Raw genomic sequence first — 230,686 nt, 5'->3', positions numbered from 1 at the left:
GTTTTGGTCATAGGAGCAGGTGGTTTGGGTGTTCCTGTTCTTACCTACCTTAATGCGATGGGTGTTGGCACGTTAGGAATAGTTGATTCAGATTCCGTTTCTTTAAGCAATCTTCATAGGCAGGTATTATTCGATGAAAGTGATGTAAATAGGCTTAAAGTAATTGTAGCTGCCCAAAAGTTACGTAAACAGAATTCCGATACGAATATTATCGAGCATCTTTCTTTTATCAATCGTGATAATGCTTTAGAGCTTATTTCGGCATATGATTTAATCATAGATGCCAGTGATAATTTTCCAACTAGATATTTGGTTAACGATGCCTGTGTTATACTTGATAAACCATTTATATATGGGGCTCTTCACGGTTTCGAGGGGCAAGTAAGCGTTTTTAACTATTTAAACGGACCCACCTATCGATGCCTTTACCCCAAAATGCCAAAGGCCGATGAGGTGCCTGATTGTAATGAGCACGGAGTACTAGGCATATTGCCTGGTATTATAGGCAGTTTTCAGGCACTTGAGGCTGTAAAAGTGCTTACAGGTATAGGGGAAGTATTGTCCGGTAAATTACTGCTTTTCGATGCGCTTTCCCAAAACACCCAGAAAATTAAATTTAAGTTGAGGGCAGAAAATAAATTGATTTCAGAATTAAAGGGAAGTTATGACTTTGATTGTGAAATCGGTTTACGGGAAATTTCTGGAGAAGATTTTATTATTAAAACCCTTGATAATGATTTACAATTGATTGATGTTAGAACTAAAAAGGAATTTGAGCGTAACCATCTTCAAATGGCCAAAAACGTACCTCTTGGTGAAATTGAAGGCCGCATAAATAAGATTGATTCGAACCGCCCCGTTTATGTTATCTGTCAATCCGGCATACGGAGCAAAAAGGCGATTTCGAAACTTAGCGGAATTCTGCCCAATACAGAATTTATAAACGTTGATGGAGGTATGAATCAAATTCCGCAGCATGCTTCTTAGTACAGAAGAGTTAATACTTATATGTTTAGGTTTTTTTGTGGTGGCCACCCTTTATTCTTCGGTAGGTTTTGGTGGAGGTTCTAGCTATTTGGCCTTATTGACTCTTTTTTTATCCGGCTTTTTTGCCATTCGCTCTATAGCATTGGTCTGTAATTTGGTGGTGGTTTCAGGCAGCACTTATCTTTATTTCAAGAATGGTCATGCTCGGTTGAAAGATTTTCTGCCTTTTATCATAACCAGCGTACCCATGGCCTTTATCGGCGCCTCTTTTAGATTGCAAGAGCATTTGTTTTTTATTCTTTTGGGTAGTTCTTTGGTCGTTTCTGCAGTTTTTCTTGCCGGACAGACATTTAAACAGCTTGGAAAAGATGAGCGTTTGCAAACATATCCTAGTTACATGAGTTATTTGTTAGGAGGGGCGATAGGCCTTCTTTCAGGGCTTGTCGGTATTGGTGGCGGAATCTTTTTAGCTCCTATACTGAATCATTTACGTTGGGATAAATCCATAAAAATAGCCGCTCTAGCAAGCTTTTTTATTCTGGTAAACTCAATATCGGGTCTGGCAGGGCTTGTTCAGGGAGAAATGCTAAATTTGCCGTGGAAGGAAACAATAGCTTTAGTAGTGGCCGTTCTCATTGGAGGTCAATTGGGTATTAGAATCAGTCTTAAACGATTGACCCCAAATGGAATTAAAAGGGTAACGGCATTGCTTGTTTTTGTGGTGGGTATTCGAATATTGATAAAATATCTTCCTCAGTTATTCTGAAAGCATTTTTGAATAGTTGGCACTTCTACTTAAAAGATTGATTTGAGTAATTTTTTGGTATTGAAAACATTATTGCACCCGTCTTATTTTCCTAATATCGCTACTTTTTCGATGATTGTTTCGAGCGAAATTTGTTGGGAAGCAGAAGATAACTATCAAAAGCAAACCTATAGAAATAGAAGCTATATATGTACGGATCAAGGCAAGCATCTGCTTAGCATACCCATTCAGCATGTTGGCGGCAATCAAGGAAGGCAGAAATACAAATTGGTTATTCTAGATGATTCGGAGCAGTGGCAAAGGCAGCATTGGCGAACCTTGCAAACAGCCTACAGAACTTCTCCGTTTTTTGAATTCTACGAAGATGAAATAGCTCCGCTTTTTGAAAAAAGCTATAAATATCTGTACGACTTTAATTTGGAAACTATCCATACCGTATGCGACTGTTTACAAGTTGATTTTCCAGTTGATAAAACGGAATCTTTTATGTTGGAACCCTTAGGCATGGATGATAAGAGGGTTATGGTAAGTGCAAAGAGAAAGGTATCTTATAAAAATGATGAGTATCATCAGGTGTTCGGTGACAGGCATAATTTTATTGAAAATTTAAGTGTGCTGGATTTACTTTTCAATGAAGGAACCAATGCCCTTACTTACCTAAGGCAATTCTATAACCTGAATTTTAATGATTAGGTTTTTGGTTCATTACGGCATTCATTTCTTGGTGCCAATTATCATAGCCATTAGCTTCTTTAGAAGTAATCGACTCAAGGTGGCATTGATACTTTTAGGTGGAATTCTGATTGATATAGATCATTTATTGGCCACTCCCGTGTTTGATGCCAACAGGTGTAGTATCGGCTTTCACCCCCTGCATAGTTATTGGGCTATTGCACTTTACTTGGGTTTGTTGTTTTTTAAGAAAACTAGAATTGTCGGTTTGGCACTTTTAATTCATATCGTCGCCGACATGGCAGATTGTTTGCTAATGTTTCAAACGAAATGAAGCCATAACGGGGAAGTGATCTGAAAACTTATCGTCGTAGTTTTTATGCGATAATATCTCAAAGTGGTCATCTGCAAAAATGAAATCAATTCTTAAAGGGAGGCCCATAAGATTATATGTTCTACCTAACCCTGCACCTTCTTCCAAAAAAGTATCTAACGATTTGCCCTTGAGAACTTGGTACACATTTGAGAATTGAGTGTTGTTCATATCAGTACAAATTATTGTAGGGAAATCGGTTGTGGCTCTATGGCTTTCTATCATCTTGGCTTGGCTAAGTTGCCTATGAAATCGAGTACTCAATTTATCATACAACTGTTCTGGAGTTTTAGATCTTACATTTCCTGTTCCTGGTGTAATACCTAGAGATTGAATGTGAATATTGTAAATTCGAATCGTATCTTTTTTGAAAAGAATGTCCGCATAGGAACCGTTATTAATACTATTTGGGAAATGTATAATTTCAGCCTTTAATATTGGATATTTTGAAAATATTCCTAAGTGAACTTTGTCTCCTGTTGGTATTCTTTTCAAGAAGCTATAGGGGTAATTCATAAAATTTCCATTCATTCTATAGCTAACCTCCTGAAAACTTATTACGTCAGGATTTTCTGCAGCAATAAAATCCTTTAATTTATTATAAATAGTTAACCGGTCCATGTTTTCAAAAGCTTTAAAACCATGGATGTTGTAACTCATAACTTTTAAGTCCGAAATTGTAGAAACTTTGTTGCTTAAATTAATTTTCACAAAAGTTCCTAGTGAGAAGAAACCAATCAATAAAACAAAAAGTGAAATTAAAATTTGCCTTTTTTTCTGTAATAGCCAGTATGACAAAAAAAGAAAATTGATAATGACTAAAAGTGGTACCGTCAAACTTAAAAATGATAGGAATGAGAAGTACTGATCGGTTAAATAAGGTACGGCACAGGCAATAAGAAGCAGGGCGGCAACTATAAGATTTAAAAAATACACCGATTTATTGAACCAAGAAAGCTTCTTCATTATCAACTAATCATCCTTACCGGCCTTGAACAAAAAATCTTTTTCTGCCTTTGATAAACTTTCGTAGCCTGATTGGCTGATTTTATCAAGTATGGCGTCTATTTTCTTTTGCTGGCTTTGCTTGTCATTATTGGCTTTTTGGTTGGTATTGCTAGCTCTGCGATTTTTGTAAACGGTTTTTAGGGGAGATTTTTTCTCTCTTTTCTTGAATAGATTTGCCAGGCCATCCATAAGTTTGGAAAAACCTTCGCCAATGTCCGTTCCCTTATAAAGCTGCCTGGCATACATATAACCTAAAAAGGCACCCCCTGAATGGGCTATTCTTCCACCCACATTACCCCCAAGCGGTATTTGAACTAAGTCCATCAGTACCACGAACAGGCCAACCTGCCATAGTTTTACGTTGAAAAAAATCAATCGTACTTCTTGATTGGGAATATAGGTGCAGACAAATATCAGAACGGCCATAACACCAGCCGAGGCGCCGATAAGAGAGGTGTTGATACCTACCAGTGCGGGAAAGATGTTATAGCTCAAGAGAAATAACAGTCCGCCTAAAATGACTCCTAAAAAGTAAACGTTCAAAAATCTTTTTCCGTCGAAGAGGTTCAATAATATTCTACCGGCCACATACAGAATGTACATATTCCAAAGAATATGAAAAATACCACCATGTAAAAAGGAATAGGTAATAATCGACCAAGGTTGCTTTAAGAAACCAAAGAAATCTTTTGGCAGGGCAAACCAATTTTCGAAAATAGGGCTTACCAACGCAGTAATGAGTCCCATGACGATAAATACCACCACGTTAATGGCGATAAGCTTTTCAGAGACGCTTAACCTTGCATATTGATATCGTAATCCTCCGTTCGTCATATCTTAATTCCAACGATTGTCGTTAAATTGGTTTTTCTTCCAGTACCACATCATTAAAAACCCAAACAGGGCACCACCTATATGAGCAAAATGGGCGATGCCCGTCGCGGTGCCGGTAAAACCAAAAAACAGGTCACCAAGTATGAGAAGAGGAACAAAATATTTTGCCTTGATAGGTATGGGTAAAAATATCAACATCAGTTCTGCCTCACTGAACGTAAAGGCAAAAGCAACTAAAATACCATATATGGCACCTGATGCCCCAACTGCCGGAGTTGTAAATGCACTAATGAAACTATCAACGGTATCGGCTCCGACCACATTCTCCCAAGCCGGGCTATACTTTCCATCCGAGATAATCTCTAGCACTTGGTTTTTGTCAATTCCTGCATCAACCAAAGCTTGAAGTCCGTCATGGAATAGAAAGTAGTTGACACCTGTGTGCAACAAAGCAGCACCTAAACCGGCTGAAAAATAGAAAAACAGAAACTTGTTGCGCCCCCACATTTTTTCCAAGGGCGTTCCAAAAGCCCATAAGGCATACATATTAAAAAGTATGTGCATGAAATTACCATGCATGAACATATGTGTAAAAACCTGCCACCATTTGAAATTAGGGTTCTCAGGATACCACAATGAGAACCATGCGTATAGTTGATCTCCATAAAGCTGGGTAGCTATGAAGAAGAGTACATTTATAATCAGCAGATGTTTTACAGCTTCTGTAAGTCTTCCCATCTAAATAAATTTTTTATCAATGTCATTCTCCGTTATCGTAATGTAAACGGGTTTGTTAAAAGGGCTAACGGTTGCATCGGTACAAGCGAACAAATCGTTCACCAGGGCAATTTGCGATTGGTCATCAAGTACTTCACCGGTCTTTACCGCCAAAGTTTTGGCCAAGGTTTTCGAAAGAATATCACTCTGTGAAAAACTCTCACCATTTACTTCTTGTTGATAATCAGAAATTAGTTGGTCGAGTATCATACCGACCTCACTTTCCGCAACAAGCAAAGGTACCCCTGTTACCGTAATCGATTCGTCTTTTATCTCTTCAAAAATGAAGCCGATAGATAGCAACACATCTTGAATTTCTCTCAACGTGTTGATTTCTGATCTCGAAAATGTTACCGTAAACGGAAAAAGCAGTTGCTGGCTAACGGCTTCTTTTACCGTGCTGTTCTTTAAAAACTTTTCATAGAGTACACGCTGGTGGGCCCTACTTTGGTCAATGACCACCATTCCCGATTTGATACTCGTCACAATATATTTTCTTCTAATTTGAAAAGTAGTGGCAACCGATTCGTTGACCTCTTTTTCCCCTTCAAAAATAGAACCGGTTATGGTATCGGACTCAAAACTTATGCTATTACCAACATCGATGCTTCCCATCTTCGATTCCAGACCGACATAAAGACTTTCCCAACCTTTTGAATTTTGTTTTTGATAGGTGGGTTTGAAAGAGGTTTTCACCGTCTCCTGAAAAGGATTAAAATCAGCATCTACCGTAACATGGGGCTGTATTGCAGATTTATTCTTGAATTCATAAGGGGTCTCTAAATTTTGGTCATGCTCGAAATCAAGAGCGGGTGCCACGTTAAATTGACCAAGGCTATGCTTGATAGTCGACCTTAGAATCGCATACAGGGTATGCTCATCGTCAAATTTAACCTCTGTTTTGGTAGGGTGTATATTAATATCTATTGAACCAGGGTCGACTTCGAGGTATAAAAAATACCCTGGAAAAGTGTCGGCTTTAATGAGACCTTCAAAAGCCGCGACTACGGCATGGTGTAAATAGGGGCTTTTAATAAATCTATTGTTCACAAAAAAGAACTGCTCGCCACGACTTTTTTTTGCGTACTCCGGTTTGGTGATAAACCCACTGATTTTTACTATCGGAGTTTCCTCTTCAACAGGAACCAATTTTTCATTGGTACGGGAGCCGAAAATGTGAACAATTCTCTTTCGATAATTGTCGTCCGGAAGATTAAAAAGCTCGCTGCCATTGCTATAAAAATGAAATGAAACGGACGGGTGTGCCAAAGCGACCCTATGAAATTCATCTGTTATATGGCGTAATTCTACCTGATTCGATTTTAAAAAGTTGCGCCGGGCGGGAATATTAAAAAATAAGTTTTTAACGGCCATTGACGTACCTTTAGGGGTGACCGCCACTTCTTGAAAAACAACCTTACTTCCTTCGATTTTAATATGGGTACCGACCTCGTCTACCTCCGGTTTGGTCTGCATTTCAACATGGGCAATAGCCGCAATAGATGCCAAGGCCTCACCACGAAAGCCTTTGGTATTCAGATTGAAAAGGTCTTCAGCTTTTTGAATTTTTGACGTAGCGTGCCTTTCAAAACTGAGCCTCGCGTCGGTCGCACTCATACCTACCCCGTCATCAACTACTTGAATCAGGGCTTTTCCACCATCCTTAACGATTAATTTAATAATCGTAGCCCCGGCATCTAACGCATTCTCCAGTAGTTCTTTAACAACGGATGCAGGACGCTGTACCACTTCACCCGCAGCTATTTGATTAGCAACATGGTCCGGTAAGAGTTTTATGATATCCGCCATTATTTCGGAAAGAATATAGAAAGGTCAAAATCTAGAATAAACAACACTATGAGAACTAAGATGGCTATGATGATTACCATACGAATCTTAAGGTCTCTGTCTCCCTCGCGGCGCATATCGTCCAATGCGCTTCCGAATTTGCCTTTGAGGCCTCTCGGCGGGTTCAGGGTAGTACGAAATTTATCGAATTTCGGCTCCATTTTAAAAGGATTTCCCTTGCCCTTGTCATCATAATAGCGAGGGGAGTACTCGAACTTCTTGTTTCGCTTTAGTTTCGTGAATTTACTTAGCATTCCCATGTGCTTCAAAGGTACTTAAAATCAAAAAATACGCCCCATTGGCCGCGCCAAAATTTGTTAAAACGAATTTTGAAAAGAAGGTATTGTTCGAATTGAAAAGTTCAAATCAAACTTTCAATCCGAATATTACAAAATCACAGAATAAGAAAAGACTATTTCTTAAGCCCCCAAAGTAGCCATTTTGATTGCGGCAATGGCAGCTTCGGTACCCTTGTTACCATGCTTGCCGCCACTTCTTTCTCGGGCTTGTTGCATGTTGTTATCTGTAAGTACACAGAAAATCACGGGAATATCTAACTGCACGTTCAAATCTTTAATGCCCTGTGCGGTAGCGCTGCAAACAAAATCGAAGTGTTTTGTTTCACCTTGAATAACGCTACCAATTGCAATGATAGCATCTACATTATGGGTGGTTGCCAATTTTTTGCTGCCAAATGTAAGTTCGAAACTACCGGGAACATTCCATCTAGTAATATTCTCTTCCAGGGCGCCACAATCGATTAAAGCCTCCTTTGCACCATCAAAAAGACCTTCGGTAATCTCGGCATTCCATTCAGATACAACTATGCCAAAGCGAAGAGCTTTGGCATTGGGTATGGTGTTCTTATTGTAAACAGAAAGATTTTTATTTTCTGTAGCCATTATTTAGTGCTTTTGGCCATTCCGATGAAGGCGTCTATTGAGCGAGCTTCGTCCGAAGATGCGAACTCTTCTTTTATACGCTCAAAATAGGTCAACGCTTTATCTTTTTGTCCTAAATCTAGTGCAGTGACACCTGCCTTGTATAAAAATTTAGGTGCGGTGAAGCTGTTATTGCTGTGGTTTAATGCTTTCTCGTAGTATTCAAGGGCTTCTCCGGGCTGGCCCAATTGCATGAATGCATCACCAAGACCTCCTTTGGCCAAGGCACCAAGTATATCGTCTTCTCCATTGAACTTTTCTAGATGGGTAATCGCTTCTTGATATTTTTGCATGTTCAAATAAGCCATTCCCGCAGAGTAATTGGCCAAATTGGCCGCCTTCGTTCCGCTATACTCGTCGATAATATCTAAAAAACCATACTTACCTTCGGCACCGTTAAGAGCTAAATTGTACAAAGAATCTTTAGCCGTGGTGCTATTGATAGCTTGGTCAAAATATTGCTGGGGGTAGTACATTTCATTGGTGGCGCTTGCCTCCTTTGGTTTGGATACAAATTGAATGTAGGCCAAATAACCCAATACGCCTACTGCAATAACGCCGATAACGCCCAAGATGTAGTTCTGGTTGCCAGCTACCCACTCTTCAGTTTTTGAAGCACTTTCATCCAAAGTGCTAAACACCTCTGCAGTTGCGCTTTCTTGCTCTTCAACTACTTGTTCCTCAACTTTGTTCTTTGGTTTAAAACCGCGCTTTTTATATGTGGCCATCTTGTTTTTTTATAGGTCGCGCAAAAATAAAGTTTTTATCGAAAAACTAAAGGGTATTTATTCGTTATTTTTGGAGTTTTCAGTATAGAAAGCAGTAAATACGGCAGAAGCTCACATGTTTTTAAAAAAATTATCCCTTATAAATTACAAGAATTTTAGCTCTGCAAATTTTGGGTTCGATGAGAAAATCAATTGTATTGTAGGACCGAACGGAATAGGCAAGACCAATGTATTGGATGCTATTTACCATCTCTCTTTTGGTAAAAGTTATTTTAATCCCGTTTCTACCCAAAACATTCGACATGGCGAAGAATTCTTTGTTATCGATGGCGAATTTGAAAAAAAAGAAAGGGATGAAAAAGTAGTCTGCAGCCTAAAAAAGGGAGTCAAAAAAATAATCAAGCGAAATGGCAAGGCCTATGACCGTTTGGCCGATCATATCGGGCTCTTACCATTGGTGATTATATCTCCAGCCGACCGAGACCTGATTATTGAAGGTAGTGATACCCGAAGAAAGTTTATTGACGGTGTAATATCGCAATCCGATAAAGGTTACCTTCAAAACCTCTTAAAGTATAATAAGGTACTGGCCCAGCGTAATTCCCTTTTAAAATACTTTGCGGCTAATAGAACTTTTGATTCAACGACCCTTTCGGTCTATAATGAACAATTGCATGATTACGGTACTAAGATCCATCTAACAAGAGTTCATTTTCTAGAGTCTTTTATACCTATTTTTCAAGAGCAACACCAGGTCATCACCGGGGGTAATGAAGAAGTGTCGTTGGTCTATGAAAGTAAGTTGTTGAAAAAGGGCCTAATTGACCTTTTAGAACGAAATATAGAAAAGGATAGGGCCCTACAGTATACTTCTGTGGGCATTCATAAAGACGACCTCAGTTTTGAGATTCATCAGCATCCTATCAAAAAATTTGGAAGTCAGGGCCAGCAGAAATCTTACTTAATAGCATTAAAGTTTGCCCAATTTCAATTTATTAAAACCCAGTCTAACACAACTCCCATTTTGTTGTTGGATGATATATTTGATAAATTGGATGAGCATCGGGTTGCCCATATAGTCAATTTGGTGAACGATGAGAATTTCGGGCAAATCTTTATTAGCGATACACATGCCGATAGAACGGAAGAAATTGTAAAGCGTATTCATCAATCTTATAAGATTATTAAAATCGATTCCAATCAAAATTCCACTTACGAAAATGAAGAATTGTAAAGGTTTATGGGCCGTTGTATTCGTTTTGTGTCTATCGGCCTGCTCCAATTCGATTAGCGAAGATGATTTAGAGAAACTGAACGGATATTGGGAGATTAGGGAGGTTCAAACACCAGATGGCACTGTAAAACAATACAATGTAAATACCACTGTCGATTATTTTGAGATAAAAGAATTAGAGGGATTTAGAAAAAAGATGCAACCTAAATTCGATGGTACCTACGAAACGTCCGATGATGCCGAAAAGTTTCTGATAGTTGAGGAAGATGGAATGTTTTGGTTACATTATAAGTCAGGACTCAGCGAATGGAAAGAAAAAATTATAGAACTTAAAAAAGCTACTTTTTCGGTGGAAAATGAAGAGGGCATTCAATATGAATATAGTAGATTTGAACCTATTTCAATTATTGAATAATGGCTAAAAGAAAGAATGATAACTTGAGTATGGGCGAGGCTCTTGGCGAATTTATTCGTGAGAATCGGCTACAAGGGGGAATGGATAAAGTAGAGGTAAGAGATGCCTGGAAAAATTTAATGGGAAATGGCGTTAACAACTATACTACGGCTATAGAGTTGAGGGGCGACACGCTATATGTAGCCTTGTCTTCTTCGGTTTTAAGGGAAGAATTAAGCTTGGGCAAATCAAAAATTATAACCATGCTCAATGAAGAATTGGGCCGGGCGTTGGTGAAGAAATTGATATTAAGATAAAAGGCCCTTATTCAATATAGAACAAAGGCCTTTTTAAAATTATTCTGGATTTTCTTAATAAATCTCCCGACCTGAAAAGTGAAAAGCACCTTCAATAGCGGCATTTTCATCACTGTCTGAACCGTGAACCGCATTTTCTGCGATGTCGGTAGCGAACATTTTTCTAATGGTACCTTCGGCAGCATCAGCTGGGTTGGTTGCACCTATTAAGGCCCTAAAATCTTCTACCGCATTGTCTTTTTCCAAAATGGCAGAAACAATAGGTCCGCGGGTCATAAAGGTTACCAACTCACCAAAAAACGGACGCTCTTTGTGAATCGCATAGAATTCCTCGGCATCCCTTTTGCTTAACTGGGTATATTTCATTGCGACAATCTTGAAGCCCGCTGAAGTGATTTTTTCTAAAATAGCTCCGATATGCCCTTTCTCAACGGCATCTGGCTTAATCATCGTAAATGTTCTGTTTGTTGTCATTTCAAAAATTTTGTGCAAAAATAAGCTTTATTGGGCAATAGGCAATATTAAATGAACGCTACGTCTAATGACTTAAACTGATAGTTTTAAGAATGTTGGTTCATCTAGTCCTTATTCAATCAGGTATAATTATTTACAGTATTGCTTGGTTCAACTATCCATCAACCCTTAGTAGTTTATAGGTATCACCTAGATGATGTTTACCGTAATGGTATTATATTGTATCTTTGCGCGCATGAATTCAGAGACCATCAACGCGGTAAAAGAACTACTCTCCCGACCGCAGAAAATTGTTATCGTACCACACAAGAATCCTGATGGCGATGCCATAGGTTCTGCGTTGGCACTTTGGCATTACCTGACAGGAATAGGTCAAGAGACTTCCGTTATCGTACCCAATGATTATCCTAAATTCTTAAAATGGATGCCCGGATGCGGCTCTATCATCAACTTTGAAAGGGAAAATACCCAGGCAAAAGAAAAAATTGACGGTTCGACCCTCATTTTTACTTTAGACTTTAATCACTTAGGAAGAATTGGCCAGATGGAAAAACCATTGCAGGAAAAAGTAGGTCAAATTCCCTTTGTGATGATTGATCATCATCAAGCTCCTTCAGATTACGCTGAGGTCATGTATTCAGATGTGAATATGAGCTCTACTTGTCAGATGGTTTATAATTTTATTGAAAGCATTGATACCGTAGATAAAGTCACTCCCGAAATTGCCAATTGCCTGTATACTGGTATAATGACAGATACCGGATCATTTAAATTCCGTTCCACAAACGGAAGAACACACCGCATTGTGGCCGACTTGATCGATAGAGGTGCAGAAAATACTGAAATACATCATCGGGTATTTGACACCAACACCCCCGAAAGACTACGTTTATTGGGTTGCGCCCTAAATAATTTGGTCATTCTGAAGGAATACCGAACCGCATACATTACACTAAGTCAGCAAGAATTAGATGCCCACAATTTTCAAAAGGGTGATACTGAGGGCTTCGTAAACTATGGTTTGACGCTTGAAGACGTTATTTTCGCTGTTATTTTTATAGAAAACAAAGAAGAAGGTATCATCAAGATTTCGCTGCGATCAATCGGTGATTTTTCGGTCAATGAATTCGCCCGAAACCATTTTGATGGTGGCGGGCATAACAATGCGGCCGGAGGTAGAAGCGAGTTATCACTTGAAGATACCGCAACCCATTTTGAATCGTTGTTGAAGAATTATCAAGCTCAACTCAGACCATGAAAAACTGTATTTTACTTCTCATAACAGCTATTTTTTTTGTCAATTGTGGAGGTCCTGAACCTAGAAGACCAGTGAAGGTTACTTCGGGAAGCTTTTTCAAAGAGTCGGTAGAGCGAAATAAAGTACTCTTGGCGCAAGAAGAAAAAGCCATGCAAAAATTGATAGAAAGAGATAGCGCCAATGAATATGTTCATAGTTCTACAGGTTCATGGTATTACTACGAAACCAGAAATGAACAGTACGAATATACACCCCAACCTGATGATTTGGTTTCCTTGACCTATGCTTTAATGACTTTTGAAGGAGATACCATCTATTCGCAAGATGAAATAGGTGTATTTCAATATAAGGTAGATAAACAAGAATTGTTTCCCGGTCTTCGCAATAGCGTTAAACTATTAAAAGAAGGTGAGACCGCCGTATTTCTTTTTCCTTCTTCCTTAGGTTTTGGTTATCATGGAGATAATAATAAAATAGGGGTCAACGTTCCCCTAAAGGCAAGAGTAACTTTGCTGAAAATTGAAGAACAACATGAAAATGTTGATGAAATAGAATCAGAATAGAAAACCCAAATTATTTAATAATGAAAAGAGCTTATTTATTTCTTTTGATGCTAGGTGTACTACTGGCCGGTTGTAAAAGTCAGTATGCCGAATTGGGCGATGGACTTTTCGCCGATATTCAAACAACGAAAGGTGATATAATCGTTAAGTTAGAATATGAAAAGACACCGGTGACGGTAGCTAATTTTGTTTCATTGGCAGAGGGTAAAAATCCTTTTGTCGCCGATAGCTTAAAGGATAAAAAATACTACGATGGGGTTATTTTTCATAGGGTCATTAAAGATTTTATGATCCAGGGTGGAGACCCTACAGCCTCCGGTAGAGGTAACCCAGGCTACAAGTTTAAAGATGAATTTAACGATAGTTTGGTTCATGATAGAAAAGGAATTCTTTCGATGGCCAACTCGGGGCCAAAAACCAATGGCAGCCAGTTTTTCATCACCCATAAACCGACACCATTTTTGAACGGTAAGCACACCGTTTTTGGCGAAGTAGTGGAGGGTATGGATGTAGTTGATTCTATTGCAAACGTAAAGACCTCTCAAAACCCTGCAACCAAAGATCGCCCAGAGATTGATGTGGTCATGAACAAGGTTGAAATAGTTCGAAACGGAAAAGAAGCCAAAAAGTTCGATGCCGTTCAGGTAATGAATGATTATTTCGCCGAAGAGGAAGCCCGAATTGCCGCCTTTGAAAAGATGAAAAGCGATTTTACTGCTTCTTTGCCAACTAAAAAACAAGAGGCCGAAGAATTGCCATCAGGCCTTAAGTTGAAGAGGTTAAAAGAGGGTGAGGGTCCTAAACCAAAAACCGGTGACCAAGTATTGGTTTATTATGCAGGCTATTTAGAAGACGGTACATTGTTCGATAGCAATTATGAAGATGTAGCGGTCAAATACAATAAATTTGACGAGCGTAGGAAGATGGGTGGCGGTTATGAGCCTCTACCAATGGATTATAGTCCGGATGCTCGTTTAATTGCTGGCTTTAAAGAAGGTTTATTGAATATGAAGGTAGGAGATAAGGTAAGAATTTATATACCCTCGCATTTAGGTTACGGGCCTCAAGGTACGGGACCTATTCCGCCGAATGCCGATTTGGTTTTTGATTTGGAAATCGCAGGGATAGCAGAGTAATTCTAGGATAATCAAGAAAAGAAAAACCTTGCAAAAGCGAGGTTTTTCTTTTTTATAAGCAGCGTAAATTAATCAATTGTGCAGTTCATCTAATTTTAATAATAGATAGGTAATACGGCTCGTTGTATAAGCAAACAGTATAACCTAAATCTTTATTTTATGAATTGGTACTTAAAAGTATTGCAGAACTACGCTAATTTTGAAGGAAGGGCTCGACGAAAGGAGTATTGGATGTTCTTTTTGTTCAATACCATTATCTCCTACGGCTTACAGATTATTGCCATTGCAATGGACACTCCTGTTCTCTTCTTTGCTTCTATGCTTTATTCACTTGGAGTAATCATACCGGCCATAGCCGTTGGTGTTCGCAGAATGCATGATGTTGGTAAGAGCGGTTGGTATATTCTGGTTCCGTTTTACAATTTATATTTGGCCTGTTCCGATAGTGAACCCGGTGACAATAAGTGGGGTTCTAACCCAAAGGCAGAAGAAAACCCTTCTTTACAAAAGGTTTGAAAAATAAAGTATCATCAAAAAGGGCCGATTGAAAATCGGCCCTTTTTATTATTTTTTAGGAGTATCCTTCAAAATTTCCAATAGAAATTTCCAAAATTTCTGAACGGAAGAAATACTGACCCTCTCATCCGGGGAGTGGGCGCCCATGATAGTCGGGCCAAAGCTTATCATATCCATTTCAGGATAATTTTTTCCAAGAATTCCACATTCCAAACCTGCATGACAGGCTACTACCTTCGGTTCTTCGTTGAACATCTTTTCATATTTCTCTTTTGCGACCTTTAAAATGGCCGAATCGGGGTTCGGTGACCATCCTGGATAACTACCACTAAATTGAACATCACATCGGGCCAATTCAAAAGCGCTTTTTAAGGCGTGGGCCAAATCCATTTTTGCAGAATCAACAGATGAACGGGTTAGGCATCCTATTTTTATGTTACCATTTTTGACTTCTACCCGGGCCACGTTGTTGGAAGTCTCTACCAAATCAGGAATCGCTACACTCATTGCATACACTCCGTTGTGTGCCGTATAAATAGCTTTTAGAAGTCTTTCTTGAGCCCCAACGCCCATTACATTCTTGGGTAGTTTAATCTCTGAAACAGCGATATTAAGGTTAGGTTCTTGAACTACCAATTCTTTCTTGATGATCTCCGACCATTGTTCAAAGGCAGATTTGAACTCATCTGTTTGAGATTTAAGAACCACAACCTTTGCTATACTTTCCCTAGGTATGGCATTACGCAAGCTACCTCCTTCTATTTCCGAAATACGCATCATGAATTGAGTAGACCCGTAGTAGAGAATTCTGTTCATGATTTTATTGGCATTTCCCAAACCTCTATGAATATCGATACCGCTATGACCGCCTTGAAGTCCGTTAACGGTTATCTCATAACCTACGGTCGCCCTTGGTACTGGTTTATGATTGTATTTTCGGGTAGCGGTTACATCGATGCCCCCGGCGCACCCAATATCTAGTTCGTCATCTTCTTCAGTATCTAGGTTCAGTAGCATATCACCCTTCAACATATTGGGCTGAAGCCCCATAGCACCGGTCATACCGGTTTCTTCATCAATGGTAAAAAGGGCTTCTAATGGGGGGTGTTGAATGTCTTTGCTTTCTAAAAGTGCCATGATGGCTGCCACTCCCATTCCATTATCGGCACCTAGTGTGGTACCCTTGGCTTTTACCCAATCATTCTCTATAAACATTTCTATGCCTTGGGTGTCAAAATCAAAATCTGTGTTATTGTTCTTTTGGTGAACCATATCAAGATGCGACTGCAGGGTAACCATTTTTCGGTTTTCCATTCCTGAGGTAGCCGGTTTTCTTATGATAACATTGCCGACAAGGTCTTTTTCGGTCTCTAAATTCAGGGAAGCACCGAAATCCATCATAAATTGAATGACTCTCTCTTCTTTTTTCGATGGCCTCGGCACTGCATTTAGGTCAGCAAATTTATTCCAAACGGCTATGGGCTCTAATTCTCTTATTTCTTTGTTCATAATCAATATTTGTGCAGCAAAAATAAATACTCTAAAATTGGTTTGGCAGTTATTTGGTTAATTTTGAATTTTATGCGACCGTTCAGCGGATAGTTGGCCCATTGCGGAAGGTTTTAATCACTTTTGTCCCAAATTCAATCAATAGTATACCATTGAACCACAAATTTAAAAATGCCGTAGCTCTTAGTTTAGTACCGCAAATTTTTATGGTGGCATGGTTGGGCAGTAACCCAGATGTGGTCGAGAACTATTATAGCCAAGGTTTCTACCCCTTGATAAGTAAGTTTTTTAGATTTCTTTTCGGATGGATTCCCTTTTCCTTTGGCGATATCATTTATACGCTACTACTTGCAATAGCAATAGCATACCTCTTCAAGAATTGGAAGACAATTAGTGGTAAACCTTTATGGTTTCTAAGGGATGTTGTGATGGTTCTTTCGGTATTCTATTTTACCTTTAATATGGTATGGGGTCTTAATTATTATAGGCAGCCGATTTCTGAAAAATTCGGAATTAGAGATTCTGTTCAAACCCACGAAGTAATAGAGCTTACCGCAAAATTAATACAGAAGGTCAACCGGCTACAGACAGAAATAACCGGAGATTCGGTTCAGATGGTTCAAGTGCCCTATTCCAGAAACGAAATATTCGATAAGACCATTGATGAATATGACAAGACCCAGAGTCAACTTCCATTTCTCACCTATGAAAGGCCGAGCTTAAAAAAATCGGTTTATAGTACACTCTCGTGTTATTTAGGTATTGGAGGCTATTTGAACCCTTTTACGAACGAAGCACAAGTCAATGGCCTCACCCCAGTTTTTAGGTTTCCAGTGGTGAGTGCCCATGAGGTGGGGCATCAGGTGGGCTACTCCAAAGAAAATGAGACCAATTTTATAGGTTATTTGATGACGTCAAAGAACAATGATATCTATTTTCAATACTCGGCAGCCGCTTATGCCCTCAGTCATTGTCTCAGTGCGGTAAGAAGATATGATGAAGACCTATTTCAAGAGATGTATTCAGATATAAATTTTGGGGTACAAGAGAATTATAGAGAGCTGTATGAATTCAATCAGAAGTATATTAATCCTTTTGAGCCTATCTTCAAATCGATATTTAATACGTTTCTAAAAGCCAATCAACAAAAAGACGGTATCGAAAGTTATAGTAAGATAGTAGAGTTGATGGTCGGCTACCATGAAATAAACCCGTTATAATCGATTAATTTAGATAGATATCTTTCATTTCACTAAGTCTATAAAATCTAAGAGCTGTTGTTCATTTTATAATAAAAATTAGCTTCACGTAGCCTTAATATTTCTTTTAACCGAGGGCTTTGGTTACTTTTAGGCTTTTCAGAAAATCATACAGTATATGTTGAAGTTTAGGGCGACCCTTTTGACATTATTCAGTTGCACAATTTTGGCTGCACAAGAATATTTTCCAGCGAATGGCGAGGTAAAAACGAAGAACAATAATTATATGGCATTGACCAATGCCAAGATCTTTGTCTCTCCTTCACAAGTTCTTGAAAAGGGTACCTTGCTGATTCGAAACGGTAAAGTGGTCAAGGTAGGGAAGTCAGTGGACCTGCCCGAGAATACGGTGGTAGTTGAGGCTGCAGGTAGGTGGATATACCCTTCTTTTATAGATATTTTTTCAGATTTTGGAATTTCAAAACCGGAAAAGGCAGAAGCAGAAGGAAGGTCAGCCGAATACGAGCCTTCGAGAGATGGTTATTATTGGAATGATCATATAATGCCCGAAAATGATGCAATCGATAAATTTACCTACGATCAAAAGGAAGCCGAAAAACTACTAAAGAACGGTTTTGGGGTCGTCAACTCACATATTCAAGATGGTATAGCCCGCGGTACCGGGGTACTGATTGCATTGAACGATAGGGAGAATGATGCCGTGAGAATTTTGAATGACCGCTCGGCTCAGTACTTCTCTTTTACCAAGAGTATTGCGCAACGACAATCGTACCCCACCTCTTTAATGGGGGCAATGGCGCTTTTGCGGCAAATGTATGCTGATGCCGATTGGTACGAAAAAGGCAATGTTGATACTAAAGACCGTTCCCTTGAGGCTCTTATGGCAAACAAGGGTCTGGTTCAGATTTTTTCTGCGGAAGATAAAGGCAATGTGTTGAGAGCCGATGGTATCGGAGATCAGTTCGGAATTCAGTACGCCATTTTAGCGGGAGGCGATGAGTACGAAAGGGTTTCTGAAATTAAGGCGACCAACGCTTCACTAATTCTACCCTTAAACTTTCCGGATGCATATGATGTCGAAGACCCCTATGCCGTTCATCATTTATCGTTGAAATCGATGCGCCATTGGAACCAAGCTCCGGCAAATCCTAAAATATTAGCGGAAAACGAGGTGCCTTTTGCTTTTACCCTTCACGGTTTGAAAACCTCCGATGATTTTATGACCCGATTACAAAAAGCAATTGCTTACGGGTTACCGAAAACCAAGGCCCTTCATGCATTAACGACCGAACCGGCCCGAATTCTTCAAAAAAGCAACGATTTAGGAACCTTACAAGAAGGTAGAATAGCTAACTTTTTGATTTCATCGGGAGATATTTTTGACAAAGAGACTGTTCTTTATGAGAATTGGGTGCAGGGAAAAAAGTATGTGGTTAACGATATAGATAAGAAGGATATTAGGGGAGAGTACGATGTAACTATTGACAATCAAAAATTTTCACTTTCCATCAAAGGAAAATCTGTAGAACCGAAAATAGAAGTCAAGAAAGATACTTTAAAGCTAAAGGCACAACTGAAATACAACGAGGGTTGGCTGACCATTGCAATTATCGATAAGAACAACAAAACATATCGATTATCAACTTCGAACGAAGGCATTACCGATAACCAAATTAAGGGTAAGGTTTTATTAGGTGATGGTAGAGAATCAACCTTTTCAGCTGTTGAGACAGCTCCCTTTTCTCAAAAGGATAAAAAAGAGAATTATATGCCCCCTTTGACGGAAGTTACCTATCCGAACATTGGTTATGGCTATGAAAAGATTCCCCAAGCCCAAAATATGCTTTTCAAGAATGCCACGGTATGGACGAGTGAAGAGCAGGGAATCTTAAAAAATACCGATGTACTGGTAAAAAACGGAAAAATTCAGAAAGTAGGCGCTGATTTAAATGCAGGAGGCGCAACGGTCATTGATGCGACCGGAAAGCACCTAACGGCTGGCATTATCGACGAACATAGCCATATTGCCGCACTTGCCATTAATGAAGCCGGTCAAAATTCTTCCGCAGAAGTTCAGATGCAAGATGTGGTCGACAATGAAGATAAAGGTATTTATCATGCTTTGGCTGGTGGGGTAACGACCCTACAATTACTTCATGGTTCAGCAAACCCAATAGGGGGTCAATCGGCTATAATGAAACTGAAGTGGGGCATGCTGCCCAACGAAATGGTCTATGAGAATTCTCCGAAGTTCATCAAGTTCGCCTTAGGGGAGAATGTTAAGCAGAGCAATTGGGGTAGTTATACCCGATTTCCTCAAACCAGAATGGGGGTAGAACAGGTTTTTATGAACTATTTTCAAAGAGCTAAAGAATATTTGGCGAAAAAAGAGAGCGGTGAACCCTACCGTTACGATGAAGAAATGGAAACCTTAGGCGAAATTCTTCGTGGCGAACGATTTATTACCTGTCACAGTTATGTTCAAAGTGAGATAAACATGATGATGAAAGTGGCCGAGAAGTTCGATTTTAAGGTCAATACCTTTACCCATATTTTAGAGGGATACAAGGTAGCCGATAAGATGAAAGAACACGGGGTAGGGGGCGGCACCTTCAGCGATTGGTGGGCCTATAAATTCGAAGTAAATGACGCTATACCGTACAATGCCGCTATCATGCATAATCAAGGTGTTACGGTTGCCATCAATAGCGATGATGCCGAAATGATAAGAAGGCTTAATCAAGAGGCGGCCAAAACAATGAAATATGGTGCCTTATCTGAAGAGGAAGCTTGGAAAATGGTCACTATTAATCCTGCTAAATTATTGCATTTAGACCAGCGAACGGGAAGTATCAAAGAAGGTAAAGATGCAGATTTGGTACTTTGGAGCCATCACCCATTATCAATTTATGCAAAAGCTGAAAAGACTATTATTGATGGTGCTATATTCTTTGATATTGAAAAAGATGCAATGCTTAGAAAATCGGTAAAAGAAGAACGAAACAAACTGATCAATCAAATGCTTATTGTCAAGCAGGGAGGTGCAAAAACACAAAAACCTGAGGAAGACAAAAAAGAACTGATGCATTGCGATACAGGGGCCTAATTAAAATAGTTACTGAAGAATGAAGAAGACAAAAATATATATCATAACCGCTCTATTGGTTCTAATCAATGGTTTTTGGGCGACTGCACAACAGACCCCGGCAAGTGAACAAAAAGAGCCTGTTTATATTGAAGGTGCTACAGCCCATTTGGGTAATGGTGAAGTAATAGAGAATTCATTGGTCATGTTCGAAAATGGCAAGCTGACCTTTGTCGGTAGTGCTATGACAAAAATTGCTAGGAGAGGGAAAAAAATCAAGGGTGAGGGCAAACATATCTACCCAGGTTTTATCGCACCGATCACATCACTGGGGTTGGTAGAAATTGATGCTGTGAGGGCCAGTAAGGATCAAAATGAAATAGGGGAAATGATTCCGCATGTAAGAAGTTTGATAGCCTACAATACCGAATCAAAGGTTGTTGAAAGTATGAGGCCCAACGGGGTATTATTGGGTCAAATCACTCCAGTTGGCGGGCGCATATCAGGTACTTCTTCTGTCGTGCAGTTCGATGCTTGGAACTGGGAAGATGCAGCTGTCAAAGTTGACGATGGCGTACACCTGCACTGGCCATCTTCGTATAATGGTGCCAAACCAAATGAAAAGTATGTCGAGCAGAAAAGTGGGGTAGAAGAATTTTTAAAGAACTCGGTGGCTTATGGTAAAACGGGTACAGAACAGCTGAATCAGGTCTTCGCTGCCATGCAGGGTCTTTTTGATGGTTCTCAGAAATTATATCTGTATGCGAATAGTGAGAAAGATATTTTAGAGGGTGTCACAACTGTCAAAGAACTAGGGGTGCAAGAGGTTGTATTGGTCGGAGGTTATGAGGCGAATAAGGTGACTGAGTTTCTGAAGGAGAATAAAATCGCCGTATTGGTTAGGCACACCCATATGTTGCCACACACTGATGATGAAGATTATGATTTGCCTTATAAGTTACCAGGACTTCTGCTAAAAGCTGGGCTTCTGGTCGGATTGCAAAATTCTGAAGCCTCTAATTTTCAGACCAGGAACTTGCCATTTTTTGCAGGACAGACCGTGGCTCATGGTTTGGATAAGGAGCAAGCTTTACAACTTATAACAGGTAATACAGCCAAAATTCTAGGCATAAGCGAATCTTACGGTACGTTGGAAGATGGTAAGAGTGCCACTCTTTTCATTTCAGAGGGCGATGCACTTGATATGTCGGGAAATCAGTTGATTTCCGCTTTTATAGATGGAAGGGAAATTTCATTGGAGACCCATCAAACGGAATTATGGAAACGTTATTCTGAAAAGTATAAAAGCAAATAGCTCTTATTTTGCTGGGATGTATTCGAATTGACTTCCCGGTTCAAATGTAGTGGTTCCTTTAGGCACTTTAATAAAACCGTCGGCAAGGGCGAGACTTACCAAGTCACCTGAACCATTACCTTTTACAAGGGTTGCCTGCAATTGGTTTTCGTTCCAAGAAATCTTTACCTGTAAAAATAAGGTCAAAAATTCATGCGGAACTACTTCTTCTGTAACCACCACTTTTTCAGATGGCAACGGAATGCCTAGCGAGCGATTCAACCAAGGAAGGAAATAGACATGGTAGTTTGCGTAGGTTGACACCGGATTGCCAGGAAAAGAAAAAACAACTTTTGTCTTTTCACTATTTCTCCCAAACAAAAAGGGCTTTCCTGGTCGTTGACTGACCTTATGAAAAACCTTTTCAATGCCCAATTCTTCAAAAACTTCCGGCAAATAGTCAAATTTGCCTTTCGATACGCCCCCACTGAGCATCAATACATCAAATTCGGCTAAAATCTGTTTTATTTCTTTTGTGATTGCAAGCTTGTCATCGGGCAGGTGTAGAAGTTGATGCTCTATATCTTTTGACTTTAGTGCTGCAGATAAAGAGATTACATTTGATTTTCTAATCTGATGTGCTAAAGGTGTTTCCGAGATTTCTACTAATTCATTTCCCGTGGAGATAACAGCAATTTTGGGTAGTCTTTTAACTAATACGTACGATTTTCCGACCGAGGCCATGACTCCTATGGCCGAAGTCGAGATAGTTTTTCCCTTTTTTAATAATATTTCCCCAGCTTGAATATCGGCCGCCTTTTGATGAATATTTTGACCCTTTTTAGGCTGAGATAATATTTTGGCAATACCATTTTCAATCTCCGTCTCTTCGTACATGACGATGGTATCGGCTTTGGCAGGTAAGACGGCCCCCGTCATAATTTCGAGACACTCCTCTTTGTCATTCAATGTTTGTTGGGGCATACCGGCAGCCAAAACTCCGGTAATCTTGAAATCCCGTCGACCTTGCTCATAAGAGCTGAAATCAAGCGCAATACCATCTTTGGTAGAACGGTTAAAGGGCGGAAAATCTCTATCGGCAAGAATATCTTCTGCCAAAACACGTCCGTGACTTTCTAAAAGGGAAACTTTTTCAACACCTAGTTCTAAAGGGTTGTCAAGTACTTCACCCAAAGCTTCCTCATAAGAAATCATGGTTTTTACTTTATAGGGGAAACGATATTAACTATTTGCCTTTTTTCTTTTCCATAACCAACTTCCTACAAAGTAGGCTACAAGGGCAATCAAGAAATATTTGAAGTATGAAACCGGTTCGCCTTCGCCATTTACAGTAGTAAAAATACGGTCCCAGCGAGGTTTCCAATTTAATATTCCCTCATTGAAATTATCAACGCTCAACCAGATAAAAATGGGCGTACCCACGATATGGTTTTCAGGCACATAGCCCCAAGCCCTACTATCTTCAGAATGGTCGCGGTTGTCACCCATCATCCAATAATAATCTTGCTTAAAGGTATAGCTGTCCGAAACTTCACCATTGATCAAAACTTGGTTGCCGTTGACGCTTAAAGTGTTACCCTCGTACTCAGTGATTATTTTTTTATAAAGAGGTAAAGACTTTAAGTTTAAAGGAACCGTTGCTCCCTTTTCAGGGATGTAGATTGGGCCCATTTGGTCATAATTCCATGGGTACATGGGGTTTTGCGGAAAGTTATTATATCCCGCCACTCCCTTTTTGTCCAATTCTATGACCACAGAATCAATCGCATCGTTCTTTCTTAGTTGAGCCACCATTTCATCGGTTAAAGCGGCAATTCTTTGTCTTGGTGTTTCTTCGGTAAGTGCAAGCCCTTGATTGCGTATTACATTGATAGGAATACCCTTTGCTTTGGTATAGAGTGCAATTTTACCATCTGAAGTACGATCTGAGCCTAACAGGTATTTTCTAATGGCTTCATACTGCGTTTGATTAATGGCTCCTGTGATATATTTACGTTGAAAATCACCGACACCCAACTCTTGCAAGATTTTTGAGGATACCCCTTTGTTGGCATACACCGTATAATCGTACTGAGGTTTCGCACGGTCTGACAAAACCAGTTGTTTACCATCGATATAGACGTGGCCATCGATTATTTGAAGAGAGTCACCCGGAATACCGACGCAGCGCTTCACATAATTCGATTTTTTGTCAATCGGTTTTTGTACTCCAGCTTCTTTTTTGAAAAATTGGCGAACGGTATCTGCCGGCCAGCTGAATACCACAATATCGTTGCGGTCTACCTTGGTGAAACCAGGTAGCCTAAAATAAGGTAATTGTGGTTTCTTTAAGTATGATTTAGTACGTACAATCGGCAGCGTATCATGCACCATAGGCGCTGCAATGGTCGTCATTGGGGTTCGTGCCCCATAATGAAATTTACTTACGAATAACAGGTCCCCCACACGCAAGGTTCGCTCTAATGATGGGGTAGGGATTACATAAGGTTGAATAAAATAGGTATGAACCAACGTGGCTGCTATGACGGCAAAAGCAATGGAACTCACCCATTCACCTGTAGCCGTGCGAGGATGCAAGCTTCTATTCTCGATGTACTTAACATCTAACGCATAATTGACGTAGAATATGTAAAAACCCAATGTAAATACTACCAACCAAGTCTCACCCAGACTGTGTCGGCCAAAACTACGAATGGTCTCAATCCAAATAATGGGAAACATCAATAAGTTGATAATGGGTATGAAAAGGAGTATGGTCCACCATGTAGGGCGATTGATGATTTTCATCAAAATGATGGCGTTGTAAACGGGTACCGCAGCTTCCCAAGCCTTTCTACCAGCCTTTACGTACAGTTTCCAAGTACCTAAGAAATGAATGATCTGAATGATCAGAATAAAAAGTAACCACTGTGTAGCGTTCATTATAATTGCTTTGTTATGTTGGGTTTAACGCAAATAAGTTTATTCTAATTAAAAAAAGTTACTGGTTAACCTAGGTTTAACACATCTTTCATCGTGAAAATTCCCTCTTTACCAATGATCCATTCGGCAGCAATTACAGCTCCTAAGGCGAAACCTTCACGGTTGTGGGCAGTATGTTTTATTTCTATGGAATCTACTGAACTCGTATAATCTACGGTGTGCGTACCTGGGGTATTGCCTATTCTTTTTGCCTTGATAGCGATTTCAGATTCATCACTTTCATCCAGTTTCCAGCCTTTGTAATTGCTGTTCTTAATAACTCCTTCGGCCAAGGTTATTGCTGTGCCACTGGGGGCATCTAGCTTTTGCGTGTGGTGAATTTCCTCCATCGATACTTGATATTGTTCAAGAGTACTCATCATTTTTGCGAGGTACTCATTAAGTTCGAAGAAAATGTTCACCCCAAGGCTAAAATTGGAAGCATAAATAAAAGCACTTTGCTTTTCTGTGCAAATGGCCTTCGCTTCTTCAAATTTGTCTAACCAGCCTGTAGTACCCGATATTACTGGTACGCCATTTTCAAAACACTTGGTGATATTTTCAAAAGCAGCGTTCGGCATACTGAAGTCGATAGCGACATCCATTTTTGAATAGTCAATATCTTGGGTATCAACATCGATTTTGGCAACAATCTTATGGTTTCTATCTAGGGCAATTTGCTCAATCATTTTACCCATTTTTCCATATCCGAAGAGCGCTATATTCACTTTGTAATTTTTAAATTTTATTAGTCAGTAGGCGCAAAAATAAGATTTGAAGCCGATTAAATAGTGTATAATCCTGATTTTATAGCGCAAACCCTTGTTATTGGGCAAACATTAAAATTTTATAGTCATGGCCATGCCGTAGTGCGGAGAGTTGGTGACCGGATCTACATTGATGTAGGGTTCCATATCAAAACTAAGGTCATCGTCAACATTGAACTGTTTTAGATGGGCATCAACGTTAGCATCTACTATATTTAGGGCATATAGGGCTACTGATACCAACAACAATAAATCTCGATCTCTTTGAAATCTTTCCTGTTCATTTTGAAGGTCTTCCAAATCAATCAATGGCCCATTACCGGTATTGTTAGGGTCGTAAAATTCATCATCGGTAAAACCGGCTTGCCTACGTTTAAAGGCTGTTCGAACCCGGTCATATCGGCTGTCGTTCCAAGTATAGCCGTAAACGGCAGCTCCGATAGCACCAAAAACAATGGGCACTTTCCAATATCTTTTATTATAAGCTTGGCCCAACCCCGGAAAAACAGCGGAATAAAAAGCAGCTTTACTTGGTGCCAGGGGATTGATAGCCTTTCTTTTTGATTTTACCGAATCGACCAAGACAATGCCTTCTTCCTCTAAAGTAGTTTCCAATGAGTCGACCTCAGTTGTAGTAGTAGGGTCTTCTTGGGCCTGTGTAGCAAAGATGAAAAAACCTAAAAAGAAAAATGTAAAAAGCGATTTACTCACCAAGGATCAATTTTTTGATTCTTTTAAATTCTTCTTTGGAATGAAATGGTATGGTTATTTTTCCTTTGCCCTTATCGGAAGCCGATATGGCTACCTTCACGGAAAGATGGTCTGTGAACTGGTCTATGTTCTGCTTGGCAAATTCTGGCACGGAATTTTTAGCCTTTTTGTCCTTTATAGTCTCTGGCCCTGCATGGTAAGCCTTTACTTCTCGTTCGGTATCTCGAACAGAAAGATTTTCGCCAATGATACGCTCGTACAAGGCAATTTGATCTGACTTTTTTTCAATATTGACCAATGCACGACCGTGGCCCATACTTAAAAAACCATCACGCATACCGGTTTGAATGATTGGGTCTAACCTTAAAAGTCGAAGGTAATTAGTAATGGTAGATCTTTTTTTACCTACTCGCTCGCTTAACTTTTCTTGGGTGAGTTCAATTTCATCCATCAAACGCTGATAAGAAAGGGCAATTTCAATAGGGTCTAAATCTTGGCGTTGAATGTTTTCGACCAAGGCCATTTCCAATGACTCTTGATCATTGGCAATACGTATGTAAGCAGGTATCGTCTCAAGACCGATTAGCTTAGACGCCCGATACCTTCGCTCACCAGAAACCAACTGATACTTGTTGAATTCGAGTTTTCGTACCGTTATGGGTTGAATAACGCCTAGCTCCCTTATAGAAGTAGCCAGTTCTTGAAGAGCTTCATCGTTAAAGTTCGAGCGTGGCTGAAAAGGGTTGACTTCGATGGCATCAATATCCAATTCAACAATATTGCCGACCACCTTATCGGCATTTTTGTCTGTTGCTGTTTGAATATCGTTGTCTGGATCTTTCAATAAAGCCGAAAGTCCGCGTCCTAAAGCCTGTTTTTTTGTTGCTCTCGCCATTAAGCTATTTCTTTATTTTTCTTCACGACCTCGTTGGCCAGATTCAGATAATTCGTAGCGCCTTTACTGCTGGCATCGTATTTTATAATGCTCTCGCCATAACTTGGTGCCTCGCTCAACCTTACATTTCTCTGAATAATGGTATCGAACACCATATCGGCAAAATGTTTGCGAACCTCTTCTACAACTTGATTTGATAGTCGTAAACGTTGGTCGTACATAGTGAGCAGCATGCCTTCGATGTCAAGGTTCGGATTGTGCACTTTTTGCACACTTTTAATAGTGTTTAAAAGTTTACCGAGCCCCTCTAAGGCAAAGTATTCGCACTGAATAGGTATGATAACGGAGTCAGCGGCGGTCAATGCGTTCAAAGTCAGTAGACCTAGCGATGGTGCACAATCGATTAAAATGTAATCGTACGAGTCACGCAGGTCTGAAATCGCTTTGCGCATCATGTATTCTCTATCGTCTTTATCGACAAGCTCGATTTCTATGGCCACTAAGTCTATATGAGCAGGAATAAGATCTAAATTCGGAGAATCTGTCTTAATGATGGTATCCTTCGCGTCGGTGGTGAGTTCCAACAATTGGTAAGTGCCCAATTCAACATCTTCAACTTCAATTCCCAACCCAGAGGTTGCGTTTGCCTGAGGGTCGGCATCTATCAATAACACCTTTTTTTCAAGTACCCCAAGAGAGGCTGCCAAGTTAACGGTAGTGGTAGTTTTACCTACTCCTCCCTTTTGGTTTGCAATAGCAATTATCTTGCCCATTATCCGTCGTTGTTAGAGGGTAAAAATACGATTAATTACGATGCGAGTAAAACCAATTTGTTAACACAAGGTGAATAACTGGGCTATTTTGCGTTAAAGTTGGTTAACCTGCTGAATTCTTCGATGAGGTACGGTATGATTCTAGAAAGTGTTGTTATTTTTCCTCTTTAAGCTTGAGGCTATCTTCGTATTCAATAAGATAGATTTCTTCGTCTTTTTTCTTTAGAAAGTATTTTTCCCTAGCAAATTTCTCCAATTCTTCAGGGTTTGATAGCTTTTCTAGAATTTGTTTGTCTTTCGCTATTTCCTGTTTTAAAAATTCTTGCTGTTTTTCAAGTTTGTTGATTTCTTTTTTGAGTTCAAGATGGATCAACAGCGAATTGGTATCGAAAAAGAGCATCCATATAACAAAAACGGTCAGTACCAATATGTAAATATTGGTAAGCAGACCGAACCATTTCTTTTGCCTAATTTCTTTGAGCCCCATTTTGCCTAGGTCAATTTATCATTGATAATCGTTCTTACAATATCAACTGCGACCGTGTTGTATTTATTGTTGGGTATGATAATATCGGCGTACTCTTTACTGGGTTCGATAAACTGAAGGTGCATCGGTTTGATGTTCGTTTGGTACTTTTCAAGGGTCTCATCAAGATTCCAGCCCCGTTCGTTCACATCGCGTTTAAGCCTTCTTATCAAACGTTCGTCAGAATCGGCATGAACGAAAATTTTAATATCCATCATTTTTCGCAACCTAGGGTTGGTCAAGATCAAAATACCTTCTACTATTAACACCTTGGTAGGGTGAACGGGAACCGTTTTATCGGTTCTATTGCATTCTAGAAAAGAGTATACGGGCTGTTTGATGGAATGACCCTCTTTAAGGGTAATTAAATGCTCTTCAAGTAATTCAAAATCAATGGACTGTGGATGGTCGAAATTCGTTTTTCTACGTTCTTCCAAAGGAAGATGCGAAAGGTCGTTGTAATACGAATCTTGTGAAATGACACCTACCTCACCCTCAGGAAGTTCATCAATGATCTGATTGACCACCGTGGTCTTTCCACACCCTGTTCCTCCAGCAATTCCAATAATCAACATTCCTTTTAAATTTTTGTCAAAAATACATATTTGAGATGCAAAACGACACATATCGGTAAAATGAAGTTTTGATAACAGGCGTTAGACGCCTTATCACTAATTTTGTCGAATGCAAAATGAAAACGTAAAGCCTAATTTTGAGTTCATTGCCTTAATGGCTTCACTGATGTCTATAGTAGCGCTGGCCTTAGATGCCCTTCTGCCGGCACTTTCCATTATAGGAGAATCTATTGATAGTTTAGATCCGACCGAGAATCAGATGCTCATAACCATGATTTTTCTCGGGCTTGGGGTAGGGCAGCTTTTCTTTGGACCCCTATCCGATAGCTATGGTCGTAAACCAATGGTTTACGCAGGTTTCATCACATTTGCGGTGGGCAGTGCGGTGTGTCTTTTGGCGCCTTCCTTAGGTATAATGGTCTTTGGTAGAGTGTTGCAGGGTATCGGTCTTTCAGCACCGCGAAGTATTGCTATTTCTATTATTAGGGATACATATAAAGGCGATTACATGGCTAAAATCATGTCGTTCGTAACAGCCTTTTTTATTTTGATACCCGTTATAGCACCTGCAACGGGCAAATGGATAATGGATGCTTTCGGGTGGGAAGGTATTTTTTACGTTCAATTGATTTTTGCGGTAATCATCAGTATTTGGTTTTGGAAACGTCAACCTGAAACCTTAAAACCACAATATAAAGTTTCCTTCTCTCCGCGTGTTTTTCTTACGGGGTCCATCGAATTTATCAAACATCGAGAAACGGTCGCTTTTACGTTTACATCAGGGTTTATTACCGGGGCATTTTTAGTCTACCTAAGTGCTTCGCAGCACGTTTTTGAAGATCAGTATGGCATGGTAGAATCGTTTCCGTACATATTTGCCGGTCTTGCCGTCTCCATAGGTCTTTCTACCTTTTTGAACGGTACCCTCGTGATGAAATTTGGTATGAGAAAGCTGGCTTTAATGGCCCTTTCAGCTTTTTGTGGTATCGCCTTATTATACGTGCTTCTTTTTTGGAATCAGCCCAACCCAAGTGTTGCAGTACTCGTGGCCTTCTTATCGGTACAGTTTTTCTGCCTTGGCTTCCTTTGGGGAAATTTTAGGTCTATTGCCATGGAGCCTATCGGACATATTGCCGGTATCGGTGCCGCTATCAATGGGTTTGTGTCTACAGTTATAGCAGTGCCTATTGCCAGTTATATCGGGCAGTTTGTGACGGACACAGTTTGGCCAATGTTTGTTGGTTTAGCCGTTTGCGGGTTGATTTCTTTGGGAATCATGCTTTTGGTGAGAAAACCTAGACCAATCGCTTCATTGTCAAAAGGATAAAAAAAAGGGCTTTTCTTTTGGAAAGCCCTTTTTTAACTAGTTCGATATTATCTTCTATAAAGCCCCGTCCATGATATCTTTGACCACTTCCGGATTGAGAAGGGTGGAGGTATCGCCTAAATTAGCAGTGTCTTTAGAAGCTATTTTTCTCAAAATACGTCTCATTATTTTACCACTACGTGTTTTGGGAAGACCGGGTACAAATTGAATTTTATCCAGCTTGGCGATAGGTCCGATGTGCTCGGTAATCTGCTGATTGATTTCTTTTACTAAATTTTCGCGGTTACGACTTTCACCTACTTCTTTTAAGATAACAAAACCGTAAAGGGCATTTCCTTTTATATCGTGAGGAAAACCAACAATGGCACTTTCGGCAACCGCTGGGTGTTCGTTGATAGAATCTTCAATGGGAGCCGTACCCAAATTGTGTCCTGAGACGATGACCACATCGTCTACACGACCCGTAATTCTATAATAGCCTACCGCATCGCGCAGGGCACCATCACCTGTAAAGTACATGTCTTTATAAGCCGAGAAATAGGTGTCGCGGTATCTTTCGTGATTGCCCCAAATAGTTCTTGCTATCGATGGCCAAGGAAATTTAATGCAGAGTCTTCCCGAAACTTGCTTTCCCTTGATTTCTTTACCTTCTTCATCCATAAGTGCAGGTTGTATGCCAATGAATGGGAGCGTTGCATATGTGGGAGTAGTTGGCGTAACATACGGTATCGGCGAAATCATAATACCTCCGGTCTCGGTTTGCCACCAAGTATCTACTATAGGGCTTTGCTTTTTGCCGACATTGGTATTGTACCAGTGCCATGCCTCTTCGTTGATGGGTTCGCCTACCGAACCTAATACTTTTAGAGAAGATAGGTCGTGGCTATCAATAAAATCGAGATTTTCTTTGGCTAGGGCTCGAATAGCTGTTGGCGCGGTGTAGAATTGGTTGACCTTGTGCTTTTCAACTACCTCCCAAAAACGCCCAAAATCAGGGTACGAAGGAACGCCTTCGAACATTACCGTTGTAGCACCATTTGCCAATGGTCCATAGACAATATAAGAGTGACCAGTAATCCAGCCGATATCGGCGGTACACCAATAAATATCTTCCTCTCTGTACTGAAATACGTTTTTGAAGGTATATGCGGTGTAAACCATGTAACCTCCGGTTGTATGAACCATTCCCTTAGGTTTTCCTGTCGAGCCGGATGTATATAAAATGAAAAGCGGATCTTCGGCATCCATTATTTCGGCCACGCAATCGGCATAAGCCTCATCAAGTAAAGGCTGTAACCACTCATCCCTTCCGTCTATCATAGGGATGTCGGTATTGATTCTTTTGGCGACGAGAACAGTCTTTACTACTGGGCAGTTGTCAAGTGCTTTATCTACAATTCCCTTTAGGTCAATGGTCTTACTGCCTCGATAAGAACCATCTGACGTAATTAAAAGCTTGCATTCACAATCATTGATTCGTGCTGCCAAAGCGCTAGATGAAAAGCCTGCAAAAACTACCGAATGTATGGCCCCGATTCGTGCGCATGCCAAAGCCGCCACAGCAAGTTCAGGAATCATAGGCAAGTATATACATACCCTATCTCCCTTTTTTATTCCTTTATCAAGAAGAACATTGGCCATTCGGCAAACCCTTTCATGTAATTCCCTATAACTGATATGAAGGGCTTCTTCATTGGGGTCGTTCGGTTCAAATAAGATAGCCGTTTTGTCCCCTCTGGTAGGTAAATGCCTGTCAATGCAGTTTTCGGTAATATTTAATTTGGCACCTTCAAACCATTTTATTTCAGGTTTCGAGAAATCCCAACTTAAAACATTGTTCCATTTTTTTCGCCAAACGAAGTGCTCTTCGGCAATCTCTTCCCAAAAGGCTTCGGGGTTTCTTACCGATTTGCGATAGACTTGAAAGTATTCTTCTAAATGTTTAATGTGGTAATTGCTCATTAGTGTACTCTATTTCTTTAAAATTAAATAATTTATTAATGTGAAACGGCCTCGCCGGCTCCACTTGGTATTCTTATATCTTCAACAATTTCTTGAACTTCTTCCGGTGGGGCAGGGGTGAATTTCATGATGACAATCGATACGATAAAATTCACTATCATGGCCACACTGCCAAAGCCTTCAGGTGAAATACCGAACCACCAGTCTTTTTCCAGTGCTGCAACGGCTTCCTTTCCACCATCGAAAATACCGAACTTAAATTTCAACATATAGAAGAGCATCAACGAGATGCCGATGACCATACCTGCGATGGCACCCTCTTTGTTCATTTTTTTGTAAAATATGCCTAAAACAATCGCGGGAAAAAACGAAGCAGCAGCCAAACCAAATGCCAAGGCTACGACCGCTGCCACGAAACCTGGCGGGTTGATGCCGAAATAGCCTGCAATTACTACAGCTACCGTCGCAGCGCCCCTAGCGGCCCAAAGCTCTCCCTTTTCCGAAATCGTAGGTACAAATACTTTCTTGATTAAATCGTGGGATACCGAAGCCGAAATTACCAAGAGCAACCCGGCAGCGGTTGATAGTGCGGCTGCTAACCCCCCGGCAGCTACCAAAGCAATGACCCATGCCGGGAGATTCGCTATTTCTGGATTTGCCAAAACCATGATATCTCTATCAACGGTAAGTTCGTTTTTTGATGCATCGGCTACATATTGAATTTTGCCATCCCCGTTTTTATCGTCAAAAGCCAATAAACCCGTTGTTTCCCAGTTTTTGAACCATTGGGGCATGCTTGCATACTCTTGGTTACTTACGGTATTAATCATGTTGGTTCGCGCAAAAACGGATACTGCCGGTGCGGTGGTATAGAGAATTGCGATTAAAAGGAGCGCCAGCCCTGCGGATTTTCTTGCATCCTTGACCCTTTTAACGGTAAAAAAGCGAACGATTACATGAGGTAAGCCAGCGGTACCTACCATCAAGGCCAACGTAATCATAAAAACGTCGATGGTAGATTTTTTTCCATCGGTGTATTCGGCAAATCCGAGCTCGGTAGAAAGGCCGTTTAGTTTGTCTAATAGATAGATTCCTGAGCCATCATTTAATTTAGATCCCATACCCAATTGCGGAATTGGGTTTCCGGTCATTTGGATGGAAATAAAAATAGCGGGTACCATAAAGGCGAAAATCAGCACACAGTACTGCGCCACCTGGGTATAGGTGATGCCTTTCATTCCGCCTAAAACGGCATAAAATAGAACGATTACCATACCAATGATTACCCCGGTATTGATATCCACTTCTAAAAATCGTGAAAAAACGACGCCTACGCCCCGCATTTGACCGGCAACATAGGTAAAGGAAACGATTAGGGCACAAATGACGGCAACAATTCTAGCTGTTTTAGAATAGTATCGGTCGCCTATGAAATCGGGCACAGTAAATTTCCCGAACTTTCTTAAATAAGGGGCCAATAATAAGGCTAAGAGAACATAACCGCCAGTCCATCCCATTAAATAAACCGACCCATCGTATCCCGCGAAGGAGATAATACCTGCCATGGATATAAAAGAGGCGGCCGACATCCAATCGGCGGCGGTTGCCATTCCATTGGCCAATGGGGAGACGCCCCCGCCTGCCACATAAAAATCATTGGTAGAGCCGGCCCTAGACCATATGGCAATTCCTATATAAAGCGAAAATGTTATTCCTACTAAGAGGTACGTCCAGGTTTGAACATCCATTGGTATAAATTTTTGGTTTTTTCCTTCTCAGGAAATAATTTGGTTTGGAGGTGGTTATTCGTCGTATCCGTACTTTTTGTCCAAGGTATTCATCAATCGGACGTATACGAAAATAAGGATTACGAAGACGTAAATAGAGCCCTGTTGGGCGAACCAAAAGCCAAGTTCAAAACCGCCCACTTTTATTTCATTCAAGGTATCTTTGAACAGAATGCCCGCCCCATACGAAACAGCGAACCAAATGGCCAATAGAATAAAGAGATATCTGACGTTTTCTTTCCAGTAGGCACTGGCTTTTTTCTGTTTTTCAGACATGCTAAAGGTAAGTTTAAGTTGTTGAGCTCACTAAGATAGCGAATTACAACCTCTTTAGCAGGGTAAAAAAACCACACCACTCGAAGAATTTCTTTTGGCGCCGGTAACCGATTTTAAAACATTGGTTTTTTGTTCAATTCTAAGCACCCCCATCAAGGCAAAAACTAATGCTTCTTTAAACTCTATCAGCTTTTTCTCTGGTACGATTACTTTAGCCGTATTCAATAACTTCGACTGAAGGGTTTCAATAAGAAATTCATTCAATGCTCCGCCCCCCGTTACAAAAAGTTTGTGGTCGATACCAGAGGTGTTTTCTTCAATTTGTAATGCCACTTGATCACAAATATGGTGTACGCTGGTACATAGAAGATTGCTCATGTCATCTTTTGTGCGGTCGACTATGGGTACTACTTTCTCAACAAACCACTCGTACCCTATTGATTTTGGGTGAGGTAGTTGATAGAACTCCAATGAATTTAGGCTTTTGAGCATTTGAGTATTGATGTTTCCTGACCGGGCCATTTCTCCTCCTTTATCAAAAGCGATACCTTCCTTTCTAGTTATATAGTTTAAAATCATATTGGCCAATCCGATATCGTAAGCCAACCTTTCCCCATCCTTTTCAAACGACACATTGCTTATGCCTCCCAGATTAAGGCAAAAATCATAATTTCCAAAAAAAAGTCGGTCGCCAATAGGTACCAAAGGGGCGCCTTGGCCGTCTAAAGCAACATCATTGGTTCTAAAATCACACACCACCTTTATGCCGGAAGCGTTGGCCAAGTGCTGCCCTGAACCTATTTGATAGGTTAGGCCATTTTCAGGCTGATGATGGGTAGTATGGCCGTGACTTGCGATATATTCAACCTCCAGTTTTTTTTCATCAATGAATATTTTGCTTTGATTACCCAACCACGTGCCGTAGCTATTGTGAAATTTAAGAAGCTCATCAGCCGGAAGAAAGATGGAATCCTTCAGTTTTTCTTGCATCGAAGCTTCGTAGGTCACGCTCTTGGTTTCAACTATGTCAAAACGGTATGCGTCATTATCTGACCAAATATGACAGTATGCTAGATCGAGGCCATCTAAAGAAGTGCCCGACATGAGACCTAAAATTTTATGTTTTTTCATATGAGGTTCGATTTGACAGATAATTTACCTGAAGACTCAACCCTACCCAAGAAATGATTGCTAGCAGTTTCTTGAAATACTTCAAAATTCTGATAGGCCAATACAACCGTTTCTGCTTGGCTATATTCTATGTGATTCAGCATATATGGGTTGCCGAAAAGGTAAAGGGTCACCTTATTAACAGCTAGTAATCGGTTCAAAATTTTTAAATCCTCAGGATTGAAACCGAACAAATTGTTCGGTTTAACTTGAGGTGGGAAAAGCGCCACCAATAGATTTTTATTCCTGAATGCATCGGCATTTGGTAAGGTTTCAACATCAAATTCCAGATGGTCTCTTAGATGATTGAAAAAGGTTGTTTTTGACGGTTCAATATTGGTAATGGCAATGAATTTTGTTTTAGCGAACTCAGCCAGGTTAGAAGATGTGCCTTTGTGAAGAGTTATACATTTTTCAGAAATTCTGCGATTTAATGAGTCAGTTTGGGTAAGAGTTGTCACTTCTTTATCTCCTGCAAATGCCTTTTCCTTTAGCCTCCAAACGCGTTCGAAGCTCTCTTCAATTTGATTAGGTAAGGCGTTTTCGAGAATTTTTGAAATGCCTTCTTTCGTATGTTCTGCAAAACATAAAATGTCGTTACCGGCATCAAAAGCTAACCACTCCAGTTCACCCTTTTCAGGATAATTTTTTGCAACGGCGTGCATATTCAGCGCATCTGAAATGACGACACCCTCAAAACCAAGCTCTGAACGTAGCACTCCTTTGATGATTTCTTTGGAAATGCTAGAGGGGGCTTCTTTTCCATCGGACAAAGCAGGAACTGAAAGATGCCCGACCATTACAGAGTCTATACCTTGGTCGATAATCTCCTTAAACGGAAAAAGCTCATTTTTATCAAGTTCCTTTCTAGACTTGTTGATTAACGGCAAACCCAAGTGGGAGTCAGTGGCAGTATCGCCATGCCCAGGAAAATGTTTAATACTGGTCAAAACACCTTCGCTTTGCGTTCCCTTTATAAATTGAAGGGCCTTTTCCGTTACAAGATTTCTATCTTCCCCGAAGGAACGGTAACCAATGACGGGGTTATTAGGATTATTGTTTACATCTACGACCGGAGAAAGATTCCAATGAATTCCTGCCGATTTACAATCATTGGCAATGTTTTTTCCGACCTCAAAAATGAGATGACCCTCATTTTCTGGCAGGGCGCCTAGCGTAATAGCGTAAGGATATTGAGGGGTGTTCTCTATTCTCATGGCAAGGCCCCATTCGGCATCAATGGCAATCAATAGTGGGTATTTGGCTGCTTTTTGATAACGTTTAATGAGAAGTTTTAGAGTATCGTAACTATTCTCATTTTTAATGACCTTTTTCTTTCCTTCAAAATTGGTGGCTGCGCTGGCTCGACTATGAAAAAAACAGATTCCGCCGATATAGTGGGTTGCAATGAGTTTTTCAAGAGCCACAATTTCTTCTTCAGAATCATTGATAAATGCGGCAGGCATAAAAAGTTGACCTATTTTCTCCTTAGCAGTAAGGTCGGTTGATGCCTGTTCATATTTTATTAGATCATACCTCATTGGTAGCTGATTTTTTGCCAAAATCCGGTGGATATTTTAAATATTTCAATAAGAAAAATGCGGGGAAGGCCGATAATACCACCCAGATAAAGAAGCCATCGTATCCAAGCCATTTTTGTACGGCCCCACTAATCATACCCGGAAGCATGGCCCCTAAAGCCATAAAACCTGTAGCTATGGCATAGTGCGAAGTTTTTGAAGCTCCTTCGGCAATATAAATGAGATACATTAGAAAAGCAGCGAACCCGAAGCCATATCCGAACTGTTCAAAAGCTACCGTTCCCACAACGAATGCCAAACTTTTGGTTTGCGTCATCGCCATAATGGCGTAAAGTACATTGGGAACATTTAAAGAGAGCATCATTGGAAGCATCCATTTTTTAAGTCCATCCCTTGAAATGAGAATTCCCCCTAAAATACCGCCTGCCGAAAGGGTTATCAATCCGACTACCCCGTAAATAATACCTACGTTTTCGGTAGAAATCGCGAGTCCGCCAACCGAACGCTCATCTAACATGAACAGCTGGGCCACTTTTGCCAATTGTGATTCTCCCAAGCGATAGGTTAGAATGAAGGCCAAGGCAACCGCAATGTTCGGTTTCTTAAAGAAGGTAGTAAAGACTTCTAAAAAAGCCTTGGGTTTTTCGGCCTCAAAAGTCGAAGATTTCTCAAATTTTGGGGTCACGAAAAAGTTGATGGCGGTAAGTATTAGCATTAAGCACCCTGTTGCTACCATGGTCAGGCTCCAGGCTTTGGTATTATCGCCATACAATTCTTCTAAATACCCGGCAAAAACCACGATCAAACCACTACCAGTTACCATGGCAAGGCGGTAAAAAGTACTTCGTATGCCTACAAAGAACGATTGCTTTTTTTGTGACAGGCCTATCATGTAATATCCATCAGAAGCGATATCATTAGTGGCTGAAGCGAAAGCGGCTACCCAAAAGCAGGCCAGCGTGGTAACGAAAAACAGCTGTGTCGGAAGGGTTAGCCCAACAGCTACAAACATTAATGAAATGACAAGTTGCATGACTAGAAACCAGTTGCGTTTGGTACTTTTTAAATCTACCACTGGGCTCCATATAGGTTTTAGGACCCACGGCAAATAAAGTAGACCGGTATATAATGTGATATCGGTATTATTAATGCCAAGTTTCTTGTACATAATTACCGATACAGATGCGATGATTACATTAGGTAAACCTTCGGCGAAATATAACGGAGGTACCCAACCCCAGGCCCATTTATCTTTTTGAATCATTGAACGCGCTTTGGTTTAAAAGTAGGGCTTTAGGTTCACTTTCCGAACCATATCGGTCGATTAAAGTATATACCCGGTTTTTGCTTCCTTTTAAATCTTTTAAAGGAATTCTGATGTTAGTCAATCCGTTTATAAAGATGGTCTTTATTAGATTTTTGCTCGATAAGGCATGGGTCGACTCTTTTCCTGCCTTATAAAAGGCCACTTGCTGAAAATGTTGAGGTTCTGATGCGGTCATTTCTATGAAGGCCCCTTTTAAAGTAAATGTCGGTTCTACGAACTGAATCGAGTCTTTGTAATCATGGGTTGCTGCCGGAGGAAGGGCCGGTTTTTGATAGAATTTTCTTTTCAACAATCTTACAACGTTACGGTTTTTAGCCATGAGGCTTTTAGCACTAAAAAATACGTTGCCTCTCACATTCAATTCTTCTCTTGCATACTGAAGTTGGTGAGGCAGTTCTCTCTTCTTGTTCCAAGCTTTATCACTATTGTTCTTGATTTTGTAAGGGCCATTTCCTATATATAGATTGGTGTTCTTACTATTATTCGACCACCAATCAATCAATTTTTTATGTGAGGCCACAGAAAGGTGCATACTCCAATAAAGTTGAGGCACTATATAATCAAGCCACCCTTTATCCATCCAAAGTAAAGGGTCGGCATAGAGATTTTCATAAGTAGTTTGCCCAGCTTGCGTATCGGAGCCCCTAGGGTCTGTAGCTTGGTTTTTCCAAACTCCGAATGGACTAACTCCAAACTGAACCCATGGTTTTCTTTTTTTGATGACTTGAAAACTTTTACTGATAAGAGAATCCATATTGCTTCTTCGCCAATCTTCGAGGGTTTGATCGACAAGTGCGTGCTTCCGGTATGATAGGGAGTCGTTGAACTCTTCACCTTGAATTGTATACGGATAAAAATAGTCATCATAGTGAATGGCATCAACCTGGTAACGATTAACTATTTCATCGACAATAGAAACCATATGTTGTTGAACTTCAGGAAGACCAGGATTGTAGTAGTATTTTTTGCCATACTTGATCATCCAATCATTGTTTCTATAATAATCATGACTAGGGTCTAAGCCCAGAGTATCTAAATCAAAGGTGGCTCGATAGGGGTTGAGCCAGGCATGAAACTCCATATTTCTTTTATGGGTCTCGTCAATCATCCACTCCAAAATATCAACATGCTTTAAAGTGTCGTTAGATGAAGTAGGAGGAGAGCCTTCTTTACCGGTAAGATATCTTGACCATGGCGCATATTCAGAAGAATAAAAGGCATCACCCGCTGTACGAATTTGAACTATGGCCGCATTAAAATTGAGTTCTTGGTAAAAATCGAGTATTTCAAGATAATCGCTTTTTTGCTTTAAAACGGAATCATGACCGCTCTTGGGCCAGTCTATGTTAACAACAGTTGCCACCCAAAACCCTCGAAACTCCCTTTTCGGTTGTGGAATATCGCTCAAGGTAGAGCAGGAGCATAGTATGACTCCTAAAGCAAATATGTAGAAGTAGATACGTAGCATAGAAAAAGGCCTATTTACAATAAAAATAGGCCTTTATGTTTCAAGTTAATTTAGTTTCATTAGTTTACTTCATATCTAACGAAGGCTTCGATAGCAGCATAGTCTGAAAGACCTAGGTTGCGGTATTTTTGCGCCGTATCTCTGTTGCGCTCTTCCGCCCTCATCCAGAATTCCCTAGCATCATCGCCTTGGAACATTACACCATCTTTTTGAGATTGGTGACAGAAAATGGCGTAGCGTTTTTTCAAGACCTGATCAGGACTCATAGGAACCGCCATTTCAATTTCGTGAATGTCCCATTCGTGCCAAGCACCTCTGTAAAGCCATAGCCAACAATCGTTCATGAAAGGTTCTGATTTTAGTCTTCTCATTGATTCGAAAACCGCATCAAGACATACTTTATGGGTGCCATGCGGATCGGCCAAATCGCCTGCGGCATATATTTGATGTGGCTGTATTTCTTTGATGAAATTCATCATGATTTCGATATCGGCATCTGATAGGTTATTCTTTTTAATGGTTCCTGTTTCATAGAAAGGAAGGTCTAAAAAATGAACGTTTTCATCAGGAAGCCCCAAATATCGGGTAGCGGCATACGATTCGCCTCTTCTGATATTGCCTTTTAATTTTCTTACTTCAAGAGTATCAAAGCTACTTTCTTTCTTGGCCTTGATATCGTCAATGAGCTTCTGGGCCTCGTCGGAATAGCTAATGCGTTTAGAGATGCCTGCGTAGCGAAGGGCATCGGCATCTGAAACGGCAATATTACCCGAGGTCTGGTAAGCGACATGAACTTCATGCCCTTGCTCGATCAATCTGTCAAAAGTACCGCCCATAGAGATTACATCGTCATCAGGGTGTGGACTAAAGAGAATGACTCTCTTCTTGGCAGGTTCGGCTCTTTCTGGGCGATTGGTATCGTCTGCATTCGGCTTTCCACCTGGCCAGCCTGTAATGGTGTGCTGTAATCTGTTGAACATCTTAATATTGAGGTCGTAAGAGTTCTCGGTTGCCAAAAGGCCGGACATACCATTATCGTTATAGTCTTTATCGGTAAGGCTAAGAATTGACTTTTCGGTCTTCCCGCAAAGCCATACAATTGCCTTAAAGGTTAGGTTTTCCGTCCAATCTAAAGATTCGTCGACCAACCAAGGGGTTTTGTTTCTGGTTAGTTCACTACCTGCTCCTGTATCTAAAACGAACGTACAGTTTTTATGTTCTTGCAGGTATGTGGCAGGAACCTGTGCTGAAATTTCTCCTTCTATCGTTTTTTTGATGATATCTGCCTTATTCTGTCCCCATCCTAAGAGAACAATTCTTTTGGCACTTCGAACCGTGGCAATACCCATTGTGATAGCCTTTCGGGGTACATTGTCAATTCCTAAAAAAGCGGGGGCCGCGTCTACACGGGTAATGTGATCAAGAGTAATAACACGCGTGCCAGAGTTGTAGTGTGAACCAGGTTCATTAAAACCAACGTGCCCGGTTCTACCAATACCTAGTAATTGAAAATCGAGTCCACCGGCCTTTTTAATCGCTTTTTCGTAAGCTAGGCAATAATCGATGACATCGCCCCCTAAAATAGTACCGTCAGGTATGTGTATATTTTCTGCAGGAATATCTATATGATTAAACAGGTGTTCATGCATGAAGTACCAGTAACTTTGACGGTTATCTTTTTCCATAGGAAGGTATTCGTCAAGATTGAAGGTAATAACGTTGGAAAAACTTAGCCCATCTTCTTTGTGCATTCTCACTAACTCTTCGTAAACTCTTATCGGAGATGAGCCGGTAGCCAGACCTAACACACAATTTTTATTCTCTTTTTGTTTTTTCTTGATAAGTGTGGCAATTTCTTCTGCTACTTGTATAGAAGCTCTATTAGAATCTGAGAAAATTACGTTGTGAATCTTTTCAAATCGTGTTTCTTCAAATTGACCTACAGGGCGGTATTCAATAGAAGAGCCATTTTTTTCCAGAATTGTTTTCATTTTTATTGTTCTTAAGGTAGAGGTTTATTTAGCTGCAAATATAAGCAACGACGCCTAATAGTTGCTGTTTTTTGCTTTTTAAATTGCTGTTTTTTGCATTTTTAATGATTTATTAACTTTAAACCAGAAAAAAACGGCATTCGATAATATTGCATATATTTGTGCGGCTAAAATTTAGAATTCATTGACGCTATGTTAAAGGAAGAGCGACAACAAACCATCTTAAACGAGGTTGAACTGCACAACCGAATCTTATTGACCGATATTGCCGAAACATTGGATGTTTCTATAGATACGGTGCGTCGTGATGTAAAAGAGCTAGACGCTGAAAATAAATTACGTAAAGTACACGGAGGTGCCGTATCGCTGGGTTTTACTAATAGCAGTACACGAAATCAAAATGTATATAAATTAGAGCAGAAGACTAAAATAGCCCAGAAAGCACTTTCGTTACTTAAACCGGGTGCCGTTATCTTTATAGATGGAGGTACAACTTGCTCGGAATTGGCCAGATTGATACCTCCGAATTTAGAAATAACATGCTTTACACATAGTCTTCCGGTAGCCTCAGAACTGCTTAACAAATCAAATGTGAATGTAATTATAGTCGGAGGACAAGTTTCTAGTGAATCTCAAACCACGATAGGGGCCAACGCCATTCATAATCTTTCTGAAATCAGGGTTGATTTTAGTTTTATCGGTACAGGGTATGTTGACTCTTTTTACGGTCTTACCGAATTTGATTGGGACATTGTTCAAGTGAAGAAAGCGGTGATAAAGAGCTCAAAAAAAACGGTACTTTTATCCATATCAGAAAAACTGAATTCACAACATCGTTACAAAACTTGCGATATTAATGCCATCAATACGATGATAACCGAGCTAGAGCCGGAAGATTCGCTATTGAATTCTTTTAAAAACCACGATATACATATTTTATAAATACCATGGACTATACCAAGATTACCGAAACCCCATCGAACCATGACGATTTAGAGTTGTTAGAAACCAACTCTATTTTAAAGAAAATGAACGAGGAAGACCAAAAAGTGGCCGTTGCCGTTTCAGAGGCTATTCCTCAAATCACGAAATTGGTCGATGCGCTGGCCGAACGATTTGAAAAAGGAGGGCGTCTTTTTTATATAGGGGCGGGTACAAGCGGCCGTTTAGGTGTACTCGATGCTTCTGAAATACCACCTACGTACGGTATGCCACATACAAGGGTAATCGGTCTTATAGCTGGAGGCGATATTGCCATTAGAAAATCGGTCGAACACGCAGAGGATGACACTGAACAGGCGTGGAAAGATATGATGGCGTATGAGATGACCGAACTTGATACGGTAGTCGGTATTGCCGCTTCCGGTACAACGCCCTATGTGTTAGGAGGCATTGAACAGGCTAAAAAGAACGGACTTTTAACCGCAGGAATAACCAACAACCCAGGTTCGCCGTTGGCGAAAAATTCCGATATACCTATCGAGATGAACGTTGGACCTGAATTTGTTACGGGCAGCACGCGTATGAAGAGCGGAACATCTCAAAAACTAGCCCTAAATATGATTTCTACTGCCCTGATGATTAAGATTGGAAGGGTAAAAGGGAACAAGATGGTCAACATGCAACTAAGTAATAACAAACTTGTTGATCGTGGCGCACGCTATGTCGCAGAAGGGTTGGGAATACCTTATGAGAAAGCTGAATCTCTTTTAAAGAAGCATGGCTCGGTCAAAGCAGCTATAGAAGCGGGTTCTTAATCTATTTTGAAATGGCCTCTACCTCGTCTGTAGTGACCAATTTGCTCGACCAATTGCCCCACGAGTTCATAATGTAGTTCATTACATCGGCAATCTCACTATCATCCAATCCCATGGGTGCCATTACGCTGTTATAGGTAACGCCGTTGACGGTCAATTCGCCTTGCTGGCCGTACTTAACCCCGCGGATGCTGGCTTCACGGTTTTTCTTTAAATAATCTGACATGGCAAGGGGTGGGAAAGTATTTGCTACTCCCTCGCCATTTTCTAAGTGGCACGTCACACAGAAATCCATATAAACAGCTTCGCCACGTGCCATACTTTCTTCTAAATCTGCCTCTTGCGCCTGAACTGTCGGTACAGCACAAAAGATTAGAAACAACAGAATGTTTAAAAATTTCATAATGATACTTATGGTAGTAATGGAACCTTTAGAAAAGAACTTTACTAGCTTTTTGGTACTAGTTTATAAACACCTTTTCCTTCTACTGCTACATAAATTAGTCCGTCAGGCCCTTCTTTAACGTCTCTTACTCGACCTATTTCGGCCATTAATTTTTCTCTGTCGGTAACTTTTTCTCCTTCAACTACTAATCGTTCCAAATATTGAAATTTTAGTGACCCAACAAGAATGCTTCCTTTCCAGTCTCCATATTTATCGGATGTAACAAATGCCATGCCACTCGGGGCGATACTTGGTACCCAATAGTGAAAAGGTTGTTCCATTCCGTCCATTTCGGTTTTATCGGTTATAGGTGTACCACTATAATTGATACCATAAGTTATGACCGGCCAACCATAGTTGGCACCTGGTTTTATAATGTTGATTTCATCACCACCTCTCGGACCGTGTTCATTATCCCATATTTTTCCGGTTTCCGGATGTTTAGCTAGGCCTTGTGGGTTACGGTGCCCATAGCTATAAATTGCTGTTTTGGCACCATCTTTACTAACAAAAGGATTGTCTTGGGGTATTTTGCCATCATCATGAAAACGATAAATTTTGCCGCCATCCCTAGTTATATCTTGTGGGTTTTCATCTCTGGCCCCGCGCTCACCAATTGAAAGAAAAAGATAGCCTTCATTATCGAAAACGATTCTAGAACCGAAATGCTGACCTTTGGTTGTGTTGGGGGTCGCTTTGTAGAGTAATTGCTTTTCGACCAATGCATTATCCTTTAGCTTAGCTCTCATAAGAGCGGTGTTTCCACCTTTTTCATCTCCTTCCTCGGAAGAATATGAAATATAGATCCAACCATTATTGGCATAGTCAGGATGTGCCTCAATATCCAAAAGTCCGCCTTGCCCTCTAGTATAAACTTGTGGTACTTCTTTAACCTTGGTTTTGGCACCGTTTTTAAAATGAACGATTTCGCCTGATTTCTCGGTCACCAGCATACTGCCATCCGGTAAAAAGGTCATTCCCCACGGAATTTGCATTTCATCGATCAGTAATTCAGCCTCAAAAGGAGTGGAAGAAGGGTCACTAACTTGGTTTTCAGGGTCTTGAGCACAAGATGTGTAAAAGAAAACTAGAGTTGAACAAAGTAGAAATACACTATTTTTCATGGATGTACGTTAAAAATAATATTAATGTATGCTTAGCGGATAAATATAAAGAGAATTTATAAGTATAAATAATTACATCTTAAGAATAAATGCTCCCCAAACGCAGCTATTCTTAATACCTAAGACTTAACCTATGTTCCCAAAGAAAATGCGGCATGTTCTTCTTGCCCTACTGTTAATATCATTTTCAGTAGTCGGTACTACGGCCATCGCCAATCCTAAAGTGTATACCTTGATCTCCGAGGTTGCCGAAAAGGTCAAGGATGCTGTTTCTCTAGAGAAGACCTCACAGCGAGAAACCGAGTCTAAATTTCTCGTCAATACCCAAAAGAACAAGAAATCAGGTAAGGCTGTCAGCGCTCCCATGTTCACGACCATAATTCAAGGAGCCGATGAAACGGTAAGCTGTACCAACGATGGGGCCACCGTTGCAAGGTTTATTCTATGCGGTGACTCTGATGATAGAAACATTACACTCTCCGGAGGGCCTTACGGAAGTGTTTCATGGCAACAGTTGACCGGGGCCACCCCGAATACGAATGTAGAGTGCCCTGATTATACATCGGCCTACACAGAGGTGCATAACGGTTCATCTTTCAACCTAGACGCCAGTACTATCTCAGCAGCGAACGGAGCCGAATTTAGGGTTCAGGTCAATGGGGGGCAATACTATTATTTTGAAGTGGTAAAAAGTACCATTACCCAAACCTATACTAAAAAAGATTTTGTTTGTAATAACCCGGGTCGTATCGAGATTACCGGTCTTCCCAATAGTTATCAATTTAGAATTCGCGAAGGTGCGAATCCGTTCGGGCCCTACCAATCATCTTCTATATTTGATAACCTAAACCCTGGATTATACCAAGTACAGGCTAGGTTGAATATCTCTGGCCAAGTATGTGAATATTTGTATGAGGTCATTGAAATAGAAGAAGTTGAAATCGAAATCGATGTAACCTTTACCAATCCGGTATGTAGTGGGGAAACAGGAAGTATCGACGTAACCGTTAATCCGGAGGTACCTGGGCCTTATGTATATACCTTATTAGATGAGAACGGTGCCGAAATTGAGTTTACTTCTACAATTTCAAGTAACACCTATACATTTGGGGCAGTAAGCGAAGGTACTTATGCGGTAAAAGTTGAAACTAATGACTGTCATGAGGATATTCCTAATGGCATTCCGGCTCCGATACAATATACAGACGTAAATGGTAATCCTATTACCGTTGGTGTAGGATTGAGTCCAATCGAGGTGATTACCGATACCAACGGAATGAGTTTCGGATGTTCGACCATTACCAGTGTAGATATCGACGTAACGCCTTCTGGTGGTTCCGGAAACTATAGCTATACTGTTAGCGATGGTGGAAATTCTGGAGGATTTTTCACAGGTACTAATTCTTATACGGTAACTAGCCCTGGTACATACACCTTTTATATAACGGATGACCAAGGTTGTACAGCCGAAAAATCTGAATACGTGGCCGAACTTGATCCGCCCGATGTAACTGCTGGCCCTATTACCGGTACCTGTACCAATGGGGGAGGAAAAGTAGATTTCGCCATTAACGACCCACGAGGTTTCAACTTAGAATTCAGGGCGACCAATAATGCTGGTGATCCCTTTACCACATCGTCGACCATACCAGTGGCCGATGGCACCTATAATATTGTAGAGGTAAGGTATTCTCAAGGTGCATTTTCGTGCGTTCTGGCACTTCCATCGGTAACAGTAACTTCCGAAGGAGGCTTGAACGGTTCGGCCAGCTTAACACAAGATTATACTTGTAACAATGGTGGGGCAATCATTGATTTTGCCCCCGCTAGTGGAGGTTCTGGTTCTGGTTATGAGTATAGTATTGATAACACCAACTTTCAATCTGGCACAAGTTTTACAGGACTGGCATCAGGCACCTACATACCTTATATAAGAGACGATTCAGGATGCTATCAGGCTCTGTCACCTATTACGGTTTCTGAACCGGTTCCACCAACTGCTATTAACTTTGTTCAAGACAATTTAGATTGCGCCACAGGAACCAGTAGGGTAACTATTGATGTGCAACCTGCAGGTTTTCCAGTTGCGCAATATGAAATCATCTCCTCTAATCCCGCAACGGCATTGCCTCCTGCTCAGGCAAGTAATGTGTTTAACGGACTTAACTTAGATACTTCGTATCAATTTGAAATTACCGATACCGATGGGTGTACTTACACAGCCAGTTTTACCACGGGAGGTATCAGTACTATACGAGCTAGAGTTAAATCTGGAGGGGATCGAAGAGTTTGTCCCGCTGCCACTGATGGCGATGGAGCATTCTTGGTCGATGGGTTTGCCACCGATTATGATTATGTGGTGAACAGAACTGCACCGACTGCTGCCATAATAACAAGTGGAACGAATAGTTCGGCGTTTGAGATACCAATTTCCGGTTTAGGAGCTGGTACTTACGAAATTACGGTAACCGACAACGATACCAACTGTACATCGACAGCATCTTTTGATGTGGAAGAAGCTGCTACTCCTTTGAGTATTACCGCTGATGTGACTGATATGAGTTGTCAAAACAATAATATTGGTAGGGTTCGAGCCAATGCTGCCGGAGGATTCGGTAGTTATAGGTATGAACTTCAGTGGCCATCACCTCCAGGAACCCTACAGGGCCCAAAAACTGGGCGTACTTTTGGTAGTTTAACCGCCGAGGGCACCTATACATTAACAGTTATAGACTCCGAGGGTTGTACTGCCTCAACCACTTTTACCTTAACAAGTGTAACAGCGCCATCCATATCATTTGATAGTGCCGACTATTGTTATTCGGCTACTAACGATGCCGAAATTACGGTTTCTTCAACTGCAGGCTCTGCACCATTGACCAGCCATAGATATCGAATTAATGGTGGACCCCTGCAGACGCCAGGTACACCGGGTACTTACACCTTTACCAACCTTGTTCCGGGTAATTACATAATTCAAGTAGTCGACGGAAATGATTGTATTGCCCAAACGACGTCTGTAAGAATACCTCCTCAAATTCAAGTAAACTTAGATTTGGTTACTGAAATTCCTTGTGGAGGAGACGGTGAAATGGAAGTGACTGTTTCCGGAGGAGATATCTCAACCCTAAGTTCCACTTCATACACCATCTACAAAGACGGAATTGCTGTACCAGGGCAGACAGGAATTAATATTCCATCAAATCCATTTAACTATACTGTACCCTACGGTGAGCACGGTGTTTATACCGTTGAAGTAACCGATAATAATTCATGTACCAATACGTCAGAAGGGTTGACCTTTGCTGAACCTACAAATATTGCCGCTACAGAGCGAATAGTGGGCCCAAGTTGTGGTGATCCTAATAGCGGTTTTGTAGAAATTATTCCAACTGTATCTTCTGGTGTTCCTCCTTTTGAGGTGGTTTTCGCTCCTGCGGGTACATTGGTTCCGGATCCTAATAATCCTGACCCTACAAATACTTATAACTTTTCTTCACAAACTGTTTATTCAGGTCTTGCAGCGGGTAACTATGAGTATCTAGTAAAAGATTCAAGAGATTGTATTACTGCGGTAACACCCGTGACGGTGACTACCGACCCCAACCCAACACCCGATGCTACGGTAGCGCCTATTGATGCTACGTGTACTTCTGGTGATCTTTCCGGTGGGGTGACTGTTAGTTTACCAACCCCTGGTGTTCAGAATTATACAGTTATTATTGAGGATAACTTTGGAAACCCTTATGTGACTCAAAATAATGTAACGGACGCGGACTTTCCTTTGTCGGTAACTGATCCAAGTCTGATTCCAGGTGATTATCAGGTGATTATCATTGATTCTCGAGGATGTAATGATATTGAACCCGTGACCATCGGAACAACCAATCTTGATATAATTCCTACCTATCCAACACCCCCTGCCTTCTGTACTCCTGGTGGAAGTACAGTATGTGTTGAAATAGTGAATGGAACAGGTCCATATGAAATACGATTGGCCGATCCCGACCCTCTAGTAGGCTGGGTCTCACCTAATACTACAGCTACTAACCATTGCTTTAGCAATTTGCTATGGGGTGCTTCTTATACAGTAGAAGTAAGGGATACATCTACAGGTTGTACATATCAAGAAGTGATCACTTTACCCAACGGACCTGGTTCTGCTGTAGATTTGACGGTCGACGGTGCCACATGTAGAAATGGCGATGTAGGTATCAACTATAATATTACGTCAGGTACAGCACCTTACGATGTTATTATTACCAATTTAGAAACAGGAGAAGAGGTTTACAATGTAACCAACTCCTCTTTAACAGCTCTAGCAAGTGATTTGACAGTGCCTCAAGGCAGGTATGGAATCTCGGTAGAAGATGCTAACGGTTGTTCTAGCGGAGACGAAGACGAAGCGGTTATCAACATGCCACGGGTAGATATTATTGATAACCAAAATGCCAACTGTAATGCTCTCGGTCAATTGACTGTTAGGGGAAGCGGCGGAACACCTTTTGCTACTGGTAGCCCATACTTGTATGCTTATGTTCCCGCTGGTACTCCTGTTGATACTGACGGTACCCTAACACCTGCAGACCCATCTGATGATTTCAGTGATGCCTCTACAGTTTCCTTGCCGGGATCACTGGCACCTGGTACAGATTATGATATCTGGGTTATCGATGCGAACAACTGTTCTTATCGTGTATCTGCAGCGGTGATTCAGCTGAATCCTGATTTACCGGCACCGACTATCAGCGTAGACAATCAATGTGATGTAACTACACCATCAGGTGGTTTCCAAATTACATTAGAAATGCCAGGTCATATAGAGACACCGACATTTACTTTGAATGGGGTTAGTCAAACACCTGCTTATACTCCAGGTACACCTACACAAGCAATATTTTTTGTTAACAATATTGGTTCATATCCGGTACATGTTATTGATGCCAATGGGTGTGATGTAGATGATGTTGCCGAAGTGTTCCAAGTTCTTTCAGCATCTGGAGGCTTTAGTACCGAACCAAGTTGTGAAGAAAGTGATGGAGTTGTTACAATTACGGCCAATGGAGGTAGTGGTGATTTCACTTATGTTCTCACAGGAACCGATATGTTTGGTTCTCCTGTAAGTATTACCGACCCTGATAATGATGGTATTTTTCCGAATATCCCTCCGGGAGATTATCAAGTGGAAGTAACCGATAATCAAGTCGATGATGGTGTCAACAATTGTACCTTTTTGGTCGATGACATTCTTAGAACAGCCCCAACTTCGCCAATTATTGACGATACGGGTGCAAGTGATGTTAGTTGTAATGGGGTTGGAGACGGAAGTATTTCGGCTTCTTTGCAAGCAGGAACCGATATTGATGGAATTAGAGAATTCAATTTATATACGACCACTTTGGCTTCAATGCCATCAGGTCTTGACACCTCTGGAAGAACCGGTACAAATGCTTCAGGTACTTTCTTGAACTTAACTCCGGGCACTTACGTAATTGAAGTTGTTACCGACCGCAGCTGTTTTGATAGAGAAGAAGTGGTTATCAACGAACCACCACCATTTGAAATCGATGTAACGGCAGGTACACTTGTCTGTAATCCGGCGGCAAATCAGTTTAGTACAACGAATGTAACAGCATCCATCGTGGGTGGTAATGTTGGCAATGGTGGCCCTTACGGCTATAAACTAGACCTTGCCGATAGCTACCAGTCGAGTCCGACATTCGAGATAGTTGATACGGGTTCTGATCAAGTCATTACTATTTATGCCATAGATTCAAATGGTTGTGAATTCAGTGATTCGGTGACGGTTTTGGCTCCAAATACGGTAACCGCAACTATTACACAGATTTCTCCTATGGATTGTGAAAATCCTGAAAGGATTAGAATTGACGTAACAGGCAGTACCAATTTTATAATTGAAGACCAAGGTTTCTCGGTAACGCCGGTTTCAAGTGTTTCTCAACCAAGTGGTTCTTTTGTTGAATTCGATTTGCCAATGGTTGCCGGTGAGTACAATTTACAGGTAAATGATGTGGGAGGCTGTACTTATCCGATAACCGCCTATGTCGTTGCAGAACCTATTCTACCTACGGTTTCCATTTCACAAAATGACCCAGTTGGTTGTTTTGGCGCTACTGATGGTGAATTGACCATTGATGTAAGCGGATATACGGGAGTTTATGAATACTTCGTATACGCTGCCAATGATCCAGGGTTCAGTGGCGGTTCCTTCGGTACGCCGGTCGCAGGTAATTCAACCGGAACAATCGACACTGCTGTAGATGGTAACCCGGCTGTTATAACCGGTCTGGAAGGTGGTAATCTTCGTGTAGTAATCCGCGAAATGGGCATGACAGCTTCAGCTTGTAATGTATTCAGTAATATGACTACCGTTCAAATGCCTAACGAGCAACTTCTCATAACGACTATGGACGAGGTCGGAAGAGTGGGGTGTAATGATGATTTAGGTGAAATTATCGTTAGTACTCAAGGAGGATGGGATAATGCCCCTTATGAATACCGATTAGAGTACGAAAATCCAGTAGGTAGCGGCTTTGCACCGCATTCTAATGCGGCCTACGCAACATTTGCTGCCAATGGAAGTAATGATAGGTTTACGGGGCTTTCGAGTGGCAATTATCGTGTAATAGTAAGAGATACAGAAGGATGTGAACACTCTGAAGAACTAGAGCTTTTACCGGTTGCACAAATCGATGCAGAGGCCATTATAACAAGAGAGTTGGAGTGTCCTCAAGGTAACGACGCCGTGATTGTGGCCGTTGAGCCAGGAACAACGAACCCTGGTGCTATTGGAGGTGTGCCAGGCGCCGGATATCAGTATCGCTTGTTGCATTTGGGCAGTTCTGATAATACCGATGTGGTATCTTCAACAGGGTATCAAAGTGACCCAGAGTTTGTGGGTACGGCCGGAACGGGAGTTATTCCTGGTGGATGGTATGCCGTAGAAGTGGTTTCAACTATGAACTGTAGCTTCGTAACTCCTCCGGTTCAGGTCATTCCGCCGCCGCCAATCAACCCGGTATTGATTCAAACTTCGGTACCAGCATGTGGTAACATCGCAACAATGATGATTCGTGTGAACAATCCGCAGGGTGGCACTTATGAATATAGCGTAAATAATTCTGGAGGACCATGGTTGCCAATCGATGAGACCGATGTCAACGGATTGCCGGTTAAGACCAATATACCGGGAACCATTGGTAACTCATATCGTTTCGAAGTTCGAAAGGTGGGTGGCTTGAGCTCATGTTTGGCCCGAAAAACCAATGGTATTACTATTACAGATGCAGAGCCTTTAAGTCTTGATCCAACATCGCCCACTTTTGATGTTTCGTGTGCGTACGAGGTAGACGGTAGAATTGAGGCAGTTGCTAATGGAGGTACGGGTATTTATGAATTTAGAATTTATAATTCAGACCCTGGTTCTGATGCTTTCGTGGCTGAATCGTTGCCAACCTACAATAACTTGCCGATGCAAGACTTTGGTACCTTTGAGAACCTTGATGCGGGTGATTACTGGATTTCCGTGATTAGCCGTGCAAACTGTGGTGTTGTGCAAGGACCATTTACTATTGCTCCGGCGGAACCTGTGACTATTGATTATAGTAGTACTCCAACATCTTGTTTTGGTGAATCTGACGGTACGATTACTATGGAGGTTACCAGTGCGACCCCAGGGCTCGTGAAGTTTGCTATCGAACCGAACTTGAGTGAGTTTTTCTCAGATCCTGATAATCCGTTAACATATACCTTTACCGATTTGGCAGCTAATACCCCGAGTAATCCGTCTTATACGGTTTTGGCCCAAGATGCAGAAGGTTGTCCACAGACATTTGAAATCGTGGTGACCGAACCCGATGAACTGGAGGTTACCGACGTAGTTACCTCACCGGAAACCTGTATAGGGTTTGCCGATGGTACGGCTCAGATAACAATTGCTGGAGGCACACCGTTCGTTGATCCTGTGACCTTTGAAACGTATTATGAAACAAGGGTTATCGGTCCAAATTCAGATGGTACCGAAGTGTTCGAGCGTAACGATAATCTTTTCTTTGATAACTTAATAGGTGGTGAAACCTACATAGTTTTCATACAAGACGCCAACCTCTGTGATACAGACGTGTTGATACCTATTGAAATTGGTGTTGATTTAACAGCTGAACCTATTGTTCAATATGGCTGTGAAGGTATCTTCCCTAATAGTACGGCCAGAGTTGAAATGCAAGATTCAAGTGTTCTTCCTGATCTGTTGTTCGCTTTGAATCCTGTTGATCCGACCGATGCCATTACTTCTTTAGCGACCACAGATCGTGAATGGGGAGATTTACCAGCGGGTGACTATACTGTTTACATCTATCACGAAAATGGTTGTACTAACTTTGTGGAGTTCAGTATCGAAGGGTATGACCCTTTGACCTTGACTGCCGAGAAAACTGGTCCGAATGAAATCACGGCTATGGCCGAGGGTGGCTTCGGAGGCTATGAGTTCTTCTTTAACGGACAATCGTATGGCGATGTTGGTATCTACACCACAACCGATAGCGGAACAGTTGAAATTCGAGTAGTGGATGATAATGGTTGTGAAGCGGTAGCGGCAATACCATTTGAGTTTACTGGAATGCTTGAAATACCAAATTTCTTCTCTCCGAACGGTGATAATGAGAACGATTTTTGGGCGCCGGGTAATCGAGATTTCTTCCCGAATATTGAGGTTATTATCTATGATCGTTACGGTCGTGTGGTTGCCGAGCTAGATCAGGTAAGTAAATGGGATGGAACTTATGAAGGTAAAGAGCTTCCGACGGGTGATTACTGGTACGTCGTTAACCAAAATGATGATCGTGATATAAGATATGTCGGTCACTTTACGCTCTACAGATAAATTTTAAAAACTAAATCTTGAACGGATGCCAAAGGGCATCCGTTTCTTTTTTGTACCTATTTTTATTTCTTTGTACTTTAACGTGGTTGCGGTTTTTCCCCAAATCATCATCTATGTTGAAAACAAGAATTCTAGTATTGCTCCTGATTTTAGTATTGTTTGCCCAAGGTTGCGCTTCGCAATCGTCTTCACGTCTCATTGATGCAAGACAAGAAACGGTTACTAAAGAAAATTTTGACTATTATCTTTATTACCCAGAAGAATATGAAGATGAGCCGGATAAAAAGTTTCCGTTATTACTGTTTTTGCACGGGGGAGGAGAATCTGGTGATAGCTTGGTAACCGTAAAGCGAAACGGACCACCAAAATTGATTGCCAGGGGCAAAAAGTTTCCATTTTTGATACTGGCACCTCAAAATCCACACCGAAAGAAATGGTGGAATACCAGGGCTTTGGCCCAACTTCTTGACACTATTGTTGAGAATAATAGGATAGATAAAAACAGGTTACTGCTTACAGGCCTTAGTAGGGGTGGAGGAGCGGCATGGGAGATGGCCGTTCAATATCCTGAAAAATTCGCTGCATTAGCTATCGTTTGCGGTATGGCCCCGGCGCCCTATGCCGCATGGATTGACAAGAAAACTTCCATTTGGGTTTTTCATGGCACAGAAGATGAATCGATACCCATCAGTGAGTCGGAAGAGATGGTCGGTAAGCTGAAATCGATGGGCTATGATGTTCGATTCACCAAATACCCTGGAGTTGGCCACGATTCTTGGGTGCAGGCATACAATACCGAAGAACTTTACGAATGGTTGATGCAACAATCACGAGAGAATTTAAACTAAAACGATTTAATCCAACTCAATTAACTTATGAACTTCATCAAACTTTGGCTTGTTTTTATGGTATTTGCACCAATGCAGCTCCAAGCAAAAACTGACCCCATGCTTAAGACTAAAAAGAAACGTCGAAATGTCATCTTTATTTTAACCGATGATCATAGGTATGACTACATGGGGTTCACTGGTAAGGTTCCGTGGTTGGAAACCCCAAATATGGATAAGCTTGCCTCTGAAGGCGCTTACTTTTCCAATGCCTTTGTTACTACTTCTTTATGCTCCCCCAGTAGAGCATCAATTTTAACAGGTCAATTTTCACATAACCACACCATCGTCGATAATCAGGCGCCAGATCCCGGTAATCTCACCTATTTTCCCCAGTATCTCCAAAAAGCAGGGTATCAGACGGGTTTTTTTGGAAAATGGCATATGGGCGACCATGGTGATGAACCCCAACCAGGTTTCAGTCATTGGGAAAGTTTTCCTGGCCAAGGCGTATATTACAACCCCACCCTAAATATTAACGGCGAAAGAGTTGCTTATAAAGATTCTACCTATATTACCGATTTACTTACCGATCACGCTTTGGAGTGGCTTGACAATCGGGATAAAAAGAAGCCTTTCTTTCTCTACCTTTCACATAAGGCGGTACATGCCGCATTTAAACCTGCGCGCCGGCATAAAGGCAGGTATAAGGGCAAACAAATTGCCTTGCCATCAACTTATGACCAAACCAAAACAGGAAAGTATAGAGATTTGAAATGGCCCCAATGGGTCGCTGATCAACGGGTCAGTTGGCATGGGGTTGATTATATGTACCATGAGAATCGTGATATTCACGAAATGGTGGTCGATTATTGTGAGACTCTTCTGGGGGTGGACGAAAGTATAGGTAGCGTAATGGAGTGGTTAAAACAAGAAGGCCTAGACGAATCTACGTTAGTAATATATATGGGTGATAACGGCTTTAGTTGGGGCGAACATGGCCTTATCGACAAGAGGCATTTTTATGAGGAATCGGTAAAAGTACCGCTATTGGTTAGATGTCCTGATATTTTTGAGGGAGGAGTGAAGCCTAAAGCTATGGTACAGAATATTGATATTGGCCCAACCGTTTTAGCCGAAGCCGGTGTTCAAAAACCTGAGCATATGCCGGGGGTTTCATTTATTCCAATCCTTTCAGGGGAAAAGGAGTCATCAAGAAAAGAAGTATTCTATGAATATTTTTGGGAATACGATTTTCCAATGACACCAACAGTTTTTGGTATGCGAACCGACAAATACAAATACATGAAATTTCAGGGTATCTGGGACCGAAACGAACTATACGATTTGGAAAATGACCCTGATGAAATGTACAACCTGATTGCCGATCCCGACAAACAGGAAATCGTTAAAGAAATGTCTACAGCTATTTACGATTGGTTAGAAGCTACTGACGGCATGCAGATACCATTAAAAAGAACCATTAAATATCGTTACGGCGATTATAAACACCCTAATGAGTATTGAAAAAGCCCCAATTTGGGGCTTTTCTTCTTCTTCTTTGGAGGATATCTTTTTAATCTTCCAATGTTCTGGTCAATTCGCCATTATTATTGAATAATTCAACTTTTCGAATCGATTCGGAAGGCTCAATATAACGACTGGATTGCGACTGAAAAGTAGAGCCCCAATAGAATTCGCGAATTTGTGTCTTTCCGCTAGAAAGGTGAAGTATTGCTTTCACTTCGTTGTTCTCTAGGCGAATAAGTTGTTTTTGAAGTTTAATGTTCGGCTCAAAAGTTCTTAGGGAGTCATTGTTTTGTGAAGCAATAATTAGATTACTAGAATTGGCAATATTTAGAGATGCAATACTCTTTCCATCACGCGGTACAAAAAAATGACTTTTCTCTAATGGTAGGGTGCTGAATTTGCCTTTCCCATTATTTTTTAATGACACGCCGACAAGGGCATCTGCGGGACCTTGTTGCACCTCCATGCCAAAGTCATTTCCAATGAGGAATAAATCGATGTTTCCGTCAGATTCGAAATCGTAGGGCAGAATGCCATAAACTGGAGCAAGTTGTGTTTCGACAGGTAAAGCATGCATTTTGAATTGACCATCGCCTAGATTCTCAATCCATGAGGTTTTCATATAATTCATAGATAGAACGGTAGCATCATCCAAAAGGCCATCAGAAAACATTTCAGGCAAGGTCGATTCTCCAAAATCTCCAAACGAATTGAACTTTTTTCGAATGCCTACGTATTGCTTGGTTACATCTTGCCACGGGTGGTACAAATACTCTTTTTTCACACCGACGCTATCCCGTAAGAAATAAGAAATTAACGGGTCTACTGTTCCGTTGTTATCCAGATCCTTTGCATATACCCTGACCGGCTCATCTTTGGTCGCTTTAAAATTGATGTTTTCACCCACATTGCCCGCGATATAATCTATATCTCCATCATTATCTATATCGGCTGAGGCCAAACTATTCCACCAACCAAGATAGTTGGCCAAGCCTGTAGATTCAGTAATCTCTCTTAGTTTCCCTCTGTCATTTTTAAAGAATCTCAAAGGCATCCATTCACCGGCCAAAATTAAATCAGGCCAAGAATCACCATTGAAATCCGTCCACAAGGCATCACTGATCAGCCCAGGATATGATAATTCGGTTGCTATTTCTTGAGTGACATCTGTAAATTTAATTTCATCGCTAGAACTATCGTTACGCAGTATGTACGAACGGTCAGCTTTTGGGTAGGTAAATGGTAATACCCTGCTTCCTACAAAGAGATCAAGATCGCCGTCTCTATCAAAATCTGCGGCTTTTACCGCTGAAGCGTTCGCCTTCATATGGGGTAAAGCATTATCCAACTGTTCAAAGTTGCCTTTGCCATCATTGATCATGAGCAAGTCTTGATAATAATCATGACCCTCAGGGTACTGGGCACAACCTCTGGCAATGTACAAATCTAAATCACCGTCATTATCTGCATCAAAGAGCAAGGTACCTGCATCTTCCTCCTCCAATTTTTCAGATTTTTTGTAGGCGACACCTTCTTGTTTGAAAGTGCCATCTTTTTGTTGAATAAACCATTTTTGTTCAAAGTTTCGGCTGGCTGCCACGAACATGTCATCAAGGAAATCACCGTTTATATCACCAATCGCTATGGATGGTCCGTATTGTGAAAACTTATGGGGTATGGTTCTTTGAAAGTTGAAATCGATAAAGTCATGATCTCTGCTTAAATGTTCTAAATTATACTTCTTTCCAACATTTTTTAATATCGCCTGATTGTTTTGAGTAATAGAAGACTTGGAAATGGTTTTGCTTTCGTCATAAGAAATAGTAAGCAATGTATCCATACCGAAATTGGTAACAATCTGTTTTAACCCATTTGGCCATGTTATCTGCAAACTGTCTATTTGGTCTTTCGTTCCTAGGCCAAAGTGAAGTATATTTTCTGGTTGCGATAAATACCCCCGCCCAGATAAGAGCATTTTTTTCTGTCTTATACTATCGGAAAAAATTTCTACAAATGTTCCAATAGCAGCAGGATTCTTATTTGATCCCTTTAAAAACACTCTTAAGAAGTGGTTGGCACCATCTAATTCTTGTGTATGGTTTTCTAGTAGAAGGGCATTATCATTAATATTATTGACTACTAGGTCTAGGTCACCATCATTATCTAAATCTCCATAGGCTGCTCCGCTCGAATAAGTCGGGAAGTTAAGCCCCCATGAAGCGGTAACATCATCAAACTGCAAGTGACCAGAATTTCTAAACATGAAATTTGGAATTTTTATTTCAGGAATAGCGTCAATAAGTTTTTGTTTACTTACTAATCTGCTGGCGGCGGCCTTGAAATCGCCAAAATCTCTGTCCGTTACGTCTTTGGGGAATCCGTTTGTGATAAAAAGATCTTGCAATCCATCATTGTCGTAATCGGCAAAAAGTGGTGTCCAACTCCAATCAGTTTCTTTTACATTGGAGTGCATTGCTATCTCTCCGTAAATGGGGAGACCGGTATCGGGGTTGACCCCTTGGCTGGTCTGTAAGGTGTTGCGGGTATATTGTTTTTCGTAATCGTACTTTTTTGTAAAAATCTCTTTTTGGTAGCTACTAGGCCCTTGAAAAAGTTTCTTTCTCTTGTTATAGTAAGGCTGCATTTCTGTAGTATAGAGCTCTAAAGTGCCATTATTATCTATATCGGCTATATCGCTACCCATTGATGATAGACTGAAATGTTTGAACATCTCTCTTGCTCTATTGGTAAATGTGCCATCATGGTTATTGATGTAGACCAAATCGTTACTTAAGAAATCATTCGCTACATAAATATCTAACCAGCCGTCTTGATTGAAATCATTAATGATGGTGCTGTGACTGTAGCCATGGTATTTAATTCCGGCCTTATCTGAGACATCAATAAAGACCTGTTTTTGAAGGCTGTCATTATAGGTGTTTTCATAGAGTTTGTCCTTGCTTAGTGATGTACCGTCATCATCAAGTGGTCTAAACTGGGTAGGATCAATACCTTCAATTCGATTAACCCCGATAAAAAGGTCTAGATCGCCATCTTGGTCAAAGTCAAAAAATTGTGCGTGTGAGGAGTAAGTATCATCTGCTATTCCATAAGTTTCCGCCTCCTCCTTGAAATACGGAACACCTTCTTGGTTGTTACCTTGGTTGATATAGAGCAAATTTTTTCGTAAGTGTTCTTCTTTCCTAAAAGTATTACATACGTAGATATCAAGTTTGCCATCAGTATTGATGTCAATAAGTGAAACACCTGAAGACCATTCAAGCGTATCTCGCTTCTCTATTTTTGATTCAAGGGAAACATCTTTGAATTTAAGATTGCCCTTATTTAAAAATAACTTATTTGAAACTTGGTTTCCTGCAAAAAAGATGTCATCTAAGCCATCACCGTTCAGGTCTCCTAGAGCGACTCCGGCACCGTTGTAAACGAATTCGTTATCGATGATGTTTATAGAGTCGTTCTCAGTAAGTTGATTGTTGAAAATAATACCTGAATCTTTTGAATCGACCAAACTGAACCTAGAAGTAGGCTTTTTTTCTTTACAGTGGATGAACGCGAGGCATGCGAAAATGTAAAAACCTAGCCTTACTTTATTCGTGAATTGCTTCATCTAGTAATATTATCGAAATTAAATTGAAAGTTTAAGCAAATATGGCAAAGCCTCTGCAAGAAACAAAAAAAGCCACCCCAAAAGGGGCAGCTTTTTATAAAAATTGGATTTGATTAATAACCAGGGTTCTGAGTTAGTACTCCAGGTTGTAAATCTAGTTGAGTTTGTGGAATAGCTCTATACTCATCTTTGCCAGGTGTAAATTGAGCACCGGAATAAGCACTTTGTAAATATTGTACTTCGTAATCAAGATATTCATTGATTTCTTCGTCAGCAATACCCCAACGAACTAAATCAAAAAATCTGTGTCCTTCGCCTGAAAGCTCAAGTTTTCTTTCGAAATATACTGCCTCTCTTGCAGATTCAGGAGTTGCAAATTGCGATTCGGGATATTCGGCAATAACATAGTTGGCGGCATCACTACCATCATCGTTCTTGATCCAAAATTCTGAGTTTGCAGCCCTTGCCCGAACTAAATTTACATAAGTTCTTGCTTGTTCTAAGGTTCCAGCTTCTATTTCTGCTTCCGCAGCCATTAAAAGTACATCGGCATAACGAATGATAGGATAATTCATAGTAGCGTAACCCCTTGTCCATGAGCTGGTATCAGTAAATGATCCATCTTGACCGGCATAGTAAACAAATTTCTTAGGAGAATAAGGGCCGCCATAGCTCTGAACACGAATCCAAGCTTGACCAGGGTGAGGTTTCCAACCTAAATAGGGGATATCTCTTCTACCTATAGAAAAGTCAATTCTTGGGTCTAAAGGACCACTGTCGGGCGTAAAATCAGCAGTGGAAGCAACACCCATATCCGTAACAAGTTCATTTTCGGAATCTCTATAAGATTTATCAAGAAGTGGTAAACCTTCTGGAGTAGTTCTGAAAGAGTTGGCCAATTCAAAGCTAGGTTGAAAGAAACCACAGCAATCACCTGGCCCTTCAACACCTGTTAGATATGGATAGTTCAAGTCATCAAACCAGTTTGAGTTATTTACACTTCCTGTGGCATTAGAAGATTCGACATCCATAACTGTTTCATTATGATTGTCATTTTCTGCATTAAAAATCTGTGGATAGCTAGGTTCTAAAGCGAATTTTTCACCATTATAGTTAACGCCGTTAGCTATAAAATCGTCGAACCAATCTTTTGCTTCGTCAAATTTGCCCTGATATAGCTTTGCTTTACCCATATAGGCGGCAGCGGCCCATTTGTTTACCCTTCCTGCATCGGTTTGTTCGGGCAAATTATCATAGGCAAATTGAAAATCTGCCTCAATTTGGGCCCAAGCGTCTCCATTATTCGGAATGTTCGGAATTTCTTCTGTTGGCACATTTTCATCAAAAACAACTATATTATTAAATTGCTTCTTCAAATCAAAATAAAAGTGACCTCGCAACATTCTTGCTTGTGCTTGAACACTGGTACTTTTCTCCGCAGTCAGAACATCTATGTTTTCCGCGACTGTTCTCAAAACTACGTTACAGCGATTTACTCCTTCATACCGAGCTTTCCATAACTCATTAACTTCAGCAAAAGTGGCATCAGCTTGAAACCTTTGAAAAGTAGCTAAATTAGCCCCATCACCAGGATCAGTACCTTTATTGGCATCACCTCCTAGTATAGATCCAGTTAACCAATTATTCGGGGTAGAACCTCTATTTCCTGTAAGATACCCATTCAACATTGAGTATGCACCAATCAATAGTCCGTCAATTCCATCGGCAGTGCTTACTTGGGCGTCCGCTAGTACACCAGTAGGAGGGACCTCCAAAAACTCATCGCTGCAAGACGAACCAAAACCAAGCATGGTCACCAATACAATTATCAATCTGTTAGTATTTCTATTTGTTTTCATAACTATTTTCTAAATATATCGTTTTTATATATGATATTATCATGATTATTTCTTATCGATTAGAGATTATATACCAATTTCAAAGTTAATCAGATATTGTGGGGATACTGGATAATTCCCAATGTCAATACCGAAATTGGTATCAACACCACCGCCCACACCGGGATCGATACCGCCATAGTTAGTTATCGTCCAGATATTATTGGCCGCTAAACCTATTCTTAGTTTTGTAAGGCCTAGCCTTTCGGTTAAATCTCTGAAGTCATAAGAAAGAGCCAAACGTTGTAAGCGCACGTAGGTGCCATCTTCAACATACCAAGAATTGCCAACGGTATTGGTACTAAAATTAGAAGCGCTTTCCCACCGAGGGGCTACGGCATTATTACCAAGTTCAGGTGTCCACGACTTGAATGCAGCTGTACCTTTCGCAGCTCCTTCGAATGTTCCATAGAAATCGGTATACCATTTGGTTTGGTTCCATATTTCGTTACCGATAGAAGTGTACCAATAAGTCTCGAATTCTAATTGCTTGTACTTAAGGTTAAGGGTTAGACCTCCAGTGAAGTCAGGAACAGGGCTTCCTAAAAATTTCCTATCGTCCGGAGTAATTCTTCCATCTCCATTTACATCTTCATACTTAAATCGCCCTAGACCCTGTCCATCTTGAGCGGGCACAGTCTGGCCTTCTTCGTTGGTATATACATTGGCATCTACTTCGGCCTGAGAATTAAAATAACCAATCACATTATAGCCATAAAAGGCAGAAAGCGATTGCCCGACCGCATTTCTTGTAGCAACGATATCTCTAACTGCTGGTCCGTCAAAAAATTCGAGTCCAGGAGCCAAAGAGACAATTTCATTTTTTAAGAAAGCCGCTGTTACACTTGCTTCAAAAGTAAAATCTTCAGTTAGATTGCCCCTGCCAATGATTTCAAAATCAACACCTTTGTTGGACATTTTGGCAATATTTACTGAGGGCGCTGCTGCAAAGTTACCAGTTACTCCAGGTAAAGGCAATTGATAAAGTAGGTCTTCAGTATCTTTTTTCCACCAATCGAAGATAAATTCAAGTCTATTGTTAAACAAACTTAAATCAAAACCTATGTTTGTAGATGTACTCGTTTCCCATTTGGCATTTGGATTACCAATTCGGCTAGCTGCAAAACCTTCATCAGCGCCTGAGGCCTGACCTGTTGTTTGATAAAAGGTTCCAGCCCTATTAGAGGCATACAAAGAATATTGATTGTTAGGGTTTACATTGTTGGAATTTCCCATTTGGCCCCAACCACCACGTACTTTTAAATCTGAAACAAAATCTTGGTTTTGCATAAATGGTTCAGCGATTACCCTCCAAGCACCGGATACGGCAGGAAACACCCCGTATCTGTTGTTACCCCCAAAACGGGAGGCACCATCTCGACGAAGTACGCCTGTCAGATAATACTTTTCATCAAAATTATAATCAAGTTTACCAAAAATGGAATAGAAGTTAACACCTTTAAATTGGCTACTGTTGACCACAGGGTTTTGTACAACGCTCAGACTTTGAAAATCAACATCAGTTGAAAAAGGGTTGGTGCCTGATCCGTTAATATTTCTACCTTTACCGGTATTTAAGGCTTCAACGCCTACCAAAGCTTTAATTCTGTGTTTGCCGAACAATTTGTCATAACTAGCTGTATTAGTGAAAGTCCAGCTAAAAAAGTAGCTACTTCCTTCACTATAGCCATTGTTTGCTTGAGGCTCTGCATCTCCAAGATATCTATAGCTATAACCCACAAAATGAGAATTATTATAGCTTCCTCCTAGGCTCGAGCGCAACGTTAACCCATCGATAGGTTTTAAAAGCACATAAACATTTCCGGTTCCACCGATTCCGTAAGCTTGATCATTTCCATCATCATTTTTTAGAACCCTCACAGGGTTTCTAGGGTTACCGAAACCTGCCGCTTTCGTACTGGCAAAACTTCCGAATTCATCATAAACGGGTATTATTTGAGACATACGAATAGCATCTGTAATACGGGATTCGTCATCTGCGCCACCGATACCGCCTTCACCACCAAAGCCGCCAGTTACAGACCTATAGGTTGCCTGAAAATTCTCACCGATGCTTAACCAAGGAGCAATATCCCATTCAGAATTAAATCTGGCCGTATACCTTTCAAAATCATTGTTTAATAATATACCAGCTTGAGTCTGACCTGATATACCAGTGTAAAAGCGACCGTTGTCAGTACCGCCATTAAAACCTACAGAAAATCGGCTTATGGGGGCAATTCGGGTAATCTCTTTATACCAATTGGTTCCAGCTAAGTTCGACTTAATCAAGAAAGTGTTCTCTGGGTCATTTTCGTAATTTTGAGCTATCTGGGCAAAATTGATTTCACTGGCGGACACGCCGTTCAGACCATCTGCATACAAATACTCAGGTAATACCGGTGTTGGATTGGATCCGTACTGAGGGTGATTGTATTCTACTGGATCACCACTTACTGCAGCATTGTTTTCGTAGGCAATATGAGTATACCTCGCTTGGTCATAAGGGCTTAGGGTTTTTATTGCACCATTAGAATTAGGGTCGCTTACACCACTAGAAATGTTAATTGTCATTTCAGTTTTGCGTTTACCTCTTGAACCAGATTTAGTCGTATAGACAACAACCCCGTTCGCGGCTCTAGCACCATAAATAGAAGCTGCCGCCGCATCTTTTAGAACTGTTGTAGTCTCGATGTCATCAGGGTTTAAGAATTCAGTGTTTCCTACCGGTAGACCATCAACTACATATAATGGTTCATTACCACCGAAAGCACCAAACCCTCGAATTCTAATTTGGCTAGTTGTACCTGGTTGTCCGTTTGTTAAGACAGTTACACCTGCAACTCTACCTTGTAACTGCTGTTCGACGTTACCCGATGGTATGGCGGCTAATTTTTCAGCTTGAACAACGGAAACCGCAGCTGTGGTCTCACGTTTTGTTTCGGTTTGATAACCCGTAACAACCACCTCGTCTAATTGAGCTGAGTCTTCCGCCAACGTAATATTAATACTTGTTTGACCATTGACGGCTACCTCTTGTGATTTGAAGCCTAAATAACTAATGACAAGCGTAGCTTGCGAATCGACTTCTAAACTAAATTTACCATCAAAGTCGGTTTGGGTCCCGTTTGTGGTGCCTTTTTCAAAAACATTGGCTCCGGGCAGGGGAACACCTTCACTATCTACAACAGTTCCTGATACGGTTGATTGAAAAATACTTACCGAAACACTAACTGTTGGTTCAGGATTCGCTAAAGTCACTTGTGACCCCAGCATAAAAATCGAAAAAAGTCCTAATCCTGCTAGGGAAAATCTCCCCTTGGACTTTAACGAATTGTAATCGCATTTTTGATTCATAATACGTGTTGTTTGTTAGTTTTAATTGAGTCTAGTTTATAAGCCAATCGCTAAAATTACTTTTGGTAAAAGTTAACAAAAGCCTAAAACTTGAGTAATAATAACAAAATTTTATGAATCATAAAGATGATAATTGTGATATTTTGATTTTTGGAAAGTTTAAATTTTCTCTATTAATTTATTGAATTCTTTCAATACGCTGATAATACTGGTTTTGTACTATTTTAAGGGATATATTTTTGAGGATATCACTATTGATAAGAAAATTCTTCATCGAGGTAATTAAGGTATATTTTCCTACAAATTTAAGTTAATGAAATTTCGAGAATCAATTTGAATTATAAAATTGAAAATTGTCATTCTTTAATGTCTAGATTGTTACGAACACTCTCGATATTGCGAAAGAGAAGATTAAGGAAATTACTCTTTCAGACAGAAAATAATGACCAAATCGCCATTGGAAAGAGTGGTGAAAAAAAGGTAATCTATTCCGCCATCTTTTATTTTGAATCTATGTCTGATTTTCGCCACAGATTCTGGAAAGTTACGGGTAGTTACATTTGCCTTTTTTATTCCTTCTTTTATAATGGCTTTTTTCTGAAACGGAATCACTTTTTGAATCCTAAAAATCCGCCCGGGAAAATCCATCTTGTATTTTGAAGTATACAAATGAGTATTCGTGGCCAGTTTCTTTAAGTTGTACACTGGAGCAATGCTTTTAAAGGCACCTGATTTCAGAATGGCTGCATTAGGTTCGTAAAGGTAGGTGAGTGGTTCTGACGTTTCAGTTGATATTTGCCTTTCGGTATCTAACTGAAAAGAAAATTTTTGAATTTCGGTCTTGACAAAATTGACCGTATGTACAGCAACTTCGGTTTCTTCGCCTTTATCTATCAGCCAAAGTATTTCTTTTACATCATTATCAACGGCTACAATGTGTATCTGCTTTACTGAATTCAATTCTCTCATACCTGAAGATACATCAATCAAGGGTGAAGTTTTGATCAGTAGCTTTCGACATTTTGATAAGAGCAGGGGTAGATTTTCTACAATGTTAGGTGAACAATCAGAAAAAAGAAAAACCCGGTTGAGTGATTCATCGCGCCTTGACGGATCTAAATAAATGCAATCAAACTTTTCAGTGCTTTTTTGAAGGTGCTCGATGCCGTCTGCATTAATAGTCTCTACATTCTTTTTTTGGAGTTTTAAATAATTATGGGCTACAATTTTTGATAACTCTTGGTCAATCTCGCAGTGAATAATTTTATCAAATGAATTACTGAAATAAAACGAGTCGACACCGAAACCGCCCGTAAGATCAATGAGCGATTTTCCGCTGACCAAATCAGACTTGTATTCGGCCGTTGTTTCAGAAGATGTCTGTTCAATATTTAGTTTATTGGGGTAATAAATTTCTTTACTGTTGAACCAAGTAGGAAGTTTTTTCTGGCACTTTTCTCTAGCCACAATCTGCTCGGCCAGCTCTTTGTTGTCTATTCCATCAAAATATTGTTTTTTAAGCAGTACTGACATGATGTCAGTAGACTTTTTTTTACTTATAAATTCTTGAACACCAGATTTTAGTATGTTCTTATTCAAAATATGACTATAAGGTTTTGGTGAGGGATTTAACAAGCTTGTTCTCTGCTAAAAACTCCTTTAAAATCACCTTTATTGCCGTATATCCAGGTACTGCAACTATCATTCCGACGACTCCAAAAAGTAATCCGGCAATGATAATGATCAAGAATATTTCTAAGGGATGCGATTTAACGCTGTTTGAAAAAATAAACGGCTGGGAGAAGAAATTATCGACCAATTGACCTACCACCAGACCTATTAAAACGTAACCTGTTTTAGGTAAGATTACCGTGCTGAAATCCATTCCTAAATTGCTGGTCATGGTTAGTACTATCATAATCGCTCCGCCAATAAGAGGGCCTACATAGGGTATGATGTTGAAAAGAGCGCATAGAAAGGCGATTACGATAGCATTTTCAATTCCAATAATCAAAAGCGTAATGGTGTAAATGACAAAAAGAATAAAAATTTGCAGCAAAAGCCCCACGAAATAGCGCGATAGAAGATTGTTGATCTTTTCCATGGAGTTGACGGTTCCTGCTTCCCGATTTTGAGGAACAAAGGCTAAAATGCCTCTTTGGAACAACTTGCTATCCTTTAAAAAGAAAAAAGTAATGAACAGTACCGAGAACAGCCCGATGCTGGCAGAGCTTAAAACATTTAAAAAGGAGTTTAAGAAATTGGGTATGAACCCAATATCCAATCGGTCGATGATTGTTTTTTCCAGTTCACTTTCCTGTATTATTTCGCCCACTACTTCTGGAGTAGCCCCAAAATAATCCATAATCTCGAGGTAAAGTGTTCTGACGTTGGTTTGTAATTTATTGATATCCAGTAGCGACAAATTCTTTCCTTGCTCGGAAATCAAGGGAACGAAAAGAGATATGATTCCCGCTAAAATGGCTACCATAAACAACATGGTGAGAATGACCGCCAGTGTATTGGGCAATCTCAATTTTCGGCGCAAGAAAAGTACAATTGGCCTTCCGATTAAAGCGATAACTGCGGCAAAAGCCAAGTAGGCTATTACCGATTGAATCTTCCATAAAAAATATAGCAATAGCGCTATGCCCAAAATAATGCCAACGGCTCGTAATATACCTTGGGAGATAATCTTAGAGCTAATTTTTTTATTTACTTCCGCCATGGCATTTGATTAATTAATATTGCTCAATTCCTGAAAACATATGAAATAATATTCGCCCCCATTTGCAGTGCCTTCGTTCTAACTTCTTTCGGATCATTGTGCACAGTGGGGTCTTCCCATCCGTCACCTAAATCACTTTCCGTGGTAAATAACAAAACTAGCCGGTTCTCGTGAAAAATGCCCATTGCCTGGGGTCGCTTTCCATCGTGTTCATGAATTTTGGGCAACCCGTCGGGAAATGGGTAGGCGCTGTTGAAAATAGCATGTTCTCGGTCGAGTTCTGCAAGCTCTTTTTCGGGAAAAATGGTTTGTAGTGCTTTTTTAAGGTAAGGGGCCATACCGTAGTTGTCATCTATGTGCAAAAAACCGCCTGAATAAAGATATGTTCTTATATTCTCCGCTTCCTCTTCCGAAAAAACAACGTTTCCATGTCCGGTCATATGAAGAAACGGGAATTGAAAAATAGAGCTGCTGCCAGCTTCTACGGTTTCCGGTTTCTCGTCTATCGTAGTTTTTAAATTGGTATTGCAAAAGCGAATTAGATTCGGTAGTGCAGTTGGGTTGGCGTACCAATCGCCCCCACCATTATATTTTAATACGGCAATTTCTTGAGCGGCACTATAGTTTAAAGTCAGGGTTGCAATAAAAACCCATAATAAATAGTATTTCATTTGCTTAAAGTCTGAGCCTTGGCCTGATAATCAAATGTATGAATAATGCACCGGTTTAGATTGATAATTTTGAAGCAGCATTCCTTTCAATTCAATTAATAGTTCACCTTTCTTATTTTAATTATTTGTAAGCTAATTCGTTACAATCTCTTTTAGAAAGTTGTTTATCCATTATTGATAAGGTTAACGGTTGTGCAGGCTACCAAGGCAGCGGTCTCTGTTCTTAGACGATAATGACCGAGGGAGACGGGAAGGAAGCCTTTGTCGTAAGCAGTCTTAATCTCATGGTGTGAAAAATCACCCTCAGGACCGATCATTATGGTAATATCTTGGTCAGGGGCAACACGTCTTTTGAGGTCTACTTTTTCCTCATCCTCACAATGAGCAATAAATAGAAGTCCGCCTTTGTCACTCTCCATAAATTCAGAGAAAGTAATAGCATCGTTCAATTTGGGTAAATAAGTTCTTAAACTTTGCTTCATTGCCGAGAGAACGACTTTTTCAAGACGTTCTTTTTTAACGCTCTTTCTTTCTGAATGCTCGCAAAATATAGGTGTGATTTCATTGACCCCGATTTCGGTAGCTTTTTCTAGAAACCATTCAAATCTGTCGTTGGTCTTGGTCGGCGCAACCACCATATGAAACCAATGCATTTTTTGATGTTGTTTTTCAGAGGATGTGACTTCGGCAACACACTTCTTTGGCTCAGCCGACACAATAGTCGATTCAAATAGAAAGCCCTTGCCATTGGTAACTTTAAGGGTGTCACCTGCTTTTTTTCTTAAAACTCTTACAATGTGTTTGCTTTCCTCTTCCGGAAAGGTGAATTGCGATACGCTTTGGTCGAGATGAGGGTGGTAAAAAAGCTGCATGATTTAATTTTGGGTTATCTTGTATCGTGCCTTTGCGCTAACTGATTGGTTGGTAAAATCCATCTCGTTGAATTTTAGGTAACCAACAATACCAATCATGGCGGCATTGTCGGTGCAGTATTCGAATTTTGGAATGTAAGTTTTCCATCCTCGATTTTTTTCGGCCGTTCGAAGGGCATTGCGAATGCCCGAATTGGCAGAAACGCCACCTCCGATGGCAATATTTTTAATTCCGGTCTGCTTGACTGCTTTTTTCAATTTGTCCATTAAAATACCAATGATTGTTTTCTGTATGGAGGCGCAGATATCAACTAAGTTTTCTTCAATGAAATTCGGGTTTTTAGCGGTCTCTTTTTGAATGAAATAAAGAATACTTGTTTTTAATCCGCTAAAGCTGAAATTGAGTCCTTCGACCTTTGGTTTTGGAAATTGAAATGCATCGGCATTTCCCTCTTTGGCATATTTGTCAACTAGCGGCCCGCCAGGGTAAGGTAAGCCTAAAATTTTGGCGCTTTTGTCAAAAGCTTCACCCACGGCATCATCCAAAGTTTCGCCAAGTATTTCCATGTCAAAATAATCCTTTACAAGAACGATTTGGGTGTGGCCACCACTAATGGTCATCGCAAGAAAAGGAAACTCTGGTATGCCGTCTTCTTGACCTTCAATAAAATGGGCCAAAATATGTGCTTGCATATGGTTTACCTCAATGAGCGGCACGTCGAGTCCAAGGGCAAGAGATTTTGCAAATGAAGTGCCTACTAAAAGAGATCCCATTAAGCCCGGCCCCCTCGTAAAAGCTATGGCCGATATAAGTTTTTTGTCGATATTTGCCTTGTTCAAAGCTTGATGCACTACGGGTACAATATTTTGCTGATGTGCCCGTGAAGCGAGTTCAGGTACGACACCCCCATATTCCTCATGAATTTTTTGTGATGCGGTTATGTTGCTGAGCACATTTTTATGGTTCAGTATTGCGGCCGATGTATCATCACATGATGATTCAATGGCAAGGATGTAAATTGGTTCTTTTTCCACCGAGTTTGGAATAAAAGTTGGATGAGCAAAGGTAAAACATATTGATCCTATCAAAAAACTAAGAAAAATACTGGTTAGAACTGTTCTGGTGATCATTTTGATCTGTGTTCTAGGTACACTGGTGCTTTCTTTGCCTTTCGTTCAAACAAGCTTTGCTAAATATGCTACAAATACCATCAATAAAGACTTTGGGGTCAATATCAATATCGATAAGCTAAGAGTCTCCTTGATTTCTTGGGACACTAATTTGGAAGGTGTTTTTATCGAGGATTATAAAAAAGACACTCTTTTTTACATCGATAGGCTTACCACCTCGGTTTTGAGCATTAGAAATTTGGTCAACGGTCAATTAGAATTTGGTGATATTGATATTGAGAAGCTCGATTTTAAACTGAAAACTTATCGAGATGATAAGAATACCAATCTAGAGGTCTTTATCGATAAGCTTGATGATGGGCAGCCGAGAAAACCGGGCACACAACCATTTTTCTTTTCTTCTTCTCGCGTTAATATCGCCAACAGTACTTTTCGCCTGTTGGATGAAAATAGGGAGACTGAAGAAATGCTCAATTTTGCCGAGTTGAATATCGGTGCAAATGATTTTCAGATTTTGGGACCAGAAGTTAGTGTCTCTATTGAAGAAATGGCGTTTTTAAGCCAAAGGGGAATCAATGTTGAGCACATGACCACTGATTTCAAGTATACGAAACAGCAAATGAGCTTTGACTCCCTGTCCATAAGAACTCATAGCTCGCACTTGAAAGGAAATTTGATTTTTGAATATGAGCGAAAAGACTTTGCCGATTTCCTGAACAAGGTTAAGTTGACGGCCGATTTTGAAGATTCGGCAGTGGCCTTCGATGAAATCAATTTGTTGTATGATCAGTTCGGGAGGGGTAAAGAAGTTAATTTTTCTACCAAGGTAAGCGGTGTATTAAACGACCTGAACACCGAAGAACTGTTTCTTCAGTCGGATAATACGGGCATCAGAGGTGATTTCAATTTTAAAAATCTTTTTAGTCGTGCTGACCCTTTTATCATGAAGGCCGACATGAGAAATGTTACCTCGAGTTATTACGAACTTAGGTCATTAATGCCCAATATTTTGGGTAAATCTTTACCATCTTCCTTTCAAAAACTAGGTCAGTTCACTATTAGGGGTGATGCTCTTATTACAGAATCATCTATCGATGCCAAAGTTAACCTAAACACTGCCATTGGTAGCAGTTATGCTGATTTAGAGCTAGCCAATGTGAATAATATCGATAATGCCACCTATGAAGGTTTTGTTTCTTTGATTGACTTTGATTTAGGTGATTTTGTAGAAAATAAGCGTTTAGGCAAGGCCACCCTTGATTTTAATGTTGAGGGTAAGGGTTTTGTGCAAGAAACCTTGAATACCGAGGTAATTGGCGAGGTTTACTCGGTATCTTTTAATAATTATGAGTACACCGATATTAAGGTGAGTGGTATTCTAAAAGAGCAACTGTTCGATGGTACGCTGATCAGTAATGACGAAAATTTAAAATTCAGTTTTAAAGGGCTGGCAGACTTTGGGGAAAATAGAAATGACTTTAATTTCATTGCTTCTGTTGATTATGCCGACCTTAAAAAACTGAACTTCATCAACGATAGTATTTCCATCTTCAAGGGTAATGTCAACATGAACATTACCGGTAATACTTTAGATAATTTGATGGGTGACATCAATTTTACCAAAACGGTTTTTCAAAATAAAAATGACACCTACTATTTCGAAGACTTTAAAGTTTCTTCCAAATTTGAAAACGATTCTACCCGCATTATAGACATCAATTCCCCTGATATCATTACCGGGTATATGAAAGGTAGCTTCAAGGTTCGTGAACTCGGTAAGCTGGTGCAAAACTCATTGGGTAGTATTTACACCAATTATCGACCGTTTACCATTTCTAAAGGGCAATCGTTGGCCTTTAACTTTAAAATCTATAATAAGATTGTTGATGTTTTCTTTCCTGAAGTGAAATTTGACCCCAATACTTTCATTAGGGGTAACATCGTGGCCGATGATGGTGATTTTAAACTGAATTTTAAATCACCAAGTATCGTCGCCTATGGTAACGAGGCCGATAGTATTGATGTTAGAATTGATAACAAAAATCCGCTTTTCAACACGTTTGTTTCGGTTGGTGATTTGAAAACAAATTACTACGATGTTAAAGATTTTAGGCTGATAAATACCACTTTGAAAGACACTTTGTTCTTTAGAACCGAATTCAAAGGGGGTAGCAACCTAAACGATAGTTATAATCTTAATTTCTATCACACTTTTAACAAAGAGAATAAATCGGTTATCGGTCTGAAAACTTCTGATGTTAGTTTTAAGGGGAATACTTGGGTGCTGAACAAAGAGGGCAATGATAAGAACAAAGTCGTTCTCAATAGAACCTTAGATAGTATTAGTATTGAAGAAATTGTTATGAACAATAGTGAAGAGGAGCAAATTAGGCTCAGGGGAGAGTTGGCTGACTCGACTTACAAAGATCTTCAGTTACAGTTCAAGATTGTATCCTTGAATAAGATTACACCGGCCATTGATAGCTTAAAGTTACAAGGGGAGGTCAATGGTACTTTGAATATTCTACAAAAAGACAATGTTTACTTGCCTTCCTCAAATTTAGGAGTAGAAGATTTTTCGATAAACGATATCCGTTTGGGTGATTTGTCGTTGGGTATTGTGGGTAATAAAGATTTGACCGATTTCGTGGTCAACTCCCAAATAACCGATAAGGGCCGTGAAAAGCTGGGTATTGTCGGTAATATTCTAAATCAGGGTGATATGCCCGAGGCTAAATTATTAGTGAATTTCGACGGTTTTGATTTAGAACCCTTTGCTCCTTTAGGTGAGGATATACTAAGTAATATTCGCGGAGATGTCAGCGGTAACGCTCGTATTGATGGGCCAGTTAACAATCCGGATTTTAGTGGAATACTTACTTTAGATAATGCAGGCTTAGGAATACCGTATTTAAACGTTGATTATGACTTTGCGCAGAATTCAAGGGTGAACTTGACGAAGCAGACCTTTGATTTTGATCAGATCAGGGTCACAGACGTTGATAAAAAAACGAAGGCAACCCTAGACGGTACGATCAGCCATTCTTTTTTTGATAACTGGTTGCTTGATTTGAATGTTGATACCAATGACAATCCTTTATTAATACTTAATACGGAATATGAGGAAGAGGTTCTGTATTATGGTACGGGCTATCTAAACGGCAAAGGTAGAATATTCGGCCCGACCAATGCCCTTAATATAAATGTCGAAGGTAGTACCGCAGCAGGAACTTCGTTAAAAATACCTCTAAGTGATGTCGCTTCGATAGGCGATTATTCGTTTATAAATTTTGTTGGTAAAAATGGACACAATACTATAGAGGAAACAAGGGTAATAGACGAGTTTCAGGGCCTCGAGCTGACATTTGATTTAGACGTAACACCAGATGCTGAGGTTGAAATAGTAACCGACACCAAAACGGGCAGTTCATTAAAGGGTAGTGGGGTCGGAATTTTGTTGATAAGGATCAATACTAGGGGGGCGTTCGAGATGTATGGAGATTTCGTTGTAGTGAACGGTCAATATAATTACAAATTTGGTGGTGTAATCAATAAGACCTTTCAGGTGAAACCTGGGGGTACCATTGTATGGGATCGAGAGCCTTTAAAAGCAACGTTAGATTTGGAAGCCGTTTACTCTTTGAACGCCAACCCGGCACCACTATTGGACAATCCCGGTTATACCCGACGAATACCTACTGAGGTGGTCATCAAATTGACCGATGACCTGGAGAGCCCTGATATAGAGTTTAACATCGATTTTCCCGGTACCAACTCTATTATTCAGTCTGAATTACAATATCGATTACAAGATCCTACTGTTGAAGAGCAGAACGCCCTTTTCTTGCTGGCACAAGGCTCTTTTGTCAATGACCAGACAGGTATTAATCAACAAGCCGTGACTGGTAATTTATTACAAAGTGCCTCAGGACTATTGAACCAAGTATTGGGGGAAAATGATAAGTTCAACTTGGGTTTATCGTATGAACAGGGCATATTGGATCGAAACGCCGATTTTCAAACTGAAAACAGAATCGGTTTTACCGTAAGCACACAAATTAGCGATCGGCTACTTTTTAATGGAAAAGTAGGTGTACCGGTCGGCGGAACAACGGAAACCGTGGTTGCCGGAAATTTTGAAATTCAGCTCTTGTTAAACGAAGAGGGTACGTTAAGTGCCAAGTTTTTCAATCGTGAGAATGAGATTCAAGAATATCTGGCAGATCGGTTTGGTTATACGCAAGGCGTAGGTCTTCAATATGAGGTCGATTTTAATAGCTTTAGAGAGCTCTTTCGTTCGTTGTTAAGAAAAGAACCCAAAGAAGAGCCCAAGAAAAATCTGCCATCTACCAGCGCAACCCCGACAGCCGTTATGGGTAGGGATAGTCTTTTGCGATTCTATCCTAAAGGCAAAAACTTAAAGTAAACTTTAGACTTCTTTTGCGACTAAGTAATTGTGAAATAGAAGGCAAGAATCAGGTTGCAGATAACTGCCGAAAAATGCAAAATACTAGTAATAAGTTGTTTTAGTGATATTTGCTGGTAACATATTCTAAAATTCCTACGGAAACCTCAATTTTTAAAACGTTTTCGTAACAATCTTTGATGTAAATTTGATATTCATCTGGCTCCAAATTTCAAATAAGTTTGTTATTATTGCAACTTAGTTTTTTTTAATGGTTTCAGAGATAAAAAAGATAGGTGTACTAACGTCTGGAGGTGATTCTCCGGGCATGAACGCAGCCATCCGGTCAGTCGTTCGCACCTGTGCCTATATGAAGGTAGATTGCGTGGGCATCTACAGAGGGTATCAGGGTATGATTGAGGGTGACTTTAAACCAATGGATGCGCGTAGTGTAAACAATATTATAAATAAGGGAGGAACGATTTTAAAATCGGCCCGTTGTGATGACTTTAGAACCCCGGAAGGCCGTAAAAAGGCATATGACCAATTAATAGCAGAAGGTATAGATGCTTTCGTAGTTATTGGTGGAGATGGAAGTTTTACGGGTGCCATGATTTTTGGCCAAGAATACCACTTTCCCATAATAGGTATCCCCGGTACGATAGACAACGATATATTCGGTACCTCCAATACGGTAGGGTATGATACCGCAATGAATACCGTTGTTGAGGCAATTGACAAGATTCGAGATACGGCAAGTTCGCACAACAGATTGTTCTTTGTAGAGGTGATGGGCCGAGATGTAGGCCATATTGCGTTAAATACAGGTGTCGGTGCGGGTGCCGAAGAGATTTTGATACCAGAGCAAAACCGAGGTCTGGAGCGTTTATTGGAATCTTTGAAGAGAAGTAAGAAGTCCGGTAAATCATCAAGTATCGTAGTGGTTGCCGAAGGTGATAAAACGGGAAAAAGCGTCTTCGAATTAAAAGAATACGTTGAAGAGCATTTACCAATATACGATGTAAGGGTTTCCGTTTTGGGCCACATGCAAAGAGGTGGGGCACCTTCGTGTTACGATAGGGTACTTGCCAGTAGAATGGGAGTAAAGGCTGTTGAAAGCCTATTGGAGGGCCAGACCAATTTTATGGTGGGCGTTCAGAACAATAAGATTATTTTGACCCCGATCAGCAAGGCAATCAAGGGGCATACCAAAATTGATAAGGAGCTCATTAGGGTATCCGAAATAATGACAACATAATTAATCCTAAAAACAAGAACACATGTCAAATTTAAAAATAGGAATTAACGGATTCGGACGAATTGGAAGATTGGTCTTTAGGGAAACCGTTAGAAGAGAAGGGGTTGAGGTAGTAGCTATTAATGATCTTTTAGATGTTGAGCACTTGGCCTATCTTTTAAAGTACGATTCTGTACACGGAAAATTCGAAGGTAGCGTAGAGGTAAAAGATGGTAATTTGGTGGTGAACGGAACCACAGTGCGAATTACCGCTGAGCGCGACCCTAAAAATATTAAGTGGGATGCTGTTGGCGTAGAAATAGTTGCTGAATGTACTGGTATATTCACAACTCTTGAGACTGCTCAGTACCACATTGATGGTGGCGCGAAGAAAGTCGTGATCTCAGCGCCTTCTAAAGATGCGCCAATGTTCGTAATGGGCGTAAACCATAAAGAAGTAAAGTCTTCTGATACCATCGTTTCAAATGCATCTTGTACAACTAACTGTTTGGCACCATTGGCCAAAGTGTTGAACGATAACTTCGGTATCGAAGAAGGTTTAATGACGACCGTACACGCTACTACAGCTACGCAAATGACCGTAGACGGACCTTCTAAAAAAGATTGGAGAGGTGGCAGAAGCGCCATGTTGAACATTATTCCAGCTGCTACCGGTGCTGCAAAGGCGGTTACTAAAGTAATACCAGCCTTGGAAGGTAAATTGACAGGTATGGCATTTAGGGTTCCTACGGCAGACGTTTCTGTTGTTGACTTGACCGTAAAACTTGAAAAAGAGACTTCTTACGACGAAATCAAAAAAGCATTCAAAGAAGCCTCTGAGGGTGAATTGGAAGGAATTTTGGGCTACACTGAGGAAGCAGTGGTTTCTCAAGATTTCGTTAGCGATAAAAGAACTAGCATCTTCGACGCTGGTGCAGGTATAGAGTTGAACTCAAGATTCTACAAATTGGTTAGCTGGTACGATAATGAGGCCGGTTTCTCCAACAAAATGGTAGATATGGTGCAACACGTTGCTAGCGTTTAATTTTAAAGAGTTGTATATGGAAATCCTGAAAGTGAGCGATTTTTGCTTATTTTCAGGATTCTTTTTTAAACTGATTTTATGATTTTAATTGTAGATAGCGGCGCGACGAAATCAGATTGGATCGCTCTTGACGAAAAGGGCGACCAGCTATTTTTGACACAGACATTGGGCCTGAGCCCAGAAGTGTTGACCCGCGAAGTGATTGAAGATCGCTTAGCCAATAATTTTGAACTTTCTAGAAATAGGAAGGAAGTAACGCGCTTGCATTTTTATGGTGCCGGATGCGGAACCGATAGAATGAAGAAATTTTTAAAGAACATCTTTAAAGATTTCTTTCCGAATGCCATTGCCGATGTGAAAGAAGATACCTATGCGGCTATTTTTTCAACCACTAAAATTGGTCACCAAGGTATCGTCTGTATTTTGGGTACAGGTTCCAACTGTAGCTATTACGATGGGCATCAACTTATTCAAAAGGTGACTTCTCTTGGGTACATTCCGATGGATGATGGTAGTGGTAACTTCTTTGGGCGTAAGCTGATAAGAGATTACTACTTTCACAAAATCCCTCAAGACTTGGCCCTTAAATTTGCCAAGGAGTATGATCTTGATCCAGATGTCATCAAAGAGAATCTTTACAAACAGCCAAACCCCAATACTTATTTGGCCACCTTTGCGAGATTTCTGATTGAAAACAAAAACCACCCTTATTCCAAAGGAGTGATAGACAAAGGTTTTCAGCAGTTTGTCAATAATTACATCATGCAATTTGAATTGGCCACAAAAGTGCCAATTAACTTTGTTGGTAGTATAGCTCATTATTTAAAGGATGAGTTGACTACCGTGCTAGAAAGAAATGATTTAATCGTCGGTGTTATAAGACAGAGACCGATAGAGGGCTTGATGGAGTTTCACAGGGAAACCCTTTAAGTCTTTATTTCCGATACAGTAAGTAAAAGGCCCAAATGAAGGGCCTTTTTTATTTTATGGCAATCATCGAAATTTCTACGTTGACGAACTTGGGCAGATTTGCTACTTCTACGGTTTCTCTTGCCGGGGCGGTAGCTTCATCGAAGTAGGAACCGTATACTTCATTAACAGAACTAAACTTGTTCATGTCGGCAAGAAATATGCTACTTTTCACAACATTATCAAAACCCATATCAGCAGCATTCAAAATCGCTTTCAGGTTTTCCATGCATTGTTTTGCCTCTAGCTTTATATCTCCTTCTACTAAATTTCCAGAAACCGGATCAATAGGAATTTGACCTGAAATATATAGGGTATTTCCACTTAGAACAGCTTGGTTGTATGGGCCTATGGGGGCGGGTGCATTCTCGGTATTGATAATTGTTTTCATTCGAGCGTAATTTTATATTAAACCTCTATCGCTGGCTTCTATTTTCCCATTTAAGATCGCTAAGTATAGAACTTTTGATTCCAATGAAGAAGTACCAACGGGTGTATGTTCCGAAAGGTGTCCAGTTAAAATTCATTCTAAAACTCTTAAGGTCCCTTTCAAAACGTAGCTGTGTTAGGGTGAATCCTTTGTTTTTAAAATCGTATCCAGAAGAACCACCAACTTTCCAGCGGGGAGATAGTTCAATATCTCCGGAAAACATGAGTGAGTGGCTGCTAAACTCGTTCTGTCGCGCGGAATTTAAGTAGCTTGCGGAATAAGCCAGCCTAAAATTCCATGGTATTTTTGTGGCATAAGGTGGGTTTTCAATATCCTCATCTTCATCACGGTCATTATACTGGTCTTCAATGAGCTGATTATTGTAATTATCGGACCGGCCAAAGAGATCATCATCTCGACCCCCACTTTGCGCAACATAATCGTAGGCACCGGTTTCCTCTTCGTCCTCCTCATCATCTTCTTTGCGTCTTCCGAATGTTTCGCTATCGATGGAATAGCCCACATTTATATTTGCTTGTGTTAGCCTGAAAAGACTACCACCATTATCGACATTAAATACGTCTATTCTTCTACCGTTGTTGTCAATGGCGTAAGGGTCTAAGCCTGCCGAAAAGTTAATTGACATTTTGTTGTTCAAAATGTTCGTACCCCCGTTGACTCGCAAAGGGCTCAATTTCAATGAATCTGATTCGAAATTATAACCGGTAGAAATATTAAAGTTGTTCAGTATTGAAATCTTTTTGGGTTCGGTAGCCGTCGAATCTTTATCGGTCACCTTGGCCTCAAGGGTGTTGGCCAAAGAAAAGCTTAAACTATTCGATTTTCCTAAACTTGGGGCGCCGTTCAATGTTCCTTCAAACCGGCTGTATTGAACGACCTCTCCGGTATCGTTGTTCAGGTATTCATCATAAAACTGGTCAAAAGAGGGGGCATAACCGTAGCTTAAAGAGGGACGCATAACGTGGCGAATAGCTTGAATTTTCTTTTCTTCCCCAAAATTGAAAGTTCCATAAAGGGTTGTACCTACACTGGCACTCAGATTGTATCTGTTGTAACGGTCAAAACCAGGGATGGTATCTCTTACGACCGAGCCTAGTTCATCTCCCTCTCCCAGTTCATATCGTTGACGATAGGTTTCCAGCGTCCATACATCTTCATAGCTACCACCCATACTCACACTAAAAAACTTGGCCACCTTGAAGTTGGTACTGATGGGCAATCGATGTCTGGCCCCAACCTTGGCATCGTCGAACATGGCGGCTTTTAAAAAGTCTTCGTCATTGGTCGTTAGCTGGTTTCTGGCATTAACATCGTACTGAAAGTTGATATTTTGTAAAGCTCCCTTTTTGATCCCATCCCTTTTGGCAAAGGGGAATATACGTTCAACACTGGCCTGAAAGGTCGGAAGCGTCATTTGTATGTTTTTTTCGTCAGGATTGGCCCTCGCCGAGGCACTCGTGTTTTGAGAGTGAGAGGCCGTTAAGCTCATATTCACCGAAGGATAGTTCGGAAATGTCTTTGAATAGGATATCGACGATGATAAGGTGTTGTTCTGAGTAAGAGGCAAGTTGACTTGGTTCAAAGAATTTTGATAGTACGAGCTACTTCCTAAGTTGACGTTGGCGGAAAACCTTGAGTTGGGACTTGCCTTGGTATCTTGTGAGTGAGACATCTGGAAATTCCATATTTTTTGATTTCCATAGTCATCAAAACCTCTTTGGCTGGTAACCAAGTTTTCGTACCTAAAGTTGATGTTACCTCGATACTTATACCTTTTCGTATAAATGGTTGCCGTTCTAAAGCCATAACTACCATTTGTATAAAAGTCACCTGTGACGGTCAAATCTGCATATTCACTAAATGGCAAGTAGTAACCACCATTTTGTAAAAAATACCCTCTATTGGGATCGTTGCCAAAGGTGGGCATCATTAACCCCGCAGTTCGCCCGACCGTTAATGGAAAATAGGCAAAAGGCAGTGCAACAGGGGTGGGTACGTCGGCGATATAAAGGTTGCTGAAACCTGCGATAACCTTCTTTTTAGGAACGAATTTCGCTTTTCTGACTCGAATGTAATAATCAGGGTTAACGGTATCTTTTGAGGTGGTTATCTTCGCTTCGCTCATGAAATAGACCGAGTCGTTCTCTTTTTTGGTGGTTTCGGCATAAACCTTCATTGCGTCGCTGCCCAACTGCCCCAAACCGGCCTGTTGCTCGGTTCGAGAATTAAAAATAAGGGCCTTTTCAGTATCGAAGTTAAAGCGAATACTGTCTGGCCGCACCTCATTGTCGCCTTGTTTGAAAAAAGGAAGCTGTGTGTAATTGCCCAACGAATCTCTTATTCTTCCCGCATAAACCTCGTTTTTTACGTAATCCATCACAATAATGCCGGCTTTTAGTTCGGTATCTTGGTAGTAGATTTCGGCCTCATTGTACAAATAGATTTTCTGGTCGCTTTGACTAAGTTTTACATAGTCTTTGGCCTTGTATTTTATTTTATCCAAAAGCATCGACTGCGTTGTTTTGACCGTATCTTGAGCTGTACTATCTTTTTGACTAGCAGTTTGTTGTATAGGGCCAGGGAAGAGTGGCGCGATAATTGTGTCTTGTTCTGCTTTGATTGGTAAGGGGATGACGCCATCTTCCTGGGCAGCGGCCGAAAGAACACCGAGTAATAGCAATGCCATTAAAAGAAAAAAGTGTTTGTTTGATTGCAAGGCTATATATCCTATTTTTGTAAGCGTTTGGCCAGACTTTCGGAGGTCAAACTTACATATATTTTTTCTTCCGCTGATAGGGCGTTACCATAAATTTAACCATAATGAATGCATCGAAATACAGTGTAATTATGTGTTTGTCGAAGTTAAGATTACTTCTATTTATCGCATTGGCACTACCAATTTATATTTTTGGCAAAAATAAGGCTACATTTCAAAATGACGATAAATTTACCGTTGTTTTGGATGCGGGCCATGGTGGCCATGATCCTGGTAATTTAGGTAACGGTTATTTAGAAAAGAACATTGCCCTCAATATTGTATTGAAGGTGGGTTCTATTTTAGAGAAGAATCCGAATATCAAAGTGGTGTACACCCGTAAAGACGATACTTTTGTTGATCTTTATGTTCGAGGGCAAATAGCCAATAAGGCGAATGCAGATGTTTTTGTTTCGGTTCATTGTGATTCGCATACCTCTAATGCGTATGGTGCCGGTACCTTCGTTTTAGGTCTTCATGCCAACAAACAGAATTTTGAGGTCGCCAAGAAAGAGAACTCGGTTATTTATTTGGAGGATAATTACCAAAATAGATATGCCGATTATGATATTAACTCGCCGGAGTCTATAATTGGGTTGACCATTATGCAAGAGGAGTTTTTAGATAATAGTATAGCCCTCGCCAAGACAATTCAGGATAATTTTTCTGGTAAGTTGAAAAGAAACGATAGGAAAGTGAAGCAAGCTGGTTTTATCGTATTGCATCAAACTTTTATGCCCAGTGTCTTGGTCGAAACTGGCTTTTTGACAAACAAACAAGAAGGCGCTTACTTGAATTCTAAAAAAGGCCAATCTGAAATGGGTACGGCCATCGCCGATGCTATTGTTGCTTACAGAAACAATGCAATGGGTAATATCGCCGACTTTGATCCAGTTGTTGAGACCAAAAAAGAGTTACCTGTTGAAGATAAGAAACCAGATGAAAAACAGGTAGTTGAAACCGCGAAGGAAAACAAAGAAGTGGCTCAGCAAGAATCACCGACCATAAACAGCTCTGTCACGAAACCGGAAGATAATGCGGGTAAGGGTGCTGCAGAGATAATTGAAGAGGCCCAGAAAAGTTCTGAATCTGACACCAATAAGCAAAATACTGGTAGCGCTAAAGCTGAAAAGGCTTCATCGAACAATAATCCATCGGCCGAGTCCAGTGAAGACTTGATAATATATAAGGTTCAAATCATGGCTAGTGCCAAAGACCTTCCATTAAGACCAGAATCCTTTAACGGCCTTAATTTAGTAGCCAAAGAACCTTACAAAAACTTGTATAGATATGTGTATGGTAGCACCAGGTCGTTACGCGAGGCAAAAATGTTGAAATCAAATGCAGATTTAAAAGGGTATAAAACTTCGTATATAGTGGCTTACCGGAATGGAGAGCGTATACCGTTTAAAGAAAGTTTGAAATAGCCGCAACAAGTTTGGTGCGCCCTTCCATAAATTATTTCTAATTTTGTTAAGGACACAGAGATTTTAGGTAGTCCCTATTAACCCAAAAAATTGACATTTGAAACTATCAAGGGAAATTAAGACAGGTATCATTGTAATTGGTGGTATTTTGTTGTTCATATTAGGATTTAGCTATTTAAAATCTTCTCCGCTCTTCGAAAACGGTAAGACTTTATATGCTGTTTATAAAGATGTTGGTGGCTTGCAAACGGGTACACCTGTAACTATCAACGGATTTGCAGTCGGTAATGTAACCGATATAAGTTTTAAAGATCAAGACGGTAGTCTTTTGGTCACATTTTTCGTTAAAAGCGATTTTAATTTCTCCAACCAAAGTTTGGCCGAGCTTTATGATACAGGTATTATCGGTGGAAAAGGCATTCAGATAAAACCCGTATTCGATGGGTCGCCAATGGTGAAGTCTGGCGATACACTTCCAAGCCAATCGCAACCAGGTTTAACTCAACTAGTACAAAAACAGTTGACCCCCCTTCAGAAAAAGGTTGAAGGAGCTATGACCAATGCAGATACCTTATTAAGAAATGTGAACGATGTTCTTGACGAAAAGGCAAGGCGCGATTTGAGAGAAACCCTTAGTGGCCTAAATACCACGGTAGCTAGCTTTCAGAAAAGTGCCGAAGTTTTGAATAGAATTTTAAGCAACAACGAGGGCAAACTAGAAGGCTCTTTAAAGAACTTTGAAGAACTTACGGCCAACTTTAGCAAACTTTCAGATTCTCTGAACAATGCAGGTTTGGGTAGAACACTAGCAAGTCTAGAGTCGACAATGGCGAATCTGAATACCTTGATGGCCAGAATTGAAAGGGGAGACGGTACGTTGGGTAAACTGATGAAAGATGAAGAGCTTTACGCAAACTTGAACAATGCTTCGAGAGAATTGGATTTGCTCTTGCAAGATTTTAGGTTGAACCCCAAGCGCTACGTGAATGTATCTGTATTCGGGAAAAAGCAAAAAGACTATGAGTTGCCTGAAAATGACCCGGCAGCCGTACCGAATGAACAAGAACAATAATGGAATACCTGCCTAACATATTATTCGGTGTGTTATTGATTGCGGGAATTGGTTTTTTCTCCCGTAACGTAAATTCATTGCTTCGCAATATCAAACTGGGCAAAGATGTAGACGTATCTGATAATAAACCACAGCGCTGGCAGAACATGGCTAGAATTGCCTTGGGTCAGACAAAAATGGTGGTTAGGCCTGTTGCAGGGCTTTTACATATTATAGTATATCTGGGCTTCATTATAATAAACATTGAAGTTCTGGAAATCATCATAGACGGGCTCTTAGGTACGCATAGAGTGTTTGCTCCGTTGGGTAGCATTTATAATTTCTTGATTGCCAGTTTTGAAATACTTGCTCTTCTGGTAATAATTTCGGTAACGGCATTTTGGGTTCGAAGAAATATTATACGCTTAAGCAGGTTTATAAAGCCTGAAATGAAAGGTTGGCCTAAGAAAGATGGCAACATGATTCTTTACATAGAATTTGTTTTGATGATTCTATTTCTTACCATGAATGCTGCCGATTTTCAGCTTCAACAATTGAATGCCGAACACTATACCCAGGCAGGGGCATTTCCTATAAGTCAACATTTGGCTTCTCTTTTTCAGGGTATGGAGGTTTCATCACTTATAGTCATCGAAAGAACGGCATGGTGGTTACATATCATTGGCATTCTCGTTTTTCTTAATTACCTGTATTATTCAAAGCACTTACACATATTACTTGCTTTTCCGAATACTTACTATGGCAAAGTGGTTCCTAAAGGTAAGTTCAAAAATCTTGATGCCGTTACCGACGAGGTCAAGCTAATGCTCGACCCTTCTGCGGACCCTTTTGCAGCTCCAGCGGAAGATGAAGGTGAACCAGGCAAGTTTGGTGCCTCCGATGTTTCCGATTTGAATTGGGTTCAACTATTGAATGCCTACACCTGTACGGAGTGTGGTCGTTGTACCGATGAATGCCCGGCAAATCAAACTGGAAAGAAACTATCTCCTCGTAAGATTATGATGGATACAAGGGATAGGTTGGAAGAAGTAGGAAAGAACATTGAGAAAAACAAGGGTACTTTTGCTGATGACGGTAAGCAATTACTTGATGATTATATAACACGAGAAGAGCTTTGGGCCTGCACTACGTGTAACGCTTGTGTTCAAGCTTGCCCGGTCAGTATTGATCCTTTATCCATAATTATGGATATGCGCCAATATTTGGTGATGGAACAATCTTCGGCACCGTCCGAACTCAACAATATGATGGGCAATATCGAGAACAACGGTGCCCCTTGGCCATTTAATCAAATGGATCGATTGAACTGGGCAAATGATTGATGTAATACTTCTGTAAAAAGAAAAGAATAACAAAAATGGCAAATGATATAAAAGTGCCTACAATGGCCGAACTTTTTGCTGAAGGAAAAAGTCCTGAAGTACTTTTTTGGGTAGGTTGCGCTGGTAGTTTTGACGATAGGGCCAAAAAAATAACAAAGGCCTTTGTACAGCTTCTGGCCAAGGCCAATGTCTCTTTTGCCGTTTTAGGAACTGAAGAGAGTTGTACGGGTGATCCGGCCAAAAGATCTGGTAACGAGTTTCTGTTTCAAATGCAGGCCATGACCAATATAGAGGTGATGAATGCCTATGGCATAAAAAAAATAGTAACCGCTTGCCCTCATTGCTTTAACACCCTTAAAAACGAATACCCTGGTCTTGGAGGAACTTATGAAGTGGTTCACCATACCCAATTTTTGAAACAACTTTTTAACAATAATAGAATTTCTTTAGAAGGTGGTAAGTTCAAAGGAAAACGAATTACATATCATGACCCTTGTTACCTTGGTCGGGCCAATGATGTTTACGAAGCTCCAAGAGAGCTCATTCGTAAGTTGGATGCCGAACTGGTAGAAATGAAAAGTTGCAAGCAACGAGGTCTTTGTTGTGGTGCCGGTGGTGCACAAATGTTTAAAGAGCCTGAAAAAGGCGATAAAGATGTAAATATCGAGCGAACCGAACAGGCACTAGATACGAGCCCGGAAATAATTGCAGCAGCCTGCCCTTTCTGTAATACGATGATGACAGACGGTGTTAAGAACAAGGAAAAGGAAGATAAGGTTGCCGTTATGGATATTGCTGAGCTATTGGCTTCAGCGGGAGACTTATAGATAGCAATTGAACGAATGGAGAGATTAAATTTTTGATTAAAAATAAATATGCTAGTAGAGTTCAAAAGTTTGCCCGAAACTTCAAGGGTTTGGATTTATCAATCCAACCGGCCTTTTTCTGAAGAAGAAATGTCTGAGTTAAGAAGTGAGCTAGATGCCTTTGTAGAACAATGGACGGCGCATGGTAGTTCGCTTCGCGCCGGTTACGAAATAAAATACAACCGATTCATTATTTTAGGTTTAGACCAATCCGTAAGCTCGGCTTCCGGCTGTTCGATTGATGCTTCAGTTCATTTCATTCAACAGCTACAGCAAAAGTACAATGTAGATTTATTGGATAAGATGAACGTCTCTTATAAACAAGGCGAATTCATTGCTTATAAACCTCTTGCCGATTTCAAAAAAATGGCAAAGCAGAAAGCAGTTTCTAAAAATACGGTAGTCTTTAACAACTTGGTCAATAACAAGCAAGAGTATGAAGAGTTTTGGGAGGTGCCTGCCTCTGAAAGTTGGCATTCTAGGTTCATGTAAATTTTAATTCCCATTTGTTAAGTATTGATTTCATTATATCTGTTCGATGAAATGCAATATTTTTTTTAGTTTTCAGTTATTGCCATAGACCAGTTGTTCACTATGCGTTTTTTCATACTTTTCCCCATACTTTTATTTGTTTTGAACGGTGCGTTTGCACAGAAAAATCCCTTGGTTACTTCTGATAGCCTCGACCAAAAGAATTGGGTAGATGCCAAATATAATTCCTTGACTTTAGATGAGAAGTTGGGGCAGTTGTTTATGGTGATGGTCGCTTCTGATCAAGGTAAGTCGAGTACGGATCAAATTAAAAAGTTGATTGAGGAAGAGGGTATAGGTGGTGTCATTTTTTCGACCGGAGGACCGGTTAGACAGGCCAGACTGACCAATGAATATCAACAAGCCTCAAAATTGCCCTTGCTTATTGGCATGGATGCCGAATGGGGACTTTCTATGCGTTTGGATTCTACGTATGCTTTCCCTTGGAATATGACATTGGGCGCTATAGAAGACAATACTATTGTGGCCGATGTCGGGCGAAGAATTGGTGAGCATGCAAAAAGATTGGGTGTGCACATCAATTTTGCGCCTGATTTAGATATTAACACCAATCCTAAAAACCCCATCATAGGTAACCGATCGTTCGGTGAAGATAGAGAGAACGTCGCGGAGAAAGGAATTGCGTTTATGAAAGGCATGGAGAGTGCCGGAGTTCTTTCAAGTGGAAAACATTTTCCTGGCCATGGTGATACAGCTACTGATTCGCATCACGCATTACCTTTGATCAATTTTAGCCGTAATCGTTTAGATAGTCTTGAACTTTATCCTTTTCAAAGATTGATTGATGAGGGGCTTAGTAGTGTAATGGTGGCCCATTTAGAAGTACCTGCATTTGAACTACAAGAAGGGTTGCCCTCATCACTTTCGGAGCAGGTGATTACCGGAATTCTTAAGGAAGAAATGTGTTTTGAAGGGTTGGTTTTTACCGATGCCCTCAACATGAAAGGAGTCACTGAATCAAGAAAAGATGGAGAGGCCGAACTGGCCGCTTTTATGGCCGGTAACGATATCTTACTCATGCCTACGGAAATTGAAAAGGCAAAAGAAAAGTTGACCAAAGCCTATAAAAAAGGAAGAATCTCAGAAGAAAGGTTGGCATATTCGGTCAAGAAGATTCTGATGGCCAAATACAAAGTGGGTTTGAATCGATATCAACCTGTTCAGGTTGAGAACCTATATAATGATTTGAATTCGCGGGAAGATGACTTATTATACGAAGAGGCAATAGAGAATGCGATTACGGTGGTCAAGAACGATTTCTTTTTGATGGGAATCAAGAGATTGGAGAACAAAAAAATAGCATATGTTAAATTTGGTGATTCCGACAGCGATGTGTTCGTTGAAAGCTTAAATAAATACACGACCGTAACCCAAGTCAATGCTGGCGATATCAATACTTTAAAAAAGAAGTTAGAAGATTTTAATTTGGTAATCGTGGGCCATCATAAAAGCAATGAAAGCCCTTGGAAAGCATATAAGTTCAGCGAAAAAGAATTGAACTGGTTGAAGGAAATTGCCGCAATGCGAAGTTCAAACCTTATTTTATCCGTTTTTGCAAAGCCTTATGCTTTATTAGATGTCCCGTCTTTTGATAATATAGATGGTGTAGTTGTTTCTTACCAAAATAGCCCGCTGGCGCAAGAGAAAACGGCCGAAGTAATTTTCGGTGCTATTTCGGCCAATGGAAAATTACCAGTAAGCGCTCATAAAGAATTTCCCGTAAACACGAAGATAGAACTAAAATCACTATCAAGATTGGGGTATAGTTTTCCTGAAAGGGTGGGTTTCGACCCGAATAAATTAGCGGAAATCGACCACTTGGTACAGGATGGACTTGATTCTTTGATGTTTCCAGGAGCGCAGGTATTGGTGGCCCGAAAAGGAAAAGTTGTATATAACAAGGGCTTTGGCAAGCCTACATATAATTCAAAGGACAGTATTAAATCGAATAATATTTATGATTTAGCTTCCATTACCAAAATATTGGGAACATTACCAATGATTATGAAGATGGAGGAAGACGGTGATATTGCCCTAAACGATACTTTTCAAGACCTGATACCTGAATATGCTCATTCAGAACTTAAAAATGTTACCGTTCTAAAAGCGCTTTCGCACTACGGGAGACTACCTGCATGGATTGCTTTTTATGTAGACACGTTGGATAAGAACAGGAAACCATCCGATGAATTTTATCGAACCGCCCCTGTAGATGGCTATTCTATAAAAGTGACAGACCATTTATACTTGACCGATGCCTACCGAGACTCTATTTATAATAGAATAGGCAGGCAAGAATTAAAATCTAACCGGTACCGCTATAGTGATGTGGCTTATTACGTAATGAAAAAATACATCGAGGATAAGAAAGGTAAGCCACTTGATAAGCTGGTTAATGATTTTCTATATGCCCCGATAGGAGCCTTCAATACCAGCTATAATCCCCTTGAAAAATTTTCTAAAGAGCGTATTGTACCCAGTGAAGAAGATAAATATTATCGTTATGAAACCGTTCAGGGCTATGTGCACGATATGGGAGCAGCTATGCAAGGTGGGGTAGGAGGTCATGCCGGCCTTTTTAGCAATGCTGAAGATGTGGCCAAAATAATGCAAATGTACCTACAGGGTGGCTATTATGGCGGCACTAGATTTTTAGACAACCGAACGGTAAAAAAGTTCAATACCTGTTATTTCTGTGATAACAATGTCAGAAGAGGGGTAGGGTTCGATAAGCCCCAACTAGAAGAAAAGGGACCTACCTGTGGCTGTGTTTCCAGAAAAAGTTTTGGTCATAGTGGGTTTACAGGAACGTATACATGGGCAGACCCTGACGAAGAGCTTGTGTACGTCTTTCTTTCAAACCGAACCTATCCTACGGCATCTAATACCCTATTAGTAAAATCAGGTCTTCGTACGCGTATACAGCAAGCTATTTATGATGCTATGGTACAGTAGCTTTAGAAGGCGTTAACTAAATCTTAACTATGTCGTTTTGAAATTACGAAAGCGGCATAACGACATAGATAGTAGTTTTGGTTAAATTTGAAGGATGAAAATAGCTATTGTATGTTACCCGACATTTGGGGGTAGTGGTGTTGTAGCCACAGAATTGGGCATCGCCTTGGCAGATAGAGGTCACGAAGTACATTTTGTCACTTATAGACAGCCCGTTAGACTAAGCCTCTTAAATAATAATATCTATTTTCACGAGGTTCATGTTCCTGAGTATCCTCTTTTTCATTATCAGCCTTACGAGTTGGCGCTTTCTAGCAAGTTAGTTGATACCATTAAACTTCATAACATAGATTTATTGCATGTGCATTATGCCATTCCTCATGCTTATGCGGGTTATATGGCTAAAAAAATGCTTGAGGAAGAAGGTATCTATGTTCCAATGATAACAACCCTGCACGGAACAGATATTACTTTAGTCGGGAAACATCCGTTTTATAAACCAGCGGTTACCTTTAGCATTAACCAATCTGACGTCGTTACCTCGGTCTCTCAAAATTTAAAGGAAAGAACTTTAGAGTTTTTCAATATTGAGAAAGATATTCAGGTAGTGCCCAATTTCATTGATAAGAAAAAATACAGTAATTCATTTACCGATTGTCAAAGGTCATTAATGGCCGATGATGACGAGAAAATAATTACGCATATAAGTAATTTTAGAAAGGTTAAACGCATTCCTGATGTGGTTCAGGTTTTTCATCGTATTCAAAAAGAAATGCCCGCTAAGCTAATAATGGTGGGCGAAGGGCCACAAAAAGAAGTAGCCGAGCGTTTATGTGATTCTTTGGGTATTTCAGACAAGGTTATCTTTCTTGGTAATAGTAATGAGATAGACCGTATTCTTTGTTTTTCCGATTTGTTTCTTCTTCCATCGGAATCGGAAAGTTTTGGTTTGGCTGCATTGGAGGCGATGATCAATAAGGTGCCGGTTATATCTAGTAATGCTGGCGGTATACCCGAAGTTAATCTTGATGGTATTACCGGTTACTTGAATGATGTAGGCGATGTGGAAGGAATGGCGGCAAATGCCCTGAAAATACTAGGGGATGATGAAGTTTTGGAAAAATTCAAAACAAACGCCCGAAAATCTTCTGAAAGATTTGATATTCTTAAAGTACTTCCCTTATATGAAAATCTATACGAAGAGGCTTATAAAAGTAGGTTTGACAAGACATTTAGTTAAGGCATATCTCGCAATTCTACTGATTCCAGTCTTAATCCATTCTTGTAAAGGGCAAAAGAATGGTGCTACGAACAATCAAACCGAGCAAGAAGATTCCGATAACTTAATCGAACTTTTAGTATCCGATTATTACGATGGTTCTATTGAAGAGGATTATTTTGTAATTAAAGATTCGGGAGCACTTAAAAAGTTCTATTCCAAAATCAATAAAACAAGAAAACCTGGTATTCCTTTACCAGACATTGATTTTAGCAAGAATGCACTTCTTGTGTATTTTCCTAATGTGCAAGAGTCTGACAAAGGTAGTTTGCGGGTTAAACAGGTTACAGAAGACACAGTCTATTTAAAAACCAAGGACCCAAATAAAGCATCCTCATCAACTTCGGGATTACGCCCTTTTTTAGTCTATAGAATATCGGAAATAGATAAGAAGATTATAATTGATTCCGATTGACAGTGTATTTCTTACTGCTGATTTAGTTGCACGTCGAATAATCTGGTTGTTCAAGAGATATATTCATATGAGGTAGCTTCAATACCTAATTTTGTTGTTAGAACACCCAAATCTTAATTACATGAAAAGAATTACGCTATTCGTATTATTGCTCCTATATATTTCCGGTTACCAAACCGTTTTTTCACAAGAAGAGAACCCTGATTTGGTCTTGACTTCAAAAGATAGTCTAATTGCGCGTTCGTGGCATGTAGGCCTTGGTTTCAATGCTGTTGACGATTCGGGCGATATGTTCGATGAGCTTTTTGCGGTTGATTCGCAATGGAATTTTTTGCCCTATCCTACTAGACTGAATATTGGTAGATATTTTAAAAGTGGCCTGGGAGTGGAAGCTATTGGTACGTACAATAAATATCAAGTGGGCAAACTGATCGAAGGAGAAATTAATCAGGAAGAAAAGGATTATTACGCCATAGATTCTCGCTTGACCTATGATTTGATGCGCATTTTTGGAAAAGACTCGTGGTTCGATCCTTATGTTGGTGTGGGATTGGGTTATACAAAAGCCGATAATGTGGGAAGGGGTACCTATAATGGAGTTGTTGGATTTAGAACATGGATTACCGAGAACTTCGGATTAGATTTTAACTCTACAGGTAAATGGAGAATTAGCAATGACAATGCGACTAACCATCTTCAGCATGGGGTCGGGGTCGTTTATCGATTTGGAATCGAGAAAGAACTGACTAATGAAGAAAAAGATAAGCTAGAACGCATGTTGGCACTTGAAGAAGAACTGCAAAAGCAAAGAGATTCAATCGATGAAGTTGAGAAAGAGAAAGCTAAAGCTCTGGCGGATCAACTGGCAAGGGAGAAGGCTTTAGCGGAGAAAAGGGCGGAAGAAGAGGCCAAGGCTTTGGAAAAGCAAAGAAAAGATGCTATTCGAAGTAAAATAGACGGTTTGGGCAATGCTTACTTCAACTTGAATTCGTCTTATTTATCTACAGAAGCGAAAAAGGTACTTGATGGTCTAGCCCAGATAATGAAAGAAAATATGCAGTTAGAGCTTTCAGTTTCTTCGTATGCAGATTCTAGAGGAACTGCAAAATATAATAAATGGCTCTCTGAGAGAAGGGTCGATAGAACGATTGAATACCTAGTAAAAATGGGAGTTAGTGAAAGCAGACTGAAAGGAGCTGCTTATGGGGAGGAGAATTTGGTCAATGAATGTGACGACCATACTTATTGTAGTGAGGCCAAACATCAATTGAATAGGCGTTCAGAGTTTACAATTATCAAATTTTAATTTGACAAATTAGGGTATCAACCCTTTACTCAACCATTTTTTCTTGGCCCAAAGGTTTACTTTTATATAGTAATATATCAGGTCAATAGGTTTGGAGGCCCAGTATAGGCCTTTGCTATAAAGAAATGGTTTTAGTTTAACTATATACCGGAAAACCTTTTCGGGTGAGGTGATAAATCTTTTAAAAAGGGTGGTCTTAGAGGTTTTTAGCTGTGTAGGGTCATAAGTGATTCCTACTTTGTTGGCTCCCACATTTTGGTAAAAACCTTTCGAAATTTGACGAACAAATTTAATACGCTTTTTAGTTGAAAAAATACCGATTCTCAAGGCCATATCGGTCATATAATCTTGAGCCATTTCCTGGTCATAATCGATTGGCCTAAGAACTTTAAATAGTTCTTGAAATTTTTCAAGCATGAACTCCTGTATTGGACCTACATATTCTTCGTAAACGAATTTCTCATTTTCATCGTGAAATTCTACGGTAGGCGATTCTGCATTTTTGTTATAATAAAGAGTACTGCCATGTGGGGCTGCCAATAGTTGCTCGTACAGTTGACCATTGGCCATTAGTATATCGTCAGAAAATGTTTTGTTCGGATATATTGAGAAGTTAAGTCCGTAGCGTTTAGTTCCTTTTTGAATGTTGTAAATTTCCTTAAGACCTAGATAGAAGCCGGTAACCGGTATTTTTTGCTCAAAATGATTGAATAAAGCCTCTTGCATTGTTCCGCCCCATCCTACATCTACCAAATGTAAGCCTTCCGAATTTATATCGACTTCAAACGAATCAACATAGTTTATAAAGGCTTCTCTTTGATATAACCTACTGTCTTCATAGGCATTTGTAAAAGTAGGATTAGACTTCAGTAAATCTAAAGCCTCTGATTCAAAAAAACGAGCGTGGACTTCGTCTTGAGGAATAGCAATTTCATTTTTGATTTGATTTTTGGTCTGATCGGAAAAAGGAAACCAGTCTAGAAAATCATTGAAGGACATTGACCCAAATTTCTTCATCAAAGACGCGAATTTTTCGTCCTTAAGAGGTTGAAGAGCCAGTTGCGTCGCAGATTGTCTAGAGGCTTTTAAATAATGAGTTTTTATTCTGTTTTCTTTTTCAAACCCATTCATCTCTTGATATTGATCAAAGAGCTGCTTTAGAAAATGTCCCTCCCGTGCCAAAAAAAACAGATTGTTGATGTTCTGCTTTCTTGCTTGAAGATACAGTCTTTCTGTAAAGAAATAAAAATGAAGAATATACTCACTAAAAACAAACTTGCTTTTGGTGCATTTTCTTTCGACGCCTTGGCAAGCATTTGCAAATTCGTCAAAATCGTTGCCGAAAAGGCCTTTTTTGTTTCTTAATTTATGGAAGGTATGCTTAAGGTGAATGGACGCAATATTCTTAGCAAGGGCATTGTCATAATCACTTTTTTTATTGTCACCAATCATAACAACCTGTTCAGGGTCAATATTTAATTGGTTAAGCACATAAGAATATAGAGAGCCGTTTTCCTTACAGCTAGATTCTGAACTGGATACGAATAAATCTTCGAATAAGTCAGCAAATTGATGTTGCTGAATTATTTCAGCAATGATTTCTTTTGAAAGATAGAAGTCAGAAATTAGATAAATTTTATAACCTTCGTTTTTTAGGTTATATAAAGCTTGAATGAGTTGTTCATTCTTAAATTGAACTGTTATCTCAGAAAGAATATCTGCTTTTTTGTATAATTCATAAAAAACTGTATAATCAATCTTTCTTAGTAAATTATTGTTAAATAACCTTTTATAAACCTCCTCTACGACGAAATTGTATTCCAGCTCTAAAGAGTTTTTATTCTCTCTTTTTGAAACGTAGTGTAAAGAGTCTCTTCTAATCTGAAAGAGAAGTTCCGGGTTTATTTCAAGACCAAGTTCACGAGTTAGGATTTTGGCCCAGATACGCAGTGTGTAATTCGGGTGTACTTTGCGGTGAACAAGAGTATCATAGAAATCGGTAAAAATGACACGCTTTCCAGTATTTCTGATGTTTTTTTCAATAGTGTTCAAGGTGGGGTAACTAAAGTATAGTGCTGAAAGTGAACAACTACTACTTTATAAAAAGTAGAAAGAAAACAGGATGCTTGTGATAAAGGAATACTAGAATATCTTCCTTTAAATCATCAAACCATGATTTTAGGCTAGACCTTTTCGAGGGATTTTCATTAGTGTACACGCGAACTCTTTTACGGGGTTTAAGTGCAAATATCTACGATGAAATACACTCTTTGGACGTGTTTTAGGAAAATATTAGGAAAAATTTCGATAAACTACACTCTTTCTACTTTTTTGTAGATTATTTCTTCGATGAACGGTCTGAATTAAAATTGCGAGTATTTTTCTTTGGCTAAGATTTTGACAAAGACCAAGTTTTAAGCTATTGTAATTTCCTTTAGACTGACTATAAGACCTTTTGGAGATGTTGAATCGTTCAAATATTGGTGGGAAGTAAAATGAATATTCATCCCATTATCTATCAATCCAATAGAATTCCATCCTCTTTCATTGGGTACGATAAAATCTTTTTTGAGATTATCGGCAATGTAGCAATACGATGAGTTCGGAAATTGTCTTTCAATGGCCAGATAATTGTTTATGTTCGGTTTTTCAGAGCCAATTTCTTCCGAGATAATTACTTCATCGAACAAATCTTCTATTTGTAGCGCTTTTAGCTTATTTCTTTGAGTTAGGCTCCTTCCATCGGTAATCAATGCTAACTTGCCATCTTTTGCTTTTATGTCAGTAAGCAGTTGTCTTGCGCCTTCAAACAGGGTAATATTTGGAAAGTGATTTCTGTAACTTTCAATTAATTTAGCCTTTTCAATTGGCCAGTTTTCACTTAAGTACAGAAAAACATTTTTTTGGTCTCTATATAATGAGAACATTCTGGAGTAGAGCGATTGCCAATTTTTTGGAGACAAAGATTGGGCAATTTCTATATAGGCCGATTTTAAGTATGATAGTTCGTTATAAAGGGTGTCGTCGAGGTCAAAGACAATTACAGTGCTGGAATCAATCTTTATATCCATGAACTAAGATTTCATCGTCATACCTGATCATTAATAAATCTTTCTCCCAACATTCGAAAGAATCAGGTATTTCCTTATTTTTTCCATACTCTTCTATAATCCACTTAGGGTAATTAGCACCGGCCAAATAGGATAGGGGAAAACCACCCCCAAAACGAGGATTGATTTCAATGGCTCTGATATCGTTATTATCAGAATTTAAAAAGAATTGGGCAGTTAAGCAGCCCACAGCACCTTCTACGGTAGATAATTTATCTTTCAAGTAAGGTACAAGTTCATTGAATACCGCAAGTGCTTTATAAACCTCCCCGTCTCTAACCTCAATACGTTTTCTTGGAACAATACACTTTAGTTTATGGTCCTTCGAATAATACATATCACAGGTAAACTCGTCGTATGTATCATGGTCTAAATATTCCAGGAACATTAGTTTCGGGTTTTCTAAGTGATAGTCGGTCAACTCACTTCTATCTTGAATTAAATACGTATCAACACTTCTGCTACCATCGATTGGCTTAATGAATATGGGTAGTTCGAAATTACTTTTATCATATTCTTTCGCAATACCTACTCCATAAGATTCGAAAAACTTGTGAATCTGACGTTTGTCTCTACACTTGGCCACGAAATCCTCAGAAGCAACCAATGGTACTATTCCGTTTGCCTCCAGTTTCTTTCTGTGTTGGGCAAGGGGAAGCAATTCGGTATCGATAGTCGGGATGATCAGTTGAATATCACGCTCTTTACATTCCTTTATTAAAACATCAAAGTAATCGTCATTTGTCAAATAAGGAACCTCAAAATAGCCATCAGCTATCTGGCATGCGCCCGACAATATTGGGTTGGCATCGGAAGCATAGACCTTACCGTTCGGGTATAACTTCTTAAGCTCTTTTTGAAAAGCTCTTACAAGTGAAACGCGTCTTCCTGCCGATGAAATTAAAATATTCATTTTTTCAGGTTATATAATGACCTAAATATCTTTATAAATGGATTGATCAATGCCTTGCGGTTAAAGATAAAAACCAAAAACGAATAACTAAAACCATGATAGTCTTCACCAAGAAACCTTTTCAAGGGGTAGGCATCTATTTTTTCAAAGCCGTCAAGCATTTTGGGTATTTCAGCCACCGATATATCCGATTTCATTAATCTTACCAAAAGAAAGAAAACAAATGATTGTTGTCTGGTTTTAAGTCTCTTTAAACAAAGGTCAGCATACTCATGGTCTTTAGGCAAACGCTCCATTAGCGAATGATAGACGTGAGCCGCATTAGCATTATCATATATTACTTTATTATAATGCTCTCTACTTTTATTTCGCATTGCCGACGTCGGCAAAATTCGATATCTGTGTACATCTAAATCGATGTGAGCCATTCTTTTCGCTTCGCAAAAAAGTTCTGCGGTTAAAATGGCATCTTCCATCCATTTTCCTTCTATGAATCTAATTCCGGTCGATTTAATAAAATCTCTTCTTATCAGATACCACCAAATCTCATTTTGATATTTTTTGTTGGCAATATATGTAATACCGTCGGTAACCTTTATTTGTACGTGATTATTGTCTATAGGGTTTTCGGAAACAGGATATTTTTTTTCATAAACCGATTTGGTACGAAAACTTAAGATATCGAGTTGGAGCTGATCCATTTTCGAAAGCAAAACGGGTAAGGTGTCTTGAGCCAGATAGTCATCTGGGTCTAGAAAGTATATATATTCTCCTTGGGCCAGATCATAGCCTGAATTTCGAGCTGCACCGACCCCTGCATTCTTCTTGTCAATAACTTTTACATTCGAATAGTTGCTTTCATATTTCCTCGCTATTTCTAGGGTTCTATCCTTAGATTCATCATTAACGATAATAACTTCGTATTGTGACGAATCGAGATTTTGTGCCAACAAGCTATCTACACATTCCGGTAGATAGAGCTCCATATTGTAACACGGAATTATGATGCTTAATTTCATAATAGTTATTTGGTTCCAGTGAAAACCTCCATGGTTGCGCTAGTGGTCGAATTAATACCATCACTTTTTAGAACCTTCTGGATAGTCAAAAGAATTATTCTCAAATCAAATAAAAAGGAGTAATTATTAACGTAGTATACGTCATATTCAAATTTTTTTTCCCAAGCAATAGCATTTCTTCCATTTACCTGGGCCCATCCGGTAATTCCGGGTCTAACTTCGTGTCTTCTTCTCTGGGTTTCGTTGTACAAGGGCAAATATGAGACAAGAAGTGGTCGGGGGCCTATTAGGCTCATGTCTCCTTTCAATACATTGAAGAGTTGGGGAAGCTCATCTAATGATGTCTTTCTTACAAATTTACCCACATTGGTCAAACGTTCTTTGTCAGACAATAAATTTCCGTCGGAATCCCGATTATCATTCATAGTCTTAAATTTCCAAATCTTGAAAATACGCTCATCTTTTCCGGGTCTTTCCTGAATAAAAAACACCTTGCCCTTGTTGGCAATACTTAATAAAAGTGTTACTAAGACGAGAATTGGAGAAGCAATTAGCAAAGCAAAAAAAGCTATTAGAAAATCGAAAACTCTCTTAAGAAAGTGTCGGTACATACTTTTATTTCTGTTTCATAAGTAGAGGCAAAATAAACATAAATATTTCGAATAGACTCTCTACTTAGATTAAGTTCAAGTATTTTGGACAAAATTAAGTCAAAATATAGATTATGGCTAAAGTGCCTAGAGAGAAGGCATTAAAAGTTTTGAACTTGACAAGGGACATTAATTATGCTTCTTTCAACAATTTATCGACTAAATTTGCGAATTTATCACAGAGTATACTTTTATCGTAAACTGTTTCAGCAAGGGTTCTTGAATTTTTTCCCATCTGCTCTAGAATTATAGGGTTGTTCTTTAAGAATAATAGTTGTTCAGCCAATTCTTCCGGATGCTCTGGCGATACGTAAAAACCGCAATTATGTTCTTCAACCAGAGTTTTGGTCCACCCTGCAGAGTTTACTATAATTGTTTTTCCAGCTGATAAAGAATCAAATAATTTGTTTGGAGAATTAGTTGCCAATATGGGTAGGTTTTGGAAGGTTATTAAGGATACATCGCAGAGATTTACAATTTCAGATAGCTCTTCCATTGGAAAACTCCCCAGAAATTTTGCGTTATTAATTCCGCTTTTTCTACACCTTTCTTCAATCTCGGATTTTGTTGCACCATTACCCAAGAAGATGAATTCAAATTCATCATTGTTTTTAAGTGATTCTATTCCATCAATGATATAATGCATTCCATTAGCGATATTCATGGCTCCAAAATATATCACTTTGAAACTATCAGGTCTTAAACCTAATCTCTTAAATAATTTTGTGTCTTTTTCTCTTGACCAAAATTCAGATATTTTGGACATGTTCGGAATCATTGTGACCTTTTTGGGTGAAATACTTCTCTTAATCACCCCATCATACATTCCCGGAGATAGTGCAACAATATGTTTAGCATTTTTATAGATGGTCTTTTCTAAAAAAAGAGCCATCTGAATCAAAAATTTATTCTTTAATCCTCCCATTTGTATTGGAACTTCTGGCCAAAGGTCTCTAACTTCAAAAAGGAAAGGTTTTCTCTTAAACCAATTTAGAAAAAGAGCGGGTATACCAATAGTTAGGGGTGTTGAAGTCGCTATGACAAGGTCGACATCCTTTTCTCGGGCGGCAACTGGTATTGATTTAAAAACAAAACTTAAAAAAGCTTTTAACCTTTGCGTTATATTCATTGTACCGCTATCATATTGGATATTAAGATATATTACGTCAATACCATCAATTTCAACTCTTTCTACTTTAGAGTCGATTTTTTTGTTCATAGTAAGCATAGTAACTGAATGACCGTGCTTAATCAGTTCTTGAGCAATCCAATATGATCTCGTACTTCCTGGTTGATAAGGCGTGTGAAAATATTGATGTAGGTATAGAATTTTCATATCTAGTAGACGTTATTATAATATTGTGCGAATATAGTGGTCTTTCTGAGTACAATAACTATTGGAAAAAAAGGATTTATTTAAATATTCTTTTTAAGTTTTAATTAAGCTAGCCATTGAACAAAAGCAAAAATTTAAGTCGTTTATAAAGAAGTTTTCTGCAGTTTGTCATACTTCTGTTTTTTTAAAAGAAACTTTGAAGTAGCTTTGGCCTTTTGCTTCTAGGACATATGTCGGTTTTGGTTGAAAGCCAAGTAAAATAACAGGTGAAACTTAATTTGTATTTACTTTATGATAACAGCAAAAGATATTAATTATTGTCAATTTTTTAAACTGTGAGTATTTTTGAAAAGTTAAATAATTACTGCCTTTTTATTCTAGTTTTCTCTGTTACTTTTGAGAATTGGGACCCATTTCAACTAGGTGGATCGATATCAGTGACTTATATGGCTAGCGTTATTTATATTATTTCATGGCTGCCGAGATTGAAAAAGAGTTTTCGTATTATATCTGTAAGACAGTATTTAATTCCTTTAATACTGTTTACAATTATTGGTGTTATTTCAACAGCTTTGAACAGCTCCTATGCTGAGTCAATTGAAGGGGCTTATAATGAGCGAGTTATTACGTTAATTATATTGATGACTTTGATGGTTAGTCATTTTTATGAAGATAGCACACTTGTGGATAAAGCTCTGAATGCTTATGTTGTTAGTATTTCCCTCCTATATTTTCTTTTTCTAATTGGAATAGGAAGTGATTTCAAAGGTGGGCGTCTTCTATTATTTGGTGAAAATCCAAATTCAATTGGTGTAAAAGTTGTAATTGCCTTTTTAATTTGTGTTTCGCGTCTTATAACTGAAAAATTCGATTGGAAAAAATTATTGCTCTATTCTGTTGCAATCATTTCTTGTCTTAACCTTATAATATTGAGTGGCTCGAGAGGGGCACTTGTTTCTGTTTTTATAAGTTTAGCTTTACTTGTTTTGTTCATGAGGATCAATATTCTTAAGAAAATGATCTTCTTTCTAATAGGAATTAGTTTTTCAGTTCTATTTATGACTATGATAATGAAATCTAATCCGGTTTTTAAAGAAAGAATTTTAAGAACAATTGAATCTGGGGATACAGGAAGAAGTGATTTATGGCAGTCATCTCTCTTAATAATTGAGGATAACTTATTTTTCGGTGTAGGCTTGGCAGGAGCTTTGCCCGAAATGCTTCGTTATACAGGAAGGTTGATCGACCCACATAATGTTTTTTTATATGTTCTAATGACTACAGGCGTTTTTGGGCTGTTGTTTTATTTGATTTTTATTTTGCGACTTAGTAAAAATTTGTATCAGAAATTTAGGCAGAATGGAGAAGTTGTTTATATGGTCATGTTGGCAGTAGTAGTATTTAATATGGGTAAGACTGGTGGTGCAATAAGTAAAATCTTTTTTTGGTTTTTCTTTGCAGTTTTGATTGGGTCGACATTTAAAAATTTAGGGTCTAGGCACAGTGATACGACTTGAAGTAAAATAGTCGTCTTAAAAGAAAGGAAGAACTTCTAAGATTGCTCTTCTACTTTGAAATCCATAAATCATATGAAACGTAAAGTATTCCTAAATTAATATATATGAAAGTATTAGTTGTATCTAATAATTATCCTTCTACTGAAAGCCCCACTTACGGAATTTTTGTATATAATTTAATACAGCAATTTGTAAAAATTGGGCATGAGGTCACGGTAATTGCCCCGCGAACAATTTGGAAAAAATCTAAATACACAAAGAATAATGTTGATTATGGTGACGAATTAGCAACGGTCTATAGGCCATATGTAATATCAGCTTCCAACAAGCAAATACTGAATTTCAACACGCACTTGATTGGTGAGATTTTCATGGTTAGGGCGGTTAGAAAGGTTGTGCGTGAAGAAAATATACAATTCGATGTAGTTTATGCTCATTTTCTCGTTAATGGTATTATCGCTGTTAAAGCTTTGAAAAAGATGGGTAAGCCAATCGTTGTGGCAGAAGGAGAACTTAAAAATATTAATAAAAGAAAGAAGTATTATTCAGATAAAGAATATCAAGAGCTAATATCAAAAATTAATGGATTTATAGCAGTATCGCCTCAAATTGAACAAAACTTAATTGAAGTGGGAGTTGATGAATCAAAAATCATGGTGAGTCCAAATGCTGTGAACTTTGATCAATTTGCTAGAAAAGACAAAATTGAAATGAGGAAAAAGTTGGGCTTTCCTTTAAATAAGAAAATTATCATTTTTGTCGGAAGATTTGTTCATGACAAAGGACCCTTACGGGTTTTAGAGGCCTTAAATGATTTGCCAGATGTTCGAGTCATTTTTATTGGTAGTGGAGCACAAGTATTGAATGATAAGAAAATCCTCTTCAAGAATAGAGTTCCTACAGACGACGTTCATGAATTTTTATCTGCATCCGATATTTTTGTTCTACCCACTCTACATGAGGGTTCTTGCAATGCCATAGTTGAAGCTATGGCCTGTGGTTTACCAATTATCTCTTCTGACATTCCTGAGATTAAATTTCAGTGTGACCATAAGTCTTCAATATTAGTAGACCCCATGAATGTTCAGGAAATAAATAAAGCTATAAAAAGTTTAATAAGTGATAACAGAAAGTTGACTGATATGGGTTCAGAGGCTTATGAATATTCCAGAAAATTTGATATTACCACACGGGCAAGAAAAATCATGGCTTATATATCTGATAATATTCTTTAAATTCAAAATTAATCTAAGTCTACCTAGAGGTATAAAGAATTATGAAGAATTATATTTATTATGTAAATCCTATGAGTTATAATAACCTTTCAGTTTATGATTACTCTTTGATTTCAAATATAAAAAATTATCAAGTTGAATACTTTTGTAGCTCGAAATATGATTACGAAGAAAAAAACCTTAACACAAATAAAATATACCATTATTCAAGCAAAAAAGGAATTTTAAAAATTTTGAGTTATCTGAAATCTCAATTTCTTTTATATAGAAAAATTAAATTAAATCAAGATAAAATTAGGGCAATTCACTTTCAATGGCTTAAAATCCCACATCTAGATTTTCTCTTGTTGAAGATGATTTCAAAGAAAAGTGAAATAATTTTAACCGCTCATAATATATTACCTCATGGTTCGGGTAACAAATACAGGAGTATTTATAAAAAAATCTATCATAAAGTCGATAGGTTAATAGTTCATACTAATGAGACTAAAAATGATTTAGTTGACCTTTTTGAAGTTCCTACTAACAAAATTCATGTTGTACCGCATGGTATACTTGATGTGCTTGACCAAACTGAGAATAACAGGGTATTAGAGTCAGCAAAGATGTTCAACGATTTATATGGACTGAATAATAAGACTGTTTTTTCTAGTTTAGGTAGTATCAGCAGTTATAAAGGAATAGATATAATTATAAATACTTGGAAAAAGAAAGAATTAATCAATAGAGATGACGTTGTCTTATTGATAGCTGGTAGCGGTAAAAATGAAAAACTACTAGAATTAAAAGGAGTAAACAACGCAATTGTAATTAACAGATTTTTATCATCTCACGAATTTCTAGCTTGCGTAAGGATGTCAGATTTTATTTTAATGCCTTATACAAAGATATCTCAAAGTGGTATTTTGTTAACCGCAATCGGAGAAAAAAAGAGGGTGATTGTGTCTAATGTAGGAGGTTTGACCGAGCCCTTCGAGATTGGAGAAATAGGTTATGTTTTAGACAAGGTTAACTCTGACAGTTTAGGCAGAGCAATTCTAAGGGCTATAGACGAGAAGGACAATTATCCAGATGAGTCTGTTTGGACAAGGTTGTTCAAATACTATGACTGGTCTAATATAGGTAGAAAGACAGAGTTGGTATACTCTGTTTAATAATATTAATAATAATTTCAAGATTGAATTTATACGCTTAGCGACATCATGTCAATCTTTAGAATTTAACTGTAGCAATGGTGTAATCACCTTAAAAAAAATAATATGGATAATGACAAAAATCTAGTCATCACAAAAGGAAAATTAGAGGGAATTGTAGAGGTGAGCGGAGCTAAAAACAGCTCTTTAAGGTTGTTAGCCGCTTCATTATTGACATCAGAACCTGTTCTCTTAGGTAATTTTCCTAATGGTTTACTTGATATAGAGGTGCATGTTGAAATGCTTAAAGTTCTTGGTAAAGTTTGTAATACTCACCATGATACTATACATATAAGTGAAAATGGAAATAATAGTACTGTTTTAGATTGGGAAGGACGATCTATTCGAAATACTCTGCTGATTTTGGGGTCTTTGACAGCAAGATATGGCGAAGGTAAAGTACCTTTACCCGGAGGTTGTAAACTGGGAGAAAGAAAGTATGACTTGCACGTTATGCTATTAGAGAAATTAGGTGCTAAAGTTTGGGAAGAAGGTGATTATTTATGCGCGGAGGCCAAAGAGGGTCTGAAAGCAGCGGATATACATTTGCCTATTAGGTCTACGGGAGCCACAGAAAATGCAATACTTTGCTCAACTTTGGCTAAAGGTGTAACAACAATTTGGAATCCTCATATAAGACCAGAAATTATGGATCTAATTGATATGCTCAATAAAATGGGGGCTAAAATTACGGTTTTTGGACAGAAATGTATTGTTGTTGATGGAGTCGATATGTTGAGTGGTGTAAGACATAATGTGGTTCCGGATAATATAGAGGCATTGACTTGGGCAATTGGGGCGGTAATAACCAAAGGTGAGGTTGAAATAAGGAATTTTCCTTTTGAACATTTAGAAGTTCCTCTTATTTATTTAAGAGAAAGTGGTATGAAGTTTTTTAGAGGAGAATCAAGTTTAATAGTCAAAGGAGGAGAAGCATTTCCTATTGAAATAAGCACCGGACCATATCCAGGTATAAATTCTGACATGCAGCCTCTTTTTGCTGTTTATGGAGCAATGTCTAACGGAATCTCAAAAATTGTGGATTTACGTTTTCCCGGAAGATATGGTTACGCAGAAGAATTATCAAAAATGGGAATGCAATTTGAGGTTATAGGTGACCTTTTAAAAATCAAAGGAGGAATCCCATTAAGTGGTGCGAAGGTCACTGCTCTAGACTTACGTGCTGGAATATCTTTATTGTTGGCAGGATTAACAGCAGATGGGGAGACCATTATTCAAAACGCATGGCAAATAGGTCGTGGCTACGAAAATTTGGCAGGAAAGCTTAAGGGGCTTGGCGTGATAATTTAAATATAAAATGAGTCTGTTAAGGGATACGGTTTCGAAAATTAAAAATGATTTCAGGGAAGAAAACATCAGCTTTAAAGTATTCATTTTAAATTATTTTTATAGTCCAAGATTTAGGGTTTTACTGAACCATAGGATAGGTAAGTTCTTCTCTCAAAGCAATATTCTTTTTTCGAATCATTTAGCTGCTTATTACAAGAGGCGGCTAATTGTAAAAAGGGGTTGTGATATTTCATATAACGCAGTAATAGGCAAGAAAGTTGCTATGCCACATCCAATAGGTATTGTTATTGGTGATGGAGTAATTGTAGAGGATCATGTTTCTATATTTCAACAAGTTACTTTTGGGAGTCATGGTAAACAAAAATTACAGAATTCTTATCCTGTTATAAGAAAAGGCGCACGAATTTACAGCGGGGCAAAAATTATCGGTGGGATAACCATCGGAGAAAATGCCGTTATAGGAGCTAATTCTGTAGTAAATATTGACGTTCCCCCCAATAGTGTCGCTGTCGGTATTCCATGTAGGATAATAGAAAAAAATAAATGAGATCATTCATATCTGATTTAATTCGAGTAGGAATTTCGAAGGTTTTGATGATATTGTTCGGTTTAGCGACCTCAATTATTACAGCTCGATTTTTAGGACCGGAAAATAACGGAGTGATAGCGACGCTCATGGTCTACCCATCTTTATTCATGAGTATAGGATCTTTAGGTATAAGACAATCAACAGCATACTTTTTGGGTAAGAAATTATTCGAGGAGGAGAGGATTAAGACTGCCATAACGCAAATATGGTTTTTTACTTCAATTTTAAGTGTTTTAATTTGTTTTATTTTAATAAGGTATTTAAGTAAAGCAGGGGATAATTTATTTCTTATTTTACTTGCCTTAATACCTGTTCCTTTTTCTTTATTCGCAACTTACAATAGCGGTATTTTTCTGGGAAAGAATGAGATAGGAACTTTCAACAAAATTAACTGGGTACCTACCTTAATTTTGCTACTGCTTACAACTCTACTAGTTATATTTTTAGAATTGGGAATAGCCGGTTATTTGATTGCAATGATTGGTGGCCCTTTATTTATTTCTTTGTTTTTACTGTTTAAAAATGATTTTTTGAAATCATTTTCTTCAAGATTTGAATGGTCGGTCATCAAGCAAATGCTTGGTTTAGGATTAATTTATGCTTTCTCTCTTCTAATAATAAATTTGAACTATAAAGTAGATATAATTTTATTGGATTCGCTAAGTAACGCTTTTGAGACAGGTATTTATTCTAAGGGCTCAGCAATAACCCAATATCTTTGGCAAATTCCAATGCTGCTTAGTACAATAGTTTTTGCTCGAAGTGCAGTTTCTAAGAACGATGAGAAATTTTCTTTAAAAATAACCCAGCTTCTAAGATTGTCTTTAATTGCTATTGGTTTAGGCTCAATCGTACTTTTTTGTTTTTCAGAACTATTAATAGTTAGTCTCTTTGGAGTGGAGTTTGAGAAAAGTATTTCTGTATTGAATTTATTACTCCCCGGGGTTCTTCTACTTACTTTTTTCAAAGTTATGAATATGGATTTGGCGGGAAAAGGAAAACCTTGGGTGGCTTTAAAAGCTATGGCGCCAGCTCTTGTTTTAAATGTGGTCCTCAACATTTTATTAATTCCTGATTATGGGGCTAATGGAGCTTCTATTGCATCTACTATCAGTTATAGTGTTGCGGCTTTACTTTTTCTGCATTTTTACAGTAAAGAGGTCAATATTAGTATAAAGGTAATTCTGAGTTATAAAAAAAGTGATTTTAGCCCTATACTTAAATTAATTAAACGATAGCGTAATGCTTTAGCTTGACATAAGTTCAATGTATCATGAGAATATTATTTATCATTTCGGTTTTGAAACAAGGTAAAGGAGGTCACTATCACTCTTTGCATCATATATCTAGGGAAATAGGAAAATATGAAGACATAGGTATTGTAACTTTAGGAACTCAGAAGAGTGCCATACTAGAAAAAAATGATTACATGAGGGAACATATTTTTTTCAATGGTACAAATTATTTCAATCTTTATAAATCTATAAAGCTTTTGAAATCAGAGTTTCAGCCAACTGTTTGGCACTTCTTTGATTCGAATGCATATAACGTTTTCAAGCCCTTTGTATCAAGTGTAAAATATAAATTGGTAGTTAATCTTTGTGGGGGGCCTAACCCCTCTGGTTTCCCGAAAGTAGAAAACCTTATTCTGTTTAGTAAAGAAAACCAGCAATGGTTTAATAAAAACCTAAAATTTAAAAAGACCAAAATCACCGTTGTTCCTAATAGAGTTTTACCAATAATTACTAAAAAGGACTCTGAATTAGAAAAGGAAAATGATTCTTTTACATTCATGCGAATTGCTCGAATCAGTAATTTTCATCTAACGAGTATTAAACAGACCTTAAGCCTATTTTTTCAATTAAAGGATAATCACGCAGATAAAATAAAATTAATTATTCTAGGAACAATTCAGGACAGGGAAGCATACTTCGAGGTTAAAAAAATTATTGGAGATGATAAGTCTATTTCTTTAATAACAGAAGATAAATATACTCGGGAAGCTTCTAAGTTTCTGTATCTTGCTGATGCCGTCGTAGCTACCGGTAGAGGAGTTATGGAAGCAGCTTCATTAGGCTTGCCCATTTTAACACCGGCTTCAAATTCTGATTTACCTATTTTAATTGACGCTTCAAATTTTGAACGTTTTTTTGCTACCAATTTTTCAGAGAGAAATATAGCAGAAGAGCGCGATATAGAAAATAATAAGTCTAAACTAAAGGAACTTTTGAATAAAAGTGAGTATTATGAATCTATTTCAAAATTTTCAATTGATATTTTTAAGAAGAATTTTGATGCCCGAGAAGGTGCAAAAAAGTACTTGGAATTTTACAATGATTGTTTGGTGAATAATTTTCAGGTTTCAACAACCGAAGATTTGTATTTAAAGTTTAGGTCTTATTATCATTTCTATTTAAGCTATAAAGATTTAATATCAAAATCAGAGAAAAAAGGTAGTCTTCTCAAAAAACAAGATAGCTGGAAATTTTAATTATTTAACTTTAAATTTTGATTTGTAAATCAATAAAACAAATTGATTAAACCAATGAAAGAAAGTTGAGAGGATTACAAGGTACAAGGTTACGGTTATCTGTTTGGCTATTGTACTTTCAAATGCAGCGAAAATAAGAGTTATTATGTCATGGAAGATTTCAGATAGGGCCTAGAGTATGGATTTGAATCAGATCTATCCTGCTATGAAAGCAGTAATGACCTTATTCCGACTGTAAAGGGATTTGCCTGCCAAAGACAAAATGCTGCATACCGATGCGAAGTTCATATCGAAAAACCTATCGAAATGGTCCAAGGAGGTATAGTTGAAGCTCCGGTTTCCCCAGCATCGTGCCCATTAAAATAAGTATTTGCCTACCACATTTTTTATGGGGTAATGTCTTTGACACTTACTCGTTCAATAATTTTCACTCAAGAGAAATAATGATTTAAGAATATAAGCAGAATTACAATATAAGGTAATTACTGTTTGTCCGTCGGTGATGTGCCACCTAGACACTACAAGAATAGTTTCGGGGAGGAATTTTTCCCCGAAACAGGATTAAATTACACAAGAGCTATTTATATAAATTTGGAGATACCTAAAAAGTGCTAAACTACAGGTGATATTATATGTTCTGATAAGGCATATAATTGGGAAATTTCATTCATTTTGTACAATGACTACCGAAAAATTCTAAGAATCCCAATTATTTCCAGAAACAGCTTAGAGAAATCAAGGATAAACTGCCCTTCCATCAGCCAAAATTTTAGCATTTAGTGCTGCAATACCTATAGCTTGAGGGCCAAAGAAATCCAAATGTGATTTATCATAATGTTTCTTAATTTTATTCTGTAAAGATTGACTGTATCTAGCCAAATTTAGCCATTCATGAATCTTCCCTTGTGAACCATAACCTCCGGTACCATCTACATTTCTTGCTATTTTATCAGTATCGGAATCCAACCATACTATATCAACGGTTTTAAGTAAAGCGTTCATATCACTTTTATTCCAGTACATGCCATTTTCGTATGCCAACAGCCAAAAGCTTACTATAGCACCTCCGTGCGAAGTATCTTGAACATTAGAGCCATATGTACCCCATTTTTTGTCCCAAGCATATGCAGAAGAGTTTTTAGGATTCGGATATATCTGATTTCTAAAATTGGATGGGAGTCCCGGCATTGAACCATGAGACATGTTTTCGAAAACTTGTTTATACTTATTTTTTTTGGTTATTAAGTATAACTCCATTCCAATACGAGCCCAGTGAGAAGACATATGCGTATTCGAACGATAAATTTTTGAAGAATGCTCGACATCATATCTCTCCCAAATGTGCTTTTCCGAAAATGCAAGTAGTTCATTGAATATACTTCTATATTTTGAATCGGATTTAACATTAGATTGGTCCATAATTCTAAGAAGAGTAGCAACAACTCTCCAGTAATGAGTATCCCAGAGACCATACTGATTTCCATCACTTGCCGGCCATCCAAGAAAGCCCCCACCGACTGAAGTTGCTTTGTCAACTGTAATGCCTACGATGTCAAGAGCAGTATCGAGATAAGAATTATCACCCGTTGCTTGCCACATTGACGATAACCCGTCGATGTATAGGCCTAAATAATAGTATTCTTGGTTCTTTCCACGGCTATTTGCCATTGAATAAGCCTTTGATCGTTCTGATGACCATCTAGAATCAAAAAGATTTTGCCAATAACGCACCTCACCAGCTGTTGACGGTGTTTCAGGTTCAGCTTCGGGTTCTACAGTAATTGTAATATTATCAGTATCTGTCAAACCCTGTTCATCGCTAACCATTAGTGTAACTACATAAGTTCCAGATTGTTCAAAGGTCATTTCAGGATTGTCTTCTTGCGAAGTACCATGGGAACCAAAATCCCATTGATAAGAAGTAACTCTCTTATCATCACTTGAACTAGATCCTGAAAATTGAACTGTTAATGGCGCAGTACCATTTTTTGTATTTGCCTTTACTACGGCTACGGGCTTTTGGTTAGAGGGTTCTTCAACCACAATAGTTAATGATGAAGTGTTCGTAAGACCTTTTTTATCCGTTACTGTAAGTTCAACCTCATAATTGCCAGACTCAGAAAATGTATGTCTCAGGTTCTCTGAAGAGGATGTAGAACCATCACCGAAGTCCCATTCATATGAATCTATTTCATCATCATCAGTTGAGTTCGATGAGCTAAAACGAACTTCAAGAGGTGCTTCACCTTTAGTTGTATTGGCAGAAATTTTTGCAACTGGTTTTTCATTTGAGGGTGCGTTAACAACAACGGTTAACGAGGAAGTATTTTTTAGACCACTATTATCGGTAACTGTAAGCTTAACCTCATACTCACCAGGTTCGGTAAATGTATGTCTAGGATTCTCGGAAGAAGAGGTAGAATTATCATCGAAGTCCCATTTGTAAGCTTCTATTTCATTGTCGTCAGAAGAACTGGATGAGTTAAAACGAACTTCAAGTGGAGCATTACCTTTAGTGGTATTTGCAGAGATTTTGGCTGTAGGGGCTTCATTTTTCTTTCCATCAACAGTTATAACTACAGTGTCCGAATCTCTTTGACCTTCTTCATCAATAACGGTTAATAGAACTGTATATTCTCCCTCTTTTTCAAAAGTATGTGAAACACTTTTTTCAGAAGAACCATTACCATCCTTAAAATCCCATTTATAAGTAACAATACTTTTATCATCTGATGAGTTAGAACTATTGAAATCAACTTTCAATGGAGCTTCTCCTTTAGTTTTATTTGCGGAGATTCTAGCATTAGGTTTTTCGTTAGTAGGCGGAATAGAAGAATTATTTTCTGAATTATCCTCTTCTGATGAGCTATCTTTTTCCTCATCCTTTTCTTGAGCAACTTCATTTTCAGTATTTTGTTCTCCCCCTTCACCAGAATTATTATCTTCATCTTCTGTGGAACTCTCTTGATTATTATCTACACCAGCGGAAGAGCCATCTCCTTCTTTTTCATCATCCGGTTCACTGTTATTTTCATTTGTCTCGTCATCCGGATTTTCAGCTGAAGGTACTTGTGAATCTTCATTTCCTTCAGAATCATTATTAATCTCCCCATTTGGGCTATCTAAATTTTGAGGGTTAGGGGTGTGACTTACAATCGAAGATGGATTGTTCACAAAACTTTCGATATTTTCCGATGCGGGACTAGTTTCATAAGTCACTACAAGAGTAGGGGCATTTTGAGTTGGATTCTCTTTTGAAGCTATTGCCAAATCATCTCCATCTGAATGAACTAGAATAAAAGTGGTTTTTTCCGCGGTAATATCTTCAGAAATTAAATTTATAGTTATTGTCTGTCCGACCTTATAGTCATCCTTTATATTTCCTATCTCTTCTAAGGGCTCAGGCGCTATATTATCGTTTAAATTACTTTCATTCCATTGATTAGATGATCCTTTTAAAACCTGTATGAGTCCATTCCCAGAATCCTTATCAACGGTGAATTCGAGATAAGAGTCAATGATTTTACCGTTAATGCTATCAACGGCACTCAAATCATATAATAAGTAACTAGTCCTTTTATTTTCTTGCAAACGAATAATTTCGGAGTTTTTTCCATTGCCATTCTCAATGTAAGCATCTTGAATAGGAGCGAATGCCGTAGTGCGTTTTACTACAATGCTATCGATAACTTCCTCATCCTCACTTGGGGGAATTAGAGATTCTTCAGTATTATCGTCTTCTTCTTGTTCCGGATTTTGCTCAGTTTCATCAACGTCATTGTCCTTTTTAAGATTGTCGACATTGTTAATTAAATCTCCGTTTTTTATGGCTTCATAAAAAACATCTTCATCTTTGTTACAAGAAATACAAACTGATAAGCATAAGAAAACAGAGCATAGGAAGCTCTTGTTGAGAGTAGTGGGGACTAATTTCATTTTTAAAGTAGATCTTCTAGGTTTTCAAATTACAGATTAATCGTTATGGGGGTAATCGACCAAATGCATTATTTACCGACTAAATACGTGGCAAAAGTATAATTTGGTTTTGAAAAGAAGAAACATTAACATTTTTTTAAGGTTTTATTATTATAACCATAGTTTTAACCAATTTTTTCTGTACTAAGGTGAAGAATAATTGTTACTAGAATGTTGGTAAAGAGGTAAAAAAAAAACCTCTGAGCAAAGTATTCATGCTGAGAGGCTCTTAAAATTTATGGGATTAATTTTATCTGAATTGTTCAGGATAAACAGGAGCTCCATCTTCTAAGATTTTTTCATTTAAAGCACCTATACCCAAGACTTGTGATCCAAAGAAATTTAAATGTTTCCCGTTATATGTTTCTCTTAGGCGTTTCTGAAGTTTAGAGTCAAATCTTGCCAAATAAAACCATTCATGTAATCTTCCAGGATTGGTATATCCTCCGCTTCCATCTACATTATTCTTGATTCTGCTTGGGTCTGATTCAATCCAAAATATTCGTATGGTTTTAAGCAGCGCATCGATATCGGCTCTGTTCCAGTACATGCCATTTTCTTCGGCTAATACCCAGAAGTGAATTATCGCGCCAGCATGAGAAATATCTTGCATATCTGACCCTTTTGAAACACCCCAAGTTTTGTCCCAAGCATAAGCTTCCTTATTTTTGGGGTTTGGAAATAATTGGTCACGAAGATTAGAAGGTCTTCCTGCCATCTTTCCATGGGATATGTTATCGAAGACATCCTTATACTTTTGCTTGCCTGTAACTATGAATAATTCCATTCCTAGTCTAGCCCAGTGTGAGGCCATATGCGTTCTAGAGCGATAAATATTTGATTGCCCGTAAGATTCGTATCTGTCCCAGATGTTTTTTTCGGTAAATTCTAACAATTCTTCATATTTAGCTTGGTAACCGGAAGCCCTTAAATTTGGTGATTGATGCATTATTCTAATTAATGTAGCTACATGCCTCCAATAAAAAGTATCCCATAGATTATATTCCGTTCCATCATCTGTTGGCCATCCAAGAAATCCATTACCTACAGGTATTGCATCCTTAATTGTGTTATCGATTAATTTTAAAGTGGTGTCTAGATAGTTATTATCACCAGTAGCCTGCCACATGGCCATTTGTCCATTTATTAGGTGAGCTAAGAAATAATATTCCTGCCTTTTGTTCTTGCTTTTAGACCTAGCATCTGCGTTAGATTCGTCATCTTTTTCCCATTTGGTGTCAAAACGATTTTTCCAATGTAAAACATTTTCACTCAATTCAGTAATTGTTATAGACGCCTTTTGTTTAGTGGTTGAGCCATCTTCATTTTGCGTTTCTGTGGTATATTCAAAGGTATCATCGGAACCTTGATTTTGCTCAGTAGTGGAATCTGCTCCAGAAGAACCTGAAGAGACTGAGGAATCAGAAGAATCCGGAGTATCGGAAGAATTATCATTCTCGGAAACCGGTTGATCATTTTCTTGATTATATTCTTCCGAGTTTGATGTGTTGGGGGAGTACGTAATGGTGTTGTCATTATTAATGGTGACAGTTCCATTTTTTGGTTCCGATGTTTCAACTATCTTGATATTATCGATATCAGAGATGTCATCGTTTGAAAGAACGTCTAAAACCATATCTTTATTTGGTGTTAGAGAATAAAAGTCATCTCTCAATAGAGTTTTATCTATATAAGAGTTTTGTAAATCGTTGACTAGAGCGTCAGCTAACAAATCAGTATCCTTGCTGCAGGCTACACTAAAAATTAAGATAATAAGCGATGTAATCAATTGAATGATTTTTCTTAGACATACTTTCATTTGTAGGTTAAGTTTTGAGTCGAATGAATTTCGACAGCAGTCAACAATAGGATTTGGGATTCTATAGTTAACTATGATTAAAAATAAATGGTTTAAAAGTTAGAATGCATTATTTATTAATTTGATTTGTATTTGTTCCTTCTAAAAGAATCGTTGGTCAACTTATAACTAAAGAGTCTTATTTTTGTTGTTGAAATACCAAAATACTAGATGAAATGCAGTTGTAGACGAAATAGTTCGATGAAATACTGTTTTTTTTAACAAATTATTAGTCTTTTTCTTACATGAAATTTAGTATTTTCTTAAAATTTATTTGACATTTGTTTATTTTTACAATAGAAATGACGCGGATGTTATTCTATGAATAAGTGCAATTTTGGTCCAATTTGGAAAATAAGGTGACTTACTCAGAATCAAACTAGTTCATTCAAAACATCAAAGCCCAGGGAGATTTAGCTCAAAAAATAAAACTATTGAAATTAAAGTTTAAAGCGTAGTAATAAATAGGTCATTCTATTAAGTTGTAGATTTCGACTTACACATAACTGCCCCGCCTTGGATTTCATCAACGAGAATCTATACATAAGCAGTATATAATAAGGGAGAGAAAGCTGCCAAGCTTTGTCAAGAAAGAAATTATGTTTTTTGAGCCGCATTATGCTGGTATGATTTAATTCAAATAAGCTAAAGGCTTGTATTTACTTTCTTCGAATCGGCGCCCTAGTCTAAAAGCTATCTGTTGCGGGTATTAGAAAAATAGGAACTTGACGGAAGTTGAAATCTAAAAATGGTATACCATAACCGAGAGGTACTAGGAATCTTTGGTAAACTATTTCGATAGAGCTGAAATATTTCTGCAACATCTATCATAAGAGCAGAGTATTAAACACCCATAATTTCGATTTAAAATAAAAAATGCAGCAAAGCTAACTTTGCTGCATTTGATTAATACCTAAAACAGTCAACCTTTATAAGGCGAGTGACGGTTATCTTTTTTAGAGTCTTCCCTCCACATTACAGGTCAAGAATCCTTTGACATCATACAAAATACCACCTTCTTTTAAATAAGATCTTATATCTATTTCTTTGAATTCGCGATGAGCAACGGTTAAAACTATCGCTTCATATTTTTTATCGGGTAAATTTGAAGTAGTTTTAAGGCCATATTCTTCCATAACCTCTATTGATGAGGCCCATGGATCGTATATGGTTAAATTTACCCCGTAAGTATTAAGATTGGATACAACGTCAACTGATTTAGTGTTTCTAACATCAGGACAATTTTCTTTAAAAGTTATACCTAAGACTAGCACTTCACTATTTTTTATTTTGACATCTTTTTGAACCATTAGTTTTATAACCTCTGAAGCTACATATTTACCCATTCCATCATTCATTCTCCTGCCTGCAAGAATAATTTCAGGATGATAACCAAAAGTCTGTGCTTTCTGAGCTAAATAATAAGGATCGACACCAATACAGTGGCCTCCGACTAGGCCTGGCTTAAAAGGTAAAAAATTCCATTTGGTACTAGCTGCTTCTAACACCGCATTGGTATCAATTTCCATGAGATTAAATATTTTGGCCAGTTCATTTACAAAAGCAATGTTAATATCCCTTTGAGAGTTTTCTATCACTTTTGCGGCCTCAGCTACCTTTATAGTCGGAGCAAGATGGGTTCCAGCAACGATAACCGATGCATAAAGTTCATCAACTTTTTGTCCAACATCCGGAGTGGACCCAGAAGTTACTTTTAGAATTTTATCAACAGTATGTTCCTTGTCTCCAGGGTTAATTCTTTCCGGGGAATACCCTATAAAAAAATCTTCATTAAATGTAAGGGAGCTCATATTTTCCAATACAGGAACACATTCTTCTTCTGTAACCCCAGGATATACCGTTGATTCATAAATGACAATGTCTCCCTTTTTTAAAACTTGACCAACGGTTTCACTCGCTTTATAAAGTGGGGTAAGTATAGGCCTATTGGTACTATCAACAGGAGTTGGAACGGTTACAATATAATAATTACAATCTTTTATACTGTCAATATCGTCTGTACAAAATAATCCTTTCTCAAAATTGGTGTTATTCTTTAAAACACTTTGAAGGTCTTCGTTATTTACTTCAAGAGTACTATCTATACCGGACTGTAATTCCTTAACTCTTTTTGTGTTAATGTCAAAGCCAACAACGTGATATTTAGTGGCGAATAAACGAGCCAATGGAAGTCCAACATACCCAAGGCCGATAACGGCTATTTTAATTTTCATTTTAATTTTTTTTTAAATTATTCCAATACCAATCCATAGCTAATTTTAAACCTTTCTTTATATCATATTGAGGTTCATAACCGACATGTTTACGAGCCTTATCTATTGAAGCTAACGAATGAGGTACATCTCCTCGTCTAGGTGGGCCATAAATAATTTTCACCTCACTAATCTTAGAATCATAACTGCCTAAGAAATTTTTCAACAATTCAACTAATTCCTTGAGATTCGTGCGCTCTCCATAGGCAACATTAAAAACAGTATTTATGGCCTCAGTATTAGTTGTAAGGATGGCTCTTAAGTTCATTTCTATAACATTATCAATGTAAGTGAAATCCCTTGAGAAACTACCATCTCCATTAATAACAGGAGATTCATGATTCATCAATTGAATGGTGAATTTTGGAATGACAGCAGCGTAAGCGCCTTTCGGGTCTTGTCTCCTTCCAAATACGTTAAAATACCTTAGTCCTATTGTTTCCAATCCATATGTTTTAGAAAAAATATCTGCGTATAATTCGTTTACATATTTTGTAATCGCATATGGTGATAAAGGTTTTCCTATCTTACTCTCAATTTTTGGTAAAGATGTAGAGTCTCCATATGTAGAAGAACTGGCCGCATAGATAAAGCGTTTTACACCAGAGTCTCTGGCCGCGACAAGCATATTTAGAAAACCGGAGACATTAACCTCATTACTAGTTATTGGGTCATCAATAGATCTAGGAACAGAGCCAAGGGCTGCCTGATGTAAAACATAATCAACATTTTGGCAGGCATTCATACATGTTTCTAGGTTTCTAATATCACCCTCAATTAACGTGTAATTAGAATCCAGAATAAATTTTTGTATGTTGTCTTTTTTACCTGTAGCAAAATTATCTAGACACACAACCTTATTTCCGTTAATCAATAATTCTTCGGTAATATTTGAACCTATAAATCCCGCACCCCCAGTTATTAAAATTTTTAAATTAGAAGGGAAATCTATTCTACTTGCAACCATTGAGATTATTTTCTTTTAAAGTTGTTTATTTTCGTTACCAAAATTTTGAATCGAATAAGAGTTATAGAGAACGTTAGGCTTAAGTGTAATAATCTTTATACCATTTGACGAAATTTTGTATTCCCTCTTTTACCTTGGTATCCGGTTTATAATCATAATCTTTCATTAAATCGGATACGTCAGCCCATGTTCTTTCTACATCCCCAGGTTGCATTGGCATCATATTTTTCTCAGCTTTTTTACCCATACTGCTTTCGATGGCCTCAATAAAATCCATCAGCTTAACTGAATTATTGTTTCCAATGTTATAGACCTTATATTTGGGTCTATTGCTAACTGGGCCTGTAAGAATCCTATAGACACCCTCCACAATGTCGTCTACGTAGGTAAAATCTCTTTCCATCTTTCCATGGTTAAAAACATTTATAGGTTTACCTTTTGCAATGGCATCCGTGAAAAGAAAGAGTGCCATATCAGGTCTGCCCCATGGACCATATACAGTAAAAAATCGAAGTCCCGTTGTTGGAATATCAAAAAGATGGCTATAGGTATGCGCCATCAATTCATTACTCTTTTTACTGGCGGCATACAGACTGATAGGGTGGTCAACGGTATCGTCCGTTGAAAACGGAATCTTTTCATTCAGTCCATACACACTGGAACTGGAAGCATATACTAAATGCTCCACTTTATAATGCCGACAACATTCTAATAAGTTCAGGTAACCTACGATATTACTATCAATGTATGTTTCTGGGTTTTCTAAACTATAGCGAACCCCTGCTTGTGCGGCAAGATTACACACTTTACTTATTCTCTCTTTTTCGAATAACTGAGGAAGAACCTTTCTGTCCTCTAAATTCATTCTTACAAAGGAGAATATGCCGGGATATTTTGAACTTGAATTGACTTCATTGAATTTTTCGGCATCAACCTTAGAAATACCCAATTGGTCTAGCCGACCGAATTTAAGATTGACATCATAGTAATCATTAATGTTATCCAGACCAATAACTTCGTGTCCTTCCTTCACCAGTTTTTCACAAAGATGGTAGCCAATGAAGCCCGCTGCCCCGGTCACTAAAATTTTCATGATTGACCAATTTTGTAATATTGAAAACCTAAACTTTCCATATTTTCCTTGTCAAGAATTCTACGGCCGTCAAATACAAAAGCAGGTTTTAGCATCTTAGTGTAAATATCATTCCAGGAATAGGTTTTGAATTCATCCCACTCTGTAAGAATAGCAATGGCATGGGCATTTTCAACTGCATCAAAAGGGTCTGAAACTACCTTTAAAAGTCTTCTATTATCTTCTGGAGCTCTGGTTCCTAGATAATCAAGGTCAGCAAAAATTTGTTTTTCTGATACCTTTGGGTCGTAAACCACAATTTCTGCTTTCTCTTCCAATAAAGCATCTGCGATGTTTATGGCAGCCGATTCCCTAGTGTCATTAGTATCTTTCTTGAAAGCCCATCCGAAGAAAACTATTTTTTTTCCTGATACGGTATTGTAAAGTGTGGAAATTATGTTTTCTGCGAACCTTCTTTTTTGGTAATCGTTCATAATAATTACCTGTTCCCAATAATCTGCTACTTCGGTCAGACCAAAGCTTCTTGAAATATACACTAAATTTAAAATGTCTTTCTGGAAACACGATCCACCAAAACCAACAGATGCATTTAAAAATTTTGGCCCAATTCGGCTATCGGTGCCAATGGCTCTTGAAACTTCAGCCACATTTGCATCGGTTCTTTCACATAGAGCGGAAATCGCATTAATAGACGAAACTCGTTGCGCCAAAAAAGCGTTGGCTACCAATTTAGACAGCTCAGAAGACCAGACGTTTGTCTGAAGAATTCTTTCTTTGGGAAGCCAGTGCTCATAAATAGAACTTAGGGTGTCTTTGGCTTCTTGTCCCGATTTGGTGTCATCCCCACCAATCAAAACACGGTCTGCTTTTAGTAAATCTTCTACCGCTGTTCCTTCAGCTAAGAATTCAGGGTTAGATAAGATCTCAAAATTCACTCCATTCCCCGTGTTTTCTAATATACTTTTAATAGCACTCGCTGTTCTAACTGGAAGAGTTGATTTTTCAACAACAATTTTGTCGGTTTTCGCGACTTTGGCGATATTTCTTGCGCAAAGCTCTACGAATTTTAAATCAGCGGCTTGACCTTTGCCCTTTCCATAAGTCTTGGTAGGGGTGTTAACCGAAATAAATATGATTTCAGCCTCATCAATAGCTTTATCAACTTCAGTCGAAAAAAATAGATTTTTACCTCGGGTCTTCTCGACAATTTCTTTCAAGCCAGGTTCATAAACAGGAAGATTGTCTAGGTCTTCATCGTTCCATTGATCGATTCTTGCTTGGTTAATATCAACAACGGTTACTGTTATTTCAGGACATTGGCTTGCAATTACTGACATGGTAGGACCACCAACATATCCCGCACCAATACAGCATATTTTATTTACTTTAGTCATGGTAAAATTCATTTTGTTCGGTTGCAAAGATTACCAAATAACTCAAAAAAAACCTACTTTTTTTCGGTTAAAGAGTTTTATTTGTGGTTAACTTACAGTGTATGGCATTCATTATCATTCACATTATTTGAATTTAATCGGAAGCAATTGGTCCGATTTACGACTCGTCCAATTTATTGCATGTTTCGTAGTGTTTTTACTCCTCAGGTTCATTTGGTTCGATTATTAGTTTTTATCTTCGTTTTCAACTATCCATGTATCTACTTAAAAGATGGACTAATATTAAAACCTTTAATAACAATCAAAACAACTACCCATAAATGAAGAAAATACTTATTACCGGAGCTGCAGGTTTTTTAGGATCACACTTATGTGACCGTTTTATAAATGAAGGCTATTATGTTATCGGAATGGACAATTTGATAACTGGTGATTTAAAAAACATAGAGCATCTCTTTAAACTAAAGAACTTCGAGTTTTATAATCATGATGTTAGTAAATTTGTTCATGTTTCAGGAAGCCTAGATTACATTCTCCATTTCGCTTCTCCTGCTAGCCCGATAGACTATTTGAAAATACCGATTCAAACATTGAAAGTAGGTGCTATGGGTACCCATAATTTGTTAGGGTTGGCAAAAGCAAAAAACGCAAGAATACTTATAGCTTCCACTTCTGAAATATATGGTGATCCTCTGGTTCATCCTCAAACGGAAGAATATTATGGAAATGTGAACACAATAGGCCCAAGAGGAGTATACGATGAAGCAAAACGATTTATGGAGTCTATTACTATGGCCTATAATCGTTTTCATGGTTTGGAAACTAGGATTGTTAGAATATTCAATACTTACGGACCAAGAATGAGACTAAATGATGGTAGGGTGATACCTGCTTTTATAGGACAAGCTTTACGTGGGGAGGATTTAACTATTTTTGGTGACGGTAGCCAAACTCGTTCTTTCTGTTATGTTGATGATCAGGTAGAAGGTATCTATCGATTGCTTTTAAGTGATTATGACTTACCGGTAAATATCGGCAACCCTTATGAAATAACTATTAAAGATTTTGCTGAGGAGATTGTTAAACTTACAGGTACAGATCAAAAGATAATTTACAAGCCCTTGCCAAAAGACGACCCTATGCAGAGACAACCAAATATTTCAAAGGCGAAAGAGCTTTTAGGTTGGGAACCCAAAATTATGAGGGAGGAGGGAATGCGTAAAACGTATAAATATTTTAAATCCTTGCCTGAAGAGGAACTATATAAGAAAGAGCATAAAGACTTTAAAGAATATAACCGTTCTTGATTTTTTGGCAAAGTTTTAACAACAAGTAACACCTTGATTATAAATTCACAAGAAGTGTCTTAAGGGTTAAGTACTTTATTTCCATCTGAAATTTCAACTAATATTGATTGATGAACGTAAGTATAGCGTGTTTTATGGGAATAATTGGACTTAAGGTGAATTTAAATGCGATTAGCCGATTTTTTAATGGTCTTGAACAATAATGTATTGCAACACATTAACAAAATATTACATTTACGCTGGTTTAATTAAATTGACCATCCCAAATTATAATAATGAATTTATCCATTAAAAAGTGAAAACTATCACACAAGAAAAAATTTGGTTATCATCACCTCACATGGGCAGTACTGAAGAGAGATATGTTCAGGAAGCCTTTGATTCTAATTGGATAGCTCCACTTGGTCCCAACGTAAATGAATTTGAAAACACTATTGCTCGATACGTCGGAGAAAAGACTCACGTAGCAGCATTAAGCTCGGGTACTGCCGCAATTCATCTTGCTCTCGAGTTATTGGGTGTATCTAAAGGTGATGAGGTTCTTTGCCAAAGTTTCACCTTTTCAGCCTCTGCCAACCCAATATTATATCTTGGGGCCACTCCTGTTTTCATAGATAGTGAAAAAGATACTTGGAATCTTTCACCTGAACTTTTAGAAGAAGCTATTGTAGATAGATTGTCTAAGGGAAAGAAACCGAAAGCCATTGTCGCAGTGCATTTATATGGGATGCCATATAAAACAAATGAAATCGCTCGAATATCAAAGGCTTATGATATACCCGTTGTGGAGGATAGCGCTGAAGCGTTAGGTAGCTCATACGAAAGTGCCAAATGTGGTACCTTCGGCGATATCGGAATATTTTCCTTTAACGGAAATAAAATAATTACAACTTCTGGAGGAGGTGCTCTGCTTTCGTCAAATGCAAAATATAAAGAAAAGGCAGTTTTCCTCGCCACGCAGGCCAGGGATGATGCTCCTCACTATCAACATTCGAATGTAGGGTACAATTACCGATTAAGCAATGTTTTGGCAGGAATCGGTAGAGGCCAGATGGAGGTGCTTGATGACAGAGTGAGCGCCAGAAGGGCGAATTTTGATTTCTATTATAAAGAATTGTCAGAATTTGATAAAATCCAATTTTTGCTTGAACCAAGAGGTTATTTCTGTAATCGCTGGCTTACTTGCATTTTAACACCCTCTTTCCAAGCAAGAGAAAAAATACGATTGGCTCTCCTAGAAGAGAATATTGAGTCTAGACCCCTATGGAAACCAATGCACCTTCAGCCGGTTTTTACGGAAAATCTAAATTTTTTAGATGGTACATCTGAAGACTTGTTCAATCGTGGTCTTTGTCTGCCCAGTGGGTCTAATCTTTCGAGTAATGATCTTGAAAGAGTGGTAAGTGTTATTAAAAACGAAATCTAAAATCATGATTAAAGGTTATTTAGTAAATAATGCCCATAAATATGCATCTAAATGGTTAGTTCTGCTAATTGATGTTTGCATGATAGCTGTATCCTTTGTTCTTTCATATATTATAAGGTTCAACTTAACATTGGATTTTGATATTGATAAGCTAATTATACAATTACCTATCATTTCATTGATTTCAATGTCTTCTTTTGTGTTTACGGGGTCCCACAAAGGGGTAGTAAGGCATACTGGGGTTCGAGATGTCTATAATATATTCAACGCGATATGCCTTTCGAGTATTTTATTGATAAGCATGGTACTTTTCAACCGAGAGTTGGGTGTTTTTGAGAATTTCACCGTCCCATTAGGTATTATTATCATACATAGCTTATTAAGTTTTGTGGCATTAACTTCATCTCGTTATGTGTTCAAATCCCTTTACAATAATTTTATGGCGAGGGATTTCAAGGTTAATAAAAATGTTCTTATTTATGGAGCGGGTGAGTCAGGTATTTTGACTCAGAACGCCTTAGTGAACCATACCAAAAGTAGGGTTCGTGTAGTTGGTTACGTTGATGAAGACTTAAAGAAAGTTGGAAAGCAGATAAATGGAGTTAAGGTCTTTCATAAGGAGATTTTAACTAAAGACTTTATTCTAAAAAATAGTATTTCAGAGGTTATTTTTTCTATACAAAATATAGACCCGAAAGATTTAAAGATTCTTGTTGAAGGTTTGGTTGATTTTCCGGTGCAGGTGAAAATCGTTCCTCCAGTAGAACAATGGATAAACGGCGAACTAAAAGTTTCACAAATAAAACAGATTCAAATTGAAGACTTGCTTGACAGGGCACCTATTAGCATAAAGAATTCAAAAATTTCCGAGGAAGTAAAGAATAAAGTAGTTCTTGTAACAGGCGGAGCGGGATCTATTGGTAGTGAGATTGTTAGGCAGGTTTGTACTTATGATTACAAATCCTTAATAATCATCGACCAAGCGGAATCCGCATTATACGACCTACAACAAGAATTGAAGCAAAATGGCTTTCATAATTTTATTCCGATAGTTGGCGACGTTCGAGACAAGAACAGATTGAATAATCTTTTTCAAGAGCATCGACCCAATATTGTATTTCATGCAGCAGCTTATAAGCATGTTCCTTTAATGGAGTATAATTCTTATGAGGCAATCAAAATAAATATTGCCGGCACTAAAGTGGTAGCTGACTTATCGATGGCGAATAACGTAGATAAATTTATTCTTATTTCTACTGATAAGGCCGTTAACCCCACAAATGTCATGGGAGCTACCAAGCGAATAGCTGAAATGTATGTAAGCTGTATGCAACAAGAGGGTAGAACTAAATTTATTACAACAAGATTCGGTAATGTATTAGGGTCAAATGGTTCGGTTATTCCATTATTCAAAAAGCAAATAGAAAAAGGCGGGCCACTTACTGTTACCCATGCAGAAGTTACAAGATTCTTTATGACAATACCCGAGGCATCTCAATTGGTGCTTGAGGCAGGCGCCATGGGAGACGGAGGCGAAATATTTATTTTCGACATGGGTGAGTCAGTCAAGATTTTTGATTTGGCCAAAAACATGATAAAGTTATCTGGCCTGAAATACCCCGAAGAAATCGATATCAAAATTAGTGGATTGCGACCAGGTGAGAAGCTCTATGAGGAACTACTGGCAAATGGAGAAAATACTCTGCCAACCTACCACAAAAAGATAATGATAAGTAAAACTAGAGAGCTGGATTATACCTTGGTGCGTTCTAAAATTGATGAGCTCTGTGTTTCCAATATGTTCTTTAATGGTAGTACTGTCTCTCTAATGAAAGAAATAGTTCCTGAATTTATTTCAAGCAATTCTGAATTGTGCAGTTTAGATAAAATTTCTTCAAAAGATACAAAGTCAATATCTCTCAAGAAAGTGCTATAATATTTTCACTATCATTGCACTTAAAACTAATATTTAAATCATGATTAAAATTAATAATATCTTAACTTCTATCCTGACTTTAACTTTGTTGGCATCTATTATAACCTCCTGTGCTTCTAGAAAAGAAGTTGTGTATTTTCAAAATACTGGTGATTTTGAGACCTTGGTTGATAAGAATAGTTTTACTCCAAAATTTAAGGTTGATGATTTGGTAAGTATTTATGTTTCCACTCTCGATAGTGAGGCCAGCGCCCCTTTTAATTTATTTAGAGGTGCTTCAGAAGGAGGATTAAGGCCAGAACAGGTTGACTATTTAATTGATAAAGATGGAGAAATTGATTTTCCTGTTATAGGAAAAATAAAAATAGCTGGTCTTTCAGCAGAGGAAGTTCGTATTTTATTGAGAGATAGATTGTCGGAATATCTAAAAGACCCAATAATTAATATTCGCTTACGTAATTTTAGCGTAACTGTATTGGGAGAAGTTAACAGGCCTGGTACATATCCGGTAAACGGAGAGCGGATAAATGTGCTTGAAGCTCTAGGCCTTGCTGGTGATTTAACAATTAAAGGAAAGAGGGAAAATGTGATGGTAATACGAGATTTCGATGGAACCAAGGTATATACCAGAATTAATCTTACTAACAAAGATGCTCTAAGCTCTCCCGTTTATTATCTGACACAAAATGACGTTGTTTACGTAGAGCCTAACAATTCAGCGATTAAAACCTCTAGTCTTGACAATAGAGCATCTATTTATGTTTCCATTGCATCTCTTTTAATTACCTCTACTGTACTCTTAATTACAAGAACAAATTAAACATTGATAGAATTTTCTTGATGTTTTAATATGCCAATTATGACTGAAAACATTGCTGGTGCCAATATCAATTTAAATGAGTTAATTGGTAAATATACTATAAAATGGAAATGGTTCTTACTATCGGTTCTAATTACCATTATTCTAGGTTATTTATATATTCGGTACAGTACCCCGCAGTACGCAGTTCAAACACAGATACAAATCTTAGAAGAAAAAACAACAGGTTCTGAATTGGATATCTTTCAGGATATGGGAGTTTTTGGGAATGGAAAAAATAAAGTTGAGGACGAACTAAGGATAGTTAATTCTAGATCTAATTTTATTGAAGTCGTTAAAGAACTGAACCTAAATACTAAAATTATGGTTCAGGGTAATATTAAAGAGTCCGAGGTTTATAAAAACCCGCCGATTAACGTGAGTTTCATTGCCGCAGATTCAATAATGAACAGGGCAAATTTCGATTTTTTCTTATCAATTTCATCATCCACGACATTTGGATATTCTGAAGAGGAGGATATGCCGAATAAGATTTATGCTTTTGGTAAGAATATTTCTACACCTCTCGGTGATATCGTTATTACTCCTAATGTAGAGGTTTTTGAGAAGTATAAGGATAAGAAAATACGTATTTCGGTGAGACCAATAGAAGAAGTTGCTCAGGATTATAGAAAAAAAATTCTGGTCACCAATCCTGGAGAGTTTTCTAATATGGTAAATCTTACTTTGGAAGACCCAATTAAGGCCAAAGCAATTGATATTTTAAACGTTTTAATTAATGTTTATAACCAAAATGCAATAACTGATAAACAAATTATTGCTGATAGGACATCTAATTTTATTAATGAAAGGATTGCAGATATAGCTTCAGATTTAACATCGGTTGATCAATCGGCTCAAGATTTTAAGACAGAAAAGGGGGTAACCGATATTGCGGCGGAAACAAATGTTAATTTGAATGTTGGGGTAGCTAATCAACAAGAATTAGCCAACGCTAGAAATCAGCTGAACATGGCATCATCTATGCAGCAGCTTATTCAGCAGCAAGGCAACTATGAAACTTTACCGACCAACATTCTTTCTGACCCCTCAATAGCTGGATTGACAGATAGGTATAATCAACTTGTATTGGAAAGGGCTAGATTACTTAAAAGTTCAAATGAGAAAAACCCTGTTATAGTAAATTTAGACCAGCAGATTGCTGGTTTGAAAAGTAGCTTGATGTCTAGTGTTAATAGTACAGTAAACAATTTGGGTTTAACGGTTAATTCCCTAAGCGGTCAACAAGCCAGATTTAATTCTAAAATTTATTCTTCACCGGCCAATGAAAGGGCTCTAAGAGATATTACACGACAACAGCAAACCACGGAATCATTGTATCTATATCTTCTTCAAAAAAGAGAGGAAGCTCAAATTACCGCTGCTTCAAGTTCTCCCAAGTCGAAGATTATTGATAAGGCTTATAGCATAAGCCCTAATCCGGTTTCCCCAAAAAAACCTCTAGTTTATTTTGCTTGTGTAGTTCTTGGGTTATTAGTTCCATTCTCACTTATTTATATTAATGATTTGGTTGATAATAAAGTTCATAACATGAATTCACTAGAGAAGTTGGTGAAAGATGTGCCTGTGTTGGGAGAGCTACCAAAACTATCAAAAAAAGAAGAAAAACTGGTTGTAAAGGAAGATAGGTCTGTTTTGGCCGAATCGTTAAGAATTATTAGAACAAATCTTGACTATTTAATAAAAACCAAACAGGTTGGTAATAAAAAAAGTAATATCATTTTTATTACTTCAAGCGTTCCTGGTGAGGGTAAAACATTTTTGTCCACTAACTTATCAATGATTTCTGCTGCATCGAGTAAAAAAGTTTTGTTAATAGGGGCAGATATAAGAAATCCTAAATTATACAGCTTTCTTACGGGAAAGGAAATTAATAAAATGTCCAATTCTGGACGTAATAAGGATGCTGGCTTAACTGAGTTTCTCTATGATAATACTTTAGAGCCAAAAGATATTATTAATCCTCTATTAATACATCATAACACAATCGATGTGATTTATTCAGGAAGAATTCCACCTAATCCTGCAGAACTCTTAATGAGTGATAGATTTAATAATCTGTTAGAACATGTTGCACCCTTATATGATTACGTACTAGTCGATACAGCACCCTTAATGGTAGTCACTGACACACTTCTGATAAGCCAATATGCAGATGTGCTAATTTATGTTACTAGAGCTGGTGTTACTGAAACAAGGGCTATTAATTATCCTATCAAATTAAGGAATGAAGGTAAATTAAAAGGATTGACTTTTGTAGTAAACGATGTTGATAAATCCAATTTAGGATACGGAGGTAAATATGGATATGGTTACGGAAAAACACAAAAAAAGTGGTGGAGATTCTAAACCAAAAACTTGATTCCCCTTTTAATATATCTAATTTATATCTTTCCTCATTTTTTATAGATTCTTAATCCTTCTCGAAGAAGAATGTAATGCAAGTAGTCTTGATTTTAAAACTTAATTAAAAAATTAAGTAAATAAAAGCTAGTTTTTTTACTGAACATTTCTCTTGTATTTTGTCGGGTATAGACCATGTTTTAACGAAAATTATTAGGGTAAAATGAGTTTAGGTTGTTAAAAAAGTATATTCGTTCTTTCGGTTAGTTAATACTCCAAACTTCGTTTGATATTATATTATGAAAACAACAAGAGTAAATTTAGAAGCACATTTACCAATTTATGGTTATGCTCTACGTCCAAAATCTTTTTTATGTCTTCGGAAAGAAACTTTAGGTCAAATTTTGATTGTTTTTTTTGCGTTTTTAAACTTCGCAAAGATAGAAGCTCAGTTACCAGATGAATTTCAACGTGTAGAGTTGGCTTCCAATTTAACCAATACAACTACAATGACATTTGCTCCCGATGGGAGAATTTTTTTATTGGATAGGTATGGGGACATTTTGATTTATAAAACGGAGACTAATAGTATGTTGGTTGCCGGAACTATACCGGTTTATAAGGATTTTGAAGATGGATTGTTAGGAATTGCTTTTGACCCAGATTTCCTCAATAATAATTACATATATGTGCATTACTCCCCTCAATCAGTTTCAACAAATAGGGTTTCAAGATTTCAAATGAATGGAGACTTAATTGATATCTCGTCCGAGATTGTTGTTTTGGAATGGGAGACTCAGCGATTAACTTGCTGCCATAGTGGGGGAGATATGGGGTTTGATTCTCAAGGAAACCTTTATATTGCCACAGGTGATAATTCTCAACATACAGATTATTCTGCACTTTATGAAAATAATATCTATTGGAGTGCTGAAAAATCTTCGTCTAATACCAATGATTTAAGAGGAAAAATATTAAAAATAACACCTCAAGCAAATGGGTCCTATACTGTACCCAGTGGTAATTTATTCCCAGTTGGAACCCCTAATACTAGACCCGAGATATATGTGATGGGGGCTCGAAACCCTTACAGAATTTATGTCGATAAAGATGATACTGATTGGTTATTTTGGGGTGAGGTTGGTCCAGATGCCAATGACCCTGGAGCTAATGGCGAAGGTCCTATTGGTATGGATGAAATGAACCTTACCAAAACTGCTGGTAACTATGGGTGGCCTTATTTCTCAGGTGATAATGAGGCTTATCTAATTAATTATGCTTCTCCCGCTTATTATAATAGTCCAAATTCTCCAAAGAATACATCTAAATGGAATACTGGAATAACAGATTTGCCACCGTCAAGACCTTCTTGGCTAGAGTTTGTAAGAGAAGGTACGATTATCAATTGGTCTATCTTCTCTGGTCCCCGATATTTTTTCGAGACTGAATTGGCAGATCAACAACGTATGCCCGTAGAATTTGACGGACTTTTATTCTATTATGATTTTAATACGAGCCGAATTTGGACAGTTGAAATGGATGATGAGGGCGATGTTATTAATTCAGAACAGTTCGCTCCGTCCGTTTTTCCTTCTGCTGATATTGGAATTATAGATATGGAGTTTGGCCCGGATGGGCACATGTACGTACTTGAGTACGGAGAGGGTTGTTGTCCTGACAATGTCGGTACCGGTAAATTAGTTCGTGTAGACTATACTGGTATCGTTACGAACTCTTCTCCGGTTGTTTCTATAAGTGCAGATGTGATTAGTGGTCCAATTCCATTGAGTGTAAGTTTTTCTTCAGATGGTACATACGATCCTGATGGTGATACACCTTTAACATATGAATGGGATTTCGAATCAGATAATGTCGTAGATTCTAATGAACAGGATATCGAATATACCTATACATCTGAGGGTACTTATCAAGCCCGATTAGTAGTAAGTGATGGTAACGGGGGTAGTGGTGTAAAGATAGTAACGATATATGCTGGAAATGATCCCTCAACATTTTCATTTACATCGCCTCCTGATGGCGGATTGATTGGTTGGGGAGATGATATAGATATAGGCCTCATGGTTAACGATAATCAAGATGGAAGTACTACAGATGGCGGAATAGATTGTGCAGATGTGAATATAGTTCCATCTTTGGGGCATCTCAATCACTTCCACGATTTTTCTGGATTGACCGGTTGCCCTCAATCAACAACGTTGGAGTATGATGGTCATGATATTTACGGAGGTATGAACATCTATTATGTTCTTGGTGTCAATTATAAAGATTCAGGTAATTTGACATCATATGATCAAATTAGGTTGCATCCTAAAAAGAAGGAGGCCGAATTTTTCGATTCACAAAGTGGAACGGAAATAATTTCAAATAATGATGTAAGTGGTGGTACTAGTGTTATCAGGGTTGACAATAATGGATTCATTGTTTTTGAAGGCCGCAATTTGCAGAATATTACGAATGTACGCTATAGAGTTTCTTCTTCTTTTGAAGGGGGCAGTATTGAATTAAGACAAAATGGAATTAATGGTAATTTATTGAGCTCATTAACCGTTCCGGATACAGGAGGCAATGATATGTGGTTAGACATTGAAGCGCCTATTACAGATCCCGGGGGTAAAAATGATTTATATTTTGTTTTTAAAAATAATACTATAAATACAGACATTTTTAATGTTAACTATATTGAATTTATTGGAGATGGGGTTTCTATCGATAACTCTCCTCCAGTTGTAAATGAGGTAACATCTAATACTTCAACGCAAATTGAGGTTGAATTTTCAGAATATTTAACAAGCCAAAGTGCCGAGCTTACTTCAAATTATTTAATTGAAGGAATTGATGTTTTAGCTGCCGAACTACAACCTGATAGAAGAACAGTTTTGTTGACTGTGTCGACTTTATCATCTGGAACCCTATACAATCTTACCATTTTAAATGTTGAAAATATTGCAGGAATAAAAATTGTTGAGAGCAGTTATGAGCTAGGTACAATAAATCCAATACGTATTAATGCAGGAGGACCACAGATAACTGTAGATGCGATGATTTATGAAGAGGATAAATATTTTACAGGAGGGAATGATTATTCGCGGACAGTGGCGATAGCCAATACGGAGAACGATGAATTATACCTGACCGAAAGATTCGGTAATATGAGTTATGAAATACCAGTGCAAGGTTCAGGGAATTTTGATGTTAGATTACATTTTGCAGAGTTATATCATGGTGTCGGTAGTACTCCTGGAGGCAGTGGAGACAGAGTTTTTAATGTAGATATTGAGGGAAGTAGAGTACTGACAAATTTTGATATAGCTGAAGAAGCAGGGGTTGCTACGGCTCTAACAAAAGAAATAAATGATGTCGCAGTTTTAGATAATAACGTTAGTATAGTTTTTACTTCAGTCACTGGAGACGCGAAAATATCTGCAATCGAAATACTGGATTCAAGCAGTTTTGACGCCGTTCCTACTTTAAGTATCACATCTCCGGCTAATGGCTCGAATGTCAGCCCAAATTTTGAGGTTAGTTTTGCTGTCGACAATTGGAAAATAGGTGAAAATCAAACCCATATTCATTATTATGTAGACGATGTAATGGTCGGTCCGTACTATAGTTATGATCCAATTCCTATTGAAGATTTAAGTTTAGGAAACCATACAATCAAAGTAGAACTGTTTAACCCAGACCATTCTGGTACTGGTGTTTTCGATGAAATAAACATTAACGTTGTGGGAGGGGTGGTTTGTAACGACTATCAATTTCCAGATTCCTGGACTGTTCATGAGTTGGAGCAAAACACCTATGTTTCTGTCTATACCTTTGCAAACAATGATTTCGATGGTGATGGGTTAAAAGATATTGTCACAGGTGGTTGGTGGTACAAAAATCCGGGATCGGCCGGAGGAGATTGGCAAAAGTTTACCATTGGTGAAGGTTTTGGAAATGTTGTTCATGTATATGATTTTGATGAGGATGGGGATTTGGATCTTTTAGGAACCGCACTAGGTGATGAACCAGATGTTTATGAAAGCGTTCAACTTGTTTGGGCACAGAATAACGGGGAGGGAGGGTTTACCGTTTTCAATAATATACCTGCTGGGGATTCTAATTATTGGGAGCCTTTCGTTGCTGGCTTAGCTGGAGGAGTTTTTACTGCCAATGGTAATTATCAGATGGCCATCAATTGGAATGGTGCGGAATCGACTGGTTCACCCGTACAACTGCTCACTCCTCCTTCTAAAACGAATATAACAACAGAAACTTGGAGTTTGGTTGATATAAGTGAAGACAGCTCAGGTGAAGATATTCAAGCCGGAGATATTGACGGTGATGGCGACTTAGACCTTTTTCAGGGAGTTAATTGGCTACGTAACAATGGTAATGGAACTTGGGATACTTTTGAAACTGGTATTACTTACCCAACTACAGTCGATAGATCTCAACTTGCCGACTTTGATAGGGACGGTGATCTAGATGCTGTTGTAGGGCAACTCGGATCAGGAAGTAGTCTGGAATTTTCATGGTTTGAATCTCCTTCTGATCCATCCCAACCTTGGGTGCGACATGTACTGAGCAATGATGTAAGAGGAAGTTTAAGTGTTTTTGCATCCGATATAGATTTTGATGGAGATCAGGACATAGTAGTAGGAGAATGGAAAGGAGAAAAAAGATTACTAGCATTCGAAAATGATTTATGTGATTCTGGAAACTTCATAATTCATGTTATAGATGATGGAGAATTGAATTTAGAGCATCATGATGGGGCAAGAGTAGTTGATATTGATAATGATGGAGATTTAGATGTGGTTTCTAATGGTTGGACACAAGATTATGCACCTAGAATTTACGAAAATACCACCGCATTGCCTCATACTTATCGTCCGGTTGCTGATGCAGGTGAAAATCAAGAATTTATACTTCCTCTAGATAATATTACTTTATACGGTTCAGGATTTGATCCAAACGGTAGTATAGAATCATACTTATGGACAAAGAAATCGGGTCCTGATGGGATTTCGCTTACTGGAAATGATACCGATACATTAACACTTACCAATTTAATTTCTGGGACTTATATTTTTAGATTGACTGTGGTTGATGAGGAGGGTTACAACGCGTATGATGAGGTCACTATTACTATAATAGAGAGTTCTAATGAGCTAAACAAACCTATTGCAGCGGCAGGGCAGAACGTTGAAATAACACTTCCCCAGAATAGTACAGTTCTCAATGGTTCAGGTTCTGACCCTGACGGAGGTGAGGTAACTTTCTCTTGGTCGCAAACAAGTGGTCCAACTGCCACTTTAAGCGGAGAGAATACTACTCAATTGGCAGTTAGCGAGATGGTTGCTGGGGTTTATGAATTTAGGTTAACCGTTACTGATGATGAAGGGGAAACAGCTTTTGATGACGTTACCGTGACCGTAATCCCTGAAAATGGTTTATTAGCTGTTGTCGATGCAGCACCTATAGAAGGAGAAGTGCCACTAGAGGTTACTTTTACAGGAAGTAATTCAATTGGTGAGATTACATCTTATTTGTGGGATTTCAAGGATGGAAATACATCTACTGAAGCGGACCCAGTTCATACCTTTAACAATACCGGAACGTATGAGGTTGAGTTAACGGTCACAGATGACGGAGGTAATCAACATTTAAGCACTATTACTGTAATTGTCTTAGAAGTAGGTGAAGGTGATAAAATGGGTATTATTCTACAGCGTAATCCTATTACTAACGGTATTGCTACTTTTAGAATGGTGAATATGCCTGAAGATATCTTGATGACGGGAATTAACCTTCATGATCAACAGGGGCGTTTGATAAGTGATTATAATACTGATGATATAGAAGTGATAGGTGATGGGTCTTATCAGATTTTGGTGGAGACTCTCACTGATGGAATTTATTTTATTAGGGTATCCCTAAATGATGGGGAGGTATTGACCTTGAAATTGCTTATCGATAACTAAAAAATAAAGAATTAAAAAAATAAAGGGCGCTTTTGCGCCCTTTATTTTTTTAATCTACTAGTAAAAATTAGTAATAGTTCTATCGATAATTGGGAGAAGTTTCTCCAGTGTTTTTTCAGGCAATGCAAGTTCTTTCAATGCATTCATCTGCTTAAGATTATGAATGTCTGAGCCCAAAAAATCAATTAACCCTTCATCTAAAAGCTCTAAGGCCATCTTTGACACTTCTTTACCGTAATAATCACCTAAAGACAGTAGGTTCATTTGAAAGAGCATTCCCTGTTCTTTATACTCCTTATATTTTCTCTTTCTGAAATGAAGAAAGCCATAGCGTTCTGGATGTGCCAATATAGGAAAGTAACGTTGCTCTGACGTCTTGGTAATGGCTTCTTCAAAGTTTATGGGAGGCTGCAAATAAGACATCTCGACCAAAATATAGTTACCCTTCATGGGCATTACTGAATTCCGTTCTAAGAGGTTTTCATAATTGTCATCAATCATATGCTCCGCCGAGGCTTCTATGAAGAAATCTGAAATGTTCTCCTTTGTTAAAGAATCTTTTAATTTTTTTAATGCAGCAGAAATAGTTTGGTTATTATTTGGGTAATAATTATTCATTATGTGCGGTGTTGCAATCATTCTTTGAACACCAAAGGAAGAAAACTCGCTGATGAGGGCCAGTGAATCCTCCACTGATTTTGCTCCGTCATCAATACCAGGTAAAATATGATTGTGAATGTCTACAAAACCATTCAGATGGTCTATTAAATGCTTTTTACGACTGAAGAAATTAAACATACACTTAATGAGAATTTGAATGCTAACGGAACTGACCCGTACTTTATGATAAGAAAATTAAAAAATCATGCAAAGATACATTGTATGTTTTTAAACTGAATTCGCCTTAGGCAAATATAAAAAGGCGGTGCAACGCACCGCCTTAACAAAGAAGTTACACAAAATGCTAAAAATTAACGGAAACCTTTCCTCTCAAATAGAAGGGGGTGCCAGGTGTAAAATGAATTTCTTCAAACGATTGTGGCTCGTTGAATAGTCGACTCTCAGTGGCGAATTGCGTTTCGTTCCATTCGGTATCAAAAAGGTTTTCAATAATTAAACCTAATGTCCAGTTTTTAATGCTGTAATTAAGATTTAAGTCGGTAACAAAATAGCCCTCAGCTACTATAGAATTGTCTTCATTGGCAGGTCTGTCACTAACAAACCTATAATTGATACCTCCTGAGAAATTATTGATGTTACTGAAAGATAGTCCGGCAGACGAGGTCAAATCAGGAGCAAGGGGAATATAATTTTCACCATCTGGGTCTTCAGTACTTCTTGCATGGGTATAATTGATATCCCCGTTGGCATATAACCAATCGGTTAATTGGTAACGCAGACCGAAGTCTACACCGAATCTTTCTGTTTTACCACTTGGTTCTACGATCCCGGCATCACCGACGTACACAAACTCTTGTTGAAGAAAAAGATACCAAAAAGCGGCATTTATAACCAGTCGGTCGGTTGGTTTATAAATGCTTCCTAAATCAGAACCGATTGCAAGTGGTAGAATCTCCTCACCGCTCTGAGCAGTAACCACCCTACTGTCATTGGAGTGGAAACCTATTCCAGACTTTGAGAAGAACTGTAAATCAGGGGTAGCGGCATAAATGAGGTTGAGTTTCGGACCAACAAAAAATTTGTCCTCACTTTTGTTGTCGTAGCTTTCAGAAAGCAAATTTTCATAGTCAAACTTAAAATAATCCAGTCGTAGGCCTGGGTTGATAGTCCATTTATTTTTCTTGTATGTGACATCGATGAACCCGTAGGCGTTTAACTCGTCTACATTTCCATAAGCTAATCGCTCCAAAAGCGTTTTTCGGTTCATAGTACGAGAAAGCTGTACATCGTTAACGTCATCGTACCTAAAGCCCAATCCTGATTCATATTTTAATTGTGAATCATGGTCACCTACATGAATCGAGTGTTCATAGCTCGTTTCGGCACCAATAATTGTTCTGTCTTCTTGTTGGCGTATCTGATCGGCATTTACAGGGTCTTCAAGAAAAAACGTGAAATTGGAAAACAGCTCAAAATCGTATTTTGAAATAAAAGCCTTTGATTTAACTCTCGAATGCTCATCAAGTTGTTTGGTGTGGTTAACCAGAAAGTTAGACCTACTGGTATTACCACCTTCTGTATCATCAATGGCCCCGAATCTAGATATTAAACCTTGGTCAACTGCTCGCTGCGGAATTTGCCCAGAAGCATCCCATTTACTTTGAAAATGTGAAAGGGTTATGCTCAGGTCTTGGTCTTTTCTGTTATTGAAATTATACCGCCCCATGATATTGATTCGATTGAAGTTTTGAGGTGATTCAAAGGCACCGTCGGTCAAAACAAGTTCAGAGGCTACATAGGCATTACTATAATCGCTTTCCGTTATTTTGAACATACCCAGAGACCGAAGCGTGTTAAACTGACCTGCCTCTAAAGAAATCTGGTTATCTTCGATTTTCTTCTTAAGTTTTAGGTCAATATAACCGGCCGTGTTGAAATTACCTTTATGGGCATAATAAGGACCTTTACCAAAATCTAGGTTATCAATAGTTTCTGGAATTATAAAGTGCATATCTGAATAACCTTGCCCATGTGCGTGAGAAACCATGTTTACGGGCATGCCATCAACGTTAATAGCCACATCTGTACCGTGGTCAACATCAAACCCCCTTAAGAAAATTTGCTCGGCCTTTCCGCCTCCGGCATGTTGCCCTATAATCAAGCCCGGAACCTTTCTTAAAATTTCTTGAGACGATTTTACCGGGCTTGCCTTTACATCAACATTTACAAAGTTGCTCATGGCATTTACCTTCGAAACAAGCACAACCTGTTCTAACGATACCACCGAATCTTCAAGCGTAATCTGAATGGTACCATCGAGTAAATCTTCGGTAATGGTCAGTTGATGGTTCTTGAAACCTAAGCTATAAAAATAGATGACATCACCTACAGATACATCATCTAGTTCAAAATATCCGGATACATTTGTGTAGGTATAACCCCCGGTTGTTTTATTATAGACCCCCACGCCTTCAAGTGCAGTTTGGTTCTCATTGGTTACGGTTCCGTATAAATCATGAGCATAAGAAGTAACGCCACCCAAGATGATAAGAACCAGAGTAATTAGATTTTTCATATAATAGTTAGTTATGAAATACAGGTACTACAAGGTTTTTGATTTCAAACTTTTTAAGACCTGTGTTTCTTTTTAAGATGTAATAGTCTTCGAGGGACTATTTTTAAATTGTAAGTAGTGAATACCTTTAACTAACTTTTGGAGGCTCAAATATTTTGGGAAGAAAGCCCTTTTTTATTTTATCGGAATTTGATTTGAAAACTGGTGGAGTGATTAGAATTAGTGTAAAGGATAGAAAGTCGATGGAAGCCGTAATATGTTTGTCATACTTCAAAAAAGTCATAATTGAATCGTGATTATGGCCTTGGTCTTCATCTGAACTTTCGAAAATTGAATTTAGAAGACCGATTAGATTATGCTCGTGCGAGTTGTTATGACCTACATGCTCATGAACCCCATGAGAATGACTTTTATCAAAAGAGTGATGATTGATAATGGTTTCAGGAGATTCGAAAAAGTGCGTTGTGTCATGAAAAAACTCTGTAATATGTTCGTGCATTGGGTTTGCTAGATAGCAGACCGCAATAGCAAGCGCAACATATTTCACAAGTTGTTCTTTCATTCTGATTATCAAATAGTTTCTCTTTGAATATTTACGAGAAAATTTCTTTTTGGTTTTAATTTTTGTTCATTAATTCTATTAGTGTTTCCTCTATATATTTAGAATAACTTTCTATGGTAGGATATTCAAATATTTTATTGAGAGGAAAGTTGGTTTCAATTTCTTCATTAATGCGGGCCGTAACCCTTATGGCTGCTAGGGAATGACCTCCTAGTGAAATAAAATCCTCCTTTATACCAATACGGTCAAGTAAGAGAACATCCATCCATATTTTTTGAACTAATTCTTCAATTTCATTGGAAGAAGCTACATAGGGGCAATCCGTTGGTATCGGTTTTATCTTATTTTCAGATAATTTCGCCCTATCTATTTTTCCATTATTGGTCAGCGGCATTTCTGCAACAAAATGAAATAGGGTAGGTACCATGTAGGAAGGTACGCGTTGGTTCATGAACTTTCTCAATTTCTCAATTGACAGGCCTTCAGCTCCTGTGAAATAGGCAACTAATTTTTTATCGTTTTCTTGCTGTGCCGAAGGATTGTACCCAATTTCATTCATTATTTTTTTAACCTCGGTTTCGTCAATTACCTCATTAATTTCTTCAAGGCTCTCATCTCTGGTTTTATGGCCCAAACGAACATCCCAACTGTAAGGAAATGAATAATTACTATAGCCCAAGTCTTTTTTATGCACGTAGATGCCCACTTGGTTGATAAGGCAGTTCGTCGAGCGACCAGTGTCTGTCGGTCTTTTCCAACCCACATGTTTTTTTAAGTACACGAGCATTTCCTCAAGGCTAACATCGCTGAACCTATAGAAGTCGACAAATTGAACCTGATCAAAAACCTCGTCTGAATCGAACATCGAAACATCTAATAGCTCTTTTACGGCATCGTTTTCTTGATGATAGAGTTTTCGTGCCTCCAAAATTGTGTTGTCTATTTTTTCAGAATCAAGTTGCTGATCCCAAAACAGTTCTTCCGTTAGGCGTGTCTCAAAAAATTGCCCGCGTGAAAGACCCGTCACAATAAAAGGTATTTGCTTTTCTACGGCAATCTTGGTACTAAGGGTATAAATCGTTTTGAAACAGCCATTGCAAACATTGTGATGCCGTTGTAGACTGTCGACAAAAATAGCATTCATGTGCGGGGTTTTTCCATAAACATGGTCGACTCCTAGACGTTTTACAATTCGGTCTATATTTTCTTTGGCCTGTTCTGAAATATATCCATTATCCATGGTAAATGCCAGTACTCGAAGGCCCATACCTGCCAAACGGGCGAGCACATACGTACTATCTTTACCCCCGCTGAGCAGTGAAATACAATCATAATTGGGGTTGATGTCTCTTTTGGAAGTGAGCAATCGAACCAATTCTTCATCTCTTTTGAAGTATTGATGCACTTTTTCTTCATAGTTCTCAAAAGCCTTACAGAGGTGACAAACACCATTCTTATCAAAATCGGTGCTTGGGTAATTAGAAGGCAATCCGCAATTCGTACAATTAAAGACTTCCTCTTCGGTTTTTTGGTCTTTATTGTCCACAAGCATGACAGCGCAAGAGTCGATTCCTTCAAACTCAGATAAGTTCGCCTCAATGTCATTTAGTTCAATGCGATATCCCCGTAATTTAATCTGCGAATCAATTCTCCCATGGTATTCCAGCTCTCCTTTTGAATTCAGTCTACCTAGATCACCCGTTCTATATATTTTAGATTGATTTGAAAATGGGTTTTCTAAAAACTTCTCGTTCGTAAGTTCTTGGTCGTTGATATATCCATTCGCCAAACAGGTTCCCGAAAGGTATATTTCACCAACTACTCCTTGAGGTACCAAGTTTTTATGAGTATCGAGTAAGAGTAGTTGTGTATTATCAATGGGCAAACCTATGGGTACAGAAACACCCTTATGTTCCTTAGCATCGTATTTAGAGACGATACAACCAACGGTAGCCTCTGTCGGACCATATTCATTAAAGATTTCAATCTTTTCTGAAAATTGACTTTGAATTTTGCTTACGGAGGTTGTTTTCAAATCTTCCCCTCCTAGAATCATGGTTTCCAGTATTGATGGATTAAAATCGTGCTCTTTGACCAAGTCTAAATGACTGGGGGTCAGTTTTATTTTGTTGACCAGGTTATCTGAAAAGACATTTAATACCGAGGTGTCGGGCCCAGATGGGTTCTCTTGGTAAACAATGATACGTCCACCACATAAAAGCGGAAGAAACACAGAGGTTAAAGTAAGGTCAAAACCAATCGAAGTAAATAAAGGGAAGACCGAGTTTTGGTCAATGGAGTAGGCCGTTCTGGCCCAATTTAAATAATTGTTTAACGATTTATTTGATATACCGACACCTTTTGGCTTTCCTGTACTACCTGATGTAAATATAATATAGCATAGATTCTCTACCTCATGACCAGAAGAACTGAATTCATTCTGGTTTTCTAATTCTGAAAAATGGCTCGTTCTGACTATATTCTCTTTCTCAAAATCAAGACCAACGGAAAGTTTTTCTTCGGTGATTATAAGGGAACAATCTGCTTTTCTCAAAATGTATTGAACCCTTTCCACGGGTTGGTCAGATGCTATCGGAACAAATACGCCACCTAATTTCATAATGGCCAGAATACTGATAAGGTAATCGGGACTTCTGTGAAGAAAAACAGCAACTCTCGATTGATTCTCAAGTCCTCTTTCAGCCAAATACCTCGCCAGTTGATTGGCCTTTTTGTTCAGATTAGCGTAGGTGAGGGTTTGTTCAGATGATTGTACAGCTACTTTATTCGGTGTTTTGGCAGCGAATTCTTCGAATTTTTTAAGAAACGAATCTGTTATAGGTGTATGAGTACCTGATAAGAAAGTTGATTGACTAATGGGGTCCAGCCCTTTTTTGTCAATAGCATTTTCAAGATTTTCTAATAAGGAATCAAGAATTGAATTGAAATGAAGGGCAACTTTATCATAGTCTTTCTGGGGACACACTGACGTGTTGATGTCAAAGGCTACAGTATAATTACTTTCACCCTTAAAATCATAAACATGGCAGCGAATGTCATGAGATGCATCTATATGGCCGTTATGGACCCACCTGACTTGCGTTGGCCAGCCATTGAAATCTTTGAATTCAACATTTATAAAATTCAGAATATTGGACGGTGGTTCACCGTTCAGACACCCGACCATACTGGGGTGAACGTTCTTAAGAAAAGAATTACCTTCTAACTTAATTTTATCCAGTAACGAAATAAAAGTTTCGTCATCATCAATTTCTATAGTTAGGGGTAGAACTTCAATAAATAGCCCCGCCGTTTTTGAAAAATCAAGAGTGCTTCGGTTATGGGCGGGTGATCCTATATTAAACTTGGAGAGTCCGCTAATTCTATGTAGGTAAGTGGCAAAAACCGTAACAAAAAGGTTGTAAAGGGTAGCGCTTTTTGTCCAACTTCGTACAGCGGTTTTTTGACAAAGATTGTTTAGTTTTTCAGTTTGCGTTGGAGTGAGCGCAATCTCTATTCGTTTGGCTTCTGTAGAATTTTTCGACCACTTTTCTCCATATAAAGCAGGCCTTGAGTTAACTTCTGAAGTTTTTTTATCCCAATACTCCCTATTCGAATTTAATTCCTGTTCGGCAACTTGCTCTCTCTCGTATTCTAAATATGAACGGTAGGCATACAATACGTTCTTAGAGTCATTATTATTTAAACGTGCTTGATAGATATCGGATAAACGATGAAAAAGTAATTGGTAGGTGACCGCATCGGTGACCAAATGATGAATTTTCAGAAACCATATGAATTTAGATTCATCGCACTTGAGTAAGCGGCTGTCGAAAACTATTTCCGCCAGGTTGATGGGTGACCGTGTATTGACTCTCACCCATTGGTCAATTTCTTCTTGGCTTTTTTCAGTGAAGTCTAAACACTCAAATTGAAAGGGAACGGTACTATTGATTTCTTGAAATGGTTCTCCCGCTATTTCTGAGAATGTCATTCTTAAAATATCGGTCTCTTCAACCAGCTGTTCGAAAGACCTTTTGAAGATAACAACATCAATATCCCCTTGAATTTCAAAAGTATAGACAACATTATGAAGTGGTACTTCTGAATATATTCGCTGACCGGCCCAAAGCGATAATTGACTTTGGGTCAGTGGTAACCTAGTTTTGTTTGAGTTATTCATATAGGGGGGATGGTATCAAGTCTATTTGATTGATTCTATATAGTTTAGAATCTGTTCTATCGTCATGAAGTTTTCCACCGTCATATCTTTTGAGGGGATGGAGAGGTTATATTCTTTCTCTATGAAGGCAATGAGTTTCATCATTCCTAAAGAATCGACCAATCCGCTACCTAACAAATCTTCATCTTCTGAAATGCCGGAAACCTTCTGTTTTGTAATGTGTTCGATTATATAGTTGGTTATAGTTTCTTTCATGGTCAATTTTGGTCAATAATATCGGCAATTTGGCGCCGGTTGATTTTCCCGGAGCTGGTCCGTGGAAAATCGTCAAATATTTCAATATATGTGGGAACTGCATAAGCGGGAAGATGTTCACTACTAAATTGCCTTAGTTCTGCTTCGCTTACGTCTGAATCATCTTTTAGTTTAATTGCTACGGCTAATTCTTGGGCCTCTTTTTCCAAAGCAATAATTACAACGGCAACTTCGAGCACTTTTTCATGTTTTAAAAAAACAGATTCAACTTCATCTAACTCAATCCGGTAGCCTCTGAGCTTTATTTGCCTATCGTTTCTTCCTAAAAATAGTAATTCGCCATCTTTATTAAGTTTTACCAAATCGCCGGTACGGTAATAAATGTGGTCGTAGCCATTGGCAATCTTTATTCGATGGAAACTTTTTTCTGTCAATTTAACATTGTTCCAATAACCGCGCATAAGTGTTGCCGAACGCACAGCTAGTTCTCCTGTTTCCCCATTCCGAACAGGTTGATTCTGTTCGTTCAATACTAGGTGTTCGGTATTTGCCCAAGTTCTGCCAATAGGTATGCTTTCTTCACCTGTTATTGTTTCTTTGAGTTCATGATAGGTACAAAGAATCAATTCCGCCGGTCCGTACAGATTGCAATATTTAGCATGTGGCCACACCTCCATAAGTGCTTTCAGATGCTTTGGAATGAAAACCTCGCCCGCAAAAAAGACCCATCTCAAAGAACTAAATTCATGCTCATTTAATGTATTACTCTGTAGAAGTTGGATAAGCATTAACGGCACTGAATACCAAACGCTTATTTTTTCTTTCGCGATTAAAGCGCTAAGACTCACAGGCAGTCTAAGATGAGCATCAGGTACAATTATTGTTTTGGCCATGACCAAAGGAGCCACAAAATAGCCAAATGTAGAAGGGTCGAAATGAAGCGGCGCGGGATTGCCAAAAATATCATCTTCATCAAAATCAAAAGTATCAACGACTATTTTAGCCAAGCTCAATGCACTATAATGGGTATGCATAATCCCTTTTGGCTTTCCGGTTGACCCTGAGGTGTACAAAATGAACGCCAGGTCATCTTCTAAAATTTCAATTCTTTTGGCAGTAGTAGCTTTTTGCGCAAAGATATCTTCCCACTTCGTACCGCTTGGCCCAACCATTGGTTCGCATCCCACAACATTTTTAATCCTCGGAACGGATTTTACGAGGGTATTAATTTTTGATTGTTGTTGGGGCGTGCTTATCAAACATGCTATTTGGCAATCGTCAACAATGGTAACCGTTCTCGAAATAGGGGCAAACGGATCAAGGGGTACATAGGCAGCTCCTGATTTAAGAATTCCGTAAACGGCAATAGCGGTTTCAATACAACGGTTCATGAAAATGCCGACTCGATCCCCCTTTTGAATTCCGACGGATATTAAGTGATAAGAAAGTTGGTTTGCTTTCAACTCCAGTTCACTATAGGATAATGTCTTGTTAAGACAACTAAAAGCGATGGCATGCGGAGCTGACTTCGAAGCCTCTTCAATGATATGATGTAATGTATATATCACAATAGGGAACTGAATAAATTTTGATTTTCAGCAAATGAAAACCGGCCCTAAAACAGTATAGGCGAGTTTTCTAATTCATAGCATGGTAAAGTTAGAACTTGAAACTTTAGTTTTCAAATTCTAAAATGAACATAATCCGATTTTAGGTGTCGATAATCGATAATATTGCCTTACAGCACGCCTTCCGTTGATAAATCACTAATATTTAACATAAATTATACAAAGAAATTAATGATTCGGTATGCATGAATGATTTAGGGAGGCTATTCAAATGTAACCTTAACTTGAAATTTTGCTAGAGCTACTCACATACTTTTTTTAACTCATTTAATAGCTACCTGATTTTGTATCAATGACTTGTGTTTATTTTTTTATATCTTTTGAATCGCTATGAAAAAACTGTTACCGTTACTGGCACTGCTTCTGTTGTTGCCATTAGTCTCTTGGGCCCACCAACCGAAACAAAGTCTTATCTACCTAAGAATTTATGAAGAAACAGGAATTGAGGGTAGAGTTGAGGTAAATGCCAATGAACTGCAATCGGTATTTGGGTTAGATGTCAATCTTCACCCGAGTATTGATCAGATAAGGCCCCATCGAAAAGAAATTGAGGCTTATCTTCTAAAGCATTTAGCATTTTCTTCGGAGAAAGGAGGCAAATACAAAATTGTATTTACAGGCGAATTGACCAAGCTTAATACTGATTTTGGTGATTTCATCAACTTTCATTTTCATTTAGAGCCATCTGAGAACTTACCCGATGACCTGATTGTTGAATATGACGCCTTCATGACCGAAGATACTTCGCATAGGGGTTTGATTGCTATGGAATATAATTGGAAAGCCGGTTTGATCAATAATGAATCTATTGTAGCCCTCTACTTAAGCAAAGATGAGCCCAGGGGAGTGATAGACCTGACCGAAACCTCTCTTTGGAAAGGATTCTTGGCAATGGTCAAACAAGGTATTTGGCATATCTGGATTGGTATGGACCATATTTTATTCCTTCTGGCCTTGATATTACCTTCAGTGGTTAGACGTAAAGATGAAGGGGTTCAAGAATCATCGAGATTCAATGTCTTTGGCTGGCAACCGGTACCGAAGTTCAGGCCTGCCTTTATCTACATATTGAAGATAGTTACCTTTTTTACCTTAGCGCATACGATTACCTTAAGCTTGGCTTCACTTAATATTATCAACTTACCGTCTCGTGTGGTTGAGTCGATTATTGCTTTTTCCGTGGGGTTGGCCGCTTTGCATAATATCAAACCTATTTTTAAGGGAAAAGATTGGGTAATAGCCTTTGTATTCGGTCTTTTTCATGGCTTTGGTTTTGCCAGTGTTTTAGGTGATTTAGGTTTTAAAGGAGAATATCTTACCTTATCTCTTGTTGGGTTTAATGTAGGGGTCGAAATTGGTCAAATAGTAATCATCGCACTAATTTTCCCGATTTTGTACCTCATACGTAATCGCAAACTGTATCCGAAATTGTTAGTGGGGGTTTCCGCTCTTCTCATATTGGTTTCAACCTACTGGTTTATCGAAAGGGCCTTCGACATCGACCTGCCGCTTGACGAATTCGTTAATAGAAATTTGTACCCCATTGCCCGATTTATCGGATTGATGTAAAACGCTTAATGTCGTAGTTTTTGGAAAAAAGGGAAAGCAAAGGTTCTTTGTTGAGCCAATGGAAAAATAGGGATAAGAATGCAATAAATGCCGGGCCTATTATCGAGAAGGCTCCGGAAGATGCCATTATACCTTTGTCCAGTAATCAGCAACGAATTTGGTTTCTACAACAGCTGTATCCTGAAAACCCGTTTTATAATTATTCCGAAGCACTAGTTTTCAAGGGAGAATTGAATGTTGAAGTTCTCTTAGAATCCGTTCATAAAATAATTGAAAGACATGTCATTCTAAGGTCTTATTGCGATGTCTCATCGAATGGACCTTCGATTAGAATTTCAACAGCAGAAGTGCCCATAGAACAATATGATTTGACCCATTTGAGTCATGAAAGGGCATGCAAAGAAATGAACCTTCGAATGGAGGGGCAGGCCCGAAAAGGTTTTGATTTGGCCGAGCCCCCTCTCATAAGAATATCTTTTTTCAGGCAAAATAAAGATACATACACCCTGTTTTTTACCATTCACCACATCATCATAGATGAATGGTCGGTTGGGCTTCTAAAGGGTGAATTAGCACATTCTTATCAAAAACTGATACAAGGGGAGCCGACAGAGGATAAAACCTCGGCCGATTTAAATTATTTAGATTATGCCCATTGGCAGAAGAAACTAGACGTAGATGAAGAGCAACTTCTATATTGGAAAAATAAATTAGCTGGAGATTTACCTCCACTCAACCTTCAGCTTGATAGAAGAAGGCCCGTTAGACCCAGCTTTACCGGTAAACAGGCCAAATTACCACTGTCGGCTGATTTGACATTGAAAATTAAAACTTTATGTAAGCAGTTAGGCGTAACACCGTTCAACTTTTTCCTTACAGCTTACTATATTCTTCTATTTCGATATACGGGTCAACAAGATATTCTGATTGGAACACCGGTTTCTAATCGAAATACAAAGGGACTCGAAAATGTATTAGGGTTCTTCGTCGATACAGTTGTTCTAAGAAACCAATTTGAAGGAGAGATATCCTTTAATCATTTAGTTAAAAAAGTAAAGGAGAATACGCTTGAAGCCTTTTCGAATAAGAACGTTCCTTTTGATGTGTTGGTGAAAGAATTAAAAGTGGAACGTTCCCTGTCGGTAAATCCATTTTTTCAGGTAATGTTTCTCTATCACCCTGAAGAGCAACTACCTTCTTTTGGTGAGAATCTTAAGTTGTTGGATGACAGTGAGTTTGATACAGGTGTTGCCAAGTTCGATTTAACTCTTTCCGTAGCAGAAAAGAAAGAGAGTTTGACACTCATGTTCGAATACGATACCGAATTGTTTGTTTCCGAGACCATCAATCGAATGCTGGCCCATTATAAAAACTTGCTAGAATCGATTGTCAAAGATATACAAGCGCCGATTGAGAGTTTAACTATGTTGACCGATGAAGAAATAACTTTCTTTACCAATGGTCAAAGTAATGAAATAGACCTTTTTGCAAGGAATAATTCTATTCATGACGTAATAGAAAAAGTGTGCGAGACAAAACCTAATACTATTGCCGTAAGCTTTAACGACACCTCTATCACATATCTAGAATTGAATAGAAAAGCTGAGGTACTGGCAGCTGGATTAAGGTACAAGTTGAAAGGGCGAAAAGAGATAGTAGGTCTTTGTTTAGACAGGTCTATAGAAATGATAGTTGGTCTTTTGGGGATTTTAAAAGCAGGTTGCGCCTATCTGCCAATTGACCCTAACTATCCTCTAGAGCGCTTGGAATTTGTTTTGAAAGATGCCGATTGCAACTTGGTTGTAACGCATTCTTTACTGAATGAAAAACTTACCGATGGCGCTAGAGAACTCCTTCTTATTGATAAAATAAAGGATGATGTTCCGGGTGGTTCAATATATGAAAATGAAGTAGATAGAAGTGATATAGCATATGTTATTTACACCTCAGGAAGCAGTGGTCAACCCAAAGGTGTACCGGTTACACATGGTAATATTTTAAGTTCTACCGCAGGCCGTTTATCGTTTTACGAAGAAAATCCGGAGGCCTTTTTATTAATGTCCTCTATTTCTTTTGATAGTTCGAAAGCAGGTGTTTTTTGGACGCTTTGTACAGGAGGTCATCTGGTTCTGGCACCCAATAGAATAGAGCAGGATATGGAGGCTATGGCCGGTCTTATAGAAGACCAACAAATCACCCATACTTTGATGCTGCCATCGATTTATAAGCTTTTACTTAGCCATGGTATGATTTCAAAACTTCAAGGTCTACGTACTGTCATGGTGGCGGGAGAATCATGTCCGCAAGATCTGTGCTTATCCCATTTCGATAAATTACCGAAGACCAAGCTTTATAATGAATACGGGCCGACCGAAGCCACGGTATGGTGTACCGCTCATCAAATTCAAAAGTCCGATGCCGTACTTTCAATACCCATAGGTAAGCCAACGGCTAATAGTGAATTATTCCTTTTAGACAAGAACCATAAAATGGTTCCTTGGGGAGCTATCGGCGAAATTTATGTTTCGGGACCTGGTTTGACCCCAGGTTATATCAATAGGCCAGAACTTACTTTACATGCTTTTAAACAGGTGGATATACCCCATAGAGGAAGTGTGAGAATGTATAAAACCGGTGATTTGGGTAGATACAGGCAAGATGGTGCTATTGAATTTTTCGGGAGGTCTGACCAACAGATAAAGCTAAGAGGGTATCGTATCGAACTTGACGAGATAGAGAACGTTTTGCTGAAAATCAAGGGTATTAGTGGAGCCATTGCTCAAGTGGAAGAGGTTGATGAGAATACATATCAACCCAGCTTAAGTTCTTTTGAAGATTCTACTGATTTTTGGAAAGAACTTCAAGAAAATTTATCCGTCGATGAGATAGAAGAACTATTGGGCACTTTGGGAAAGTTAAAATAAATAAGGGTCGAGGTAAAGTTGAAGTGAATATGCCGGTTATAGAATCCATACAAGATAGAGTGAACAGTTTGTCGGTTGACGAAAAGAAATTGTTGTGGTTAAGGGCAGTACAGCTTATCAAAGAGAAAAATCAATCACTGAATCAACCAAAAAATACTTCTAAGCGATTGGTTGCCTATCTTACCACTGATAAACAGGTTGAGATACAGGATGTTCTTAAGGAGCTGAAGGGCCAAGTACCTGATTATATGGTTCCTTCTAAAATGGTGCTTTTAGAGCAATTTCCCATGTTGCCAAACGGAAAAGTAAATAGAAAAGAACTAGCTCTTACGAAAGCCCAATCTCAATCTCTTGATGAAGCCAAAGAAGATTCCATTGAATGGAAAAGTAAAACGGAAGAACTGCTTTCCCAAATTTGGAAAGATGTTTTGGGCCTAGATCGAATAAAGAGAACCGATAACTTTTTTGATATTGGGGGTGATTCTATTCTCAGTATTCAAGTTATCGCCCGAGCAAGAAAACTCGATATCCCCTTAGGCCCTAAAGAATTGTTTGAATACCAAACCATCGCATCTTTGGCCGAGTTTTTAGAAGGGAAGGAGCAAGAAAAGGAATTGGAAAAAACGCCCGGCGAATTCAAACATTTGGTCAAAGTAAGGTCAAGCGGCTCAAAGGCTCCTCTCATATGCCTTCATAGTGGGGGCACTCATTTCTTCTTTTATAATCTCTTTGCAAAGCATTTAAAACCCGACCGCCCTATTTATGTTTTACAGGCATCTCCCCATGAGGGGGATTTAATTCTCCACAAAACGGTAAATGAAATGGCCAAAGATTTTATTTCTGAGTTGAGAAGGGTAAAGCCACACGGACCCTATTACTTTGTATCCTATTGTTTCAATACGGCTATCGGTCTAGAAATTACCCGCTTATTGGAGAACGAATCGGAGACGGCACATTTGATTATTGCTGATACAATGGCCGATTATTTAAGTCTTTTTGCCGCTTCAAAAACAAAGGTTAGGGCAGAGGCCTTTTTTGGCAGACTGGTAAAAAATCCTGTGAGAACCGTCCGACGATTTGTTAAGAGTAAATTTATCGAACCTACGAGAGAACGATTAAAACGAATGAAAGTCTCAGGAAGCGAAAAAATAGTTCAAAAATTACACTTAAATCATATTGAAATTTATAAGGGTTACTCCTGGCAACCTGTGAGCGGGCCCATTCATTTGCTTCTAACCGATAAAAAAGACCCTGAATTCAATGATAAGGTAATTGAATCTTGGAAACAGATGACCAAAACAGAAGTGGTCGTTCAACCAACTGAGGGCCATCATGACCGACTTTTCTTAGACTCGAATATTGAGGAAACCACATCAAAGGTAGATGCAATTCTAGATAAAATAGAGGGCAACTGACTACTTTGGGCTAACTTTGGTGTATGAATCTAAAAGAAGAAATTGTTGATGTATGGATTGTTGATACTGATAGATTCCCTGATGATTTAAGCAAGTTTTCCTCGATTTTAACCGATTCGGAAGTAAAAAGGTCGCAGCGTTTCAAATTTGAGAAAGATAGACGTTTGAACATTTTGGCCAGAAGTGCCCTTCGAACGCTATCGGGCAATTACTTGAAGGTTCCCGCTAACGCTATCAATATTTCCCTTGGTGAATTTGATAAACCATTTTTCCCTGAGCATCCTGATTTTTCGTTCAACGTTTCCCATTCGGGAACATGTATTTTGTTGGCCTTTTTCAGAAAAAGCATAGTAGGTGTTGATGTGGAATTGGTAAAGGAAGATTTCAATCCGATGGAATTGGCCTTAAACTTTTTTTCCGCTCAGGAAATTGACATGCTTCGAAAGCTCAATAAAAAGGATAGACATTTGGCTTTTTATCGAATCTGGACAAGAAAGGAAGCCTTTATTAAGGCTGAGGGATCAGGTCTGTCGTTTCCCTTAAATCAATTTACGGTCTCTTTGGAAGAAAAAGCTCAACTCTTAGCAACTGGTTGGGATGCCAATGAACATGAGCTATGGCATTTGAAATCTTTTGAACCTTTAAAAGGTTATGTTGGCGCTTTAGCGGTTAAAAGCAAAGTTGCCGATGTGAATTTTTACCATTGGAGAGGCTAAGCATCAATCGACAACAAAATTGAATCCACCTGTAGCGATGACTGATTTTAACGGTGTACTGCGGTCGTATTTGTAAACTTTCAGGTCAATACTTTTCAAACCTATTTTTGAGATGCGAAATTTGGTAAAAATATCGGTGTACGACACTCCGAAACCATATTGATGCGCATCATATGTTGAAAGGTCGTAATCAGAGGTGTAGAAAACGCTAGTTGAAATATGAGATTCATAGGGTGCAAAATAATCTGCCTCGTTCTGTGTATAGTACCTGTAAGAAGGGTAAACGGTAAATTTATCGGAGAGTTTAATGGGCAATTCGGCATTTAAGGTGTGCGAATTAATGCCCCAGTCATCTAAATAGTATCGATAATAGCTCCTTAAGGTAAGATAAGAACTTATAAACCAATTTAAACGGCCCCCGAAGGCAAGTTTTAGACGGTTGTCGGGTAGTCTCTCAATATCATCGGCCAATTGAAAATTCTCAATGAAAGAGTCTTGAACATCACTAAAATACACTCTTTGAAACGGTGTAGAAAGTAAACCACTTTGACTAACTATATCGCAACTGAGCAAGCCCTGTAAATTTTGGGTCAAGATTTGCGAAAAGGTAAGACCTAACGAGTATGAGTTTCTGTTGCTTTTGTTTAATTCGGTAAAGTTAGGATTGTAATCAGGGTTGCCTGTAATTTCGCTTGGTCGGAATTCGCCAACTCCGCCTATCGTAAAAGGTCTAAGTTCGATGGGATAAATAACATTCCACTTATCCAAGTAAATATTGGCATTTACACCTATTTCGGTGTTTTTTTCATTCATTAACCGGGTGAATCCTCCCCCGAAACCTAGAGAGAAATAATCATATTCACTACTCACCGATAATTTTCCCGACCAGATAGAGTTTCTATCGTCAGAATTATGGGTATAGCTACCTGTAAAATTAACCCAGGTATCGGAACCGGAGGCTCCAGTGGTGGCATTGTAAGGGTTGCCTGCCCCATTACTATCAAAAGGGTTCACGTTACTTGAAGATGCAGATGTGTAGGCCGATATTCCTGCATCAACGGTTAGAATGTCATCATCGTTCAATGGTATCGATAGTACAACGGTACCCGTTGCATCGGTCAACTCTTCAGTACCGACACCGCCGGTAACGGCAGCATTGTCACCGTCTTGAGTGTAGTAGCTAGTGAGAAACTCTATTTCCGACGATTCTAAAACACGTCTCTTATAATCTTGATCATCTTGAGAAAAAAGGGAGGTAGATAGGCCAAGAAGCAAAATGCCAATGAATTGTTTGATTGAATTAGTCATGCTTTTTTAATTACATCCGCAGCCACCGCCTGTTTTACCCCCATTTGCACCTACCGATCCTTCACGGTAAGAATGCATAATAGTTAGGTTTCTATCAACCTTTTTTTCCGATAGTTGCATATTGGGGTCGTTTATGTTGACCTTTTGGTATTCTTTTACGGCTGTACAACTACTCATGGCTAAAATGAGACAACCTAATAAAATAGTCTGTTTCGTCATAAGCTTTCTATTTCGATATGTGCTGATTTATGAATGCCACCCTGATCATCGATAATAATACAGTCTACATTGGGTATTTGATTGATTCGATCTAGACCGGCCTCAATGCCCATTACAAAAACAGAAGTGGCCAAGGCGTCGGCCAGTTCGGCTTTTGGTGCCAGAACCGTAACGCTTGCTAAACCGTTACAGGGCCAGCCCGTTCTAGGGTCAATAATGTGGGAATAGCGTTTTCCGTCAAGCACAATAAATTTTTCGTAGTTTCCTGATGTAACGACCGACCGATTTTTTAATGGCAACCGTGCGAAGACTTTGTTTTTGTTCAAAGGGTTGGTTATGGCAATTTGCCAGGGCTCGCTATTAGGTTGCGTACCCCACGCATTCATATCACCAGAGGCATTGATAATACCAGCCTGACCGCCCTTGGAGACCAAAAGTTCTTTGGCTTTGTCGGCCGCATAACCTTTGCCAATGGCACCGAAACCTATTTTCATTCCTTTTGTCTTTAGAAAAACAGAAGATTGTGCAGGGTTGAGCACGATTTCCTGATAGTTGATATACTTGACAGATGATTTGATTTCTTCTTTATTGGGCGCTTTTGTTATGCTTCCATCAAACTTCCAGATATGGTCTATAGAAGCGTAAGAAATATCAAAGGCGCCATCAGTGCTTTTCGAGATTTGAATGCACCGCTCAATTAATTGGAAAAGCTCAGGGTCAACAACGACGGGCTCCTTACCCGCCATTCGGTTGATATGCGAAGTCTGTGAAGATGAACTCCATGACGAAATGAGGCTTTCTATTCGCTTGATCTCAGAGATAGCCAAATGAATAAACCCTTGGGCCTCTGCCTCATTATCGGCTACTACTGTTATGTCAAAATCACACCCCATCAGAAAAACGTCTTTTCTGAAAGTGTCTTGAGAATGCGTCCAGATAGGGTAGAGCAGTAAAAGTGAGAAAATGGTTTTTTTTAATGTGAGCATAAGAATAGATCAAAAACCTATCTAAAGTTACATTTAAAAACCTATAGAACTAAAAAATGTGAAGATATTCAGGGTAGTAAGGAAGGAATCATACTGATACTACTAAAAGAAAGCTGCCCGGCTTTTCCCTGTACAAACCGGACAGCTCGACTAACCAATCAAATTATTGGGTAAGAATTTCCCCCGATTCTAACGCCTTTTCATAATTGACTGCTACAACAGGATGGCTTCCGAAGAAGCGATGACCGTTCTTTCTTTTGATCTTGATCATTTTGGAGCCATCTTCATTTTCTTTGATAGAGGTTACCACTACTTTTTCACCTTTTAAGGCCTTGTAATTGGCGATACCACCTCTTTTGATAATGAAATTTGCCCTAGGAAGTTCAATGTGTTGATACATTCTGGTTTCTGATTTTCCGATTTCTAATTCATCACCCACCTGTACGTTTTCCTGCGCATGCAATAAAGCTCCTGAGAATAATAAGGCTACTGCATATTTAATCATGTTCTTAAATTTTAGGTTAACAATTAAATTCTGCCAGCCAATCGATCAAGTATAACTTTTGCCCTTACTTTGAATTCTTACAACCATGTCAGTCTAAAGCTATAAATTGACATTCTTGTATAATTGCCGAATAGGGTATGAAGCTATAATGCATTCATCAATTGTCAGCATTGTCACCTAAAAGGCAAAGGGTATGCCGATTTGAACTATGATTTTAGGTGGTTACTGTATATTATTGATAATCATATAATTAAAATAAATTTCAAATAAAATTTAATTTTAGGTTCCGAGGCGTTTTTACCCATGCGGGGAGTAATTTCCCATTTCTTTCAATTCAATTTACTGCGAAGGGTTTTGCGGTCTATCTGAAGAATTTCTGCCGCTTTTGTTTTATTGCCGTTTGTATGCTCCAACACGCGCTCAATATATTTTTGTTCCATTTTTTTTAAGGGAATGAATTTCTCATCCTCAAAAGAAATCTGAAACTTGAGCCGGTCAGGTAAGTGCTGTATCTCAATGCTACGGTCGGCCATAATGACCGCTCTTTGTATCACATTCTCCAGCTCTCTAATATTGCCCGGCCAATCATACCGATTTAATATTTCATAAGCTTCCGGAGATAGTTTGAAGTGGCGGTCTTTATACTCTAGACCATATCTATTGGCAAAGCTCTCGGCTAATTTCTTTATGTCGCTTCTACGTTCACTCAAAGAAGGAACCTGTATTTCTACAACCGTTAGTCGGTAATAAAGATCTTCCCTAAAATGATTTTTATGAATATCATCAAGTAAGTTGCTGTTCGTGGCCGCAATGATTCGAATATCGACTTTCTCCGTTTTACGCGAGCCCACACGCACAACCTCTTTCTCTTGTAAAGCTCTTAACAGCTTGGCCTGCACCGCCAAAGATGCCGATCCGATTTCATCTAAAAAAAGCGTGCCGCCGTTGGCAGCTTGAAAGAACCCGCTTCTATTTTCAACTGCGCCTGTAAAAGCCCCTTTTAAATATCCGAAAAGTTCAGATTCTTGCAGGTTTTCAGGAATCGCTCCGCAGTTGACCGCGACAAAGGGTGAACGTGCATATTTTCCGGAGTAATGTATAGCTCTGGCCACCAATTCTTTGCCCGTTCCGCTTTCACCGGTAATCAGAACAGTGGCCTTGTTATTTTTGACCCTCTCAATGAGTTCGGTTACCTTTTTGAAACCTTCTGAATCACCGATCATGCCTTCATAAAGCGGCATGGTTGAGGGGGATTTTTTAACCGATTGATTTTGACTTTTGGCATGGGCAAAAGCATTTTCAACGGCCTCTTTGAGTTCTTGCTTGGTAAAAGGCTTTGTCAGGTAATCGATAGCCCCGGTCTTGATACCTTCCAGCGTTCCCGAAACGGAAGGGTAGCCTGTAACTACAAGCTTAGGCATTTCGGGGTAATGCTCATTGGTGAACTTTAGCAACTGTAGCCCATCTACTTCAGGCATCTGAATATCGGTAATCAATAGGTCGATAAAAGTGTCTTTTAAAATACGAACCGCCTCTTTTACCGAAACCGCTTTATAAGTATGATAATTTAGCGATTGTAAATGTCGCTGTAAAAGTTCTAGAATACCAATATCATCGTCAACTAAAAGAATATTCTCTTTTCTGAGCATAACTATAATTTAGGGAAAACGACGGTAAAGATAGTGCCCTTTGGTATATTGGGCTCATGTCTTATAGAACCTTGGTGACTGCTAATGATGCCGTGTACTACACTCAAGCCTAAACCAGAACCCTCACCCAAAGGTTTGGTGGTGAAAAAAGGCTCAAATACCTTGTCTTCATTTTCCCTTTCGATACCATCTCCCTCATCAGAAATTTGAATTTTTATTTTATTGGATTTTTGTTGCACATCAACATCGATACTACCGGCTTCCGGAGAATAATAAATAGCGTTCATGATGAGATTGAACAATACTTGGGTGATTTGCACCGTATCGGCCTTGATATAGATATCAAGATGACTAAAATGTGTATTTAGTTTGATGTTCTTGCTTCGGAAGGATGGCTGTAGTAGGTTGAGAACGTTCTCAACTAAGGGGTTCAAAGCCAATTCTTTCATCTCTTGGGGCATTTCGCAAGCGAAAAACATGAGCTTTTTCACAATTTCCCTACTGAAAATGGCACTTTCCATAATTTTTTCAAGATCTCTTTGAGCCGTGGCATCCTTCGTAGATTCTTTCAACAGTTCGGCAAACCCCAAAATATTGGCCAAAGGCGTATTGAGTTCATGGGCAATTCCTGCGGTAATTTCACCAAGAATATGTAGTCTGTCGGCTCGTTCCATCTGGCGGCTTATGGCAGCTTCCCGGTCTCTGATCTGTTTCCGCTCGAATAGATTTCCAATAGCTAAACTAATATTGTCGAGCAGGTCTTGTTCTTCAATCAAGAAGTCTGAGAGCATATATTTCCCGGAAGGATATCCTACTTCAATAAAACCATCTATTTCGTTAAAAACCTTAATGTCAGATTTTAACGACACTAGTCCTGAAGAGTACTCTTCGGTACTAACTTCAAAAGTACCGTGAACCAATAAAACCTCGGTGTCTTCATCAAATTGCCAAGCTCTTTTCATGCAGAGAACAATCTCTTCTAACGACGTGGTCAAATCATCATAATCGGCATTTACAATGATAGAAGTGACTTCATATAGGCATGTTAACTCTTTAACCCGCTCTTTTAAACGTGCTTCGGTTGAGGTCATTGGTGCTAGTTTACAGTTGAGTGTTTGTTAAAAATACGACTTTAAAGTCAAAATTTGAATCTGCTTGATTCTTGTTCGAGCAATTTCAACGGTCTTTATTTTTTATGGATTGGCTAAAATTCCGTCGATAAAAAGCAGGCCTTTATATAGTCAAATCGACCGAACTTCTATTGTGGTTCGATAAGATGTGCTTAGTTCACAATTTTGCTCTGAGTTTAAAAAATCTCAAGAATGAAATTGATTAGTAGCATAGTAAGTTTGATTTGCTTTGGAGTGCTTAGTTCGCAGGAACCTTCAACTGACAAGCAGATATGGTCTTTGCAGGATTGTATAGACTACGCCCTAGAAAATAATATTACCGTAAAGGATGCCAAACTGGATGGTGCTTTGGCAGAAGTAGATTATGAGAAAATAAGGGCCCAACGATTGCCTAATCTATTTGGTAGCGCCTCTCAGAACTTATCTAACGGTAACTCGATCGACCCCATTACCAGTGATTATGTTTCGAGCCAAATTGCTTCAACAAATTTAGGAATGAGCACCTCCGTTACCCTTTTTCAGGGAAATCAACTGAACAATCAAGTCAAGCAAGGTAAGTTAGTCTTAGATCAAAATTCACTTTACATTCAAGAGGCCCTTAACAATGTAACTCTCAGCGTAGTTGAATCTTACTTACAGGCCCTCTATAATAAAGAGGCTATACTGGTACAGGAAAATATTCTAAAAAACTCCGAGGAAGAAGAGAAACAGGCCAAAGCAAGGCTGGATGCCGGTTCGATTGCCATGCAAGATTATACAGATGCACAATCGCAAACGGCCAATAACCGCTATAATCTGATTACGGCCAAGAACAATTACAATTTAAGAATAGTGGAGTTGAAGCAATTGCTGCAATTGAATCCGAACCAGACTATACAACTTGTTGATATTGATGAAAATATTGAGGTTTTGATTCCGGTTTTGGATAAAATGGAAGTTTATGAGAGGGCATTGCAAAACTTACCTGAAGTAGATGCCGGTAAGCTGAATATTACTATTTCTGAAAAAGATTTAGACATAGCAAAAGGAGGTTATTTGCCGACTTTGTCATTGACGGGAAGCCTCGGTTCAGGATATACCAGTATCGATTATACCAATTTCGTCGACCAACTTGATGTGAATTTCAATCAAAGAATTGGTCTGTCACTTAGTCTGCCCATTTTCAACCGCAAGCAGACCAAAGCACAGGTGAAGAATGCAGAGATCAATATAGATAAAGCCAAACTTCAATTAAAGACCATAGAAAACGAGGTTTATCAAAAAGTAGAAAACGGTTGGCAAAATCTAAATTCTGCCCAAGAACAATTAGCAGCTGCCGAGGTGGCTCAAACCGCGGCCGAAGAATCGTATCGGTTGGCCCAGAAAAGATATGATTTAGGGGCCTTGAGTACGGCCGACCTAATTGTAAGCCAAAACCTTTACACGAATACACAAGAGAATTATCTACAAGCTAAATACTTGAGCATTTTATATTACCAGCTCATGGAATTTTATCAAGGAAATGAAATTAAACTTTAAAAAATGAAACATAAAAAAACAGTTTTGGGCCTCATAGCAGTGGCCATAGTCGCCACGGTTATTTTTGGCTTCTTTAAATCTGATACGTCTTCAAGGGTTTCGGTAAATACGGTGAAAGTTACCAAGAACGATATCGCAAAATTAGTGACCGCGACCGGCACTGTCGAGCCCATCAATCAGGTAGAAGTAGGTACACAGGTATCAGGCGTAGTCGAAAAAATATACGTCGATTTTAATAGTGAGGTAAAAGAAGGTCAATTGATTGCAGAATTAGATAAGACGAATCTGAAGGCTACACTTTCGCAATCTAAGGCTACTTATGAGAATGCGGTTGCCGAAAGAGATTATCTGAAGACCATTTACGAACGACAAAAGACTCTTTTTGATAATAAGGTAATAAGCCAGGCTGATTATGATGAGGCTTTTTACAATTATAGTACCGCTAAAAGCGTGGTCACACAAAGGTTGTCCGATTTACAAAAAGCCCAGTCGAACTTGGGGTATGCAAATATCTATTCGCCTATTTCAGGGGTGGTTTTATCTAGGGATATCGATGAGGGGCAAACCGTTGCAGCCAGTTACAGTACGCCTACACTTTTCACGATTGCCCAAGATTTAGAGCAAATGCAGGTAGAAGCAGATGTTGATGAGGCCGATATTGGTGAGGTAAACGAAGGTCAACGGGTGACTTTTACGGTAGATGCATACCCTGATAAACTATTTGATGGCCAGGTGACGCAAGTACGCTTGAATCCTACTGAAACATCGAATGTTATTACATACACGGTCGTGATTAAGGCCGAAAATCCAGATTTGAAACTAAAACCGGGTCTAACCGCAACAGTGTCCATTTATACTTTGGAACTCCAAGGTGTACTATCGACGGAGGCAAAAGCTGTGAACTTTAAACCGGATATGGCAATGCTGAAAGCCTACGCCGAACAAAATGAATTCTCATCACCTGAAGGAGAACAATCTCGGTCAGCTAACAATGCAGATGGTACGGTGGTATGGGCTCTCGATAATTCGGGAAGAATAGTGCCAAGAAAAGTAGATTTGGGAGAAAGCGACGGCGTGAATGTCCAAGTCTTAAATGGGCTTGATGAAGGGGAAAGTTTGGTTTACAGTTTAAAATCTGAGTCTGAGGTACCTTCGGTTGAAGGCGAGTCGAGTAGTCCATTTATGCCCAAACCGCCCGGTAGTAATAAAAAAAGTAAGTAGCCATGCTCCAAAAAATAATCAAAATAGAAAACTTGAAACGTGAGTTTAAGATGGGTGATGAAGTGGTTCATGCCCTAAAGGGAATCTCGTTTGGTATAGATTCTGGGGAGTTTGTGACCGTCATGGGCTCAAGCGGTTCTGGTAAAAGTACCTTACTGAATATTTTGGGCTGTTTAGATCAACCTACTTCTGGAAGCTATGAAATAGATGGCCTAGCGGTTAAAAACCTATCTAAGAACGAACTGGCCAATATCAGAAACCAAAAAATCGGATTTATTTTTCAGGCATACAACCTGTTGCCTAGAACTTCGGCGATTGAGAATGTTGAGCTTCCCTTGTTATATAACAGCAAGATTACGGCAATAGAACGCCGCGAAAGGGCAATTTTGGCCCTCGAAAAGGTAGGTTTGGGCGAACGTTTGTACCATACACCATCTCAACTCTCTGGGGGGCAGCAGCAAAGGGTGGCAATAGCCCGGTCTTTGGTGAACGATCCGGTAATGATTCTTGCTGACGAGGCGACAGGTAATCTCGATACTCGCACCTCGTATGAAATCATGTCTTTATTTCAAGAATTGAACGCTCAAGGCATCACCATAACGTTCGTGACACATGAACCCGACATAGCAACTTTCAGCAGTAGAACATTGGTTTTGAAAGATGGAAATATCATTAAGGATGAAAAGAACATAAAAATAGGGAAGGCCGCTCTTGAGTTGGCAAAACTTTCTATTGACGATAATTGATTATGAGAATATTAAATTCCATAAAGATTGCTTTCAAGGCAATTGTCTTGAATAAAATAAGAACCCTATTGACCATGCTGGGTATTATTATTGGGGTAGCTTCGGTTATCGCCATGTTGGCAATAGGTGAAGGTTCAAAGCAAAGCATCAGGCAACAGATTTCGAGTATGGGCTCTAATATGATTACCATACGCCCCGGAGCTGATATGAGAGGCGGTGTTCGCTTAGATAGAAGTGAAATGCAATCGTTGACCTTTGCCGATTATGAAGCCATCAAAGAAGGGGCATCGCTACTATCGTACATAACACCGGAAGTAAGCGGTAATGGGCAAGTAATTAATGGTTCGAATAACTGGCCGTCCTCTATTTATGGCGTGAATCCAGACTACTTGAGCATTAAAGCTGTAGGTTTGAAGAGTGGTAGCATGTTTACCGATGCCGAGGTTCGTTCGGCTTCGAAAGTTGCCGTTCTGGGTCAGACCGTGGTCGATAATATTTTTGGTGAAGGCGAAGACCCTTTGGGGAAAACTATACGTTACAACAATATTCCCTTTAAGGTGATAGGGGTGTTGGAAGAAAAAGGGGAGAATACCTTCGGGCAAGACCAAGATGATATTCTTTTAGCACCTTATACAACGGTACAAAAAAGAATTTTGGCCATTGATTATCTTCAATCCGTTCTGGCATCGGCGGTCAGCGAAGAAAAGGCCCCCGATGCCGTTGATGAGGTAACGGAAATAATGAGGGCCCAACACCGTTTATCGGAAAATGAAAGCGATGATTTTTCAGTACGCTCTATGGAAGAACTTATTTCTACCTTTAGTTCAACAAGTGAAATGCTTACAGTGCTTCTAGTGGCCATCGCGGGTATCTCACTTTTGATTGGCGGTATCGGTATTATGAATATTATGTATGTCTCGGTAAAAGAACGCACCAAAGAAGTAGGGCTGCGAATGGCAGTAGGGGGCAAGGGTACCGACATTATGTTACAGTTTTTGATTGAGGCAATACTTATAAGTGTGACCGGCGGGCTTATTGGTGTTTTCTTAGGGTTGGGTGCCACTTTCTTTATAGAAAAACTGCTAAATTGGCCTACCTCGGTAGCACTTTACTCCATAGTGGTATCCTTCGCTGTGTGTGCCTTGACCGGTATATTTTTCGGATGGTACCCGGCGAGAAAGGCCGCCGCTTTAGATCCTATTACCGCACTTAGATATGAATAAATGTGCAAATGATTAAGAGTGATAAAAAAATAATCGTATTATTTCATTTTTTGGCTTGGGCCGTATTATTCAGCCTTCCTTACCTTTTATCATCAGGAGATGATCAGTTGCTTTCGAAGGTGGCGGCACATTCATGGGTTCCTTTGGTCTTCTATGCCATTCTCTTTTATATCAATTACTTGTTTCTGGTAAGTCGGTTTCTGTTTACCGGCAAAACTTTTTGGTTTATTCTCTACAACTTGATAGCGATAGGTTTATTCATAGCGCTGCGCGGAGAGATCAATATGCTTTTCTTTGAGCAAGTTTTTAAACCTATGGAAGAAGGCAAGGGGCCTCCGCCGAAGATGTTTCTATACGTTCAGATGTTCTCGTATATGTTACCCGTTATGTGCGCTATTGCTCTTAAGACCATGGAAAATTGGCAACGAACGGAAACGGAGAGAAAAGAAGCGGCAAATGTTAAATTACAATCAGAGTTACAGCATCTGCGCTACCAATTGCAACCGCACTTCTTCTTTAATTCGCTGAATAATATTTATTCCCTAGTAGATATTTCTCCTTCTCAAGCCAAATCAACAATTCATAGCTTGGGCAAGTTGATGCGATATTTGTTGTACGAGACTAAATCGGAGAAAGTTCCCTTATCAAAAGAAATAGATTTCCTTCAAAAATATATTGATCTCATGCAATTACGCATTTCCGACTCAACGAGCGTGAAAACTAATTTTCCATCGAGCGATAATAACTTGCAGGTAGCGCCTTTGCTTTTCATTTCCTTAATAGAGAACGCATTTAAGCACGGGGTTTCAGCTCAAGACGATAGTGAAATTGATATGCGAATGGATATTAAGTCGAATACCATAGATTTTAGGGTCGTCAATAGAAATTTTCCTAAAAGTACCTCGGATAAAAGTGGGTCGGGTATTGGCCTGCAGAATTTGGAGAAGAGATTACAACTATTATACCCCTCTAAGCACCAATTAAGAAAATGGGTCGATGAAGGAATGTACCACGTAGAATTAAAAGTTGAAACGTAAATGGCAGCCCAAATTTTAAGTTGTATTGTAGTAGATGATGAACCCATGGCCCTCAACTTAGTCGAGAGCTATGTAGAAAAAACTCCCTTTTTAGAACTGAAAAAAAAATGTAGTTCAGCCATCGAGGCATTAGAGTTTTTGCGACATGAACCGGTAGACTTATTGTTTCTTGACATTCAAATGCCTGATTTGACCGGTATGCAGTTGTCGAAAATGCTGCCAAAAGAGTGCAAAGTAATATTTACAACGGCATTTGATCAATACGCGCTAGAGGGCTTTAAGGTATCTGCATTAGATTACCTGCTTAAACCTTTCGATTATTCAGAATTTTTAATGGCCGCCCAAAAGGCGTTGGATTGGTTTTCTTTAAAAAATGTTCCAAAAGTAAATGAAGGTAATTTTCAAAAGGAGTTTCTGTTTGTAAAATCGGAATATCGGCAGCTAAAAATTCAACTCAGTGAAATTCTTTTTATTGAGGGATTAAAGGATTACGTGAAAATTTGGCTCAAAGGAAATCCCAAACCGATTCTAACTTTAATGAGCTTAAAATCTTTGGAAGAAGAACTTCCTGAAACTGATTTTCTAAGGGTTCATCGGTCATACATCGTTTCATTGAATAATGTCGAGGTAATTGAAAGAAGTCAGATTTTGATCAATGATTTAAGAATTACGGTTTCTGACCAGTACAAGCCAAAATTTCTTGAGTTTGTTCAAAGAAACTCGTTGGGAGGCTAGAAAGACTTATTCAATAATATTCAGATTGGTTCTAGTGTATATAGCTGCAATGGTTCCTCTTTTCCACGTAACGATTGAGAACCCATTGATTTAAAACTATAGTTTTTGTACGAACCGAGTTGATCGGCCAAATGCTTCGAAATAAGAAGATCGGTGCCGAACCGATTGCAGAGACTTTGTATTCGAGCCGTGGCATTCAACACATCACCTGTAAAAATGATTTCTTTTTTCAAGGTTCCGATTTCGCCGGTGGTAACAGGCCCTATGTGCAGACCTGCTTTAAAAGTAGGTTGCAGTCCGAACTGTTTCTCATACCAGGCGGCACGTTTACTCAAGCTTTCTTTCATTAAAAAAAAGCAATCGATGCATCTTGAGATATCGGTCTGTTGATTAATTTCCCAAGTGATTACTATTTCGTCACCTACGTACTGATACACTTCCCCTGAAGAATCTATGATGGCATCCGAGAAATCGGAATAATAATTTCTTAACAGCTCGAAATATTTAATGTGCCCCAATTTTTCGGCAATGGTGGTGGACGATTTCATGTCCGAAAAGAGAAAAATTCGCTTTTCCTCAATTGGTTTGTGATACTTACCGGTGAAGAAGTTCATAAGTACCCCGTGACCGACATTTTCGTTGATTTCGGAATAAAAGAGACTCACAAAAAGACTAAACGCCAATGATACGGCAGTACTGGCAAAGTCGATACTAATGAAAAAATTGGATAGTTTTTCAAGCACTTTTGAATGAAGCGGTGACAAACCAAGTTCTAAACTCGCGGCAATGGGGTATACAATGATCATCACGATTAGTAAGAATACGCTGTAGAACAAGACTTTGTAGAAAAGTTTTTGGGAAAATGACTTTTTCTCAAAGAGCCTCCCTAACCAAAGTACTTCAACAGCACCGACGGCCCAGCCAACAATAGCGACCGCTAAGCTGGCAAATACGAATACGCTAGGCGTAAGGGTTATGGCTGCATCAGGGTTAAGGTTTTTGTGTTGTGTGGCCGCTTCCTGTATGAAAAGTATGAGCCAGCCTATCACCAACCAAATAATACCGAATGGCAATATTCTAGCAAGATTTCTTTTTGTTTTGGGTCGGAGCATGGTCGGCTATTTGCCCCTAAAGTAGTCTATTATTGGTATTTACCATCATCATGAAATCTCAGATAATTGGAAGTTTAATTTCAAAGTGATATTGGTAAGAGGATAAATATGATTTGAATATTTTCGATTATTTATTATTTTTTTCTTTTATTTGGTATATGCTTCCAAATCAAAGAAAAATAAAGATTTTAGAAATTCTAAAAGAAGATGGTTCGGCCAAAGTGGTCGAATTGGCCAAAATTTTTAAGGTTACCGAAGTAACCATACGCCAAGATTTAGAAAAGCTGGAGGATGAAGGTCAAATTGTTCGTGAGCACGGTGGTGCCTTTTTAAGAGATGTTTCAAGTCAGGTTCAGAGCCTTTCATTGGTGAACCAAGACCATCTTAATCTAAAAGAGGTGATAGCAAAAAAGGCCGTAGAGTTCATTGAAAGTGGTGATACCATAATTCTTGATTCTGGCAGTACTACGACAGAGATAGCCAAAAAGTTAATGGGTTATAAAAACCTGACGGTCATTACCAATGCTTTGAATATTGCGCTGATGCTGGGTACAGAACCAGGTATTGAGGTAATCATGACCGGAGGGGAATTCAAGCCGCCTACCTTGTCGTTAACAGGGAAAAAGGCTGCTGATTTTTTTGATGGACTCAATGTGCAAAAATTATTCTTGGCAACTGCGGGAATCTCCTTAAAATCAGGTCTTACATACCCTAGTTTAAGCGACTTGGTGGTAAAAAAAGCGATGATAGATGCTGCCGACACTTCTTATTTAGTGGCAGACCATACCAAGTTCGGAAAAAGTGCTTTAGCAAGTTTAGGTGCTTTATCACTGATCGATTACATTATTACAGACTCTGGAATAAAGAGTAAGGATAAAGAGATGTTCAAAGAAAACGAAATAGAGGTAATCATAGCATAACCAGATATGTCAACAGAAAAAATGGGTATTGGGGTCATCATTGGAAATAGGGATTTTTTCCCCGATAGTTTAGTGGAGAAGGCAAGAATTGAAATCCTTGATGTTTTTGAAGACCTCGGGGTAACCCCTATTCTTTTACCAACTACCTCTACAAAGCTTGGGGGTGTTGAAACATTTAAAGAGGCGCAAAAATGTGCAGAACTATTTAAGAAGCATGCAGATGAAATTACGGGTGTGCTGGTTCTTTTACCAAATTTTGGAGATGAGAAGGGGGTAGCCGATACCTTGAAACTTGCTGATTTGAAGGTGCCCGTTTTGGTTCAGGCTTACCCTGATGAGTTATCTAAAATGAATGTTGCAAATCGAAGGGACTCTTGGTGCGGTAAAATATCGGTTTGTAACAATCTTTATCAATATGGTATCAAGTATTCGCTGACTAGTAGTCACGTATCCTTTCCGTCCGAGCCAGGCTTTAAGAAAGACTTATTGAATTTTGTCTCTATATGCAAGGTGGTAAAGGGGCTGCGAAATGTTCGAATAGGTGCGGTAGGTGCCAGGCCCGGAGCTTTTAATACGGTTAGATATTCCGAGAAGATTCTTCAGCGCAATGGTATATCGGTACACACGGTAGACCTTTCCGAAATTTTGGGTCGAGCTGAAAAGCTCACAAAAGATGATATATCGGTCAAACAGCATATCGATTTGATCAACTCTTATGCTCCCAAGGGAAAAACCCCGGATGCGGCCATGGTTCAAATGGCCAAACTCGACGTAGTGCTCAATGAGTTTGTAGAAGAATATGCGCTAGATGCTACAGCCATACAATGTTGGACATCTTTACAGCAAAATTATGGCTGTAACGTATGCACGAGCATGAGCATTATGAGTGAGAATATGTTGCCTTCTGCCTGTGAAGTAGACGTTACCGGAACTTTGAGTATGTATGCCATGCAACTGGCATCGGGTTCACCAAGCGCGCTAGTCGATTGGAACAATAATTATGCTAATGACGTGAATAAGGTAGTGCTTTTTCATTGTGGTAATTGGGCGAAATCTTTTCTTCCGGATATTGAAATAAGCAATGCCCCGATTCTCGGTTCTACCGTGGGGGTTGAAAATACTTATGGTGCCTTAGACGGTAGAACTCCCGCGAATCCCTTAACCTACGGGCGTATCAGTACTGACGACCCTAAGGGAATCATCAAGGCTTATGTGGGTGAGGGCGAATTGACCGACGACCCCCTAAAAACATTTGGTAACCGTGCCGTTGCCAATATTGGAGATTTACAGGGTTTGATGAATTATGTCTGTAGAAACGGATTTGAACATCACGTAGTTATGAATGCCTCGAAGACGGCATCAATTTTAGAAGAAGCGCTGGGCAATTATCTAGGTTGGCAAGTATATCATCATAAAGAAGTATCATGACAGTTAGGGAACTTCGGTTAAAATCTATATTTCTCAGAAAGCAGCTCTTGAAATATATCTACCATGCCAAGGCGGGGCATACAGGGGGTAGTTTGTCGTGCACCGATATATTGAACGTTCTTTATAACAAGGTTTTGAATGTAGACCCAAAGAACTTCAAAGACCCCGACCGAGATCGTTACATTCAAAGCAAGGGCCATAGTGTAGAGGCTTTATATGTGACCCTGGCCGATAAGGGCTTTTTTCCCGAGGATGATTTAGAAACATTATGTGCTTATGGGTCCAATTATATTGGCCATCCCACTAAAAAAGTAAATGGGATGGAACAGAACACTGGTGCACTGGGTCACGGGCTGCCCATTTGTGTAGGCGAAGCCATTGCAGCCAAATTGGATGAGAAGAATCATAGAATTTTCACCTTACTGGGAGATGGTGAACTTCCCGAAGGATCTAACTGGGAGGCTTTTTTAGCGGCTGCCCACTACAACTTAGATAATCTCTATGCCATTTTAGACTATAACAAGCAACAGATTACCGGTAACAACGAAGATGTCATGAGGATTGATTCTGTAAAGGAAAAGTTGCAGGCTTTTGGATGGGAAGTAAGAGAGGTCGACGGGCATAACATAGAAGAACTTATAGAAGCTCTCAACAACGGGCCTTTTAAAGTGGGAAAACCCAATTTCATTATTGCGCACACGATAAAGGGTAAAGGGGTAAGTTATATGGAAGGCAATCTTAAATGGCATCACGGCGTGCCAAGTGATGAGCAGTACGAAATGGCATTAAATGAACTAAACGAGTCACAATCTTTAATTTGAACCCGATGGAACTTGATAAGATTGAAGAAAAAGAGTTGCGCATGGGGGTACCCAATCAAGTGGTATTTTCGAATACCCTTCAAGAGTTGGCTGTAACCGATCGTGACATATTGGTGACCACTAGTGATTCTCGAGGTTCCGGAAAGTTGGTGCCTTTTGCTGAAAAATTCCCTGATCAAGTGGTAGAGGTAGGTATAGCTGAACAAAATTTAGTGGGTGTAGCTGCAGGTTTAGCGTCTGCAGGAAAAAAAGCCTTTGCCGTATCTCCTGCCTGTTTTTTAAGTGCTCGAGCCTTAGAGCAAATAAAGAATGATGTGTGTTATTCCGATAATCCGGTAAAATTGGTCGCGATAAGTGCAGGCGTTAGTTATGGGGCTTTAGGAACCACTCACCACAGTTTACATGATTTTGCAGCGCTTAGGGCGATTAACAATATTACCATCGTGGCCCCTGCGGATAATTACGAAACGGAACAGGCGGTACGTAGTGCAGTGAATTTCAACCAACCACTTTATCTCCGCTTTGGTAAGAAAGCCATGCCTTTTTTAAATGAGCAAAACGAATCATTTGAATTTGGTAAGGGCAGAATTATCAGAAGAGGTGATGATGTGACAATAATTGCAACGGGTGAGGCTGTATATCCCGCTTGGTCAGCGGCCAAGGTTTTAGAAACGGAACGGGGTGTTCAAGCCACGGTCGTCAGTATGCATACCATTAAACCTTTAGATGTGGGCTTGATTGCCGACATGGCATCCAATGGTCGACCGATAGTGACGGTAGAAGAGCATATGGTCAATGGAGGCTTGGGCGAGGCCTGTGCATCCTATCTAATGCAAAATGGTTTTCATAATGCTTTTAAGATTATTGGTATACCTGATGAATATACCGTAACAGGCTCACAGGTCAATATTTTTGACCATTACGGAATTTCAGCAGAGGGGTTGAAAGAAACCGTGCTGAACATTCTTAGTTAAAATTAAAGAAAATGAAAAAAATCATACCTCTTCTCATTTTACTGCTCTGCTTCTCAATGAAGGTTAGCGGACAGCCGCATCGCTTATTGGTGCTTACCGATATAGAAGCAGACCCAGACGACGCCCAATCGCTTACCCGCCTATTGCTTTATGCCAACGAGATTGAAATAGAAGGGTTGGTCGCTACCACTTCGGTACACCAAAAAAGCAAAGTGGTTCCGGAGACTTTACGTGAGATTATAAATGCCTATGCTAAGGTTCAGCCCAACCTATTGAAGCACGAAAAGGGTTTTCCGACACCTCAAGATTTGTTGGCTCTAGTAAAAGAAGGACTTCCGGTGTATGGAATGGAAGGAGTAGGCAAAGGGAAGGACTCCGAAGGATCGGAATGGATTATTAAAGTTTTGGAAGAGAAAGATGAGCGGCCTTTATATATATCAGTTTGGGGAGGGCCAAATACTTTGGCGCAAGCGCTCTGGAAAATTAGGGAAACCAAGAGCAAAAAAGAGGCTGCCCGATTGATAAAAAAGATAAGGGTGTACACTATTTCTGATCAAGATGATAGTGCCGCGTGGATCCGTAAAGAATTTCCTGACCTTTTTTATATTGTAAGCCCTGGAGGTTATTTTGGTGCTACTTGGATTGCAATCAATAGACCTATAGAGGGCGTCGACAATTCTACCGTTAGCAATTCTTGGTTAGCTCAAAATATTCAACAAGGGCATGGCCCTTTGGGTACTATGTATCCAGATGTCGCTTATGGTATGGAAGGTGATACACCCGCTTATCTTTCCTTGATTCCTAATGGTTTGAATAACCCCGAAAAGCCCAATTGGGGTGGCTGGGGCGGTCGCTATGAACTCTATCGGCCAGACTCGCTCGACCAAGGTTTTACCGGTGGAGTGCCAATTGAAAAGGAGACCCGACCTATTTGGACCAACATAAATGACACCTACAGTCCCGTTATTTCAAATGAATTTGGTAGAAATGTCAAAAATGATACTCTCACTTTTACCGATAACCGTGTTACCCTTTGGCGGTGGCGTGATGATTTTCAAAATGATTTTGCCGCAAGAATGGATTGGTGTACGCAAAGCTATGAAAACGCCAACCATCCTCCCGTTCCTGCTTTGGGTCATGATGATGAAATTACCGTGAAATCGGGAGAGATTTTTGGTTTAAACGCCATCGGAACCACAGACCCAGATGGCGATAGTTTAAGTTACCTATGGTTTCAGTATTCTGAAGTCGGTTCTTATAAAGAGAAAATTGAATTTGGCTTATCTGAAAATCTATATTTTGTTCACACCATAAAAGCGCCTGAGGTTACGAAACCGGAAACAGTTCATTTCATACTAAAAGTCACCGATAAAGGCTCTCCGGCTCTTTCTAGATACAAGAGGGTAATCGTGAACATCATTCCCAATTGAACAAATTATGAAAAAGGTTTATCTGATTTCGATTTTTTACCTTTTGTTTTTCTCCACATTATGCGCGGGTGGTCGATTGTATGCTCAATACTTTAATGAAAAACCACGAGTATTTGTTTTGACAGATATAGAGAATGAGCCAGATGATGCACAGTCTTTGGTAAGATTTCTCACCTATAGCAATATGTGGGATGTAGAGGGTATTGTAGCCACGACCTCTTGTTGGCAACGAGATAAGACCGCAGAATGGAGAATTCACGAAATTGTAGATGCCTATGGCAAAGTGAGGCAGAATCTAGAAGTTCATGAAAAGGGTTACCCAACTCACGAATATCTAAATAGTATAGTCAAGATTGGTGTCCCTAAGTTTGGAATGGAAGGCGTTGGCGAGGGTAACGATTCTGAAGGCTCGGAGTGGTTGATTCGAGTACTTGAAAAAGACGATAAGCGACCGATTTATATTCAGGCCTGGGGCGGTACGAATGTTTTGGCACAAGCTCTCTGGAAAATGCAGCGCACCAAAACGGTTTCTGAATTAGACCAGATAATCAGAAAAATGAGGGTATATACCATTTCTGATCAAGATGATTCAGGACCATGGATACGCAACAACTTCCCGAATATTTTTTATGTGGTGAGCCCTGGTTATGAAGAAAATGGGGGAGGGCAGTACCATTATGCCACATGGTCGGGTATTTCTGGTGACAAATTTCATGGTCGGTTTGATGGCCCAGATTTTACTTTGGTAGATAATCCTTGGCTTGACAAAAATATACGTCAAAATCATGGTCCGCTCGGAGCGGAGCATCCCCACACCGAGTATTTAATGGAGGGCGATACCCCTTCATTCTTAGGTTTGATCAATAACGGCTTAAGCAATCCTGAAAACCCAAATTATGGTAGTTGGGGCGGTAGGTACGAGTTGTACGTTCCTCAATATAAAAAATACATGTATGAGCCTGAATTACGGCCTATTTGGACCAATACCCAAGATGAGGTCTATAGCGAACATACCCAAAAGATGCATACAAGCCACCATGCCACTATTTGGCGTTGGCGCGAGGCCTATCAGCATGATTTTGCGGCAAGAATAGATTGGAGCAATACAAAAATATATGAGCAGGCGAACCATCCTCCAACCGTAAAATTGAATCATGAGAATGAGATTTCGGTTTATGAAGGAGAGAAAATCGTATTGAGCGGAGCTAATTCAACCGATCCTGACGGTGATGAGCTAAGTTATCAATGGTTTGCATACAAAGAGGTAGGAACTCTAAATGTAAGTAGAAGAGGAAATATAGAGTTGATAAATGCCGATACCCATACCGCTAGCCTGGTTGCACCTAATACCGATAAAGTTGGTACCATACATTTCATTTTACAGGTTACCGATAATGGTATGCCTTCATTGACCAGATACCAAAGGGTAATAGTGAACGTAACACCCAAGCAACCATGAAACTGTCGTCAACAAAGGTTTTTTTATTGGTTTTAGCCTTGGCATTAGGTTGTAAACAACAAGAAGATAAGAACTCAGGCCCTAAGAAAATGGCGGTTATTATATCTACATTGAACAACCCGTGGTTTGTTTTTTTGGGAGAACGTGCTGCGGCAAAAGCCCAAGAATTGGGTTATGAGGCCAAGATTTTCGATTCTCAGAACAACACCGCTTTAGAGGCTGATCATTTTGATAATGTTATTGTTTCCGGTTTTGATGCCGTTCTTTTCAATCCCACCGATGCTGATGGTAGTGTCGTCAATGTCAAAAAGGCCAAAGAAGCCGGCATACCTGTTTTCTGTATGGATAGGGAAATCAACTCTTTAAATGCAGCTACATCCCAAATACTCTCCGATAGCTATTCGGGTAGTATTGCTGTAGGGGCCTATTTTGCCCAGCAACTTAATAAGAAAGGCAATTATGTTGAATTGCTGGGTTTGGTCGGTGATAATAATACATGGGCTCGTTCCAATGGTTTTCATTCGGTGGTTGATAATTACCCGGAACTGAAAATGGTTGCGCAACAGAATGCAGACTTCGACCGAAATAAGGCACTTGAGGTTATGGAATCGATAATTCAGTCAAACCCGAACATTCAGGGTGTTTTCTGTGGTAATGATGCCATGGCCATGGGAGCGTATCAGGCTCTGGTAGGCGCAGGTATAGCAGATTCGGTAAAGGTTTTCGGCTTTGATGGCGCAGATGACGTGGTATCGGCCATTCAAGAGGGTAAAATTACCGCAACGGGAATGCAGTTTCCTAATGTAATGGCAGAACGAGCAGCCATCTTTGCAGATGAATACATACGCGGAAAGCGTGATTTTGCCCAGAAAATTCCGGTTGCGGTAGAGTTGGTCACTGCCGAGAATGTTGAAAATTATGCGGCGTACGGTGAATAAGGTTTAATGAACTAAATATGAAATTTCTCAAAGATTTCTTGTGGGTATTGGTTGTTTTAATCGTGGGCTATTTCTCGATTGAAATAAGGCCTTTGAACGAGCTAAAAAATGAAGTAGAAACTTTTGACCACGTTACTTATGCCCAGAATTATGTGAACGAGGAATTACCGACCGTTTATACCGATGCGATTCCATTACCAGAATTAGTCCAGCGGTTACAGTCCGATAAACAAGGGGCTTTTGAGGAATGGTCGAATGCGATAGCGGTAGGCAATATTGGCTATTTTTTGATTCAGTTTACGGCCTCGGTAGAAGATAAGAGTGATGATGAATACCTTTTGGCCATTTCAGATGAATTGATTGTTCGATTACAGACCGAGTTTATATACGGAAATGCCATTCGTGATGCCTCGGGATTGATTGATAACAAAGAATTTCAAAACACTTCTGATTTGAATGCTATCGCTGCTGAGGTCAATAAGATGATAAGAAACACCGTGATTCCTCCTTTTAAAGAGAAAGCTAAGGTAGGTGACACGCTACAGGTTATAGGGGCGATGGAGGTAAATAAAAAATTTCCGCCTACCAACCAGTTTAAGGTACTTCCTGTTCAAATCAAATTTCAGTAATGCTCATTGCCAAAAACATAACCAAGCGATTTTCAGGGGTCACCGCTTTACAAGAGGTGCGTCTTGAACTGAATGCCGGGCACGTGACGAGTATAATTGGCGAAAATGGGGCGGGTAAATCTACTCTGATGAAGATTCTAAGTGGGGTCTATACTGATTATGAGGGGGAATTGTTGATGAACGGTGAGGCTGTTTCGTTCAAAAACACAAGGGAAGCTCAAAATGCCGGTATCGCCATTATTCATCAAGAGCTCAATTTACTACCCTATTTAAGCGTGGCTGAAAATATCTTTTTGGGAAGGGAATTAAAAAACGAGTTTGGCATTTTGGATAAAAAAGAAATGTACATCAGATCGGCCCTTCTACTTGATAAAGTAAAATTGAAGATAGACCCAAACACCAGGGTGGAGAAATTAAAGGTGGGCGAGCGACAGTTATTGGAGATAGCCAAGGCCTTAATGCTCGATACAAAGGTTTTGATTATGGATGAACCTACTTCGGCCATTACCGATAGTGAAGCCAAAATTTTGTTCGATATAATTTCTGAGCTAAAAAAAGAGGGTAAGGCCATCGCCTATATTTCACATAAAATGAAAGAGATATTTTCTATATGCGACGATTATGTGGTTTTACGTGATGGTAAATTTATCGGTTCTGGTGCTATATCCGAAGTCGATGAAAATCAGCTTATTAAAATGATGGCCGGTAGAGAAGTAGAATTACACCGTCACAATATTCATGTCAAAAAGAACGATGACCCTAAAATATTAGAAATATACGATTTAAAGCTGCCGACTTTCAATGTTGAAAAGGGAATAACATTTGATCTCAGAAGAGGAGAGGTATTGGGTGTTTTTGGGCTCATGGGTGCTGGCAGAACAGAGTTGTTGGAGACTATTTTTGGAGTTCATACCGGTATTTCTCAAGGGGAAATCAAAATTGATTCCATCTCAAAAAAAATTAATTCCCCCATCACCGCCATCAAAGAAGGGTTGGCACTTGTTACCGAAGACCGAAAAAGAGATGGCATCGTACCGGACCTTTCGGTAAGAAAAAACATGGGTTTAACGGTCTTGAGGCAACTATGTAACGTGGGTGTATTGCAAATTGATAGAGAAAGGGCTTTGGCAGAAATGTACATCGATGAACTTAAAATAAAAACAGACTCTGACCAACAGCTGATTAAAAACCTTAGTGGGGGTAACCAGCAGAAGGTGGTATTGGCCAAATGGTTGGCAACCCATCCAAAGGTATTGATGCTTGATGAACCTACAAGAGGAATCGATGTGCACGCGAAAAGTGAAATACACAAACTCATTGACCAACTGGCTTCCGAGGGAATGGGTATAATCATCGTGTCTTCTGAGATTCCTGAAATACTGGCAGTAAGTCATCGGGTTTTGGTGCTTAGTGAAGGACGGATAACCGGCAATTTTGATATAGATGAAGCGAATGAGCAAAATATTCTAAAAGCAGCAATAGCATAATGATAGCAACTGCCACTAAAGACAGACTGATTAAGCTACAGCCACTGATTGCACTTTTCGTAATGTGCTTGGCTATCAGTATTTTATCGGACAAATTTCTGACCGTAAATAACGGATGGAATATTCTAAGACAGATATCGGTTAATATTTGTATTTCGGTGGGTATGACCTTGGTTATTTTAACCCGGGGCATTGATCTTTCCGTTGGTTCCATATTAGCTTTTGCCGGTGCCGTAGGGGCAGGACTCCTCAAGTTCGGAATAGACGTACCATCGGAAAATGTGAATATCGGTTTTACCTTGTTGGGTGCTATTATTGCCGCTATAGTGGTTGGGGGAGCTTTGGGCTGGTTCAATGGTTTCGCCATCACCCGTTTTAAGGCTCCTGCCTTCGTAGTCACTTTGGCGATGTTGACAATGGCTCGAGGCTTCACTATGCTCTATACCGAAGGTTTCCCCATAAATGGATTGGGTGATCATTTTGGTTTTATCGGTACAGGGTGGTTTTTAGGAGTTCCTTTTCCGGTTTGGATAACCGCGGTAGTAGTTTTGTTGGCCGTATTTCTTACCAATAAAACTCCTTTAGGTAGATACATTTACGCTATCGGTGGTAATGAGAATGCCGCACTTCTTTCGGGAATCAATACCAAAAGGGTTAAGATGATTGTTTACACCCTTTCAGGTATAACCGCTGCCATTGGGGGGCTCATGGTAACCTCTCGCTTAGATAGCGCACAACCCAACGCAGGTCTCAGTTATGAGTTAGACGCCATTGCCGCTGTGGTAATTGGCGGTACATCGCTTAGTGGTGGTAAAGGCAGCATTTGGGGCACTGTTTTAGGTGCGGTAATTATTGGAGTTTTGAATAACGGACTGGTCTTATTGAATGTGAGTCCGTTTTGGCAGCAGGTGGTCAAAGGTGCTGTTATATTATTGGCCGTAATAATGGATAAAACCAATAAAGAGTAGTCATGTACATTTTAGCCATTGATCAAGGAACCAGTAGTACCAAGGCCATTTTGTTTGATGGAGAAGGAAAGGTGGCGAAAAAAGCCGTGGCCGATTTACCCACCGATTATTTTTCTGATGGTCGCGTTGAACAAGACCCATACCAGATTCTTTCGAGCGTAGAAGAGGCGTGTCGCGAAGTTCTAAAAGAGATTGACGGTGAACATATCGAATCGATTGGTATTAGCAATCAACGCGAAACATTTATTTTATGGAATTCGGAAGGAGTCCCCGTTTATCCTGCTGTGGTTTGGGCTTGTAAGCGATCAACTGCATTGTGCGAAGCAATGAAGCACCAAGAAGAATGGGTGAAGAAAAAGACAGGCCTGATTATTGACCCCTATTTCTCAGGAAGTAAACTTCTATGGATTTTGGAGAATGAACCTGATGTGGCCAAGCAAATCGCTACTGGTGAGATACATTTCGGAACCATAGATACTTGGCTTTTGTACAACCTAACCAATGGCGAAGAGTTTTTGACCGATCATACCAATGCCTCAAGAACTTTGTTCTTCAATATTCATGATTTGGTTTGGGATGCAGAGCTATTAGAAAAATGGCACTTACAAACTTTGAAGTTCCCAAAGGTAAAGCCTTCTTCCGCTTTTTATGCGACTACCAATATTTTTGACCTTCTGCCAAATCCAATACCAATTAGGGCTATAATCGGTGATTCTCATGCTGCTATGTTCGGCGAAGCTTGTATGAATCAGGGCGATACTAAAATGACATTAGGTACGGGCTGTTCTATGCTTATGCATATTGGTGATAGGCCCCAACCTTCAAAAGAAGGGTTGTTGAATACCATTGGTTGGAGTACCGAAAATCAGGTGGCGTATGCATGGGAGGGCGCAATTGTAGCCTGTGGTTCTATGATGGAATGGTTGAGGTCTTTAAAACTGTTAGATGATGTGACAGAATCGGAAGAAATGGCCTTGAAAGCAACCGACACTTCAGAGGTTCTTCTGGTTCCCGCTTTTAGCGGCTTAGGAGCCCCTTTTTGGCAAATGGATAGAAAGGCGAGTTTTCACGGAATCACTTTTGGCACTACAGATTACGATATGGTGGCCGCAACCTTAGAAACTATATGTTTTCAGATAAAGGCTGTTGTGGAGGCTATGGAATCCGATCTGGGCCAACCAATAAGTCAGATAGCCATGCATGGTGGCTTGTCAAAAAATAAATTTATTCAGCAAACACTAGAAAGGTTGCTGAAGACGAATATTACGATGCAAGAGAACAGTGATATATCTGCCCAGGGTGCCGCCTTTTTGGCCGGATTATCTTCAGGTTTTTTCTCTGACCTTCAGCATATAGCCAGTTTAAAATCCGTTCAAAAATTAGATTGTTCCCAAGAAAGTGTGAAACTCGACCGAAAATATAGCAATTGGCTGAACTTGATAAAAACTACTCAACCTAAATAGAACTACTATGAAAGAAAATAATCTATTAATCAAAATCAAGTTTCTCGGCCCCTCATTGTTCTTTCTCATCGCCTGTAATCTGTTAGAGGCACAACGCACCGAACCGGATTATAAGGCTTTAGAGATACTTGAAGACAATTCGGTGCAATTTCGAATCAAAGCGCCCTTGGCCAAAAGCGTGGTTGTTTGGGGATCATGGGATCCTTCTCAACGTATTGATATGATTAAGAAAGATTCAATTTTTGAAGCAAAGGTAGGTCCACTTCCTTCGAACGTCTATGAATATGAATATGTAATCGATGGGGTATCGGCATTGGACCCTAATAATAAAATGGTTACTCGTGACGGCGCATGGATCATGAATATGCTACAGATACCCGGAGAAGGTGCTTCGGTATATTTGGCCAATAACGTTCCGCATGGCGAAATTCGTTCTGTATGGTACGATTCGCCTACTTTGAATAGTACTAGGCGTATGCACGTTTATTTGCCACCAAATTATAAGTATGGCGATAAAAAATATCCAGTCCTCTACCTATTACATGGGGGCGGAGGTGACGAAGAATGTTGGTTAAGTCGTGGAAGAACCAATTTTATTTTAGATAATTTAATAGCATCCGGTAAGGCAGAACCAATGATAGTGGTGATGCCAAATGGCAACCCTGATACTTCCGCCGCGCCCTTAAGTCGAAATCCGGAAGTTAAGGTCGAAGCAGGCATCGGCTCAATGGCATCACAACGCTTTGAAAAAAGTCTGGTGAACGATATCATTCCGTTTGTAGAGAGTGAATTTCGAATAGATCCATCCCCGGAAAAAAGGGCAGTTGCCGGTTTCTCAATGGGAGGATATCAGACTCAGAACATAACCAATAGTCACCCAGAGATGTTCAAATATATTGGGGTGATGAGTATGGGCTTGTTTTCGTCCTTCAATGCCAGTACTGACGCTGATTATGATAAAGAGGCTCATATTTCGCAGCTCGAAGCTTTGAAAAAGGCTAACCCTAAAATGTATTGGATAGGTATGGGCACCGATGATTTTTTGTACGAAACAGGGGTGAAATTACGTCAGCTTTACGACTCTATTGATTTTGAATATACCTATCGCGAAAACAAGGGTACGCACGATTGGCAATCATGGCGTATGTATTTGGCCGAAATCACACCACAATTGTTTAAGTAAGTCTACAAAAATGAAAAATTACCTTTTAATAGTACTTATTGCATTTGCATTTCTACCGGTAAAGGCACAAGAGCTGCCCAAAAGAACCATTGTAACAACTGATGGTGAAATTGATGATGTAGACACCTTTATTCGTTACCTAATGTACACCAACGAGTTTGATACCGAAGGTTTGGTGTATTCAAGTTCAATGTGGCATTGGAAAGGCGACGGTAAAGGAACCAAGTTTACTTCTGAAATGGAGATGACCCGAAACATTTATGGGAAAGATTTGACCGATTTACGCTGGCCCGGTACAACGTGGATGCAAGAATTATTGACCGAATATGGTAAGGTGCATTCAAATTTGTTGTTACATGATGAAAGTTATCCTTCCGCGGAAGCGCTATTGGATTTGGTGAAAGTAGGAAACATTGATTTTGAAGGTGAAATGGGCCAACGTACTGAAGGTTCAAAATGGATTGCTGAAAAGTTATTGGATGATGACCCTCGGGAAATCTTCTTACAAGCTTGGGGAGGGACTAACACGATAGCTCGCGCCCTAAAATCAATAGAAGAAGATTATTCCAAAAAACGAAATTGGAAGGAAATCAAGGCTAAGGTATCAAAAAAGGCCATTATTTATACCATTATGGACCAAGATGCCACCTATAAAAAATACATTGGCCCAAACTGGCCAGAGATACGTGTATTCTACAATGCCAATCAATTTTGGTGTTTTGCCTACCCTTGGAAAATGGTAGTGCCCAAAAGTCAACAACCTTATTTAGAAGGTAGTTTTATGGGGCCTAACATTATTAACGGTCATGGCTCGTTGTTCGAAAAATACTATTCGTATGGTGACGGACAAAAACAAGCAGGAGACCCCAACCATTTTGAAGGAGATATTTCAAAAATCACCAAGACCGAACGCGGTAGTTTTTCAAAATATGACTTTATTTCGGAAGGAGATTCGCCTGCCTTTTTACATTTGGTAGACGTGGGTTTGGCCAATTATGAGGACCCATCGCGAGGCGGATGGAGTGGTCGTTTTGAGCAATCTGCCGAAAATCAGTATCGCTATGAAGATGGCGAAACAGCTTCTGATTTGAATCCTGAAACTGGGGAAATGGACACCAGTTACCCACAAACTCGTTGGATTAAAGCCATGCAGTTAGATTTTGCCGCCAGAGCCGATTGGGCGTTGCAGTCTTTTGAAGAGGCCAATCATGCCCCCGAAATTAAAGTGGAAGAGGGCACCAATTTAACAGCCACGGCAGGTGAAAAGTTGACTTTGACCCCAGGCTACACCGACCCAGATGGTCATGGGGTTTCGTTCAAGGTTTGGAATTATGCCGAAGCGGGAGACGGAGCAGCGGAAGTAACTTATGATATTGAAAAGGAACAGGCAACGGTGCAACTGCCCGAAACCGCCAAATCAGGTGAAGAATATCATGTGATTGTTGAGGGTAGTGATGCGGGTTTCCCATCTTTGACCAGATATCAGCGAGTAATCATTACTATTAAATAAAGACTAGTGTAAAGCTCCTTCCCCTGGTTAGGGGAAGGTGTTCTGCTTCGTAGGACGGAAGGGGTGAGTTTTGTTATTCATTCATTTTGTCTTGATACAGGACCGTACCGAAAATGCAAAGATTTGCATTTGAGATATGGTGCCAGTTGAAGCGGTGGCCAACAAAATCAAGAAGATTTCAAGGAAATTTTATCCTACGGATAAAACATTCCCGTCTTGCGCTTCATGCTCTTTCCGCCTCTGGCGGACGCACTTCCGCTTGACAGTCATTATTTCTGGGAAATCTTCGCCTTAGCTTAACTAAATCACAGCTAGATGGCCGAGTTTCGAAATAGGTTGTAGGCAGTAAAAATTTCTGTGGTGAACTGTCCTTTTCTTTGGTTCGTTTCTTTTGGACAAGCAAAAGAAATGAATGGAAATAGAGAAGTGTAGAAAGGTTTCGATAGCAAGAATGTAGTTGCAATTTCCTTTCAAACTCATTTATCCCAAATTTTCAAAAAAAGTTGGACTATTGATATTAAGTACCCTCACAGACCCGTTTGGTCCCATTCAAAAGAAGGTGATGGTACTGCAGTTATTGAATACTAACAAGAAGAGGATGTGGCCATGGTAACTTTGCCGAAAGAAGCAAGGAAAGGGGGAGAATATCACGTTATTGTGGGGCGCACCGATGCGGGTTTTCCCGCTTTTACCTGTTACCAAAGAGTAATTGTTACCGTGAAGTAGAATTAAATAAGAGGCTCAAAAAGTCAAAAGGTCGTCAATTCTTACTTGGGATATCCTAAGTATATGCTTCAGCTCATATCTATGTGATAAAACCATTATAAATTTATTGTTTTTCAATAAATAATTATTACTTTACGGTAATTAAATCAAATGATATGGTACTTCAGAATAGATTACATAAGGGTTTGTTGATTAATTTTCTATTAATCATTTTTCAAATAGGCTTTCTTACGATGATACTGGGCCTTGCATTGTATATACTCTTCACCGTCATTTCGATTTTTACTGATTCTCCTTCTTTTCCGACGGGCTTTACCGTAATGTTCTCTCTTGACCAAAACGGACTCTATAATATGTCAGAGCAGATTACAGGTACAACCTTCAATTTAAATCATGCTATGGGAGTGATTGGCCTAGATCAGGTGCCTCTGGGTTTTTTGATTGGCTACAGCAGTATTTCATTGCTTGCTTACTTCTGTGTGCTCTTTGGTTTGAGGTTGACGATTAGAATTTTAGAATCGGCAAAATTGGGCGACTTTTTAATTACGGAAAACGCCATACGCTTGCGGTCAATCGCCTTTTTGGGAATAGGGTGTATTTTCTTCGATAGACTGTCCACTATTATTGCTTCATCATATCTTTATGATAAATTGGAATACCCTGGTCTTAAGTTTGCAAGTACCAACCTTTTTACATTTACCTCCTTTCAGTCGGTATTCTTTTTTCTTTTTCTGTGGCTGATTGCCGAAGCTTTTCGAATTGGCTCTCAATTAAAACTGGAAAATGATTTGACTATTTAACTCCGCTAAAAAGGGTTTTAGGGGGCTTAGAAGCACGGTTGCCTGCGGTGAAATCCAAAACTGACGTTAGGGCATCAAAGTCATGTAATCTTCATTTTCAATATTTAAAGAAAAGGTCAATTAAAGTATTACCAAAAGCACCCACTTGGCACAGCCAATTTATTTTATCTTAGGCATACACATAAAACAAGTATAAATCATATGATTTATACTACTACGTTGTGGTGTATTTAGAAGCAACCCTTTAATCACAATAACATCTTCGAAGAAAACCAATTTCTGTATGAAAAGGATATTGTTTCTAACATTAGTTGTACTGATGTACACGAATTGCTCTAATGATGATAGCAGAGAAATAAGAACGACTATAATCGGAGAATGGAGGTGGGTAAAATCAACAGGAGGATTAGCACAAATTACTTATACTCCTGAATCCACAGGAGAGATTCAAAAACTTATAGTATCATCTGATTCCATAAAATATTTTACGAATGGTAATTTAATTTCCAAAGTTAAATATACCATTGAGTTAATAGATACTAATGGCGAATCTCGTGAACTGATAGTACCAGACCCCTTAGGAATTACACAATTCTATGAATTGGAGGAAAACAGGTTAACTTTAATTGATTATTGTAATGATTGCTTCATTAACGAATATGTAAGTGATTGAATACGAAATAGGAACATGAAGCATGATTAATTGCAGCTAGATTTCTTAAACGGAATTCGTTGTAGTCAATTATCTATAGTCTCAGGTAAACATTTTCCGTTTTGGCGGAGTGCCAACTTACACACAACAAACACAAATGTAATGCAATTACTCATACTCTAACCTTAGTCGCAATCAAATTTGTAGCCCTCCCCTTTTTACATCTGACAATTCATAGCATTATAAAGGAAAGTACAAATAAAGGATTACCAAGAGTGCCCACCAACCGAGTCAGATTTATTTTATCTTAGTTCCTCACATAAAATAAGTATAGATAATATGATCTATACTACTACGTTAGCTGTAATTTCCAAAAACAGAATGATTGAAAAAGCGGACATTGAAGAATTAGTACTTGACCCAAAAAAGAGCAATCTAAAGACTCACTTCAATGATATGTTTTTTATAAAAAATCATAGATATAGTGGAGAAATTAGGGAAAAAGAAATTTTATTATGGTATTCTTCACATTGGTTAAGAGGTGGTTATCCTATATTTCATCTTCAATTTGACTCTGAAAACAAACTTGTTGGAATTAAATCTGAATTAAATCCGTTTGGTAAGCTATTTGACAAAATAGCAATGGTTATGATTGGAATTTTTTCCTTATTACCAATTTTGGGAAATGGATTCATGAAGGGTTGGCTCGGGTCTGTTTTTATCCTATTTGTTGCTTTAGTGCTATTCCTAATCATGAGAAAAGCATCTAAATCGGAGAAAAAAATAATGGTAGAGGAACTGAAAGAGACCATCGAAAATATTGAGAAAGAAAAATTTCCAGAAAAGTTTGTTGGAAAGCCCCAAAAAGAAATTGCAAAAGAAAATGAATGGACCTTTAAAAAAATTTTGACAAGGATTTTTTTCTATCCCATAAGCGTTTTAGTAATCTATTTCTGTATCACCGAAATACTTCCAAATGGAAAAGTTACACATGCATTTTTTGGAATCTCAGTGTGCGGATTATATTTAGTAGCGGACATTCTAAATATTCTTAAAAAATAAAAACTACAGCTAACACGGGCTATAATTCATTGTGGCAGGATTTCCTGAACGGAATCCTTTGCAACCTATCTTTAAAGTCAGCGGACATTTTATTGGAAAAGTCCGCAACTTCTGGTAAACAAACCGTTAAAAACAATTTGATGATTAAAGATGATTAATCGAATTATGTACCTATCTCTTTCATTTCTAACTTTTGTAATTGTTATTGCAGGATTACTTTTTTATCTATTGAATTCTGAAAAGGAAATCAAAAAGGTTACGGTTGTTGATATTGTAGATGACCCATTGGCCGATTATTCAGAAGGGCGTAGATTATTTAATATAAATTGTGCAGCATGTCATAGATCCGGAGGAATTAGCGACCCTGATTTACTGGTAAGATTAGACTCTAAAATGGAAAGAACTTATTTTCATCTTTTTATTACCAAACAAGATTCATTAATTAAGAACGGAGATAAATATCAAACTGAAATTGGTTCTTATGCTGATTTCTCACATTTGGCCATCGCCCATACCTTTAAGAATCTAGATAGTGTAGACACTAGAAATATTTACAATTACATAATTGCAGCAAAAAGTAGGTAGTGACGGCTCATTGGTCATAGATGCTCATTCAACTAGAGTGATATTGAAACCTATTTTAAACCTGAACCATATACAACCATAACCAAATTCGTTGATACTGTTAGTTCCGTACCACTTGTGGACAAGTAAAAAAGCCAAAAAACGGCATAACTAAAACTGTTGAATTAAGAAATAAACCTGAATCAAAGTATATTCTGAATACCAGCAAAGACAAACCCTGTTTAAAGCCTTCCCTTTTTTACCGAAAATGATTAATGAAATGGAAGCTTCCGATAAAGTTCAATAAATGATGGCAATTAACCTACTAGATTACCCCTTTTTAGCCATCTAATCCATCCTAAATAACAAAGAAGAGCAAGTCTATTTGCCGATGCAAAAATTGGCGAAAATATTGCCTAAGAGCTCGTCGTTCGTCACTTGCCCAGTTATTTCGCCCAAGTGGTACAATGCCTCTCGTACATCAATTGCTAGAAGGTCGCTAGAGAGACCTTGGTCCATACCGAGTTGTATCTTTTCGATTTCTTCCAAGGCTTTAATAAGGGAATCGTAATGACGGGAGTTGGTAACAATAGTTTCATTATTTCTCAGGGCACCCGTATTCACAAAGCTCAAAAGAGTGTCTTTCAGTTCTTCAACACCCACTTTGGTCTTGGCCGATAGTATTTGAAAAGTAATTCCATCAATTTGATCTAACATTTGAGTGATGGCATCGTTTTGTTCTTCACTCAACTGATCTTTTTTATTGGCCACCACCACAATAGGTTTTTGCGGGTGGTCCATCTTGATTTTCTTCAAAGAACCGATAAGACTTTCTTGACGTTCAGATGAGGTGAGAATCTGTAGGGAGTCGATTAAAAATAAGGTAACCTGCGATTTTTCGATTTTTTCAAAAGTCCGTTGAATGCCCATACCTTCCACAACGTCTTCAGTCTCACGTATACCTGCCGTATCGATAAAACGAAAACCGATGCCCCCAATGGCTATCTCGTCTTCCACGGTATCTCTGGTAGTTCCTGCAATGTCGGAAACGAGCGCACGCTCTTCATTCAGAAGGGCATTCAACAAAGTTGATTTACCTACATTAGGTTCTCCCACAATGGCAATGGGGATACCATTTTTGATAACATTGCCCATAGCAAAAGACGCTATCAATCTTTTCAAAACTTCCCTTATTCGCGCCAATAGGTTTTTAAATTGCGTTCTATCGGCAAATTCAACATCTTCTTCAGAGAAATCAAGCTCAAGTTCGATGAGCGAAGCAAAATTGAGTAGTTCGGTACGCAGTTCGGCTATTTCATTGCTGAACCCCCCACGCATCTGTTGTATGGCAATTTCGTGTGATGCGGCATTGTCACTGGCTATCAGATCGGCAACGGCCTCGGCCTGGCTTAAATCCATTTTACCGTTTAAAAAGGCCCTAAGTGTAAACTCTCCGGGTTGCGCGGTGCGGCATCCATTACGTAGAAATAATTGTATGATCTGCTGTTGAATGTAATTAGAGCCATGACATGAAATTTCCACTACGTTTTCGCCGGTATAGGAGTGTGGGGCTTTAAAAACGGATACCAAGACTTCGTCCAAGATTTTGCCGTCTTCTACAATATGCCCCAATCGTATGGTATGGCTTGGCTGCTCCATTAAATTTTTGCCGAACGAAGATTGAAAAAGAGGAGCTGTAATTTTTACGGCGTTTTTTCCCGAAACTCTTATAACTGCAATGGCACCGGCACCTGAAGGTGTGGCAAGGGCTATAATCGTATCATCTGTGACCATGTGCTTCTTTTGGGCAAAATTAGCTAAAATAGAATTGATGCGCAGCCCTCGTTTTTGCGTTAAAAAAAGAGTTAAAACCCATCGTCGGCAACTTAGAAAATATATACCTTCGAATCACGAATAACAATAAATATACAATTAAATGAACTTACGTTTATATACTGCTTGCGCCTTTTTTACCCTTTGCATATCGTTCTCATATGCCCAAGAAGAGGTCAAAAACGATTCTTTGTTAAGAATCGAGCAGGCCGAACAGGCAAAGATGCTTCAGGCAGAGATTGAAAAAGCAGAGAAGGAGGCCAAAAAGGCGGAAAAGGAAGCCAAGAAAGCCGAAAAAGCCTTGAAAAAGAAGGAAAAAGCTGCCAAAAAAAGGGAAGACCTGAAGGATAAAATTGTTGACAAGAAGAAAGACATTGCCAAAAGAGAGCGTAAAATCAATGATTTACAGGAAGATATGGAGCTTGATAAAATCAAAGGGAAGCTTTCGCCCAACGATATTGACAAAATCGACCGAAAAATCGAGAAGGAAAGGCTGCGTACCATTAAGGATAAAGAAAAGCTTAGAAAATTGGAACTTCAATTAAAGAGAAGCTAACGGGCTGTTTGTAACATTTTGATTCTTAGAGCGTCTTATAGGTATAACCCTAAAATCAAAAGGATAATGGAAATCATCAATCAAAACAGGGCCCTTGAAAACAACAATCAGTTGTTGGTCTTGACTCATCTATCACAATTATTGACATACGTAACAGGTTTTGGCGGTCTTGTCGTACCCTTGATCATTTGGTTGGTCACGAAAGACTCGGTACACGGTATGGATGAACATGGTAAGTCCATCATCAATTTTCAGTTAAGTATGCTGTTGTTTACATTCTTGAGTATTCCGGCAATTCTACTTTTCGGCTTGGGAATTTTAAGTCTTATCTTTATTGCCATAGTTGCCTTTGTTATACCCATAGTCAACGCCGTAAAAGCTAGTAATGACGAATCACCCATTAATTTTATGACCATTAGATTTATCCCTTAAAAGATTGATTTAATCATCAGATACAAAAAAGCCTTGGTTTGACCAAGGCTTTTTTATTTATCAAGATTTGTATATATCTAGCTGTTGAGCATTACGGGCATTACCAACATAGTCACGCTCTCACCTTCATCCAATCCATCAATTGGGGTCAAGATACCTGCTCTGTTAGGTAAACTCATTTCTAGGGAAACATCATCGGAACCCAAATTGTTCAGCATTTCGGTCAGAAAACGGCTGTTGAAACCTATTTGCATATCATCACCTTGATACGAACAGGTCAAGCGCTCTTCGGCCTTATTGCTGTAATCGATGTCTTCGGCAGAAATATTAAGTTCGGCACCCGCAATCTTTAATCTGATTTGGTGAGTGGTCTTGTTACTGAAGATAGCCACACGCTTTACAGAACTCAAGAACTGCGTTCTCGAAATAGATAGTTGGTTCGGATTCTCTTTAGGAATTACCGCTTCATAATTCGGATACTTACCATCGATAAGACGACAGATCAACTCGGTATTCTCGAAGCTGAATTTGGCATTGCTGTCATTGTATTCAATTACCACATCAGATTCACTGCCTCCCAATATTCCCTTTAAAAGGTTCAAAGGCTTTTTGGGCATAATGAACTCGGCAACCTGCGATGCAGTTACGTCGGTACGCTGATACTTGACCAATTTATGTGCATCGGTAGCAACAAAAGTCAAACTCTCGGTCGAAAACTGAAAGAAAACACCGCTCATCACCGGTCTCAAATCATCGTTGCCGGCAGCGAAAATGGTCTTGTCTATAGCGGTAGCCAAAATATCGCCCATTATTGTTGTAGAACTAGGGTTGGCCAATTCTACCGCTTTTGGAAACTCGGCCCCATCGGCATACGCCAAGGCATATTTACCGTGGTTCGAGCTTATTTCGACCGTATGGTTATCCTCAACAACAAAAGTCAATGGTTGCTCAGGAAAGGTCTTTAGGGTCTCCAAAAGAAGCTTGGCTGGTACGGCAATCGTACCCTCGTTATCAGAATCTACATTAAGTACAGAACTCATCGTAGTTTCAAGATCTGATGCAGATACGGTTAGTTCATTCTGTTTTAGGTCAAAAAGAAAATTGTCCAATATCGGCAAGGTGTTACTATTGTTGATGACACCCCCCAAGACTTGCAACTGTTTTAAGAGATAAGTACTGGATACTATGAACTTCATTGGAAGATTATTATTTCAATTTTGTGGTATATAATGCTCTAAATTGTCTATTTAAGAATAAGAAACACCTTAAAATACAAGACAAACAAAGATATTTGAATTGTGCTTTTTATCGAAACAAACTTATTAACATCTAACTAGCGTATTTACGCTTTCGAAGGTAGTTGAACAAGAGGCCGAACAAAACGATTAAAACCACTGGAAGCCCTATATTCAATACTTGCCACATGGTCTTTTGGTCGGCGACTTTCTTTTGGTCTAAAAATGGAATGGTCACTTTTTTACTTCGAATGTTTATAAGTCCTTTATCGTCTAGCATATAATTGATACTATTCAATAAAAATTCTTTGTTTCCGAAGTAATTATTCGTCCATTTATCATAGCCCAACTCCAAGGGGCGACCGTTGCGCAATTGATTTTTGATAAGGTCTCCGTCTGATATCAACAAGAGTTCACTTTCCTTACCCTCATCTAAAGCCCCTTTTAATTGCAGTGGCTTTATCCTGTTTTTATAAGCTGAATTGAATTTGCCGGAAACCAAAACGGCCATGGGTTTATTGCCATTGTTGTAGTCGTCTTTTTTTGGCGGACGGTTGATGATATCTAAATCGATTTCCTTGGGGGTTCCTTCCAATTTTGATAATGGGGAACTGGAGAGCAGCACCTCTTTTTGGTATTCATTGGCGAGGGTGTCTATCGATCCCGCAAATTGAAACCTCATGGCCTCTAGATTATTGACTATAGGATGGTCCGTTTTAGGAAAGACCATAGGGTTGTAATACCATGGCACAGGGTTGTACTGCGAATTATTACCGTCACCGGTGGCCAGCACTATCTGCGTAAAATAGAGATCGTTTACCAAGTCAGGGTTCAGGCGCACCCCATAACGAAAAAATAAATCGGTCAAATTAAGATTACGTGGCAAAGCGATGGCCTTGCCCTGCTCATTTAAAAGACTATCAAGTTCCATCGTTACTTGATCGATAAGCCAAACCGATTTACCACCGTTGACCATAAATTGATCCATGACATATTTCTCCTTATCGGAAAAGGCTTGGGTGGGTTTGGCTATGAGTGCCAGGTCATAATTTTTCAATTGGTCAAAAGTACCCTGGGGGTTCGTTTCGACCGAATCTAAGGTAATGGCCCCAATATTGTAATATTCACGTAGCGTAGTCAAAAAATCGGCAAGGTAAATATCATCGAGCTCGCCATTGCCCTTGATAACCGCTATTTGCTTTTTCTCTTTAATGGTGATTTTAGAAAAGGCATCGGTAAAGGCATATTCTAATTGTTGTACCGAATTATTGACACGCTCTTCGCTGCTCGAACCGAGTTTGTTTTTTAAAAGGGGTACTTTGACCGTTTTGTTTTCGTAGTTGACCAGCGCCCACGGGAATAGAATTTCTTGTGATACTTTTCCGTTATCTTCAACAGTAATCTGGGCGGGAGTTAGGCCTAACGATTGAAGTTCGGCCATCACATTTTCCGACTGGGAAGCATCCTCAATAGGATTGACAAAATTGAATTTTACATTGCTGTTTTCCGAAGCAAATTCTTCTAAAATCTGTCGGGTCTCGGTTCGAAGTTTTGCAAATTCAGGAGGTAGCTTTCCATCCAATAAAACATCTACGATAACAGGTTTTTCAAAAATGTTGGCCACATTGAGAGAGGCGTCCGATAAGGTGAAACGCCTATCTTCGGTCAAATCAAAACGGGTGTATACATAATTGCCCAACAAATTGATTACAACCAAGGCAAGAATAGCAATAGCGGTATGGATGAATATTTTTTTCATTACCTGCTCATGTTTTTAAGTTGCTGTAGGGTCATGAACAGGAAAAACGCAGCCACCGATATGAAATACAATAAATCCCGCGTATCTAAAACACCTAATGAAATACTATCAAAATGAAATTTCATTCCTAGACTTTGGGTAAGAAGGGCGCTTTGGCCATCTTCCATCATTGTCGAAAGACCTTCGAAGCCGTAGAACATTAAAAAACAGAGCACTACTCCAATAATAAAGGCAACTATTTGATTTTCGGTAAGGGTCGATGCAAATAGGCCGATAGTGGTGTAACATGACATTAGAAATAGAGTGCCAAAATAAGAACCAATAACGGGGCCCATATCTACGTTGCCCTCGGTCATTCCCATTTGTCCAATAGCAAAAATGTGTATGAAGGTGGGAATCAAGGCCATGATACCCAATACCAACGTGCCAAAAAATTTACCAAGAATAGTGCTGGATATGGTTAGGGGTTTGATAAACAGCAATTCTAGAGTGCCTAATTTCCTTTCTTCGGAAAAGCTCTTCATGGTAATGGCCGGAATTAGAAAGAGAAACACCCATGGCACCAAAAGAAAGAACTTGCTCAAATCGGCTACGCCATAATCAAAAATGTTATAATCTCCTTTAAAAACCCAAAGAAAGAGACCGTTCAAAACCAGAAAGAGGCCAATGACCAAATAGGCGATAGGCGAAGTAAAAAATGATTGTATCTCGCGTTTAAATATGGCGAACATTAATTGTGTCTGTTAGGTGGTTTTTTGGGGCAGAGGCATTCGAAAATAACATGCCAACATCCTAAACCTTCAAATTTAAAAACATTTTAGAACCTGAAAACCTCTAAGTTGCATTTAATCAAAACTTATCGTTACCGTATCGCGATAATCGAGGCCCAATAGGGTAGAGGCTCCACCTACCGTGTTCAAGTCACTTTTATAAATAGCCAGTTCAATATAGCTGGCCGAATTAAAAAGGGCCAACAGGTCACCGGCACCCTTGCGTTGACTTTTGTCCAGTTCAAAGTTGATAATGTCGCTGTACTTGTTATGAATGCGGCTTACCTTGGTACTTCGTGCCTGAATTTCAAAACTTCGCCCTTTGCGGTAGGCTTCAAAGAAATTTTTGTGAATATTGGTCACTACGTTGCCATAATTATCAATGTAAATGACACTGCCGATAATTTTGTTTCCGTTATCGGTAACCGTAGGGGTAAACTCTCGAAGTTCGCGTAATTGGTTAAAAGGTCTACCTACCACCTCTAAAGTGCCGCCACGGGCAATATGGCAGGCGACCTGCACGAACACGTCCATTACTGGAAAAGATCCGTGAATCGGGTTGGGTATATTGACCTGCACCACCTTTTCCGGTTGTTTTTCAGAAGTAATCAGGCTTATGACCCCGTTGTTAGCGCTAATAAAATAATGCCCATCGACCAAAACGGCGATATGCTGATTTTCAGGGGTAGGTTCAGAGTCGACACCAACAATGTGAATGGTTCCGTCAGGAAAGCTTTTGTACGAGTTTTCAAGAATATAGGCGCACTCTTGAATATTAAACGGACTTACCTGATGTGAAATATCAACAATAGTAGCATCGGCCAACTCTCTATAAATAGTACCCTTCAATGCACCAACGAAATGGTCTTTAAGTCCAAAATCTGTAGTAAGCGTAATTATTGCCATGCAGCAATGTTGATATGTTTTTAGTTAGGAAAACTGAATTTTCGTTAAGTTTGTTAAACAAAATTAGGACAAAAAAACAGCCAAGCGAAATAATTATAGCAGGGCTTTAATTTTAACACTTTTCTTTTTGAACGAACTCATATTAGAACTCACCGAAATCAGCCCTAGGGAGTTTTTTGGACAAAGAAACCAAAACATCGACCTTTTAAAAAAGTACTTTCCCAAGCTGAAAATTGTGGCACGTGGCAACAAAATTAAAGTGTACGGTGACGAAGAACTTTTAGAGGAATTCGATAGCCGTTTTGATATGCTTACCGCCCATTTTGCCAAGTACAACAAAATTGACGAGAATATTATCGAAAGGGTACTGACCAGCGAGACATCGTCAGATTACGAATCACCTGAGGGTAGCGGTGAAATACTGGTGCACGGGGTGAGCGGGCGTATTATCAAGCCGCAAACGGTCAACCAACGAAAGTTGGTCGATACCGCCAAAAAGAACGATATGGTCTTTGCCATCGGTCCGGCAGGTACGGGTAAAACCTACACAGGCGTAGCACTTGCGGTAAAGGCCCTAAAGGAAAAACAGGTCAAACGAATTATTTTGACACGACCTGCGGTGGAAGCAGGGGAGAACCTTGGTTTCTTACCTGGAGATCTTAAAGAAAAGCTGGATCCCTACATGCAGCCATTGTATGATGGTTTGAGGGATATGATTCCGGCAGAGAAATTGACCCACCTGATTGAAAACGGCACCATTCAGATCGCTCCCTTGGCTTTTATGCGCGGGCGTACATTGGATAATGCCTTTGTTATTCTAGACGAGGCCCAAAATACCACGCATGCACAAATGAAGATGTTCTTGACGCGTATGGGCAAGAATGCCAAATTCTTGATAACAGGCGACCCAGGGCAAATCGACCTTCCACGGCGTGTAATTTCTGGCTTAAAAGAAGCATTGCTTATTCTCAAGAATACCGAGGGCATAGGCATTGTTTATTTAGATGACAAAGATGTGATTCGCCATAAGCTGGTCAAAAAGGTAATCGATGCCTATAAGACCATTGAACACCAAAATTAATTTTAACTATCTCAAATTCTGTAGTTGTTACAGGCGCAAGCAATGAGCAATACTATCACAGATACCAATTATAATTTTCCAGGTCAAAAGAAGGTGTACAAAGGCAAAGTACGCGAAGTGTACACGCTTGAAGACGATACCTTGTTGATGGTGGCTACCGACCGATTATCTGCATTCGATGTGGTTATGCCCAAAGGTATTCCTTACAAAGGGCAAATACTCAATCAGATAGCTACGCAGATGATGAAGGCTACCGAAGACATCGTGCCCAACTGGCTAGTGGCAACCCCCGACCCCAATGTGGCCGTAGGCCACGCATGTGAACCGTTTAAAGTCGAAATGGTTATAAGAGGCTATATGTCTGGCCATGCAGCAAGGGAGTATAAGGCTGGTAAGCGATTACTATGCGGAGTTCCGATGCCCGAGGGAATGAAAGAGAACGACAAGTTTCCCCAACCAATTATTACTCCAGCTACCAAGGCGGAAAAAGGAGACCATGACGAGGATATTTCAAGGGAAGATATCTTGAAACGTGGTATTGTTTCCGAAGAAGATTATGAAATTCTGGAAAAGTATACCCACGCTCTTTTTCAAAGGGGAACGGAGATTGCCGCCGAACGAGGACTAATTTTAGTCGATACCAAATACGAATTTGGGAAAACCAAAAATGGCGAAATCGTTCTTATCGATGAAATACATACTCCTGATTCTTCTAGGTATTTTTATGAGGAAGGGTATGAAGAGAGGCAAGCCAAAGGTGAGCCTCAAAAACAGTTGTCGAAAGAGTTTGTGCGCCAATGGCTTATTCAAAATGGCTTTCAAGGCCTAGAGGGGCAAAAAGTACCGGAAATGACCGATGAGTATATTGAATCGGTATCTGAGAGGTATATTGAACTTTATGAGAATATCACCGGAACCACTTTTATAAAGGCCGATATTTCAAACATACAAGAACGTATTAAAACGAATGTTCTTTCGTATTTAGATTAATAGGGAAGGGTCTGCTACTTCAGGAAACGTTTCGCTGAAAAATTCTTTTGTGACTTTAGCTTTTGAATAATCTTTAAAAAAGCTATGGCCGTAATGTAGGCGTCACCCAATGCGGTATGGCGGTCGCGCGTGGAGATATCGAATTTTTCCGCAAGATGGTCTAACGTGTATTGTTCTTGAGGAATTAATAAGGGTGATTTGATCAGCGTCTTTTTGTAAAGAACCGAGGTGTCTAAAGTTTTATTTTTCAGACCGGGCATTCCGTGACGTTTTAGGGCCTCATTGATCATTTTTACGTCAAAAGCGGCATGATGGGCCACTAAAACCGAGTTACTGATAAATTCCAAAAAAAGCATCAGCGCTTCCAGTTCGGTAATTCTTTCTTGTCTTTCATCCTTAAGTATGCCATGTATCTCTACATTTTTGGCATGGTAAAAATGCTGGTATAAAAAGACTTCAAAACTCTGTTTTACCTCAATCGTACCATTCTGAAGACTAAGGGCGCCAATCGATAGAATGCGGTCATTATCATAATCAAAACCCGTGGTTTCTGTATCCAGCACCACAAACCGAACTTCGTTCAATTCAGAAGGTAATCCTTTTTGGAACTGCTCTACATAGTGCACCCAAAAATCAGGATAGTTGGTTTTCTTTTTTTTGAAAAAGCTGATCATCCTACTAAATTGGCGACTTTAAATCTGATTTTAATAAGCTCCTGAAGTTCTTTAATGGTTTTAAATGTTCGCTTCAGCTTGATTTTTTCTTCCTTACTGAGAGTGTCCAAAGCGATGAACCGACCCGAATCATTATGCAAAAGACCTTGCCTTGTTCTGAATTTCAAGAGCGCCTTTGTGGCGTAGGAACATGCCAAGAACAATTCTTGATTATTGGGTTCGAGTTCGGCCAATTTTTCAAAGCGTTCTGCCGTATTGTTGATCGATTTGATTTGGCTCGATAGTACTAAGACCCTGGCACCATCTACCAATGGCATCAATGCCCTTCTCTTTAAATCGAAAAAGTCTTTGTGAGCACCATCTTCCTCTACCAGAAAGGACCTAAAAAAGCCGCTAGGGGAAGGGTTTTGTAATGCTCCGCTGGCTAGGTGGACAAAGAAAATAGGGTATTTCTGTGTAGTCTCGAAAATATGTTCGGTCAGTTCGTCAACCAAAAAAGATTCTCCATAGGATCGGTTAAAATCAAAAAAGATGGAAGACAATAAGACCTCGTCGCGCCCAGGATTGGTGATCCAGTGGAATGTTCTCTCTTTCCATTCTGAAATGCTCAAGCACCATTCGGGGTTAGAGGCCATCATGTCAGCAGGGCAATATTCATAACCAATGGCGTTGAGACCTTGGGTGACCTGTTTAGAAAGAAGTAGAAAATATTCTTTGGTGACCTGCAAATCTTCAGAAGCAACATCCTCAAAAATCAAAGCATTGTCTTGATCGGTGTGCAAGAGTTGTTCACTTCTACCTTGACTGCCCAAAGCCAGCCACGCAAATTTTACGGGAGGCTGCTCTTCCATCTTTTCAAGAGCTATGGAAATGACTTGTTTGATACAGGCATCATTGAGCTCGGTTATGATTTTAGAAATTAAGGTCAACGGAATGTTCTGCCTAAGATAGCCCTGCAAGAGACTCATAATGCCCCTGCGAACCGTTTTTATCTTTTTGTATTTGCCCGCTCGTTTAATGGCTTTCATAAGAACGGCCGGGTTATTGCCCAATTCTAGCATGATATCATGCTTTGAAATGATTCCGATAGCTTCAGAATTGGGCGTTCCGTCGGTCGTTATACACAAATGACTGATTCCACTTTTCATCATGGCCATTTGAGCCTGGGCCAAGGTCATTTTTTTTGGGTAGGTAATGACTGGCGAACTCATGATATCCTTCGCCTTTGCCGTAATCGGAAACTCTCCTGTGGCAATCTTATTTCGAATGTCTTTGTCGGTAATTATTCCAATTGGCAATTTGTTATTTAAGATGAGCATGGCGCCTACCTTTTTTTTGGTCATTGATAGGGCAACGGTTTTTAATGTGGTGTTGGGGGTGCACGTGACCAATTTTTTAGAGTAATTGACCGACTGTAAGTCAAGAAAGTCACTGCCCTCTTTAGGGGCGTCATTCGCTTCTGGGCCGTCTTGAAAAAGCTTCCCTTTTCGGCCAATCGAATAAGGGTTTCTTGTGTTAGAGGCAAAACTCTCCATCAAAAAATTGGCAACGCCATCATGACTTTTCGTAAAAGGCCTAAAATTGGCAATGGGTATGGCATACAGAATACTCTCTTCATATGCCTTAGCTTCCATTTTATAGTCTTCATTGGCCATAAGAGGTCGAAGGCCAAAGATATCACCCTCATCACAGAGGTCGACCATGCTTTCGTTCGGCTTTTTTAGAAGGGCAACAGCACCCTTGTGTACTACATAAAAATGCTCATGTGCCTTTTCATCCTCAGAGAAAATAATGGCATCTTTAACTTTATAAATGATCTTTATTTCTTGGGAGAGTACCTCCAGGTCTTTCGACCTAAGTTCATTGAAGGGAGGGTAGTTTTTTAGAAAGTCGGCCACCCTGACCGAGATGGTGTTCTTCATGCCCAACGTTTCCTATCAAAAGTAAGATATGAATGGTAAGTGTAAAAGAAAATGGCCACCAAAAAAGGGGAACATTTTTTTTCCGAATAGATTAATTAGCTAATATACCGACGCCTCTATTCTTGAGGGGCAGCACTTTGGGTTAGTTCATTCAAAACATTCTTGAATACGTCGACTGGTTGTGCACCTCGAACTGCACTCTTTTGGTCAAAAATGATAGTTGGTACTGAATTAACCCCTAAATTCTGCCAATAGGCTTCTTCGCTTTTAATTTGATACCGTTTCTCGTCATCATCAAGGGTTTTTAGTGCTTCTTCAGCATCGAGGCCCACATCATTTAATGCTTTGGCCAGTACTTGCCTATTGGACACGTCTTGCCTTTCGCCAAAAAAAGCTGCCGTCAATCTCATTTTTAAATCGGTCTGCTTTCCAAATCTCTTGGCATAATCCAATAGTATGTGGGCATCACGGGTATTCACGATCTTCATTTCATCAAAATAGTCGAATTTAAACCCTAATTCGGCTCCCGCTTCGGTCATAACACGTTGCGACTCTTTTTGCTGCTCCATGGAAGCGCCATACTTTTCAGTAATATGCTCGTGAATATTTTGTCCTTCTTTGGGCATATACGGGTTCAACTCAAAAGGATGCCACTCCAACTCAACCGAGTTCTGAAGGTTGAGGTCGTTAATGGCCTTTTCTAAACGTTTATAGCCAATGGTACACCATGGGCATACCACATCTGAAACAATATCGATTTTTAATTTATTCATTTTTGACTGTGCTAAAATAGTTCTGGGTAGGTTAGTCGAGATATTTGATTGAACATACAAAAACATATTTTTTGTGAAGAGATTCAGCCATCAATCGAGCACATTTTAGCTTTTTTGAGCAATTTTTTTGCGCATAGGGTCAATAAAAAATACTCATGAGTGTTATTTTGCCGGTTATATCAATACCAAATTTGAATCTGAAAAGGCAGATTTATTTGTCTTTTTTTGATTGTTAAGAAGCATAATATCAGTAGCCAAAAAATCATTTGATGTATCTATCAAGTAGTTCAACTTTGCCCTTTTTAAATGGTGGTGGTGAGATGGGCAAGCTCACTCGAGAGAAAGATTGGGAAAAAACAAAAATGGGGTCTCCCGAGTCATGGCCTCCGAGTATAAGACCCATATTGAGCCTTTTGCTGAACTCAAAAGTGCCCATGTTCTTATTTTGGGGAGAAGACAGAATTTGTTTTTATAACGATGCCTACAGACCCAGTCTTGGGGATGACGGAAAGCACCCGGATATTTTAGGTATGGATGCTCCCTCGGCCTGGCCCGAGATATGGGAAACCATACAACCGCTCTTAAAAAAGGTTTTTGATAATGGTGAAAGTCTTTGGTTAGAAGACCAATTGATACCCATATACCGAAACGGCCAAATGGAAGAGGTTTACTGGACTTTCGGTTACAGCCCGGTGTTAGGCGATTATGGTAAAATTGAAGGTGTTTTTGTAACCTGTACCGAAACGACGAAGACGGTTACGGCGATGAAGGATCTTGAGGAAAAAAGTAATGAACTTCAAATGGCCATTGATGCGGCAGGTCTTGGCACTTGGGACTTTACACCGCAAACCGCAAAAGTAAAAATCAATACCAAAACGATGGTTTGGTCAGGTTTAAAAGGAGATTTTTACCACGCTCCAAGAGAGTTGATGGCGGTGGTCGACGAAGCGGATAGAAGTCGCGTACGCAGGGCAGTGAAGAGGGTAACGAGTACGGAAGGAAAGGATTTGTTGGATATTTCCTTTGCTGTCAACAGTCAGAAAACAGGCAAGAAGAGAGAACTTCGAGCTGTGGGTAGGGCCCATTTTGACCATACCGGAACATTGGAAAGATTCAATGGAACCCTTCAAGATATTACCAAGCAACAGTCTACTTTACGAAACCTTCGTAAAAAGGAAGAGCGGTTCAGGCAATTGGTACATAACGCGCCTATCGGAATCGCGATAGTCGATATCGAAAATTTTGTGGTCAAGGTCGTGAACGAAAAAGCCCTTCAAATTTGGCAAAAGTCAATTGGTGAATGTCAAGACCAGCCTATTTTTAATATTCTGCCCGAAACCCGCTCAGGTCTAGAGCCTATCTTGAACGAAATTATCGAGACCAAAAAACCGCAAGTCGGCACGGAGTATCCTTTTGTTTTGGATAGAAATGGAATCATCGAAAGAGGTTTTTTCAATTTCATTTTTAAACCTGTGCTCGATAACGGTAAGGTAGTTGAGATTATTCTGGTAGCTTTTGAAGTGACCGATAGCGTTCATGCCAAATTCGGTATTGAAGAAACAGAGGTGCAGTTCAAGAATGTTTTTGACCAGTTCCCGATTGCCATGTCCATCATTAAAGGTCCGGATATGGTCGTAGAGACGGTCAATGATAATATGCTCAATGATTTTTGGAATATCGACAGAAAGGCGGCCGACGGACAACAATTGAACAAAATCCTGTCAAAGAAACTATTCGGTCAACTTTCCGATTGTATCAATGAGGCATTTGAGACCGGTAAGACGGTACGCTTGCATGATGTGTTATGGGAATCGGATAAAATTCAAGAAGATAAATACGTTGACTTTTCTTGTCATCCGCTTCGTGAGCTTGACGATTCAGTTAAAAAGGTGATCATAGTTACGGACGATATCACCAAAAGGGTGTTGACCAGGTTTAAATTGGAAAATTTCTCAAAAAGGTTAGAGAAGCAAGTTGAAGAAAGAACCGAACAGCTGAAGGCTTCCAACGAGCAATTGCAAGATACGGTAAAGCGAATGGAGAATACCAATGCAGAGCTGGAGTCGTTTGCCTATATCGCCAGCCATGATTTGAAAGAGCCTTTGAGAAAAATTCAAATGTTCATGGAGAGGGTGATAGCCTTTGAAAACGAAAACCTCTCAGAACGAAGCCTTCAATACATGGGGCGCATCGATAATGCTATTGTTCGAATGCGAACGTTGATCGATGAATTGTTGGCCTATTCTAGAACGGGTAGTGAAGATTATCAGTTTGAGACCACCGATTTGAGATCGGTTCTAGAGAACGTGCTTGAGAATCTATCTGCCACTTTTGAAGAATCGGAAGCTATCATTGATTATGATGAGATGGGTACGGTACGAATTATTCCCTTTCAAATAAAACAGGTATTTCAAAACCTGTTGGAGAATTCATTAAAATTCACCAAAGAAAATGAGCCGCCCAAGGTGGAGGTGACCACTATAGAGGTTGATGGAGAAGAAATACCAATTGAAGGTATTTACCCCAACGGAAAATATCTAAAAATCTCCTTTAGGGATTATGGTATCGGATTTGATCCGCAGAACGGTGAGAAAATATTCGAAATTTTTCAGAGACTACATGGCAAACTAGAATACCAGGGTACTGGAATCGGCTTGGCCATTGTAAAAAAGATTATGGATAATCATAAAGGATATATTCAAGCAGTGGGTAGGCCTGACGATGGGGCTACTTTTAACCTTTATTTTCCTCTAAACGAAGAGTAGTGTTAAAGTCTCTTAAGCAATTCGAAACGATTAAATTATTTCGTTTTAGGAGTAATCTTACAAGCATGCTGAAACTAATTTCATGATTGTATAACTTAAATTACAATGTTATGGAAACTAAAAGCATAAGTTTAGTCGACAGACTCAAAGGAGTTCTTGAAAAGAATATAGACGCTCAAAAAGGCTATGCCAAGGCAGCCGAAAACGCTGACAGCCGATTCTTGCAAAGTTTTTTCCAGAGAAAATCAATGGAAAGGCAGAGCTTTAACACTGAATTGCAAACAGAGCTACATTCGGCCTATGGTACCGAAAAAATTGACGGTAGTGCTACCGGTACTTTGCACAGGGCATGGATGGACGTTAAAAACCTCTTCTCAGCTGATAGTGATGAATCGATGTTGGAAGAATGCATTAGGGGAGACAAGGCGGCCATCGAAGAGTATACAGAAATTTTGAACAATACCGCTCTACCAATTTCGGTTTCTACTATTCTTCGAAACCAAGTTCTAAAGCTAAGAACTGATTTAAACCAAGTTCAATCCCTAGAAGATTTGCGCGAATAATTTGGTTTTCAACCAAATAGCAAAATTTCTAAATTAAAATTGGAATGCTATGAACTTGATTAGAAAAATAAGCGCCCTTTACCCCGAAGAGAGTGCTAAAACCCTTAAGACTGAAAATGGCAAGTCGGGTCAGTCTTATTCAAAAATTGGTCGAATTTGGTCTTTTAAAAAAGGAGGCAGAAAAGTTTGATATATTTTATTAAGGTGAATTTAAATGGGGTGTCTAATGACACCCCATAATTTTAAATGGTACCGACTTATTTTATTTTGGTGATTTGTGTAATCATTTCATTTTCAGAAACTAAATCTTCTGTGAAAATTTAAATTTTAGCAACTGAAAATTGATATTTATTCAAATTCATCATTTTTTTATGCATTATTTCGCTTCGTGATGATATGGCCGTCTTACATTTGTTTACAAGATAGGGTACTCATCTTTTAGTTTAATTGTTTAAAAGGCAGCTATCTACAAGCGACGGACCCGTCATAACGCATAGAAGCGAGCATGAAAAAAATAGTTTCCCAACTTCAGTTCTTCAGAGAAATTGTTCTGAGCCGTAAAAGAGGTATCAACATTGTGTGGTATTTGTCGGCAGTTTTATTTCTTTTGGGTTTTTTGGCAATCATGTGGTTAAATAGAGAGACCATCTAACATTAGTCGGTCATTCTATCAATAATCAGGTGTCGCATACGCTGCCAAAACCTTAAATCTCTTATGGCAATTTTCGCATCGCCCTGTACCAGCGATTTCATTCCAATATTCAGTTCATGCGAATAATTATGGTCTTCAAAACCTCTTCTGTCCGATATTAAGATAAGGCCCCAATCATCAAAAACCCTTTCTTTTCGTACCCCTTTCCAAAGTAGTTCTATATTGGTATGCCTATTGTCATCGTTAATTTTTTCATACAGTTTTAAGACATTTGATTTCGGCCCCTCAATAAGCTGAAAGAACTCATCTCCGAAATGTATCAAGCAACCCGTAATGCCCAATTTCTTATTGGCTGAATCAGAATTGGCTACCAGTTCTGCAACTTCGGTATCGGAAAGATAAAGTTGTGCCTTTGATTTATAGGTCAGTTCAAAAGTATTTTCAGATTTATTGAAAGAAAACCTGTAATCTTTTGGAAGGCTACCATATTTCTCTTTAAAGATTTTTGAATAATAACTTTTACTGTTGATGCCGATTTGATCACAAATAGAACTAATAGATATATCAGTCGTTTCTAAAAGCACTTTTGACTTTTCGAGTTTCATGTTCTTGATACAGGTGGCGACACTTTCATTGAACAAATACTGAAAGGCATCCTGTAGCTTTTTAGGGTACAGTCCACTTTTATGGGCCAATTCCCGAATGGTATGGGGCCGCTCAAGATTCTGTGATATGTATGAACAGAGTTTAACGACTCGATCCAGTTCCGAATCACTAACATCTAGTTCATTAGCCTTGTTCTCGTTATCATGATCATCTAACTGGGCCGCAAGGGTAGCATAGGTTGCTGCTTCCGTAATTAACTTACCTGCCAGGTCGGTTCTACGGTTCTCTACCAGTATTTTGGCATGACGTTCTATATTGTTCTTCAATCCGCCGATGAATTGATAAGATTCTCCTTCATCCATTTTCATCACGATATCCCTTATCACGGAAACCAAATTTCCCCTGCTTTCATGATTAAGATTTTTTCTTAACAAAACGATTACCGATAGTTTAATCGGTCTGTTCGCAGGTAATGTCATGAGGTGTTCTTCATTCTTGGAGGAGAGACTGATCAGGTTTCTACCTTGGGAAACCGTCTTTTCCTGTTTTTCAGAAGCATACCGGTGCCTGTAGCTACCCTCGATGCAAAATATTAAGTAAAGAGGGGAGTAGCCGTGCTCGGTAAGCGACAGCGAAAGCTCTTCTTTTAGAATTAAATTATAGGTACGAACATTCATACCAGGAAAAGGTTCGTATAAATTCATGTACCCTTCACCATATCGATTATCTTTCAATTGAAGTGAAGAGGCGCCGAAACCTTCCTCAAAATCAGCATCCATCTGAAGGGCCAATTTTCTTAAATGCTCGGTAGGGCGATTTTCATTTATCTTAATAGTTTTCACTTAATACAATTTTAAGATGGTCTAAACCCACAAATAAATAACAAGTTTGCATAAAAAAATAACAAATATGATTAAAAAAATAACTTGATTAATCCCTGATTTTCATTCATATAGGTTCTAATTGCAATGATTTTTTTATCATTTAATTAATTAAGTTTCCGTAATTCCAGACAAGTATTTTGCTAATTTCATAGAGCTATAGATACGAATATTGTTTAACATGAATTGATTATAATTGTTTGAAAATCAATTGTATATTTAGCTGAATGGTGCTCTTGCAAACAATAAAAATGCATTTAGATTCAAAAGAAAGAGATTACAACTTTAATCGACACGGATGCTACTTACCATTTTTGAGACCAGCCTGCCTCTAACCAATCCGGTACTGAAATTTTTATTGATATTAATTATCATTCTTTTTGCCCCTATTCTTCTCAACAAGCTGAAAGTACCCCCGTTGTTAGGCCTTATCATTGCAGGAGCGGTCGTCGGCCCGCATGGTATCAATCTTATGGAACGCGATAGTGGTATTATCTTATCAGGTACCGCAGGGTTACTTTATATTATGTTCTTGGCTGGGCTTGAAATAGATTTGGCAGATTTTAAGCGCAATAGTAAAAAGAGTGTCGTTTTTGGACTCTACACGTTTTGCTTGCCGATGGTTCTTGGGGTACTCGCAGGTCTTTTCCTATTGAAGTTCTCTATGCCTACTTCTATTCTCTTGGCAAGTATGTTCGCATCGCATACGTTAATTGCCTATCCTTTAATAAGTAAAATGGGGGTGGCCAAAAACCGGGCCGTCAATATTACGGTAGGGGGTACCATGATTACAGATACACTCGCCTTATTGGTATTGGCAGTTATTGTCGGTATGACCACGGGAGAGGTCAATGCGCAGTTTTGGTTGAGGTTGGGCATTTCTATTTTGATATTTGGCTGTATCGTTATGCTTTTGTTTCCAATCGTGGGGCGGTGGTTCTTTAAAAGATTCGATGACCCTATATCCCAATATATTTTCGTTTTAATGATTGTATTTCTGGGAGCTGGTCTTGCCGAATTAGCGGGTATCGAATCAATTATCGGGGCTTTCTTGGCGGGCTTGGCCTTAAATAGGTTGATTCCGAGAACGTCTCCCTTAATGAACCGTGTTGAATTCGTGGGCAATGCCATTTTTATTCCCTTTTTTCTAATTGGGGTAGGAATGCTCATTGATTATAGGGTCTTTTTTAAAGATTTGGAAACCTTGAAAGTAGCGGCCATTATGATAGTCACGGCTACCTTGGCGAAATATCTGGCTGCTATGGCCACACAGAAAGCGTTTGGTTTTTCAGCCGATGAAAGAAGACTTATTTTCGGTTTAAGTAACGCCCAGGCAGCTGCTACATTGGCTGCGGTTTTGGTGGGCTATAACATTGTTATAGGTAAGTCCGATACGGGGGAGTCCATTAGGTTGTTAGACGAGAATGTGCTGAACGGTACCATACTTATGATTCTCTTCACTTGTACTGTAGCTTCATTCGTAGCGCAAAGGGGAGCCAAAAATGTATCTAAATCGGAAAACACGGGTATATCAGAAGACGAGGTAGAGAATCAAGAACGAATTCTTATACCTATAAGCAATATCAACACAACCGACGAATTGGTGAATTTGGGCGTGACCATCAAGTCACCTAAAAATAGAGAAGGCCTTTTTGCGCTTAGTATTGTTGATAATTCTTCGGTTGAGATTTCATCGGATAGTAATGCCAAAAAAATACTTCATAAAGCGTCGGTGACCGCGGCTTCGACCGATCACCAAATGCAAGAATTATTGCGTTATGACCTGAATATCGTTAACGGTATTACCAGCGTAGTAAGAGAGAATCGAATTACCGACCTTATTCTGGGTCTACACGTCAAAAAAGGACTATCAAAAAGTTTTTTGGGAAATCTTACCGAGGGTATTTTGACCAAATGTAATACCACCACTTTTATTTATAAAGCGGTTCAGCCTCTAAACACTGTTAAACGACATTTGGTCATTGTACCCGAAAAGGCAGAAAGTGAAATAGGTTTTCCGTTTTGGTTAATCAAGATTTGGAACCTTGCCCGAAATTCCGGAGCAAAACTGATTTTCTATGGGCATTCCGATACCTTAAAATTTATTAAGGAGGTTCATTCCGAACACCCGGTGGAATGTACGCTTAGAGAATTTAATAATTGGGAAGATTTCCCTAAGCTATCGAGCGACGTGCTAAGAGATGACAATTTGATTATTGTTACCAGTAGAAAAGAGAAGGTTTCATACCAGCCGAGTATGAATAAGATCCCGCAATACTTAAACAACAACTTTAAACAGACCAGCTTTATACTCATTTATCCAAAACAAGAAGGTGTGATGGATAATAGACCTTTAGATTTCAAGAACCCCACATTTATAGAGCCGTTAGAACGTATAGAGGAGATAAGAAAAACGGTAGCGAAAATTTTCAAATCGAAATGAAATAGTAGGCCGGAAGAGTGCTATTTTGCTAGCATAATAAAGAAAAAGGGAAGCCCCACGCTTCCCTTTTCATTAATTTAAATTGTTCCCCACAAACAATTTACCTACTTATGATGTTTCAAAGATGCCCCATATTTTAACGATTGATGTGCCCTATATCATGACTTTTTAACACAATAGAAAGGCTTGTAATTCTCTTGATGGTATTTTCTACTATATATGTCACTAGGTGAAGGCTTTAAGAATCTTTAAATGTCCATTCTATGAAAGCAACAAAGACCCTATTTGATATAAGCTTCTTTCAAGTGTTTTAGATAAATTAGTGGTATGTATGCGAATTTAGAAACCGAACGCCTATACATCAGGCCTATCGAATTAAAAGACTCCTCTTTTTTAAAGACCTTGGTCAACTCAAAAGGGTGGTTACAGTTTATAGGAGATAGACAGGTCTCTAATGAGAAAGATGCCGAACAATACATTCGTAACATACGTGAAAAAGCCAACTGTTACTACCATGTTTTTGCTCTGAAGGACGACAACATATCTATTGGCGTAGTTACATTTTTAAAACGGGAGAACCATGAGTTTCCAGATATTGGGTTTGCCATTCTTCCGGAATTTAAGGGTAAGGGTTATGCTCTTGAGGCCAGTCGCTCTTATTTGCTCAAAATGAAGGAAGCATTTATAGGGGAAAACATCATAGCCATAACTCTCTCCCACAACATCAAATCGATCAATTTGTTGAAGAAGCTTGGCTTGAAGCACCAATACGATTACAAAGAAAAGGAAGAGAAGCTGTCGCTATTCAGTTTAAAGGATATGGACAGGAGGGATGGGTAAGATTTTTATAAGCAACAGCCAATATATTTGATTTATGAATGGGAAATTCATTCCATTGAACATAAAACTCGAATGAAACTATGGAATTATATAGAAATGATTTTTTGATTTCTACGGATAGGGAAAAGCTCAATATACCTTTTATACACGAATTTTTAAGTAAGGAAGCAGACTGGAGTAGGGGCATTCCCTTGGATAGAGTTCAAAAATCAATAGAGAACTCTTTGAATTTCGGGTTGTACCATCAAGAACAACAAATAGGATTTGCCCGAATTATATCTGATTTTTCTACGATAGCTTATCTGGGTGATGTTTTTATTTTAAAGGAGTATAGAGGTTCGGGTCTTAGTAAGTGGCTAATGGAAAGCATCATGGCCCATGAAGAGTTACAAGGTCTCAGAAGATGGATTCTTTTGACCGATACCGCCGAATGGCTCTATAAAAAATATGGCTTTCAAAAAGTACCTAAGCCAGAATTGTATATGGAAAAGCACAATCCGCAAGTTTATAGTAAAACCTAGTTAGTTCATCAAGATGTGTGAAGGAAATGTCCATTAGTATTGCTTGGATGGGCGGCTGGTATTGACGCTTAACAAGGCTCTTTTCTTTCATCAAAATATTTTCATTTTAGCATACGGACATATTCGAATTTAAAATACATTTGTTTATCCTATAAAATCTATAGGATAAATAGATTAAATTATTTAATATATGTTCGTAAATACAATTCTCAGGGTTTTTCTAGTGTCACTAAGTAGTTTAAGTGTGTTGGCCCAATCATCGGTTACCGGTCATGTTTTAGATGCCGAAACCAAAGAGCCTTTAATGGGCGTTAGCGTCATGATCAAAAATACCGACCAAGGCACCACTACTGACTTTGATGGTGATTTTATATTTAGTGATGTTGAGAGCTATCCGCTTACTTTGATTATTAGCTATATCGGTTTTGCATCTCAAGAAGTTAATGTTTTAAAGAACGGTTCACCCATAATTCATTTGGTTCCGACGGCCGTTTCACTTAATGAAATTACCGTTACGGCCCGCCGCAGAAGTGAAGAGGTGCAAGACATTCCTATTTCCGTGGCTGTAATAGGGGCAAAAGAGCTGGATAATTCAGCTTCTTTCAATGTCAATCACGTTAAAGAGTTGGTACCTTCTGTACAGCTCTATTCTTCGAATCCAAGAAATACCACTCTGAACATAAGGGGCATCGGCACCACTTTTGGCCTTACCAATGATGGTATTGATCCTGGAGTTGGGTTTTATGTCGATGGTGTTTATTATGCTAGACCGGCGGCCACTACCCTCGATTTTATTGATGTACAACAAATAGAGGTAATAAGGGGTATGCAAGGCACTCTGTTCGGGAAGAATACTACTGCCGGCACCTTTAATATCACTAGCCGTAAACCGAGCTTTCAAAATACTGCCATTCTAGAGCAATCTTTTGGTAACTATGGTTTTATTCAGACCAAAGGCTCTTTTTCTGGTCCGTTGATAAAAGATGTTCTTGCCGCAAGATTGTCATTTACTTCAACGGATCGAGATGGTACCCTTTACAACGTAGTATCGGCAGAAGATGTGAACACACTTGACAACAAAGGCTTTAGGGGGCAATTACTTTACTTACCAACGGACAATATCTCGTTGACATTGGCAGCTGATTATTCTTGGCAGAGACCTAATGGTTATGCACAGGTTTACGTGGGTTCGGTACGAACACAGCGCGATGATTTTAGGCAATTTGAGAACATTGCAGGCGATTTGAACTATAGCTTGCCCAGCACAAAGCCCTTTGACCGCCTTATAGATACGAATACCCCTTGGGTTTCAAATCAAGATATGGGTGGAATTTCCCTAAAGGGGGAAATGAAAGTAGGGGAGGGCACGCTGACGTCTACCTCGGCATGGCGCTCTTGGAAGTGGGATCCTTCAAGCGACCGTGACTTTACAGGGCTAGACGATATCAATAAGTCGCAGGCCCCATCCATTCACCACCAATGGAGCCAAGAAGTACGATATTCAGGCAAAATCAGCAAAAAGTTAAATGGAACCATCGGTATTTTTACCTTTTATCAAAAACTGGATCCCGATAAGGCGCACATTCAAGTAGCGGGAAAAGATACTTGGCGGTTCGTTCAAAATACCCAAGACACTCTTTGGCGGACACCCAACTTATTAGAAGGGCTTACACAAGATGACCGCCCTCGTTTTAACAATTTCAGCGGCGCGCTTTTTGGGCAAATCGATTATCACATTACTGATAAGTTCATCGTCACACCCGGTATCCGATTAAACTATGACCAGAAAGAAGTACATTTCGTGCGTACCGTGTACGGTGGTCTCGATACCGACAACCCTGACCTGCTTGCCCTAAAGAACCGGGTATTCTCACCACTTACTTTTCAGGCGAATGTTGACGACTGGAATTTATCGGGTCAACTTGATTTGCGTTATGTATTTCATGAAAATCTAATGGCCTATACCAAATATTCATACGGGTTTAAACCTGTTGGTCTTAATTTAGGTGGTATCCCCACAGAAAACGGTGAGCCTGTTTTGAGTTTGGCAGTGGTCGAACCTGAAAGGGTCAGCCATTTTGAGGCGGGACTCAAAACGCGCCCCGTACCGAATGGAACGCTTAACTTTACTGCTTTCAATACCGATATTTTTGATTATCAAACTACAGTACGCTCGGCTGAAATAGGTGTTATACGCGGTTATTTGGCCAATGCCGAACAGGTGAGAACCAGAGGGCTCGAACTGGAAACCAACTACGCATTGCCCTATCTTACTTTTTTTACATCCGTTAGTTATACCGAAGGAAATTATATAAAGTTCGACAACGCACCGGTTCCGTTGGAAGAAACCGGTATCGGCGGAAACGAATTGAAGGATATCTCGGGAGAGGTCTTACCAGGCATCTCAAAATGGTCATTTTCTTCGGGCGTGGAAGGGTCGGCCCAAGCAAAAATATGGCGAAAGCAGGGGGAGTTCTTTTTAGGTACAGATGTTTTTTATCGTTCCGGTTTTTCTTCGAATCCGACGCCATCCAAATATCTGAATATCGATGGTTACTCACTCGTAAATGGTCGCTTGGGGTTTAGAACTACAAAAGGAGTTACGGTTTATGTTTGGAGCAGAAATCTATTGAATACCAATTACTTTGAACAATTATTGGTTGCCGGTGGTAATACAGGTCAGTACGGTGGGGTTCTCGGCGACCCTAGAACTTTTGGGCTAACGATTAGATACAATTATTTCTAGGTAAAAAATGAATTTATAATGGGGATACTTTCATGAGATGGATATAGGACAAAAAAATCCCCATTGTAAATGGGATTGGGGGAACTCTAAATTCAAATTAATTGAAAGGCATCATAACCTTATGATTGAAATCTTATTAGGCCACCTTTTGGTCGTATGCGTAGATAACGGTTTTTTGTGGTTGAACTTGTGGCTGACGCTTATATTTCAAAGCAATTTTTTTGTAACCAAAATAAATTCTGACCAATTGAAATATTATGGTGGCCGAATCTTTCAATGAAAGTTTAGAACCGTCTACATGAATCCATCTGTTAATCGGTGATTCACAAATAAGTTCGGCTGCTTTTCGTCTGCCAAAATGAAGCGAAACCCTTCTGAATATTTCCACATCAAAAAGCCATTTGGTCAAAAAGGTTCTTTTGAAAACGACCTTGGCCAGTTCAACATCCATAATTTTAGCTCCGCACTGGGTATCGTTAAACGGCATTTTTAAAATAAACCGGATCAATAGATTAATCAGCTTGCTGATCAGGGCACGAGTAGAATTCTTTGAAATATCGGCACCCATGCGTAACATGCGTGAACCTCCAACAATCCTGTGTTTTGAATGTTTCAGAACTTGCAGCAAATTTTTAAAGTCACTTAAATCGGTAGATAGGTCTGCATCTAAATAACCGATATATTCCATATCTGAATTTTCTGAAAGAAACAGAGCTCCTTTACGAACGGCTTCTGCCTTTCCTACGTTCTTTTGACAATGGTAAACGCTTACGCTATAGGGAAACTCTTTTTTAAGCGACAAGAGCACTTCGTTCGTTTGATCGGTGCTTCCATCATTCACAAAGCAAAAGTGAAAGCCCAAGTTTTCATGTAGAAACTTTCTAAAAGATGCCACAGGCAATCTTTTTTCTTCATTATAACAGGGTATGACCACGCCTACCACATGTTCTTGAATGTACTGATCCGCGGGTAGCACGTCATGTGATTGTATAGTTTTTGGGTTTTTAAGAAGCGCTTTGACCCGCGCCGATAATTCCTTTAGGCTTACCGGTTTTTTAATAAAGTCATTCGCACCTCGGTTAAACGCATCTAACACGGTTTCTTGATCGTCTTGACCAGATAGAATGGCAATTGGCACATTGGATTTTAAGTCTTGACGAATGTACTCGACGACCAATAGACCCGATACACTAGGTACATTAATGTCGACCATAACAAGGTCTGGTTGAAATTCTTTGATCATACTTATGCCCATATGTCCACATGTAGCGGTCTGCACTTCATACCCCAGTTGCGTGAGGCACTTCTTCAAGTACAAGAGAACAATTTTCTGATCGTCAATGGCTAGAACTTTCATAGGTTAAGTTTTTTGAGTTTGGGACTCTTTACATTGGTTTGATAACACAATATTAACTTATTAATCTTACTATTATTTCCGATAATTCTTACAATTAGATGAAATAATGTGATATTTCAAAGGGATAAACCAAGGTTAGTTGGTCGATAGTTTTGATACGTATATCGGGTATTTTAGGAAGGTCTGTAAAGTACTATAACGTTTGAAGATTAAGCGTCCGATAACTCATTTACATCGCCGAAAGGGTATTGAAGCATGTCTTAATAATGGGTGAATTCGCCCATTATAGACGGTAATGCATTTCATCGAAAAGTTTTCAAACTAGTAAGAAAAGGATTACTTTTGTAGTCCCAAAACCCAAACCGATGAGAAACCTACCCTTCAAGTATAGCGTTTCAATACTTTGTATTGCCTATACCTTTTATTCCTGTTCTACAGATTTAGATGAATTTTCACCTGTTGTCGAAGAAGACAATATAAAAGAGTCTGTATCCGATTCCGTGCTTTTGAACATTTTGGAAGAGGAAGCCGAGCTTATCAAACAAGTCAGCACCGGTAAAATTGTTGACGTATCCGGTATGGAGGTCGTCAAAGAAAACCCGAAGAAAGTGTTCGCCCACTATATGCCATGGTTTCAAAGTTTAGACTATGATGGCTGGTGGGGCAACCATTGGACGATGGCCAATCAAGATCCTAATAATATCGATGCTGATGGAAGACGCGATATAGCCTCTTTTTTCTATCCTGAAATTGGCCCGTATTCATCAATAGATCCCGATTTACAGGAATACCATTTTTTAATGATGAAACTGTCCGGTATCGATGGCGTCATCTTTGATTGGTACGGAAGCCGAGATATCTATGATTATGGGGTCATGAAAGAGGCCACCGAAACCTTTATGTGGCGTTTAGAAGATCTAGGACTTGATTTTTCGATCATGTACGAAGACAGAACGGCATCACAGGCGGTCGATTTTGGCTTGGCACCCGATATCATCACCGCTGCCAAAGAAGACTTTGCCTATGTTCGTGATACGTATATGACGAGCCCAAGATATATGAGGTGGGATGGAAAACCTTTAATGTTCGTATTCGGGCCGCATTATATTCAGAACACTTCACAGTGGGATGATATCTTTACCGTCTTTCCGCAAGAAGACAAACCAAATTATATTTCTTTATGGGCTACTTCCGATAGATGGGTGGGCGATAGTGCTACGGGCGAATTTGCCTGGATCGACCAGACACACCTAGAGGCACATGGCCATTACTACTGGCACATGAACCAAACCAATAAATTGACCGTGGGAAGCGTGTACCCCGGTTTTGATAGTTTTAATGAATTAGGAGGTTGGGGGCAAAGCCACGATTGGTCGATAGATTGGAATGGGGGCGACACCTTTGTTGAAACCTTGAATTATACACATCATCAAACTTCTGATTTTATTCAGCTCACCACTTGGAACGATTTTGGGGAAGGAACCATGATCGAACCTACGGAAGAGTTCGGTTTTATGTATCTGCAATTGTTACAAGAATATACAGGAGTTACCTATACCCCCCAAGATTTACAAGTAGCTCAAGACCTCTATTTTTTAAGAAAGGAATTTTCTACTGGAAATGGTACGGCAAAATCAGTTACAGCTAAAGACAAGAAAAAAAGCTTGCCCCAACTTTATCTTGATCGGGCGTATCAGCACATTAAACGGGGTAATATGAAGCGGGCCCGTTACATTCTTTGGGCGGTCGATCGCTTCTTTTAATCTCGTTATGAAATAAATATTCAAACAAAACCCAAGAGATGCGTTTCTTGGGTTTTTTGCTTTTGTACAGTTTTAGTCCATTGGTTTTCCGCCAATCTCCCCTTGAAATATTTTAACTAACTTAATTCGCTGGTATAAGGTTGTATATCAAGAATATTAACCATCTGATATCCCATCAATCAAAGAATTATGAAGTTAAAAGTGCTATTTGTTTTTTTATTCGCCTTTACCCTGTGCGTAAAGGCACAAACCTCCTCTTCTGCGAGGGACAGTATCGCAGCCATTACCCAAAAAGATTTTCTCAATATGAAGCAGCAATTGGGCATTACAATTGACAACAGGCCTGGGCCTTCAGGAGACCCGACAGCCTCGAATGCTGCCAATAGCGATGAGGATAAAGTCGTACCGTATACGCTTCCAGACCCGCTCATTGCGAATAATGGTAAAGCCATCACCGGTCAAGGTGATTGGCAAAATGTTCGGCGGCCTCAACTGGTAAAACTATTTGAAGATGAAATGTACGGGCATTTGCCAAAAGACCTTCCCAATGTTGAATGGGCAGTCAAGCACGAGAAAGATACCACTGCGGGGCCCTATCCCGTAACGGAAATTCTTTTAAAAGGTACTGTTGACAATTCACGTTATCCACAAATACAAGTAGAGATAGAACTATTGATTGGCTTGCCAAAAGGAACATCTGAGGCTATACCATTGGTAACTCGTTTTGGTTCTATTACGTGGCCTTTCGGCCCACCTCCAGAGGAACCCAAAAGCTATTTCATTTCAGCTTATGAACCCCTTTGGAAACAACAATTGATTTCTAAAAAATGGGGTTATGCCATTTTGGTACCCTCAAGCATTCAAGATGACAACGGTGCAGGCCTTACCTCGGGAATCATTGGTTTGGTCAATAAGGGGCAATATAGAAAACCGGGGCAATGGGGAGCTCTTCGGGCATGGGCATGGGGTGCGGGCCAAGCGATGGACTATTTTAGCACCAACCCTTTAATCGATGAATCTCGTATCGGTATAGAAGGTACTTCCAGATACGGCAAGGCGGCCTTGGTAACCATGGCTTTTGACGAACGCTTTTCTTTGGGCTTTATCGGCTCTTCGGGTGCAGGAGGTGCTTCTTTGCTCAGAAGAAATTTTGGCGAAATGGTCGAAAACTTGGCGTCGTCAGGTGAATACCATTGGTTCTGTGGTAATTTTATCAAGTATGCCAGTGTGCTCACGGTAGAAGAGTTACCGGTCGACGCCCATGAACTGGTGGCCCTTTGTGCCCCCAGACCCGTATTTATCAGTGTTGGTTCGCCTTTGATTGAAGGAAATTGGGTAGACGGCAAAGGAATGTTCTTGGCAGGAGTTCATGCCTCACCCGTTTACAAATTGTTGGGTAAAAAGGGATTGAATACGAACGATTTTCCTCCTATGGGGGAAGCTCTGACCTCGGGTGAGATCGCTTTTCGACAACATGCAGGCGGGCATAGCACGGGGCCTAATTGGAGTACGTGGCTAGCTTGGGCAGATAGGTATTGGTCGCGGTAATTTTAGATTGAGTGTTCCTATTTTTGAAACCAACTCAATAACAAAAAGGAGCGCTGAGCTTAGGTTAGACAAATGGAGAAGGTACAATGGTGCTAATTGTACAACTTTCGGTTCTTTTTTCGTCTTTTTTTCTGCCAAACGATAAACCCTGTAACTGATAAAAGAGGCCCCGACAAACCTATCAAACAATAGAGTATTTTAATAGGTAGGCCACCAAACTGACCAAAGTGCAGTGGCGAAATCATACTGTCCAACTGAGTGAGTAATCCTGCCTCAGATACCTTCGTTACCGTGGTAACTTTTCCCGTTTCATTATCTACAAGAATCTTATTGAAATATTCACTCAGGTAAAACGGGTCATTTTTAAAAATTCCGTTCACGGTAATAGGAGCGGATTCATTTTTCGGTAATCGAATGTAGGTAGGATTAAAATCAGGATGGTCAATTTTTAATTGCGCCAAAGTTTGGTCTAGGGAAATATTAATTTTTGGTGGGGAAGGAGCCTTCGGTTCCTGTAATCCCGCTTTTGCCACTTTATAGGCCAAAAAAATGCCGGTAACGACTAGAATTAGGTTAAATAATAGGGCCCATACGCCTACATATCGGTGAATGCCCGAATTAAACTGCGCCCTTTTCTTTCTATTGAGTTTCACCTTAAATAGAAGTGTCTTTACGATAACTTTCCGGTAGAGCAGAATACCTGTGATGATAGAAAGAAGGTACATAATACCCATAATAAGTACCAGTATACGGCCAAAGGTACCGGCATGAAAAGAATAATGTAATTGCAGCAACCATTTCGTAAGGGTGGTATTCGCATCAATATTGGCTATTATCTGACCTGTGGAAGGATGAACGAATACGAATCGACGGGCATCGGGCAGTCTCAGATTAAAAAGGATGCTCTCCCCAGTCGTAAAATGGATGATTCGAGCTTCCCATCCAGGAAAGTGACTTTGAACGGTTTTGATGGCTTCATCCATAGTCAGATTACCCTCGGTAGAAACGACCTGATATTTCTCAAATATGGCTTCATCGATATCTTCGCTAAAAGCCAGAATAGCTCCTGTCAAACCTATGATCAGAAGAAATAAACCTGACACTAACCCTAGATAGGAATGATATTTTAGAAGTATCCTATTGTTCAAACTTGGTCGTTATGGGTGTCAATTCTTTTATTAGGAAGGCATCCAAAAAAAATAGTGTTAGGATGCCTTCTCAAAGATATGTCTATAATTGAACAGTCATTGAAAGATTAAAGCGTGCACCGTTCGCTTTTATATAATCATTGTCTCTAGCTGCCCATTGCGACAATAAATTGTAGTAGTCATTGTTCAAAAGATTTTCAATACCTAGTCCTATTTTTGTGGATGGAGAAATTTGGTAACTAGAGGTGAGGTTCACCAAACCAAAGGCACTTACAGGTCCTTGGCCGTATGAATAATCTCCCGAGTCGTTGGCTTCAAAGTGGTCTCTCTTACCCGAATAGATGTAAGATACTCTGGCATTCAATTTTTTGTTGTAATTGTAGGATAGATAGGTAACCGTTTTTAATGGTGGAATGCGGTCACTGTTCATATAGGTATCAAAGTTACCATTGTCTTCTTCATCTAATTTACCTTCGGTATACGATACAGAACCCCCAAAAGTAAGGTCATCGGTCAACGGGGTGTCCAAAGCAAGCTCGAACCCGTATACGCGTTCGGGTTGACGCGCAATTTCGAATACGCCGCTTTCTAACTCTCGATAGGTCGCGCCGAATTTAGAGGTGCTTATAAAGTATGCTCCGCTGAAATGTGTTTTGCCCAAACGGCTGTTGAAACCGGCTTCATAATTGTTGGCGATAACGGCGTCGGAATTAATTTGCGCTACGGTATTCTCGGTGGCCGAACGAAGGGTTCTGCCTAAATCGGCAATAGAGAAACTTTGTGAAAAGCTGACAAATGGTTTAAAAACAGGCCATTTGTTGTATCGTAGGCCGACATTGAAGGTAGTGGCGTTATATTCAAGATTGCCTCCTTCAACGGCTACACCACCGCTACTAGGCTCGGTTTCGCCCGTATTGTACCTCGTAAGGGTAGTGTAATTGGGTATATCGATCCCTATGTTCTCGAAACGAATACCCGCCTTCAAAACAAAATTTCGATACAGCGATTTTAATTGCAGGTACGGGGCCAAATTGGTCATATCGGTTTCCGGAACCCAGGGCCTACCATCCATCAATTCTTGGGCCGTTACGTCGTTAAGAATATCGACACCATATAATACGTTACCTGAGAGGTCGCCCATTTGATATGGGGTGTTGAAATTAAAACGAGCTCCCATTTTAGTAGAGATTATCGATGATTGTCCGCCTTCAAAGCCCAAATCCGGATCATAAAAACTTACGGTGTAACCATAGACCGTTCTAAAATCTTGGGCGTATAAATTCAATTTGAAGTCAGTTTCTCCAAAAATATTCAAGAAATTATAGGTCAATTGTGCATTGTGGTTGTAGCGGTTGCCTTGATCGACACTGAGGTCTTCACCTATAACACCAATAGAAGGAATTTCACCATACGTGCCTACTTCGGCTATATAGTCTGAATTCTGTTTACTACTGAAGTAATTGTACATTAATTCTATTTGATGGTCGTCTGCGATATCATAATTCAACTTGCCAAAAAGGCTGTATTGGCTCGTTTCACCTATACCGTAATACGGTGATACCACCTCACCATTTGCATCACGGAAAACACCGGTCTGGCGAAAGGTACCGCTAACTACATAGCCTAAATCATCGATGTTGCCCGAAAATGTCTGGCCTACATTGGCCCCGACCGTTTTATCGATATTCTTTAATGCTCCGGTGCTTCCCAAGAAGGTGGTGCTTTCAAAAGATTTGGCCGCTTTGGTTTTTTTGGTGATATAGTTAACAATACCTCCGTCGGCACCATTTCCATAAATGGCGGTGGCTCCTTTAATGACCTCTATACGCTCTATAGCACTAGGATCAATGGTGTTGATATCTCTATTTCCATTTCTTAACGGGGTCGATTGCGGTATACCATCGATCAAGACCAACATTTTACGACCCCTTAAGGTCTGTCCGGTGTTACTGGTTTGATTGGTACTTAGTGAAATACCGGGTACTTCTAGAAGTACATCGGCGACATTGGTACTGGTCTGCCCTAAATTTTCTATTTGTTGGGGGGAGATGACGGAAACAGATGAAGGTACTTCATCTAGCGTTTCACGAACCCTGTTCGATGTGATTACCACTTCATCCAACGATTGCGTCGAAGAGTTCATGGTTATATTCAGTTCTAGCCGTTCATTCGCAGTAATTGAAATCTGTTGGGTAACCGTTTCATAGCCAACACCTGAAAATTGAATAGTGTAAGAGCCTGCTTTTAGGCCTGAAAGATTGTAATTTCCGTTTTCATCGGCTACGGCTCCCTTAGAAGTTCCTTTTAAAGCAATGGTTGCATATACGACTGGTAGTTGGTTTTCATCGGTTATATTTCCATTAATGGAGGCTTCTTGCGCATAAACCGATAGCATCCCCATAATGAATAGTAGGGAGAATAAATGTTTCATCCTGTATTTATTTAGACTTAATATAAACAGGTGCAAAAGTACTCTAAAATGCAGCTTTCGCAAGACATTCTTCTTGTAAAAGCAAAACGATTTTAGAACCGTTTGGTTCTCAGTAATTCACGGATGAAAAAAAATAGAAAGAAGTTGACTATTATGTCAATCTTGGAAGAATTGATGGGTTTTTATTCAAAAAATCAGTGAGACTTTCGTGGAAAAAAATCGGCACATGGCTGACTTATGTTATCCCTTTTTTAACAGGATGTGGGTCGCTTTTTCACCTTCAATCTTTTCTATATTATTGAAACCCAGTCGGGCCATATCAATACCGGCGAATAAATGTTCCCCATCACCAAGAAAAACAGGGGATACCGATAAATGCAATTCATCAATAAAACCGGCTTCTAAACATTGTCTTATCATCGAGATACCGCCGCCTATGCGTATGTCTTTTCCGTTGGCCGCTTTTCGGGCTTTTTCGATGGCGGAAGATAGACCGTCGGTTATGAAATAAAAGGTAGTACCGCCCTTCATCTTTATAGGCTCTCTTTCGTAGTGGGAAAGTACAAAAACGGGCACGTGGTACGAAGGTTCATCACCCCACCAACCTTTCCATTTTTCATCGGGCCAATCACCGCGAATGGGGCCGAACATATTACGCCCCATGACCCAGGCCCCGATATTTTCCATTGATTTTTCGGCGAAATCATTATCAATTCCTTCAGTTCCTCCCGGCTTGCCCATCATTTTATGGAACATTTTGGTAGGGTGCATCCAGGTGTGCAGCTCATGGCCCCTAATGCCCAAAGGGTTTTCTTGACTTTGTTTCGGCCCTGCACCAAAACCGTCCAATGAAATGGAAAATGCCAATACCTTGATTTTGCCCATAAGAGAGATTTATTTTAATCTATCTAAAGATACAATGTAGCTACCATTAAAAATTAGCTTTTTGACAGTAACTGCCCATATCAAAGGTGTTCATATGGCATGTGTGGTTTTTGATTTCAGCTAATTACTAACGATATCCTCGTAATAATCGTTAAAGTCAATCTGTAGTAGCCTTTCAATGTTATCGTTATCCTCATCTAGGGTAAAGGTGCCAAAAGCAAGTTGTTTTTGATAATCAAAAATACTTTTGTTGAGAATTTTGGTAAACCTGCTTTCTAGCTTTTTTAGGTTAGGGCGTTGAAGGTCTTTGTTTATTTGTGTGCCATTGTAAGCGATAAAAAATACAAAATTGGTCGTAGGATGTTGCTGCCAGATTTTCTTCCAATCAGGACTCTTCTCCTCGATAAAATGTTGGTACGGATTCACCTGAAGACCGTGGTATATCATGTTGCCTAGACCCATTCCGCCAAAACGCATGGCATTGATTTCTATAGGAACCAAATCATCTGAAAAACGAAACTCTGAATGCAAGGTCACGTTTTTTAATTGAAGTTCTTCGTTCAGTCTATTAAAGAAAGTAATGGCTTTTTCAAATATTGTTTCAAACACCGATTTACTGGTATAGTAAATCATATGTAGGTATTCAGTATGCTTGGGTATGGGGTGAAAATAGATATTTACGATATGGGGCCTGCCCTTGGAGTCGTAGAACATATCTACCGCATATTCGTCACCTTCAATATAATCTTCTACCATAAATTCACTTTGGGAAAGTACACTGTTGGAAAGTACGGCCGAATTTTTCTCGATTTCTGACTTTATCTCTTTCGATACCTTGCCGAGGTCGCTATGTTCGTCGATGGTTTTAACGGCCGTTCCGAAACACCCTTTGATAGGCTTAATAATCTTCTTTGAGGGTATTTTTAAGGTTTCGATATCATCAAAGGAAACTGGATAGTATTCAAAAGCAGGGTACATTTCTTTTAGCAAACTGCGAAACAGTTGCTTTTCTTTCATCGCCATGATTCCTTCTTTTTTAATCGGATCTTTTAGGGTTTTCAAGACCGTTTCTAAAGATGCTTCAGAGGTAATGCATACTTTTTCGGAACCATTAAAGTATTTCTGCAGTTTTAGGAATTCGTCTTCGTCTATGAGATTCATTCCCTCGGTGTTGGGAAGCGTTTCAATAGTGCCCGATTCTGCACTTTTCGGATAGACCAAATAAAGCTTTTTGTTCATTCTTCAAAATGGATTTTGGTTGGTTTTGACTATAACCATTATAGTTTGAAGGTGTATAAATGAATTAGAGATTAGGCAAAGAAGAGTTGTCAGGCACTAATTTAAAAATTTCATTGCTTTTAATCGTACTACCAAAGGGCAATCATCGGCACATTGATTGTCAGTACAACTACACAGCGAAATCGTACCCCTATTATCGGTTTTAAATCGGCGGTGGAATCCTTTCTATGAGCCTACCGTTGGCATTGAACTTTAATAATAGAAATTCCGTAGGCGGTTTATAGGGCCATGCCACTCAGATTTACCATATTTGAAACCCGTAGGAAAAAATGAAAATGAAGTTGAAGAAGATGAGCGGGCACGGGAGCGTTTGCATTTTTGCGAACGTTCTGCTCGCGTTAACGAAGGTACATTTATACCAACGGTCTCGGCAATGAACAGTTGCGTGGGTTAGCACGGACTTTTGCAAGTACACAGCGAGCTGAAAATTCCGCAGGAATTATTGTAAGTAAGCCTTTTCTAGCAATGAATTATACACATTGTTGTAGCACGTTTTTTGTCCGAATTCAGTTCGTAAATAGCTGACATTCTTTCAGTTGTTATTTTTTAACGGATAAAAACACTAATAACCATGTAAATTTACTGACAAAAAGGAATTGGTATTATTTTTGATATAAGGAAAGACATTATTGGGCTGGGAACACAGCTGATGGTCACGTTTTATTATCAATGCACTTCGGTGTATCACGCGCAGGAATTGGCTGACGTGTGAAGACGCATTCCAGAAAACCAAATGCAGGCGCAATCTGTAACAAGAAAGCGTAAGCCCTGTACAAGGTCAAGGGATGACTTGAGTTCTATTTGAGATGTTTGTAACATAGTTATAAGTATTAAAGATACGAATTTAATTCTAACGATGAGTGGCGCTACCTAGGTTTAAACGCTGTAAAGTAGCATAAGGATTGTACCATCATAAAGCAGGCCACGACCAGCCCTTTTTTTATTTTATGATTCCAGATTGGCTAAAATTTAAAAAGTATCCACACATAGGTAAACCACTAACCAAAAAAAAGGATAAAGGTTGGGTAATAGAATATGTCACAAATCCTGATAAAATCGCCAATCATAAATTCACACCTTTACTTCATAAGAAAATTTATCAGCGTAAGTATAGACCAAACAAGGAAGCTCCAAAAAATAAGTTCAAGAAAAGACAAAGGTCAGTACAAAAACCAAAAGAACGTCCAATATTTTACGCCTCACATCTTGATTCTATTGTTTATAGTTATTACAGTCATAATTTAACTGAAGCTTATGAGAATTATCTTGAAAATGAAGACTATGGCGTTAGCGCAGTAGCTTATCGAAAAATTCCTATTGTTGAAGGCAAGAAAGGTAATAAAAGTAACATCGAGTTCGCTTTTGAAACATTTAAGTTTATTGAAGAAAACAAGCATCGTAAGTTGTCGATGATAGTAGCTGATGTTACATCATTTTTTGACAATCTTGACCATAGAATTTTGCATAAACAATGGAAACGTGTTTTAAAATCTAATAGCTTGCCTGAAGACCATTATAATGTATATAAAAGCTTAATTTCAAAGAGGTATGTTAATGAATTAGATTTATTTAGTAAGTTCCAAAATAGACTTATAGTCGAACGTGGAATCGAAAATGATGATAAGAAAACGAAATTACGTTACAAAAGGGTCAAGCATATTTGGAATTTAAAAAGAGAAAGAGTTGTTACATATTGCTCAAAAGAAGATTTTTTCAGAGAAGCAACGAATTTGATAAGAGTTGAAAAAAGTTGTAGTCATCAACATAAAAGATGTCGAGAAAATTGTGATTTGAAAGGAATTCCTCAAGGAACTCCAATGAGTGCAACTCTTGCAAATATTTATATGCTTGATTTTGATGAGTTGGTATTTAACGAGACCCAACAAAAAAATGCTTACTACCAAAGATATAGCGATGATTTAATTATAGTTTGTGACCAAAAAAATGAAGATTATTTTAACAATTTAATTCGCAAATCCATTGAGGATTTAGCAAAGCTTGACATACAACCTGAAAAAACAAATATTTATCGATATGAAAATATTAAAGGCGAATTTGTCGGTGGAATTGTAAACGAAAAGAATGTAGTTGTTCCAAATAAACAACTTGAATATTTAGGTTTTCAATATGATGGCAAAAAAGTTAGAGTAAAAACTGTTGGCTTTTCAAAATTCTACAGAAGTATGAAAAGAGCTTTTCGAAGAGGTGTTCATTTCGCTACAAAACCAGAGAATAAAAGTCATAATCTTTTTGAGGAAAGACTTTATAAAAGGTTTAGTTATAAAGGTGCAAAAAGAAGATTGATATATAAACCAGACCCAAAATCAGAAACTGGATATTCAAAATCTAAAGAACAATATTGGGGTAACTACATAAGCTATTTAGAAAAAGCTAATCGTGTTATGAAACCTATCAATGGTGATGATACAATCAAAAATCAATATTCAAAATTTTGGCCAATGTTTGAAAAGGAAATGAAAAAGGCATATAAACAAATTGGCGAAAAAGTATCCAAAATGTAAATCTCAATCTTTATTGTTCGTAGTTTCTTGAAATGTGCTACAACGCCCATGATTAAAGCGAGCGGCGCTAAAACACGGTTTTATTTCGCCGCGGGAGCATTGAGTCGTTTGTTTTGACCTTTGTTGGCAGAAGTTCCGCGAGCGTGCCCCGTTTGTGCTCGTATGGGCTATGGACCTAAGATAGTGAAAAAGAGCAAGGGAGAAACGCAAAAGGCGTATGCATGGGCGTTGGCAGGGATGAGCGGGCACGGGAGCGTTTGCATTCTTACGAACGTGCTGCTCGCTTAATCGAGGGTATGTTGATACCAATGGTTTGACTATGATTCCTTTGCGATGAAAATCAATAGGATTTTCGGAGTAGGAATTGAGCCAAATTAAATATACTGTTTCTTGGTTTAGCCTTTAGCGAGCAATGGATTTGAGCCGTTGTTAGCTTTAGTACTTTTTTCTTTCATCTTCTCTTTCCCAAATCCAATATTCAACTGTGTAATTCCAATGAGTATCATTTTTAAATATTCTATTATCGATTTGGGTCAGAGTATTTTTTAATTTTATTAAATCCTCGTCTGAAAATTCGGTTGGATAGTAAGACTCTGGTTTTATTTTTTTCAGATTATCTTGAAATTCAATTATTTCAATTGCGCAACGAGCGAACTTCTCAATATCGGCGTTTATGTATATTTCCTTAAATCCGTCGTCGTGATTTAGATACACAATTTCTCCATTCTCAGTGTTAATCACAACTGGGTCGCCAGAACCATTAAATCCGATATTTACGAACTTGTCAAATTCTGCATCTCCAATTTCCCAAGTTTCGTTTACAGTTTCCAAATCCTCCGTCAGATAATCGAAACTTAATTCTAGGACACCATTGGGCAATCCAATATCAAATAAAAATTCGGTTGATTTTGAGTCTAATTTAAATTTGTCTCTAGAACTAGAAAGAGCTGTAAGTAATTCTAGCTTATTCCATTTATTTAAAAAACTCACATCTGGCATTATATTAAAGCTATCTGTTTAACCATAAGCAGTTGGGTCCCGCAGGGCACTATTGCTTATAGGTTTTGTTGTGTGTTATTTTTTTATTTTATATTCAAATTCAAGAACTTTCAAATTCCACAAGGTTAAAGTTTGTAAGGCTGTAATTCTATCATTTTCACTACTTACGACCAATTTGTCTTTGAAGGATTTGATAAATTTACTCCATAATTGTCCTTTAGAATCCTTAAGCAAAAAGTAAAATCCACTATCTCCGATTCTTTGTCCAGAAGAATCTAAAATGAGTTCTCCATTTTTGCCTACACTAGGAGTTAAAATTACCGTAGCATTTCCATTTGGTAAAGGAAATATAGCTTTGATGCAAATCTGTGTATTCGGTAAAGAGCATGTCTCATAAACTCCTGAGTATACAATTTGACCTGTCGATTTAAATGTTCTTAACCAAATTGTCCTTTTAATTTCGTCTGATTCTGAATCGACTAATTTTATTATTTCATTGGTTAGTCCTGAGCCATCTTCTAAGTTTCTAATAGGGACATTAAGTTGCTCAATTCTCCTACTGAAAACACATTTTACTAGAGTTCCGAAAATTTTGAAAAATGGGTTCCATTTTGCCTTTAGGAGCAGATTATAGTTTGATGTGTTTTCATAGAAGTCAATTACGTTTGGAGACAGTTTTTTGAGTTCAGTTTCTGGCAGTCCGAGATTTAGAATTGAATCAAGTAGTCCTTGATTTTTTCTTTGTCTATCAATTACTAAACTCTCATCTTTAGCTAACTGCTCAACGAATTTTATCCCGATTCCTTTTGTTCCTCCAAATGGGCCTAAAAGCCATTGGTGTTTTTTATGGTCAATTCTTTGTCCAAACAGTATAACCCATTGTTGAGTAATCCAATCCTGAATGCTTTGATTTTTCCTAGCTATTCCCATCTCCACAAACAAGGTTTATTTTTTTGGAATAAAATTCGATTGACCTTTCCATTGTCCAAACTCCGCTAAAGGCTTAAATCGAAGTGTGGTAAACTCAAAATGAAAGTCTTTTCTTTCCCTTTCCTGCATTGCGCTAGAATGCCTTTTCGGTTTTTCCACTTTACTATGACCATGCACCATATCGGTCATTTCTTTTTCAGATTTCCAAATTGAAAAGGTCGAGACTGTGTTAGGGAACTTAACTGAGGCTAACGAGAGGGTTGTTCCTGGGTGGTCTCTAACAAGCTTCTCAACGGGTCTGCCCCAATGTATAAATCTAGGAACTGCCGAAGGTTTCATTCTTGCAATGGTAACGGCAACAACAGGAGAATTTGGACTTTCTAATTGGTCTTTATCAATTGGTATTTTAAATCCGCTAAACTTTCCCCATTCTCTGATAAAAGATAAACGCACATGCCAACCTCTTGCTAAAGTTTTTCCAAAACTGTCCTGTTCCAAATAGTTTTCAAGCGCATTTTCATTTTCCCATTGCATAAAAACAACTACTTGTCCTACCAAAACTCGTGAAGTCGAGAATATTGGAGACCCTAAGGTCATTGCGGTCATATACTCGGAATGGACAAGTCCTTTAGTGTCTTTGGAAATTGGACTTGAGAATATTCTCCTTACTGCTTCAAAAAATGGAAGTCTGATTAAATGATAAGAGAATATGCTCACTTTGTCTTTGATTGAAATGCTAGTTCTTTAAGTTTATTCAAATTACACACAACGCCCATGGTTAAAGCGAGCGGCGCTAAAACACGGTTTTATGACGCCGCGGGAGCTTTGAGCCGTTCGTTTTGACCTTTGTTGGCAGGAGTTCCGCGAGCGTGCCCTGTCTGCGCTCGTATGGGCTGTGGACCTAAGATAGTGAAAAAGTGCAAGGGAGAAACGCAAAAGGCGTATGCATGGGCGTTGGCAGGTATGAGAGGGCACGGGAGCGTTTGCATTCTTGCGAACGTGCTGCACGCGTTATCGAAGGTACATTTCTGCCAACGGTAAGGTTATGATTTCGTTGCGAGTAAAATCCGCAGGATTTTCCGAGTAGGAATCATAGGTTGTTAAAAGTTGGAAATTTTCAATTAACTAAAAACAAGCAATGGATTATAGCCAGTGTTGTAATGGGCTATTTTATTCCGTTAATATATTTTTTTAATTGTTCAAATAGTTTCTTTTCCTGCATTCTAAAAATAAACCAAAACCATAAAAGCGATACAGGAAGTAATAAATAAATCCAAATTGGAAAATTTTCGCCAGCCATATAGCCACAAAAGAAGATAAACACGAAAACGAATAGAGCAAAATATAATTCAATCCGCATTTTTGTTTTCAGTTCAATTCGAGTATTACCATTTACAGTTTCAATCAATTTTCCATAGCCCTTAATTCCATCAGTTGCTCCAGGAAATCCGTCAACTATTAAAGTTCCAAGTGAAAATTTTGACAGAAATTTAAAATTATTTTCGCCAATCCATTCCAACTCAAAATTACGCTCTCTTTTCAACCTTATCTTTTCTTTCAGTTCAGATATAGTTCCGTTGAATTCAATCGAGTCCTTTAATAGGATTTGGTTTATCAATTCCAGGTTGGTTTTAATGCATTACAACGCCCATGGTTAAAGCGCGCGGCGCTAAAACAAAGTTTTATGTCGCCGCGGGAACTTTGAGCCGTTCGTTTTGACCTTTGTTGGCAGGGAGTTCCGCGAGCGTGCCCTGTTTGTGCTCGTATGGGTTATGGACCTAAGATAGTGAAAAAGTGCAAGGGAGAAACGCAAAAGGCGTATGTATGGGCGTTGGCAGGGATGAGCGGGCACGGGAGCATTTGCAGTCTTGCGAACGTGCTGCACGCGTTACCGAAGGTACATTTCTGCCAACGTTCTAGTGTATGATTTCGTTAGGATAAAAGGGTCATGAATTTTCAGGTTTGTAAACAGTTTGTGGCTGCCGATATAGCCCAACGACCAATTCTCTGCAATGAGTTATGTCCATTGTTACCCATTGGCTTTTTTATTTAAAATTCTTGTCATTCCAAAAATTAGTATTACTCCAGTTATGATAAACGAAACTATTATCGAATATTTATTTATACCATCAAAGTTTTTTATAAATACAGGTGTTAGGAAATACGTTGTCAGATTATAACTTAAATGAGCTGAGATACTCAAGTAAATGTTATTTGTCTTGAGATAGATGTATGCGAATATTCCACCTGCAATAGAGGCGTTTAAAATTCCAGTATCTGAATAAATATGTACCAATCCAAAAATCAATGCGGAAATCCAAATCGCCTTTTTAAATCCTAACGAATTATTAATCTTCTGGGCTAAAATCCTACGAAAGAGAATTTCTTCAAAGATTGAAATTGAAATTACGATGATTAAAATTCGATTAAATTCAGCAGATTTTGTAAATCTTGACATTTCAATTCCAGCTAATTTAGTTGCAAGGACTGGAATAAAATTACCTAAACATAGAAGTCCTAAAGTTCCGGTTATTACTCCAAAAATGTGGTCTACCATGAATGATGAAGATTGTTTTTTAGGGAGCTTTCCTTTATTCGGTGCAACTAAGAGTAGTCCGGATACGAGCATTATTCCTAAATGACCTAAGTGAGCCAACAAAAAGTCTTTTATTTCAGATGTGAAATAGAAACCTAACAATAGGACTGAAGTAAAAAGAAATAAAATCAGGTAAAAGTTTTTTGTCATTCTTTTTATTGGAGGTCGATTTTTCAGCTTGCCACTAACGCCCATGGTTAAAGTGAGCGGCGCTAAAACATGGTTTTATGTCGCCGCGGGAGCTTTGAGCCATTCGTTTTGACCTTTGTTGATAGGAGTTCCGCGAGCGTGTCCTGTCTCTGCTCGTATGGGTTATGGACCTAAGATAGTGAAAAAGTGCAAGGGAGAAACGCAAAAGGCGTATGCATGGGCGTTGGCAGGGATGAGCGGGCACGGGAGCGTTTGCATTCTTGCGAACGTGCTGCTCGCGTTACCGAAGGTACATTTCTGCCAACGGTCTCGTATAACCGTCAGTTACGGGTTAAAGTACGCAAATTTTTCGGTTTAGCACAGACGTTAGCAATTCCGAGTGGATTCGGACGTAGTCGAATCCGCCGACCAAGCGCAGCGACCGATGAACTCCTTAAAAAATAAAAATTCGTGAATAAATTGCGGTTATACATTGTTATGTGCAGATTTTCTATCTCTATTGTAATAGTGGAACATTTTTATAAACTGATTCAGTCTTAGAACACTTTCAAAAATATTCAAACTTTTCAATAAAAATTCACTATAGCTAATTTGATATTCTTCATTAGGTCTTTTTGTAATTGGATAATAAGAAATGATTTGTGACTTGCTATCAAGTTTTGCTTTAAAGTGATTAATTCCATTTCTTAATTTTGAATCAAATCTATTCTCAAATATTTCTAATACTTCTCCAGTGGAATATTGGTTAAATATTTCCATTTTACTACCATTACTAAGATTTTCAAAATCATCTGGATTGTTTACATTTCTTGGTATTCCTGAGGGCATATTTGTTATATCTCCTCTCTCTACATAGTTCATAAATTTTATTGGAATTACGCTATATCTTCCTAAAAACTCAAAGCAATCTGTGTAAAATGATTTCAATTTGGTGAAATTAATTATAGAAATATTTTTTTCTTTAAAATCAATGTCTTGGAAAGTATATACGAAATTAAACCTCAAATCAATAAACTCATTAATTAGTGACGAGCATTCGTGATTGAAGTTTTGTAAAAAAGAATCATTAGTGTAATAATCTGCGACCTCATTTAATTGTAGATTTTTAAAGGCACTTTCTTTAAATAGTGTGTCAAATAAATATTGTATAAAATCTGAATGTTTATCGTAATCAATCCAAGGGAATAAAAAATGGTTTAAAATAAAGAAATATGCATTCACAAAACCCAAGTCAGTTTGGAAATCAAACTCCTTTCCTTGAAGTAAAACGCATTCTTTCTTTAATCGATTACTTATTGTTTCAATGTTTTTCTTATTAAAGATTTGGTATGCAGTAACTAAGTCTTTAAGTTCATTCCATTTATCATTATCATATAAAGTTCGAATATTATCTCTTTGCCCTGATTCAATAACATTTTTAGGGTCACGTACTGTAGCCATAAATTTATTATGAGGTTCTGTACCTGCTTTTTTAACAGGTAACTTGTCGGAATATTCTAAAAAGAAATCTCCTGATTCGAAATCTCCCTCAGCTTGTTCTCCACGTAAAACTTTGAAATCCAAAGATTCTAAAAAATTCTGATGAAATCCTTGAAAACTTGCATTAGGAACGTCCATTGTATAGCTCTGAAATTTCTCATAATCAATGTCCAATCTAGCTTCAAGAGCTGTTTGACAATCAGAATTAGGACAATTAAATTTTATATCTTGTTTTTCTCTTGATAGTAGATGTAATCTAAGATTAGTTACTTTTTTACAATTATGACATTTTAAATGATATCTAATCCACATAGTTTTTTTTCAATTTGCACATAACGCCCATGGTTAAAGCGAGCGGCGCTAAAACAAAGTTTTATGTCGCCGCGGGAGCTTTGAGCCGTTCGTTTTGACCTTTGTTGGCAGGAGTTCCGCGAGCGTGCCCTGTTCGCGCTCGTATGGGCTATGGACCTAAGATAGTGAAAAAGTGCAAGGGAGAAACGCAAAAGGCGTATGCATGGGCGTTGGCAGGGATGAGCGGGCACGGGAGCGTTTGCATTCTTGCGAACGTGCTGCACGCGTTACCGAAGGTACATTTCTGCCAACGGTTCGTGTATAATTAGTTGCATACATTTCCACCGGAAACTGTCCGCCTGAAGTAAATATAATTGATTGCAGGAATTTCCAGTTGGAAATTCCGCCCACAATTAATTATACACAATGTTAGCAAACGTATTTATTTTCCAATTTCTTCTCTATTCCTTATTATGTTGAAGCTGTCACAATTCTTCATTTTTTCTTTTAAGTCTTTTTTGTCGTGATACATTTTGAATTTATCGGGAACTAATTCATTAATCATTTCAAAAACAGGACTTAATTCCGGATGATAGTAGTTATTCAATTGAACGAATTTTATAACAGAATCCTTTTTAAGTCCGACCATTTTTACATCCCCATCCGAAACACAGTTGTTCATGTAAATATCATTTAGGCTGTCCAATTTTATAGATGAAATCCTTCTTATTTTTGATTTTGGCAAGTCAGAGGTCGAGAATAGAAGACTATCACTTTCCCCCTCCAATTCCCCTCTGAATGTAATTGTTAATTCCCTTTCTGTCAATTTGTAAGCCATTGAATAAGCACTTGCATAATTATAGTCGTTTACTGAAAATTCAAATGGCCTAATCGGTTCGCTTTTACAGGAAAATAAAAGGGATATTGAGAGCGAAATTAATATTCCGATTGATTTTGGCATATGTTTGCTAACGCCCATGGTTAAAGCGAGCGGCGCTAAAACAAAGTTTTATGTCGCCGCGGGAGCTTTGAGCCGTTCGTTTTGACCTTTGTTGGCAGGAGTTCCGCGAGCGTGCCCTGTTCGCGCTCGTATGGGCTGTGGACCTAAGATAGTGAAAAAGTGCAAGGGAGAAACGCAAAAGGCGTATGCATGGGCGTTGGCAGGGATGAGCGGGCACGGGAGCGTTTGCATTCTTGCGAACGTGCTGCACGCGTTACCGAAGGTACATTTCTGCCAACGTCTCGGTTATGAGTAGTTGCGTGGTTTAGCGATTAACTTTGCAAGTACGCACAAAACTGAAAATCCGCGAGGATTTTCGGAAGTAGCGAGAACAAGCAATTACTTATAGCCATTGTTGGCAACTGGCTTTTTTTATTAATAATCTTGTACTAAGACTTCAGTTGGAATGTGAAGAGTTGAATTTAATTTTCTTATCATTCCTAAAGTTAGTTTACGTTTTTTACTTAAAATTTCGCTTACTCTACTTTTAAATCCAACAACTTCGGCTAAATCCTTTTGTTTCATTCCCATTTGTTCCATTCGGAATTTGATTGCCTCAATTGGGTCAGGCATTCCAATTGGAGAGTTCTCATTTTCATATCTGTCAATTAAGATTGAAAGAATTTCTAATTCATCTCCCTCGTCAGTTCCTTTTTTTGCGTCAAAAATGTCCTCAAGTCTGTCGAGTGCCTTTTGATAGTCTTTTTCGTTTCTAATTGGTGTTATTTTCATAATCAGATATTATTTGCGTCTATTTTATCATATTCTGCGTGAGTTCCGATGAATCTTATCCAGCATATTTGAAATTCAAAGTTGAATTTTACAATTAATCGGTAGTTGTTGCCTTTAATATTGTAAACAATTCGATTGTCTTTTAAAATACTTGCACTCGGATAATCGTTTTTTAATTCATTTATATTTTTCCATTCGGATTTTTCAGTTTCTCTAAACCAAGACTTTAATTGTTCTTCACAGTCAGCGTGTTTCTCCCAAAAGTCTCGTAAAGTTCGTTTCGCTATTACTCTCACATTATACTTGTTTGTCGCAAATATAATAAAAAAGTTACCAAATTGGTAATAATGTTTGTTTTTTCAGCTTGTTGCCAACGTGCTGCACGCGTTACCGAAGGTACATTTCTGCCAACGTCTCGGCTATGAGTAGCTGCGTGGGTTAACACTTAACTTTGCAAGTACACACCAAACTGAAAATCCGCGAGGATTTTCAGGAGTAGGCGAGAACAAGCAATTACTTATAGCCATTGTTGTGTGTAGCCTTTTATTTAACTTTTTTAAATTCCACTTCAACATCTCCTTTACCCAATGCTTTCATAAGTCCATTTGGGTTTTGAATTTTTCCAATTTTCGAGTAGCGATAAGAAGTTTTAAAATCTTTGTAAAAGAGAACAATAGTATTTGATTGCCATAACATTAAATCTCCCGATTCAATCGAATTTACGTCTATGGTTTCTGTCGATAGGTTCTTTGAAATATTGAAATACTTTTCATTACTGTTCAGGTCTTTCATTTTTAAGGTTAACGGTAACATTTCTAAAAATTCTCTAGCAGGCTCATTGTTTGCTAAAGTTGTTTTATAGTTTGTGTCGCCAACTATTATTGAAATCTCTGTAGATTGGTTTGTGTTCATTTTTTCATCTTCAATAGTTGTTTTTTCCATATTTCCACTTTTTGAAGAAATATTAGTGCAACTTAAAATTGCTAGTATAATTATTAAAAGTCTCACGTCTAATCTATTTGCTTGATTACTTTCGCTGGTATGCCACCAACAATTGTGTTATTAGGCACGTCTTGATGAACAACCGCACCTGCAGCTACAACTGAATTTTCTCCAATTGTAACGCCTGGAAAAATTGTCGCATTTACTCCAATCCAAGCATTTTGTTTTATGTGAATATGTCCAACAGTTAATGTCTTTCTGTTAATTACTGAAATTGGATGACTCTCAGAAGTCAAATTTACTCTAGGGGCAATCATTACATTGTCATCTATGGTTATGCCACCCAAATCTAAAAAAGAACAAGCGTGGTTTATGAATATGTTTTTGCCAAGTTTTATATTCTTTCCGTAATTGGTGAAAAATGGTGTAAATACTGTCGTGCTTTCATCAATTCTTTGGTCAATAATTTGGCTCAATAATTTTCGGATTTCTTTATCATCCACCTCATTATTGAGCTTAACAAGCAGTTTTTTTGTTTCGTTAACAGCAGTTCCGATTTGAGAATAGTCTGGGTCATTGAATGGAACAGATTCACCACTTATTAATCTCTCGAATATATTTTTTTCTGAATTATTCATTCATTTACTCGGTTTGTTTTTCAAGGTTACACATAACGCCCATGGTTAAAGCGAGCGGCGCTAAAACAAAGTTTTATGTCGCCGCGGGAGCTTTGAGCCGTTCGTTTTGACCTTTGTTGGCAGGAGTTCCGCGAGCGTGCCCTGTCTGTGCTCCTATGGACTGTGGACCTAAGATAATGAAAAAGTGCAAGGGAGAAACGCAAAAGGCGTATGCATGGGCGTTGGCAGGGATGAGCGGGCACGGGAGCGTTTGCATTCTTGCGAACGTGCTGCACGCGTTACCGAAGGTACATTTCTGCCAACGGTCTCGGCTCGTATGTTTAGGGGCAAATAATCAATTATTGATAAATATAGTAGTTTCCCAATTATTAATAAGAGCTAGAATAGAAGGGACAGAGAGGTCTCGGCTAGATACATCCAATGATATCGTTTC

General features: G+C 39.1%; 179 protein-coding genes (1 of these 179 cut by a window edge). 91 read left to right on the top strand and 88 right to left on the bottom strand.

The window, feature by feature from the left end; all coding sequences use genetic code 11:
• The 4 genes in view from IL356_RS18230 to IL356_RS18215 are tightly spaced (at most 42 nt apart) and all read left to right on the top strand, a layout consistent with a single transcriptional unit that may run on beyond the window.
• Nucleotides 1-987 carry the 3' portion of a HesA/MoeB/ThiF family protein gene (locus tag IL356_RS18230; RefSeq protein ID WP_317125477.1) on the top strand. The gene continues 78 nt to the left of window position 1, outside the view, so the window shows 987 of its 1,065 coding nt (coding positions 79-1,065); its start codon lies off the left edge, out of view; it ends in the stop codon at nt 985-987.
• A complete protein-coding gene (locus IL356_RS18225; protein WP_121849527.1) occupies nt 977-1,753 on the top strand; it encodes a sulfite exporter TauE/SafE family protein in 777 nt (258 codons plus the stop codon). Before IL356_RS18230 ends, IL356_RS18225 begins: the two co-directional genes overlap by 11 nt.
• Nucleotides 1,754-1,795: 42 nt before the next feature.
• A complete protein-coding gene (locus IL356_RS18220; protein WP_262892099.1) occupies nt 1,796-2,446 on the top strand; it encodes a WbqC family protein in 651 nt (216 codons plus the stop codon).
• Complete coding sequence (locus IL356_RS18215) at nt 2,439-2,759, top strand: DUF6122 family protein (protein WP_121849526.1); 321 nt, start codon at nt 2,439-2,441, stop codon at nt 2,757-2,759. The genes IL356_RS18220 and IL356_RS18215 overlap by 8 nt, the downstream gene beginning before the upstream one ends.
• Here the strand turns inward: IL356_RS18215 and IL356_RS18210 are convergent.
• The 7 genes from IL356_RS18210 to IL356_RS18180 all read right to left on the bottom strand — a co-directional run bounded on the left by IL356_RS18210 (nt 2,739) and on the right by IL356_RS18180 (nt 8,934).
• Nucleotides 2,739-3,764, bottom strand: coding sequence for an endonuclease/exonuclease/phosphatase family protein (locus IL356_RS18210; RefSeq protein WP_121849525.1), 1,026 nt, complete (start codon nt 3,762-3,764; stop codon nt 2,739-2,741). The genes IL356_RS18215 and IL356_RS18210 overlap by 21 nt on opposite strands.
• Nucleotides 3,765-3,770: 6 nt before the next feature.
• A complete protein-coding gene (locus IL356_RS18205) occupies nt 3,771-4,640 on the bottom strand; it encodes a rhomboid family intramembrane serine protease (protein ID WP_121849524.1) in 870 nt (289 codons plus the stop codon).
• A 3-nt stretch (nt 4,641-4,643) separates the two neighbouring features.
• Nucleotides 4,644-5,378, bottom strand: coding sequence for a rhomboid family intramembrane serine protease (locus IL356_RS18200; protein WP_121849523.1), 735 nt, complete (start codon nt 5,376-5,378; stop codon nt 4,644-4,646).
• Nucleotides 5,379-7,226: a DNA mismatch repair endonuclease MutL gene (gene mutL, locus IL356_RS18195; protein WP_121849522.1), complete on the bottom strand. Its 1,848-nt coding sequence runs from the start codon at nt 7,224-7,226 to the stop codon at nt 5,379-5,381.
• On the bottom strand, nt 7,226-7,519 hold the full coding sequence (locus IL356_RS18190; RefSeq protein ID WP_317125476.1) for a riboflavin synthase subunit beta: 294 nt from the start codon (nt 7,517-7,519) through the stop codon (nt 7,226-7,228). The genes mutL and IL356_RS18190 overlap by 1 nt, the downstream gene beginning before the upstream one ends.
• 165 nt (nt 7,520-7,684) lie before the next feature.
• Complete coding sequence (ribH, locus tag IL356_RS18185; RefSeq protein ID WP_121849520.1) at nt 7,685-8,167, bottom strand: 6,7-dimethyl-8-ribityllumazine synthase; 483 nt, start codon at nt 8,165-8,167, stop codon at nt 7,685-7,687.
• Nucleotides 8,167-8,934, bottom strand: a complete 768-nt coding sequence (locus IL356_RS18180; protein ID WP_121849519.1) for a tetratricopeptide repeat protein — start codon at nt 8,932-8,934, stop codon at nt 8,167-8,169. Before IL356_RS18180 ends, ribH begins: the two co-directional genes overlap by 1 nt.
• Nucleotides 8,935-9,049: 115 nt before the next feature.
• On the opposite strand from IL356_RS18180, the gene recF reads away from it, so the two are divergent.
• From recF to IL356_RS18165, 3 genes are read left to right on the top strand one after another with little or no spacing between them, the layout of a single operon-like run.
• Nucleotides 9,050-10,168: a DNA replication/repair protein RecF gene (gene recF, locus IL356_RS18175; RefSeq protein WP_121849518.1), complete on the top strand. Its 1,119-nt coding sequence runs from the start codon at nt 9,050-9,052 to the stop codon at nt 10,166-10,168.
• Nucleotides 10,155-10,583, top strand: a complete 429-nt coding sequence (locus IL356_RS18170) for a hypothetical protein (protein ID WP_121849517.1) — start codon at nt 10,155-10,157, stop codon at nt 10,581-10,583. The genes recF and IL356_RS18170 overlap by 14 nt, the downstream gene beginning before the upstream one ends.
• Nucleotides 10,583-10,879: a DUF721 domain-containing protein gene (locus IL356_RS18165; RefSeq protein ID WP_121849516.1), complete on the top strand. Its 297-nt coding sequence runs from the start codon at nt 10,583-10,585 to the stop codon at nt 10,877-10,879. Before IL356_RS18170 ends, IL356_RS18165 begins: the two co-directional genes overlap by 1 nt.
• A 54-nt stretch (nt 10,880-10,933) precedes the next feature.
• Here the strand turns inward: IL356_RS18165 and IL356_RS18160 are convergent, their stop codons facing one another.
• A complete protein-coding gene (locus IL356_RS18160; RefSeq protein WP_121849515.1) occupies nt 10,934-11,353 on the bottom strand; it encodes a nucleoside-diphosphate kinase in 420 nt (139 codons plus the stop codon).
• Between the two features lie 235 nt (nt 11,354-11,588).
• Between IL356_RS18160 and IL356_RS18155 the strand changes: the two genes are divergently transcribed.
• From IL356_RS18155 to IL356_RS18140, 4 genes are all read left to right on the top strand, one after another.
• A complete protein-coding gene (locus IL356_RS18155; protein WP_121849514.1) occupies nt 11,589-12,611 on the top strand; it encodes a DHH family phosphoesterase in 1,023 nt (340 codons plus the stop codon).
• A complete protein-coding gene (gldI, locus tag IL356_RS18150) occupies nt 12,608-13,174 on the top strand; it encodes a gliding motility-associated peptidyl-prolyl isomerase GldI (protein WP_121849513.1) in 567 nt (188 codons plus the stop codon). Before IL356_RS18155 ends, gldI begins: the two co-directional genes overlap by 4 nt.
• Before the next feature lie 20 nt (nt 13,175-13,194).
• Nucleotides 13,195-14,310 carry a peptidylprolyl isomerase gene (locus IL356_RS18145; protein ID WP_121849512.1) on the top strand — a complete coding sequence of 372 codons (1,116 nt, stop codon included), beginning with the start codon at nt 13,195-13,197 and terminating at the stop codon, nt 14,308-14,310.
• 159 nt (nt 14,311-14,469) lie between these two features.
• On the top strand, nt 14,470-14,826 hold the full coding sequence (locus tag IL356_RS18140) for a DUF805 domain-containing protein (protein ID WP_121849511.1): 357 nt from the start codon (nt 14,470-14,472) through the stop codon (nt 14,824-14,826).
• 48 nt (nt 14,827-14,874) lie between these two features.
• On the opposite strand, the gene IL356_RS18135 is transcribed toward IL356_RS18140, so the two are convergent.
• Nucleotides 14,875-16,335, bottom strand: a complete 1,461-nt coding sequence (locus tag IL356_RS18135) for an aminoacyl-histidine dipeptidase (RefSeq protein ID WP_121849510.1) — start codon at nt 16,333-16,335, stop codon at nt 14,875-14,877.
• Nucleotides 16,336-16,487: 152 nt separating this feature from the next.
• Between IL356_RS18135 and IL356_RS18130 the strand changes: the two genes are divergently transcribed.
• The 3 genes from IL356_RS18130 (at nt 16,488) to IL356_RS18120 (ending at nt 21,955) form a co-directional block, all read left to right on the top strand.
• Nucleotides 16,488-17,555, top strand: a complete 1,068-nt coding sequence (locus tag IL356_RS18130) for a DUF3810 domain-containing protein (protein ID WP_121849509.1) — start codon at nt 16,488-16,490, stop codon at nt 17,553-17,555.
• A gap of 160 nt (nt 17,556-17,715) precedes the next feature.
• Complete coding sequence (locus tag IL356_RS18125) at nt 17,716-20,661, top strand: amidohydrolase family protein (protein WP_394343385.1); 2,946 nt, start codon at nt 17,716-17,718, stop codon at nt 20,659-20,661.
• Between the two features lie 19 nt (nt 20,662-20,680).
• Nucleotides 20,681-21,955 carry an amidohydrolase family protein gene (locus IL356_RS18120; protein ID WP_121849507.1) on the top strand — a complete coding sequence of 425 codons (1,275 nt, stop codon included), beginning with the start codon at nt 20,681-20,683 and terminating at the stop codon, nt 21,953-21,955.
• A 3-nt stretch (nt 21,956-21,958) separates the two neighbouring features.
• Here the strand turns inward: IL356_RS18120 and IL356_RS18115 are convergent, their stop codons facing one another.
• From IL356_RS18115 to udk, 8 genes are all read right to left on the bottom strand, one after another.
• Entirely contained in the window at nt 21,959-23,149 is a 1,191-nt protein-coding gene (locus tag IL356_RS18115; protein ID WP_121849506.1) for a molybdopterin molybdotransferase MoeA, read from the bottom strand.
• Nucleotides 23,150-23,176: 27 nt separating this feature from the next.
• Nucleotides 23,177-24,877 (bottom strand): signal peptidase I, encoded by a 1,701-nt coding sequence (gene lepB, locus IL356_RS18110; protein ID WP_121849505.1) that lies wholly within the window; start codon nt 24,875-24,877, stop codon nt 23,177-23,179.
• Between the two features lie 65 nt (nt 24,878-24,942).
• Entirely contained in the window at nt 24,943-25,644 is a 702-nt protein-coding gene (gene dapB, locus IL356_RS18105; RefSeq protein ID WP_121849504.1) for a 4-hydroxy-tetrahydrodipicolinate reductase, read from the bottom strand.
• Between the two features lie 111 nt (nt 25,645-25,755).
• The gene (locus IL356_RS18100; RefSeq protein ID WP_240467918.1) at nt 25,756-26,394 is read right to left on the bottom strand and encodes a DUF5683 domain-containing protein; all 639 of its coding nucleotides are present in this window, start codon (nt 26,392-26,394) and stop codon (nt 25,756-25,758) included.
• Nucleotides 26,387-27,289 (bottom strand): ParB/RepB/Spo0J family partition protein, encoded by a 903-nt coding sequence (locus IL356_RS18095; protein WP_121849503.1) that lies wholly within the window; start codon nt 27,287-27,289, stop codon nt 26,387-26,389. The genes IL356_RS18100 and IL356_RS18095 overlap by 8 nt, the downstream gene beginning before the upstream one ends.
• A complete protein-coding gene (locus tag IL356_RS18090) occupies nt 27,289-28,062 on the bottom strand; it encodes a ParA family protein (RefSeq protein ID WP_121849502.1) in 774 nt (257 codons plus the stop codon). Before IL356_RS18090 ends, IL356_RS18095 begins: the two co-directional genes overlap by 1 nt.
• A gap of 154 nt (nt 28,063-28,216) precedes the next feature.
• The gene (locus IL356_RS18085) at nt 28,217-28,549 is read right to left on the bottom strand and encodes an FtsB family cell division protein (protein ID WP_121849501.1); all 333 of its coding nucleotides are present in this window, start codon (nt 28,547-28,549) and stop codon (nt 28,217-28,219) included.
• Between the two features lie 5 nt (nt 28,550-28,554).
• On the bottom strand, nt 28,555-29,163 hold the full coding sequence (gene udk, locus IL356_RS18080; RefSeq protein WP_121849500.1) for a uridine kinase: 609 nt from the start codon (nt 29,161-29,163) through the stop codon (nt 28,555-28,557).
• Between the two features lie 109 nt (nt 29,164-29,272).
• Between udk and IL356_RS18075 the strand changes: the two genes are divergently transcribed.
• Nucleotides 29,273-30,490, top strand: coding sequence for a multidrug effflux MFS transporter (locus tag IL356_RS18075; RefSeq protein WP_121849499.1), 1,218 nt, complete (start codon nt 29,273-29,275; stop codon nt 30,488-30,490).
• 54 nt (nt 30,491-30,544) lie between these two features.
• On the opposite strand, the gene acs is transcribed toward IL356_RS18075, so the two are convergent.
• From acs to nagB, 8 genes are read right to left on the bottom strand one after another with little or no spacing between them, the layout of a single operon-like run.
• Nucleotides 30,545-32,452, bottom strand: coding sequence for an acetate--CoA ligase (gene acs / locus IL356_RS18070; RefSeq protein ID WP_121849498.1), 1,908 nt, complete (start codon nt 32,450-32,452; stop codon nt 30,545-30,547).
• 35 nt (nt 32,453-32,487) lie between these two features.
• Nucleotides 32,488-34,200 (bottom strand): sodium:solute symporter family protein, encoded by a 1,713-nt coding sequence (locus IL356_RS18065; RefSeq protein WP_121849497.1) that lies wholly within the window; start codon nt 34,198-34,200, stop codon nt 32,488-32,490.
• A 54-nt stretch (nt 34,201-34,254) separates the two neighbouring features.
• The gene (locus IL356_RS18060; RefSeq protein WP_121849496.1) at nt 34,255-34,515 is read right to left on the bottom strand and encodes a DUF4212 domain-containing protein; all 261 of its coding nucleotides are present in this window, start codon (nt 34,513-34,515) and stop codon (nt 34,255-34,257) included.
• A gap of 54 nt (nt 34,516-34,569) precedes the next feature.
• Nucleotides 34,570-35,646, bottom strand: a complete 1,077-nt coding sequence (locus IL356_RS18055) for an anhydro-N-acetylmuramic acid kinase (RefSeq protein ID WP_121849495.1) — start codon at nt 35,644-35,646, stop codon at nt 34,570-34,572.
• Nucleotides 35,643-37,226 (bottom strand): glycoside hydrolase family 3 protein, encoded by a 1,584-nt coding sequence (locus tag IL356_RS18050; protein ID WP_121849494.1) that lies wholly within the window; start codon nt 37,224-37,226, stop codon nt 35,643-35,645. The genes IL356_RS18055 and IL356_RS18050 overlap by 4 nt, the downstream gene beginning before the upstream one ends.
• A complete protein-coding gene (locus IL356_RS18045; protein ID WP_121849493.1) occupies nt 37,216-38,490 on the bottom strand; it encodes an MFS transporter in 1,275 nt (424 codons plus the stop codon). The genes IL356_RS18050 and IL356_RS18045 overlap by 11 nt, the downstream gene beginning before the upstream one ends.
• Nucleotides 38,474-40,021, bottom strand: a complete 1,548-nt coding sequence (locus tag IL356_RS18040) for a glycoside hydrolase family 10 protein (RefSeq protein ID WP_121849492.1) — start codon at nt 40,019-40,021, stop codon at nt 38,474-38,476. Before IL356_RS18040 ends, IL356_RS18045 begins: the two co-directional genes overlap by 17 nt.
• Nucleotides 40,022-40,080: 59 nt before the next feature.
• Nucleotides 40,081-42,012, bottom strand: coding sequence for a glucosamine-6-phosphate deaminase (nagB, locus tag IL356_RS18035; protein WP_121849491.1), 1,932 nt, complete (start codon nt 42,010-42,012; stop codon nt 40,081-40,083).
• Nucleotides 42,013-42,204: 192 nt separating this feature from the next.
• Between nagB and IL356_RS18030 the strand changes: the two genes are divergently transcribed.
• Both IL356_RS18030 and murQ read left to right on the top strand, forming a co-directional pair.
• On the top strand, nt 42,205-42,954 hold the full coding sequence (locus IL356_RS18030; protein ID WP_121849490.1) for a DeoR/GlpR family DNA-binding transcription regulator: 750 nt from the start codon (nt 42,205-42,207) through the stop codon (nt 42,952-42,954).
• A gap of 5 nt (nt 42,955-42,959) precedes the next feature.
• Nucleotides 42,960-43,769 (top strand): N-acetylmuramic acid 6-phosphate etherase, encoded by an 810-nt coding sequence (gene murQ, locus IL356_RS18025; protein WP_121849489.1) that lies wholly within the window; start codon nt 42,960-42,962, stop codon nt 43,767-43,769.
• Between the two features lies 1 nt (nt 43,770).
• On the opposite strand, the gene IL356_RS18020 is transcribed toward murQ, so the two are convergent.
• Both IL356_RS18020 and IL356_RS18015 read right to left on the bottom strand, forming a co-directional pair.
• Nucleotides 43,771-44,172, bottom strand: a complete 402-nt coding sequence (locus IL356_RS18020) for a c-type cytochrome (RefSeq protein WP_225621551.1) — start codon at nt 44,170-44,172, stop codon at nt 43,771-43,773.
• Nucleotides 44,173-44,216: 44 nt separating this feature from the next.
• The gene (locus IL356_RS18015; protein WP_121849488.1) at nt 44,217-45,338 is read right to left on the bottom strand and encodes a PQQ-dependent sugar dehydrogenase; all 1,122 of its coding nucleotides are present in this window, start codon (nt 45,336-45,338) and stop codon (nt 44,217-44,219) included.
• 133 nt (nt 45,339-45,471) lie between these two features.
• On the opposite strand from IL356_RS18015, the gene IL356_RS18010 reads away from it, so the two are divergent.
• The 3 genes from IL356_RS18010 to IL356_RS18000 all read left to right on the top strand — a co-directional run bounded on the left by IL356_RS18010 (nt 45,472) and on the right by IL356_RS18000 (nt 56,594).
• Nucleotides 45,472-54,240: a T9SS type B sorting domain-containing protein gene (locus tag IL356_RS18010; RefSeq protein ID WP_121849487.1), complete on the top strand. Its 8,769-nt coding sequence runs from the start codon at nt 45,472-45,474 to the stop codon at nt 54,238-54,240.
• A gap of 113 nt (nt 54,241-54,353) precedes the next feature.
• A complete protein-coding gene (locus IL356_RS18005; RefSeq protein WP_121849486.1) occupies nt 54,354-55,088 on the top strand; it encodes a carboxylesterase family protein in 735 nt (244 codons plus the stop codon).
• A gap of 99 nt (nt 55,089-55,187) precedes the next feature.
• Complete coding sequence (locus IL356_RS18000) at nt 55,188-56,594, top strand: sulfatase family protein (RefSeq protein ID WP_225621550.1); 1,407 nt, start codon at nt 55,188-55,190, stop codon at nt 56,592-56,594.
• Nucleotides 56,595-56,643: 49 nt separating this feature from the next.
• Here the strand turns inward: IL356_RS18000 and IL356_RS17995 are convergent, their stop codons facing one another.
• The 8 genes from IL356_RS17995 to tsaD form a co-directional block, all read right to left on the bottom strand.
• Nucleotides 56,644-60,225 (bottom strand): VCBS repeat-containing protein, encoded by a 3,582-nt coding sequence (locus tag IL356_RS17995; protein WP_121849485.1) that lies wholly within the window; start codon nt 60,223-60,225, stop codon nt 56,644-56,646.
• Between the two features lie 113 nt (nt 60,226-60,338).
• Nucleotides 60,339-62,084, bottom strand: coding sequence for a RagB/SusD family nutrient uptake outer membrane protein (locus tag IL356_RS17990; RefSeq protein WP_121849484.1), 1,746 nt, complete (start codon nt 62,082-62,084; stop codon nt 60,339-60,341).
• Between the two features lie 66 nt (nt 62,085-62,150).
• Nucleotides 62,151-65,399 carry a SusC/RagA family TonB-linked outer membrane protein gene (locus IL356_RS17985; protein ID WP_225621549.1) on the bottom strand — a complete coding sequence of 1,083 codons (3,249 nt, stop codon included), beginning with the start codon at nt 65,397-65,399 and terminating at the stop codon, nt 62,151-62,153.
• Between the two features lie 501 nt (nt 65,400-65,900).
• Nucleotides 65,901-67,079, bottom strand: a complete 1,179-nt coding sequence (locus IL356_RS17980) for a class I SAM-dependent methyltransferase (protein WP_121850741.1) — start codon at nt 67,077-67,079, stop codon at nt 65,901-65,903.
• 7 nt (nt 67,080-67,086) lie between these two features.
• Nucleotides 67,087-68,187, bottom strand: a complete 1,101-nt coding sequence (locus tag IL356_RS17975) for an AI-2E family transporter (RefSeq protein WP_121850742.1) — start codon at nt 68,185-68,187, stop codon at nt 67,087-67,089.
• 44 nt (nt 68,188-68,231) lie between these two features.
• Nucleotides 68,232-68,879 carry a DUF4159 domain-containing protein gene (locus IL356_RS17970; RefSeq protein ID WP_121849482.1) on the bottom strand — a complete coding sequence of 216 codons (648 nt, stop codon included), beginning with the start codon at nt 68,877-68,879 and terminating at the stop codon, nt 68,232-68,234.
• Between the two features lie 164 nt (nt 68,880-69,043).
• Nucleotides 69,044-69,751, bottom strand: a complete 708-nt coding sequence (locus IL356_RS17965; RefSeq protein ID WP_121849481.1) for a 16S rRNA (uracil(1498)-N(3))-methyltransferase — start codon at nt 69,749-69,751, stop codon at nt 69,044-69,046.
• 3 nt (nt 69,752-69,754) lie between these two features.
• Nucleotides 69,755-70,786, bottom strand: coding sequence for a tRNA (adenosine(37)-N6)-threonylcarbamoyltransferase complex transferase subunit TsaD (gene tsaD, locus IL356_RS17960; protein WP_121849480.1), 1,032 nt, complete (start codon nt 70,784-70,786; stop codon nt 69,755-69,757).
• Between the two features lie 91 nt (nt 70,787-70,877).
• On the opposite strand from tsaD, the gene IL356_RS17955 reads away from it, so the two are divergent.
• The 4 genes from IL356_RS17955 to IL356_RS17940 all read left to right on the top strand — a co-directional run bounded on the left by IL356_RS17955 (nt 70,878) and on the right by IL356_RS17940 (nt 78,499).
• Nucleotides 70,878-75,308, top strand: coding sequence for a translocation/assembly module TamB domain-containing protein (locus IL356_RS17955; protein ID WP_240467945.1), 4,431 nt, complete (start codon nt 70,878-70,880; stop codon nt 75,306-75,308).
• A gap of 250 nt (nt 75,309-75,558) precedes the next feature.
• A complete protein-coding gene (pfkA, locus tag IL356_RS17950; protein ID WP_121849479.1) occupies nt 75,559-76,545 on the top strand; it encodes a 6-phosphofructokinase in 987 nt (328 codons plus the stop codon).
• A gap of 22 nt (nt 76,546-76,567) precedes the next feature.
• Nucleotides 76,568-77,569 carry a type I glyceraldehyde-3-phosphate dehydrogenase gene (gap, locus tag IL356_RS17945; protein WP_121849478.1) on the top strand — a complete coding sequence of 334 codons (1,002 nt, stop codon included), beginning with the start codon at nt 76,568-76,570 and terminating at the stop codon, nt 77,567-77,569.
• A gap of 78 nt (nt 77,570-77,647) precedes the next feature.
• Nucleotides 77,648-78,499 carry an N-acetylglucosamine kinase gene (locus tag IL356_RS17940; RefSeq protein ID WP_121849477.1) on the top strand — a complete coding sequence of 284 codons (852 nt, stop codon included), beginning with the start codon at nt 77,648-77,650 and terminating at the stop codon, nt 78,497-78,499.
• A gap of 49 nt (nt 78,500-78,548) precedes the next feature.
• Here the strand turns inward: IL356_RS17940 and IL356_RS17935 are convergent, their stop codons facing one another.
• Nucleotides 78,549-78,929, bottom strand: coding sequence for a RidA family protein (locus IL356_RS17935; RefSeq protein ID WP_121849476.1), 381 nt, complete (start codon nt 78,927-78,929; stop codon nt 78,549-78,551).
• A gap of 25 nt (nt 78,930-78,954) precedes the next feature.
• Nucleotides 78,955-81,675 (bottom strand): putative LPS assembly protein LptD, encoded by a 2,721-nt coding sequence (locus tag IL356_RS17930; protein ID WP_225621547.1) that lies wholly within the window; start codon nt 81,673-81,675, stop codon nt 78,955-78,957.
• Nucleotides 81,676-81,809: 134 nt separating this feature from the next.
• On the opposite strand from IL356_RS17930, the gene IL356_RS17925 reads away from it, so the two are divergent.
• From IL356_RS17925 to IL356_RS17885, 9 genes are all read left to right on the top strand, one after another.
• Nucleotides 81,810-83,171 carry an N-acetylmuramoyl-L-alanine amidase gene (locus IL356_RS17925; RefSeq protein WP_225621546.1) on the top strand — a complete coding sequence of 454 codons (1,362 nt, stop codon included), beginning with the start codon at nt 81,810-81,812 and terminating at the stop codon, nt 83,169-83,171.
• 97 nt (nt 83,172-83,268) lie between these two features.
• The gene (locus IL356_RS17920; RefSeq protein WP_121849473.1) at nt 83,269-84,243 is read left to right on the top strand and encodes an MlaD family protein; all 975 of its coding nucleotides are present in this window, start codon (nt 83,269-83,271) and stop codon (nt 84,241-84,243) included.
• Nucleotides 84,243-85,565: a (Fe-S)-binding protein gene (locus tag IL356_RS17915; protein WP_121849472.1), complete on the top strand. Its 1,323-nt coding sequence runs from the start codon at nt 84,243-84,245 to the stop codon at nt 85,563-85,565. Before IL356_RS17920 ends, IL356_RS17915 begins: the two co-directional genes overlap by 1 nt.
• A gap of 35 nt (nt 85,566-85,600) precedes the next feature.
• Complete coding sequence (locus tag IL356_RS17910) at nt 85,601-86,392, top strand: (Fe-S)-binding protein (protein WP_121849471.1); 792 nt, start codon at nt 85,601-85,603, stop codon at nt 86,390-86,392.
• 48 nt (nt 86,393-86,440) lie between these two features.
• Entirely contained in the window at nt 86,441-86,923 is a 483-nt protein-coding gene (locus tag IL356_RS17905) for an ABC transporter ATPase (RefSeq protein ID WP_121849470.1), read from the top strand.
• Nucleotides 86,924-87,025: 102 nt separating this feature from the next.
• Entirely contained in the window at nt 87,026-89,938 is a 2,913-nt protein-coding gene (locus tag IL356_RS17900) for a glycoside hydrolase family 3 N-terminal domain-containing protein (RefSeq protein ID WP_121849469.1), read from the top strand.
• Between the two features lie 94 nt (nt 89,939-90,032).
• Nucleotides 90,033-91,178, top strand: a complete 1,146-nt coding sequence (gene bshA / locus IL356_RS17895) for an N-acetyl-alpha-D-glucosaminyl L-malate synthase BshA (RefSeq protein WP_121849468.1) — start codon at nt 90,033-90,035, stop codon at nt 91,176-91,178.
• Nucleotides 91,159-91,632, top strand: coding sequence for a hypothetical protein (locus IL356_RS17890; RefSeq protein WP_162987916.1), 474 nt, complete (start codon nt 91,159-91,161; stop codon nt 91,630-91,632). Before bshA ends, IL356_RS17890 begins: the two co-directional genes overlap by 20 nt.
• 121 nt (nt 91,633-91,753) lie before the next feature.
• Nucleotides 91,754-92,938: an OmpA family protein gene (locus tag IL356_RS17885; protein ID WP_121849466.1), complete on the top strand. Its 1,185-nt coding sequence runs from the start codon at nt 91,754-91,756 to the stop codon at nt 92,936-92,938.
• Between the two features lie 9 nt (nt 92,939-92,947).
• On the opposite strand, the gene IL356_RS17880 is transcribed toward IL356_RS17885, so the two are convergent.
• The 6 genes from IL356_RS17880 to IL356_RS17855 form a co-directional block, all read right to left on the bottom strand.
• Nucleotides 92,948-94,990: an HAD-IA family hydrolase gene (locus tag IL356_RS17880; RefSeq protein ID WP_121849465.1), complete on the bottom strand. Its 2,043-nt coding sequence runs from the start codon at nt 94,988-94,990 to the stop codon at nt 92,948-92,950.
• 362 nt (nt 94,991-95,352) lie between these two features.
• Nucleotides 95,353-96,009: an HAD family hydrolase gene (locus tag IL356_RS17875; protein ID WP_121849464.1), complete on the bottom strand. Its 657-nt coding sequence runs from the start codon at nt 96,007-96,009 to the stop codon at nt 95,353-95,355.
• Complete coding sequence (locus tag IL356_RS17870; RefSeq protein WP_121849463.1) at nt 95,993-96,961, bottom strand: ATP-grasp domain-containing protein; 969 nt, start codon at nt 96,959-96,961, stop codon at nt 95,993-95,995. The genes IL356_RS17875 and IL356_RS17870 overlap by 17 nt, the downstream gene beginning before the upstream one ends.
• Nucleotides 96,958-97,980: a glycosyltransferase gene (locus tag IL356_RS17865; RefSeq protein ID WP_121849462.1), complete on the bottom strand. Its 1,023-nt coding sequence runs from the start codon at nt 97,978-97,980 to the stop codon at nt 96,958-96,960. The genes IL356_RS17870 and IL356_RS17865 overlap by 4 nt, the downstream gene beginning before the upstream one ends.
• Before the next feature lie 5 nt (nt 97,981-97,985).
• Nucleotides 97,986-98,591 carry a sugar transferase gene (locus tag IL356_RS17860; RefSeq protein WP_121849461.1) on the bottom strand — a complete coding sequence of 202 codons (606 nt, stop codon included), beginning with the start codon at nt 98,589-98,591 and terminating at the stop codon, nt 97,986-97,988.
• A 172-nt stretch (nt 98,592-98,763) separates the two neighbouring features.
• The gene (locus tag IL356_RS17855; RefSeq protein WP_121849460.1) at nt 98,764-99,966 is read right to left on the bottom strand and encodes a glycosyltransferase family 4 protein; all 1,203 of its coding nucleotides are present in this window, start codon (nt 99,964-99,966) and stop codon (nt 98,764-98,766) included.
• 335 nt (nt 99,967-100,301) lie between these two features.
• On the opposite strand from IL356_RS17855, the gene IL356_RS17850 reads away from it, so the two are divergent.
• The 7 genes from IL356_RS17850 to IL356_RS17820 all read left to right on the top strand — a co-directional run bounded on the left by IL356_RS17850 (nt 100,302) and on the right by IL356_RS17820 (nt 108,302).
• Nucleotides 100,302-101,483, top strand: coding sequence for an O-antigen ligase family protein (locus IL356_RS17850; RefSeq protein ID WP_121849459.1), 1,182 nt, complete (start codon nt 100,302-100,304; stop codon nt 101,481-101,483).
• Between the two features lie 104 nt (nt 101,484-101,587).
• Nucleotides 101,588-102,718, top strand: coding sequence for a glycosyltransferase family 4 protein (locus IL356_RS17845; protein WP_121849458.1), 1,131 nt, complete (start codon nt 101,588-101,590; stop codon nt 102,716-102,718).
• A 41-nt stretch (nt 102,719-102,759) separates the two neighbouring features.
• Nucleotides 102,760-103,872 carry a glycosyltransferase gene (locus IL356_RS17840; RefSeq protein ID WP_121849457.1) on the top strand — a complete coding sequence of 371 codons (1,113 nt, stop codon included), beginning with the start codon at nt 102,760-102,762 and terminating at the stop codon, nt 103,870-103,872.
• A gap of 105 nt (nt 103,873-103,977) precedes the next feature.
• Entirely contained in the window at nt 103,978-105,222 is a 1,245-nt protein-coding gene (locus IL356_RS17835) for a UDP-N-acetylglucosamine 1-carboxyvinyltransferase (protein WP_121849456.1), read from the top strand.
• Between the two features lie 7 nt (nt 105,223-105,229).
• The gene (locus IL356_RS17830; protein WP_121849455.1) at nt 105,230-105,769 is read left to right on the top strand and encodes a serine O-acetyltransferase; all 540 of its coding nucleotides are present in this window, start codon (nt 105,230-105,232) and stop codon (nt 105,767-105,769) included.
• On the top strand, nt 105,766-107,049 hold the full coding sequence (locus IL356_RS17825; RefSeq protein WP_121849454.1) for an oligosaccharide flippase family protein: 1,284 nt from the start codon (nt 105,766-105,768) through the stop codon (nt 107,047-107,049). Before IL356_RS17830 ends, IL356_RS17825 begins: the two co-directional genes overlap by 4 nt.
• Before the next feature lie 35 nt (nt 107,050-107,084).
• Complete coding sequence (locus tag IL356_RS17820) at nt 107,085-108,302, top strand: glycosyltransferase family protein (protein ID WP_121849453.1); 1,218 nt, start codon at nt 107,085-107,087, stop codon at nt 108,300-108,302.
• Between the two features lie 735 nt (nt 108,303-109,037).
• Here the strand turns inward: IL356_RS17820 and IL356_RS17815 are convergent.
• The 6 genes from IL356_RS17815 to IL356_RS17790 form a co-directional block, all read right to left on the bottom strand.
• Entirely contained in the window at nt 109,038-112,238 is a 3,201-nt protein-coding gene (locus IL356_RS17815; RefSeq protein ID WP_121849452.1) for a PKD domain-containing protein, read from the bottom strand.
• Between the two features lie 289 nt (nt 112,239-112,527).
• A complete protein-coding gene (locus IL356_RS17810; protein WP_121849451.1) occupies nt 112,528-114,096 on the bottom strand; it encodes an Ig-like domain-containing protein in 1,569 nt (522 codons plus the stop codon).
• Nucleotides 114,097-115,091: 995 nt separating this feature from the next.
• Nucleotides 115,092-116,369 carry a nucleotide sugar dehydrogenase gene (locus tag IL356_RS17805; protein WP_162987915.1) on the bottom strand — a complete coding sequence of 426 codons (1,278 nt, stop codon included), beginning with the start codon at nt 116,367-116,369 and terminating at the stop codon, nt 115,092-115,094.
• A gap of 1 nt (nt 116,370) precedes the next feature.
• On the bottom strand, nt 116,371-117,375 hold the full coding sequence (locus IL356_RS17800) for an SDR family oxidoreductase (protein ID WP_121849450.1): 1,005 nt from the start codon (nt 117,373-117,375) through the stop codon (nt 116,371-116,373).
• Between the two features lie 79 nt (nt 117,376-117,454).
• A complete protein-coding gene (locus tag IL356_RS17795) occupies nt 117,455-118,468 on the bottom strand; it encodes an NAD-dependent epimerase (protein WP_121849449.1) in 1,014 nt (337 codons plus the stop codon).
• The gene (locus IL356_RS17790) at nt 118,465-119,862 is read right to left on the bottom strand and encodes a nucleotide sugar dehydrogenase (protein ID WP_121850738.1); all 1,398 of its coding nucleotides are present in this window, start codon (nt 119,860-119,862) and stop codon (nt 118,465-118,467) included. Before IL356_RS17790 ends, IL356_RS17795 begins: the two co-directional genes overlap by 4 nt.
• Before the next feature lie 320 nt (nt 119,863-120,182).
• On the opposite strand from IL356_RS17790, the gene IL356_RS17785 reads away from it, so the two are divergent.
• From IL356_RS17785 to IL356_RS17760, 6 genes are all read left to right on the top strand, one after another.
• Nucleotides 120,183-121,169 (top strand): UDP-glucuronic acid decarboxylase family protein, encoded by a 987-nt coding sequence (locus IL356_RS17785; protein ID WP_121849448.1) that lies wholly within the window; start codon nt 120,183-120,185, stop codon nt 121,167-121,169.
• Between the two features lie 340 nt (nt 121,170-121,509).
• Nucleotides 121,510-122,595, top strand: coding sequence for a DegT/DnrJ/EryC1/StrS family aminotransferase (locus IL356_RS17780; RefSeq protein WP_121849447.1), 1,086 nt, complete (start codon nt 121,510-121,512; stop codon nt 122,593-122,595).
• A gap of 4 nt (nt 122,596-122,599) precedes the next feature.
• Entirely contained in the window at nt 122,600-124,531 is a 1,932-nt protein-coding gene (locus IL356_RS17775; protein WP_121850737.1) for a polysaccharide biosynthesis protein, read from the top strand.
• 40 nt (nt 124,532-124,571) lie between these two features.
• Nucleotides 124,572-125,351 carry a polysaccharide biosynthesis/export family protein gene (locus IL356_RS17770; RefSeq protein ID WP_121849446.1) on the top strand — a complete coding sequence of 260 codons (780 nt, stop codon included), beginning with the start codon at nt 124,572-124,574 and terminating at the stop codon, nt 125,349-125,351.
• Nucleotides 125,352-125,390: 39 nt separating this feature from the next.
• Nucleotides 125,391-127,760 (top strand): GumC family protein, encoded by a 2,370-nt coding sequence (locus IL356_RS17765; protein ID WP_121849445.1) that lies wholly within the window; start codon nt 125,391-125,393, stop codon nt 127,758-127,760.
• Between the two features lie 503 nt (nt 127,761-128,263).
• Nucleotides 128,264-133,744: a PKD domain-containing protein gene (locus IL356_RS17760; RefSeq protein WP_162987914.1), complete on the top strand. Its 5,481-nt coding sequence runs from the start codon at nt 128,264-128,266 to the stop codon at nt 133,742-133,744.
• Nucleotides 133,745-133,801: 57 nt separating this feature from the next.
• On the opposite strand, the gene IL356_RS17755 is transcribed toward IL356_RS17760, so the two are convergent.
• The 6 genes from IL356_RS17755 to IL356_RS17730 form a co-directional block, all read right to left on the bottom strand.
• Nucleotides 133,802-134,542, bottom strand: a complete 741-nt coding sequence (locus IL356_RS17755; RefSeq protein ID WP_121849443.1) for a tyrosine-protein phosphatase — start codon at nt 134,540-134,542, stop codon at nt 133,802-133,804.
• 166 nt (nt 134,543-134,708) lie between these two features.
• The gene (locus IL356_RS17750; protein ID WP_121849442.1) at nt 134,709-136,940 is read right to left on the bottom strand and encodes a TonB-dependent receptor; all 2,232 of its coding nucleotides are present in this window, start codon (nt 136,938-136,940) and stop codon (nt 134,709-134,711) included.
• A 127-nt stretch (nt 136,941-137,067) separates the two neighbouring features.
• Nucleotides 137,068-137,502, bottom strand: a complete 435-nt coding sequence (locus tag IL356_RS17745) for a hypothetical protein (protein ID WP_121849441.1) — start codon at nt 137,500-137,502, stop codon at nt 137,068-137,070.
• 55 nt (nt 137,503-137,557) lie between these two features.
• A complete protein-coding gene (locus IL356_RS17740; protein ID WP_121849440.1) occupies nt 137,558-141,685 on the bottom strand; it encodes a non-ribosomal peptide synthetase in 4,128 nt (1,375 codons plus the stop codon).
• A gap of 21 nt (nt 141,686-141,706) precedes the next feature.
• Entirely contained in the window at nt 141,707-141,940 is a 234-nt protein-coding gene (locus IL356_RS17735; protein ID WP_121849439.1) for an acyl carrier protein, read from the bottom strand.
• 2 nt (nt 141,941-141,942) lie between these two features.
• On the bottom strand, nt 141,943-143,508 hold the full coding sequence (locus tag IL356_RS17730; protein ID WP_162987913.1) for an amino acid adenylation domain-containing protein: 1,566 nt from the start codon (nt 143,506-143,508) through the stop codon (nt 141,943-141,945).
• A 390-nt stretch (nt 143,509-143,898) separates the two neighbouring features.
• Here IL356_RS17730 and IL356_RS17725 point away from each other — a divergent pair, with 390 nt between their 5' ends.
• Genes IL356_RS17725 through IL356_RS17710 form a run of 4 tightly spaced genes read left to right on the top strand, consistent with a single transcriptional unit; the run spans nt 143,899 to nt 150,192 of the window.
• Entirely contained in the window at nt 143,899-145,137 is a 1,239-nt protein-coding gene (locus tag IL356_RS17725; RefSeq protein ID WP_121849437.1) for a HupE/UreJ family protein, read from the top strand.
• 20 nt (nt 145,138-145,157) lie between these two features.
• Entirely contained in the window at nt 145,158-148,061 is a 2,904-nt protein-coding gene (locus IL356_RS17720) for a non-ribosomal peptide synthetase (protein ID WP_121849436.1), read from the top strand.
• A 29-nt stretch (nt 148,062-148,090) separates the two neighbouring features.
• Nucleotides 148,091-149,476, top strand: a complete 1,386-nt coding sequence (locus IL356_RS17715; RefSeq protein ID WP_121849435.1) for a thioesterase domain-containing protein — start codon at nt 148,091-148,093, stop codon at nt 149,474-149,476.
• A gap of 23 nt (nt 149,477-149,499) precedes the next feature.
• Entirely contained in the window at nt 149,500-150,192 is a 693-nt protein-coding gene (locus IL356_RS17710) for a 4'-phosphopantetheinyl transferase family protein (protein WP_121849434.1), read from the top strand.
• A gap of 3 nt (nt 150,193-150,195) precedes the next feature.
• Here the strand turns inward: IL356_RS17710 and IL356_RS17705 are convergent, their stop codons facing one another.
• From IL356_RS17705 to IL356_RS17680, 6 genes are all read right to left on the bottom strand, one after another.
• Nucleotides 150,196-151,500, bottom strand: coding sequence for a DUF3570 domain-containing protein (locus tag IL356_RS17705; RefSeq protein WP_121849433.1), 1,305 nt, complete (start codon nt 151,498-151,500; stop codon nt 150,196-150,198).
• Nucleotides 151,501-151,506: 6 nt separating this feature from the next.
• On the bottom strand, nt 151,507-151,719 hold the full coding sequence (locus IL356_RS17700) for a DUF4266 domain-containing protein (protein ID WP_121849432.1): 213 nt from the start codon (nt 151,717-151,719) through the stop codon (nt 151,507-151,509).
• Nucleotides 151,716-152,705 (bottom strand): FAD:protein FMN transferase, encoded by a 990-nt coding sequence (locus tag IL356_RS17695; protein WP_121849431.1) that lies wholly within the window; start codon nt 152,703-152,705, stop codon nt 151,716-151,718. Before IL356_RS17695 ends, IL356_RS17700 begins: the two co-directional genes overlap by 4 nt.
• A gap of 163 nt (nt 152,706-152,868) precedes the next feature.
• Nucleotides 152,869-153,210 (bottom strand): hypothetical protein, encoded by a 342-nt coding sequence (locus IL356_RS17690; RefSeq protein ID WP_121849430.1) that lies wholly within the window; start codon nt 153,208-153,210, stop codon nt 152,869-152,871.
• Between the two features lie 329 nt (nt 153,211-153,539).
• A complete protein-coding gene (locus IL356_RS17685) occupies nt 153,540-154,859 on the bottom strand; it encodes a sigma-54-dependent transcriptional regulator (protein ID WP_121849429.1) in 1,320 nt (439 codons plus the stop codon).
• A 2-nt stretch (nt 154,860-154,861) separates the two neighbouring features.
• Nucleotides 154,862-155,950, bottom strand: a complete 1,089-nt coding sequence (locus tag IL356_RS17680) for a sensor histidine kinase (RefSeq protein ID WP_121849428.1) — start codon at nt 155,948-155,950, stop codon at nt 154,862-154,864.
• A 231-nt stretch (nt 155,951-156,181) separates the two neighbouring features.
• Here IL356_RS17680 and IL356_RS17675 point away from each other — a divergent pair, with 231 nt between their 5' ends.
• From IL356_RS17675 to IL356_RS17650, 6 genes are read left to right on the top strand one after another with little or no spacing between them, the layout of a single operon-like run.
• The gene (locus IL356_RS17675) at nt 156,182-157,507 is read left to right on the top strand and encodes a TolC family protein (protein ID WP_121849427.1); all 1,326 of its coding nucleotides are present in this window, start codon (nt 156,182-156,184) and stop codon (nt 157,505-157,507) included.
• A 3-nt stretch (nt 157,508-157,510) separates the two neighbouring features.
• Nucleotides 157,511-158,728, top strand: a complete 1,218-nt coding sequence (locus tag IL356_RS17670) for an efflux RND transporter periplasmic adaptor subunit (RefSeq protein WP_121849426.1) — start codon at nt 157,511-157,513, stop codon at nt 158,726-158,728.
• Between the two features lie 2 nt (nt 158,729-158,730).
• Nucleotides 158,731-159,474 (top strand): ABC transporter ATP-binding protein, encoded by a 744-nt coding sequence (locus tag IL356_RS17665; protein ID WP_121849425.1) that lies wholly within the window; start codon nt 158,731-158,733, stop codon nt 159,472-159,474.
• A 2-nt stretch (nt 159,475-159,476) separates the two neighbouring features.
• A complete protein-coding gene (locus IL356_RS17660; protein ID WP_121849424.1) occupies nt 159,477-160,697 on the top strand; it encodes an ABC transporter permease in 1,221 nt (406 codons plus the stop codon).
• Nucleotides 160,698-160,705: 8 nt separating this feature from the next.
• A complete protein-coding gene (locus IL356_RS17655) occupies nt 160,706-161,734 on the top strand; it encodes a sensor histidine kinase (protein WP_121850736.1) in 1,029 nt (342 codons plus the stop codon).
• Nucleotides 161,735-162,469 carry a LytR/AlgR family response regulator transcription factor gene (locus IL356_RS17650; protein ID WP_121849423.1) on the top strand — a complete coding sequence of 245 codons (735 nt, stop codon included), beginning with the start codon at nt 161,735-161,737 and terminating at the stop codon, nt 162,467-162,469. It begins immediately after the preceding gene.
• A 20-nt stretch (nt 162,470-162,489) separates the two neighbouring features.
• Here IL356_RS17650 and IL356_RS17645 read toward each other — a convergent pair whose 3' ends face one another.
• The gene (locus IL356_RS17645; RefSeq protein WP_121849422.1) at nt 162,490-163,581 is read right to left on the bottom strand and encodes an adenylate/guanylate cyclase domain-containing protein; all 1,092 of its coding nucleotides are present in this window, start codon (nt 163,579-163,581) and stop codon (nt 162,490-162,492) included.
• A gap of 158 nt (nt 163,582-163,739) precedes the next feature.
• Here IL356_RS17645 and IL356_RS17640 point away from each other — a divergent pair, with 158 nt between their 5' ends.
• The 18 genes from IL356_RS17640 to IL356_RS17560 all read left to right on the top strand — a co-directional run bounded on the left by IL356_RS17640 (nt 163,740) and on the right by IL356_RS17560 (nt 182,616).
• The gene (locus IL356_RS17640) at nt 163,740-164,501 is read left to right on the top strand and encodes a DeoR/GlpR family DNA-binding transcription regulator (RefSeq protein WP_121849421.1); all 762 of its coding nucleotides are present in this window, start codon (nt 163,740-163,742) and stop codon (nt 164,499-164,501) included.
• Between the two features lie 6 nt (nt 164,502-164,507).
• Nucleotides 164,508-165,929 (top strand): L-fucose/L-arabinose isomerase family protein, encoded by a 1,422-nt coding sequence (locus tag IL356_RS17635; RefSeq protein ID WP_121849420.1) that lies wholly within the window; start codon nt 164,508-164,510, stop codon nt 165,927-165,929.
• The gene (locus IL356_RS17630) at nt 165,926-166,750 is read left to right on the top strand and encodes a transketolase (RefSeq protein WP_121849419.1); all 825 of its coding nucleotides are present in this window, start codon (nt 165,926-165,928) and stop codon (nt 166,748-166,750) included. Before IL356_RS17635 ends, IL356_RS17630 begins: the two co-directional genes overlap by 4 nt.
• Before the next feature lie 5 nt (nt 166,751-166,755).
• Complete coding sequence (locus IL356_RS17625) at nt 166,756-167,724, top strand: transketolase family protein (protein ID WP_121849418.1); 969 nt, start codon at nt 166,756-166,758, stop codon at nt 167,722-167,724.
• Nucleotides 167,725-167,735: 11 nt separating this feature from the next.
• Entirely contained in the window at nt 167,736-169,154 is a 1,419-nt protein-coding gene (locus tag IL356_RS17620; protein ID WP_121849417.1) for a DUF1593 domain-containing protein, read from the top strand.
• Between the two features lie 7 nt (nt 169,155-169,161).
• On the top strand, nt 169,162-170,613 hold the full coding sequence (locus IL356_RS17615) for a DUF1593 domain-containing protein (protein WP_121849416.1): 1,452 nt from the start codon (nt 169,162-169,164) through the stop codon (nt 170,611-170,613).
• Nucleotides 170,610-171,551 (top strand): D-ribose ABC transporter substrate-binding protein, encoded by a 942-nt coding sequence (locus IL356_RS17610; RefSeq protein ID WP_121849415.1) that lies wholly within the window; start codon nt 170,610-170,612, stop codon nt 171,549-171,551. The genes IL356_RS17615 and IL356_RS17610 overlap by 4 nt, the downstream gene beginning before the upstream one ends.
• Nucleotides 171,552-171,568: 17 nt before the next feature.
• On the top strand, nt 171,569-172,180 hold the full coding sequence (locus tag IL356_RS17605) for a DUF2291 family protein (protein WP_121849414.1): 612 nt from the start codon (nt 171,569-171,571) through the stop codon (nt 172,178-172,180).
• A complete protein-coding gene (locus IL356_RS17600) occupies nt 172,180-173,667 on the top strand; it encodes a sugar ABC transporter ATP-binding protein (RefSeq protein ID WP_121849413.1) in 1,488 nt (495 codons plus the stop codon). The genes IL356_RS17605 and IL356_RS17600 overlap by 1 nt, the downstream gene beginning before the upstream one ends.
• Entirely contained in the window at nt 173,667-174,635 is a 969-nt protein-coding gene (locus IL356_RS17595) for an ABC transporter permease (RefSeq protein WP_121849412.1), read from the top strand. Before IL356_RS17600 ends, IL356_RS17595 begins: the two co-directional genes overlap by 1 nt.
• 2 nt (nt 174,636-174,637) lie before the next feature.
• On the top strand, nt 174,638-176,098 hold the full coding sequence (locus IL356_RS17590; RefSeq protein WP_121849411.1) for an FGGY family carbohydrate kinase: 1,461 nt from the start codon (nt 174,638-174,640) through the stop codon (nt 176,096-176,098).
• 7 nt (nt 176,099-176,105) lie between these two features.
• On the top strand, nt 176,106-177,281 hold the full coding sequence (locus IL356_RS17585; RefSeq protein ID WP_121849410.1) for an alpha/beta hydrolase-fold protein: 1,176 nt from the start codon (nt 176,106-176,108) through the stop codon (nt 177,279-177,281).
• Nucleotides 177,282-177,291: 10 nt separating this feature from the next.
• Nucleotides 177,292-178,791 (top strand): DUF1593 domain-containing protein, encoded by a 1,500-nt coding sequence (locus IL356_RS17580; RefSeq protein WP_121849409.1) that lies wholly within the window; start codon nt 177,292-177,294, stop codon nt 178,789-178,791.
• A 606-nt stretch (nt 178,792-179,397) separates the two neighbouring features.
• Entirely contained in the window at nt 179,398-179,517 is a 120-nt protein-coding gene (locus tag IL356_RS20330; RefSeq protein ID WP_380085216.1) for a hypothetical protein, read from the top strand.
• A 155-nt stretch (nt 179,518-179,672) separates the two neighbouring features.
• Nucleotides 179,673-180,317 carry a DUF2975 domain-containing protein gene (locus IL356_RS17575; protein WP_121849408.1) on the top strand — a complete coding sequence of 215 codons (645 nt, stop codon included), beginning with the start codon at nt 179,673-179,675 and terminating at the stop codon, nt 180,315-180,317.
• Nucleotides 180,318-180,600: 283 nt separating this feature from the next.
• Nucleotides 180,601-180,990, top strand: coding sequence for a hypothetical protein (locus IL356_RS17570; RefSeq protein WP_121849407.1), 390 nt, complete (start codon nt 180,601-180,603; stop codon nt 180,988-180,990).
• 360 nt (nt 180,991-181,350) lie between these two features.
• The gene (locus IL356_RS17565; protein WP_192466573.1) at nt 181,351-182,031 is read left to right on the top strand and encodes a hypothetical protein; all 681 of its coding nucleotides are present in this window, start codon (nt 181,351-181,353) and stop codon (nt 182,029-182,031) included.
• 150 nt (nt 182,032-182,181) lie between these two features.
• Nucleotides 182,182-182,616, top strand: coding sequence for a c-type cytochrome (locus IL356_RS17560; RefSeq protein ID WP_121849405.1), 435 nt, complete (start codon nt 182,182-182,184; stop codon nt 182,614-182,616).
• Nucleotides 182,617-182,976: 360 nt separating this feature from the next.
• Here the strand turns inward: IL356_RS17560 and mnmE are convergent, their stop codons facing one another.
• The gene (gene mnmE / locus IL356_RS17555) at nt 182,977-184,389 is read right to left on the bottom strand and encodes a tRNA uridine-5-carboxymethylaminomethyl(34) synthesis GTPase MnmE (RefSeq protein WP_121849404.1); all 1,413 of its coding nucleotides are present in this window, start codon (nt 184,387-184,389) and stop codon (nt 182,977-182,979) included.
• 142 nt (nt 184,390-184,531) lie between these two features.
• Here mnmE and IL356_RS17550 point away from each other — a divergent pair, with 142 nt between their 5' ends.
• Both IL356_RS17550 and IL356_RS17545 read left to right on the top strand, forming a co-directional pair.
• Entirely contained in the window at nt 184,532-184,984 is a 453-nt protein-coding gene (locus IL356_RS17550; protein WP_121849403.1) for a hypothetical protein, read from the top strand.
• Nucleotides 184,985-185,050: 66 nt separating this feature from the next.
• Nucleotides 185,051-185,416 (top strand): DUF4870 domain-containing protein, encoded by a 366-nt coding sequence (locus tag IL356_RS17545; protein WP_121849402.1) that lies wholly within the window; start codon nt 185,051-185,053, stop codon nt 185,414-185,416.
• 77 nt (nt 185,417-185,493) lie between these two features.
• Here IL356_RS17545 and dnaN read toward each other — a convergent pair whose 3' ends face one another.
• The 4 genes from dnaN to IL356_RS17525 form a co-directional block, all read right to left on the bottom strand.
• Nucleotides 185,494-186,612: a DNA polymerase III subunit beta gene (gene dnaN, locus IL356_RS17540; protein WP_121849401.1), complete on the bottom strand. Its 1,119-nt coding sequence runs from the start codon at nt 186,610-186,612 to the stop codon at nt 185,494-185,496.
• 133 nt (nt 186,613-186,745) lie between these two features.
• Nucleotides 186,746-188,410: a gliding motility-associated ABC transporter substrate-binding protein GldG gene (gldG, locus tag IL356_RS17535; protein WP_121849400.1), complete on the bottom strand. Its 1,665-nt coding sequence runs from the start codon at nt 188,408-188,410 to the stop codon at nt 186,746-186,748.
• Nucleotides 188,410-189,141: a gliding motility-associated ABC transporter permease subunit GldF gene (gldF, locus tag IL356_RS17530; protein ID WP_121849399.1), complete on the bottom strand. Its 732-nt coding sequence runs from the start codon at nt 189,139-189,141 to the stop codon at nt 188,410-188,412. Before gldF ends, gldG begins: the two co-directional genes overlap by 1 nt.
• A gap of 114 nt (nt 189,142-189,255) precedes the next feature.
• The gene (locus tag IL356_RS17525) at nt 189,256-190,086 is read right to left on the bottom strand and encodes an SAM hydrolase/SAM-dependent halogenase family protein (protein ID WP_121849398.1); all 831 of its coding nucleotides are present in this window, start codon (nt 190,084-190,086) and stop codon (nt 189,256-189,258) included.
• A 127-nt stretch (nt 190,087-190,213) separates the two neighbouring features.
• Here IL356_RS17525 and IL356_RS17520 point away from each other — a divergent pair, with 127 nt between their 5' ends.
• Entirely contained in the window at nt 190,214-191,167 is a 954-nt protein-coding gene (locus IL356_RS17520) for a PhoH family protein (RefSeq protein ID WP_121849397.1), read from the top strand.
• Nucleotides 191,168-191,209: 42 nt separating this feature from the next.
• Nucleotides 191,210-192,157: a phosphoribosylaminoimidazolesuccinocarboxamide synthase gene (locus tag IL356_RS17515; protein ID WP_121850735.1), complete on the top strand. Its 948-nt coding sequence runs from the start codon at nt 191,210-191,212 to the stop codon at nt 192,155-192,157.
• 14 nt (nt 192,158-192,171) lie between these two features.
• Here IL356_RS17515 and IL356_RS17510 read toward each other — a convergent pair whose 3' ends face one another.
• The 3 genes from IL356_RS17510 to IL356_RS17500 form a co-directional block, all read right to left on the bottom strand.
• Nucleotides 192,172-192,831, bottom strand: a complete 660-nt coding sequence (locus tag IL356_RS17510) for a 3'-5' exonuclease (protein WP_121849396.1) — start codon at nt 192,829-192,831, stop codon at nt 192,172-192,174.
• Nucleotides 192,828-194,753, bottom strand: a complete 1,926-nt coding sequence (locus IL356_RS17505) for a DUF294 nucleotidyltransferase-like domain-containing protein (protein WP_121849395.1) — start codon at nt 194,751-194,753, stop codon at nt 192,828-192,830. Before IL356_RS17505 ends, IL356_RS17510 begins: the two co-directional genes overlap by 4 nt.
• Nucleotides 194,754-194,869: 116 nt before the next feature.
• Entirely contained in the window at nt 194,870-195,526 is a 657-nt protein-coding gene (locus tag IL356_RS17500) for a DsbA family oxidoreductase (RefSeq protein WP_121849394.1), read from the bottom strand.
• A 269-nt stretch (nt 195,527-195,795) separates the two neighbouring features.
• Between IL356_RS17500 and IL356_RS17495 the strand changes: the two genes are divergently transcribed.
• The 4 genes from IL356_RS17495 (at nt 195,796) to IL356_RS17480 (ending at nt 199,506) form a co-directional block, all read left to right on the top strand.
• Nucleotides 195,796-198,291 (top strand): PAS domain-containing protein, encoded by a 2,496-nt coding sequence (locus IL356_RS17495; RefSeq protein ID WP_121849393.1) that lies wholly within the window; start codon nt 195,796-195,798, stop codon nt 198,289-198,291.
• Between the two features lie 110 nt (nt 198,292-198,401).
• Nucleotides 198,402-198,854 carry a ferritin-like domain-containing protein gene (locus tag IL356_RS17490; RefSeq protein WP_121849392.1) on the top strand — a complete coding sequence of 151 codons (453 nt, stop codon included), beginning with the start codon at nt 198,402-198,404 and terminating at the stop codon, nt 198,852-198,854.
• Nucleotides 198,855-198,903: 49 nt separating this feature from the next.
• Nucleotides 198,904-199,044: a hypothetical protein gene (locus tag IL356_RS17485; RefSeq protein WP_162987912.1), complete on the top strand. Its 141-nt coding sequence runs from the start codon at nt 198,904-198,906 to the stop codon at nt 199,042-199,044.
• Nucleotides 199,045-199,359: 315 nt separating this feature from the next.
• On the top strand, nt 199,360-199,506 hold the full coding sequence (locus IL356_RS17480; RefSeq protein ID WP_162987911.1) for a hypothetical protein: 147 nt from the start codon (nt 199,360-199,362) through the stop codon (nt 199,504-199,506).
• 2 nt (nt 199,507-199,508) lie between these two features.
• On the opposite strand, the gene IL356_RS17475 is transcribed toward IL356_RS17480, so the two are convergent.
• A complete protein-coding gene (locus tag IL356_RS17475; protein ID WP_121849391.1) occupies nt 199,509-200,954 on the bottom strand; it encodes a BLUF domain-containing protein in 1,446 nt (481 codons plus the stop codon).
• Between the two features lie 337 nt (nt 200,955-201,291).
• Here IL356_RS17475 and IL356_RS17470 point away from each other — a divergent pair, with 337 nt between their 5' ends.
• The 4 genes from IL356_RS17470 to IL356_RS17455 all read left to right on the top strand — a co-directional run bounded on the left by IL356_RS17470 (nt 201,292) and on the right by IL356_RS17455 (nt 207,543).
• Nucleotides 201,292-203,436 carry a cation:proton antiporter gene (locus tag IL356_RS17470; RefSeq protein WP_121849390.1) on the top strand — a complete coding sequence of 715 codons (2,145 nt, stop codon included), beginning with the start codon at nt 201,292-201,294 and terminating at the stop codon, nt 203,434-203,436.
• Between the two features lie 327 nt (nt 203,437-203,763).
• On the top strand, nt 203,764-204,276 hold the full coding sequence (locus IL356_RS17465) for a GNAT family N-acetyltransferase (RefSeq protein ID WP_121849389.1): 513 nt from the start codon (nt 203,764-203,766) through the stop codon (nt 204,274-204,276).
• Between the two features lie 80 nt (nt 204,277-204,356).
• Entirely contained in the window at nt 204,357-204,797 is a 441-nt protein-coding gene (locus IL356_RS17460) for a GNAT family N-acetyltransferase (protein ID WP_121849388.1), read from the top strand.
• A 190-nt stretch (nt 204,798-204,987) separates the two neighbouring features.
• On the top strand, nt 204,988-207,543 hold the full coding sequence (locus tag IL356_RS17455; RefSeq protein ID WP_121849387.1) for a TonB-dependent receptor: 2,556 nt from the start codon (nt 204,988-204,990) through the stop codon (nt 207,541-207,543).
• 136 nt (nt 207,544-207,679) lie between these two features.
• On the opposite strand, the gene IL356_RS17450 is transcribed toward IL356_RS17455, so the two are convergent.
• Nucleotides 207,680-208,900: a response regulator gene (locus IL356_RS17450; RefSeq protein ID WP_121849386.1), complete on the bottom strand. Its 1,221-nt coding sequence runs from the start codon at nt 208,898-208,900 to the stop codon at nt 207,680-207,682.
• Between the two features lie 365 nt (nt 208,901-209,265).
• Between IL356_RS17450 and IL356_RS17445 the strand changes: the two genes are divergently transcribed.
• Together IL356_RS17445 and IL356_RS17440 are read left to right on the top strand one after the other, a co-directional pair.
• Complete coding sequence (locus IL356_RS17445) at nt 209,266-210,663, top strand: glycoside hydrolase family 71/99-like protein (protein ID WP_121849385.1); 1,398 nt, start codon at nt 209,266-209,268, stop codon at nt 210,661-210,663.
• A gap of 189 nt (nt 210,664-210,852) precedes the next feature.
• Nucleotides 210,853-212,211: a glucuronyl esterase domain-containing protein gene (locus tag IL356_RS17440; RefSeq protein ID WP_121849384.1), complete on the top strand. Its 1,359-nt coding sequence runs from the start codon at nt 210,853-210,855 to the stop codon at nt 212,209-212,211.
• A gap of 92 nt (nt 212,212-212,303) precedes the next feature.
• Here the strand turns inward: IL356_RS17440 and IL356_RS17435 are convergent, their stop codons facing one another.
• From IL356_RS17435 to IL356_RS17420, 4 genes are all read right to left on the bottom strand, one after another.
• On the bottom strand, nt 212,304-213,359 hold the full coding sequence (locus IL356_RS17435; RefSeq protein WP_121849383.1) for a PepSY-associated TM helix domain-containing protein: 1,056 nt from the start codon (nt 213,357-213,359) through the stop codon (nt 212,304-212,306).
• An 82-nt stretch (nt 213,360-213,441) separates the two neighbouring features.
• The gene (locus IL356_RS17430) at nt 213,442-215,790 is read right to left on the bottom strand and encodes a TonB-dependent receptor (RefSeq protein WP_121849382.1); all 2,349 of its coding nucleotides are present in this window, start codon (nt 215,788-215,790) and stop codon (nt 213,442-213,444) included.
• A gap of 240 nt (nt 215,791-216,030) precedes the next feature.
• Entirely contained in the window at nt 216,031-216,675 is a 645-nt protein-coding gene (locus IL356_RS17425) for a dihydrofolate reductase family protein (RefSeq protein WP_121849381.1), read from the bottom strand.
• Nucleotides 216,676-216,795: 120 nt separating this feature from the next.
• Nucleotides 216,796-217,914, bottom strand: a complete 1,119-nt coding sequence (locus tag IL356_RS17420) for an ATP-grasp domain-containing protein (protein ID WP_121849380.1) — start codon at nt 217,912-217,914, stop codon at nt 216,796-216,798.
• A gap of 310 nt (nt 217,915-218,224) precedes the next feature.
• Between IL356_RS17420 and IL356_RS17415 the strand changes: the two genes are divergently transcribed.
• The gene (locus IL356_RS17415; protein WP_162987909.1) at nt 218,225-218,368 is read left to right on the top strand and encodes a hypothetical protein; all 144 of its coding nucleotides are present in this window, start codon (nt 218,225-218,227) and stop codon (nt 218,366-218,368) included.
• A gap of 553 nt (nt 218,369-218,921) precedes the next feature.
• Nucleotides 218,922-220,496 (top strand): reverse transcriptase domain-containing protein, encoded by a 1,575-nt coding sequence (locus IL356_RS17410; protein ID WP_121849379.1) that lies wholly within the window; start codon nt 218,922-218,924, stop codon nt 220,494-220,496.
• Between the two features lie 435 nt (nt 220,497-220,931).
• Here the strand turns inward: IL356_RS17410 and IL356_RS17405 are convergent, their stop codons facing one another.
• From IL356_RS17405 to IL356_RS17385, 5 genes are all read right to left on the bottom strand, one after another.
• The gene (locus tag IL356_RS17405; protein ID WP_121849378.1) at nt 220,932-221,495 is read right to left on the bottom strand and encodes an SUKH-4 family immunity protein; all 564 of its coding nucleotides are present in this window, start codon (nt 221,493-221,495) and stop codon (nt 220,932-220,934) included.
• A gap of 75 nt (nt 221,496-221,570) precedes the next feature.
• Complete coding sequence (locus tag IL356_RS17400) at nt 221,571-222,425, bottom strand: hypothetical protein (RefSeq protein ID WP_121849377.1); 855 nt, start codon at nt 222,423-222,425, stop codon at nt 221,571-221,573.
• 15 nt (nt 222,426-222,440) lie between these two features.
• Nucleotides 222,441-223,142 (bottom strand): hypothetical protein, encoded by a 702-nt coding sequence (locus IL356_RS17395; RefSeq protein ID WP_121849376.1) that lies wholly within the window; start codon nt 223,140-223,142, stop codon nt 222,441-222,443.
• Between the two features lie 89 nt (nt 223,143-223,231).
• Complete coding sequence (locus IL356_RS17390; RefSeq protein ID WP_192466572.1) at nt 223,232-223,414, bottom strand: hypothetical protein; 183 nt, start codon at nt 223,412-223,414, stop codon at nt 223,232-223,234.
• 176 nt (nt 223,415-223,590) lie between these two features.
• Nucleotides 223,591-224,043: a hypothetical protein gene (locus IL356_RS17385; protein ID WP_121849375.1), complete on the bottom strand. Its 453-nt coding sequence runs from the start codon at nt 224,041-224,043 to the stop codon at nt 223,591-223,593.
• A gap of 176 nt (nt 224,044-224,219) precedes the next feature.
• On the opposite strand from IL356_RS17385, the gene IL356_RS20260 reads away from it, so the two are divergent.
• Nucleotides 224,220-224,345 carry a hypothetical protein gene (locus tag IL356_RS20260; protein ID WP_262688122.1) on the top strand — a complete coding sequence of 42 codons (126 nt, stop codon included), beginning with the start codon at nt 224,220-224,222 and terminating at the stop codon, nt 224,343-224,345.
• A gap of 109 nt (nt 224,346-224,454) precedes the next feature.
• Here the strand turns inward: IL356_RS20260 and IL356_RS17380 are convergent, their stop codons facing one another.
• From IL356_RS17380 to IL356_RS17350, 7 genes are all read right to left on the bottom strand, one after another.
• Nucleotides 224,455-225,216: a CPBP family intramembrane glutamic endopeptidase gene (locus tag IL356_RS17380; protein WP_121849374.1), complete on the bottom strand. Its 762-nt coding sequence runs from the start codon at nt 225,214-225,216 to the stop codon at nt 224,455-224,457.
• Between the two features lie 420 nt (nt 225,217-225,636).
• Nucleotides 225,637-226,962: a hypothetical protein gene (locus IL356_RS17375; protein WP_162987908.1), complete on the bottom strand. Its 1,326-nt coding sequence runs from the start codon at nt 226,960-226,962 to the stop codon at nt 225,637-225,639.
• A gap of 421 nt (nt 226,963-227,383) precedes the next feature.
• On the bottom strand, nt 227,384-227,902 hold the full coding sequence (locus tag IL356_RS17370; RefSeq protein WP_162987907.1) for a hypothetical protein: 519 nt from the start codon (nt 227,900-227,902) through the stop codon (nt 227,384-227,386).
• A gap of 414 nt (nt 227,903-228,316) precedes the next feature.
• Nucleotides 228,317-228,673 (bottom strand): helix-turn-helix domain-containing protein, encoded by a 357-nt coding sequence (locus IL356_RS17365; protein WP_121849370.1) that lies wholly within the window; start codon nt 228,671-228,673, stop codon nt 228,317-228,319.
• Nucleotides 228,674-228,675: 2 nt separating this feature from the next.
• Nucleotides 228,676-228,969 (bottom strand): type II toxin-antitoxin system HigB family toxin, encoded by a 294-nt coding sequence (locus tag IL356_RS17360; protein WP_121849369.1) that lies wholly within the window; start codon nt 228,967-228,969, stop codon nt 228,676-228,678.
• Between the two features lie 247 nt (nt 228,970-229,216).
• The gene (locus IL356_RS17355) at nt 229,217-229,615 is read right to left on the bottom strand and encodes a cyclophilin-like fold protein (RefSeq protein WP_121849368.1); all 399 of its coding nucleotides are present in this window, start codon (nt 229,613-229,615) and stop codon (nt 229,217-229,219) included.
• Nucleotides 229,616-229,683: 68 nt separating this feature from the next.
• Entirely contained in the window at nt 229,684-230,253 is a 570-nt protein-coding gene (locus IL356_RS17350) for a DapH/DapD/GlmU-related protein (protein WP_121849367.1), read from the bottom strand.
• Nucleotides 230,254-230,686: the final 433 nt, after the last annotated feature.

Origin of the sequence: Euzebyella marina (assembly GCF_014855515.1) — a bacterium.
Taxonomy (GTDB): Bacteria; Bacteroidota; Bacteroidia; order Flavobacteriales; family Flavobacteriaceae; genus Euzebyella; species Euzebyella marina.
This window is presented reverse-complemented; position numbering and strand designations above follow the sequence as displayed.

Excerpts from the sequence above, each read along its gene's own strand:
- IL356_RS18120 (WP_121849507.1), top strand. The coding sequence starts at position 20,681 with ATGAAGAAGACAAAAATATATATCATAACCGCTCTATTGGTTCTAATC.
- IL356_RS17525 (WP_121849398.1), bottom strand. The coding sequence starts at position 190,086 with ATGGCAATAATTACGCTTACTACAGATTTTGGACTTAAAGACCATTTC.
- dnaN (WP_121849401.1), bottom strand. The coding sequence starts at position 186,612 with ATGAAGTTCATAGTATCCAGTACTTATCTCTTAAAACAGTTGCAAGTC.
- IL356_RS17855 (WP_121849460.1), bottom strand. The coding sequence starts at position 99,966 with ATGAAAATTCTATACCTACATCAATATTTTCACACGCCTTATCAACCA.
- IL356_RS17840 (WP_121849457.1), top strand. The coding sequence starts at position 102,760 with ATGAAGAATTATATTTATTATGTAAATCCTATGAGTTATAATAACCTT.
- IL356_RS17815 (WP_121849452.1), bottom strand. The coding sequence starts at position 112,238 with ATGAAATTAGTCCCCACTACTCTCAACAAGAGCTTCCTATGCTCTGTT.
- IL356_RS17935 (WP_121849476.1), bottom strand. The coding sequence starts at position 78,929 with ATGAAAACAATTATCAATACCGAGAATGCACCCGCCCCCATAGGCCCA.
- IL356_RS20330 (WP_380085216.1), top strand. The coding sequence starts at position 179,398 with ATGGTAACTTTGCCGAAAGAAGCAAGGAAAGGGGGAGAATATCACGTT.
- IL356_RS17885 (WP_121849466.1), top strand. The coding sequence starts at position 91,754 with ATGAAAAGAATTACGCTATTCGTATTATTGCTCCTATATATTTCCGGT.
- IL356_RS17375 (WP_162987908.1), bottom strand. The coding sequence starts at position 226,962 with ATGTGGATTAGATATCATTTAAAATGTCATAATTGTAAAAAAGTAACT.
- IL356_RS17430 (WP_121849382.1), bottom strand. The coding sequence starts at position 215,790 with ATGAAACATTTATTCTCCCTACTATTCATTATGGGGATGCTATCGGTT.
- IL356_RS17390 (WP_192466572.1), bottom strand. The coding sequence starts at position 223,414 with ATGCAAACGCTCCCGTGCCCTCTCATACCTGCCAACGCCCATGCATAC.
- IL356_RS17365 (WP_121849370.1), bottom strand. The coding sequence starts at position 228,673 with ATGAAAATAACACCAATTAGAAACGAAAAAGACTATCAAAAGGCACTC.
- IL356_RS17725 (WP_121849437.1), top strand. The coding sequence starts at position 143,899 with ATGAAAAAACTGTTACCGTTACTGGCACTGCTTCTGTTGTTGCCATTA.
- IL356_RS18045 (WP_121849493.1), bottom strand. The coding sequence starts at position 38,490 with ATGATTCAAAAAGATAAATGGGCCTGGGGTTGGGTACCTCCGTTATAT.
- IL356_RS17965 (WP_121849481.1), bottom strand. The coding sequence starts at position 69,751 with ATGCAGCTTTTTTACCACCCTCATCTCGACCAAAGCGTATCGCAATTC.
- IL356_RS17500 (WP_121849394.1), bottom strand. The coding sequence starts at position 195,526 with ATGAATAAATTAAAAATCGATATTGTTTCAGATGTGGTATGCCCATGG.
- IL356_RS17820 (WP_121849453.1), top strand. The coding sequence starts at position 107,085 with ATGAGAATATTATTTATCATTTCGGTTTTGAAACAAGGTAAAGGAGGT.
- IL356_RS17710 (WP_121849434.1), top strand. The coding sequence starts at position 149,500 with ATGAATCTAAAAGAAGAAATTGTTGATGTATGGATTGTTGATACTGAT.
- nagB (WP_121849491.1), bottom strand. The coding sequence starts at position 42,012 with ATGAAAACAATTCTGGAAAAAAATGGCTCTTCTATTGAATACCGCCCT.
- IL356_RS18030 (WP_121849490.1), top strand. The coding sequence starts at position 42,205 with ATGTTAAAGGAAGAGCGACAACAAACCATCTTAAACGAGGTTGAACTG.
- IL356_RS17830 (WP_121849455.1), top strand. The coding sequence starts at position 105,230 with ATGAGTCTGTTAAGGGATACGGTTTCGAAAATTAAAAATGATTTCAGG.
- IL356_RS17545 (WP_121849402.1), top strand. The coding sequence starts at position 185,051 with ATGGAAATCATCAATCAAAACAGGGCCCTTGAAAACAACAATCAGTTG.
- IL356_RS17560 (WP_121849405.1), top strand. The coding sequence starts at position 182,182 with ATGATTAATCGAATTATGTACCTATCTCTTTCATTTCTAACTTTTGTA.
- IL356_RS18050 (WP_121849494.1), bottom strand. The coding sequence starts at position 37,226 with ATGAGGTATGATCTAATAAAATATGAACAGGCATCAACCGACCTTACT.
- IL356_RS18170 (WP_121849517.1), top strand. The coding sequence starts at position 10,155 with ATGAAGAATTGTAAAGGTTTATGGGCCGTTGTATTCGTTTTGTGTCTA.
- IL356_RS17640 (WP_121849421.1), top strand. The coding sequence starts at position 163,740 with ATGCTTCCAAATCAAAGAAAAATAAAGATTTTAGAAATTCTAAAAGAA.
- IL356_RS17900 (WP_121849469.1), top strand. The coding sequence starts at position 87,026 with ATGCGTTTTTTCATACTTTTCCCCATACTTTTATTTGTTTTGAACGGT.
- IL356_RS17765 (WP_121849445.1), top strand. The coding sequence starts at position 125,391 with ATGACTGAAAACATTGCTGGTGCCAATATCAATTTAAATGAGTTAATT.
- IL356_RS17490 (WP_121849392.1), top strand. The coding sequence starts at position 198,402 with ATGGAAACTAAAAGCATAAGTTTAGTCGACAGACTCAAAGGAGTTCTT.
- IL356_RS17905 (WP_121849470.1), top strand. The coding sequence starts at position 86,441 with ATGCTAGTAGAGTTCAAAAGTTTGCCCGAAACTTCAAGGGTTTGGATT.
- IL356_RS17570 (WP_121849407.1), top strand. The coding sequence starts at position 180,601 with ATGAAAAGGATATTGTTTCTAACATTAGTTGTACTGATGTACACGAAT.
- IL356_RS17420 (WP_121849380.1), bottom strand. The coding sequence starts at position 217,914 with ATGAACAAAAAGCTTTATTTGGTCTATCCGAAAAGTGCAGAATCGGGC.
- IL356_RS17845 (WP_121849458.1), top strand. The coding sequence starts at position 101,588 with ATGAAAGTATTAGTTGTATCTAATAATTATCCTTCTACTGAAAGCCCC.
- IL356_RS17670 (WP_121849426.1), top strand. The coding sequence starts at position 157,511 with ATGAAACATAAAAAAACAGTTTTGGGCCTCATAGCAGTGGCCATAGTC.
- IL356_RS17400 (WP_121849377.1), bottom strand. The coding sequence starts at position 222,425 with ATGGGAATAGCTAGGAAAAATCAAAGCATTCAGGATTGGATTACTCAA.
- IL356_RS17550 (WP_121849403.1), top strand. The coding sequence starts at position 184,532 with ATGAACTTACGTTTATATACTGCTTGCGCCTTTTTTACCCTTTGCATA.
- IL356_RS17760 (WP_162987914.1), top strand. The coding sequence starts at position 128,264 with ATGACATTTGCTCCCGATGGGAGAATTTTTTTATTGGATAGGTATGGG.
- IL356_RS17925 (WP_225621546.1), top strand. The coding sequence starts at position 81,810 with ATGAATGCATCGAAATACAGTGTAATTATGTGTTTGTCGAAGTTAAGA.
- IL356_RS18075 (WP_121849499.1), top strand. The coding sequence starts at position 29,273 with ATGCAAAATGAAAACGTAAAGCCTAATTTTGAGTTCATTGCCTTAATG.
- gldF (WP_121849399.1), bottom strand. The coding sequence starts at position 189,141 with ATGTTCGCCATATTTAAACGCGAGATACAATCATTTTTTACTTCGCCT.
- IL356_RS17770 (WP_121849446.1), top strand. The coding sequence starts at position 124,572 with ATGATTAAAATTAATAATATCTTAACTTCTATCCTGACTTTAACTTTG.
- IL356_RS17590 (WP_121849411.1), top strand. The coding sequence starts at position 174,638 with ATGTACATTTTAGCCATTGATCAAGGAACCAGTAGTACCAAGGCCATT.
- IL356_RS17645 (WP_121849422.1), bottom strand. The coding sequence starts at position 163,581 with ATGCTCCGACCCAAAACAAAAAGAAATCTTGCTAGAATATTGCCATTC.
- IL356_RS17425 (WP_121849381.1), bottom strand. The coding sequence starts at position 216,675 with ATGGGCAAAATCAAGGTATTGGCATTTTCCATTTCATTGGACGGTTTT.
- IL356_RS17745 (WP_121849441.1), bottom strand. The coding sequence starts at position 137,502 with ATGAAAGAACAACTTGTGAAATATGTTGCGCTTGCTATTGCGGTCTGC.
- IL356_RS17505 (WP_121849395.1), bottom strand. The coding sequence starts at position 194,753 with ATGAAGAACACCATCTCGGTCAGGGTGGCCGACTTTCTAAAAAACTAC.
- acs (WP_121849498.1), bottom strand. The coding sequence starts at position 32,452 with ATGAGCAATTACCACATTAAACATTTAGAAGAATACTTTCAAGTCTAT.
- IL356_RS17610 (WP_121849415.1), top strand. The coding sequence starts at position 170,610 with ATGAAACTGTCGTCAACAAAGGTTTTTTTATTGGTTTTAGCCTTGGCA.
- IL356_RS17350 (WP_121849367.1), bottom strand. The coding sequence starts at position 230,253 with ATGAATAATTCAGAAAAAAATATATTCGAGAGATTAATAAGTGGTGAA.
- IL356_RS17995 (WP_121849485.1), bottom strand. The coding sequence starts at position 60,225 with ATGAAGCAATTCACGAATAAAGTAAGGCTAGGTTTTTACATTTTCGCA.
- IL356_RS17690 (WP_121849430.1), bottom strand. The coding sequence starts at position 153,210 with ATGATTAAATATGCAGTAGCCTTATTATTCTCAGGAGCTTTATTGCAT.
- IL356_RS17805 (WP_162987915.1), bottom strand. The coding sequence starts at position 116,369 with ATGAAAATTAAAATAGCCGTTATCGGCCTTGGGTATGTTGGACTTCCA.
- IL356_RS18095 (WP_121849503.1), bottom strand. The coding sequence starts at position 27,289 with ATGGCGAGAGCAACAAAAAAACAGGCTTTAGGACGCGGACTTTCGGCT.
- IL356_RS17660 (WP_121849424.1), top strand. The coding sequence starts at position 159,477 with ATGAGAATATTAAATTCCATAAAGATTGCTTTCAAGGCAATTGTCTTG.
- IL356_RS17875 (WP_121849464.1), bottom strand. The coding sequence starts at position 96,009 with ATGGATATAAAGATTGATTCCAGCACTGTAATTGTCTTTGACCTCGAC.
- IL356_RS18000 (WP_225621550.1), top strand. The coding sequence starts at position 55,188 with ATGCTTAAGACTAAAAAGAAACGTCGAAATGTCATCTTTATTTTAACC.
- IL356_RS18020 (WP_225621551.1), bottom strand. The coding sequence starts at position 44,172 with ATGAAATTTTTAAACATTCTGTTGTTTCTAATCTTTTGTGCTGTACCG.
- IL356_RS17810 (WP_121849451.1), bottom strand. The coding sequence starts at position 114,096 with ATGAAAGTATGTCTAAGAAAAATCATTCAATTGATTACATCGCTTATT.
- IL356_RS17780 (WP_121849447.1), top strand. The coding sequence starts at position 121,510 with ATGGGCAGTACTGAAGAGAGATATGTTCAGGAAGCCTTTGATTCTAAT.
- IL356_RS18060 (WP_121849496.1), bottom strand. The coding sequence starts at position 34,515 with ATGTCTGAAAAACAGAAAAAAGCCAGTGCCTACTGGAAAGAAAACGTC.
- IL356_RS18115 (WP_121849506.1), bottom strand. The coding sequence starts at position 23,149 with ATGATTTCTTATGAGGAAGCTTTGGGTGAAGTACTTGACAACCCTTTA.
- IL356_RS17355 (WP_121849368.1), bottom strand. The coding sequence starts at position 229,615 with ATGGAAAAAACAACTATTGAAGATGAAAAAATGAACACAAACCAATCT.
- IL356_RS17470 (WP_121849390.1), top strand. The coding sequence starts at position 201,292 with ATGCTACTTACCATTTTTGAGACCAGCCTGCCTCTAACCAATCCGGTA.
- IL356_RS17990 (WP_121849484.1), bottom strand. The coding sequence starts at position 62,084 with ATGAAAACAAATAGAAATACTAACAGATTGATAATTGTATTGGTGACC.
- IL356_RS17685 (WP_121849429.1), bottom strand. The coding sequence starts at position 154,859 with ATGCTCAGAAAAGAGAATATTCTTTTAGTTGACGATGATATTGGTATT.
- IL356_RS18210 (WP_121849525.1), bottom strand. The coding sequence starts at position 3,764 with ATGAAGAAGCTTTCTTGGTTCAATAAATCGGTGTATTTTTTAAATCTT.
- IL356_RS17370 (WP_162987907.1), bottom strand. The coding sequence starts at position 227,902 with ATGCCAAAATCAATCGGAATATTAATTTCGCTCTCAATATCCCTTTTA.
- IL356_RS17755 (WP_121849443.1), bottom strand. The coding sequence starts at position 134,542 with ATGTTTAATTTCTTCAGTCGTAAAAAGCATTTAATAGACCATCTGAAT.
- IL356_RS17795 (WP_121849449.1), bottom strand. The coding sequence starts at position 118,468 with ATGAAAATTTTAGTGACCGGGGCAGCGGGCTTCATTGGCTACCATCTT.
- IL356_RS17410 (WP_121849379.1), top strand. The coding sequence starts at position 218,922 with ATGATTCCAGATTGGCTAAAATTTAAAAAGTATCCACACATAGGTAAA.
- IL356_RS18010 (WP_121849487.1), top strand. The coding sequence starts at position 45,472 with ATGTTCCCAAAGAAAATGCGGCATGTTCTTCTTGCCCTACTGTTAATA.
- IL356_RS17565 (WP_192466573.1), top strand. The coding sequence starts at position 181,351 with ATGATTGAAAAAGCGGACATTGAAGAATTAGTACTTGACCCAAAAAAG.
- IL356_RS17750 (WP_121849442.1), bottom strand. The coding sequence starts at position 136,940 with ATGAAAAATCTAATTACTCTGGTTCTTATCATCTTGGGTGGCGTTACT.
- IL356_RS17485 (WP_162987912.1), top strand. The coding sequence starts at position 198,904 with ATGAACTTGATTAGAAAAATAAGCGCCCTTTACCCCGAAGAGAGTGCT.
- IL356_RS17580 (WP_121849409.1), top strand. The coding sequence starts at position 177,292 with ATGAAAAATTACCTTTTAATAGTACTTATTGCATTTGCATTTCTACCG.
- IL356_RS17865 (WP_121849462.1), bottom strand. The coding sequence starts at position 97,980 with ATGAAATTAAGCATCATAATTCCGTGTTACAATATGGAGCTCTATCTA.
- gap (WP_121849478.1), top strand. The coding sequence starts at position 76,568 with ATGTCAAATTTAAAAATAGGAATTAACGGATTCGGACGAATTGGAAGA.
- IL356_RS17740 (WP_121849440.1), bottom strand. The coding sequence starts at position 141,685 with ATGAATAACTCAAACAAAACTAGGTTACCACTGACCCAAAGTCAATTA.
- IL356_RS18205 (WP_121849524.1), bottom strand. The coding sequence starts at position 4,640 with ATGACGAACGGAGGATTACGATATCAATATGCAAGGTTAAGCGTCTCT.
- IL356_RS17600 (WP_121849413.1), top strand. The coding sequence starts at position 172,180 with ATGCTCATTGCCAAAAACATAACCAAGCGATTTTCAGGGGTCACCGCT.
- IL356_RS17910 (WP_121849471.1), top strand. The coding sequence starts at position 85,601 with ATGGCAAATGATATAAAAGTGCCTACAATGGCCGAACTTTTTGCTGAA.
- IL356_RS17380 (WP_121849374.1), bottom strand. The coding sequence starts at position 225,216 with ATGGGCGTTAGTGGCAAGCTGAAAAATCGACCTCCAATAAAAAGAATG.
- IL356_RS17655 (WP_121850736.1), top strand. The coding sequence starts at position 160,706 with ATGATTAAGAGTGATAAAAAAATAATCGTATTATTTCATTTTTTGGCT.
- IL356_RS17825 (WP_121849454.1), top strand. The coding sequence starts at position 105,766 with ATGAGATCATTCATATCTGATTTAATTCGAGTAGGAATTTCGAAGGTT.
- IL356_RS17790 (WP_121850738.1), bottom strand. The coding sequence starts at position 119,862 with ATGACTAAAGTAAATAAAATATGCTGTATTGGTGCGGGATATGTTGGT.
- IL356_RS17635 (WP_121849420.1), top strand. The coding sequence starts at position 164,508 with ATGTCAACAGAAAAAATGGGTATTGGGGTCATCATTGGAAATAGGGAT.
- IL356_RS17460 (WP_121849388.1), top strand. The coding sequence starts at position 204,357 with ATGGAATTATATAGAAATGATTTTTTGATTTCTACGGATAGGGAAAAG.
- IL356_RS17985 (WP_225621549.1), bottom strand. The coding sequence starts at position 65,399 with ATGCTGGGGTCACAAGTGACTTTAGCGAATCCTGAACCAACAGTTAGT.
- recF (WP_121849518.1), top strand. The coding sequence starts at position 9,050 with ATGTTTTTAAAAAAATTATCCCTTATAAATTACAAGAATTTTAGCTCT.
- IL356_RS17775 (WP_121850737.1), top strand. The coding sequence starts at position 122,600 with ATGATTAAAGGTTATTTAGTAAATAATGCCCATAAATATGCATCTAAA.
- IL356_RS18005 (WP_121849486.1), top strand. The coding sequence starts at position 54,354 with ATGTTGAAAACAAGAATTCTAGTATTGCTCCTGATTTTAGTATTGTTT.
- IL356_RS17515 (WP_121850735.1), top strand. The coding sequence starts at position 191,210 with ATGAGCAATACTATCACAGATACCAATTATAATTTTCCAGGTCAAAAG.
- IL356_RS18190 (WP_317125476.1), bottom strand. The coding sequence starts at position 7,519 with ATGCTAAGTAAATTCACGAAACTAAAGCGAAACAAGAAGTTCGAGTAC.
- IL356_RS18165 (WP_121849516.1), top strand. The coding sequence starts at position 10,583 with ATGGCTAAAAGAAAGAATGATAACTTGAGTATGGGCGAGGCTCTTGGC.
- IL356_RS17970 (WP_121849482.1), bottom strand. The coding sequence starts at position 68,879 with ATGAAATACTATTTATTATGGGTTTTTATTGCAACCCTGACTTTAAAC.
- IL356_RS17495 (WP_121849393.1), top strand. The coding sequence starts at position 195,796 with ATGTATCTATCAAGTAGTTCAACTTTGCCCTTTTTAAATGGTGGTGGT.
- IL356_RS17675 (WP_121849427.1), top strand. The coding sequence starts at position 156,182 with ATGAAATTGATTAGTAGCATAGTAAGTTTGATTTGCTTTGGAGTGCTT.
- IL356_RS17705 (WP_121849433.1), bottom strand. The coding sequence starts at position 151,500 with ATGACTAATTCAATCAAACAATTCATTGGCATTTTGCTTCTTGGCCTA.
- IL356_RS17455 (WP_121849387.1), top strand. The coding sequence starts at position 204,988 with ATGTTCGTAAATACAATTCTCAGGGTTTTTCTAGTGTCACTAAGTAGT.
- IL356_RS18040 (WP_121849492.1), bottom strand. The coding sequence starts at position 40,021 with ATGCTACGTATCTACTTCTACATATTTGCTTTAGGAGTCATACTATGC.
- IL356_RS17860 (WP_121849461.1), bottom strand. The coding sequence starts at position 98,591 with ATGTACCGACACTTTCTTAAGAGAGTTTTCGATTTTCTAATAGCTTTT.
- IL356_RS17915 (WP_121849472.1), top strand. The coding sequence starts at position 84,243 with ATGGAATACCTGCCTAACATATTATTCGGTGTGTTATTGATTGCGGGA.
- IL356_RS17665 (WP_121849425.1), top strand. The coding sequence starts at position 158,731 with ATGCTCCAAAAAATAATCAAAATAGAAAACTTGAAACGTGAGTTTAAG.
- IL356_RS17650 (WP_121849423.1), top strand. The coding sequence starts at position 161,735 with ATGGCAGCCCAAATTTTAAGTTGTATTGTAGTAGATGATGAACCCATG.
- IL356_RS17620 (WP_121849417.1), top strand. The coding sequence starts at position 167,736 with ATGAAAAAAATCATACCTCTTCTCATTTTACTGCTCTGCTTCTCAATG.
- IL356_RS18065 (WP_121849497.1), bottom strand. The coding sequence starts at position 34,200 with ATGGATGTTCAAACCTGGACGTACCTCTTAGTAGGAATAACATTTTCG.
- IL356_RS17480 (WP_162987911.1), top strand. The coding sequence starts at position 199,360 with ATGAAAAAAATAGTTTCCCAACTTCAGTTCTTCAGAGAAATTGTTCTG.
- IL356_RS17835 (WP_121849456.1), top strand. The coding sequence starts at position 103,978 with ATGGATAATGACAAAAATCTAGTCATCACAAAAGGAAAATTAGAGGGA.
- IL356_RS17465 (WP_121849389.1), top strand. The coding sequence starts at position 203,764 with ATGTATGCGAATTTAGAAACCGAACGCCTATACATCAGGCCTATCGAA.
- mnmE (WP_121849404.1), bottom strand. The coding sequence starts at position 184,389 with ATGGTCACAGATGATACGATTATAGCCCTTGCCACACCTTCAGGTGCC.
- IL356_RS18160 (WP_121849515.1), bottom strand. The coding sequence starts at position 11,353 with ATGACAACAAACAGAACATTTACGATGATTAAGCCAGATGCCGTTGAG.
- IL356_RS18215 (WP_121849526.1), top strand. The coding sequence starts at position 2,439 with ATGATTAGGTTTTTGGTTCATTACGGCATTCATTTCTTGGTGCCAATT.
- IL356_RS17405 (WP_121849378.1), bottom strand. The coding sequence starts at position 221,495 with ATGCCAGATGTGAGTTTTTTAAATAAATGGAATAAGCTAGAATTACTT.
- IL356_RS17800 (WP_121849450.1), bottom strand. The coding sequence starts at position 117,375 with ATGGTTGCAAGTAGAATAGATTTCCCTTCTAATTTAAAAATTTTAATA.
- IL356_RS17715 (WP_121849435.1), top strand. The coding sequence starts at position 148,091 with ATGCCGGTTATAGAATCCATACAAGATAGAGTGAACAGTTTGTCGGTT.
- IL356_RS18180 (WP_121849519.1), bottom strand. The coding sequence starts at position 8,934 with ATGGCCACATATAAAAAGCGCGGTTTTAAACCAAAGAACAAAGTTGAG.
- ribH (WP_121849520.1), bottom strand. The coding sequence starts at position 8,167 with ATGGCTACAGAAAATAAAAATCTTTCTGTTTACAATAAGAACACCATA.
- gldI (WP_121849513.1), top strand. The coding sequence starts at position 12,608 with ATGAAAAACTGTATTTTACTTCTCATAACAGCTATTTTTTTTGTCAAT.
- IL356_RS17440 (WP_121849384.1), top strand. The coding sequence starts at position 210,853 with ATGAAGTTAAAAGTGCTATTTGTTTTTTTATTCGCCTTTACCCTGTGC.
- bshA (WP_121849468.1), top strand. The coding sequence starts at position 90,033 with ATGAAAATAGCTATTGTATGTTACCCGACATTTGGGGGTAGTGGTGTT.
- IL356_RS17695 (WP_121849431.1), bottom strand. The coding sequence starts at position 152,705 with ATGCTCACATTAAAAAAAACCATTTTCTCACTTTTACTGCTCTACCCT.
- IL356_RS17630 (WP_121849419.1), top strand. The coding sequence starts at position 165,926 with ATGACAGTTAGGGAACTTCGGTTAAAATCTATATTTCTCAGAAAGCAG.
- IL356_RS18015 (WP_121849488.1), bottom strand. The coding sequence starts at position 45,338 with ATGAAAAATAGTGTATTTCTACTTTGTTCAACTCTAGTTTTCTTTTAC.
- IL356_RS17940 (WP_121849477.1), top strand. The coding sequence starts at position 77,648 with ATGATTTTAATTGTAGATAGCGGCGCGACGAAATCAGATTGGATCGCT.
- IL356_RS18090 (WP_121849502.1), bottom strand. The coding sequence starts at position 28,062 with ATGGGCAAGATAATTGCTATTGCAAACCAAAAGGGAGGAGTAGGTAAA.
- IL356_RS17445 (WP_121849385.1), top strand. The coding sequence starts at position 209,266 with ATGAGAAACCTACCCTTCAAGTATAGCGTTTCAATACTTTGTATTGCC.
- IL356_RS18140 (WP_121849511.1), top strand. The coding sequence starts at position 14,470 with ATGAATTGGTACTTAAAAGTATTGCAGAACTACGCTAATTTTGAAGGA.
- IL356_RS17450 (WP_121849386.1), bottom strand. The coding sequence starts at position 208,900 with ATGAAAGTTCTAGCCATTGACGATCAGAAAATTGTTCTCTTGTACTTG.
- IL356_RS17680 (WP_121849428.1), bottom strand. The coding sequence starts at position 155,950 with ATGACCTCAACCGAAGCACGTTTAAAAGAGCGGGTTAAAGAGTTAACA.
- IL356_RS18200 (WP_121849523.1), bottom strand. The coding sequence starts at position 5,378 with ATGGGAAGACTTACAGAAGCTGTAAAACATCTGCTGATTATAAATGTA.
- IL356_RS17735 (WP_121849439.1), bottom strand. The coding sequence starts at position 141,940 with ATGAAAGAAACTATAACCAACTATATAATCGAACACATTACAAAACAG.
- IL356_RS18055 (WP_121849495.1), bottom strand. The coding sequence starts at position 35,646 with ATGAAAAAACATAAAATTTTAGGTCTCATGTCGGGCACTTCTTTAGAT.
- gldG (WP_121849400.1), bottom strand. The coding sequence starts at position 188,410 with ATGAAAAAAATATTCATCCATACCGCTATTGCTATTCTTGCCTTGGTT.
- IL356_RS18225 (WP_121849527.1), top strand. The coding sequence starts at position 977 with ATGCTTCTTAGTACAGAAGAGTTAATACTTATATGTTTAGGTTTTTTT.
- lepB (WP_121849505.1), bottom strand. The coding sequence starts at position 24,877 with ATGAACGCTACACAGTGGTTACTTTTTATTCTGATCATTCAGATCATT.
- IL356_RS17615 (WP_121849416.1), top strand. The coding sequence starts at position 169,162 with ATGAAAAAGGTTTATCTGATTTCGATTTTTTACCTTTTGTTTTTCTCC.
- IL356_RS17785 (WP_121849448.1), top strand. The coding sequence starts at position 120,183 with ATGAAGAAAATACTTATTACCGGAGCTGCAGGTTTTTTAGGATCACAC.
- IL356_RS17605 (WP_121849414.1), top strand. The coding sequence starts at position 171,569 with ATGAAATTTCTCAAAGATTTCTTGTGGGTATTGGTTGTTTTAATCGTG.
- mutL (WP_121849522.1), bottom strand. The coding sequence starts at position 7,226 with ATGGCGGATATCATAAAACTCTTACCGGACCATGTTGCTAATCAAATA.
- IL356_RS18155 (WP_121849514.1), top strand. The coding sequence starts at position 11,589 with ATGAATTCAGAGACCATCAACGCGGTAAAAGAACTACTCTCCCGACCG.
- murQ (WP_121849489.1), top strand. The coding sequence starts at position 42,960 with ATGGACTATACCAAGATTACCGAAACCCCATCGAACCATGACGATTTA.
- IL356_RS18135 (WP_121849510.1), bottom strand. The coding sequence starts at position 16,335 with ATGAACAAAGAAATAAGAGAATTAGAGCCCATAGCCGTTTGGAATAAA.
- pfkA (WP_121849479.1), top strand. The coding sequence starts at position 75,559 with ATGGTTTCAGAGATAAAAAAGATAGGTGTACTAACGTCTGGAGGTGAT.
- IL356_RS17510 (WP_121849396.1), bottom strand. The coding sequence starts at position 192,831 with ATGATCAGCTTTTTCAAAAAAAAGAAAACCAACTATCCTGATTTTTGG.
- IL356_RS18145 (WP_121849512.1), top strand. The coding sequence starts at position 13,195 with ATGAAAAGAGCTTATTTATTTCTTTTGATGCTAGGTGTACTACTGGCC.
- IL356_RS17625 (WP_121849418.1), top strand. The coding sequence starts at position 166,756 with ATGGAACTTGATAAGATTGAAGAAAAAGAGTTGCGCATGGGGGTACCC.
- udk (WP_121849500.1), bottom strand. The coding sequence starts at position 29,163 with ATGTTGATTATTGGAATTGCTGGAGGAACAGGGTGTGGAAAGACCACG.
- IL356_RS18085 (WP_121849501.1), bottom strand. The coding sequence starts at position 28,549 with ATGGGGCTCAAAGAAATTAGGCAAAAGAAATGGTTCGGTCTGCTTACC.
- IL356_RS17575 (WP_121849408.1), top strand. The coding sequence starts at position 179,673 with ATGGTACTTCAGAATAGATTACATAAGGGTTTGTTGATTAATTTTCTA.
- IL356_RS17700 (WP_121849432.1), bottom strand. The coding sequence starts at position 151,719 with ATGACGAAACAGACTATTTTATTAGGTTGTCTCATTTTAGCCATGAGT.
- IL356_RS17595 (WP_121849412.1), top strand. The coding sequence starts at position 173,667 with ATGATAGCAACTGCCACTAAAGACAGACTGATTAAGCTACAGCCACTG.
- IL356_RS17585 (WP_121849410.1), top strand. The coding sequence starts at position 176,106 with ATGAAAGAAAATAATCTATTAATCAAAATCAAGTTTCTCGGCCCCTCA.
- IL356_RS17930 (WP_225621547.1), bottom strand. The coding sequence starts at position 81,675 with ATGGCATTGCTATTACTCGGTGTTCTTTCGGCCGCTGCCCAGGAAGAT.
- IL356_RS17870 (WP_121849463.1), bottom strand. The coding sequence starts at position 96,961 with ATGAATATTTTAATTTCATCGGCAGGAAGACGCGTTTCACTTGTAAGA.